The following is a 223160-nucleotide window of genomic DNA, read 5'->3' as shown; positions in this document are numbered from 1 at the left end:
GATCACCATGAAACCCAGCGGCCAGAGCCGGCCGAGTCGCGGCTGCAAGACGATCAGCGCCGCATATTGATCGAGCGCGGCATGCGGCAGCACGAGGAGCAGGAGCAGCGCCCCGGCCATGGCGAGCTGGAACAGGGCCGAGGCCGGCGCAAGAAACGGATAGAGGATGGCCGTGACGCCGATCACGGCGAGCGCAGCGACGGCATGGGCACGCCGCAGGGACGCGAACCACGCGCGATAGCCGTCAGGCGTCATGGCATCGTCATGCTGTTGCGCATGGGTCGTTGCCTGTAGCCTTCCATTCTCGACCCGCCTGCTGGAATCCATCGCCCTATACCCCGGCGTCCATCCACGCCACAATTTGCTCTGGTTCGCATGCCCGGACCGACTTGTCGACCCGCTCCGAGCGACGGCGCTTTCGCGGGAGCCCCATTCCCGTCATCGGCATGTGAAATCGTGAGGAGGGTTTGAAAGTCAAGAAATTTGGCCGGACAAACCGGTGCGATTTTTCGGATTTTTCAGAAGAATGTCACAATTTATTGCCGCATCTCGCCATAACCGCGCATTTGAGCGGCCCAAAATCAACAAACGCTTTACAAGGCAACGCAATTTCTGCAATGGTACCGAGCCGGTATGATGCCGGTTGTGGGTCAGCGGTCACAAGCGTTGATGAATGACATCGCCGTCGCTTTGGAGTTCGTCCAATAAGATCAGGTTGTCGGTTTTCAGACTGTCATGGGCATCCCGGAAACGGTTGTGTCCGTCAGGTGTGTCGGTGAACGCGACCCCGTTTTGAAGCAGCTCCAGAGCGAGAGAATACATGGGTCGAGGTCGAGATTTCCGCGAGACGAGCCGTAAGGGCTTCGATAATGATTTTGGTCAGGATCAGCCTGACTATTTCGAGCCGCGCGCGGAACGTGGTTCCTTCGGCAGTCAGCCGTCAATGTCCCGTCCGGTCGGCGGCGTCGAGATGGACGCGGTCGTGAAGTGGTTCAACCCGGAGAAGGGCTTCGGTTTCGTCGAGCTGGGCGACGGCTCGGGCGATGCCTTCCTGCATATCCGCGCCGTCCAGGCGGCGGGCTATGATGAATTTCTGCCCGGCACCAAGCTGGAAGTGCGGACCGCGCAGGGCCAGAAGGGCCCGCAGGTCACGGAGGTGCTCAGCGCCGATACCAGCACTGCGGAAGAACGCCCGCAGCGTCAGGGCTTCGGTGGCGCCGGCGGTCCCGGTGGCGGCTTCGGCGGCCAGCGCCGTCCCCCGCCGCGCCAGCAGGGCTTCGGCGGACCGCGCAGCACCGGCCCGGCGACGGAACTGTCCGGTACGGTGAAATGGTATAATCCGACCAAGGGCTTCGGCTTCATCATGGCCGAGGATGGGGGCAAGGACGTGTTCATCCACCGCTCCGTACTCATGCGCGCCAATCTGCCGGATCTGATCGAAGGCCAGCAGGTCCGTATGGGCGTGGTCGAAGGCCAGAAGGGCCGCGAAGCCGCAACGATCGAGATCTGAGATCACCTTGAAACCTGCGCGCCGTCGCGATGCGTGACGGCGCGCGCTTCTTGTCGGCGAAGTGCGAAACCCTGTATCAGCATCGTTTTGCAAAACCGCGATGAAACACGCGCTCGGCCTCCCCTCTCCATGGGGATTGAAATCATGCCCTTCATACAGGCCGTAAACCGTCCCGGCTCCCTCCGTGAATACGGGCAGCAGGCAAGCGGCGGCGACAAGCATCTCTTCGCCGTCGATGGCTGCGGCACGGCCCATGACGCCGGCGCCTGATCCCGATACACTCCCTCCCCGCTCATACCTCAAAGTGTTCACCATCTCTCCGGTCTGTGCCTGGAAACGGGAGAGGACCCGCGTGCAGCGCGCGCCAGGCCTGCGAACCGAGCGGGCAATCAGCCGGGAAGCCACTCATAGGCGACGGGGTTGTCCGGGCAGAGGCCGGTGCCGCATTCGAGCAGGGTCGAGGCGGCATTGCCGAGTGTCACCAGAGCGAAGACGGTGAGCGCGGCGAGGATCAGCGGGTTGCGCGCGCGCGCCCCGATAGTCGGCTCGAACTGCCGCTCGAAAAACAGCATCGCGGCTGCACCGAGAATGATCGCGCCGAAAATCAGCGCTGCCCAGCTGTAGAGATGCAGGCCAAGCACGGGATCGCCATAAGCGCCACTGCCGGGCACGATATGCAGCGCGACCTGGCGCAGCGATACGGCGCCGCCGGCGAGAGCGGCGAGGATCATCAGCCCGTAATGGCCGGGGCGCGGGCCGATCAGCAGGTTCAGCGCGAGGCCGAGCCCCACGGCGACGAAGCCGGCGCGTTGCAGGATGCAGAGCGGGCAAGGCAATTCGCGCGCGACGATCTGGGTGTAGAAGGCGGCAAGCAGGATCGCGGATATCGCGATCAGGGCGAGCGCGTTGAGCAGGCGGGAGGTCGCAGCATCGATCATCACAGCCACCGGTCAGAAGGACAGAGCGAGGCTGTCCGTCGCATGCAGGCGAAACAGCATCAGCGTGAGCGCGATCGCGGCGAGCCCGCTCCCCAGCGCCCAGCCACGCCGGCCATACCAGGCGAAGGCGAGACCGGCGAAGACGATGACGAACGGCAGAGCCATCATCGGATGATCCTTCTTGCGTCAGAGGGTGAATCAGCAAGCATGCGGTCTGCACCATCGCTTGCCGACCGCTCCCGGGGCAAGGCATTGGCGCCAAATCCGTGGAACGCAAATGCCTGATCCGGATTTGAATCGGTTAAGACAAACCGCGCCATGGAACGGAAGCGCTGATGACGATGCGATACGAAGAAAAACGTGACTTCTCGAAAACGACCGAGCCTGAAGCGGATCGGCAATCCGCCGATAATGCGCCGATCTTCGTCATTCAGAAGCACGACGCTTCCAGCCTGCACTATGATTTTCGCATCAATGTCGGCGGCGCGCTCAAGTCCTGGGCAATCCCGAAGGGCCCCTCCACCGATCCACGCGAGAAACGCCTGGCCCTGCGCACCGAGGACCATCCGCGCGACTATGCCGATTTCGAGGGTGTGATCCCGGAGGGTGAATACGGCGCCGGGACCGTTCTGGTCTGGGATCGCGGCACCTGGGAAAACATCACCCGCAAGGAAGACGGGATCGTTCCTGCCGAGAAGGCGCTCGAACAGGGACATCTGCTCATGCACCTGGAAGGCGAAAAGATCGCGGGCGGATACGCCCTGCAACGCACCGAGACCGGTGATGACGAGAAATGGCTGCTCGTGAAAATGGATGACGATGCCGCCGATGCCCGCCGCAATCCCGTCTCGACGCAACCGGAATCCGTCCTCAGCGGGCGCACGATCGCGCAGGTCAGGCGACAGGAAGGCGATGGCGACGCGGACGACGCGTCATGACGGAGTGGCGCGACAGGCTGTCGGCGCAGGAGCGGGAGCGCCTTGCGGACCAGCCGCATCCGGACTGGACCGCGCCGATGCTGGCCACGCTCACCGATGCGCGCTTTTGCGATCCCGACTGGCTCTTCGAGCGCAAGCTCGACGGCGAGCGCGCCCTGTGTTTTCGTGACGGTGACCGCATCCGGCTGCTCACCCGCAACCGCAAGGATATCGTTGAAACCTATCCCGAGATCATCGATGCGCTGGCCGGGCAGGCGTGCCGGGATTTCGTCATCGACGGCGAGATCGTCGCCTTCCGGAACGGGCGCACCAGCTTCTCGCGTCTGCAGCAGCGCATGGGGATCAGTGATCCGCAGGAGGCGCGCGACAGCGGTGTGGCGGTGTATTTCTATCTCTTCGACATCCTCCATCTCGATGGCTACAGCCTCGACGATCTGGCCTTGCGCACCCGCAAGAGCCTGCTCCGGCAGGTGCTGCGTTTCGAAGATCCGCTGCGCTACACCCCGCACCGCAATGGCGATGGCGAAGCCTTTTTCGACGAGGCCTGTTCGCGCGGCTGGGAAGGGCTGATCGCCAAGAATGCCGCTCGCGGCTATCGCCACAGCCGCTCCCGCGACTGGCTCAAGTTCAAATGCGACCGCCGTCAGGAACTCGTCATCGGGGGATTCACGGCGCCAAAGGGGACCCGCAAGGGATTCGGCGCATTGCTGGTCGGCTATTACGAAGGTGACAGCCTGCGCTATGCCGGCAAGGTCGGGACCGGCTTCAATGAGGCCTTCCTCACGGATTTCCGGCGGCAGCTCGACGGGCAGGTGCGCAAGACCGCGCCCTTTGATGACCCGGTCGACGAGGCTGACGCGACCTTCGTCACGCCCGATATCGTGGGTGAATTCGGTTTCACGGAATGGACGCAGGATGGCAAGCTGCGCCATCCACGCTTTCTCGGCCTGCGTCGTGACAAGGAGGTGGGAGATGTCGTGCGCGAAACTCCCGAGGGCTCATGAGTGACGAGGATATTCACATCGACGGGCGCGCGATCAGCCTCTCGAACCAAGACAAGACACTGTTCCCCAAAGACGGGATCAGCAAGGGTGATCTCGTCGACTATTATCGACGCATCGCCGAAATCGCGATTCCCCATTATCGCGGACGCCCGCTGACCATGCACCGCTTTCCCGACGGAATCGATGCGGATGGCTTCTTCCAGAAGGAAGCGCCCGACCATTTCCCCGACTGGATCGAACGGGCCACGCTCGACAAGGAAGGCGGCAGCCTCAGACAGGTGATCGCCAACGATGCCGCGTCGCTCGTCTATCTGGCCAATCAGGGCTGCATCACACCCCATCTCGGCCTCTCGACGATCGACGCGATCGACCGGCCCGACCGGCTGATCATCGATCTTGACCCGTCCGATGATGATTTCGGCAAGGTGCAGATGGCCGCACGCCAGCTGCGCCGGCTTCTTGACGATGCGCAGATCCCAGGCTTCGTCCAGACCACCGGTTCGAAAGGCCTGCATGTCGTGGTGCCGCTCGACCGATCAGCGCCATTCGACGCGGTCAGGGGTTGCGCCGACCGGCTCGCCGCGCATCTGGCAAAGGCCCATCAGGATGATCTCACCACCGAACAGCGCAAGGCGAAGCGCGGTGACCGGGTCTATCTCGATATCGGGCGCAACGCCTACGGCCAGACGGCGGTGGCGCCCTACGCCGTGCGCCCGCTTCCCGGCGCACCGATCGCCACGCCCCTCGGCTGGGACGAGGCGCTGGCCGGTGACATGCATCCGCAGCGCTACACGTTGAGCAACATCTTCCGCCGCCTCGGCGCGAAGGACGATCCCTGGGCGCGGATCAACGAGCATGCGACCCCCATCGATGCGCTGGAGAAGGCGCTCAATCAGTAGAAGCGCCGAGGAGGCAATCGTCCTCCGCTGCGAGGCCTGCGGGAACCATCATGCGCAGCTTCGTGCATCGGGCGATCGATTGCGCCGGAACGGCTTTCGCCTGCGGGCGTTGGTCTTCAGATTATGCAAATCGAGAGGCGCTTGCACCATGTCCGAGGCGAAAGCTGGTCAAAAATCGGAAACAACGCGCTCCCGGAAGGAGATCATCGAGGCGCTGATGCAGCGGCACGGGCAGACCTTCTGTGACAAACTCTCCATTCCCATCGAACAGGGCACACCTTCGCCGCTGTTTCGATGGCTGGTGGCATCGATCCTGTTCAGCGCGCGCATCAACGCCGATATCGCCTGCGCCGCCGCCCGCGCGCTCAGCGAAGCCGGGTGGCGCACGGCACAAGCCATGGCGGAGAGCACGTGGGAAGAGCGCACCGAGGTGCTGAACCGGGCCGGCTACGCCCGCTATGACGAGAGCACATCGCGCATGCTCGGCGAAAGCGCGCAGATGCTGCTGGAGCAATACAAGGGTGATCTGCGCATCCTGCGCGAGACAGCCGGCGCCGAGCCGCAGGCGGAGCGCAAGCGCCTCAAGGCGTTCAAGGGGCTCGGCGATGTCGGGGTCGACATCTTCTTCCGCGAGGTGCAAACGATCTGGGACGAGCTCTATCCGTTTCTCGACGAGCGTGCCCTCGACGCTGCCGACCAGCTCGGCCTGCCCCGTGATGCCCGGGCACTTGCCGGCCTGGTCCCGCGCGAAGACTTCCCCCGTTTCGCCACTGCGCTCGCACAGGCGGCGCGCCGGCATGATATCGACGCGATACGCGGCGAGGAACCTGCGTGATCAAGGCTGACAAGCAACATGTCGCAACGTGCTGATCTGCCCCCCGCTGGTTCACAGGCGAAGAACTGCCCCTTTGAAGCGCGAACCGTTCACCGCATGTCAGTCAGGGCGGCGCTTGATGACGCCGTACCAGCCAAGCCCCGCATAGGTCTCGTAACCGGGCGTGGCGTGAAAGGCGACCGTGGTGCCGTCCGCTTCGCGATAATGCCCTGAGCGCTGGTTGGCGGTGCGCAGGTTGACCCGCTCGCTCAGAATTCCCTCACCGTCCGATGCGGCGATGATGCGGTGGTCGGAATCGACCAGCAGGACGCGCGTGATCTCACGCTCGTCTGGGGCGATGCGCACCCCGTCGACGATGGCGCGCGCCTGCGGCTCCCAGTCGAAATGGATGGCGAGGACACCAAGCGGGCGGCCATGCGCCTCGCCGTTTTCGCGCACGCTGGCGCAATAGGTGAGCACCTGCCCGTTATCCAGCTCTTTCTGACGCCCGACACTGCCGACCGCGTAATCATCCCCGGAGGCGAGACCGGCAGCGCTGGCGAACCAGGGTTCATGCCCCACATTCCGCCCGATCACGCCGTAACGCTCGGGTCTTGCATTGGCGATGACATTACCTTCGAGATCACACAGCCATAGATCAAGATAGACCGTATAGGCGCCGAGGATCACGCCCAGCCGGCGACAGGCATAGGCGACAGCCTCCTCGTCGGGTTCGCGCGCACAATCGACCACCGCTGAATCCGTCGCCCACCAGCGCACGTCGCAGGTGCGCTCGAAGAGATTGCGATCGATCAGTTCGATGGCGTTGAGCGACAGATCCACCAGCCGCTCGCCCTGGGCCTGATCAGCGAGGGATTCGACCTGATTCTGCAGCTCAAGGATGCGCTGCGTCAGATGCGCTTCGAGTTCCTTGGCCACGCCCTCGATTTCGCTGCCGACCGTGCGGACCTCCTGTGCGACGACGGAAAAGCCACGCCCGTATTCGCCGGCCCGCGTCGCCTCGATCATGGCATTCAGCGCGAGAATGCGCATCTGCCCCGTCACCTGCTGAATCCGCCGCGTCTTCTCCGCTGCGAGCCCGCGCACCTCACCGGTGACACGCGCGATATCGTTCAGGCTGGTCGCCTGTTGTTCCTCGCCCTGCTTCGTCGCTACCGCTGCCATATCTCGCCCCGTGACATCGCCGTTTGAATTGTATCTTCACTACTCATCACTATTTATGATGGCGGTTAATATCGCGTTGAAACAAATGGCCAAGCTTGACGTTAATTTATGCATTCATGAATTTATTTTAAGCATTTCATCCACACCTGCCGGATCGGGCACACCGCGCGGGGCCTGTCGCGGCTTTGCCTGCGCGCATGATTCTGCTATCGCTGCGGCATGTCGGATGAACACAGCCACCCTGATGCCATTCTCCCCTGTCGGCTCGACGGGTATACGGATCTGCCACCCGGCAAACTTGCCACGCTGGTCACCTATCTCGCCATGACCGCGCCGCCGGACCGGATGCCCGCCGAGGCGCCGGCGGGTATCGCGATCCACCCCTATACGCCCGCGCCCGACGCCTATCGGGCGCTGTTTCGTGCAATCGGTGAGAACTGGCTGTGGGTCGGCCGCCTGCGCCTCGATGATGCGGCGCTCGATGCGTTGCTGGCCGATCCCGGATTCGAGCGCTTCGCGCTTTTTGCGGATGGTCGCCCGGCGGGCCTGCTGGAACTCGATTTTCGCGGTGATGATACCTGCGAGCTGGCCTATTTCGGACTTGTCCCCGATGCCGTCGGCAAGGGCAACGGGCGTTTCCTGATGGATTTCGCCATCCTGCGGGCCTTCGCGCGACCGATCTCACGCTTCTTCGTGCATACCTGCCATTTCGATCATCCGGGCGCACTCGCCTTTTACCGCCGCTGCGGCTTCACGCCCTACAAGCTCGCGATCGAAATCATGGATGACCCGCGCCATGACGGGTTGCTGCCGCAGGGGGCGGCGGCGCATGTGCCGTTCATCCCCCTGCCGGGCAGTGTTGGCGATCACGGCGATCAGTAGCCGCGCACGGCCCGGGACAGGCCGAGCTGATCCATCTGCGCCTGTTCGCGCGCACCCGCAGCGCTGCGCTCGGCGCCCTTCTCGCGGTCATCGAGGATCTCGACCTTCTTGAGCTCCTCGAAAGCCTCGGCGAGCTCGCCCTTGGCATCGTCGAGTTCGCCCTTGAGGTTGGCCGCCGATTGCAGAAGGTTCTCGCGCCGCTGCGCGGCCGCCTTCGCATAGGTGGGATAGGCGAAATGCGCGGTATCGGTAATCCCGGCCTTCTGCTCCTCCGATGCGATCTCGGCCTGCAGATCTGCCGCCATACGCTCGAAGTCTGCGATCATCATCTCGATCTGCGCCACGCGCCGGCGCTTTTCGTCAACCTGAAAACGCTTCAGGCGAATGAGCGTGTCACGCGATTTCATCGTCCTTCAACTCCAACCCAGACCACACATCACGTCTGCGGCGCGGACAGGATCTGCGCCAACCGCCGGTAACCATGACGGATGGAAGTTGACTCTTCCTTACCCTGACCGAGGAAGCTCTCCAATTCCGGGTTCAGGCGTATCGCCTCGTCCACTTCGGGCGAGGATCCGGGCCGGTAGGCGCCGAGCCGGATCAGCTCTTCCATGTCGGAATAAGTGGCGAGCACCTGTCGCGCGCGCTGCACAACGGGCCAGAATTCCGGATCGCAGGATTTGGGCATGGTGCGCGAGACCGATTTGAGCACGTTGATGGCGGGATAGCGCCCGCGTTCGGCAATGGTACGCTCCATCACGATATGGCCGTCGAGAATGCCGCGGACCGCATCGGCGACGGGCTCGTTGTGATCGTCGCCCTCGACCAGAACCGTGAAAAGGCCCGTGATCGTCCCATCCCCGGTTCCCGGCCCGGCGCGCTCCAGCAGACGCGGCAGTTCGGAGAAGACGGTCGGCGTATAACCCTTGGCCGTGGGCGGCTCACCGCCAGCGAGGCCGATATCGCGCTGGGCCATGGCGAAACGGGTGATGGAATCGATCATGCACAGCACGGACTTGCCCTGGTCGCGGAAATATTCCGCGAGCGTCAGGGTCAGGTAAGCCGCGTTACGGCGCATCAGGGCCGGTTCATCGGATGTGGCGACGACCACGACGGAACGCGCGAGTCCTTCGGCGCCGAGATCGTCCTGAAGGAATTCCTGCACCTCTCGGCCGCGCTCACCGACGAGTCCGATCACCGCGACATCGGCTGCAGTATAGCGCGCCAGCATCGACAGGAGGACGGATTTGCCCACACCCGATCCCGCGAAAATGCCCATGCGCTGCCCCGCGCAGCAGGTGGCGAAGGTATTGAGGGCGCGCACACCGAGATCGAGGGGACCCCCCACGCGCCGGCGCGCATGAGCCGGCGGCGGCTCAGCGCGAAACGGATAGGCGAGGCCGCCTTCCTGCAAGGGCGGGCCGCCATCCACCGGGCGCCCGAGCGCATCGACCACCCGGCCCAGCCAGGCCGGGTCGGGGCGAACCGAGCCGGCAGCGCGCCGCACATGCGCCGCGCAACCCCTTCTGACACCGTCGAGATTGCCAAACGGCATGGCGAGCGCGCGGTCCCCCTCGAAGCCGATCACCTCGCAGGGAACATTCGCGCCGCCATCAATGTCGATCTCGATACGCCCGCCCAGCCGCATCGCGCCGACAGGGCCGGCGATCTCGATCAGCAGGCCGCGCACTGCGACGACGCGACCGTAAACGTCGATATCGTCGATATCGTCGAGTGCGCGGCGGGCCGCCGCAAATTTGCCGTCGCTGCGCAATGATTCTTTCACGGATGCTAACCTTTCGTTTACTCGCTTCGTTAAGACTGCTGAAGCCGAGATTAACGGGCCGTGGTTCGTTAGCTCGGGGCGAAAGCGAGTCTGGTGAATCGCTTAGCTGGTTTTCTTCATGCGGAACGTTAAGCTTTCGGAGGACAAAAACTGTCGGTGAGTCAAGATATTATACCGATTCGCTCGCAATCGGCATTTATCTGCTTGCACACCGGAATCAGGTTTTGTTAACCATTGAGGCATAGCGTTGCGAATCGGACGGAAAGGGGCGCTCACCACGGAGTCACCGTGGTGAACGGGTGAGGACGCTTTGCCCGAACACGCTCGAGCCATGCTGGGGATCTGAAACATGCGCGTACTTCTCATCGAGGACGACGGCGCAACGGCGCAAAGCATCGAACTGATGTTGAAATCCGAGGATTTCAACGTCTACACCACCGATCTCGGCGAAGAGGGCGTCGATCTCGGCAAGCTCTACGATTACGACATCATCCTCCTCGACCTCAATCTTCCCGACATGTCGGGTTACGAGGTTCTGCGCACGTTGCGTGTTGCCAAGATCAAGACACCCATCCTGATCCTTTCCGGCATGGCCGGCATCGAGGACAAGGTGCGCGGTCTTGGTTTCGGCGCCGACGACTACCTGACAAAGCCCTTCCACAAGGACGAACTGGTCGCCCGCATCCATGCGATTGTCCGCCGTTCCAAGGGTCACGCCCAGTCGGTGATTACCACCGGCGATCTCGTCGTCAATCTCGACACCAAGACCGTCGAAGTCGGCGGCGCCCGGGTGCATCTCACGGGCAAGGAATATCAGATGCTGGAGCTGCTTTCCCTGCGCAAGGGGACGACGCTGACCAAGGAAATGTTCCTCAACCATCTCTATGGCGGCATGGACGAGCCCGAGCTGAAGATCATCGACGTCTTCATCTGCAAGCTGCGCAAGAAGCTGGCCAACGCCTCACAGGGCAAGAACTATATCGAGACGGTCTGGGGTCGCGGCTATGTCCTGCGCGAGCCCAACGAAAACGAGGAGCGCGTCGCCAGCTGACGCGTTTCATCCTGATCGACCACGAGCGATGAGCCTCCCCTGCGGGAGGCTTTTTCGTTGATGGCAGCAACGCGCGACCGACGGGCCCGGCGCTGATGCGGCCCGCCCCGCCCTCACCCGCCGCGCGCCGTACCGATCCAGGCCTGTGCGCCGGCGCGCAGGAGGTTCACGTCCGAGCCAAGCGCAACGATGTCGAAGCCGCGTTGCATCAAGGCAGCCGCGCGCTCCGGCGTCGCCGCATAGACGGCGGCAGCCTTGCCGGCCTCGCGCGCCCGCGCCACCGCATGATCGAGCGCGGTTTCGACTTCCCGCGACTGCGCATCCACCCCACGCCCATCCGACAGGGCGATGGAGAGATCGGCCGGGCCGATGAACACGCCGTCGATGCCGGACGTGGCGAGGATTTCGTCGATGATCGCAAGCGATTCCCGCGTCTCCACCATGGCGAGCGCAATCGAGAAAGCATTGGCCTGTGCGAAATAGGCATCGGGCGCGAGACCCGACAGAGCCAGCGCGGCATGCGGCCCCCAGCTGCGCTCACCCTTCGGCGGAAATTTCATCGCCCTGGCGAAGCGCTGCGCATCGTCGAGCGTGTTGATCATCGGTGCGATCACGCCGCAGGCGCCGGCATCGAGCAGGCGCGAGGCGGTGGCGAAATCACCGACCGGGATACGCGCAAGCATCGGCTTGCCGGTGGCGGCGATGAGCGGCAGCGCCCGCAGGGTCTGCGCGAAATCAACGGCCCCGTGTTGCATGTCGAGGGTGACGAGGTCGAAATCCTCCTTCGCCAGCAGGGCCGGTATCGCGGGCTCCGGAATGCCGCACCAGGCGCTCAGGAGCGGTTTGCCGGAATCGAGGCCTTCGCGCAATGCAGTGACCGGGGACATGGGTGTTTCCTTCCGCTGAAAGCTGTGTTGGGCGCTGGTCAGACGACGCGCAGGGCGATGCTGCCCAGCCCGTCGATCGAGGCCGTCATGGTTTCGCCGCGCGCCACGGCACCGACGCCGGCGGGCGTGCCGGAGAAGATGACGTCGCCGGGCATCACCTCGAAATAGCGCGACAGATAGGCGATCTGCTCGGCCACCGACCAGATCATCTCGGCGAGATCCGCATCCTGGCGCGTGGAACCGTCGACCGCCAGCGCGATGGAACCTCGCGCCGGGTGGCCGACCTGCGAGACCGGGTGCAGCGGGCCGACCGGCCCGGAATTGTCGCCGCCCTTGCCGAGTTCCCACGGCCTGCGCATCTGCTTGGCTTCGTCCTGAAGATCGCGGCGGGTCATGTCGATACCGACCGCATAGCCATAGACACAGTCGAGCGCCTGAGCGACGGGAATGTCTCGCCCGCCGGATTTCAGCGCCACCACCATCTCGATCTCGAAATGATAGTTTTGCGTGCCCGGCGGATAGGGATGTTCGGCGAGGTGCCCATCGGGGACGGGTTGGAGCGCATCCGCTGGCTTCATGAAGAAGAAAGGTGGCTCACGCGCGGGATCACCGCCCATTTCGATCCCGTGCGCAGCATAATTGCGACCGACACAATACACCCGGCGCACCGGGAACAACGCATCGGTACCGGCGATCGGCAAAGCCGGGCGTTCGGCGGGCGGAAAAACGAAACTCATGGGGCACTCCCTGCATGCGCGCACTGGCCGGCGCAATCTCCTGCAAGCTGTAGCTGGCAGATCTCGGTGCGAGAAGAGCGCCAGCGGCGAAAACCACGATGCGGATTCGCACAGTTCCGCCTGGCAAATCTCACTTGTGCGCAGTGCGTGGCGCGACAGCGGCGTCAGCATCCGCGCGAGCCAGCGCACCACGAGGCGGCATCACGGACCGGGGCGGGGCAAAGCTGCGCGCGATACGCATGCCGCGCAGATTGAACTCTGCGATGCGCCCGGCGAAAGCCCATATGGCCGGAACCGCAGCAAGCGAGATATAGCCATCGATCGCATAGTGCCAGCCCAGATGGACGGTCGCGACCATGGTCACGATCAGGAACAGCGTCGCCGCGATCCCCAGCCAGGGCGATACCCGCCAGGCAAGCAGCATGATCAGCGTCGAAATCGCCACATGTATGCTTGGCGTCGCCGAAATCCCGCCGCCGGGACGCAGATTACCCGCCTCGAACTGCTCCCAGAGCAGGTCCTGCATGTCGAGAGCGCGCACGCGATAGATTTCGTCGGCCTGCTGGAGGTATGCCATAAGCGGCGCATAGGGGTTATCGCGATACGGATACAATAATCCATAGAAACACGGACCGCCCGCAGGAAGGATCAGCGCCGCAAAGGTCCCGAGCACGGCCCAGATCAGGATGAATGCGATCAGGAACTGGTTGCGCAGAGCCGGACGTTCAGTCCACAGCGTCACCGCAAGCACAGTGAAAGCCATGATCGGGAACCACGCTTCGTAGAGCAGCGATACCGTTGCCGTAACGATCGGATAGCCGAAAACCGGATGCAGGATCCGCCAGGCAGAAACGCCTCCATGCAGGAAACGGTCGATCTCCATGAAGACGTGATCGAGCGCATAAGGATTGATCGTGCCGATCGAGGCCTTGAGCGAGGTGAAGGCGGAAACGAAAAACGGCAGCGCAAGAAACACCGGCGCTGCGATAGCGAGACGCCTCCACAACAGAAGGCGCCCGCGCCGATCCTCCCCTGGCGAAAGGAACGGAATACTCGTCAGCAATCCGTCCCGCCGCTTGTTGGCGAGGTAGGCGATCAGGAAGACAAAGACCGCGCCGCCGATCCACATGATGTTGTAGACGCCGAGCGAGAAGCGCGTCTCGTGAAAGAAGCTCACGACAAAGGCCTGCGCGACGTAGATCGCCACGAAGAACAGAAACATCGCATTGGCTTCGAGCGCGCGCAAAGCCAGCAGACGCAACTGCTTCAGTCGATTATCCCCTTTGACCGACCCCACACTCATCTCCGACCGCCGCAAACGCGAAAAACCGATGCCACCAATCGCTCACATCGTCTCATGACGCTGCAACCCCTGACAAGCGCGGCGGTTCCGATTTTCCGCTGTCAGGCGCTCCAGCCACCATCGACCATATGGACCGCGCCGGTGGTGAAGGCGGCTTCGTCGCTTGCGAGATAGAGCGCGAGCCAGGCCACCTCCTGCGCCGTGCCGAGCCGTCCCATGATCTGGCGGGCCACGAACTGCGCCCGCGCCTCATCCTCGGAGACGCCCTGCATGCGTGCGAGATCGACGATGCGCTGCTCCAGCGAGGGGGATTCAATCGTGCCCGGACAGATCGCGTTGCAGCGCACGCCCTCACGCACGAAATCGACGGCGACGGATTTGGTCAGGCCGATCAGGGCCGCCTTGGTCGCGCCATAGACGTAACGGTTTGGCGCGCCCTTCACCGAGGAGGCGGCGGAGGCGATGTTGATGATCGAACCGCCGCCGCGCGCCCGCATGCCGGGCAGGAAGGCCCGGATCGCGCGATGGGCGGATTTGACATTGATGTCGAAGGAGAAATCCCAGGCCGCGTCATCGCAATCGAGCGCGGTGCCGTGCGCGACATAGCCGGCGCAATTCACCAGAATGTCGACACCGCCGATCTTCTCGCCATAGGCGGCGATCGCCGCGCCGTCAGTCATGTCGAGGGCATGGGCGCTGGCGCAGGTCAGCCCTTCGAGCTTGCCCGCATCGAGATCGCTGGCATGCACCTGTGCACCCTGCGCGATGAAGCTCTCCGCGATCGCGCGCCCGATCCCCTGCCCCGCCGCCGTGACCACGGCGATCTTTCCTGCGAGCCGCCCCGTCATTCCGTTTCTCCCCTGATGCGCGGCACTGACGACGCGCCGCATCTTTGGCATGAACATGGAATGCCGGACCGGGCTTTGGCAATGCCCGCGATACGCGCATCGGATCGCGTAAAGCCGCATGCCCCGTCCGATCGGTCATCTCAGCCGAGCATCCCGCCGAGCCCGTCATGGATCAGTTTGCCGCCGACGCCGAGCAGCAGGATGTAGATCAGCGTGTAGAAGCGCGCGCTGTCGATACGCCGGATCAGCCAGATCCCGGCGATCGTTGCAGCGATGGCGAGGGGAAACAGCGCCAGCGAGGTGGCGAGGTTCTCGGGCGAGAACTGCCCCAGCATGAAGAAGGGCGCCACCTTCACCACGTTCAGGATCGCGAAGAAGATCGCGCCGGTCCCCACCACGATCTCGCGGTGCAGGCGCTGCGGCAGGACGTAGACCTGGAAAGGCGGCCCGCCCGCATGCGCGACCATGGAGGTAAAGCCGGAGAGCACACCGAACACCGCACCGCCAATCGGCCCCGCGACACTCGCCGCCGGCAGGGTTGCGCGGCGCTCCAGCACGAGGCGGCGCATGGCAAAGCTTACCGAGACGACACCGATGGTCAGCGCCACGGCATCTTCGGAAACGTAAGCGGCGAGGAAATAGCCGGCGGCGATCCCCAGAAGCGCACCCGGCAAGAGCCGCTGAATGTTGGTTTTGTCCCAGGAATGGCGATAGGACCAGACCGTGACGACATCCTGCACCATCAGGATGGGCAGCATGATCGCGAGCGCCTGCACGGGCGAAATCGTCAGCGCCATCAGCGGCAAGGCCAGCAGGCCGAGGCCTGCGAAGCCGCCCTTGGCAAAACCGACGAGGATGACCGCCGGAATCGCGGCGAGATAGAAGGCGGGGTCTGAAATCATGATGGATGCTCTGGTGAGCCATCCTAACGATCCCGCCGCAAAGATCGCCCCGCAGCTTCGCCCATCTTCTGTGCGCGAAGCTGCGGGGGAGAGTCGCGTCAATGGGCCGGTCTGCGAAGAAACTGCTCCATGACCCACGAGCCGAACATCGCAGCCGCCCCGGATATGACCGTTCCGAGCGTTTCCATCGCGCTGCCGAAAGCCTGCGCGGCGTTCTCGACGGTCGTGCCGAGCCTTGCCGCGAAGGTCGCGAACGGATCGGGATCATTATCGTCGATCAGCAGCGCGCGGCGCAGCCGCTCCGCATCGATGCGCACGTCGCGAATCTCCGAAATGGCTTCCGCGGGGAGGAAGTCACGGCAATTGTTGAACAATTCGTCGATCAGCTCCATCAGGTCGTTGAACTCCCTGAGCATCGCGAGGCGACGGTCCGGCGTCGCGATGAGCTGGCGCATGCTGTCAGTACCCGGAGGCGGCATGATGTTCTCGATCTGCTCGAGCTTCGCCATGATCTCGTTGAAGAGATCATCGCAATATCTGCTGCGCCGAGAGGCGCTGGGATCGAGCGGTTCCTCCATGCTGCCGATGGTCTTGGACTCGAACGAAGGGTTGCCGACGAGAGCCGACACCCCGGTATCGGGAGCGGCCGCGGCGGCTTTGCCGGGAAGGCTGAACGCGGTTTCGGCGGCGCCCGGGCCGTGGTCCTTTTTATCCAGAGACGGCGTATCGAGCGGCTTCATGGCAAGCATTATGTTCATACTCCTTTTTTAAATATCTGAATTTATTCAAATCAGCGCACGTCACCCCCGCCCTTTGAAAAGCAGGGCGCGATGCTGATCATGAACAGCGCGGATTGTGGAAACCGGCCCCACCCCGGCGTTGATCTTTCCCCTTAGGGGAGGGAGACCGGTCGCGCCCTCCATGACGGCGCCCCCCTCTCCCGCGGGGAGGGAGCGCGATGAAAGTCTGCAACGGCTTTATGGATTTTGCTGTCGCAAAACCCCTTCCGCAGCAGCCGGGATGAGGCGAAGCACGTCCGCTCCGATCGAGCGCAGGATGTGGCCAACCCCTTTCAGCCCTTCCCACAGCACCCCGGCGAGGGACTGGACCTGCTCCCACAGATTCATGCGCATGGCCTCACGCAGACGCTCCAGCACGTCGCGCATGCCGCGCACCTCCTCCATCGCGCTCGCCGGGAGAAAATCGCCGCACTGGTGCTCTAGGGCGTTGAGGAGATCGTCGAGACGATCGAGGCTTTCTTCGACCACGGCGCGGTTATCCGGATCCGCAAACCAGCGCCGCAGTGCCTCCGGCCCCTCGACGAGCAGGCGCAGGACCACGCCGTTCGCGATGGCGGCGGCTTCGTTATACATGTCGGTACAGGCCGCTTCCTGGGCGGCGCGCGGAATGCGGCGATCGGGGCCCTGCTGCTTGAGGACGGCGCTCTCGTCGCGCGCGCCGGCCAGAGCAGCCGAGAAACCGTTGTCGGAATCGTGTTTGCCTCCAGACATTTTACCATTCGGGATGGCCGGATTCGCAGCAATCATCGTCATGAGAAAACCAATCCTTCAAATTCAGTTTCGAAATACATGGATACGCGCCCTCCCCTTCGGGAAGGCGCGATGATGGTGATGAGGGAAAATGCAATGCGGGTATTCAGAACGCCGGTTGGTTCGCGGGTCCGCCACCGAGAAGCGGCGCAAGCCTTTGGAGCCCCTCCCAGAGTGCGTGAGCAAGCCGCTCCAAGAGGTTCCAGTTGACTTGCGGCGCAATGCCGGACTGCGATTGATCCGCATCGAAGCCGAGCGCCCCGCGCATGGCATCGATGAGTTCCCGCAATCCGCGCAAGTCACTCATCGCTGAATGAGGCAGGGCGTCACCGCAGAAATTGATCAACGCGTTGATCCGCAGGTCAAGGTCATCGAGCTTTGCTTCCAAAGACGGATCGTCGCGCGCAAGAAGATCGAAAAGTTCGTTCACATCTCGCATGAGACGATTAAAGGCGTCGGCGCAGCGTGCCTCCCTATCGCTTCGATCCCTCCGCTCGGGCAAGGATGCAATGCGCGCGTCTTCCGGTGCCGCTGCGGCTGCTTTGCCAAGATCGAGGCTGAAACTTTTATCCGCCGGAACGGGGGAGGACGCGCCTCCCGGCGAGAGAAGATTGCTGATCGCGCCGATATTCATGATTGAAACCTCACAAAAATCACGGATTGAAAAATGGCTTCGAATAAAATCGTTAACCATATTTATTAACTAATTCTCTTTTAATGTCAATCAGGGATTGCATATGAATTTTACTTATTCAATGCGCAAACTGATTGTGGAGCAGGTTCATGAGAAATGCCGCCGAGGCGCCAAGACCAGTGATCACAGCCCCGAGCACATCGCGCGCGCCCGCCGCCACATCACGCATCGCTTGCATCAGTCGTTGGTAGCTGCCTTCGCCCAGATCACCGCCTTCGGTCACAAGATCAGCGCCGACATAGCCGCGCATCCGTTCGAAAGCGCCCCGCAAACGTCCACATTCCGCCAGCTCTTCCGGCGAGAGGACATCCTGACAATCACGCTCGATCCGCTCCAGCAGCGCCGCCGCACGGGCCATGTGCCGCTGCAGAACCTCGCGGAACCCGGGATCGAGCAGAGCGGTGCGGCGCTGGATATCGGCCCATGGATCGGTCGAATCCATGATCAGCATGTCCTGAATCTGCGCCATTTCATGGATGAGCTCGCGCACGCTCTGGCTACAGGAGACGCGCCGGAACTCGCGGCTGACCGAGTCGGCCTCCGGGCCCTGCTTGATCGGGCTGGAGTAGATAGAATCCGGCAATAGGGGCAAACCACCTGCATCCGGCAAATTCATCCCGCATGACGAAGAATATTCAGATGATACTGCAGTATATCCTACCAATGGGCCCGCAATAATATTACCATTTTTTGATTCTTTTACATGCTGATATTTAATATCTTTTGATTTTATATTTTCATCTGCAATCGTGCTACATTCAGAAAACGGGAAAACCACAAAATTAGACTGGGAAATTTGATTTGTACGGACATTCGAACTGACTGAATACATTTATTGATCTCCAATTTCGGCAATGTGTCGGCATAACTGCAGCACAGATCGATGAAAAGCCCAAAATGACGCCATTTCGCCCTTAAATTCGACAATCGAGCCGAAACTGCCGATCCATCAGGGTCGTTTGTGGTGAATGGTGGCCGCGCCACCCTGACGGGGCAGAGCGCGTTTCAAACTTTTGGCCGGCTTGTCAGCGCCGCCCGTTCTCGTCACCATGGAGAAAATCAGACGCGTGTCCGCAATCGCGTCGAGACCGAAGGGATGGAACCGATGTCCGGAATCGCGCAAAGCGCCTATGCGAAGCTCTACGAAAGCTGGCAGGAGGATCCGGAGGCCTTCTGGGCCCGGGCCGCACAGGCGATCGACTGGTACCAGCCGCCGGACCATGTCTTCGATGCAAAGGCCGGCGCCTATGGCCGCTGGTTCGAGGGCGCGACCTGCAATACCTGCCACAACGCCGTCGATCGCCATGTCGCAATGCGCGGCGACCAGCCGGCTCTGATCTATGACAGCCCGATGACCGGTTCCAAGCGCGCCATCAGCTACCGCGAATTGCGCGACGAGGTGGCCGCGCTGGCCGCCGTTCTGCAGGATCTCGGTGTCGGCAAGGGCGACCGGGTGATCATCTACATGCCGATGATTCCCGAGGCCGTGATGGCGATGCTGGCCTGCGCGCGTATCGGCGCCATCCATTCCGTCGTCTTTGGAGGCTTTGCCGCAAAAGAGCTCGCCACCCGCATCAATGATGCCCATCCCAAGGCGATCCTCGCCGCCTCCTGCGGGCTCGAGCCGGGTCGCATCATCAGCTACAAGCCGTTGCTCGATGGCGCCATCGAACTCGCGACGAGCAAGCCGGAAGCCTGCCTCGTCTTCCAGCGCCCCGAGGGGGAAGCGAGCCTCGACAAGCCATGGGATCACGAATGGCAGGCGGCGGTCGCCGGTGCGAAGGCCGCAGGCCGCGCCGCCGATTGCGTACCCGTCGCCGCCACCGATCCGCTCTACGTGCTCTACACCTCCGGCACGACCGGCAAGCCCAAGGGCGTCGTGCGCGACAATGGCGGGCATATGGTCGCGCTGGCCTGGACCATGGAGAACCATTACGGCATCAAGCCCGGGGAGGTGTTCTGGGCGGCCTCCGATGTCGGCTGGGTGGTCGGCCATTCCTATATCGTCTATGCGCCACTGCTGCATGGCTGCACCAGCATCATCTATGAAGGCAAGCCCGTCGGCACGCCCGATGCCGGTGCCTTCTGGCGGGTGATCGCCGAGCACGGCGTCGTCTCGCTTTTCACCGCCCCCACCGCCTTCCGCGCCATCAAGAAGGAGGATCCGCAGGCGAAGCTGCTGGCGGATTACGATCTGTCGCATTTCCGCACGCTGTTCCTCGCCGGCGAGCGCGCCGATCCGGATACGGTGCAATGGGCCGAGCGCATCCTCGGCGTGCCGGTGATCGATCACTGGTGGCAGACGGAGACCGGCTGGCCCATCGTCGGCAACCCGGTCGGGATCGGCATGCTGCCGGTGAAGCACGGCTCACCCTCGGTGCCGATGCCGGGTTACGACGTGCGTGTCCTCGACGAGGACGGCAAGGAGGTCGGGCCCAACGAAATGGGCGCCGTCGTGATCCGCCTGCCCCTGCCGCCGGGCGCCTTGCCGACCCTGTGGCACGCACCGGAGCGCTTCCATGAGAGCTATCTTGCAGCCTATCCCGGCTATTATTCGAGCTCGGATGCGGGCTTCAAGGACGAGGACGGCTACATCTTCATCATGGGCCGCACGGACGACATCATCAACGTCGCCGGACACCGCCTCTCGACGGGCGGCATGGAGGAAGTGCTCGCCGGCCACCCTGCCGTTGCGGAATGCGCCGTGATCGGGGTCAAGGATGCGCTCAAGGGCGAAGTGCCCTGCGGCTTCGTGGTGCTCAAATCCGGCATCATCGAGCCCGTCGAGACGATCGAGAAGGAGCTCGTCGGGCTGGTGCGCGAGAAGATCGGCCCCGTCGCCGCCTTCAAGCTCGCCGTCACCGTGCCGCGCCTGCCCAAGACGCGCTCGGGCAAGATCCTGCGCGCAACCATGAAGAAGATCGCCGATCGCGACGAATGGACGCCACCCGCCACCATCGACGACCCGGCCATTCTCGACGAGATCGGCGAAGCCCTGAAGAACAAGGGCGTGATCTGACCGGCGCACAGGCGCCTGCGCTCAATAGAAGCTGCGCGGACGCCCGACTACTTGCGGCCATTCGACGGCGCCGGTCTCGCGCATGCGCTCGATCGTGGCGCGCAATCTCGGGCCGGTTTCTTCGCGCAGCATGCGCTCGGTGAGGATGAAAGCGGGGCCGGACACGTTGACGACGTAGAGCGAGCCCGTCTCGGGAGCGACCAGAGGTGCTGCAACGGCGTTGATTTCGCTGTTCCAGGCGCCGAGCGCAATGCAGAAACCGGTCTGCTCGATTTCGCGCCGCGCCCGTTCGAGCTCCGCCTCGAGGCGTGGCCAGTCATCGCCCACCTGCGCAGCCAGCCCCGCGATCACGCCGGGTCGCTCGTCGGCATCGAGTGCCGCGACCATGGCGAGCCCCATGGCGGATTTCGCCAGCGGCAGATGAAAGCCGATCTCGCGCGAGATGGTGATACTCTGCCCGCGCCCGCGCCAGAGCTGCATATAGACGCTGTTGAGCCCCTCGCGGATCCCCAGCGCCACATGCGCCTGCGTCGCGTTGGCGAGTTCCTGCAGGAACGGGCGCGCGATCTGGGCAAAGGAGTTCGAGCGGAAGAAGGCCATGCCGAGCGCCAGCACGGCGGGGCCAAGCTGATATTTCTCCCGGTCCTTGACCATGCGCAGGTAGTTCAGTTCGCGCAGTGTATGCGTCAGCCGCGAGACGGTGGGCTTGGGCAGTCCGGTGCGCCGGGCGATCTCCTGATTCCCCAGAACCTCGTTGGAACTGGTGAAGGCGCGCAGCACCGACAGGCCGCGTGCGAGCGCGGTGACGAACTGGCGATCCTTCGCCGGAACGTCGTCGCCTTCCGCAGGATCCACGGGGAGATCCGCCTCATGCGCATGTATCGTATCGGCCTTCATTCGAACCAGCCCTTCGACAACCCTATCAAGCGAACTTTTCTCGCACACTCCATAGCAGTTGCAAGTTTCTTCCCGACAAGTTTCTTCCCGACAAGTTTTCTTCCCGGGCAAAGCGCTCCCGTACGCGTTTCCTCCCGCCCCTATGGCCGCGCCGGCGCCGCGCCCCGGCGCATCACCCGCAGGAGAATCACCGGTACCGCGAAGGCGAGCCCGACCAGCGTCATCTGCATGTGGTCGAGGCCGAGTCCGATATGACCCGGAGCGGCGAGGAACAGGCCGCCGATTGCGAGCATCACACGACGCAGCAGCGCCAGCGCACCGCGTCCGATATCCCCCACGCCCGCGAGATAGCCCTGGATCGAAGACCCGATGAACCACACCCCGATCACCGCCGTGATCAGCACCGTGACCACTTCATAGGCACTGCCGCGACCGATCAGGGCCGGATTCAGGACGAAGAAGAACGGCACGATATAGATGATCGAACCCAGCCGCATGGCTTCCAGACCGGCCATGATCGGGCTTGTCCGCGCAATCGTCGCCGCAGCGAAGGCGCCCAGCGCCACCGGCGGCGTGATGAAGGAGACCATGCCCCAATACATGATGAACAGATGCACCGCGAGCGGATCTAGCCCCGCACGCGTCAGGGCCGGTGCGAGCACCACGGCAAGGAAGATGTAGCAGGCCGTCACCGTCATCCCCATGCCGAAGATGAAGGCCGTGATCGCCCCCATGATCAGGAGCACGAAGACGTTGTTACCGGCGAGAAAGACGAGATCGTTGGCGAGTGTTCCGGCGAGCCCTGTGGCCGAGAAGGCCCCGATGATCAGGCCGACACCGAGCAGGATCGCCACGAGCTCCGCGAGCGAGCGCCCCACCCCGGTCAGCAGGTTGATGAAGCCGTTGAGATTGAGCCGCGTGCCCCTGTGCAGCTGGTTGATCACGACAAGCGCCGCAGTCGCATAGAACGGCGCCAGCGTCTCCTGCCGGAAGACAATCATCATCACGATCAGGATGGCGAAGACGAAAATGTAATGCCAGCCCTCCTTGAAGGTCTCCTTCAGCGAGGGCAGCTCCGAGCGCGGCATGCCCTTGAGGCCGTTGCGCGCCGCATAGGCGTCGATCTGCACGAACAGGCCGAGATAATACAGGATCGACGGGATCGCGGCAGCGATGATGATCTGGCTGTAGGGCATGCCGAGGAACGAGGCCATGACGAAGGCCGTCGTGCCCATCACCGGCGGCATCAGAACGCCACCCGTCGAGGCGCAGGCCTCCGTTCCCGCCGCGTAGCGCGAGGAGAAGCCGGCGCGCTTCATGGCAGGGATCGAGACGACGCCGGTGGTGAGCACGTTGGAGACGACAGAGCCACTCATGGAGCCCATGAAGCCGGAGGCAAAGATCGCCACCTTCGCCGCCCCGCCACGATATCCACCGACGAGGGAAAGCGCCAGATTGTTGAAGAAGCGCCCGCCGCCGGTGAATTGGAGCGTCGCGCCGAACAGAATGAAGCCGATCACCAATTGTCCGAAGGCCTTCATCGGAATGCCGAAGGAGCTCTCGTTCGAGATCAGGTGATAGGCGATGGTGTCATCGAAGGGCTGCGCAAAGCCCGAGATCGGCCCGGGCACGACATCGGCGAAGACCGGGTAGAGCGAAAAGAAGAAGACGATCACCGCGATCACCAGCCCGCCGGTGCGGCGCGTGGCCTCGATGATCAGGGCCCAGAGCAGGAAGCTCATCGCCATGGCGAGCGGCGGGGCCGCATATTCCCAGCCCTCCATCAGGCTGCGATGGGCGGTGAAGGTGAAGTAGCCGCAGGCACCGAGCGAGAGCGCGGCGAGGATCAGGTCGTACCATGGCGTCGGCCCGCCCCGGGCGCGCGGGCTGATCGGGAAGGCGGCGAAGGCGAGCGCGAGGAAGATGCCCGCGAGCAGATAGAGATAACGGTTCTCGATGATCACCACGCCGACGAACAGGCGCAGATTGAACAACTGGTTCACGGCGAGGAAAATCGCCGCGAGCGTGAGCGCCACGAACACGCCCTTTACCCAGCCGGTGACTTCCCTGAAACGCGCTTCTTCCTCGATGGCGGGCTTGGCCCCGGTCGTGGCAAGCGGGACTACGGGCGCCTCGTTCAGGGGATTGGTGGCCTCGGGATCCCTGGTGTCGTTCATGGCTGACCTGCATGCGGGCTGAGCGGGGGAATGCGGCGGCGCGTGGCGCGCCTGACGCACACGCGAGCGGTCGCGAAGCATTGCCGCGCGCCACATGCGAAAGGAGCATGCGGCGCACGATCAGGGGAACGCGGCGGGAAATCCCGCCGCAAACGGCCTTCGATCAGTTCCAGATCGGATTCATGCCGGCGGCTTCGAGCGCATCGCGCCGCGCCTGCATCCAGCCCTCCTGGAAGGCCTCCTCATCGCTGACGCCCTCGGCGACGAACGCGTCCCAGGCAGCCTTCAGCACCTGCTGACGCGCGATCAGACCGTCGTTATGCGCCTGGTGATCCTCGGTCCAGACGCCGATCTCCTCGAAATAGCGGATCGCACCTTCATGATAGGGCACCACCCATTCGAATTGCTGGCGGTCGATATGCCAGCCGGAAATGCCGGGCGCCGCGCCGTCATAGACGGGGAAGAGCTCGACCATTGCCTTGGTCATGGCATAGACCTTGTCCGTTTCCGCATCCGCGTAGGAGAGCAGGATCGGATACGGGTAGTTCGGCCCCTCGTGCGGGTTGTCCTCGGAGAGGCCCGCACCGAGTGTCGCGCGGTTGGGCACGAAGAACGGCGCGGCGTCGTTCAGCCGGGCCCAGCCTTCCTCGTCGTCGAAGGGCAGGGTCGGCCAGACGAGACCACGGGGCGAGGCTTCGAGCTGGAAGGCCTGACCTGACGTCGTCACGGCGAAGGCCGCATCGGCCTGGTCGTTGATGATGCCTTCCCATGCGGCACCGAAGCCGGGGAATTCGACGCGCTCGACATCATCCCAGGTCAGGTCGGCGAAGCTGAGAATGGCGCCGATATTCTGGTTGAGCGAGGGCGAACCCACGACCCAGGCGACGCGCTTGCCTTCGAGATCCGCCACCGTCTCGATGTCGAGATCGCCGGCCGCGCCGATGGTGAGATTCGAATCGGCGTTCGAGGCGATCAGGACGCGCACTTCCTGCGGGCCCCAGGATGCCTCACCGAACTCGAACATGCCTTCCTGCGAGAAGAAGCTCGCGCCAAGCCCCGTCGCGGAGAAATCGACGCGCCCGTCGCGCAGCGGAATCTGGCGAGCGATGTCGTTGCGACCCGGCAGGATGCGCAGATTGACATCCAATTCGTTGCGCAATGCGCCGCCAATGGCCACGGACTGGTTGTAGCCGGCCGAACCGACATCATAGGCCGTCCAGGAAATTGTGTCGGGCAATCCGGACTGCGCCATGGCGGGCGCGCTCGTCATGGCGCCGGCAATGGCGATTGCGGCGGCGGAAGCAAGCAGGTTTCTGCGATCCAGCATCAGGGTTTCCTCCAGTTTCTTCATCGGAAAGCCGGGAGCGTTTCGCCCTCACGGCGCTACCGCGACATCGTCGCAACAAGACGACCCGGCGCGTGTTGTTTTTGACCTTGGGGAAATTCCTTCCCTTAGGTGAGTCCAGACTAAATGCGAAATCCTGTTTCGCAAGACAAAATACGCGTTCGCAGATCGGGCGTTCCTGCCCATAGAATATGGTCATCATGCCTATTATTTTCGCTGTGCGGAATATTGTTTCACATTTCTTGACGCTATTGCGGACAGGCACTAACGTCCAAACGCTTCAGCAGCAGCCTCAGGAGTCCGCTCGATGTCCGCCGCCACGCCGCAATCGCTCGCCCATGTCACCACGATCGATGCGATTCCGCAGGAAGGCGCGCGGGAAAGACCGGATGCGACGGCTTTCGTCCTCGGCGAGCGCCGTATCAGTTTCGCGCAATGGGAGCATTGCGTCGCGACCAGCGCCGTGCGGCTGCAGGAAGCGGGCCTGCGCCCCGGCGACCGGTTCGTGATTCTGGGCGAGAACGGCATCGTCCTGATCACATTGGCTCTCGCGGCGGCACGCGCAAAGGCCTGGCCGGTCATCCTCAATGCGCGCCTCTCCGAGCGCGAGATCGAAACGATTGCTCACCACGCACAGCCGCGCCTGATCGCCTTTGCCAACGACATCTCCCCGGATGCGGAGCGCCATGCCGGTGCTTTCGAGACCGAACACGTCACTTTCGAGGGCCTGCCGCCCTTTCGCCTCACCGTCGCGGCGGATTGCGAACCGGAACCCGTGCATGACGACCCCGCCCGCGATGTCGCTGCCATGATCTATACCTCGGGCACGACCGGCGCCCCCAAGGGCGTCATGCTCAGCCACGCGAATCTGATGCATGTCGCGCGCCATTCCGGTTATCTGCGCGGTCTGGCGCCGGGTGAGCGCGTCTATGGCTGCCTGCCGGTGAGCCATGTCTTCGGCCTCGCCTCGATGTTCCTCGGCTCGGCGCTCTATGGCGCAACGAATTACCTCGTGCCGCGTTTCGATCCCTCGGAAGCGCTGCGTCTGCTGCGCGACGAGGAACTCACCGTCTTCCAGGGCGTACCGGCCATGTTTGCGCGGCTGATCGAGCATGCGCGACAAACGGGCCGGCCGATCGAGGCGCCGGCCCTGCGCTACGCTTCCGCCGGCGGCTCGCCGCTCGACCTCGCGCTCAAGACGCGGGTTGAGGCGGCTTTGGGCGTGTCGCTGCATAACGGCTACGGCATGACGGAGCTTTCGCCGACCGTATCGCAGACGCGCATGGACGCCCCGCGCCGCGACGATGCCACGGGCCCGCTCCTGCCCGGGATCGAGGCGCGCACCGTCGATGGCGAAGGCGCCCCCCTTCCCGCCGGCGAGATTGGCACGCTACAGGTGCGCGGCCCGACCGTGATGCTCGGCTATTATCGCAACAAGGAACTCACCGACCGGGTGAAGAGCGCCGATGGCTGGTTCGATACCGGCGATCTCGCCCGTTTCGGCGAAGACGGCGCACTTTATATCGTGGGGCGCGCCAAGGACCTGATCATCCGCTCGGGCTTCAACGTCTATCCCGAGGAGATCGAAGGCGTGATCGCGAGCCATCCCGATGTGACGCTTGCCGCCGTGGTCGGCCGCAATGTCGAGGGCAACGAGGAAGTCTGGGCCTTCGTCCAGCTGCGGCCCGGCGCGGATTTCGACGAGCGGGAGATGCGCGCCTTCTGCGCCGAACGCATGGCGCCTTACAAGCGCCCCACCCGCATCATCGCGCTGCCGACACTACCCGCCTCCTCGACCGGCAAGGTCCAGAAGGCGAAGCTGCGCGAGGAAGCCGCCTCCATCGCCGTGGAGCAGGCTGAGGCGGTCTGACCCGCGATCGGGAAGCCTCGCGCCGCGCCCGATGAAGGCGCAGCGCGTGGCCCTTCACGCCGCCGCCATCTTCGCATGCGCACCCGGCACCGCCGCGAGCAGCGCGCGGGTATAGGGGTGCTTCGGATTCTCGAAGAGCCTGGCCGTCCGCTCGAGCTCGACGATCTCGCCCCGTTGCATCACCGCGATCCGGTCGCAGACCTGCGCCGCCACGCGCAGATCGTGGGTGACGAAGAGGATGGCCAGCCCCAGCCGCTTCTGCAGGTCCTGGATCAGATCGAGGATCTGCGCCTGCACCGAGACATCGAGCGCCGAGACGGGCTCATCCGCCACCAGCACGTCCGGATCGAGGGCAAGCGCACGGGCAATCCCGATGCGCTGGCGCTGGCCGCCGGAGAATTCGTGCGGATAGCGCTCGGCCGATGACGCGCCGAGCCCGACCAGTTCGAGCAATTCGCGCGCCCGCTTCTCGGCATCCACGCGCGGCACACCCTGCGCCTCCGGCCCCTCGGCAATGATCCGCCCGGCGGTGCGGCGGGGGTTGAGCGAGGCGTAAGGATCCTGGAAGACCATCTGGATGCGCTTGCGCAAGGGCCGCAACTGGCGCGGCGGCACGCCGTGGAATTCGGTATCGCCCACCTTGATGAAGCCGTCATCAGGCTCGGTCAGGCGCATGATGCAGCGCCCGACCGTGGACTTGCCGGAGCCGGATTCGCCCACGAGCCCGAGCGTCTCGCCGCGTTTGATGGTAAATTCAACATCCTTCGCCGCGACCACCTTGCGCGCGCTCCCACTGAAGAAGCCGCGCCCGCCATAGGTCTTGTGCAGATTGCGCACGATCAGCGCATCCGGCTCGCCCGAGAGATCCTTGGGCGGCGGTGGCGTCAGCGAGGGCACGGCGGCGAGAAGGCGTTTCGTATAGTCATGCGTGGGATTTTCCAGGACGTCCTGCGCCCGCCCGCTCTCGACGCACAGACCGTTCTGCAGCACGGCAACATCATCGGCGATCTCGGCCACCACGCCGAAATCGTGGGTGATGAACAAAACCGCTGTCCCGTGCTTGTGACGCAATTCATCCACCAGCTTGAGGATCTGCGCCTGCGTCGTCACGTCGAGCGCCGTGGTCGGCTCGTCGGCGATGAGGAGCCTGGGCTCCAGCGCGAGCGCCACGGCGATCATCACCCGCTGGCGCTGACCGCCGGAGAGTTCATGCGGAAACGCCCGCGCGATATGTTTCGGATCGGGCAGCCCGACTTCCTCGAGCAATTCGAAAGTGCGCCGCATGCGTTTCTGCGCATCGAACATGCGATGCGATTCGAAGGTCTCGAGGATCTGGTCGGAAATCCGCATGACCGGATTGAGCGAGGTCATCGGCTCCTGGAAGATCATGCCGACATCGCGTCCGCGCAGCTTGCGCATCTCGCCGTCAGAGAGCCCGATCAGCTCACGCCCGGCAAGCCTGATCGAGCCGCCCGCCGGCTTCACGGCACTGGGCAGGAGCCCGATCACGGCATGCGCCGTCATCGATTTCCCCGAGCCCGATTCGCCCACGACACACAAGGTCTCGCCGGCATCAATCGACAGGCTGAGCCCCTGCACCGCATGGGCGCGATCGGCGAGTTTCGGAAGAGCGAGGGAGAGATTGTCGATTGCCAGGACGCTCATCAGCCACCCTCCCGCGAGAGACGCGGATTGAGCGCGTCGTTGAGCCCCTCACCCACCAGATTGAGAGCGAGCACCGTGAGGAAGATCGCAACACCGGGGAAGAAGCTGATCCACCAGGCCTCGATCAGGCGCGTGCGGCCCGCACCGATCATGTAGCCCCAGGTCATCATGTTGGGATCGCCCAGCCCGAGGAAGGAGAGCGCCGATTCGAGCAGGATCGCCGAGGCGACCATGATCGAGGCCATCACCGTGATCGGCGCGATCGTATTGGGCAGAACCTGGGTCAGGATGATGCGCGAGGTCGTTTGGCCGATCACGATCGAGGCCTGCACATATTCGCGTGTCCGCAACGACAACACCTCCCCGCGCACGAGTCGCGCCACCGGGGGCCAGGAGACGATGGCGATGGCGAGCACGATCGAAAAAAGCGAGGGCTGCAGGATCGCCACGATGACGATGGCGAGCGCGAAGGCGGGTATGGTCTGGAAGAATTCGGTGAAGCGCATCAGCGCGTCATCGATCAGCCCGCCGAAATATCCCGCGAGCGCGCCGATCGGAATTCCGATGGCCAGCGCCGTCAGGGTCGAGACCAGCCCGATGATCAGCGAGACGCGGGCCCCATGCATGATCCCGGAGGCAACGTCGCGCCCCAGCGCATCGGTGCCGAGCCAGAATCCGCCCGGCGACATCGGCGGCAGGAACGGACGCGTCACCATCCGCCACGGCGAGGTCGGATAAAGCAGTGGGGCGAGGATCGCCGCTGCGAGGATGATCGCCAGGATGATCAGGCCGACCACCGCGCCCTTGTTGCGGGCAAAGCGCTTGAAGAATGCCTTCATCGTCCCACCTCGATGCGCGGATCAGCCACGCGATAGACGACGTCCGTGATCAGGTTGAACAAAACCACCATGGCCGAGGAGACGAAGAACACGCCGAGCAGCACCTGATAGTCACGCTGCGCCAGCGCCTCGAACATCAGCCGACCGATCCCCGGCCAGCCGAACACCGTCTCGGTCAGCACCGCACCGCCGACGATCTGACCGGCCTGGAGGCCGGCCAGCGTCACCACCGGCAGGATGGCGTTGCGGGCGATATGCCGACGCACGATGCGTCCTTCCGGAACGCCCTTGGCGCGCGCGGTCTTGACGAAATCGGAGCCCGCGATCTCCAGCATCGAGGCACGCATCATGCGCGTATAGAGCGCGGTGAAGAACAGCCCCAGCGTCGCTGCGGGCAGGATCAGATGCATCCCCACATCCAGCGCGTGGCGCAGGCCCGTATAGCCCGCGCCGATCGTGCGAAAACCCGTATTGGGCAGCCAGCCGAGCCAGAGCGCGAAGATGATCTGGCTCATCAGCGCGATCCAGAACAACGGCGTCGCATAGAAGAACAGCGCCCCGGTCGTGATCGCCGTATCGGACCATTTCCCGACCCGGCGCGCGGCGAGGATGCCGAAGATGATGCCAAGGGTCAGCGAGAAGATGAAGGCCGCACCGGTGAGCAGCAGCGTCGCCGGCAGGCGCTCCATGATCAGTTCGAGCACCGGGCGTCCCTGGCGATAGGAGAAACCGAGATCGAGCGTGACGATATCGGTCAGATAGATCCAGAGCTGCGTCATGATCGGCTGGTCGAGGCCGAACTGCTCGCGCAATTGGCGGATGAATTCTTCATCCGCAGCCCCCGCTTCACCGGCGAGCACCGAAGCCGGATCACCGGGCGCTGCGCGGATCAGGAAGAAGTTCATGGTCGCGATGGCGATCAGGACGATGACGCCCTTGACCAGCCGCCCCGCGATGAATCGCAAAAGTGGCATCTGTCACCCACGCTGATTGAAGCCGGTAGCGCCGCAATGACGGCGTTCAGGAAACGCTTCCGGGGCGATTGCGGCCCCGGAAGCTTTACGCAATCAGCCGCTTACTGCTGCAGCCAGGCATCGCGGAAGGTGTCGTTGACACCGATCGCCGTGGTGATGAAATCCTGCAGATCGCAGCGATAGACGGTGGGGAAGTCCATCTCGATCATCCACAGCACCGGCAACTCATCGACAAGGATCTCCTGCACCTCCTGATAGAGCGCAGGACGTTCCTCGGACGGCGCATTGGCCGCCTCGGCAAAGAGCCGGTCGACCTCCTCGTTGGCGTAACCCATCACGTTGGAGAACGGGTTGCCCTCGACGATGTTGCTCGACACGTAGGAACGCGCCACGCCCAGCGCCGGATCGCCGTACTGATAGAGGAAGTTGTGCGTCATCTCGAAGTTGAAGCTTCCCAAACGCTCAGTCCAGCCGGGAACATCGGTGGTGACCAGGTTCACGTTGATGCCCACGTCTTCCAGATCCTGGCGCGTGGCTTCCGCCCAGCGCGTCCAGGTCTCGCCATAGGGCAGGACCATGAAGTCGAGGGTTTCGCCGTCATAGCCCGATTCCGCGATCAGTTCGCGCGCGCGATCCCGATCGTAGTTGTATTCGGGCAGATCGTCGGAATGGAACAGGGTGCGCGATGAGATCGGGCTGTTGGCGACCGTGCCGTAGCCGGACCAGACCACCTCCTGCGCAAATTCCCGGTCGATCGCATACATCATCGCCTGCCGGAAGCTCTTCTCCGCAAGCGCGCCTTCACGCACATTGAGCGCGATCCAGGCATGCGGGGAGAACATTTCCCAGCCATCCGTCGTGACGCAGACATTGTCCTGTTCCGCGAGGCGCGGCACATCGAAGATCTCGACCGAACCGCCGGTCAGAACGTCGATATCCCCGGTCTCGAAGGCAACCGCGCGCGAGGCGGCGTCGGGAATGAAGCGGTAAAAGACCTCGTCAATATAGGGTTGGCCCTCGAGGTAGTAATCCTCGTTGCGCTCGAGATGCACGTAGGAACCGCTCTCCCATTCGACGAACTTCATCGGCCCGGTGCCGATCGGTGTCGCATTCATCTCGTTGGCCCGGTAATCCGTGCCCTCGTAGATGTGGGCCGGGATGATCGGCGTGGTGCCGACCTCGAAGCTCAGCATGATCGGCTCGAAGGGCTCGTTGAGCGTGATCGTGACCTCGTAATCGCCCGTCTTCTCGATGGAGGCGACCTGCGCATCGACTGTCGGGCGCCAGCGCGGATGCACCTCGCGCAGGAAGACGTCGAGCGAGAAGACGACGTCATCGGCGGTAAACGGCTCGCCGTCATGCCACAGCACGCCCTCGCGCAGCTTGAAAGTGTAGACGAGCTGGTCGTCCGAGATCTCCCAGCTCTCCGCGAGCGAGGGCTGCGGCGTCAGATCGGTATCGTAGCGCAGGAGCGATTCGTAGATATCGCCCGCGATCATCTGGGTGGGGCCGTTCTGGAACAGGCCGAGCATCAGGCTCGGGGGCTCCGGGGTGACGGCGAGCTGCACGGTTCCACCGCTTTGCGGCTGGGCCTTGGCGTCCTGCGGCTGCATCGCAACGACGCCGGCGCTCAAGAGGAGCGCCAACGCAGTCGTGGCGAGCGCACGCCCTGTCTTTTTCTGGATCATGATCGTCCCTCTGTTCTCTGGACTCGTTTTTGGCTTTCGCGGGCTTCTTGCGGCCCTGGATGTCGCGGATGGTTCAAGCCATCCGCCACCTGTCCTGATTAGAGAGATTTCGCTTCCGTGCGTCAAATGATGACGATAAGTCAGGCTCCCGTCGGCATTGATGGCAAAACCATGTCAATCCAATGGAATGGAAGGAACGTCAGGCCTGAACAGGCCCGATTTCACACTCGTCTTGCATGAAAACCAAAAGCGGGATGGGCATCCGTGCACGTTTTTGCATCATGCCGAAATATGAAGCAACACCTCACGGTCATGCGCCGCCGCGCGATGCTCGAACAGGTAGATACCCTGCCACGTACCGAGTGCGAGCTTGCCGTCCATGATCGGGATCGACAGCGATGTCTGCGTCAGCGCCGCCTTGATATGGGCCGGCATGTCATCGGGGCCCTCAATGCTGTGCACCACCCATTCCATCCCCTCGGGCACGAGGCGGGCGAAGAATTCCTGCAGATCGGCGCGGACATCCGGATCCGCATTCTCCTGGATCAGCAGCGAGCATGAGGTATGGCGCACGAACAGCGTCAACAGGCCGGTCTCGATACCGCTTTCGCGCACGAAGAGCGAGACGATCGGCGTGAACTCGGTGAGCCCCGGCCCGTCGCTGCGAATCGTCAGGCTCGTCTGTTTGCTCTTGCCGGGTGCACTCACATCGCCCTCCCCTTATGCGCCCTTATTCGCGCGCGGCGAGCACCCGGATCGGGCGCATCATGTCATCATCCTCATGCTCGAGGATATGGCAATGGATCACGTAGAGCCCTTCGAATCCATACCATTCCATCGCAATCCGGGTGACATGGTCGAACGGTGCGAGCGCCACATCCTTGGGGCCGTGCTCAACGGGCGGCGCGGGAATCGCACCATCCATGTCAAGATAGCTCTCCAGCGGCGCGAGCGTGCCGGCATCGCGGTCGGCGATGTAATCCTCGACCCCGTTTTCGCGGAAGGGGATGCGCTCGACGATGCGGTAGCTGATCAGATGCACGTGGATGGGATGGGCTTCATCGGTCAGATTGATCAGGTTCCAGATCTCGGTATCACCCAGATGCGGCTCGATCGAGACCGGGGCGTCGAAGCCCTTGTTTTCGAGGAGAAACTTGAAGCCCTCCGGATTGTCGAGGGTGATGTCACGCGTCACCGTGGCCGCAGCCAGAAGCCGCGCGGTCTCGCCCTCGTCTGCCACCGGATTGGCCGGGATACGGCTGGTATCGGGCTCTGACACGCTTTCACTGACGCGAAACTGCATCAGATGCGGCAGTTCCGTATCGCCGGAGCGGGTATCCTGCTCACGCTGCGGGCCGAAGCAGGAGGTCGTATTCCGGAGCGTGATCTCTTCCCCCGCCATGTCCGAGAAATCGATGATCACGTCCGCGCGCTCCGCCGGGGCGAGCAGGAGTTCATCCGTCTCCACCGTCTCGTCGAGGAAGCCGTCATCGACCCCGATCACCGACATCTTCGCCCCATTCGACAAGGCCAGCCGCATGATGCGGAAATTGGCGCCGTTGAGGATGCGGAAGCGATAGCGGCGCGGCTCGATCTCCTGGTAGGGAAACACCGTGCCGTTCACGATGCCGAAATTGCGGCAAACCCCATCATAGACGAGGCTGCCATCCTCGGCGAAATTGCGATCCTGCAGGACGAGCGGGATTTCGTAATCCCCCGAAGGCAGGCCGAGTGCGGCCTCTCTCTCCTGATTGCGCAACAGATAGAAACCCTGCAGCCCGGCATAGACATTGAGGCGCGTATTGCCCATGGCGTGGTCGTGATACCAGAACATCGCGCCGTCGCCCTGGTGGTCGAGATTGGGATACTCGTAGAGCGCCGCCTCGCCCGGATCCCACATCCACTCCGGATAGCCGTCATGCACGCTCGGCGTGATCCCGCCATGCAGATGCACCACCGTGCGCACCACCTTGTCCGGCACATGATGGCCGATCGTGACGGGCAGCCAGTCGGGATATTCCTCCGGCAGCGCATTCACCCAATTCACCGCGATAGGCTGGTCGACCGGGATGTCGAAGGTGGGCCCCGGCCAGATCCCGTCATAGGCGAAGACGGGCGTCGGCGGCAGATCGCGATGCACCTTCTGCGAGACCATCTTCATGGTGACCTCGTAGAGCGGCTTCCCCTCATGCTCCCCCACCGGTTGCGCCCGCGGCGGGATCGTCAGCGGATCAACGAAAGGCGCGAGCGCATCCTGCGGCAGAGCCGGGCGCTCGGTCACGGAGGTATCCGACGCGCCATGGCTGTGGCCGTGGCTGTGCTGCGCCTGGGCGGGCGCGATGGCGAGGGTGGCGAGGGCTGCGGTGGCGAGGAGGACAGGGGAAAACGATCGGGGCATCATCGACTCCGTAAAAATCGCTCATGGAAAACAGGGGCCGAATCGCCCGCGCAAACATTCTATGACGAATGACTACGCTATTGGAAATAGTGGCAGCCCCCTCACCCCACCCGCTCCCTGAAAAACCCGTCCACCCGCGTCAGCGCTTCTTCGGAGAGCGCGATCCCGAAGCGTTGGAACATGTGGCAGCCGCCGGGATAGATGGCGAGGTCGACGGGGACGTTCGCGGTGGCGAGGCGGGTGGCGAGGAAGAGGCTGTCGTCGAGGAGCGGGTCGCGGGTGCCGATGCTCACCAGTACCGGCGGCAGGCCCGCGAGATCAGCCAGAAGCGGCGAGAGATCCGGGTCGGCGCGGTCGTGATCGCCGCAGAGATTCTGCGCGAAGATGGTGATGTCGCGGGCGTTCAGGATCAGCTTCTCCGACCCCCAGTTGCGCACGCTCGGCGTCAGGGCGAGATCGTAGCAGCCGGCGAAGAGGTTGGCGCCGGCAAAGGGCGTGAGCCCGTGGCGGTCGCGCAGGCGCAGCATGGTGACGAGGGCGAGATGCGCGCCAGCGGATTCGCCGCCGATCATCAGCACCTGCGTGCCGAACAGGCCCTGCGCCTCGCGCACGAGCCAGAGCGCCGCCGCCTCGCAATCATCGGGAGCCGCGGGATAGGGGTTTTCGGGGGCCAGCCGGTAACGCACGGAAACCGTGGCGACGCCAAGTTCCGCAAGCCGCTCGAATTCCGGATCCTGCTCGTCAGGCGAACCCCAGCTCCAGCCGCCGCCATGAATATGCAGGTAGACGGCGCGGGTCTCGTCGGGTGCAAGAATGCGCAGATCGATCGGCCCGGCCGGGCCGTCGATCTCGATCCAGCGGGCGCGCGGGGAATGCGGCAGGGCGGGAAACGGCCCGCGCCCCTCGCGCCGCGCCTTGCGCACCACATCGATGGGAAACGACCACTGGTCGGGCAGGGCCGAGAGCTTTTCGACGATCTCCGCGTTGAGCGCGCGGGTTTCAGGCGCGATGGCCTCGTCCTTGAACAATGCCGGATCGATCATCAGACACCCTCCCCGCCTGCTGAGCGTTTGGCCTCAATGCTCTCCCACACATCCACCGCGAGATCCGGGCCGCCGAGATTGGCGATGGCGCGGATACCCGTGGGCGAAGTGACGTTGATCTCGGTGAGATTGCCGTCGATCACGTCGATGCCGACGAGAATCAGGCCCATATCGCGCAGATGCGGGCCGATCCTTGCGCAGATCTCGCGTTCACGGGGCGTGAACTGCGTCGTCGTCGCCGCGCCGCCGCGCACCATGTTGGAGCGGATATCGCCGACTGCCGGCACCCGGTTGATGGCGCCGCGCGCCTCGCCATCGACGAGGATGATGCGCTTGTCGCCCTCGGTAATCTGCGGAAGGAAGCGCTGGATCACCCAGGGCTCGCGGAAGGTGACGGCGAACATGTCGAACAGCGAGCCGAAATTCGGATCATCCGGCATCAGCCGCACGACCGCAGCGCCGCCATGGCCGTGCAGCGGCTTCATCACCACCGCGCCGTGTTCCTTGCGGAAATCCTGAATCTCGTCCTTGTCGCGGCTGATCAGGGTCGGCGGCATCAGTTCGGGGAAGAGTGTGACGAAGATTTTTTCCGGCGCATTGCGCACGTTGGCGGGATCGTTCACCACCAGCGTGCGCGGATGGATGCGCTCGAGCAGATGCGTCGCCGTGATATAGGAGAGATCAAAGGGCGGATCCTGGCGCATCAGCACCACATCCATCGCATCGAGCGGCGTGCGCACGCGCGGCCCGAGCTCCGCATGCTCGCCCTGCACATCCTTGACACTCAGAATCTGCAACCCGGCCACGACCTGCCCGTCGCGCATGGAAAGGTGATCAGGCGTGTAATAGTGCAGCTCATGCCCGCGCCTTTGCGCTTCGAGCAGGAGCGCGAATGTCGTATCGCCGGCGATCCTGATCGCGTCGATCGGATCCATCTGCACTGCAACCTTGAGACTCATCATCAATCTCCCGCATCAACCCGCCGGACCTTAAGCCTGCGACACGGAAACACAAGATGCGTGCCGTTTCGCAACTGCGCAGGGCGGGTGTGGGAATCAGACAGGGGATCGTGCATGCTGGACATTCTGCGCAGCCGGACCAGCGCGCCATCCGGCGTTTTCGTCCGCCGGCTGCCTCGTTTCTCCAAAGCGCGGAACGTATTGCATCCGGATCGATTTCATCTGCACGACATGATCTGCCTGACAGTACCCGCCCCGTGAGCGATCAAGATGCCGAATGGCAATGGCCGAAATCCCGATGACGATTCGATCCGTGAGCGTTCACGGCGCGTCCTGTTCATCTGCAACAAGACCAGCGGAAAGGCCGCCGAGGCGAAGGACGAAGCCGTCGCGCATCTGAGCCGTCATGAGCATATAATGCTGACGATCGCCGACTGCCCGGATCGCTCACGTCTTTCGGATTTCATCATCGACCAGAAGAAAAGCTGCGATCTCGTGGTTCTGGGCGGGGGTGACGGAACTATCAACGCAGCAGCGCGCGGCCTCATCGCCGCGCAGGTACCGCTCGGCATCATTCCCCTCGGCACGGCCAACGACCTCGCCCGCACGCTGGGCATTCCCGAGGACCTGCAACAGGCGACGGACATCATCGCAAACGGAATCGAACGACGCATTGATCTCGGCGAGATCAACGGCATCCCCTTCTTCAATGTCGCGAGTATCGGCCTCTCGACGGATCTTGCGATGCAATTGTCGTCGGGCATCAAGAAGCGCTTCGGCAAGATCGGCTATGTCTTCGCCGCCATTTCGTCGATGTTCCGGGCGCGCAGCTTTCACGCCACGATCGAATCGCAAGCGGGAACGGTCGATGTGCGCACGTTTCAGATCGCTGTCGGAAACGGACTTTTCTACGGGGGCGGCATGGCGATCGAGCAGAATGCGAAGATCGACGACGGCACCCTCGACCTCTACAGCCTCGAACTCGGCGGCGCCTGGAAGCTGGCGCTGGTCGCCCCTTCCCTGCGCACCGGCGATCATCAGGCCGTGCCGGAAATCCGCGCCGAATCCGGTACGTGTTTCAAGGTGCGGACCCGCCGGCGCCGCCCGATCAACGCAGATGGCGAAATCCTTGCGCGCACCCCGGCGGAATTTCGCATCCTGCCCAGGGCCATCGCAGTGATGACGGCGGTTGATGCGCCCGGCATCACGGGCGCTGACGGCGCGGCAGTGTAATGGTCGCGAAGGCAGCCGGCCCGGTACCGACAAACCGGCACATACGCAGGCCCGCCCTCACTCCGCCGCCTGCACCCCCGCAGCGCGATTGTCGATGATCCGCGTCTGCGCACTGCCCTCCCCCGCGATCTCGTGCAGCGCCTTGATCAGGAGGTTTTGAGCGACGCGCGCGCGATAAGCGGCGCTGGCGCGATGGTCGTCCATCGGGGTGTAATCGCGGGCAAGCGCCGCGCGGGCCGCCTGCCATGTGGCCGGATCGTCGAGATCGGCACCGATCAGGGCCGCCTCCGTCGCGCCCGCGCGTCTGGGCGTCGCGGCCATGCCGCCATAGGCGATGCGCGCCGCACTGACGCGCCGCCCGTCGCAGGCGATGCGGAAGGCGCCCATCACGGCGGAGATATCCTCGTCGAAGCGCTTCGACACCTTCAGGCAGCGAAAGGCGTGATCCCGCAGCAAGGGCGGCAGCGCGACCTTCCAGACGAATTCGCCGGGGCGGCGGTCCTGCTTGCCGTAATCGATGAAATAATCCTCAAGCGGCATGGCGCGGGTGCCCTGCGCGCTGCGCAGATGCAGCTTCGCCCCCCAGGCGATCATGGCCGGGGCGAGATCGCCGATCGGCGAGCCGTTGGCGATATTGCCGCCGACCGTACCGGAAGCGCGCACCTGGGCCGAGCCGAAACGGCGCATCAATTCGCCGAGATCGGGATCGAGCCGCGCCAGTGCCGGATGCGCGCGGGCATGGCTGACCATGGCGCCGATGGCGAGACCCGCCTCCCCTTCCTCCAGCGCAGCCAGTTCGCTGACGCGTCCCAGCCAGATGATCTTCTCGATCTCGCGCAGCGACTTGGTCAGCCACAGACCGACATCTGTCGAGCCGGCGAGCAGCGTCGCGTCGGGATGGGCGGCGCAGAGCGCTTCGAGCGAAGCGAGATTCGCGGGCGCGGCGAAGAACGTCGCATCATCGCCGATGAACACGTCCCCCCCGTCATCGAGCGCCGAGAGCGCCGCTGCGCGATCGGCGCGGCTGGCGGAGAAAGCCGTCGCGGAAGATTCCGCGCTGGCAGCCCGCGCCGCGTCGCGGATCGGGCGATAGCCGGTGCAGCGGCACAGATTGCCCGCGAGCGCATCATCGATCATCGCCTTGTCGAGCGGGCGCGGCCCCTCCTCATGCAGGACGAACAGGCTCATCACGATGCCCGGCGTACAGAAGCCGCATTGCGAGCCGTGATGGGCGACCATCGCGTCCTGGACCGGATGCAGCGCGCCGCCCTGTGCAAGATCTTCGACCGTGACGAGATCCGCCCCGTCGATCTGGCCGAGCAGCAGGATGCAGGCGTTGACCGGCTCGTAGACGAGCCGCCCGTCCCGCATCCGTCCGAGCGCGACAGTGCAGGCGCCGCAATCGCCCTCCCCGCAGCCCTCCTTGGTGCCGAGCGCGCGCATCTGCTCGCGCAGATAATCGAGCAGCGTGGTGCGCGGATGGAATTCGGCAACTTCGCAGGGCACGCCGTTGCGGGTGAAGCGGATCGCCTGGCGTGAACCATTCGCCTGCACTGCTGTTTCCTGACCCGCCATGATGCGCCACCATTCCCCGTTCCTGATCCTCTCCGGGTGATGATGGGGCAGGAAATCGCTGCTGCCAACGGGGCGGTGGTTCTTTCCGCTGGGGAACACGCGCAACCCAAGAAAAAGGCGCGGAGCCGCATGGTGCTCCGCGCTTGGCTTCGGGTCGAAAAAGGCTTGCTGCTCAGGCCGCAACGCGATCGAGGAAGACGTCGATTTCCTTCTGCAGGCTCGCGGTGAGCTTGTCGGCCGATTCGGAGGCCTCGCGAACGGTGTCGGCGGAACCGCTGGTTCGCTCGGCGGCGGCGGCGACCTTGCCCAGCCCCTGGGTGACGCCTTCGGTCCCCTTCGCCGCATGCTGAACATTGCGGGAAATTTCCGAAGTCGCCGCGCCCTGCTGGGTCATGGCCGAGGCGATGGTCACGGTGGCGCTGTTGATCTCGCGCATGCGCTCGGTGATCTGCTGGATCGCGTTGACGGCGCTGCCCGTCGAGGTCTGGATGCCGGCGATCTGCTTGGCGATCTCCTCGGTGGCATTCGCCGTCTGGGTGGCGAGCGTCTTCACTTCTGCGGCGACCACGGCAAAGCCCTTGCCCGCCTCCCCCGCGCGCGCCGCCTCGATGGTGGCGTTGAGGGCGAGCAGGTTGGTCTGATCGGCAATCGAGCGGATCAGATCGACCACATCGCCGATACGCTGGGCCGCCTCGGCCAGGCCCGAGATCTGCGTGTTGGTGGCTTCGGTATCGCTCAGCCCCTGCTCCACGACCTCGCGTGCCCGTTCCAGCTGGCCGGAGATCTCCGAGATGGAGGCGGAAAGCTCCTCCGCCGCGCTCGCGACGGTACCGACATTCGAGGCCGTTTCCTGCGATCCGCCGGTGGCGTTGTTGATCGCTTCGGCGGAATCGGAGGCAACCTCCGTGAGATCCGCGGCGCGCTCGCGCAGGCTCGCCATATTGCCGGTCAACTCACCCAGCTTCGCGGCGGCGTTGCGACGGAAATCCTCGATCGCCGCATCACGCCGGGCCCGCAGCTCCTGCGTGCGCGCCTCCGCCTCCTCGCGCTCCTTGCGGATCGCGGCGCCGGTGGCGCTGTTGTCGCGCAGGATTTCAAGGGCGCGGGCGACATCGCCGATCTCGTCGCCACGCTCACGATGCGGGATCGGCGTGTCGAGATCGTTCTCGGCCAGTGCGGTGACCCGATGCGAGATCTGGTTGAGCGGGCGGAACAGACGCTTTGCGGCATAGGCAGCAGCCCCGGTCACGACGAGGGCGAGCACAAAGGCGGCGATCAGCATGGTACGCGTCGCGCTCGCCTGGGCCGCGAGAAGCGACTCGACATGCAGGCCGATGAACAGGATGCCGTTCACCGCGCCGCTCTGTGCATCGACAGTCGGATGGTAGACGGTGACGTAATCACGCCCGAACAGGGTGGCGGGTCCGACATAGGTCTCGCCCGCGCGCACGACCTCCTGGGCCGGGTGGCCGGGATCGAGATAAGTGCCGAAGGCGCGCTCGCCATTCTCCTTCCGCAGGTTGGTGGAGCGGCGGATGAAATTGTTCTCGGACGGATCCATGGCGAAGACGGTGGCGACGCCGCCGGTCAGGACCGAGGTCATGTCGACGATCGAATGGTCATCGAAATCGATCAGCGAAGGGCTGACGGCCCGTTCGACGACACCATCGCGAATGTCGACCTGGGCTCCGGGGAAATGATCCTCGAAAACGACCCCGAGCGTGCGGATATGATCGCGCCCGGTTTCGTATTCACGCGTCTCCAGCTGCTGCGAGAGCTCGACGGATGTCGCAAAGAACATGCCGCCAGCGGTGACGAAGACCGCGACGACGACCAACGCGACGATCCGCGACGCGAGTTTCATTTTGCTCAACATGGACTTTCCTCGATCAGCCACACTAAAAAAACGGGAAAATTTTGTTTATTTTTATTTTTATTCATAAATTTTCCCACTTCAGCAACCAAATCTACAATCTCCCGCTTAAAAATACGTAAAACAGCAGTAGATATCACTCAAAATGCAACTTGCTTGCGATCATGCAATCGAAGCGTTGCCGATTCATCGATCGACAGGTGCGCTATCGCACATTATTTCACGAACCATGGGCTCTTGAGCCCGCGCAGTCCGATGAGGCCTGATGAGCCGTTTTGACTTGCTTGCGCCCGCATGATCGCGCCGTCATGCCGTGCGCCTGCGCGCCAGATCGACAATTCAGCGCTGCGTGTTCCAACCGGGATGATACTGCCGTGATCGACGATATTCCGTTTCTCGACGACGAAACCCGCCCCCGCGCGCCCGCCATACCCGATGCCACCGAAGCGGACCGGGCGCATGGCCGGCGGCTTTCCCTGTTTCACCGATTTCATCTGCAGCAAATGGCAACGATCGCCCGGGCAATCAGCGCGCTCGAACAAGGCACCGGCGATGCCGCAGCGCTCGCGCGCGAGATCGGCGACATGGCGATGCTGGACAACTTCCGCCGCGTCGGCACCCTTTGCGGGCAGGAATGCCAGATGCTCACCCTGCACCACACCATCGAGGATCAGGAGATCTTCCCCCGCCTGCGGGAGCAGAGCGCGGGGTTGAGAGCCGTGATCGACCGGCTCTCGCAGGAGCACGAAATCGTCCACACCCTGCTCGAACGCCTCGAACAGGCGGCCATTGCCATCATGCGCACGCCTTCGCCGCAGGCGCTGAAGGATGTCCGCGCCGTATTCGACGCGTTGCACGCGGTCGTCGCCTCGCATTTCGGCTATGAGGAAAATGAGCTTGCCGAGGCTTTGGGCTATTATCGCGTTCCGCTCTGAGAGGCCGCTCAGCCCCCGGAAGGCTGGCCCATCGAGGGCGCGCGGGCCATCAGGCAGAGGATTTCGAGCGCCATCTGTGCCGCGACATGCGCGGTGTTGCTGGTCGCATCATATTGCGGCGCCACCTCGACCACGTCGCCGCCAATGACGTCGAGCCCCGCAAAGCCGCGCATCATGGCCAGTACCTCGCGCGGCGTCAGCCCGCCAACTTCCGGCGTGCCGGTCCCCGGCGCGAAGGCGGGGTCGATCGAATCGATGTCGAAACTGACATAGACCGGCCCGTCCCCGACGACCTCACGCGCCTGGCGGATCACCTCCGGAATGCCGAGCGCGTCGACCTCCTCGGCATGGATGACGCGCATGCCGGATTCGTAGGAGAATTCCCACAGCCATTCGGCTGCGCCGCGAATGCCGATCTGGACGGTGCGCTCGGGATCGAGCACGCCATCAAGAACCGCCCGGCGGAACGGGCCGCCATGGTGGAACTTGGCGCCCTCGAATTCACCGGAGGTGTCGCAATGCGCGTCGATATGGATCATGCCGAGCGGGCGGTCGCGCCCCAGCGCCTTCAGGATCGGCAGGGTGATCGAATGATCGCCACCCACGGCGAGATGCCGCACGCCGGCATCGGCGATCGCCATGAAGCAGGCCTCGATATCGGCATGGCATTGCTCAAGGGAGAAGCGACTCTGCAGCGGCACATCGCCGATATCCGCGACACGCAATTCATGCACCGGCAGCGCCTTGAAGACATGCTCGTAGGGCCCGACCCGCTCGATATTGCGCACGGCACGCGGGCCGAAGCGCGAGCCGTTGCGGTTCGTCACGCCGAGATCCATCGGCACGCCGACGAGCGCCACATCGAGATCGGCATAGCCCGCGCGCGCGGCGTCCGGGCGATAGGGCGCATCCAGGAGCGTGCCCGGATTCATGAAAGGCCAGGCGCGATTTTCGCCGTCACGAAACTGGGTATCGGCGACGCGGCGAAAATCGGGATCGAAAATATCCCCGCCCTTCGCGTTGGCGTAGCGGGCGCGCAAGGCTTCGAGCTTATCGCGATTCATCGGCTGACTCCCCTGAATTCACGCCGTAACACCGCCTCGTGCGCCCGGCGCAGGCTGGTGCACCCTCACTGGGAGAACACCTGTCGAAGCCGCATCATCCCGCGAATCCGCCTGCCGGTGAATGCGCGGGACTGCCTGATCGGCCTTGTCGGAAATCGGCTTTGCCCGGATTGCCGTGCGGCGCATCCCGCTGCCGGGGAATCAGCTTCCCTTCTGCACGGATTCCACTGCCTGGGCGAGGAGCGCCACCATCTGGCTGCGGATTTCCTGATCGCTCACCGAGGCGTCGAGATCGCCGCGCACCTTGCGGAAGACGTCTTCGTCACCCGGCTCCTCGAAATCGGCGAGCACGACGCTCTTGGCGTATTCCTCGGCCTCAGCGCCGCTCTTGCCGAGCTTCTCGGCGGCCCAGAGACCCAGAAGCTTGTTGCGGCGGGCCATCGCCTTGAAGCGCAGTTCCTCGTCATGCGCGAACTTGTTCTCGAAGGCATCCTTGCGGTCGTCGAATGTGGTCATTGTCTGCTCGTTGGTTCGGGCTCGATGCGGCGGCTGCGAACGCCACCCGTGTGGAATCGGGTATAGCCCCCCCTGCCCGGCCACGCCACCCGTGTCGTTGCGGATGGGCGCTGATTCCCGACAATCCGCCGCGCAGTGCGAAAGCTTCGTTGTGCATTGCCGTGCGATCAGATAGGTTGCGCGCCAGCGGGCGGCCCCGAGCCGTTCGACCGCGCCGGAATTTCGCCCCGCGCAGCCGATCGTGACCAGGAGCCGCTTTTCCGTCCATGGACTTCAACAAAACACGGTATACGCTCATGAATCGCCGCCGTCGCATATACGAGGGCAAGGCCAAGGTCCTTTTCGAGGGGCCCGAACCCGGAACGCTCATCCAGCACTTCAAGGACGACGCCACCGCCTTCAATGCCAAGAAACACGAAATCGTCGACGGGAAAGGCGTCCTGAACAACCGTATCAGCGAGTTCGTCTTCCAGAATCTCAATGATATCGGCGTTCCCACGCATTTCATCCGCCGCCTGAACATGCGCGAGCAGCTGATCCGCGAAGTCGAGATCATCCCGCTCGAAGTGGTGGTGCGCAACGTCGCCGCCGGATCACTGTCGAAGCGTCTCGGCATCGAGGAAGGCACCCAACTGCCGCGCTCGATCATCGAGTTCTACTATAAAAGCGACAAGCTCGACGATCCGATGGTCTCGGAAGAGCACATCACCGCCTTCGGCTGGGCCACGCCGCAGGAAATCGACGACATCATGGCGCTGGCCATCCGCGTCAACGATTTTCTCTCCGGCCTCTTCCTCGGCGTCGGCATCCGCCTCGTCGATTTCAAGATGGAGACGGGGCGTCTGTGGGAGGGTGACATGATGCGCATCGTCCTCGCCGACGAGATCTCCCCCGATTCCTGCCGCCTGTGGGACATCAAGTCCAACGACAAGATGGACAAGGACCGTTTCCGCCGCGATCTCGGCGGGCTGATCGAGGCCTATTCCGAAGTGGCGCGCCGGCTCGGCATCCTCTCGGAGAACGAGAGCACCCCGATGGGTGGGCCCCGCCTCGTGCAGTAAGCGACGCGCGACAGGCATGATGCACGCGCCGGTGCGACGAGCCCCGGCGCGTTTTCTTTGGGCCCTCAGAGCGCTTTGGCCATCTCGCGCAGGCGGAATTTCTGGATCTTGCCGGTCGAGGTCTTGGGCACTTCCGTGAAGACCACGGTGCGCGGACATTTATAGGCCGCGAGATGCTCCCGGCACCAGGCGATCACATCCTTTTCGGCAAGGTCTCGCCCCGGCTTCAGCTCAATGAAGGCGCAAGGGGTCTCGCCCCATTTCTCGTCCGGTTTGGCGACCACGGCGCAGGCGGCGATGTCGGGATGCTTGTAGAGCGCTTCCTCCACCTCGATCGAGGAGATGTTCTCACCGCCGGAGATGATGATGTCCTTGGAGCGGTCCTTGAGCTGGATATAGCCATCAGGATATTTCACGCCCAGATCACCGGAATGGAACCAGCCCCCGGCAAAGGCCTTTTGCGTGGCGTCCGGGTTCTTCAGATAACCCTTCATCACCACATTGCCGCGCATCATCACCTCGCCCATCGTCGCGCCGTCGGCGGGAACCGGCTCCAGCGTCTGCGGATCGAGCACGTCGAGCCCCTCCAGCGTGACGTAGCGCACGCCCTGGCGCGCCTTCTTCGCCGCGTAGGAGGAGGCGTCCAGGCTATCCCAGTCGCGATTCCAGTCATTGACGACGGAGGGGCCGTAGGTCTCGGTCAGCCCGTAGATATGGGTGACGTTGAAGCCGCGCTCCTTCATGGCGGCGAGCACCGATTCGGGCGGGGGCGCGGCGGCGGTGAAGAAATCGACGCTCTGGACGAATTCTCGCTGCTCCGCCTCCGGCGCGTTCAGCAGCGTCGACATCACGATCGGCGCGCCGCACAGATGCGTGACGCCATGATCGGCCAGCGCATCATACATCGCCTTCGCACGCACCTGCCGCAGGCAGACATGCGTGCCCGCGACGATCGAGATCGACCAGGGAAAGCACCAGCCGTTGCAGTGGAACATCGGCAATGTCCAAAGATAGATCGGATGCTTGCCCATGCCGCAGGTGACGATATTGCCCATGGCGAGCAGATAGGCGCCGCGATGGTGGTAGACGACGCCCTTCGGATCACCGGTCGTGCCCGAGGTATAGTTCAGCGTGATCGCATCCCATTCGTCACCGGGCATGGTCCAGGCGAATTCCGGATCGCCGGAGGCGAGGAAATCCTCGTAATCGATGGAGCCGAGCCGCTCACCAGGGCCATCATAGACGGGATCGTCCACATCGATCACGATGGGCTTGCGCTTGGCGAGTTCCAGGGCCCTGGCAATGGTGGGCGCGAATTCACGATCGGTGATCAGCACCTTCGCCTCGCCGTGATCGAGGGAGAAGGCGATCACGGCGGGGTCGAGGCGGGTATTGAGCGTGTTGAGCACGCCACCGGTCATGGGAACGGCATAATGCGCTTCGAGCATGGCGGGAATGTTGGGGAGCATCGCCGCCACCGTATCGCCGCGCGCGATCCCGGCCTTGGCGAGCGCCGAGGCGAGGCGGCGGGTGCGGGCGTAGAAGTCGCGATAATTGCGCTGCAAGGGGCCGTGGATGATGGCGGTATGATCGGGGAAAACCGCCGCTGCGCGCTCCAGAAAGGTCAGCGGCGTCAACGGCTGATGGTTCGCCGGATTGCGGTCGAGATGTTCGTCATAGGCATGCGCCATGGTCGCGCTCCTCCCCTCGCGTCTGATCGCGCCGGCGCGCGCTTGCCACGCTGCTTCCGGCGGGGTCCAGAGTAATCGTGATTACGCGCCTGTCGAGCCCGGAATCACGGCGGGTGAAGCGGGTTCGGCGTTGACTTTCGGGGCGCCATCCGCCATAAGCCGCGCCATCGACGACAGTGCTCGCCTGCGAGTGCTGCCGCATCCATTGCAGCCAGATTGATGCGCAGGCACGGAATCGGAGCCACTCGGCCCGCTCGCGCCTGTGCCATGTGACCGGAGACAGGCCGTGAAAAGGACGTATCAACCCAGCAAGATCGTGCGCAAGCGCCGCCACGGCTTTCGCGCCCGTATGGCGACTGTCGGCGGCCGCAAGATCATCGCAGCGCGCCGCGCCCGTGGCCGCAAGCGTCTCTCCGCGTGAATACTGACGGGCGCCGGGACGATTCGCGCTCTGATGCGCGGCTTTATCCTTTCAGGCGCCTGATCAAGCGCAGGGATTTCCTGGCGGCGGCTTCAGGCCGCCGTTTTCATAGCGAGCGCATGACGGTCCAGGGCCGCCTGCGCGACGACGAGACCGGGGGCATGCGCGTCGGTTTCACGCTGACGAAGCGGGTCGGCAACGCCGTCGAGCGTAACCGGATCAAGCGCCGTCTGCGCGCGGCCGTCAGGCTGCTGGGCAGCGCGGCGACGGACGCGGCAGCATTCCGGCCAGAGGGCGCAGGGCAGGACATTGCCCCGAACGCGGCCTCGACGGCGGATCCGACGGTGTCGCTGCCGGCAGGTGCAAATACGGTCCCGCGAACCGACTGGCCGACGCTCGCGGCGGACATTGTGGTGATCGGTCGCAGACCCGCCATTGACGCACCATTCGAGGCACTCGTGGCGGATCTCGCGCGCGCACTGCCCAGGGTGACGAAGCCGGGGGATCCTGCTAAGCGAGGTCGCGGTCAGGGCGCGCGGTCACCATCGTCGCATCGCCGTCGTGGACGCGGTGGTATAGCGGCGAAAACGGGGCCTGCCCCGTCACAACATTCTTGAAGCCTAGGCGTGGACGGGAATCGATGAATCGCGAGGACAACAAAAACCTCATCCTGGCTATCCTGCTCTCGGTCCTCGTCTTCGTCGGCTGGACCTATTTCTATGGCGCACCGCAGATGGAGCGTCAGCGCCAGGACGCCGAGATGGCGCAGAGCCAGCAGGAAGAGGCGCAGGGCCAGCAGCAGAACATACCGGTTCCCGGCGAGGCGCAGATGCCGGCGCCGGACGGATCGGCAGAGCCTGCAGCTCCGACGGGAGCATTGCCCGGCGTCGCCGTCGAGCAGACGCGCGAGGCCGCACTCGCTGCCAATCCGCGCGTCATGATCGATACCGCCTCCAAGCGCGGTTCCCTGAACCTGCGCGGGGCGCGCATCGATGACATCGTGCTCAAGGACTATCAGGAGAATGTCGAGGACGACAGCGACAACATCGTGCTGCTGTCGCCGACCGGCTCCGCCGATCCTTACTATGCCGAGTTCGGCTGGGTCGGTGACGTGCCCGGCGGCCTGCCTGATTCGCAGAGCTTGTGGGAGGCCGATCGCGACCAGCTCACCCCCGATGCTCCGGTCACCCTGACCTGGGAGAACGAGGCCGGCATCGTCTTCAGCCGCGTCGTGGCGATCGACGACAATGCCATGTTCACGATTGAGGACCGGGTGGACAACCAGGCGGAGGATGCGGTCACCGTCTTCCCCTATGGTCTGGTTTCACGCCATGGCGAGCCGGAGACCATCGGATTCTTCATTCTGCATGAAGGCCTCATCGGCGTGCTCGGCGAGGAAGGCTTGCAGGAATATTCCTACGATAACGTGCTGGATGCCTCACGCATTACCGGCTCGGTGCGTGGCACGACCTGGGCCGACAATAACGGCGGCTGGCTCGGCATTACCGACAAGTACTGGGCCGCAACGATCATTCCCGATCAGACGACGCCCTTCCAGGGCCGCTTCACCGTCGATGAGGGCGGCAATCGGCCGATCTTCCAGACGGACGTGCTCGGTCAGGGACTGACCATCGCACCGGGCGAGACCGGGGGTGTGACGCAGCGTCTCTTCGCCGGCGCCAAGGAAGTCGACGTCATTGACGGTTACCAGGACAATTACGGCATTTTGCGTTTCGACCTGCTGATCGACTGGGGCTGGTTCTACTTCATCACCAAGCCGATGTTCTACGCGCTCGATTTCTTCAATGCGCTCGTGGGCAATTTCGGCGTGGCGATCCTCATCGTCACGGTCTTGCTGAAGATCCTCTTCCTGCCGCTCGCCAACAAGTCCTATGCCTCGATGGCCAAGATGAAGGCCGTGCAGCCGGAGATGATGTCCATACGCGATCGCTACAAGGACGATCGCATGAAGCAGCAGCAGGAGCTGATGGAGCTCTACAAGCGTGAGAAGATCAATCCCGTGGCGGGTTGCTGGCCCGTGCTGATCCAGATCCCGGTCTTCTTCGCGCTCTACAAGGTGCTGTTCGTCTCGATCGAGATGCGCCACGCGCCGTTCTTCGGCTGGATCCAGGATCTGGCGGCGCCCGATCCGACTTCGATCTTCAACCTGTTCGGCCTGTTGCCCTTCGCCGTCCCGGCGCTGCTCACGGTCGGTGTCTGGCCGATCCTGATGGGGATCACGATGTTCGTGCAGATGAAGATGAACCCCGAGCCGGCCGACCCGATCCAGAAGGCGGTCTTCACCTGGATGCCGGTGATCTTCACCTTCCTGCTCGCCTCCTTCCCGGCGGGTCTGGTGATCTACTGGGCCTGGAACAACTTCCTCTCGGTTCTCCAGCAGGGCTTCATCATGCGCCGGCACGGTGTGAAGATCGAGCTGTGGGACAATCTGCGCAAGCTGATTACCCGCGAGAAACCGGAGCCCGACGGCCCGAAGAGCTGAGTGCGGGCTTCTCAAGCAAAGCATTCGGGCGCGTCCGGCATTGCCGGGCGCGCCCGTTCATATCAGGGGCCCTGCCCCGGGAGAGCGACATGCGCGAGCACGACGGCGACGAGCAGCAGAGCGAAGACACCGAACCCGGCCCGGACTTCGTCGAGGCCGGGCGCAAGCTCTTTGCCCGCGAATCCCAGTTCAGCACGGCAGCGAGCGGCACCGACCACCTGCCCCCGATGCACAAGCTGGAGATCGCCTTTGCCGGACGCTCGAATGTCGGCAAGTCGAGCCTCGTCAATGCACTCACCGGTCGCAAGACGCTGGCGCGGACATCGCATACACCGGGGCGTACGCAACAGCTGAACTTCTTCGATCTCGGGGGGTTCTGCACCCTCGTCGACATGCCCGGCTACGGCTATGCCGCCGTCAGCAAGGAGAAGGTCAAATCCTGGACGCAACTGATCCACGACTATCTGCGCGGGCGGGCCAATCTCGCGCGCGTCTATGTGCTGATCGATTCACGCCACGGCCTGAAGAAACTGGATACCGAGGTGCTCGACATGCTGGACACGGCGGCGGTGTCCTACCAGATCATCCTTACCAAATCCGACGAACCCAAGAAGGGCGAGCTCGCTGACATCGTCGCGAAAACGCGGGAAGCCATCGCCAGACGGCCTGCCGCCTTTCCCGAGATCATCGTGACATCAAGCCGCGAGAAAACGGGTGTGGTGGAACTGCGCGCGGCCATCGCGCAATTGCTGCATGAGCGTAACGAGGAGATACCGCAATGACCACGACCCGCCTCTTCACCCTCTTTGCGGGCCTTGCCGGCCTGTGCGGCATCATGCTCGCCGCCGCGAGCACGCATGTCCTGGGCGGCGACAACGCCATGATCGCGGCCAATTTCCTGCTTTTCCATGCGATCGCGCTGATCGGCCTCGCCGCGCTGATCGCACACGGGGTGGCGATCCATGCAACGACAGCCAGAATTGCGGGCTATGTACTGATCATCGGTGCGGTGCTGTTTTGCGGGGATCTCGCCCTTCGTGCGATCTATGCGATCAGGATTGCGCCCTTCGTGGCCCCGGTCGGCGGCATCACCCTGATGGCCGGCTGGGTGCTGGTCGCGATCGCGGCGCTTCGACGCCCCTGACCCGGGTGTCGAAACAACCCGATCCCGCAAGGATGCGGCTTTCGCCCGGCGCCAAACTGCTCTAAAAGCGCGCGACATAACAACGCGACGCCGCACGCATGGGCGTATGAGTCGAGAGAAGATCATGAGCGAAGACAATCCCAGCGCCCATACCCGCGCCGAAATCCTCGTCCAGGCCCTGCCGCACATGCAGCGCTACGACGAGGAAGTCGTGGTCATCAAGTATGGCGGGCACGCCATGGGCGACAAGGATGCCGCGAAGGACTTCGCCGAGGATGTGGTGCTGCTGGAGCAGTCCGGGCTCAAACCGATCGTCGTGCACGGTGGCGGGCCGCAGATCGGGCGCATGCTGGAAAAGCTCGGGATCAAGTCGGAATTCCGGGCCGGTCTGCGGGTAACTGACGAGGCCACCGTCGAGATCGTGGAAATGGTGCTCGCCGGCTCCATCAACAAGCAGATCGTCGGCTGGATCTCCGGACAGGGCGGGCGCGCCATCGGGATGTGTGGCAAGGACGGGAACATGGTGCGGGCGAAGAAAATCTCCCGAACCGTAATTGATCCCGATTCGAAGATCGAGGAAATCGTCGATCTCGGCTTCGTCGGCGAGCCCGAGCAGGTCAATCGCAACATCCTCGATGCCGTGCTGAAATCGGAGCTGATCCCGGTTCTCGCACCCGTTGCGGTGGGTCATGACAGCCAGACCTACAACGTCAATGCCGATACTTTCGCCGGTGCCATTTCCGGCGCAATGCATGCCAAGCGCCTGCTGCTTCTGACCGACGTTCCGGGCGTGCTCGACAAGGACAAGAACCTCATCCCGGAACTCACGATCGATCAATGCCGCCACCTGATCGCCGACGGCACGATCACCGGTGGCATGATCCCCAAGATCGAGACCTGCATCTATGCGCTCGAGCAGGGTGTGGAGGGCGTCGTCATCCTCGACGGCAAGGTGCCGCACGCGACGCTGCTGGAGCTCTTTACCGATCACGGAGCCGGTACCCTGATCCGTCGCTGATACGCCCGTCGCGCGGAACCGATCATGCAGCGCAAGCGTTATCCCTCCAACGGGAGGCATTCAGCCATGCAAGACGGCAAATTCTGTATCGGCCAGCAGGTTCACATGATCGCGGATCGCTCGAATATCGTGCGCGTCCACCCCGATCAGTTGGAGAGAATTTTCGAGATCGTGCGAATTGTTCCCGGAGAACGGGACGGGGAGTTGCAATACCATCTGCGCAGCACGGCGGAGCCGCATATGCGTGCGGCGAGTGAAAGCCAGTTGCAGGCGGTCTGAGCACGTGCGGTGACGACGGCCCGAGGGCCGTCACGATCACAAAGTTGCGGGACGCGGTGGCGGCAGTATTGTGACCGGTATCGTACCCGGAGATGCGCTGTCCGTCATCGCCCCTTCTTCGCCCGGCGGAGGCGGAAGCTCGGGAACTGTCTGCGGTGCGTTAAGATCGAATCCGGTAAAAGCGAGCGGATCAAGCGGCGTGCCCTCGCTGACATCCACCGAGAGGCCGACGCGTCCAGGATCGCGCACATTGGCGAAGGCCCGATCATCCATGTTGGTCGGGCTTGCAGGCCGGGGTCGAGGTTCGAGATTGCCCTGTTGGTCCAGCACCTCTTCCGCTTCATCGACCCGATCGATCTGCTCCTCGCGCCGCTCGCTCTCGATTTCGCGCCAGCGCGTGACGGCGCGTCGGTGCTGATCATAGGTGCGTGAGAAAGTGTGTCCGCCAGTGCCATCGGCGACGAAGAACAGCTCATCCGTGCGCGAGGGATTGGCGACGGCCTCCATCGCCGCGCGCCCCGGATTGGCAATCGGGCCAGGGGGAAGCCCGCTGATCACATAGGTGTTGTAAGGCGTCTCCGCCTGAATTTCACTGCGCCGGATGCCGCGTCCGAGCGTGCCCTCGCCGCCGACCAGACCATACACGATGGTGGGATCGGATTGCAGACGCATACCCTGATTGAGCCGGTTGATGAAGACACCGGCGACACGCGGGCGCTCATCGGCGCGACCCGTTTCCTTTTCGACGATCGAGGCGAGGATGACGAGCTCTTCCGGGGTTTCGAGCGGAAGATCATCCGCGCGACGCTCCCAGATCCGCGTCAGTTCGCGCGTCTGCGCACGCTGCATCGCCTGGATGATCTGCATGCGGTTGGTACCACGCTCGAAGCGATAGGTGTCGGGCATCAGCGAGCCTTCTTCCGGCACCTCGGTGATCTCACCATCGAGAATCTCGTTCTCGTTGAGCAGATTGACGATCTGATAGCTGGTCCGCCCCTCCGGAATGGTGACCGAATGCAGCAGCGAGCGGCCCTGTGCGATGATCTCCATCGCCTCGTTCATGCTGGTATTGGCGCGAAAGGCGAACTCGCCCGCCTTGAGATTTCCGCGTTGACCGCTGATTACCGTCGCAATCTGAAACAAGAGGGGCTGTTCGATCACACCTTCGCGCGCCAGGATTTCGGCGATGCCGGCCGTGCCCGTATTGCGCGGAATCACGACCACCTGATCCTGATCGAGCGGCCCCGGCGCAGCCGCCTGACGCGCGACCAGCACCAGACCGATCACCGCGATCATGCAGATCAGGGCGAAGAAACTGAACAGCCCGCTCAGGGTCGACAGCAAGCCCCCACGCGGGCGCCGGATGCGTGGCGGGGGTGGCGGTGCAATGGCCGGCTTGATCGCCTCACCGGGGCTGCGCGGGGCGATACGCCGTCCCTCGCGCCCGGTCGGATCATGTTGCTGGTCGGACGCAGCATCGTCTTTCGAGGGGCGTCTTGAAAACATGGTTCAACAATGGCTCTTCGAATTTGTCAGCATCCGCTCGCGGTAACCTGCGCAGCCGCCGAATTGCGACATAGTCCAATGCAAATCTGTGGCGAAGTTACGTCAGCGCTGCCGTCATGACAAGCGGATCGCCGGTGCGACAGGCAAAGACGAGGCCCGACTGCACGATGCCGCCGCGCCGGCAGCTTTTCCCGCAGCCGATCCCGAACGCGCCGCGCTCAGGCAACGCGGTTGAATATCAGCGAGGCATTGGTTCCGCCAAAACCGAAGCTGTTCGACAGGGCAACGTCGATCTGCTTCGGCTTCGCCTGGTTCGGCGCGAGATCGATGGCCGTCTCGACGGACGGGTTGTCGAGATTGAGGGTCGGCGGGACGATGTTGTCGCGCATGGCGAGCAGCGAGAAGATCGCCTCGACCGCACCGGCGGCGCCGAGCAGATGCCCGACGGCGGATTTCGTCGAGGACATGGCGAGACCCTCGACATTGTTGCCGACGAGCCGTTCCACCGCCTTCAATTCCAGCTCGTCACCGAGCGGTGTGGAGGTGCCGTGGGCGTTGATATAATCAAGATCACTGGCCTGAAGCCCGGCGCGCTTGAGAGCGGCGCGCATGCAGCGATAGGCGCCATCCCCATCTTCCGCCGGCGAGGTGATATGGTAGGCGTCGCCCGACAGGCCGTAACCGACGAGTTCACCGTAGATCTTCGCACCGCGCGCCTTCGCGTGCTCGTATTCCTCAAGCACCACGATGCCGGCCCCCTCGCCCATGACGAAACCGTCACGGTCCTTGTCATAGGGCCGCGAGGCGCGCTCGGGCTCGTCGTTGAAACCGGTGGAGAGTGCACGGCAGGCGGCGAAGCCGGCCACCGAAAGGCGGTTGACCGGTGATTCCGTCCCGCCCGCCACCATCACCTCGGCATCGCCGAGGGCGATCAGACGCGCCGCGTCGCCGATGGCATGCGCCCCGGTCGAGCAGGCGGTGACGACGGAATGATTGGGGCCCTTGAGGCCGAATTCGATGGAGACGTAGCCGGAGGCAAGGTTGATCAGGCGCCCGGGAATGAAGAAGGGCGAGATCTTGCGCGGCCCGCGGTCGCGCAGGGTCAGCGAGGCCTCCGCAATACCCTCGATTCCGCCTATACCGGAGCCGATCAGGACGCCACTCTCGGCCTGGTCGTCATAGCTCTTCGGATGCCAGCCGGCATCGTCGAGCGCCTGGCGGGCCGCCGCCATGGCATAGACGATGAACGCGTCCACCCGACGCTGATCCTTGGGATCCATCCACTGATCGGGATTGAAGGTTCCATCGGAACCATCGCCGCGCGGGATCTGACAGGCGATCTTGCAGGGAAGATCCGATGTCTCGAAATTCCCGATCCGCGCAGCGCCGCTGCGACCCTGAAGCAGTCTCTGCCAGGTCTCTTCCACGCCACAGGCGAGGGGTGAGACCATGCCGAGACCGGTGACGACGACACGACGCATCATACCAACCCGTTCATGCAGGAAGTCGGCGGGATCGGGCGACCCCGCCGGTTACGGCACTCAGCCGGAATTCTTCTCGAGAAACTTGATGGCATCGCCGACCGTCACGATGGTCTCAGCGGCGTCATCCGGGATCTCGACGTTGAACTCTTCCTCGAACGCCATCACGAGCTCGACGGTGTCGAGGCTGTCGGCGCCGAGGTCATCGATGAAGTTGGCATTGTCCGTCACCTTGTCGGCTTCTACACCCAGGTGCTCGACAACGATCTTCTTCACGCGCTCAGCGATGTCACTCATCGTTGGTTCCTCGTATCACTCGTCGCTAACGCCCGCTCGGGATCGAGGGGCTTCCGGTTGAAAGGGCCTGGCCGAGGCTCGTCGTGAACGATCGGCTCGCGTGTGGTGCAAAAGCCTTATTTCGCTCCCGGGTCAAGCCCCCCAGCTACAGGTTGAGACAGGATTATCACGTCCCCGTCCCGGATGCGAGAGCCGCGTACGCCTCTTCGCAGGTTATCCAGAGGCTTGTAACCTCTTCAGATCATTGCCATTCCGCCGTTTACATGCAGCGTCTGCCCGGTCACGTAGGCGGCTTCGTCGCTGGCGAGATAAAGTACGGCGGATGCAACATCCTCGCCCGCGCCAAGACGCCCGGCGGGTACATTGGCAAGAATCGCCTCGCGCTGCTTGTCGTTGAGGGCATCGGTCATCGGCGAGGCGATGAAGCCCGGCGCCACCGTGTTCACGGTAATGCCCCGGCTCGCCACTTCCTGCGCGAGCGCCTTCGACATGCCGATCAGCCCGGCCTTGGAGGCGGCGTAGTTGCCCTGACCGGGATTGCCGGTCGTGCCCACCACCGAACCGATATTGACGATCCGCCCGGAGCGGCGGCGCATCATCCCCTTGACGGCGGCACGGGAAAGCCGGAAGGCGGCGGTCAGGTTGACCGCCAGCACCATGTCCCAATCCTCGTCCTTCATGCGCATGAACAGCCCGTCGCGGGTGATGCCGGCATTGTTGACGAGGATGTCGAGCCCGCCCATCGCCGCCTCGGCGGCGGGGACGAGCCCTTCGATGGCCTCCATGTCACCGAGATTGGCGATCAGCGGATGCACCCGCTCGCCCATCGCGCCGGCCAGCGCGTCGAGCGCTTCCTGGCGGGTGCCCGAGATCGCCACATCGGCACCGCGCGCGTGCAGCATGCGGGCAATGGCGCCGCCGAGCCCGCCGGTCGCGCCGGTGACGAGGGCCTTCTTGCCGGTCAGATCGAACATGGTTGAAACGTCCTTTCGCTCGCGGTCGACGGCTTACAGCGCCTGCCTGACCTTCTCGATATCGTCGGGCGTGCCGACCGCCTGCCCGGTCGCGCCGGCGGCGATGCGCTTTGCAAGCCCCGTCAGCACCTTGCCGGCACCGATCTCGAAAAACTGCGTCACACCCTGATCGGCCATGAAGGCGACGCTCTCGCGCCAGCGCACCGTACCGGTCACCTGCCGCACCAGCGCATCACGGATCGCCTCCGGATCGCCGACCGGCGAGGCTGCGACATTGGCGATGACGGGCACCACAGGCGCATTGATGGTAGCCGCCGCGAGCGCTTCACGCATCGCGTCGGCAGCGGGCGCCATCAGGGCGCAATGGAAGGGGGCGGAAACCGGGAGCATCACCGCGCGTTTCGCGCCGCGCTCCGTCGCCAGCGCCACGGCGCGCTCGACGGCGGCCTTCGAGCCGGAGACGACGACCTGCCCGCCGCCATTGTCGTTGGCGGGATCGCAGACCTCGCCCTGCGCGGCGTCACGGGCGATCTCGGCAGCCTGTTCGAATTCGAGCCCGAGCAGCGCCGCCATGGCACCCTCGCCCACCGGAACGGCCTTCTGCATCGCGTCGCCGCGAATGCGCAGCAGCCGCGCCGTATCCGCAATCGAGAGCGCGCGGGCAGCCGCGAGCGCGGAATACTCACCCAGCGAATGCCCGGCGACGAAGCGCGCATGCTGCTTCAGATCGAGCCCGGCCTCGGCCTCGAGCACGCGGATGGTGGCGAGCGAGACCGCCATCAACGCCGGCTGCGTGTTCGCCGTCAGAGTGAGTTCCTCGGCGGGGCCTTCGAAAATGATCTGCGAGAGCTTCTGCCCGAGCGCCGCATCGACCTCCTCGAACACCGCACGCGCCGGCGCGAAGGCATCGGCGAGCGCCTTGCCCATGCCGACGATCTGGCTGCCCTGTCCGGGGAATACGAATGCACGGCTCATCAGGGCTCCTCGCCAAACGTGGAAAAACGCACGGGAAGTGGCAAAGCCGGCGCGACCTGTCAAGCAGGCATGATCAGCTCGGTAGGGCTATCGCATTTGGCCGATGACGGATCGTGCGAAGTCGTCGGACCATCCGGAGCGTTTTCTTTTTCGTCGGATAGAGATTTTGGGTCTGGCGCGTTTGAGAACGTTGAGGGCGAGTTTTCGGAGGATGGCGAGGTTTTCTGGGCCGTTATCCTTTCTGTTGCGGGCGCGATCCTCGTCGAAAGTCATGTCGAGGACCCAATGGAGACCGTTTTCGATTGACCAGTGGGATCGCGCGGCAGCGAGGTAGGCTTCTGGGGTGAGTTGGCGGGAGGCGACGTGGTAGTGGCGGGTGGTCGTGGTCTTGCCGCCGCGCGTCACGGTGCTCTCTATCATTCCCAGGCAGGCAAGCCCCGGCAGGAGAACCGGCTCGGTGCACGCGGATCTGGAGCCGCGCAGCCAGGCGAGGTCGTGGGTAACGAAGGCGCGGCGCGTCTCGACCCGGCCATGATCGGCATCCGTCGTGGCGCATGTCGGGAGCGCGGCCCGGATCTGTCCATCGGCGAAGTATGTCGCGACCATCTCGTGCAGCGCCGGTCGGTTCGCCTTCAACCGCAGGAGATAGTCTCCACCGCGATCAAGGATCGTCTGCGCGGTCTCGCTCTGGCAATGGATGGCGTCCGCAGTCACGAGTTGGCCTGTCAAATCGAGGCAGCGCAACAATGCGCGCGCCGCGACGATCTCGCTGTCGCCGTCGGCGGCGCGAAAGCCCGTCTGGCCGATCACGGTTGAGGTCGCCGAGGCGAAGGCGGACACCACGGCCAGCGGCGAGCGCCCCGCCGCAGCGTCGAACGACCGGCGCAGCGTCTTGCCGTCAATCGCCACCACGCCCTCGCCCGCCGCGCCCAACTCGTCTACGAACCGCCCGAAGCACATCGCAAAGGCGCTCGGGTCGAGAAGCCGGAACACCCGCGAGAACGTGTCGTGGCTCGGAACACCGTTTCGCAGCTCCAGAAACTCCCGGAACAACGCTTCCCGATCAACCGCGAAATCCGCGAAGTCCGAGCAATGCTCCGCCCCGCAAACCGCCGCAGTCAGTGCAATCGTCAAGACCTCAAGAAGCTCATGGCGCTTGGCATTTCCGGTTCGCGGGTCCGGCAGAGCCGAAAAAGCCGCTTCAAACCACGATCCTGACATCGAAGGCTCCCAATGCATGAAAGCCCCTCAAGAATCCATTTTATCCCAACACGCCACACAAAATTCTCAAATGCGATTCCCCTAATCAGCTCGGAATGCGCCCGAGCGGCCCCGCCTGTGCTCCGGCTCACAGCCAGGGGCGTTCGGCGAGCCTGTTCTCGTAGGCGTCGATCGCCGCACCCTTCTCCAGCGTCAGACCGATATCGTCGAGTCCGTTGAGCAGGCAGTGCTTGCGGAACGGGTCGATTTCGAAACGGATGACGCCGCCGTCAGGGCCGCGAATCTCCTGCGATTCGAGGTCCACCGTGAGCGTGGCGTTGCTGCCGCGCTCAGCATCCTCGAAGAGCATTTCCAGCTCTTCAGGCTTCACCACGATGGGCAGGATGCCGTTCTTGAAGCAATTGTTGTAAAAGATGTCGGCGAAGCTCGTGGAAATCACGCAGCGGATGCCGAAATCGAGCAGCGCCCAGGGCGCGTGCTCACGCGAGGAGCCGCAGCCGAAATTGTCGCCCGCAACGAGGATCTGCGCATCGCGATAAGCCGGCTGGTTGAGCACGAAATCGGGAATTTCACTGCCATCCGGGTTGAAGCGGGCTTCCGCGAACAATCCCTTGCCAAGGCCCGTGCGCTTGATCGTCTTCAGATACTGCTTGGGAATGATCATGTCGGTGTCGATATTGATCACCCGAAGCGGCGCCGCGACGCCGGTGAGAACCGTGAAAGCTTGCATATCCGGAACCGTTCGATCACAAGAGCGACGACGAGCCGACGCGCGACGCGTCAGCGGCTTGCGCAGGCTCTTAGCAGAGCCCGGCGCCGAAAAAAAGCCGCATGCGCGCGCAATCGTCGGCGGCAAATCGCATGCACAGGTCGCGTGCGACCTCGTAACCGTTCCGGTTTGGATTGCAGCACGGCGCGCACGCGTCTATGGGTAGCGCATTCTGAGGGTAGCGCATCATGTGGACGAAACTCGCCAATCCCGGTTTCTTCATGCGCTGGTCGGGCCGGCTGCTGCCATGGTTCGCCGGCGCGACCGTGCTCGTCTTCGCCACCGGGATGTATATGAGCTTCTTCATGGCCCCGCCCGATTACCAGCAGGGCGAGACCATCCGCATCATGTATATCCACGTGCCCTCGGCCTGGATGGCGCTGTTCCTCTATACGATGATGAGTATCTCGGCGATCGGCACGCTCGTCTGGCGCCATCCCCTGGCCGATGTCTCGCAGAAGGCCGCCGCCCCGATCGGCGCCGCCTTCACATTGGTCTGCCTGATCACCGGAGCGCTGTGGGGCAAGCCGATGTGGGGCACCTACTGGGTCTGGGATGCCCGGCTGACTTCGGTGCTCGTGCTCTTCCTCGTCTATGCCGGAATCATGGCGCTCTGGCGCGCCATCGATGATCCGGGCCGCGCCGCGCGGGCGGTGGCGATCCTCACACTGGTCGGCGCGCTCAACCTGCCGATCATCCGCTTCTCGGTCGATTGGTGGAACACCCTGCACCAGCCGGCTTCCGTCTTCCGCCTCGACGGGCCGACGATCTATCCGGCCATGCTCTATCCGCTGCTCATGATGGGCGTCGCCTTCGCGCTCCTGGCCATCACCATGCACGCTTATGCCATGCGCACCGAGCTGATGCGCCGGCGCATCCGCACACTCAACATTCTCGAAGCCGAGCGGCTCGACAGCCGCGTCGCAGCCTGAGGCCCTGGCCAGATCACCATGTTCGATCAGTACGCCCCCTTCATCATCGCCTCCTACGCCGCCTTCGTCGCGATCATCGGCGGACTGGGGCTCTATCTCGTGATCGATCAGCGCCTGCAGAAACGCGCTCTGGCCGAGCTCGAGACGCGTCAGCCGAAACGGAGTTCCCGCCGATGAGCGACGAGCGCAACAAGAAGGCATCCGGTGACGGGGAAGCGGCGAAGGCACGCCCCGCGAAACCGCGCATCCGCTTCATCCATATCCTGCCCGTCGTGATCCTGCTGGGTGTGTCCGGCGTCTTCTTTGTGCGCCTGTTCGGCGAAGACCCTTCGCGCGTCCCCTCCGTCATGCTCAACCGTCCGGCGCCGGATTTCGCGCTCGCACCTCTGGAGAACCTGCGCCGCGCCGGCGAACCCGTGGCCGGCTTCGCGCGCGAGGATCTGCCGCTGCCCACCGATGCGGAGGCGCGGGTGAACATCGTCAATGTCTGGGCTTCCTGGTGCGCGCCCTGCCGCGACGAGCATCCCGTGCTGATGGATCTGGCCGATGATCCGGAAGTCCGGGTGCTCGGCATCAATTACAAGGATCGCCCGGAGAACGCGCGGCGCTTTCTCGGCGCGCTGGGCAATCCGTTCGACAGGGTCGGCGTGGACGAAAGCGGACGCTCGGCGATCGAATGGGGCGTCTACGGCGTGCCGGAGACCTTCATCGTCGATGCCAACGGCATCATCCGCTACAAGCATATCGGCCCGATCATGCCCAGCCAGGTTGAAGGATTTCGCGAGCAGGTCAATGCGGCGAAAACCCCGGTCGGAACCCTTGATGGTCCGGGCGAGGACGCAGCCGCAGCCGTGCGCTGACGATCAGGGCGCGCGCAGGGCCCGTCGCAGCAGGGATGCCAGCGCCTTCACGTTGCTGATCTGCGCCGTGACGGGCAGCACCGTGATATCATCCGCAAGACCCAGCCGCACCGCATCCTTCTCGGTGGTGATCAGCCTGAGGCCGGCACTCTGCGCCCGCGCACGCAACGCGGCGATCTCCTGCTCACGATAGGGATGGTGATCGGGAAAGGCGCGGCTCTCGGCCACCTCCAGCCCCGCCCGTGTGAGCGTTTCAAAGAATTTCGCAGGACGCCCGATCCCGGCAAAGGCGAGATAACGGCCGCCGCGCAGCTGCTCCAGCACCTGCGGATCGGGCAAAAGTGTCGCGTCGAAAACCGGCAATCCGCGTGCGTGCGCCTCCTCGGCGAGCGCCTCCCCCGGCGCGCCCTCCCCCATCACGACCAGCGCATCCGCATGCTCCCATTGCCGCGCGAGCGGCGCGCGCAGGGGGCCGGCGGGAAGGCATAGCCCGTTCATCAGGCCGACAGCCCCGTCGACGAGGAGCAGCGAGAGATCCTTGTCGAGAGCCGGGTTCTGGAAACCGTCATCCATGACGATGGCGGTGGCCCCGGTCTGACCGGCGAGATTGGCTCCGGCGGGGCGGTCTCCCGAGACGATGACGCGCGCCGTGCGTGCCAGCAAAAGCGGCTCGTCTCCCGCCTCGCGATGGTCATGAATCGCAGGATCGATCACGACCGGCCCGCGCAGCTTCCCGCCATGGCCGCGCGTGAGAAAGCACGGGCGTTCCCCCTCCCGCGCGAGCAGGGAGGCGATGGCGAGAGCAAGTGGCGTCTTGCCTGTCCCGCCCACGGTGAAATTGCCGATACAGATCACCGGAAGCGCCGCGCGCTCCAGAACGCGCCCCATGCGCCAGCCGGCAACGCATCCATAGAACGCGGCGAGCGGTTTCAGCGTCCGGGCGATCGGTGATGGCGGAACCCGTTGCCAGAAGGCCGGGGCGCGCATCAGCGCTGCTCCATCTTCACATCCAGAATGAAGGGCTCGACGGCACGCAGCGTACGATCGAGCGCACCGCCGAGGGATTGTACCGATTCGTAACCGGCGCGGGCCATCTCGCGCGTCAGCGCCGTATCCGCGATCAGATCCTCGAGCGCCGCAGCGAGCGCCCGCGCATCGGCAACCGGCAGCGCCCCACCGGACCCGTCGAGCGCGGTATAGACCTCGTCGAAATTATGCACATGCGGCCCATGCAGGATGGCGGTGCCGAGCTTGGCCGGTTCGATCGGATTCTGCCCGCCATGGGGGATCAGCGACCCGCCCACGAATACCAGCGGCGTCAGCCGGTAGAACAGACCGAGTTCGCCGACCGTATCGGCGATATAGAAATCGACCTCCCGCTCGGGCTGCTCACCCAGAGCACGGCGGGCGGGATTGAGCGCCGAATCGCGGGCTATTTCGGCGATGGTCTCGCCGCGATGCGGGTGACGCGGGGCGATGATGGTGATGAGTTTGGGATATTTGCGCGCCAGCGCCCGATGGATCGCGACCACCATTTCCTCTTCGCCCGGATGGGTGCTGGCCGCGACCCAGACAGGGCGCCCGGCGATCATCCCCTGCAAGGCTTCGACGATACGCGGATCCGCCGGCGGTGGCGGCGAATCGAATTTCAGATTGCCCGCGACACCCACACGCGGCGCACCCAGCCGCTGAAGCCGCTCGGCATCGGGCTTTGCCTGGGCGAGGCAGAGCGAGAATCGCGACAACAGCGCCTCGGCGAGGCGCGGCACCCGCGACCAGCGCTGAAACGAGCGCTCGGAGAGCCGTCCGTTGATCAGGATCAGCGGCACATTCCGCTGCTCGAGGGCGAGGATGGCATTCGGCCAGATCTCCGATTCGGCGAAGAGAGCGATATCGGGCCGCCAATGGGCGAGGAAGCGACGCATGTAGCGCGGCACGTCTATGGGAACGAATTGATGGATGGCGCCGGGCGGCAGGCGCTTGGCGATGATCTCCGCCGAGGTGCGCGTGCCGGAGGTGACGAGGACGGTCACGCCGCGCCGGGTGAGGCGTTCGATCACGGGCAGGATCGCCATGGTCTCGCCGATACTGGCCCCGTGCAGCCAGGCCAGATGCCCCTCGGGCCGCTCCCGCCCGGCAAGACCGCGCCGCTCACGCATGCGCTGCGGATCTTCCTTGCCCTTGCGCCGACGCGAGAGCAGCACACCGGCTGCGGCGGGTTCGAGCGCGGCCAGGCCGTAATGATAAAGCCGCAGCAACAAGGGGAAACGGGGCGTGGAATGGGGTGCCATCACGACGCCCCCGTCGCGCGCCGGGACGCCGCAGCATCGCCCGCAGCGCGCAGGCCAGCGCCCGGATCGCGCGCACCGACAAGCGCATAGGCACGCTCGTGAACGGCGTCGAGCCCCGTCTCGACCTGACTGCGCAAGGCCTCGACAGCCTCGGCATCGAGATCGCGCGGCACCATGATCGGATCGCCCAGCACCATTGCGCCGCGACCGAAGGGCAGGCCGATCGAGGCCTTGTCCCAGCTGTCGAAATCATGCCGTCTGCTGGTGACCACCGCCACCGGCACGATCGGACGGCCCGAGAGGCGCGCGAGGGTGACGATCCCCTCCCCGGCGCGGCGCGCGACTTTCGGCACATCCGCCGTCATCACCACCATCTCACCCGCTTCCAGCGCCTTGAGCATCGCCCGCAGCGCCTGCGCGCCACCTTTCTCGCGCAGCCTGCCGCGCCCGCGATCACCCGAGCCGCGTATGGCGCGCACGCCCAGATGCCGCAATGCAATGGCGTTGAATTCACCGTCGCCGGAGCGCGAGACGAGGCTCGCTGCGGGGTCCTGCCGGCGCTTGGCAAAGTGGATCATGAAATGCTGGCCGTGCCACATCGCGGCAATGACGGGCATGTGCGGGCCGATGCGATCATAGGCGTCAGCCGGCTCGACGACGAAACGGTTCGTGCGCCGCACCAGCCCCAGATAGGCCGCAAGCAGAAACCCCGCCGCCTCCTGTACCGGGCGTGAGCGTCCGATCCGTTTCAATAAAGACATCGTCGCCGCTGCTCCGCTCAGGGCTGCGGCGGATCGAGCAGGCGATGCAGATGCACGATGAAATAACGCATCTGCGCATTGTCGACGGTCGATTGCGCCTTCGCCTTCCACACGGCATAGGCACTGGCGTAATCGGGATAGATGCCGACGATGTCGAGCTCATCCAGATTGTGGAACTGCACCTCCTCGACGCCGGTCAGTTCACCGCCGAAGACGAGATGAAGCAGTTGTTTCTTGGTCGTCGTGACTTCGCTCATGGGTCGATCCACGCATTTCCGGGCCGGGCGGCCCGCGATTGTGTTCGCCGCGACCGGTCAGACCGCGCGGCTCTGTTCAGCGGCCCCCGTCATGGCCTCAATCAGCCGCGGATGCAAGATCGATGAGGCGGCAACCAACGCGCCATGGACGGGATTTTCCGCATTGTAGCGCGGATCGGTGCCGCTCATGTCGGAGACGCATCCGCCCGCCTCGCGCAGGATGAGATCGGCGGCGGCGAGATCCCAGTCGCGGGCATTGCGCGACACCAGTGCCACGTCAATATCACCCGCCGCGACACGTGCCAGCCGCAATGCGAGCGAGGGGACCTTGGCCAGCGGCGTCATGCCGCCGACCCGCCGGATCATCGCATCGATCATGGGCTGCGGCCCGGATATGCCGGCCCGGCGCAGATCGGCTGTTGATGAAACGGTGATCGCAGCGCCATTGGCACGCGCACCCGCGCCGGCCTGCGCCTCGTACAGCGTGTCGAGCGCGGGCGCGTGCACCACGCCGAGAACGGGCGCATCATCCAGCAGCAGCGCGATGGCGACGGACCAGTCCCGATGGCCGGAGAGGAAGGCGCGGGTTCCGTCGATCGGATCGACGATCCAGACGAGGCGCGCACCGATGCGCCGGTCGTTATCCGCCGTCTCCTCCGAGAGCCAGGCGGCTTCCGGCAGAAGCTGCGAGAGCCGGATCTTGAGGAAGGCATCGACGGAGACGTCAGCCTCGGTGACGGGCGAGCCGCCATCCTTCGACCAGATCCGCGCGCTCGTCTTCTCACCGGGCCGGAAATAGCCCTGCGCGATCGCACCGGCTTCCCGCGCAGCCTCGCGCAGGGGATCGGCAAGCGCAGCGATGCGGTATGCGGTATCGTCTGTCGAGAACACCATGCGAATCCGTAAGCCGAAGCCGTAAAGCGAAAACGCTAAGCTGATTCGGCTAAGAAAGGGTGATGAAAGCGCCTGAACCGCGCCGGACACCCGGGGTTACCCACATCTTCCTGTGCGCAGGATGGCCCGCGCGCCGATGCGGCTTGGTGAACGGCAAATAGAGTGCCCCGTGCCGCGTTGCAAGATGCGGCGCCGCGAGATGCCCCGTGATCGCACGATCCGGCACGCATGACGATGCGCCGGAAGGCCCATGCTCCAACACAGCGCCCGCGCTGCAGGGCGCAGGTTTGACGGGGGCTCACCGATCCGGCGCGTCCGGGTCATGATCCAATCGAGACATGCACCTTCCGGCCAGTCCGCATGATCATGTCCGCCAAGGCATCAATGGTAAAGTTCTGTGTCTTCTTGCGCATGACGTCCGACACACGAGGCCGCGAAATGCCCAGAATGACAGCCGCTTCCGCCTGGTTCAGTTTTTCGCGCTTTTTCCAGGCGTGAAGCTCTTCCATCAGCGAAATCTTGATGGCCAGCTTCTCCTCGATGATCGCCCGGGACCGGGCTTGCAGATCCCGTGCTTCCTGCTCATCAAAGCCGAGATCGGCAAACACGTTGCCGTCGGCGGGCGTGACATGCGTCACACCATCCTCGGAATTCATTTCGCCCTCCTCTCCTGCAAGTTCGACAGATTCGAGGCACCCGGATTTCCTATCGGCATTCGAACGAAACAGCAACCAAAAGTTCCTGTATCATTTCACCCCCACACCGCTGCCCAGCCCGACGGCAAACTCTTCATCGCGCTTGCAATCGCTCGGAAAAGGCTGTATCGCCCCTGCAACGTCGTCTCCGGCCGGGGGCTGAACGGATGGCGCGCGTCTGCGCGCAGGGCTCTCGCGGTCCGGCATCCTGTGTCTCCGCCTTCGATCAACCGCTCGGGCCTTGGCAGGCTCGAAGGGCTTGGCGCCGGGTCACGTTCGATGAAACGCAGTTGGAAAGGCCGAATATGCCTCTTTATGAGCACGTCTTCCTTGCGCGACAGGATATCTCGTCGCAGCAGGTGGAAGCTCTCGTGGACACGTTCAAGGGTGTCATCGAGACCAATGGCGGCAAGGTCGAGAAGGTCGAGGGCTGGGGCCTGAAGACGCTCGCCTACCGCATCAAGAAGAACCGCAAGGCGCATTTTACCCTGCTCAATCTCGACGCCCCCCCGGCGGCGGTGAAGGAGATGGAGCGGCAGATGGGCATCAACGAGGACATCCTGCGCTTCATGACCATCAAGGTCGAAGCGCTCGACCCCGAGCCCTCCGCCATGGTGCAGAAGCGTGACCGCGACGACCGCCGTGATCGCGGCGACCGCCCTGACCGCGGCGACCGCCCTGATCGTGGTGACCGCCCTGATCGCGGCGAGCGTCGTCGCCCCGAAGAAACCAGCCGGGAGGGTTGATCCATGGCACTCGGTAATGCTGGCGCCCGTCGCCCCTTCTTCCGCCGTCGCAAGACCTGCCCGTTCTCCGGCGCCAATGCTCCGGCGATCGACTACAAGGACGTGAAGCTGCTTTCGCGCTACATCTCCGAACGCGGCAAGATCGTGCCCTCGCGCATCACGGCGGTCTCCGCCAAGAAGCAGCGCGAGCTGTCCAAGGCGATCAAGCGCGCGCGCCTGCTGGGGCTTCTGCCCTTCGTGATCAAGTAAAGATCACGATCTGACGAACCCGGGCGGACCGTCCCAGGACGGCCCGCCGTTTTTCGGCCACCGGCTCCGTCGAGCCGCAGGGCAAGTTGGGGCGCGATTGGCGCCTCTAACCACGCAAGAGCGCGGGACAGCGGATGACGAGCTATATTGCACCAGGCGTTCTGGCCGGGTTGGCTTCGGCGATACTGATTTCCCTGATCGGTGTCGGCACCGGGCTGGCCGTGGCGCTGGTGCTGCTCGCCCCCATCCCGGTAATCATCGTCACCCTCGCCTTCGACCACCGCTCCGGCCTTGTCGCAGGCATGATCGGTGCGGTTGCGATCACCGCCGTGCATGGCACTCTGTTCGGTGGCTTCGGCTATTTCCTGACCACCGCGCTCCCGGCCTGGTGGCTCGGCTATCTCGCGCTGCTCGGGCGGACCGGCGCCGACGGCAAGACGGAATGGTATCCGCTCGGGCGGTTGCTGGCCTGGATCGCCGGCACCGGGGCGCTGACCTATTTCGGCTCGTCCGTCCTGAGCGGATTCGATTTCGAAGCCTATAGCCGCAACACCCGCGAGATGGCGGAAGCCGTCCTGCGCATCCAGACGGATACACCCGAAGACGTCGCCCTGCCCGATTTCGGGGAGCTTCCCGGAGAACAGGTCGCCGCGCGCCTGGCCGGCGCGTTGCCGATCTTTGCTGCGCAGGGCTTCACCGTCATCCTGACCCTGTATATCTGGCTGGGCGCGAAGATCGTCTCGGCTTCGGGGCGCCTGTTGCGCCCCTGGCCGGAAATCGCGCGCACGGTGATGCCGCGCGAAGCGCTCTACACGCTGTTTGCGGTGAGTCTCGCCGCGATCTTTCTGGACGGGTTCACCGGCGTGCTCGCCACGGCCCTGGCCGGCGCCTTCCTGATGGCCTTTGCCCTGCAAGGGCTCGCGGCCGTTCACGAGATGAGCCAGGGGCGCTCCGGGCGCGGTTTCATTCTCGTCCTGACCTATCTCATGGTCCTGCTCAGCCAGGGCCTCGTCTTTCTGCCGCTGATCATGTTCGGCCTTACCGATACGGCGCTCGGCATCCGCGAGCGGATGCGCGCCAATGCCTCGGGCCGCAACAAGGGTGGCAGTCCGCCTCTTTCTTAACGACATTCAACAGGAGTTCGAAACATGGATGTCATCCTCTTGGAACGCGTGCCCAAGCTCGGCCAGATGGGCGAAGTGGTGAAGGTTCGCAACGGTTACGCCCGCAATTTCCTTCTGCCCCAGGGCAAGGCCCTGCGCGCCAGCAAGGCCAATCGCGAGCATTTCGAGGCGCAGCGCGCCCAGCTCGAGGCCCGCAATCTCGAACGCCGCAAGGAGGCCGAAGGTGTTGCCGGCAAGCTCGACGGGCAGACTTTCGCCATCATCCGCCAGGCTGGCGAGACGGGCGTGCTCTATGGTTCGGTCGCGACCCGCGATATCGCGGAAGTCGTCACCGAGAACGGCTTCTCCGTCGGTCGCAACCAGATCGAGCTGAACCAGGCGATCAAGAATCTCGGCCTGCACGCGGTCAAGGTGCAGCTGCATCCGGAAGTCGAGATCACCATCACCATGAACGTCGCCCGTTCGCTCGATGAAGCCGAACGTCAGGCACGCGGTGAAGACGTCACGGCCCGCGAGGCCTTCGATCTCGACGAGCTCGGCCTCGAAGTCGGCGCGGCGCTCGAAGAAGACGTCGAGGAAGCCCGCCCCCGCGGCGAGGCTGCCGAGGCCGGTGAAGGCGAAGACAACAAGCAGAACTGAGCGCTGCGGTGTTTCCGTAATGCGCAAAAGGAGGCCGGCGCCAAAGCGTCGGCCTTTTTCGTTGGCGCAAGGGCCTCACCCGCGCGGATCGATTCGCGGCAGCAAGACGAGCCCGACGAGGAAGCCGCCGATATGAGCCTGCCAGGCGACACCGCCTTCGCTGATGCCGAGCGGCCCGGCGCCGACACCGAAGAGAAAGTTCAGAGCGAACCAGATTCCGAAGAAAACCATCGTGCGCTGGTTGCGCAGCATTTCCGGCAGGGTCTCGCGCGGTCGCAGATGCGCGTGCGCATCGATCAGGCCACCTCCGTGGGGCGTGCGCGTGAAGACGAACCACGCAGCTGCCCCCATCATGCCGGACACGACAGCGGAAGCGCCGACCATCGGCGTGAAATCATGCATGTTCGTGAGCCAGTGTGCGAGCGTTCCACCCAAAGCCGTCAGCAGGCAGAGCAGCAGAAACCGCCCCTCACCCAGCCGTCGCGCCACGGGCGTACCGAACGCTGCCAGCCAGAACACGTTGAGCAGGACATGCGACCAGGATCCGTGCAGCAGCGCATAGCTCAGCGGCCCGAAGACCGAGTTGGGCGCCTCGACGAGCACCATGCGCATGAGGCTCAATGCGCGCGGATCGAGCGCGCCGCCACCGGTCAGCCGCTCGAAGATCGCCTCTTCAGCCGCAGGGTTGAGCCAGAGAGTCCAGCTGCCCGGCACGAAACCGAAGCGGAAGATCATCTCGACCTCGAATTGCGAACCGGTCAGCGACAGCACGAGATGAATCCCGAGCAGGACGACACAGATCACGATGATGATGCGCGGCAGGTGAAACAGTGGTTCGCGCGGCGGCGGCGGCGGAGATAGCGGATGAGGCTGCATGCTTGCTCGGGAGGCGGGGGACGGACCATGACCGAGAGGCCGGCGGCCCGGCTCTCGGCCTGTGAAAAAAGATCGGGGAGGGTCGGCCCCTCCCCGCTTCCGAAGGATATCATGCCGGGCACGTGATTTTGCAATCCGTATGCCGCGACACAGGTCCCCTTTGGGGCAAAACGCCCCCACCTCCCGTCCCGGAAGGTCGACAGACACGCCGTGACAAGCGCTCATTACCTAACGTCAACCACCTTAATCCACAGGCGCGGATTGACAATGTCAACGTTCCGTTAACCTTAACGAATGGTTTCCAGAGCGCAACCCATGCGTTCAGGCATAATTTTCGCTAACCATATCGGCCACAGCGTCAAACCGGGCTTCCCGGCGCTGATCCGGTGGGGAGCTGGTTCAAAAACACACAATCTCGCCCCGATCGGCGGGACGGAGAGGCCGTTATGAAACATGCCGCGACCCGGATGCTCTTTTCCTACTGGGACTCGCTGCGCGGAGAGCGCGCTGCGCCGGAACGCGGTGAGGTCGAGCCCGGCGAGATCCGCCATATCCTGGCCGACACCTTCATTCTCGAAATCGAGGAGGAGGTCTGCCGCTTCCGGCTCGCCGGAACGCGCATCTGCGCGTTGTTCGGGCGTGAGCTCAAAAACTCCCCCTTCACCGCCCTTTGGGATCCCGCGACGCCGGATGACGGCAATCGCCAGATCGAGATCGTCACCCGGGAAACCGCCGGTATCGTCTCCGGCCTCGTCGGCCATACAGCCCGCGGCGACACGCTCGACATGGAGTTGATCCTCCTGCCGCTGCGCCATCGCGGACGCACCCAGGCTCGCGTGCTGGGGGCGCTTTCCCCGGCGCTGATCCCGCACTGGATCGGCTTCGACAATCTCAGCCATCTGAGCCTGAATTCAATGCGCGTGATCTGGCCGATCGGACGCACGGAAACCCGGGAATTCGCCCGCGACGACGATCCGGTCGAGCGCCGCCGTCGCTTCGTGGTGCACCAGGGCGGGCGCGGCTGAACTGCGACGCACATTATTTTCAACATTTTTCGGTTGTGATCGACCGTTCTAAGGCACCGTTAACCGGTGCGTCCTATCCTTACCCCGGCATGAAGATCCACTTTGCGGGGTAAGCGGGCATCATGGGTGCGGCAGAAGCGAGAGCAGACACGGAGAAGGCGGTTCCGGCATACCGCTCCGACCGGCGTCGTTTCGCGCGCGTGAAGGTTTCCCTGCTCGGACGCTACATGCTGGCGAACCGGCAGGAATACCCTTGTCAGAGCGCTGATTTCTCGCCCGGTGGCGTCGCGCTCGTCGCGCCGGTGATCGGCGCGATCGGTGAACGGGTGGTCTGCTATTTCGAGCATATCGGCCGTATCGAAGGCCAGATCGTGCGCCATACCGATACGGGCTTTGCCATCACCATCAATGCCACACCGCGCAAGCGCGACAAGCTCGCCTCGCAACTGACCTGGCTGGCCAACCGGCACGAGCTTGGCCTGCCCGAGGATCGCCGCCACGAGCGCATCGTTCCGATCCACAAGAACGTGACGCTGCGCCTCGACGAAGGCTTCGACGTCGAAGGCAAATTGATCGACGTATCGCTTTCCGGCGCCGGCATCGCGCTGGATGTGCGCCCGGCGATCGGGCTCGGTGTCGTGGTCGGCAACACCCCCGCCCGCGTGGTGCGCCATTTTCCCGACGGGATCGCCGTGCAGTTCAACCTGCCGCTCGCGGCCGACAGGTTCGACGAAAACATCATTCTGTAAAGACACCGACCCTGCGGATGCCACAAAAGCGCCGATTTCGGCGCCTGCCCCCGCTTTCTGCTGTTTTCTATCTGCCACAATCCTCATATAGGCAGAATGATCTCGATGGTCCGGGGTAGAATCGTTTGCTCAGAACTTCCGATATCCTCGTCCGGCTCTCCACCTCGACGACCGGTGAGCGCATCACCCTGTTCGAGATCGTCGCGCGGATCCGCGCGCGCGCCTTCGGTGTGCTGCTGATCCTCTTCGCTGCCCCCAATGCCCTGCCGATGCCGCCGGGTTTCTCGACATTCTCCGCGATCTTCATACTGCTCGTGGCAATCCAGCTCATGGTCGGGCGTACGGCGCTGTGGATACCCCGGCGACTCGGCTACAAATCGGTCTCGCGGCAGCATCTCGACCGCGTGATCGCCTGGATCGTCCCGAAGCTTCGGCGGATCGAGCGCTGGAGCAAGCCCCGCTATATCAGGCTCACCCGCCAGAATGCGCGCCGTCCCCTGGGTATTCTCATCATCATCCTGGCCCTGATCATGGCATTGCCAATTCCGATCATCGGTAACGTGCCGCCGGCGATCGCGATTATCCTGATGGGTTTCGGCATGTTGGAGCGCGACGGGATCTGGGTCGGGGCGGGTGTTGCGATCGCACTGATCGACATCGCCGTCATCGTCGCGCTGGGCTTCGGTTTCGCCACGATCGGGATGGCGATCTACGACGGTCTGCCCCTCCCTTTCTGACCGGCCTTCGCCGAACGCTTCTGGCCTCACGCCGCCGTGATGCGACGCCCGGGCAGCCGGCGCGGTGTGGTGCCGAGCAAGCGATCGACCTCATCGGCACAGATCGGGCGCGAGAACAGGAAACCCTGCATTTCATGGCATCCCAGCGCCATCAGGAAACGATGCTGCTCGGGCGTCTCCACCCCTTCCGCCGTCACTTTCAACCCCAGCGCCCGCCCGAGATGGACGATGGAATGCACCAGAATGGCCGACTCGCCCATTTCATCCAGGCTCTCGAGGAAGGACTGGTCGATCTTGATCTTGTCGAAGGCAAACCGGCGCAGATAGATCAGCGACGAATACCCCGTGCCGAAATCGTCCAGGGCGAGCGGGAAACCGTAATCACGCAGCCGCGCCATGACGATCTCGGCTGCATCCGCATCTTCCACGACGACACCCTCGGTGAGTTCCAGTTCGAGCCGCCCGGGATCGAAACCTGCCTCCTCGACCACGCTGATCACGCCTTCGACGAAATTGCGCTGCCGGAACTGGATCGGCGAGACGTTCACGGCGATCCGCACACCGGGCCAGCGTTTGCCATCCTCGCAGACGCGGCGCACGACCCACTCGCCCAACGGGATCACAAGGCCGCTCTGTTCCGCGAGAGGAACGAATTTCGCCGGTGAGATCATGCCCTTGGTCGGGTGGGGCCAGCGCACCAGCGCCTCCAGGGAAACCACGTTCCGCCCATCCGCCGAGAAGATGGGCTGGTAATGAATCGTGAGTTCGTTCTCCGCGATGGCGCGCCGCAGATCTTCGGCGACCAGCTTGCGCATCTGCAGCGCATCATCCATCTCGCGGTGGAAGAAGGCGCTGCGGTTGCGCCCCTCGCTCTTGGCTTCGTAGAGTGCCGTATCCGCCATGCGCATCAGCGTCTCTCGATCGCATGAATCGCGCGGCGCGAGTGCGATCCCGATCGATATGCCGATATTCACGCGGTTGCCCGCAATCGTGAAGGCCTCCGAAAGCGCGTGCAGAATCCGCGCGGCGAGCGCACGCGCATCCTCGTCGCAACCAACGCCCATCTGCAAGACCGCGAATTCGTCACCGCCGAAACGCGCGAGTGTGTCGCCGCGTTCCAACAATCTCTGCAAGCGCTGCGCCACCTGGAGGATCAATGCGTCGCCGGCCTGGTGGCCATAGGCGTCATTGACTTCCTTGAAACGGTCGAGGTCGAGGAACATCAGCGCGAAGCCCTCCCCCTGCGCGCCGGCGCGGATCTGATTGTCGAGCCCTTTCAAGGAGAGGTCGAGCGTCTGGCCGAAGAGCAGCCGGTTTGGTAGCCCGGAAAGAGGATCCTGACCCGCAAGCGATTCGGCGCGCGCATGCGATTCGGCCAGGTTCCGCGCGACACGCCGCGTATTGGCCACCACCAGCACGAAGAGCAATGCCGTGACCGCAAGCGGTGGTATTGCGGCATAGCCGATCCGCTTCGCGAGCATGTCGCCCGGACGCGCGGGCTCCCAGACGATCTGCAGGCTCTCGCCGGTGGCGATATCTTCCATGGAGATGGCAGCCATGTGCTCGGGCAGGCTTTCAGGTGACCCGTGCCCGACGCGCATTCCGGATAGAGGCGGCATGCCCGGTGCGGTCAATTCCCCCTCGATGCTGCGCATATCCAGCCCGATGAGGTAGCGGTCGTCCGTGAGCCTGGCGAAACCCAGATAAACCAGTCTCCCGTCAACCATGCGCAGATTGCTGCCCTCATCCGCCATCGCCACTTCGGCATCGAACATGGAACTGACTGCCAGGGCTGCATCCACGCCCGCATTGCGCCCTGCGCCGGCGAAGATTCGCCGGTCGACCCAGGAAATACCGCCGCCTTCGGTGGTAACGATCCCGCCGACACTCACATGCGGCGCAAGCTGCATGAACAGTTCTTCGCGCTCGTCTGGGCCCCCGGCTTGATCGACCTGCATCCGCATGATCGCGGAGACTTGCCGGGCATGTTGGTCGGCCCGGGCGGCGAGCTCCTCGTGAATCTGCCGCATCTCCTGAAGCCGGGCATCCTCGTTCGCGGCACGACTGATCGTGAGGACCACACCGGCGCCGAAGGCCACTGTCCCCAGGATCAGAATGGCGGCCCACCAGAACATGCGGGCCATCAAGGCTGAGGAATCGGTTGCTGGCTGGAAGGCTTTTTGTGACATGACGCCCGTCGTTTCGAACTCTGGGCGCAGGCTATGGGGAAATTCCTTAGAAACCTTTACTTGTGTTTATCGGAAGCAACCAACCTGAAGAGATCGGGTCCATCACGCGTCACGAAAGACGCAGCGCCCTTCATGCAAGACCGCCCGGCCCGAGGCGACCTCGGCGAGAGCCTGTGGATAAACCCGATGCTCCTCAACCAGAACGCGTGCCGCCAGCGCCGCCGGGTCGTCATCGGGATGCACCGGCACGCAGGCCTGGGCGATGATCGGGCCGGCATCGAGTTCGGATACGACGAAATGCACGGTGCAGCCATGCACGCGCATCCCGGCCTCGAGGGCCTGCTCATGCGTGCGCGTTCCGCGAAACAGCGGCAGCAGCGAGGGGTGAATGTTGATCATCCGCCCTTCCCAGCGGCGCACGAACCACGGCGTCAGTACGCGCATGAAACCGGCGAGGCAGACGAGCTCGATACCCGCCTCCACCAGCGCCGCATCCATGGCCTGCTCGAAAGCTTCCCGATCGGGAAAAGCCTTGTGATCGAGCGCGCAGGTGGCAATGCCCGTCTCGCGCGCCCGCGCCAGACCGGCAGCATCGGGGCGGTTCGAGAGGACGAGGGTGATCTGCGCCGGGTAGCCGGGCGCGCGCGCTGCCTCCAGCAGCGAGAGCATGTTGGAGCCGCGCCCGGAAATCAGGATTGCGGTGCGTTTGCCGGCGCTCATGCGCCGCCTCTCGCCGCATCACCGGCACCGAGACGCCCCTCGAAGACCACCCGCGCGGCGGAGCCCGCATCGCCGCCCTGCGGCACGATCGTACCGAGCGTCACCGGCGATTCGCCGGCTTCGCTCAGGGCTGCGAGCGCCGTCTGCGCGGCATCCGCGGCGACGACGACGATCATGCCGATCCCGCAATTGAAGGTTCTCAGCATCTCCGCTTCCGCAACGCCGCCGGTTCCGCCGAGCCAGTCGAAGATCGGCGGCACGGCGATGGCGTCGAGATCGATACGCGCGGCGCAGCCCGCCGGCAGGACACGGGGGATGTTCTCGGGAAAACCGCCGCCGGTGATATGCGCGAGCGCCTTGACCGGCAGGCCGGCTTTCAGGCAGGCAAGCAGAGGCTTTACATAGATGCGCGTCGGCGTCAGCAGGGCCTCGCCAAGCGTCATCTGCCGCGCGAAAGGTGCGGGCGCCTCGAAACCGAGCCCGGCTCTCTCGACGATGCGGCGCACCAGGGAGAAACCATTGGAATGCAAGCCCGAGGATGCCAGCCCGATGATCACGTCGCCGGGCGCGATATCGTCGCGCGGCAGCAGCGCGCCACGCTCCGCCGCACCGACGGCGAAGCCGGCCAGATCGTAATCATTGCCGCTATATAGCCCCGGCATCTCCGCCGTTTCGCCGCCGATCAGCGCGCAGCCGGCATCGCGGCAACCCTGCGCTATGCCCTTGACAATCGCAGCGCCCGTGGCCGGATGCAGCTTGCCGGTGGCGTAATAATCGAGGAAGAACAGGGGCTCGGCGCCCTGTACCACGAGATCGTTGACGCACATGGCGACAAGGTCGATCCCCACCGTATCGTGGATCCCCGTCTCGATGGCGATCTTCACCTTGGTGCCGACCCCGTCATTCGCCGCCACGAGGATCGGATCCACAAAGCCGGCCGCCTTGAGATCGAAAAGCCCACCGAAACCGCCGATCTCGCCATCCGCCCCAGGGCGCCGGGTGGCGCGGACCAACGGCTTGATCGCTTCGACCATGGCATTGCCCGCATCGATATCGACGCCGGCATCGGCATAGGTCATTCCTTGCGGCGGCGACTCGGGCGGTTTCTCGGCCATGATGGGACTCCTTGCAGCAATCCGGGCAGTTAAAGCCCTGCACGGATACAGGCAAGCACCGGAGGGTGGATTGCGCATGTTTTCCAGCAATACCCGCGTCGCACCGAACCGGATCAGGTGAACACCACCGCCTTGTGCAGGTATCCGCCCCCACGCAACAGGCCGACAATCGCGTCCGCCACCGCATTGCGGCTGACGAAGCCATTGCGCCAATCAGGCGGATCGGCGCGCAGGCGCGCAGCAGGACACGAGGCGACCAAGGTCAGAAATCCCGGGCGCAGGATGGTCCATTGCGTATCACTGGCGCGTATCGCGCTCTCCTGACGCTCCTTATCCGCCGCCACCCGGCCCATCACCGTCTCGAACAAGATGCGCTCGGGCAAAGGCAAGGCGCGCCGGCTGTCGCCGACACCATAACCGGTCACCGCAACGAGCCGTGCCACACCGGCTGCGCGCATGGCGGGAAGCAGCACGTCAGTGGCACGGGAAAACAATGTGACCGGGTTGATGAGCGTCGCCGGATCTGCCTTGATCCCCAGTGTCTGAACCACGGCATCACACCCCTGAAGTGCTGCGGCGACATCGGCTTCGTTCAACGCATCTGCGCGCACGGCCTCGAATTCCGGGTGATGCAGGCTGCGCCGGTCGATATTACGGGCAAGGCCACGCACCCGAAATCCGGCTGCAAGCGCGGCCTTGCATGTTGCCAGACCGATGCCCTGGGACGCGCCGATGACGAGAACGCGCCTCCCCGCCGCAAGCGCGGCCGATGATGAATGCGTATCGGCGGCATCATCTTGGCCGTAGCTTTCATCTTGTCTGTGCATGGCCCGATATCCTTCAAGAGGCGTAAAACCGACAGGCCCGAGGCTCAGCCGCGCATGCGTGCGATCAGCATTTCGACGATATCCTGCGCCTGCGGTTCGAGATACAGCATCCGACCGTCGAAGCGGACCAGTCCGGCGGCGCGCAATTCCTCCACACCCTGCTGATCGGCGCTGTGGCCGGCATTGTCATGATGCACGACTTCCGTCACGCGCTCGCCGCTGGCAAGCCGATGATAGGCAGCAAAGACCAGAATGGAGAGCGCCTTGTCCGAAAATTGCGCGGGATCACGGCTGCGATCGTTATCCTGCATCATGCGTCGAGCCTCCTCGCTGGTGAGTACCTCCCTACCATGGTGGCGCGCGCGACGATTTTGACAAGGCAAGGCAATCGAAACCCGCAACAAGCCGTTTGAGGCAATCGGGAAAGCCCCCATCGCGAGGAAGAAGCCATTTTGCTCAACCATAAGCCCCCCGTGGCAGGTTCACCCACAGCACGATAGCGGCGAACCGGGACGGCATCCGTTCCGTCAGGCTGCAAGACGCGAACGATAGGCGATCGCGCGTGCGATACCCTCCTCGACATGGCCAAGCGCCATGTCGAGCGCGGCATCGTCGATCAGATGCAGCGTCATTTCGCGGGCCTCCTCGCGGGCGGCTTCCGATTCGTAACGCCGCAGCAGCGCGAGCAGCTTGCCGGCCTCGTCGGCGGGCAGACGCGTGCAGGCCGAGAGGACCCGCTCGATCATCCGGCGAGAGAGCTGAGGCCCTGCGGCGGCGCCGTCACGCGCGGGTTCACGCAGCGCCGAGAGCGCCGCCTCGAAGGCCGGCTGCAGGGCCTGCGGCATGCCCGCCTTGCGATAGAGTGCCGGGAAGCCGGCGCCGCGACGGTCCTGGATGAGCCCGGCCACGCGCGCGAGCGGCAGATCGGCGAGTTCGGAGAACGCCGCCTCTGCGAAGGCGAGCCCATGCGAGAGCACCGCCCGCAGGATCAGCGCCGGAGTGAGCTGCCCGGTTTCGCGCAGATGCGCCACGAGCCCCCGCACATCGGCACTGTCGACACCGTCCGAAAGCGCGATCGTCGTCTTCTCCCGCGCTTCGCGAACGACCCGCTCCGTACGCGCGGGATTCATCCAGCCGCGTTCGAGCACGAAGAGTTTCAGCGTATCGGCCACGGCGACGGCGATGGATTGCCGGATTTCCAGCGGCAGATCGCGCCGCGCGAGCATGGCCTCACGCAGATCCGCCACATCGCGGTGACGCGCCAGCATGCGGGCCAGCGCCGAATGGGGGATCTCGGCACCCGGATTGCCGACGAGTTCGATCAGCGCATCAGCGGAAGCGATTTCCGCCAGCGCGGCGCAGACCGGCGGTGTGACCTGCACGCGCAGGGCGATCGCGATCTGGGCGAAGCTGTCGCCGAGCGCGGCGCAATCGACGAGATCCTCCGTCGACAGAAGCGGCGAGCGCGCCAGCACCAGAGCGGCGATGTCGGGCTGGTCATTGGCGAGCGCAACGATGATGTGGCGTGGCGCGTCCGGCGCATTGGCAAGCGCCTCCGCGAGTGCCCGGCGCACCAGCGGCGCGGGATCATCAAGCATGGCGGTGAGCGCCGTCTCCGCTTCCCAGTGGTCTTCCTGCGAGAGCTCCGAATAGAGGAAGGTTCGCGCCAGCGCGCTGACGGCATCGGCGCGCTGGCCAGGCGGTGCGGTACGGGCCCAGAGCAGGAAACGGCGTACGATCATCAGCTTCCCCTCCGGGACGTGAAGGCCTGCAGGTCGAGCGGTGTCTCGAGACCGGGCACGCGGGACGGATCAGGACGTTGCGGGGGCAGCGGAATGCCCGGAGCCGGCTCACCGCCCGCCGTCATTGCCCCTGAAGATGCGCGCGCGTCACCGCGCGAAACCCTGTCGCCGTAGGGAAAGAAGAGGGGCGTCACGGTTTCGCTGCGTGCGGCCGTGCCATCGCCTCGACTCCCAGCCAGTGTACCCGATCTGCCCTCCCCGGCCCAGAGGCCGCTCACGGCCTCGGATACCCCGGCGGGACGGGTCCCGGAGCCGAAGAGGCCATGAAAGGCCGGCCCGGTCATGTCCTGAAAGGGCAGGCGCGGCTGCGCATCGCCATCGCCTTCGGCGGGAGCGGCAGCATAGGCGGCGGCAGGCTCGGCCCGCGCACTGCGCGCGATATTCTCATGCTGCGCCGCGAGCGCGTGATAGACCGCGCCGGCCCCGCGCGGATCACCCGAGCCGTCGTAGAAGATGCGCGGATTGGCGCGCGCCGCATCGGGGAACAGGGCTGCCGCATCGCGTCCCGGGTCGCGCTGGGCCGTGTCGATCAGCGTGGCAGCGGAGTCGGCGCCGAGGAAATGCGCGATGTAGAGATCGGCGGGACGCGGCTCGCGCCCGAGACTGCGCGCCAGATGCGCGTGGTTGGAATCGGTCAGCGCACCGGCGAATTTCGACGCGATGGCAGGATCTTCGCGCAGGGACAATATGGCGTCGCGCTGACCCGGATCAGCCACGGCGTAACGCCCGTCGGCCCGGCGCGTGATCGCCTGGGCTTCGGCATCGAGCCCGAATCGCGCGCCCTCGTCATGCACCATGCCGAGCCAGGTCTGCTCGATGAACTGGAACAGACCCGTCGCCGAGGAGGTCGGTGCGCGCGCACGCGGATCCAGCGCTGATTCGCGCTCGGCCGTGCGCAGCAGATAGTCGAAATCCGCCCCCGATTCCGCCGCGCCACGCCGAATCGCCTCGACCACCCCGTCTCCGGGGCTGGTCGCGGGGGCGGCAGGGCTGGTAAACAGGAACATCGCCATGCTGACACTCGATGAAGCGGGTCCCGTCGCGACGCCCTCGTCGCGAACGCTGCTTCACCGGGCAGAGTGGGCGATTTATGGTAAAGGAAACCCTAAGATCGCCCGTGGAAAGCGGGGCGAAAGGGAAAAATAACAATCAGGAGTTACACCCATGACCGATCCCGCTGCCGCCAAACCGCCTCCGGGACCCAGCCCGCGCGGGGGCATGTATTTCGAGGATTTCACCGTCGGAGAAACAATCGCCCATCGCCTGACGCGCACCGTCACGCAGATGGACAACATGCTCTTCTCCAATATGACGCTGAATCCCCAACCCCTTCATATCGATGCACATTTCTGCGCCACCGAGACGGAATGGGGCCGGCCGCTGATGAATTCCCTGTTCACGCTTGGCCTGATGATCGGGATTTCGGTGAACGACACCACCAACGGCACCACCATCGCCAATCTCGGCATGAGCGATGTGAAATTCCCCGCCCCGCTCTTCGAGGGCGACACCGTCCATTGCACCACCGAGATCGCCGCCAAGCGCGAATCCCGCTCGCGGCCGAATGCCGGCATCGTCGATTTCATCCACCGCACCTACAAGCAGGACGGCACGCTCGTGGCCGAGTGCCGCCGCCAGGCCTTCATGCGCAAGCGGGAGGTGTGAGGCGATGCGCTCCTATCTGTTCGTACCGGGCGACAGCGCCCGCAAGTTGGAGAAGGGGCTCGGCAGCGGTGCCGACGCCCTGATCGTCGATCTGGAGGATTCCGTCGCGCCCTCGGCCAAGGAGGCCGCCCGGCAGGTGACGGAGGGTTTCCTGCGCGAAGCGGGCAAGACGCAGAGCCGCCCGCGCCTGTTCGTGCGCGTCAATGATCTCGCATCGGGCCATACCGCAGCCGATCTCGATGCGGTGATGGAATCAGGCCCTGACGGCATCGTCCAGCCCAAGGCCTGTGGCGGCGCCGATGTGGCACATCTTGCCGCGATGATCGCCGTGCGCGAGGCGGAATATGCGCTTGAAGACGGCAAGACGAAGATCATGGCGATCGCCACCGAGACCGCGCGCAGCATCTTCGCACTGGGCAGCTTTCGCGGCGCCAGCCATCGCCTGACCGGGATCGCCTGGGGCGGCGAGGATCTCTCGGCCGATCTGGGCTCGGAGAGCAACCGCGACGCGAACGGGCATTATACCGATCCCTACCGCCTCGCCCGTTCGCTCACCCTGATCGGGGCGAGCGCGGCGGAAATCGACGCGATCGACACGGTCTATACCAATTTCCGCGATATGGACGGGCTCGCCGCCGAGTGCCGTGATGCGCGCCGGGACGGGTTTGCGGCCAAGATGGCGATCCACCCGGCGCAGGTGCCGGTGATCAACGAGACCTTCGCACCCACGCCGGAGGAGATTGCACGGGCAAAAGCGATCATCGCCGCCTTCGAGAACGACCCGCAGGCGGGCGTCGTCGCCATCGACGGGGAGATGATCGACATGCCCCATCTCAAGCGCGCGCGCCGGCTCATGTCTCGCGTTTGAGATCACCACCACCGGCGGGGCGCGCGATGGAGAATTTCGCGCTCTCCTGCGCCACGAAATAATCCTTGTAGCCGGCCCGCGCGATCGGCTTCATCGCGGCGGTATCGACCATGCCGTCATGGATGAAGGCGTCGTCGATATGGATGCCGATCACCTGACCGATCGCCATGATATAGCTCGCCTCGCCTTCCAGCGGTTGCAGCGGCAGAACGCGGATGAGCTTGCATTCGAGTGCGACGGGGCTCTCGGCCACGCGCGGCGGCCTGACAAGTCGCGAGGGCGCCCTGGTCAGGCCGGCATGGTCGAATTCGCTCTCACCGCGCGGCAAAGGGGCCGAGGTGGCGTTCATCGCGTCGCGCAGATCGAATGTCGCCATGTTGCACACGAACTCCCCCGTCTCCTGCACGAAGGTGATCGCATCCTTGTAGCCGCCGGACGAAAAGCACACCATGTGCGGCTTGTCGGAGACCGCGTTGAAGAAGGAATAGGGCGAGAGATTGATGGCGCCCGAGGCACTCATCGTCGTCACCCAGCCGACAGGGCGCGGCGCAACCAGCGCCTTGAACGGATCATAGGGCAGCCCGTGGCCCTGCGCGACTTCATAGAACATCGGATTCGAACTCCCGCGGAGATGGTTTCAGCTGCAACCTATACCGGGGCAGCCCGCAGGGGAACTCCCTGGCCCGCCGGAAGCGTGCAGAGGCCGTTTGCAGCACGCGTCACGCCCAGGTGACGATATCGGCGAGATCGGGTCGCGCGCGGTGGCTGCGCTGCGCATCACTCGAACCGATATGTACGTATCCGGCGATCCGCTCGTCGGCGGCGAGGCCGAGCGCATCGAGGAAACGCCGGTCGAAGGCGATCCACTCGGTGATCCAGTTGGCGCGAAAGCCCATCGCGGTGGCCGCAAGGATCAGGTTCTGGCAGGCGGCACCGGCGGAGAGCACCTGCTCCCATTCCGGAATCCTGGGATGCGGGCGGGCACGCGAGATCACCGCGATGACGATCGGGGCGCGCTGCAGCAAGCCACGCGCCTTCTCGATCTGTGCTTCTTCGCCATCGGGATTGTCGGCCTTGACGATGGCGGCGGCTGCGTCGCCGAGCCGGGCCCGGGCCTCACCGGCGATCACCACGAAACGCCAGGGCGCGAGCTTGCCGTGATCGGGCACGCGTGCGGCGATGGTGAGCATTTCCGCGATCTGCGCGCGATCGGGACCCGGTTCATCAAGCAGGCGTGCGCCGGTCGAGCGGCGGGTCTTGAGGAGGGTCAGGGTTTCCGGACTGTCGCCGGTGAAGTGGGTCTCGGCTTGCGTTGCTGGCTGGTCGCTCATCATGTCCTCCGGCTTGGCCGTTCCGGCATATCCGAGGCGGGAGGCTGCGCGCAAGCCGCAGATGGCGCCCGATCAACGTCGGCGGCGCAGGAAATCCTCGAGATTGGCCAGCGCCGAACGGCGCTCGGTCTCGCTCGCCTCGGTCACCGCTTCATCGTAGAGATTGTGGATCCAGGCTTCACCGCCCGGATCGGCGGCGTCGCGGGCGAGCGTCAGCCACATCAAACCCTGCGAGCGCTGCTGCGGCACGCCGATGCCGTTGACCAGCATGTGACCGAGCACGGCCTGGGCGGGATAATGGCCTTTTCCGGCCGCGAGGTTGAACCAGCGCGCCGCCGTGCGCGAATCTTCCGGCACGCCCTTGCCATCGAGATGCAGGCGCGCGATGGCGTATTGGGCATTGGCATCGCCGAAGAAGGATGCGGCGTAATGAAACATCTCATAGGCGCGTGCGCTATTGGCCCGCACATAAGTCTCGGGGATGCCTTCGAGAAAATATCGCCCGAGAGCCACGAAGGCGGCGGAGACCACGGAGGCTTCACCCGACCCGGGGAAGGTATCGTGGTTGGAATCGACGATACGCGAGAAATATTCGAAGGCGCGCAGATCGTCATGCTCCACGCCGTCACCGGCCGCATACATCGAGCCGAGCTTCCACAGGGCCAGCGTATGCCCCTGGCCGGCGGCGAATTCGAGGGCGCGAACCGCCCCCGTCTTGTCGCCGGCATTGTATTCGCGCACGCCTTCGCGCAACGCCTCACGCACGGAAGCGAAGGGCGAATCCTCCGGCAGGGGCGCGGCGGAACCGCGCCCGTCCAGGGCCAGAGCAGGCCCGGCCCCGATCAGGAAGAGGCAGAGCGTGGCGAGCGTCGTCCTAGATATCCGCATAGCACTGCTTTTCCGCGGCGCCGCCCGGATGGGTCACCGCGCCTTTCTTTGCGGAACCGACCACCTGCGCGAATTTCCACAGCACACCCGAGGCGAATTTCGTCTCGCGCGGCTGCCATTCGGCGCGGCGGCGTTCGAGTTCCTCATCCGAGAGATGGACATCGAGACGGCCCGTCACCGCATCGATCTCGATGATGTCGCCGTCCTTCAGGAGCCCGATCGGCCCGCCCACGGCGGCTTCCGGACCGACATGGCCGATGCAGAAGCCGCGTGTGGCGCCCGAGAAGCGTCCATCCGTGATCAGGGCGACCTTGTCCCCCATACCCTGTCCGTAGAGCGCGGCTGTCGTCGACAGCATCTCGCGCATGCCGGGGCCGCCCTTGGGGCCCTCGTAGCGGATGACGAGAACCTCGCCTTCCTCATACTGCTTGTTCTTCACCGCTTCGAAACAGGCTTCCTCACCGTCGAAGCAGCGGGCCGGACCCTTGAAGCTCTGCTTGTCGGCCGGCATGCCGGCGACCTTCACGATGGCACCTTCGGTCGCGAGATTGCCCTTGAGGCCGACGACGCCGCCGGTCTTGGTGATCGGCTTGTCGGCGGGGCGGACCACGTCCTGATCCGGGTTCCATTTCACCGATTCCATGTTCTCGGCGATGGTGCGTCCGGTCACGGTGAGGCAGTCGCCGTGAAGATAGCCGTGATCGAGCAGCGTCTTCATCAGGAGCGGGATGCCCCCGGCCTCGAACATGTCCTTGGCGACATAGCGCCCGCCGGGCTTGAGATCGGCGACATAGGGCGTGCGGTAGAAGATTTCGGCCACGTCGAAGAGATCGAAATCGATGCCGCATTCATGCGCGATCGCCGGCAGGTGCAGGGCCGCATTGGTGGAGCCACCGGATGCGGCGACGACGGTCGCGGCATTCTCCAGCGCCTTGCGGGTGACGATGTCGCGCGGGCGGATATTGCGGGCGATGAGCTCCATCACCATCTCGCCGGCGGTCATGCAGAACCGGTCACGCAGCTCGTAAGGCGCGGGCGCGCCGGCGGAATACGGCAGCGCCAGGCCGATCGCCTCGGAGACGGTCGCCATCGTGTTCGCCGTGAACTGCGCACCGCAGGCGCCGGCGGAGGGGCAGGCGACCTTTTCGAGCTCGGCCAGATCCTCGTCCGACATGCTGCCCACGGAATGGCGACCCACCGCCTCGAACACGTCCTGCACCGTGACCGGCTGACCACGGAAACTTCCGGGCAGGATCGAGCCACCATAGATGAAGACCGAAGGGACGTTGAGACGTACCATGGCCATCATCATGCCCGGCAGCGACTTGTCGCAGCCGGCGAGGCCGACCAGTGCGTCGTAGCTGTGGCCGCGCATGGTCAGTTCGACCGAGTCGGCGATCCAGTCACGCGAGGGCAGCGAGGAATACATGCCCTGGTGGCCCATGGCGATGCCGTCGGTCACGGTGATGGTGCAGAATTCGCGAGCCGTGCCGCCGGCATGGGCAACGCCGTGCTTGACGGCCTGGGCCTGGCGCATCAGCGCGATGTTGCACGGGGCGGCCTCGTTCCAGCAGGTCGCCACGCCGACAAAGGGCTGGTTGATCTGCTCTTCGGTCAGACCCATGGCGTAATAGTAAGAGCGGTGCGGCGCGCGCGCCGGCCCCTGCGTCACGTGGCGGCTCGGCAGTTTGCTCTTGTCGTATGTGCGCTCGCTCATCGCCTTCCTCTGCTCCCTGGATGTGGCTTTTTATCCTTTGCCTTCATAAAGAAAGCGTTTGAGGGATACCACGCCCCAGCCACATCCGTGCCGGCACGCCCGCTCGGGGATCTGCGCCCGTGAAACGCTCTTCGAAACCGCAGCCGCGCCGCGAAGACAGCGCAAGCATTTGATTTCCCACGTCTTTATTTGACGATTAAGATGGATTTGCTTTATGGCGCAATCGGGGCGGAGCGATTGCATGACGATGGCTTGTTGAGGATGAATCCAAGGTGTGGCGCGCGCGCCACAGATTCAACGCGCCGGAAATGTGCCTTTGGCATCATCCTGCCCCGACCGCTCACACGCGCCGTTCCCACGACAACGTTGCGAACAATAGCGCACATTCTCCCAGTCACGCGCCCATTTGCGACGCCAGTTGAAGGGGCGCCCGCAGGCGGCGCAGATCTTCTGCGGCAGATCACCCTTGCGGCGCATCTTCATGATCTTGATCCGGTGCTGACAGGAGCCCCGTCCACAGTGCCGAAATCAAGTGTGAGCTGACCGGAACCAGCTTTGCCACCGCGTTTGCGGGCCGCCTCGCGCATGACCGGCAGGCCGCTCTTGCGGCTGCCGTGTTTCTCCTGGATCCGCGTCGCACCATCGCCGAATCCGCGCCCGCGGCGCACCGCCCAGACCTTGTCGCGGGCCTGGCGCGCGGCATCGACATGGTCGATGACCGGGGCGGGATAGGCACGCTCGAGCACCCGCCCCGCCTCCTCCCAGCGCCACGGCTCGTGAATGAAGCGATCCGGCACTGCGGTGAGTTCGGGCAGCCATTGCCGGATGAAGCGCCCCTGCGGGTCCTGGTCACGACCCTGCTTGACCGGATTGTAGATGCGGATCGTGTTGATCCCGGTCGTGCCCGATTGCATCTGCACCTGCGGCCAGTGGATACCCGGCTCGTAATCGGTGAAGAGCCGCGCCAGATGCAGGCCGGGGGCGCGCCAGTCGAGCCAAAGATGATAACTCGCCACCGCCATCAGCATGGCGCGCATGCGGAAATTCATCCAGCCGGTGGCGATCAGCGCGCGCATGCAGGCATCGACGAAGGGCAGGCCCGTCTCGCCACGCTCCCAGGCGCCGAGCCGCTCGTGATCGGGCATGGTCGGGCGCAAGCCGTCATAGGCACGATGCAGATGACGCGTCTCGATCGCGGGCTCGGTTTCGAGCTTCTGCATGAAATGACAGCGCCAGCTCAGTCGCGACGCGAAGGAGGCGATCGCTCCGTGCCAGCGTTTGTCCTCCTGATGCGCCGGGCGCTTCACCGCCGCAGCCTGTACCGCCTCGCGCATCGACAATGTGCCGAGCGCGAGATGCGGCGATATGCGCGAACACGCCGCGAAAGCCGTGACCGGGCTCGCCATCCCCGCGCGATAGGGCGCGCCGCGCTCTTCGAGAAAGCTCTGCAACCGTTCCAGCGCCGCTGCCCGCCCCCCGGGCTGACGCTGCGGGCACGGATCCGGGGCGAGGCCGAGATCGGCGGGCGCGGGGAGCGCTCCCGGATCGAGCCCGGCGATCGCCGGCAAGGCTGCGGGCGCGGCCACGAGCGGGCGCCGCATGAAGCCGTCACGGCGGCGCGCCCAGCCATTGCGGTTGCCGAGGCGGCGGATGACGCCGCTCTGAGGCTGTTCGTGAAAGGCGATAGCCCGGTCACGGCACCAGGCGGCGACTGCCTGGTCGCGGCAATAGGTCCAGGCATTGCCGGTTTCCTCGTGGGCGTGGATCGCAGCAATGCCATGACTATGCGCGATATCGGCGAGGATCGCGCAGGCATTGCCCACCCGCACCACGAGCGGCTGCCCGAGCCGGGCGAGATCGTCGCGCAGAGCGTCCAGCGTCTCGACCAGGAAGGCGTAATGGCGCGCCGCATGATCCGGCTCGCGCCACAGTTCCGGCTCGACGGTATAAAGCGGCAAAACCGCTCCCCCACACTCACATGCGGCGCGCGCCGCGCCAGCCAGCGACGCATGGTCGGTCACACGCAGATCCCGCTTGAACCAGACAACATGCAGTTTGCCACGCGCCAAATTCCGCTCTCCGAGTCACGGCCATCCAGAAAATGCGTCTACGCACCGCCACCCCGCGAGGATCATCATCGGTCACGAGCCTGTGAGGATCCCGGTAAGCGCATCTCGCGGCATTGCCAGAACGCCGCCTGCGCGCCACATCTGGTCATCGGCAAACATGACGCAAGGGAAATTCGGCGCTAAAGCACGAATTCCTTTGCGGAATGCAAGTCGTCGTCGTGATCGCCCTGGAGAGATTGAATGCTGATCAGAAACAAACGCAGCTGGGAAATCCCGGAGAGTCAGGCGACGCCGGAGGATGTTTTTCGCAACAGGCGCCGCTTCCTCAAGGGCGCTGCTGCCGGTATCGGCCTTGCCGCACTGCCCGGTCTGGCGGCCTGCAGCGACAATGCCGTCGCCCGCGAGGATGATCCCACCACCGATCTCTACCCCGTTTCCCGGGATCCGGCTTTCACCCTGGATCGTGCCATCACCGATGAAAGCGTCGCCTCGAATTACAACAATTTCTATGAATTCGGCTCCTCCAAGCGTGTCGCGGCGGCGGCGCAATCGCTGGAGATACGCCCCTGGAGCATCATGATCGACGGGCTCGTCGAGGAGCCGCGCAGCATTGACATCGACAGGCTGATCCGCAGCGTCGATCTGGAAGAGCGGCTCTATCGCTTCCGTTGCGTCGAGGCCTGGGCCATGGCCGTACCCTGGACGGGCTTTCCCATGCGCGATCTGGTCGCCATGGCACGCCCGCTCTCATCGGCGAAATATGTGGTGATGCAGACCTTCGAAGACGCGAGCATCGCATCCGGCCAGCGCCAGGCCTGGTATCCGTGGCCCTATACCGAGGGGTTGACCATGGAAGAGGCGACGCATGATCTGACGCTGATGGTCACCGGCATATACGGCCAGCCCATCGCCAACCAGTTCGGCGCGCCACTGCGTCTCATCGTTCCCTGGAAATACGGTTTCAAATCGATCAAGTCGATCGTGCGCATCAGCTTTACGGATGAACGCCCCGTCTCGTTCTGGGAGGAGCTTGCCAGCGACGAATACGGCTTCTGGGCCAATGTGAATCCGGAAGTCCCCCATCCGCGCTGGAGCCAGGCGAGCGAACGCATGCTCGGCACCGACGAACAGATTCCCACGCAGATCTACAACGGCTATGGCGAAGAGGTCGCACATCTCTACGCCGACCTGCAGGACGAGCGCCTCTTCACCTGAGGTGCCCTTCAGGCGGTTTGCGGGATCTCATCCTGCGATCCGCGCTGAACGCCCTGCGATTCGGCCTTGCCTGCGCGCTCGCGCCCGTGCGCCAGCATCAGCATGGCAGGTGTCAGCAGCAGCGTCAGCACGGTGGCGACGAGCAGCCCGCCGACAATGGCGCTGGAGAGTTCCACCCACCATTGCGTGGAGGGCGCGCCGAACACCATCACCCTGCGGAAGAAATCGATGTTCATGCCGAGCACCATCGGCAGCAGGCCGAGCGCCGTGGTCAGCGAGGTGAGCACGACCGGACGCAGGCGCTGGGCGCCGGTGCGCAGGATCGCGTCGCGCACGCCGGCCCCCTCGCCGCGCAGGACGTTATAGGTGTCGATCAGCACGATGTTGTTGTTCACCACGATCCCGGCCAGCGCGATGATGCCGATCCCGCCCATGACGATCCCGAAGGGCCGACCGGTAATGATCAGTCCGATCAGCACGCCCGCGATCGAGAAGATGATGGCGCTCATCACGATCACCGCCTGGCGGAAACTGTTGAACTGGGTGATGAGGATGAGGAACATCAGCGCGATCGCCGCTGCGAAGGCGCCAACGAGAAACTCCTGCGCCTCCGCCTGGTCCTGCGCCTCGCCGGCAAAGGACCACGCGACGGCCTCCGGCAGATCCGCCTCCTCCAGAGCCGCACGCAGGGCGCGGATGCGCTCATCCACGAGCAATCCCGGCGCCACATCCGATTCGACGGCGACCATGCGGCGCTGATCCAGCCGCTGGATCGCGCCCGTGCGCGGCGCCGGCTCGAAGCTGACGAAGTTGGTGATCGGAATCAGCCCCGTCTGCGTCGGCACCCGCAAACCCTGAAGCGCCTCCAGCGTGCGGTCGCCGGATGGGAAGCGCACGCGGATATCGACCGTGTCATCGGCGCTTTCCGGGCGGAAATCGGCGATGGTCACGCCCTGCGTGAGCAATTGCACCGCCTGGCCGAGCAGGCTGACATCGGCGCCGAAGCGCGCAGCTTCCGAGCGGTTGACATTGATGCGCCACTCGATCCCGGGCAGCGGCAACGTGTCCGTGATATCGGTGAAGCCGCCGAGCCGTTTCATCTGCGCCCGCACGGTCTCCACCGCCTCGGCGCGCAGCTGCGCATCGGCGGCGCGCATTTCGAGCCGGACCGGCTTGCCGGTTCCCGGCCCCATGGATTGCAGGCGAACCTGCAGGGCGATCCCGGGGAAATCGCTCGTCATCTCGCGGATTTCCTGGGCGATCTCGGCGGCAGGGCGACGGGCATCCCAGTCGATCAGTTCGAGCTGGATCGTGCCGATCAGTTCCGGATCCTCGCGCGAATCGGCAAACGAGCGCGCAATGACGCTGTCGATCTCCTCCATGACGATCAGGCGCTCCTCCACCCGTCGCACCAGCGCATCGCGTTCATGCACCGAGAGGTCGTCGCGGGCGCGCACCTGCACCTGGGCGAAATCCGGCTCGATTTCGGGAAAGAAGGAGATGCCGGCGCCGAGCTTGCCGTAAGCGGCGAAAGAACCCAGCAACAGGGCCATGGCCAGCAGCAGCGTGAAGCCGGGGCGGCGGATGGCGCGTTCGAGCAGGCGGATGTAATATCCCGCGAATCCCCGCATTGCGCGCGGGTCGCCGGTCTCCGCCGCGCGCAATTGCGCCTGCGCAGTGGCGCTCTGCACGCGCCGGCGCCCGATCAGGCCGCCGGCGACGGGAATGAAGATCAGCGCCATGGCGAGCGAGGCGGTGAGCGTCAAAAGCACCGTGATCGGCAGATATTTCATGAACTCGCCGACCACACCGCCCCAGAACAGCAGCGGCACGAAGACACTCAGCGTCGTCGCCGTGGAGGCGATGATCGGCCAGGCCATGCGCTTGGCCGCCGCACGATAGGCCTCGCGCGCCGGCTCCCCCTGTTGCAGCTTGCGATCGGCCAGTTCCGTGGTGACGATGGCCCCGTCCACGAGCATGCCGACGACGAGAATCAGCGCAAACAGCACCACCACATTCATGGTGTAGCCCATCATCCAAAGGGCCGCGACGCCGCCAAGAAAGGCGCCGGGAATGGCGAGGCCGACGAGCAGGGCATTGCGCAGCCCGAGTGCCGCCACGATCACGATCATCACCAGAATCACGGCGGCGATGACGTTGGATTCGAGGTCGCCGAGCATTTCATGCACGTATTTGGAAATGTCGAGCGTGTAATCCACGCTGATACTGCCGGGCCACCCGGCCTCCGTCGCATCGACCGCACCACGCACGCCATCCACCGTCTCGATGATGTTGGCCGCCACCCGTTTCTTGACTTCGAGCGCGAGCGCCGGCTGCCCGTCGATGCGTGCAAAGCCTTGCGGGTCCTCGAAACTGCGCCTGACATTGGCGACATCGGCGAAGGTCACCACGGTACGGTCGCGCACGATCACGGGCATGTCACGCACATCCGCCTCGTTCTCGATCAGACCCGGTACCTTGAGCACCACGCGCCCGGCCTGCGTCTCGATGGTGCCGGCGGCGATCAGGCGGTTGTTGCGCTCGATCTGGCTGATCAGTTCCTCGAACGTGATCTGGTAGGTCTCGAAGATGGTGGGATCGATCAGCACCTCGACAAGTTCGTCGCGCTGCCCGCCGATATCGACTTCGAGCACCCCCTCGACACCCTCGATCGTGTCGCGCAGATCACCCGCGACACGGTTGAGACTGCGTTCGGGGGCATTGCCTGAGACGATCACGGTGAGAACGGGAAAGAGCGCCGTATTGACCTCGTTCACCGAGGGCTCGCGCGCATCCGCAGGCAGGTCGGGACGGGCCTGGTCCACGGCCGTGCGCACGGAGTCGAGCGCGGCTTCGGCATCGAAACCGGGTTCGAATTCGAGCGTCACGGAGGCATGGCCTTCGCTTGCCTGCGAGCGCATCTCGCGCAGGCCGGCAATGGTGCCCAGTTCGGTTTCGAGCGGCATCAGGAGCAGACGCTCGCCATCCTCCGGCGAGATGCCGTCGAGCCCGGTGGTGACATAGATCACCGGGATCGGGACTTCCGGCGTCGCCTCCTTGGGGATCATCTGATAGGCGATTGCGCCGAGCCCCAGGATCATCGCCAGAAGAAACAGGACGACCCGGGTGCGGGCAAAGGCGGCATCGATCAGCATCATTGCGCTCCCGGTGACGGCATCTGCGCGTCATCGCCGAACAGTTCGGAAGCCGGATCAGCCGGATCGAGCGGACTGACCGCCTGCGCATCGCCTTGCGTACCGGTTTCCGGCGCTTGCGTATCCGGCGCCTGCGTGACGGCTTGCGGATCATCCCCCGGCTCTGGTGCATCACGTTCATCGGGTTGCGGCGCGACGGTATCGCCGTCATTGACGAAGCCCTGACCGATGGTGATCACCCGCGCCGTATCAGGCAGGCCGGCGACATGGATGCCGTCGCTCTGCGCGCGCACGATGGAGACCGTGTGAGCGACGACGACATCCTCATCATCCACCGTCTTCACGACGAGGCGCCCGTCGGTGGACAGCGCCAGGGTGGCGGGCGAGAGGAAATGCGCCATGGTCCCTTCAGTGGGGACGCGCACCTGTGCGCTGATGCCCGCCGGTATCGTGCTGTCGGGATTGTCCACCGCGATCTCGGCAGGAAAGGTCCGCGTGCGCGGATCGGCAGCAGAGCCGACGAAACGGATGACGCCCTGCGCTGTCTCACCCGTGATAAACCGTACCTCGGCCTGCATGCCGGTATGGATGCCGCTCAGCACCTGCTGCGGCACCTGGATCTCGACACGCAGCGGATCGAGATCGATCAGACGTCCCACCGTCTCGCCGGCGGAGACGAATTCACCCGTCTCGATATCGAGATCATCGAGCCGCCCGTCGAAACCCGCCCGGATCGTCGTATGACGCTCGGCGCGGCGGGCCGAAACCAGCGCCGCGTCGGCAGCGGCGCGCGCAGTGCGTGCATTGACGACGCGATCGAGAGTGCCGGTTCCGCGATCGAGCAGGGTTTCCGCCTGTTCGAGCTCGCGCTCGGCGCGCTCCAGCTCGGCCTCCGCCTGGGCTCGGGCCGCAGCGCGCTCCTCATCATTGAAACGGGCGATGACGGCGCCTTCGCTGACGCTGTCACCGCGCTCCGCTTCGAGCGCCACGATCTCGCCGGACATCTCGGCGCGCAAGACCGTATCGCGCACCGGCAGGGCCTGGCCTTCGGCGATGAAGACCTGCTCCACCGGCTGCGCTTGCGATTCGCGCACCGAGACGGCGACGGGCGCAACCGGCTCATCGCGCACGACCTGCTCTTCCTCCTCGGCGGGAAAGACGAAGCCCGATCCCATCCACAGAACCAGCGCGAGCACGATGCCGCCCGCAATCCAGGTCGAGCGATCAGGACGTGCCGCACGGGAGGCCTGCGCCTCATCTGCTTGCGAACCAGGTTTTTCCGGGGCGGGCTCTGCCAAGGCGATATCTCCGGATGCGCGGGCTGTCTGCGGGTTCCGTCATGGCAACGAGAGGTGCGCCATGCCTTGATCTCACGCAAGCCCCGGAAAATACGGGCGAGGCGCCTTAAAGTTCCCGGTCTTCGCTGAAACGGTTTGCGAGTCTATGTTGGCGCAGTGCCATCCTCATAACCCGCCTGCGGAGATTCAACCATGCTCGAAGCCGCGACCTGGCTCCTGATCTTTCAACTCGCCGGTGAGATCATCACCCGCCTGTTCGGCCTGCCGCTGCCCGGACCGGTGCTCGGCATGGTCCTGCTCGTCGCCGCCATGAGCGTGCGCCCGACCCTGGCCGAGAAGCTGGGCAGCCTCGTCGACGGGCTTCTGGCCAATCTCGGCCTGCTCTTCGTGCCCGCCGGGGTCGGCGTATCGTTGCATCTGGGTCTGTTGCGGGCGGAATGGCTGCCCATCCTGGTGGCGCTGATCGGCAGCACCATTGCGGGTATCGTCGTGACGGCGCTGGTCTATGACGCGCTTTCGCCGCAGGAGCGCGGGCAGGAGGACAAGCAGCCATGAACGGCGAGACACGCGCAGATCTGCCCCCGCCCGAGAATGGCCCGGCCCTGCAGGAACTCTGGGTCTATCTCGCCACCGAGCCGCTCCTGTGGCTCACCGCGACGCTCGTCGCCTATCAGCTCGGGCTTTTCGTGCAAAAGCGCGCCGCCGGCTCGCCCCTGCTCAATCCGGTACTGATCGCGGTCGTGCTGCTGGTGGCGCTGCTCGCCGTGTCGGGCATTCCCTACCAGACCTATTTCGCCGGCGCGCAATTCGTGCATTTCCTGCTCGGCACCGCCACGGTCGGCCTCGCCCTGCCGCTCTGGCGCGAGGGCGCCCGGCTGGCGCGACGCGCCGTTCCGCTGATGACGGCCCTGCTTTGCGGCTCGGCCACGGCGGTGGCGAGCGCGCTCGGCCTCGCCTGGGCGCTGGGTGCGAGCCGCGAGACGCTGCTCTCGCTCGCACCCAAATCCGTGACGGCGCCGATCGCCATGGGTGTTTCCGAGCAGATCGGCGGGCTCCCCTCGCTGACGGCGGTGCTGGTGATCCTCACCGGCGCGATCGGCGCGATCTTCGCCACGCTGGCGCTCGATCTGATCGGCGTGCGCAACTGGCGCGCGCGCGGCTTCGCCGTGGGGACGGCGGCGCACGGGATCGGCGTCGCCCGGGCCTTCCAGGTGCATCCGGTCGCCGGCGCCTATGCGGGGCTCGCGATGGGGCTGAACGGGCTGATCACGGCCCTCGCCCTGCCGCTGCTGGCATACTTTCTTTGAGCAATCGCGCTGCTCATCGCCGCGAGGCGTTGAGGGCGCCGAGAATGATCAGCCCCGCGCCGGCGAAAGTGAACAGCGTCGGCATCTCGTCGAAGAAGACATAGCCGAACAACACCGCCCAGATCAGCGAGGTATAATCGAGCGGCGCGATCCGCCCGGTCTCCGCGCGCTTGAAGGCGCTCGCGAGCAGCAGGTGGCCGGCCACGCCGAGGCTTCCCAGCAAGGCCGCCCAGCCCCATTGCAACGCCGTCGGCGCCGTCCAGACGATGAGAGCCGGGAAGACGAGAATGATCGCCGGCAACAGATTATGCAGCGTCACGATCACGACGAGCGAATCGCGCGTGGCGCGGGCCCGCAGAAGCACCATGGCGAGGGCATAGGTCACTGCCGAGGCGAGCGCCGCGATCGCGCCGAGCATGGCCTGCGGTCCGAGCGTCCCGGTCTCCGCCTTGCCGAAGACGATGATCAGCATCCCACTGAAACCGGCTGCCAGCGCGATCACCACCCGGCGGGTGATGATCTCGCGCAGCAGGACCGCCCCGAACAAGGCCATGAAGACGGGGGCGAGAAAGGCGAGCGCCAGCGTTTCCGCCAGCGGCAGCACGCTCAGCGCATAGAAGAAGCACAGGGCGGTGAAGACGATCAGCAACGCGCGAAAGCCGTTGACGCGCATGGTTTCGGCACTCGGCCAGCCCGGACGCGTGATCCCGGCCACGGCCAGCGCCGCGACGGCGCCGAAGGCGAAACGCAGGAAGGTGACAGCGATGACGGGGAGATGCCCGGCCAATCCCTTCACCAGCGCATCCATGGCCGAAAGAATGGCAACACCGATCAGCGCCTCGATCACGGCGCGCCGCAGGACGGCATCGGGGCCGGGTTCGGGGATCGGGGCTGACATGCGGGGACCTGAATGACGTTTATCTGATCATAACCCTTCGTCGCACAGGCATAGCAAGGATTCATGCGCAATCGGCTATGCAGGCTCAGGCACAAAAAAAGGGCCGCTCCGGAGAGCGGCCCAAGTCTAGGGAGGAAACGCCCAAGGAGGGCATGCAACAACGAGAACGTCGTCTGTTGCACTGCACAAAATATGGCGGGCATCACAGTTTCGCAAGGGCGTGACAGGCAGATCCGTCATGCGCCCCTTGCATGGCCTTCACGCGCTTTCGGATCAGGCGTGTCAAAAATGTCGCGCACTCAGCCCTGCCCCTGCGATGAACCGGGATCGAACAGACCGGGCTGGACTCCCGATTCCGGCCCGCGTTGCGGCTCGGGCAGGCCAAGATGGCGGAAGGCATGCGGCGTGAGGATACGTCCGCGCGGGGTGCGCTGGACGAAGCCCTTCTGGATCAGGAAGGGTTCGATGATCTCCTCGATCGCGTCGCGCGGTTCGGACAGGGCGGCTGCGATGGTTTCGATGCCCACCGGCCCGCCGGAAAAGCTCTCGGCGACCATGATGAGATACTTGCGGTCCATGATGTCGAGGCCTGCGGAATCGACATCGAGCAGCCGCAGCGCCTTGTCGGCCAGCGCGCGGGACACCGTGTCGAGCCCCTCGACGATGGCGAAATCGCGCACCCGGCGCAAAAGCCGCCCGGCGATGCGGGGCGTGCCGCGGGCGCGTTTGGCGATTTCGTTGGCGCCGTCATCGCTCATGCCGATCTTCAGGACCCGCGCGCCACGCTTGACGATGAGTTCGAGTTCGTCGGTCGTATAGAATTCGAGCCGTACCGGGATGCCGAACCGGTCGCGCAAAGGCGTCGTCAGCAGGCCGGCGCGGGTGGTGGCGCCGACGAGGGTGAATTTCGGCAATTCGATCTTCACCGAACGCGCCGCCGGCCCCTCGCCGATGACGAGATCGAGCTGAAAATCCTCCATGGCAGGATAAAGGATTTCCTCCACGGCGGGATTGAGGCGGTGGATCTCGTCGATGAAGAGCACGTCGCGCTCTTCCAGATTGGTCAGCTGCGCAGCGAGATCGCCGGCCTTCGCGATGACGGGGCCGGAGGTCGAGCGGAAATTCGCACCGAGTTCGCGCGCCACGATCTGCGCCAGCGTGGTCTTGCCCAGCCCAGGGGGCCCGACGAAGAGCACATGATCAAGCGCCTCGCCGCGCGCCTTCGCCGCGCCGATGAACACCTGGAGATTGGCGCGCGCGGCCTTCTGGCCGGTGAAATCGGACAGGGCGAGCGGGCGCAGCGAGGCATCGATATCATCCTCGCGGCTCTCGGGCGCCAGAATTCCCTTGCTCCCCTCCGGAATCGTCACCGCGCTGATGCTCCTCGCCCCGCTATCGCCCTGTGGCAGCTTTCTGCCCGAATCGCCGATTCGCGAACGGGAATGTCCGGCCTGTATAGGATGAAGGCGCACGCGACGCATCCGGAAATCCATGAGCCGCCGTTTTGGCGGGGTCGCGGCGCGGGCAAAAGCCTTGCAAAGCCGGCATTGCACGGGGTTCTGCGCCATGCTCCCTCGCGCGCGGGCGCGACGCGATCATCCGTAGTTGAGGAAACGCGTCGATGTGTGGACAAGCATCGGCGCGTCTGCTATGTGCTTCGCCAACCGACAGGTGTCCGAGTGATCGGACGCCGTGTCTTTCCGTATTCCGATTCCATCCTGCGCTGACAGGCGCAGTCGATCACAGCAAGGAAGGTTTTCGCGTGCAGGTTCTCGTTCGTGACAACAATGTCGACCAGGCTCTCCGCGCTCTTAAGAAGAAGATGCAGCGCGAAGGCATCTTTCGCGAGATGAAGCTGCGCGGTCATTACGAAAAGCCCTCCGAGAAGCGCGCCCGCGAGAAGGCGGAAGCCGTCCGCCGCGCCCGCAAGCTGATCCGCAAGCGCATGCAGCGCGAGGGCCTTTTGCCGAGCAAGGGCAAGGCGCGCTGAATATCGGCAACCGATCCGGCATTCGCTGAGCATGGACTGCGCCTGACAGCGCGACCTTAGACGGGGCGTGTCGCTTGAGCGCTGTGATTGAAGCAGGCCCCGGATACCCGGGAGCGTCTGCGCAATACCGAGAACAACCTCCTCCCGAGAACGGGCAGGAGGTTTTTTCGTTTTCCGTGATTCGTGTTCCGTGACATGGCTGCGAGTCATCGGCCCGCAGGGGGGAGCGCGCGCCGCATGATGCCGCGCGTGCATGCATGATCCCCGCAAGACATTCTGGCGCTCGCAAGAGATCTTGGCGCTCGCAAGAGATCTTGGCGCCCGGCAGAGATCCGTCGGTCAGGCAATCATTGCCGCATGTCCGCGCCCCGGCGCCGCGCTTGTCTGAGCGATGAGATCATCCAGAGCCGAGATGACGGCGCCGGAGGCCTCTTCCAGTTCGCGAAACGCCAATTCGGCGGCGGCGAGATCACCGGCATTGAAGGCCCGTGCTGCGCGCTTGCCCGCATCGTGCACGCGGGCATGCGGTGCCTCGAGCGCGACGAAAGCCGGATAACGGCTGTAATCGGCGCGCGCAGCCTCGTACCATTTGCCGAGACGGCAGGCCTTGTGATCGGACAATTCCGATTCCTCGAGCTGCGCGACCCCCACCAGCATGCCGGCGAGGCGTTTTTTCCAGATCAGATGATCGGATTTGGCGCAATGCAGCACGTAATCGGGGATAGCCCGCTTGCCGAGTTCCTGGAGACTGGACCCGATCACCGCCTCGGAACCGGCGGCGGCGGCGACGACCGCCTCCGTCCGCTCGCGTGCCTGGCGGGCATCGGAGGCGATTCGCATCACGCCCTGCGCGAGTTCCGCCGTGGCCGATGACTGCTCGGCGATGGCGCGGGCGATCTCCCCGACCAGCCCGTGGCTCTGCGACACCTCCCCGGCCGTCGCCTCCACGGAATGCTCTGCCTGATCGGCGGCGCCAACGCCGGCGGAGACGGATTCGGTGGCGTGCTCCACCGCACCGCGTATGGCGGTGACCTCGCTTTGCAGATTGTCGATCCGCGCCCGGATATCCTCCGTGGCGCGTGCCGTCTGGCCGGAGAGATTCTTGACCTCACCCGCGACGACGGCGAAACCGCGCCCCGCTTCACCCGCGCGCGCCGCCTCGATCGTGGCGTTGAGAGCGAGCAGATTGGTCTGCCCGGCAATGGCTGCGATGGTATCGACGATCTGCGTGATCTGCTGCGCGGCGTTCTCCAGCGCGCGCACGCGCTCGTCGATGGTGGCGAAGGCCTCGCCGATGCTGCGGGTCTCCCGCCGCGCCGTGCGCACCGCCTCCAATCCGCCCGACGCCTCGCTCACGCAATTGTCGAGCGCTTCGATGGAGCGCGCGGCGAAGCCGTTGATCTCGCGAATCGAGGCATCGAGCTGCTCGACGGCGGCGGACATGGCCTGTGCATCGCGATCGACCGCGCGCACCTCGCCGGTGGCGCGGGCGATCGCCGTCATGGATTCACTCGCCTGCATGGAGAAAGCGACTGTGTTCTCCAGTTCCCGTGCGTCGCGTACGCGGATTTCCGAAGCCAGCGCGTTGAGATGCGTGACCACCTGCGCCGGCAGTGCGGACGTATCGGGCGCCTCGCCGCGCGCAAGCGCCTGCAGGGCTTCACAGATGGCGGATTCGACATTGCCCTGCGCTTCCTGACCGGAAGCAGGGGCCATCGACACGATTTTTCTGGCGAACATGCGGCGTTTTCTCCCTTTTATGGACTCGGTTTACCCAAATCGTGGTGAAGGAATGGTTGATAAATGTAAGCAAGCTGGAGCATGCCGGCTGCGCCTTATTCCGCGCTCGGGCACCTGCAAGGGCAATTCACACTGGCCCCGGCCTGACCCCGGCGCTACTCTCGCGCCACGGATTCGCGGGCGTTGCCGCGCGCGCAGCCCTGCCGCTGACGCAGGCCGATCAGATCAGGAGTCAATACGGGTTTCATGTCCTCTCCCCATCCATCCCCCGGTCGCAACACGCCCCCCGCCATCGACATCGCCGATCTGCGCGCGCGCCTGATCGCCGGCGAGCGCGCGGCTTTGGCGCGCGCCATCACGCTGGTCGAATCGCGCCGGCAGGATCGGCGCGATGCGGCGCGCCAGCTTCTGGAGGAGGTTCTGCCCGAGACGGGAAATGCCCTGCGGGTCGGCATTACCGGGGTTCCGGGCGTGGGCAAATCCACGACGATCGACACGCTCGGCTCCATGCTCACGGCGCAGGGCAAGCGCGTGGCCGTGCTCGCGGTCGATCCGAGTTCGACACGCACCGGCGGCTCGATCCTCGGTGACAAGACCCGCATGGCGCGGCTCGCCGTTGACGAGAACGCCTATATCCGCCCCTCCCCCGCCTCCGGCACATTGGGCGGCGTGGCGGCGAAGACGCGCGAAACCATGCTGCTCTGCGAAGCAGCCGGGTTCGACGTGATTCTCGTCGAGACCGTCGGCGTCGGCCAGTCCGAGACGGCGGTGGCCGATCTCACCGATTTCTTCCTCGTGCTGATGCTGCCTGGCGCCGGTGACGAATTGCAGGGGATCAAGAAAGGCATCATCGAGCTGGCCGACATGATCGCCGTCAACAAGGCCGATGGCGAGGGCGCAACGCGCGCCCGCGCCGCAGCAGTGGATTACCGCGCGGCCCTGCATATCCTCGCCCCGGCCTCGCCGCTTTGGAGCCCGCCGGTGATCACCATATCGGGGCTGACGGGCGACGGGCTCGATACGCTCTGGGCGCATGTCTGCGATCACCATGCGCGGCTCGAAGCCAGGGGCGAGATCAGCGCGCGCCGGCGCGGGCAGGACATCAAATGGATGTGGGCCATGATCGAGGAACGCATTCATCGCCGGCTGCACGGTGATGCCGATCTGCGCGCGCGCATTCGTGCGCTGGAAGACGAGGTGCGTCGCGGCGCGCTCCCCGCGACCAGCGCCGCCGACGAGATCGCTGGCATTCTCGGTTTGTGAGCGTCCCCATGCCCCGCCTGCTGATCACCGGTTTCGGCCCCTTTCCCCGGGTTCCGCGCAATCCATCCGAGCGCGTGGCGCGCGCAGCCGCCGCGAATCCACGCTGGCGCCGCCTCGGCTGGCAGGTCGATCTGCGCATTCTCGATACCCGCTACAGCGCCCTCGAGACGCAACTGCTGCCGGCTCTGCGCGAGAGTGATCCGGATGCGGTGCTGCTCCTCGGTGTTGCACCGAAACGCGACGCGATCACACCGGAGCGTCAGGCCCGAAACCGGGTGTCGCGCCTGTTTCCCGATGCGGGCGGAGGTGTGGGGGATGCAAGCCTTCGGCTCGACCGGAAGGATCCCCGTCTGATCCGTCGTACACAAGCGCCGATTGCGGCAATGGTGCGCGCCATGCGCCGGCGCGGCCTGCGCGCCGCGATCTCGCGTGACGCCGGGCGCTATCTGTGCAATGCCGCCTATTACTCGACCCTGAGCGCCTGCGGCGCGGCACGTGCGGCGCATGTCGTGTTCATCCATATTCCCTTTCCGCGTGACATGACGCAGCGCCGCAGGGCCTGCGACAAATCGAGACGATGCAAGAGACGTCCTTCGGAGCGGGAATTGGAGGGCGCAATAAATGATTGTATTTATTTATTGATGCGTATCGCGTATTCACGTAATATATGAGTTACTAATTACTCTTTCAAAGAGGTTTGAGCGTCGAGATTAACCCCGTGTGAAGCAATTTATGGCAGTTATGTTCGAGCAAACGAAATTGAGGCCATCATGCTCGAACGGTTGTCGGAAATGTCTGCGGATACCTCCTCCGAGGGCCGCCGTACATTGTTGAACGCAGTAACGGATCTCTTCCTGGTTGACGAGGACGCCAGCGCGGCGGCGACCGAGCATTACAGCGATATCGCCCGGCGCTCCCTCGACGCCATGGGTTCCGACGATCGCGCGGCCTATGCCGAGCGCGTCGCGGCAGAGCCGCAATTGCCCAACCCGATCGCGAAGCGTCTGGCAACCGACGACGAGGCATCGGTCGCGCAATTGGTTCTGCGCCTCTCGCCCGTCCTCAGCGACGACGATCTGGCCGCCATCGCGGTGAGCCATTCGCAGGCCCATCTCGCCGCGATCGCCGAGCGCGCCAGCCTGTCGGAAACCGTTACCGATGTCCTCGTCGAGCGCGGCGATCGCAAGGTTTTGCGTACCGTATCGGGCAATGAGGGCGCCACATTTTCGGATCGCGGCCTCGATACGCTGATCAGCCGCAGCGACGGCGACACGCAGGTCGCGCGCAACCTCGCCGAGCGCTCTGATGGTCTGCCCGCGACACAGGCGCGGCGCGTTCTGCAGATCGCCGCCCAGATGAGCCTGACGCACACACCCGAGGTCGAGACCGAAGTCATTGACGCCAGCAAGAACAAGCAATTCGCCCGCAAGGCCCGTGAGCGGCGCCTCGAAGTGCGGCTGCTGATCGCCGATCTCAAGGAAGGCAAGCGCGAGATCGACGATGTGGTCTCCCTCTTATGCAAGGATGATCGCGCCTTCGACCTCGCCCAGGTCGTCAGCACGTTCAGTGATATTCCAAACACCCAGGCATTGCGGGCCCTGCTCCAGAAGGAAGCCAGCGGCATCGCCGTCGCCTGCAAGGCGATGGGGCTGAGCAAGGATGGCTTCAAGGATGTTCTCGCCATACGCGCCTCGCGGCTTGGCATTCCGGCAAAGCAGATCGAACAGGATCTCGCAAACTACGACGGCCTCACCGCCGAGCTTTCAGAGCGCGCCATGCGCTTCCTGAAGGTGCGCGGCAAGGTCTCCTGAGGCGCGCGCCGGCATCGTCATCGAATACGCGCAGCCTCATGAGATACGCGCAAGCGCGTCATTCAGCGCATCCGCCGGGCGCAGCGCCCCGACGGTGATCGTGTTCCAGTTCGTCAGGGGCGCGTGCGCCAGATCATCGAGGAAGGCGCGCTCATCGTCGTCCCGGGCCAGCAGCGCCGAAAGGATGCGCGCCATGATCGCCTCCGAAGCGCGCGTCGTGCCGTCGGCGCATTTGACGGCGATGCCGAGACCGCGCTCCGGTATCGTCGCGCAATAGACCCCCTCGGCGCCGGTTTTCATGAAGACGCGATCACAGAATCTTTCCATCACGCGCGTATCGAAACGCCCGGTCCCTGCCACCATGAACGGCGCCTGCGCCACCGCATTGCGGATCACACGCGCTGCCTGCGCGTAATCGGCGGGCATCCGCTCCCCGCTGCCGAAGCGTGCGAAAGCGCGGGCGAGGGATTCGAGCGGGACGGCATAGGTCGGGATCGAGCAGCCGTCGATACCGCGATTGACCGGCTCATGCGGCGTGTCGGTCATGCGCACGAGCGCGGCGCGCACCTGCTGCTGGACCGGATGATCGGGGTCGATATAGCCGGCGGGATCGTGCCCTGCAGCACAGGCGAGGCAGACGAAGCCCGCATGCTTGCCCGAGCAGTTGTTATGGCCTGCATGCGGGGTTTCACCGCGCCGCGCCATCGCGCGCATCGCGTCCTGGTTCATCGGCCAATGCGCGCCGCATTCGAGGCAATTCTCGTCGCGCCCCACCCGCGCGAGCATGCCCTGCGCCGTCGTTACATGCGCCGGTTCGCCGGAATGCGAGGCACAGGCGAGTGCGATTTCCGGCGCCCCGAGGCCGAGCTTCTCGGCCAGGCCGGACGCGACCAGCGGCAGCGCCTGCAGCGCCTTGACGGCGGAACGCGGAAAGACCGGTCGCGCGAAGTCGCCGATACCGGCGACGAGACCGCCATTGGCGTCACTGATCGCCACCATGCCGCAATGGCGTGATTCCACTTGGCCGTTACGGGTTACTTCGATCAGAACCGGATCCGTCATCATGCCGCCATTCATCTGCCAATCATCTCGGAGCGCCGAGTTTGCGCCCGGTCCAGACATCTTTGTCAAAGCGACCATGCGCACTTTCCCGATTGGTGCAATACGCGCGAAGTTGCGCGGCCCGCCTGTCTCATGCACTTTCATGCAAACGGATCGCCGGGGAACCGGCGGGGAGGAAGCAGCATGAGCGTGATCGATTATGAAGCCGAATACAACAACCGCGCCCGTGTTCCCGATCATCCTGCGCATATCGCAGGCTGGATCGCCGATGCGGCGGATTATCGCGAGCATACGCCGCCGACGCCCATCCCCTTCGGCCCCGGCGAGCGCGCGGTGCTCGACCTGTTCACGCCCGCCGATCCGCGCGGCGCGGCGACGCTCGTCTTCATCCATGGCGGCTACTGGCAGGCGATGGAACGCAGCTATTTCAGCCATATGGCGAAAGGCGCGAACGCGCATGGCATCTCGGTGGCGGTGCCCGGCTATGATCTGTGCCCCGACAACAGCATTACCGGAATCATCGACCAGATGCGCGAGGCCTGCCGGGTGCTCCTGAAGCTCGGTCGCCCCCTCGTCATTGCCGGCCATTCTGCCGGGGGGCACCTCGCCGCCTGCATGCTCGCGACGGATTGGCGCGCGCAGGACCCGGATCTGGCGCAGGACAGCGTGCGCGCCGCTTACGCGATATCGGGTCTGTTCGATCTGGAGCCCCTCATCTCCACCTCGATCAACAAGGCGCTCGGCCTCGATGCCGAATCCGCGCGTGCGGTGAGCCCGTTGCACAATCCGCCGCCGCACCCCGGCGCCATCCTCGATGCCGTCGTCGGCGGCGCGGAGAGTGCGGAATATCATCGCCAGAGCGAGCGCATCGCCGCGAGCTGGGGCGAAGCCGGCGTCGCGACACGCTACGCACGCATCGACGCATGCCATCATTTCGATGTGATCGCCGGGCTGGCCGATCCTGATTCGGCGATGACGCGCCGGGTGGTCGCGCTGGCCGGCGGATGATGATCATTGCCGCCCCGCACAAGTGGCTTTGCCCCAGCGTCAGGACGGGTTAGATCACAGCGATCATGAACGGGCGCCCTCGCGCCCAACCAACAGGAGCGCATTCCGTGCAGACCTTCTTCGTCGAGATCAAATGCAAGCTGGGCAAGACCTACGACGTGGCGATGGAACTCGCCGATCGTGAAATCGCCTCGGAAATCTACTCCACCGCCGGTGATTACGACATCCTGGCCAAGTTCCACATCGACCGCGACGTGGATATCGGCCATTTCGTCGCCGAGAAGGTTCAGACGATCCCCGAGATCGACGACACCAAGACCATCATCACCTTCAAGGCGTTCTGAGGCCGCTTAAGCGCGTGTGGCGTGCTCGACCAGCGCCTGAATGAAGGCATCGCATTTCATCAAATCGTCGATCGCCACCCATTCATCGGCCTGATGCGCCTGGGCGATGGCGCCGGGACCGACGATGACCGTGGGCACCTCTGCGATGGCCTGGAACAAACCGGCTTCGGTGCCGTAGGCGACCTTGGCGTGGTCGTTGCGCCCGGCAAGCCGCTTGGCGAGCGTCGCGACATCGGCCTCGGGCTCGGTATCGAGACCGGGAAAACCGGCGAAGACGTCGATATCGATGCCGCTCGCCGGATCGACCGCCTGCATGCGCGGCTCCAGCACCCGGCTGGCATAATCCTTGACCTGCTGCACGAGCGTGTCGGGATCATCCTGGCCGACAGCCCGGAACTCGAAGCGGATTTCGCAGCGATCAGGCACGATATTGAGCGCCGTGCCGCCCTGCATGATGCCCACATGCGCCGTTGTATGCGCAACATCGTAGAGTGCATCGCGCGCCCCCGATTCCTGCAGCTCCTCCGCGATCCGGCGGATCTCGGCCACCAGCAGCGCACCGAACTCCACCGCGTTCACCCCCTGCGGCGCAAGCGAGGAATGGCGCGTGAGGCCACGTATCGTGGCGACCAGGCTGCGCTTGGCCTTGTGGCCCAGCACCACCTGCATGCCGGACGGCTCCCCCACGAAACAGGCCTGTGGCCGGACCGGCTGGTCACGCAGCCATGAGACGAGGCCGCGCGCACCGACGCAGCCCACCTCCTCGTCATAGCTGAAGGCAAAGTGGATCGGGCGGGCGAGCGGCGCCTGCGCCATGCGCTCGGCATTGGCCAGACAGACCGCGAGAAAGCCCTTCATGTCGCAGGTCCCACGCCCGTAGAGCCGCCCGTCCCGCTCGGTCACGGTGAACGGGTCGCTCGACCAGTTCTGCCCGTCTACGGGAACGACATCGGTATGGCCGGAGAGGACGAAGCCGGGCTCGTCCTGCGGGCCGATACTGGCCCACAGATTGGCTTTGAGCCCGGTTTCATCGTAGATCCGCTCGAAGCTGAAACCGTGCGGGGCAAGGAAGCGCTCGATCCAGTCGATGATCGCGAGATTGGAATTGCGACTCGTCGTGTCGAACGCCACCAGCGTCGACAGAATCGATGCGATCCTGTCATAGGACATATAACAGCTCCCTGTATATTCTGATGGTCGGCTAAGCGGCCGGCACCAGGTTCATTTGCTCGGCGCGCACGAAATCGACGAACCGCCGTGCCACCGGAAGGTTTCCGCCGACCGCCGGGAACACGAAGGACGTCTCGTATTCGATCATCGGCTCGAACGGCCGGAAGACCAGCCCCGAACCCGCAACATAGGCGATCGGGAACGGATTGATAACGGCAATCCCGACACCTGCACGCACCATCTCCAGCAGGAATTGTACCGTTCCCGATTCAAGCACCGTACGTGGCTCGATACCCTCTTCCGCAAAGGCGCGCTCCAGCCGCGCGCGGGCCGAGAAGCGCCGCGTGACGGCGATCATCGGCGAATCACCGATATCGGTAGGCCGAATCGTCTCCTTTTCCGCGAGCGGATGATCGGAGGGCATCAGCACGTGCGCGACGGATTGCCGGAACGGCTCGGCCCGCACACCGAGATGCGCCGCCTTCACGTCGAGCACGCCGAGATCCGTGGTGCCGTCGGCGACGGATCCAACGGCGTCATCGGAGCGTCCGATCTCCATCTGGATCCGCGTATCGGGCTCGACCTGGAGAAAACGCGTCACCATCGGCGCGAGAAACGTATGGGCAATGGTCGGCGTGCTGAAGATGCGCAGCAGGGTTCCGACGCTGGGCGTGTTCGGCCAGTTCGACAGCCGCGCCAGAGCCGCGAAGATTGGCGCGGCTTCGGCGTCGAGGGCGAAGGCGTCGGCAGTCGGGACGAGGCGCCCGCCATCGCGGACGAACAGATCGCGCCCCAGACGCGCCTCCAGCGCCCCGATCGCCCGTGACACGGCCGGCTGCGAAACACCCAATCGTTGTGCAGCAGCGGTCGTCTTTCGCGTGGTGATCACCGCATGCAGCACTTCCAGTTCGCGCACGCTCGGACGGGAGGAGCGCCCGCCATCCTCTTCGTTTTCCATTTTCTGCATACCTCTATTACAAAATCTGATCATTTTTAATGGTGACAATACACCATCTAGATATTACCAATTTGTTGCGCTTGCGCAATAACGCTATGCAAAAAACTGATGGCTTGGCGCAGAAAAATCATAGGGGCACCGAAACGTCCCGATCCAGAGGAGAATCGTCATGAAGCACGGCATTGCAAGATTGGCCCTGCCGCTGGCCCTGTTGGCCGCGGCGCCCGCGACAGCCGCCGATCTGCGGATCGGTCTGAGTTCGGAGCCGTCCTCGATGGACCCGCATTTCCACAATCTGGGGCCGAACAACGCGCTGCGTCAGCACATTTTCCAGTCGCTGACCTATTCCGACGAGAACATGCTGATCCAGCCTTCGCTGGCCACGGCATGGGAAGCGACGACCGACACGACCTGGGAATTCACCCTGCGTGACGACGTGAGCTTCTCCAATGGCGATGCATTCTCGGCCGAGGATGTGATCTATTCGATCTGCCGCGTGCCGATGGTCGAGGGCTCGCCCTCCTCCTTCACCAGCTTCGTGCGCGACATCGTCGGCGTGGAGGTCGACGGTTCGACCATCACCTTCACCACGGACGGCCCGTCGCCGCTTTTGCCGACCAACATGTCCTCGGTGGCGATGCTCAACGCCTCGGTCTATGGCGGCGAGGGCGTGGAATTCTCCGCCGATGGCTGCGCCAATATGGGCGATCTGCCGGCTTCGACGGATTTCTCGAGCCCCGAGACGGCGATCGGTACCGGCCCCTACACGCTGGAGAACTTCGTGCCGGGCGACCGTATCGAACTCACCCGCAACGCCGATTACTGGGACGGCACGCCGAGCTGGGACAACGTCACCCTGCGCCCGATCGCCAATCCGGGTGCCCGCGTCGCGGCGCTGCTCGCCGGTGACGTGGACGTCATCGAGACGCCGCCGATCCAGGATTTCGACACCATCCGCGAGGCCGGTTTCCAGATCGACCAGGGCCTGTCGAACCGTGTCATCTATCTGCACATGGATAGCGGCGAAGACGTGCCCCCGGGCGTGTCGGGTACCGATGGCGTCAATCCGTTTGCCGATGTGCGCGTGCGCGAGGCCATCTCCAAGGCGATCAACCGCGACGCCATCGTCGAGCGCGTGATGGGCGGCGTGGCCGTGCCGGCGGGCGAGCTTCTGCCTTATCCGCTGTTTGGTACCCGCGAAGACGCCGAGCCGGACGTGTATGATCCCGAGCGTTCGGCCGAGCTCCTGGAAGAGGCCGGCTTCGGTGACGGTTTCGAGATCACGCTCTCGTCTCCCAACGACCGCTACATCAACGACGAGCGCGTGGCCCAGGCCGTGGCGCAGTTCCTGTCGCGGATCGGCATTCGCACGGGTGTCGATGCAATGACGGCCTCGACCTTCTTCTCCAGCCGCAACAACCAGGAATTCGGCATGTGGCTGGCCGGCTGGGGGGCGGCTTCGGGTGAGATGGCCAACTCGCTCACGGCGCTGGTCGCGACCCGCGATCCCGATACCGGCATGGGTTCGACCAACCGGCAGCGTTATTCCAACCCCGCCATCGACGCGCTCGTCATGGAAGCCCGCCGCACCGTCGACGACGATGCCCGCGAGGAAATCCTGCAACGCGCCTCGATCATGGCAATGGAAGACTACGCCACCGTGCCGCTGCACTTCGAGGTCACCCCCTGGGCCTTCGCAGAAGGTCTGGAACTCACGCCCCGCGTCGACCAGTACACCATCGCCATGATGGTCCGCCCCGCCGAGTGAGGACGGGAATCGGTATGCGGGCGGTGCTTCGGCATCGCCCGCATCGCATCTGCCGAAAGCTCACGCGCCGCCACCCTTCTGCACGCCGGGATTTTCGTAACGGCTCGAGACACAATCCAGGGAAAGTCGTTGCATGCGCACAATTCAAGGCATGCCGGATTTTTTTGCGGATTCCCTTGCGGATTCCCTTGCAAAACCCTGCGAAAGGCGGTTTCTCCACGGCTCATTGATTTGAGCGCGCCGCAGTGCTCTTCTTGCCAAGTACATCCTTACGCAGGGTCGTACACGGCAACTTTCCCTCTAACGTGAGACAGCCGCCATGCTGGTTTATCTCATTCGTCGTATCGGCCAGTCCGCACTGGTTGTGGCCGTCATGGCCACACTGGTTTTCCTGGCCGTCTACGCCGTCGGCGATCCGGTGGCGATCCTGGCCAATCCGGATGCGGATGAGCAGGAGATCCAGGCGATCACCGCGCGGCTGGGCCTTGATCGCCCGCTCTGGGAGCAGTTCGGCGTGTTCATCTGGAACGCGCTCCAGGGCGATCTCGGAAGCTCGTTCGTCTATGCGCAGCCCGCCGTCGACGTGATCCTCCAGCGCTTCCCCGCGACGATGGAACTGGCGCTGGTGGCGCTGATCCTCTCGATCCTGCTCGGTGTGCCGCTGGGCGTCATTGCCGGCCTCAAGCCCGAATCGCTGCTCGGTCGTTCGATCATGACGACTTCGATCTTCGGCTTCTCACTGCCGAATTTCTGGCTCGGCCTGATGCTGATCCTGCTCTTTGCCGTGCAGCTGCGCTGGCTGCCGGCGAGCGGACGCGGGGAGACCGTCGAGATTTTCGGCTTGCAGCTTTCGATGTTCACATGGGACGGGCTGCGCCATCTCTTCCTTCCAGCGTTGACGCTCTCGCTCTACAAGGCCTCGCTGGTGATCCGCATCGCCCAGGCCGGCACGCGGGAGGTGATGCTGCAGGATTACGTGCGCTTCGCCCGCGCCAAGGGCCTGTCGCGCAACCGCATCGTCTTCGTGCACGTGCTCAAGAACATGATGATCCCGGTGGTCACGGTGCTCGGCCTCGAGCTCGGCTCGATGATCGCCTTCGCCGTGGTGACGGAGACGGTCTTCGCCTATCCCGGCATGGGCAAGCTGCTGATCGATTCGATCAACCGCCTCGATCGCCCGGTGATCGTGGCCTATCTGATGCTGACCGTCGTCGTCTTCGTCATCATCAATCTCGTCGTCGATCTGCTCTATGCAGCGATCGATCCCCGCGTGCGCCTGACCGAATCGAAGGGCTGACCGTCATGACCGATACGATCGAAAAGGCCGTCACGCAGCCATCTGCCACGAACCCGCCACGTCCCGTCGAGCAGGGCGAGAGCCTGCTGCGCCGGCATGTCGCTGCTTTCTTCGAGAGCATGACGGCGACGATCGGGCTGGTGGTTCTGGTGATCCTCGTCGTCGCCGCCTTCACCGCACCGCTCTGGGCCCCGCAGAATCCCTATGATCTGGCGACCCTGTCGATCATGGACAACATGCTGCCCCCCGGCGAGCGGCTCGATACCGGCATGCTCGCCATTCTCGGAACGGATGACCAGGGCCGCGACATGTTCTCCGCCGTCCTCTACGGCATGCAGATCTCGCTGACGGTCGGCGCTTCCTCGGTGCTGATCGCCGCCATCATCGGCGCATCGGTGGGCGTCTTCGCCGCCTATATGGGCGGGCGCACCGAGAGCTTCCTGATGCGCGTCGTCGATCTCCAGCTCTCCTTTCCCGCGATCCTGGTGGCACTCGTGCTGCTCGCCGTGTTCGGGCGGGGCGTCGACAAGGTGATCATCGCACTGATCATCGTGCAATGGGCCTATTATGCGCGCACCGTGCGCGGCTCGGCCCTGGTGGAGAAGCGCCGCGAATACATCGAAGCCGCGCGCTGCCTGTCGCTGCCCGCGCGCCGGCTCGTCTTCAAGCACCTTCTGCCAAACTGCCTGCCGCCGCTGATCGTCGTGGCGACGGTGCAGGTCGCCAATGCCATCGCGCTGGAAGCGACACTGTCCTTCCTCGGGGTCGGCGTGCCGGTCACCGAGCCCTCACTCGGCATGCTGATCGCCAATGGTTACGGCTATCTGCTTTCGGGAACCTACTGGATCTCCACCTTCCCCGGTGTGGCGCTGGTGATCCTGATCGTGGCGATCAACCTCGTCGGTGACCGCTTGCGCGATGTGCTCAATCCCAGGCTCTCGCGCTAGCACAGGGCCGGCGCACAGTCTGCGCCGGTCGCGCTCGCAGATATGACCGCTCCCCGCTGGAGCATTGCAGATGAAAAGGGACGTATGGCGATGAGCAAGGCCGTCCTCGATGTCAAAGACCTGTCGGTCACGTTCCGCACCCGCGAGGGGCTGGTCACGGCCGTCAATGATATCAGCTTTACCGTGAGCGCCGGCGAGGTTCTGGGGCTCGTCGGCGAATCCGGCTCGGGCAAATCCGTCACCGGCCTCGCCGTGCTCGGCCTGATCGATCCGCCCGGCCAGATCAGTCCGCGCTCCTCCATCACGGTGAACGGGCGCGAGCTCGTCGGCCTGCCGGAAGAGCAGTTGCGGCGTGTGCGCGGCAAGGATGTCGCGATGATCTTTCAGGATCCGATGACAACGCTCAACCCCGTGCTGCGCATCGATACGCAGATGATCGAAGCCATCCGTGCCCATGAGAAGATCTCCGAGAAGGCCGCGCGGGAACGGGCGCGTCGGGCGCTGGAGAAAGTCGGCATCCCCTCCGCCGACGAGCGTCTCAAGGCCTATCCGGGTCAGTTTTCCGGCGGCATGCGCCAGCGTGTGGCCATCGCGACCGCGCTGCTCAACCGCCCGACCGTGCTGGTCGCCGACGAGCCGACCACGGCGCTCGATGTCACCATCCAGGCGCAGATCCTTTCCGAGGTGCAGGATCTGTGCGCCGAGACCGGAACGGCGCTCGTCTGGATCACGCATGACCTTTCCGTCGTGGCCGGCCTCGCCGACCGCGTTGCGGTGATGTATGCTGGGCGGATCGTCGAGGAGGGGCCGGTCGGCTCCGTGCTCGAAGCGCCGATTCATCCCTATGCCGCCGGGCTGATCGGCTCCGTTCCCAGTCGCAACAAGCGCGGCGAACCGCTCGCACAGATCCGCGGCATGACGCCCTCACTGGGCAATCTGCCGCAGGGCTGCCCCTTCGCGCCGCGCTGCGATCATGCCACCGAGATCTGTCAAACGACCATGCCGGAAGCCACGCCCTATGAGGGCGGACGCGCCGCGCGCTGCCATCATCCGCTGTCGTCGCCGACGCCTGCGGCCGCTTGAGACACACGGCGAGGACATTCGTCATGACTACACAAGCCGACAACAATCCGGTCAAGGCCGGGACCGCCGCCAGCCCCGGGATCGCCCCGGGCGCGTCTGCGCCGATTCTCGAACTCGGCCAGGTCCACAAACGCTTCGTGCGCAGCCTCGACATGGCGGAGAAGATCGCCAATCTGTTCGGGGCCGGCCTCGAGGATCAGGTGGTCCGCGCCGTCGATGACGTGAATCTGAGCGTCGCCAAAGGCGAGGTCGTCGGGCTCGTGGGCGAATCGGGCTGCGGCAAATCCACCCTCGGCCGGGTCATCGCCGGCATTCTCGAGGCGAGTGCAGGCACCGTGAAATATCACGGCAAGGAAGTCAGCAAGATGGTCGGGACCGAGCGCCGTGCCACGGATCTCGCCATCCAGATGATCTTTCAGGATCCGATGGCATCGCTCAATCCGCGCATGCGCGTGGTGGACATCATCGGCGAGGCGCCGGTCGTGCACGGCATCATCCGCCGCAACGAGATCGACGGCTATGTCTCGGAGGTGATGCGCAAGGTCGGGCTCGATCCGGCGACCCGCATGCGCTATCCGCACCAGTTTTCCGGCGGCCAGAGGGCGCGTATCGGTATTGCGCGGGCACTCGCGGTCAACCCGAAAGTGCTGGTCTGCGACGAATCCACCGCCGCCCTCGACGTCTCGATCCAGGCGCAGGTGCTGAACCTGTTCATGGATCTGCGGCGCGAGCTCGACCTGACCTATGTCTTCGTCAGCCATGATCTCGGCGTGGTCGAGCACATTTCCGACCGCGTGGCGGTGATGTATCTCGGGCGCATCGTCGAGCTCGCGGGGACCGATGCGATCTTCGAACGCCCCAACCATCCCTATACGCGCGCCTTGCTCGACGAGGTTCCCCGCCTCGATGCGAAGAAGAAACACTTCACCGCGCTCAAGGGAGAAATTCCCTCGCCACTGACGCCACCGCCCGGCTGTCATTTCCATCCCCGCTGCCCCTTCGCCTTCGACCGCTGCCGTCAGGAGCGCCCCGCCCTCAAGGATGTGGGCAAGGGCCGGCTCTCGGCCTGCCACCTCAACGACACGCCCGAAGGCAATCCGCTGATGCGGGAGAATGCCCCCGCCGTCGGCTGAATCGCGTAACCCCCTCGTCAAGGCCCGACACCGCGCCTATCCTGCTCCCGGGCGGCAACAGGCAACCGGAGACATCATGAGCGCGAACGCGCATCCGCAAACCATCGGCGTCCTGCTCGCAGGCGGCCTCGCGCGGCGCATGGGTGGCGGGGACAAGCCTTTGCGCGAGATCGGCGGGCGCAGCATCCTCGCCCGCGTGATCGAGCGGATGAGGCCGCAATGCGGCGCGCTGATCCTCAACGCCAATGGCGATCCACAGCGCTTCGGCTTCACCGGGCTCCCGGTCGTGGCCGACGATATCCCCGATTTCGCCGGCCCGCTGGCCGGCATCCTCGCCGCGCTCGATCATGTGGCAGCGCAGCACCCCGAAATCGCGTACGTGGCTTCGGTCGCCGCCGATACGCCATTCCTGCCGCGCGATTACGTTTCACGGCTGCATGCGGCGCGCGAAGCAGCCGGGGTGCCGCTTGCCTGTGCCGAGAGCGATGGGCGTACGCATCCCGTGAATGGCTTGTGGAGCGTGGCTCTGCGCGCCGATCTGCGCCATGCGCTCGTCGTGGAGGATATGCGCAAGATCGACCGCTGGACGGCGCGCCACGGCGTCGCCCATGCGGCCTGGCCGGTCACGCCGGTGGATCCGTTCTTCAACGCCAACAGCCCCGAGGATATCGACGAGGCCGAGGCGCTGATCGCCCGTCACGGCGAGATCTGAGCCCCGCCCACGGGCAGCGGCTGACCGGTATCGACGCGGCGCCGCGCCGGTGCGGCATCGCGGGCGATGCGGGCATGCACGACCGCCATGGCCAGAAGCAGCATCGCAAACACCTGATGCGCCAGCCCTGCCCAGAGCGGCACCGCGAGCAGCAGCGTGACGATCCCGAGCACCACCTGCGCCAGAACCAGCCCGGCCATGATCCGGGCATGGCGCAGATGCACCGTCCCCGGTGCCAGCCGCCCCACGCGCCAGGCGTGCCAGAGCGCGTAGCCGACGAGCAGATAGGCCACCATGCGGTGGTTGAACTGGATCGTCGCGACAGTATCGAAAATGTTGGCGTACCAGGGCGAGAGCGGGAAAAGCACCGCCATCGACGGAATGAAGACGCCGTCCATCAGCGGCCAGGTATTGTAGGTCCAGCCAGCCCGCGATCCGGCGACCAGAGCGCCGAGTGCCGTCTGGAATAGAATCACGCCCACAAGCCCGTAAGCGCCGAGCGCGACCGCGCGCGGCGTCGGCTCGACCCTGCCGGAGCGCAGGCCGGTCGCGATCCAGGTCAGCGCGACGAGGATGATGCTGGCCAGCATCAGATGCGTCATCAGCTTGATCGGCGCCACTGCGATCATCCCCTCTTCCAGCCCGGAAGCGACCATGATCCAGCCGACGAAGGCCTGCATGCCGCCGAGCGCGCCGATCGCGATCAGCGTCAGCGCGAAGCCGGTGGTGATGCGGCTCCTGAGCCAGAACCAGATCAGCGGCAGGAAGAAGACGAAGCCAAGTGCGCGCCCGAGCTGGCGATGCCCCCATTCCCACCAATAGATCACCTGGAACTCCGCCAGCGACATGCCCTGATTGAGCAGGCGATACTGGTCGATCTGGCGATAACGCTCGAATTCGGCCAGCCATGCGGCTTCCGACAAGGGCGGGATCGCGCCGGTCACGGGCGCCCATTCGGTGATGGACAGGCCCGATCCGGTGAGCCGGGTGGCGCCACCGACGGTCACCATGGCGAGAACGAAACCCACCAGCGTCCAGATCCAGGCGCGCACGGCCCTGTCCGGCAAGAATGCCGGCCCCTGGACGAATGCCGGTCCCGGGAAGAACCCCCGGTCACGCATGTTTTCGCCTGCTGAATCTCCTGCCGCCATCTGCCCTCTCCAAACCCGGTTCGCCGGCGCCGGCGCCCTTGATAAGCTGATCACCCGGTACACATAGAGTTTTCATCGCGAAGCTGCTAGGCACAGCTTCGCCGCACCCGCTCGCGGTTCGATCCGAACAGGCCGGACAGATCATTCATGACGCAACGTACCCGCAAATTCATCGGCACGATCGCCATCATCACCTTCGTCATGCTCTATGGCCCCGTGGCCATGGCGATCGCGGAAAGCCGCATCATGGCTGCGCCGCAGGTCATCCAGGTGATCTCCTACGCCGCGTTGGGCCTGGCCTGGATCATCCCGATCATGCCGGTAATCCGCTGGATGCAGCGTCCCGATCCGGACAATATCTGACCGAAACCGGCCTCAGCCGTCTCCCATGCCGGTATCGAGGCCTGCGTCAAGGCCTTTGGGCGTGACGAAACGGTCGAGCCGCGCCTCACGCTGCGATACGTCGCGCCAGCTCTCGATGTCGAAATCGAGCACGGTGAGGCCGGCGGTGGGATATTTCTGGGTCAGGCGCGAAAAGGCATAACGGTCGCCGAAGCCGGTGAGCAGCCGGGCGAGTTCCTGCGTACCGGGATTGTGGCCGACCATCAGAAGCGTGCGCACCGCATCGTCGGTCTCGCGTACGGCCTGCAACAGCAGTTCGGGCGGCGCCTCATAGATCCGCCGGTCCACCCGTATCGGCGGCTCTTCACCGGCTTGTTCGCGAAGCGCCTGCACCACGAGATCGAAAGTCTCGCGGGTGCGGCTGGCCGGCGAGACGATGGCGAGGTCCGGCAGCAGCCCCTCATCGGCCAGATAACGTCCCATACGCGGCGCTGCCTCGCGCCCGCGCGGATTGAGCGGGCGATCGAGATCGTCGAGACCGGCGGGCCAGTCGGATTTGGCGTGGCGGAGCAGGATCAGGCGTTTCATGGGGAAAGCTTAGCTGACGCGGATGGCGAACGAAAGCACCTGACGGCGGGAAGCGTCGCACAGGGCATCGGCCATGTTCCGGCTACGCGCCCGTGCGAACAGAGCGCGCAGCGTCCAATCAGCCCGCACGGGACGGATCCGCCGGGGGCGACTGCGCGGACGCCTTATTCCGCTGCGGTCTTGTCGGAGGCGCCATCGCCGGAACCGCCGTCATTTGCACCCGCATCAGCCGAAGCAGCCTTGCGCGGCGATTTCCGTGCTGCGGCTGCGGGCTTTTTCACCGGTGCCTCCTCGCCGGACTCGCCGCCCTCCGTCGCAGCCTTGCGGGTGGTGCGCCGGGTCGTCGTCGCGGCGCGACGTCGCTTGGGCTTTTCGTCGCCGGCATCGTTGTCATGGACGGCATCCGCTTCCGGTTCCGGAGGGCGACTCACGGGTTTCATCAGAAAATCGGGCAGAGCGGGCTGCTCGACTTCGTCGGAACGCCGCGGGGCGGGACGACGGCGACCGCGGACGGGCCGTTCGCCCGCATCCTCGCCGGCAACCGGAGCATCCTGCACGGCGCGGGCCTGCCCGGCCTCATCACGCGAATCCGCCTCTCTGTCGTCGCTACCACGGTTGTCCTGCTGGTTGCGACCGAAGCGCTCGCGGCGATCCCCGCGCCCGCGCGGCTGGAAACCGCGATCAGGCTGGCGTTCAGCGCGCGGATCGAAGCTCGGCGGCTGCGGCTGCTGACCGGGATCGACCTCTTCCGGCTGAACCCGCTGAGGCTGACTGCTGCGGTCGGGCTGGGCGTAACCATGCGTGTAGCCGTTCGAATCGTCATCATCGTCATCATCGTCGTCGGAGCGACCGTTGCCGTATTGCTGACGCAGGTTCTCCTGTGCCCCGGCGATGATGCGCAGATAGTGCTCGGCATGCTGGAAATAATTTTCCGCCGCGACCGGGTCCCCGCTGGCCTGCGCATCACGCGCGAGCTGGCCGTATTTGTCGGCGATGTGCTGGGCGGTGCCGCGCACCTTCACATCCGGTCCGTTCGACTCGTAGCTGCGTGTCAGCGGATTGGGGCCCTTGCTACGGCTGCGTCCGCGCATGCGTCTGTTCTGTCCTGGTCTCATCGATTCACTTCGACCTTCATCTCTTGCGATGCCACACTCTCGCGACGCCGGCATGCCGGATCCGGTATGCCGTGCACGCCCGTATTCGCGTGAAAGTTCACTGTTTCGTGCAAATCCATCGAACCGTGCCAGTGCAACATCACGTGCGAGAGAAAAACGCCGGACGGGATTCCCACCATCGTCCGAGCGAACATCCGTCATCCGGCGGCTTCGACCGGGATAGGCTCCGGACGACCATCTGGTATGTCGGGTTCCTTGTGCCGCCGGGTGAGCCACCTTGCTGCGGCGAGAAAACGCGAGCCCTGCCCCACGGGGCCCGATGCATCGGCCATCCAGTGCCGGGCTCATCACGTTTCGCCTTGCAAACTAACCGCTCGACCCGCATACGCCAAGCATTATTTGCATGATTTTCCCACTATTTCGTAAACTTTTGATTGTGTCGACCAATTTATGGTTCAGACGGGACGGGTGAAAGCCTGGGCACGGAGCACACCGCCGAGATCCCTTTCGCTCCCCGCAAAGACCAGTCCGACTGATTCGGCGATCCCGCGCACAGCCCTCTCCTGATCATGACCATGTTCGAGAACGAGGGCAGCGCCCGGGCGCAGGATCTGCATCGCGGCGCGACATATCGACGGGTAAGGCCCGAGCCCGTCATCCCCGCCATCCAGAGCCTTGTGCGGATCGAAGCCCGACACCTCCCTGGCGAGCCCGGCAATCTCGGCGGAGGGAATGTAGGGCGGGTTGGACACGATCAGGTCAAAACCCCCTCCCCCGTCCGGCGTCGCCAGCGCGAAGGGCGCCGCCCAATCGGCCTGGATGAAGGCGGCGCGATCAGCCAGACCGAGGGCGCGGGCATTGGCGCGGGCCGTCACGAGCGCCGCATGCGCGCAGTCACTGCCGACACCGAAGGCGTCCGGGCTTTCGGACAGGAGCGCGAGCAGGATGCAGCCGCTACCGGTGCCGAGATCGAGAAAACGCTTCTTTCGCGCGTCCGGGGTCGCCTGGCGCAGGGCAAGTTCGACGAGCGCTTCCGTATCGGGACGCGGCTCCAGCGTGTCGGGGGTGAGGGCGAAGCGCAGCCCCCGGAATTCGCGATATCCCAGAATGCGCCAGACCGGCTCCCCCGCCGCCCGCCGCGCGATCCAGGCCCCGAGTCGCGCCGCCGCAACGGCATCGATCGGCGCCTGCGGATCGCGGGCGAGGGCCGTGGCATCGCAGCCGGTGGCTTCCATGAGCAGGATGCGCGCATCGAGCGCCGGATCCTCGATACCGGGGACCGAAAGCGCCGCCCGGGCCGCGCGCAGCGCCTGCGCCATCCCGGTCCCCGGTGCGATGGCCATCATAGCCCGGCCTCGGCCAGAAGCGCAGCCTGATGCTCGGCGATCAGCGCGTCGAGGATTTCGCCGAGCGCCTCACCGGAGAGGATTTCGGGCAGCTTGTAGAGCGTGAGGCCGATGCGGTGATCGGTGACGCGCCCCTGCGGGAAATTGTAGGTGCGGATGCGCTCCGAACGATCGCCGGAGCCGACCTGGGAGCGCCGATCCGCCGCCCGCTCGGATTCGCGCGCGCTGCGCTCACGGTCGAACAGGCGCGCGCGCAGGATCTCCATGGCGCGGGCCTTGTTCTTGTGCTGGGAACGCTCGGCCTGGACAACGACGCTGATTCCGGTCGGCTCATGCGTGATCCGCACCGCCGATTCCGTTCGGTTGACATGCTGCCCGCCCGCGCCGCCGGCGCGCATCGTATCGATCCGCAACTCACGCTCATCCAGCGCGAAATCAACCTCCTCCGCCTCCGGAAGGACCGCCACGGTGGCAGCCGAAGTGTGGATGCGCCCGCCCGCTTCCGTATCGGGAACGCGCTGCACCCGATGCACGCCGCTTTCGAATTTCAGCCGCGCGAAGACGCCGCGCCCGGAAATCTGGGCGATGATTTCCTTGTAGCCGCCGACCGTGCCCTCGCTCGCCGCGATCACGGAGATCCGCCACCCCCGCAATTCCGCATAGCGCGCATACATGCGGTAGAGATCGCCGGCGAACAGCGAAGCTTCATCGCCGCCGGTACCGGCGCGGATTTCGAGAATGGCGCTTTTCTCGTCGGCGGCATCGCGCGGCAGCAGCAGCAGCCGCAGATTCTGCACGGCCTCGGCGAGCCGCGCGCGTGCCGCGCCGCGCTCCTCCTCGGCCAGGGCCCGCATCTCGCGATCGGTCTGCGGGTCATCGAGCAGCGCCTCGACGCCGTCGAGCTCCTCGCGGATGGCGCGGTAGGCCCTGACCGCCTCCACCACCGGTTCGAGCTCGGCGAGTTCTCGTGAAAGCCTGACGAAGGTCTCGGCATCCGGGCCGGAGGCCAGAGTCGCGGTGAGCACGGCATGCCTGTCGACGACGGCGTCGAGGCGTTCGCGTGGCAGATGGTCGTCGGGAATTGCGCTCGTCATGGTTCTCGTACCGCTCGCGCCCGTCATGACCCAAGCCGGGACACGAAGCAAGCCGCGTCGTGGCATGATACCCGCACCACCGGGACGATTTGCCCGGGTTTTCGTCAGCTTTATGCGTGAAATCCGCGGCAAGCTGCGCTAGGAAGACGCGCGCCCATCACGGCGTATCGCGCCTTGAAGCCGAAAGATGAAGACGATGACCGCACGTCCGTTACCACGCCAGGGATTGATGTCGATCGAGGCCTATGCGCCCGGCAAGAGCAAGGCGCCTCCCGGCGTGACCGTGCACAAGCTCTCCTCGAACGAGACCCCGCTCGGCCCTTCGCCGAAGGCGCTCGCGGCGGCGGAGGCGGTGATGGGCAAGCTTGCGCTTTATCCCGATGGCGGCGCCAATGCCCTGCGCGACGCCATCGCCCACAAATTCGGCCTCGATCCCGCCCGCATCGTCTGCGGCAACGGCTCGGACGAATTGCTGGCCATGGTCACCAATGCCTACATGAATCCGGGCGACGAGGGCATCTATTGCACCCACGGCTTCCTCGTCTACCGTATCGCCATCCTGGCGGCGGGCGGCGTGCCGGTGATCGCGCCGGAACAGGATTTCACCGCCGATGTCGATGCCATTCTGGCGGCGGTGACACCGCGCACCAAGATCGTCTACCTGGCCAATCCCAACAATCCGACGGGTACCTATCTGCCCTTCGACGAGATCAAGCGCCTGCATGCGGGCCTGCCGCCGCAGGTCCTGCTCGTGCTCGACGCGGCTTATGCGGAATATGTGCGTCGCAACGATTACGCTGCCGGGCTCGAACTGGTCATGACCAGCGAGAACGTGGTGATGACGCGCACCTTCTCCAAGATCCACGGGCTCGCCGCCCTGCGTCTGGGCTGGATGGTGGCGCCGGAGCATGTCGTCGATATCGTCAACCGCATCCGCCCGCCCTTCAACGTCAACGCCGCCGCTCTCGCCGCCGGCGCTGCGGCCATTGCCGATGACGGGCATGTCGCGCAGGCCGTGTCGCATAACGACACCTGGCTGGAGATCCTCACCCGCGACCTCGCCCGGCTCGGCCTCACCGTGACGCCGAGCGTGGCGAATTTCCTGCTGGTGCATTTCCCCGACATGCCGGGGCGCACCGCGCGCGAGGCCGATGAATATCTCACCGCGCGCGGGCTGATCCTGCGCCGCATGGAAGGTTACGGCCTGCCGCATGCGCTGCGGCTGTCGATCGGCACGGAGGAAGCCAATCGGCTGGTGATCAACGCGCTGACGGAATTCATGCACGCGGAGGCGCCTGTCCATGCCTGAACGTCTCGGCGACCCGCTCGAAACACCGCTCTTCGAGCGCGTGGCGATCATCGGGATCGGCCTGATCGGCTCCTCGATCGCCCATGCCGTGCGCCAGAAGAACCTCGCCGGCAGCATCGTGGCGATCGACCGTGACACGGAAGTGGCCGCGCGGGTCGATGCGCTCGGCCTCGCCGATGCGATCTTCAGCGATGTGGCCGAGGGCGTGAAGGGCTGCGATCTCGTCATCCTCTGCGTGCCCGTCGGCGCCTGCGGGCCGGTTGCGAAACAGATGGCGGCCAGCCTGCGCGAGGGCGTGATCGTCACCGATGTCGGCTCGGTCAAGGGCGCGGTGGTGGCAAGCATGGAGCCGCATCTGCCGGCGCATGCGCATTTCATCCCCGGCCACCCGGTCGCCGGCACCGAGCAATCCGGCCCGGATGCCGGCTTTGCGACGCTCTTCCATGAGCGCTGGTGCATCCTGACGCCGGCCTATGGCGTCGATCCGGCCGCGGTCGCGCGGTTGCAGGAATTCTGGGAAGGCATGGGCGCGCGCATCGAGTTCATGAGCGCGCCGCATCACGATCTGGTGCTCGCCATCACCAGCCACGTGCCGCATCTGATCGCCTACAACATCGTCGGCACGGCGGCGGATCTCGAGCAGGTGACGCAGTCGGAGGTGATCAAGTTCTCCGCCGGCGGTTTCCGTGACTTCACCCGCATCGCGGCCTCCGATCCGACCATGTGGCGCGACGTCTTCCTCAACAACAAGGAAGCCGTGCTGGAGATGATCTCGCGCTTCAACGAAGACCTCGCCGCGCTTGCCCGCGCCATCCGCTGGGATGACGGCGACGCGCTCTACGACCTGTTCTCCCGCACCCGCTCCATCCGCCGCTCGATCATCGATCTCGGCCAGGAGACGGACGCCCCGGATTTCGGGAGGCGGCCAGGGAAGGATTAGAGAGGCGTATTTTCTAGAAAATTCAATTATAAATAGCTATACTCAAGCCGATGCGATTCGGACATGGATGGCGAGTGGTGGCTGGATTATCAGATGCCTTCGGAGAGGTAATCAACCGGTTGGTCGACAGGGCATTGCCAAAGGAAGATCGCGATACAATTCCGAAAACATTCCAAGAGCGGATGGGCTTCGCCTTCGCCGGCGGGTTGTTCATTACCTTGATCATCGTATTCGGATACGGTCACGGTTTTGCACCGGTCGGATCGCCTGCAGCAGCGACGGGTGTCGTTCCACTGTTCGTTGGAGCAGAATCATATTTCGGCCTGTTCCGCTCGGAGAGCGGCTCGATAATTCTCTGTGCGTTCATCGTCATCATTTTGACGGCTTTGGTTGTTTATAGCTACGTCATCGCTCGAAGCCTGACGAGACGCGGCCCACTGACACTCTTGATTGCAGGAAGCGCGTTGCCCATATTGATGCTGAGCTTGGGGAAGATCGCTTTGAGTTGACTTGGAGGCCGTTGGAAAATGGGTATCGCGACATTGATGCCGGTCACCCAAAATTGCACAACACCGCTATCGCGCGCGGGGTTGGTATTCGCTCTTGCCATTGCTTGCAACGCGCCTGCACATGCCTCGGACAACTTCCAGTCCTCAAATGATGGAATTCTTTGGTATATGCCGCGCGAGCATGTCCAGTTGAGCAAACCGTCCGAGAATTTGGCCCTGGAGGCGGCGCTCTACACTGCCGGTCTGGGCACCAAGCCGGATGCTCCACTTCATTTTTATCGGTTGCCGTTGGTTGATCTCGAACAAGCCGACGAAGCGACCGTCAAAGAGATAACCCGTTTCATCGACGGTGTTTCTCGCTCGCATCGAGTCGCGCGCATCGAACTTCTGGATCTGATCGCCCCTGTTTCACTGGAGTCGGCGGCGGCGACCGATGACGCAGAACCGCTGGGGGGTGCCCCGGGAAGTCTCTTCTTTACCCAAGCGCATGACTTTGGGCGACGTTCCTGGGATCTTGCGTGGAAAGGGATGACGGAAGCGCGCATTCGCAATGCAGAGATCGACGTGAATGAAATTTATGGCGCACTCGTTCGGCAGCTCGTTGACGAGGGGGTAATCGAAGCACCGCCTGCGGCCGCAAACGAGGAAGATCAGCGCTACATGCTGATCGGCCTTAATCTCCCGCTTCGTGGTTTCGAGAATGCACTCGTCGGAGAAGCGGTTCTGCGCGAAACACCCGGCATTGTCCCAACATCGAGCGTCGGACCCAAACCGGCCCACCCCCTCAATTCGCCTGCACTGACAGAGTAGCCCCGAAAATCTCTTCGCATTGCGCGCGCATGACCGCGTCGACCTCCGGCATCGTCACCGGGTAGCCGAGATCGACGAGGCTGGTGACGCCGTGTTCGGTGATGCCGCAGGGGACGATGCCGGTGAAATGATCGAGATCGGGTTCGACGTTCAGGCTCACGCCGTGGAAACTGACCCAGCGGCGCACGCGGATGCCGATCGCGGCGATCTTGTCCTCGACGCTCGGGCCCTTGTCGGGGCGGCGCACCCAGACACCGACGCGATCCTCGCGGCGCTCGCCGCGAATGTTGAACCGGGCCAGCGTCCCGATCAGCCAGGCTTCCAGCGCCGAGACGTATCGGCGCAGATCCGGCGTGCGGCGGTTCAGATCGAGCATGACATAGGCCACGCGCTGGCCGGGCCCGTGATAGGTATATTGCCCGCCCCGCCCCGAGGCGTAGACCGGAAAGCGCTCGCGCGCGACGAGATCGCTCTCGCGGGCGGAGGTGCCCGCTGTGTAGAGTGGCGGATGCTCCAGCAGCCAGATGCATTCGCGCGCCTCACCGGCAGCGATTCGCGCCGCACGCGCCTCCATCGCCGTAACCGCCTGCTGGTAATCGACGAGCCCCTCGCTCACCACCCAGTCGATCGGGGGCGAGCCTGCTTGCGGCAGGAAGGAAGCGGCGGCATCGGCGCGCGTGTTAACCAATGGTTCACCCTGTTCTGATCAGGTTGGACTTGCCTGAGCGCTTCTAGTTAAGGCACGCGGCAGGGAACGTCCACAAGGGACGTCCATCGCCGGAAGCAGGAAACGGGTGGGGTAGACGTGCCGAGTATCGATGGTCTCAATGTTGATCTCAAGGTCGTGCTGGGTCGCCGGCAGATGCCGGTACACATGCTGTTGCGCATGGGGCGCGGTGCCGTGATCGAGCTGGACCAGAGCGATGACGACAAGGTCGAGATCCTCGCCAATGATCACCCGATCGCGCGCGGCCACATCATCGTGACCGGCACACGCATCCAGGTCGAGATCACCGAGATCATCCCCAAGCCGACTCTGGTGCGCGACAAGGGCGTGACCATCGGCGATGGCGCCGTCGCGGCCCAGGCGGCGATGGAAACGCCGCCTGAGCAGAGCTGAAGCGGCGCCGTAATGCCTCACGGCATCACTGAACCACAAGATCCGCCTGAAGCGCACCTGCCGTCTTGATCGCCTGCAGGATGGCGATGATGCCCATCGGCTTGAGCCCGATCTGGTTGAGCCCGCGCACCAGCGTCTGCAGATCGGCACCGCCGATGATGGCGAGCTGACCGCCCTCCTCCTGCGCCTCGATTTCGGTATCGGGCAGCACGACCGTCTCACCGAGACTCAGCGGGTTGGGCTGATCGGCGAAGGGGCGCTCGGTAATGCGCACCGAGATATTGCCATGGGTGACGGCAACGGTGGAAATCTGCACGTTCTGGCCGATCACGACCGTACCGGTCCCCTCGTCGATCACCACCCGCGCCGGGGTATCCGGCGTGATCGCGAGTTCACCGATCTCGGCGAGAAAGCGCATCGGGCTGATCCGCTCGGGCTGGCGCACGAAAACCGTGCGGAAATCACGCTCCACCGCAGTACGCTCACCCCAGCGGGCCAGCGAATAGTCATTGATCGCGTCGGCGATGGAAACGGCGGTGCGAAAATCCGGGTTGCGCAATTCGAGGAGCAGGCTGCGCATGTCGCGGAACTGGTCGGGCAGTTCGCGCTCGATCAGCGCGCCGTTGGCGATGCGCCCGGCGGTCGGCACACCCTGCGCAACCAGCGCGGCATCCCCCGCCGCCTCGAATCCGGAGACGGAGACGGCGCCTTGTGCCACGGCATAGACCTGCCCGTCGCCGCCCATCAGCGGCGTGACCACCAGCGTACCACCGTTGAGTGCACGAGCATCGCCCAGCGATCCGACGGAGACGTCGATGCGCGCACCGCGACCGGCAAAGGGCGGCAGATTGGCCGTGACGACGACCGCCGCGACATTGCGCGCGCGCAGTGTGTTATCGACATTGATGCCCATCCGGTCGAGCATCGAGCGCAGGGATTGCTCGGTAAAGGGCGAGTTGCGCATTGTGTCGCCGGTGCCGGGCAGGCCGATCACGAGGCCGTAGCCGACAAGCTGGTTGTCGCGCATGCCCTTGAGCGTGGTCACGTCCTTGATCCGTGTCCCGTCCCGCTGCACCTGGTCGGCGGCGACGGCGAGCGGATCGCCGAGCGCGAGCACCAGACCGGCGACGAGCAGCATCGCGCACCGCCGCAAGCGTTCACGGGCGGGCGCTGCGCAGGCTGCGCGAAGTACGGCAAATCGTTCATGCATTCTCATTCTCCGACCCGCAACGTGCCGTCGGGCTGGACCGTGCCGACGATGGTGACGCCGCTGTCGAGATTGCGCGCACGCACCCGCTCGCCGGCGGAACCCGCCTCCAGTGCCGAAGCGATGCCGATGATCGTCATCCCCGCCTCGGCGAAGACGACCTGGACCGAACGCCCGCGTTCGACGAGACGCGGCTCTTCGATCGCATTGCGCGGCACGAGTTGACCGGGAAGCAGCGTCCGGCGCGCGACCTTGCCGATCAGCGCGGGAGGATCGGCAACGGCAGGGGCGCGATCGAGCACATGGGCGGAGAATTCGCGCATTTCGATGACACCCTCCTTGATGGTCTCGCCGGGATAGACGGTGATGGTGGTCACCGGCATGGCCCGGCTGCCGCCGTTCTGGGCCAGCGCGGCGGAACTGCCCGCCAGGGCGAGCAGGAGGGTCGTGAGCACGGCACCGGCACCTGTCCTGCGCAGCCCGGTTGCGGCCTGACGACACGCACGGATCATCGCTCAGCTCCTCGATTCATGGTCCCGATCGCGCGCATCAGCGGATACCCTTGGAGACCGTGCCGGCCATGTCGTCGGCAGCCTGGATAACCTTGGAATTCATCTCGTAGGCGCGCTGGGCCGAGATCAGTTCGGTGATTTCCTTCACCGGATCGACGTTGGAGCTCTCCAGATAGCCCTGATGAAGACTGCCATAGCCGGGATCGCCCGGCGCGCCGATCACGGGCTGGCCGGAGGCGACGGTCTCGCGATAGAGGTTGCTGCCCAGCGGCTCGAGGCCGGTCTCGTTGGCGAAATTGGCGAGTGTCAACTGGCCGAGCTCTTCGAGCTGCATCTGACCGCCGATCTGGGCGAAGACCTGGCCCGACTCGTTGACGACAACGTCCACCGTATTCTCCGGCACCACGATGGCCGGTTCCACGAGATAGCCCTCGATGGTGACGAGCTGGCCTTCGGCATTGGTGTTGAAGGCGCCGGCGCGGGCGTAGAGAATCTCGCCTTCCGGCCCCTGAACCTGGAACCAGCCCTGGCCGTTGATGGCGAGGTCGAGCTTGTTGGCGGTGTTGGTCAATGCGCCCTGCATATGCAGGTTGCGGATGGCCGCCGCCTTCACACCGAGCCCGATCTGGGCGCCTTCCGGGACGGCCGCCTGGCCGCCGCGCATCGGCACACCCTGGAGCTTCTCCGCCTGGTAGAGCAGATCGGTGAACTCGGCGCGGGCGCGCTTGAAGCCGGTGGTGTTGATATTGGCGATGTTGTTGGCGATGACTTCGACGTTCATCTGCTGGGCGTTCATGCCCGTGGCGGCGATGGCGAGGGCGCGCATGGTCCGATCCTCCTCAGATCTGCATCCGGCTGATTTCCTGGTAGGCCTGCACGACCTTGTCGCGCACCGCGATCGCGGTGTTGAGCGTCTGCTCCGCACTCATCACCGCCTCGACGACCTGCTGCACCGAGGCCTGACCCTGCAGCCCCTGGAGCGACGTCGCTTCGGCGGCCTGAATCCGGCTCACGCCGTCGCGCGCGACCTGAGACAGGACCTGCGAGAAATCGGTACGCTGGGGCTGCTGGGTGAAACCCGTAAGCGCGGTGGCGGCCTTGCGTTCGACCCCGGAGGTCGGTGCGGCGAGCCCGGCGGCGCCGGGAAGGCTGGCGAGGGCGTCGATCATGATCAGTTCCTCAACAGGTCGATGGTGGCGTTGACCATCGAGCGGGCTTTCTTGACGATCTGGAGATTGGCTTCATAGGAGCGGTTGGCTTCGCGCAGATCGGCCATTTCCATCAGCATGTTGACGTTCGGCTTCTTCACGTTGCCGTTTTCGTCGGCTGCGGGGTGGCCGGGATCGTGCTCGATGCGAAACGGCGAGCGGTCCGTGCCGACATTGCGGATACCGACCAGTTCCGCGCCGACGAGGCGATCCATCTCGCTCTTGAAGCTGATGGTCTTGCGCCGGAACGGGTCAGCGCCGGGGGTGGAGCCGGTCGATTCGGCATTGGCGAGGTTCTCGGAAATGATTTGCAGGCGTTTGGACTGCGTCTGCAATCCGGAGCCGGCAATGCGCGAAATCGCGGCGAGCGGATCCATCATCGCCTTATCCTTTCACGGTTGTCATGAGCATGCGGTGGAACGACTTGACGATGCTGGTGGAAAGCGAATGTTCCCGCGCCGCGCTGCTGGATTTCATCAGTTCCTGCTCGATGCTGACGCTGTTGCCGGAATGGGTGATGGTCCAGGAATCCGCCTTGTCGGTGCGCGTCTGGCGGGCGCGGCCATCGCGTTCGAGATGCGACGGGCTGGTCGCCGCCATCTGCAGGCGGGTATGATCCATCACCTCGCGAAAGGGCTGCACATCCTTGGCGCGATAGTCCGGCGTGTCGACATTCGCGACGTTCTCGGCGATCGTGGCCTGGCGCACCGACAGCCATTCGCTACGCCGCGACGCCAGAGAAAACAGGTGTATCGCTTCCACGGAAAGGCCTCCCGGTTTCGATCTGACCGGAGACTAGGTGCGCTGGCTTGCGTCAGGCTTGAGCGCAAAGCCCGTCGCGGCAGAAGGCGCGCCCGGGATTGGCCTGCGGGCGCCGGCGCGCTAAGGAGAGATCATGAGCCCGCTTGCCACACCGCTCGCCAATCCTGCCGGCCCGGCCACACGGCGCGTTTCGCCGGAGACGCGTCTGCTGCAGGTCGCGGCAGAGCATCTGGGCCGATTCGGCGCCCGCCGGCTCACCGTGGTCGGCGTCGCGGAAGAAGCGGGGATGACGCATGCCAACGTCTACCGCTACTTTCCGTCCAAGGCCGAATTGATCGATGCCGTCGCCGGTCAATGGCTCAAGGAGGTCGAGGCCTCGCTCAGCGACATTGCCGACAGTCCCGATCCCGCCGACGACAAGCTGGAGCGCTTCGTCCTCGCCATTGCCCGGCAATACCGCGAATGCGCCGAGCGCAACGCCCATGTCTTCGACGTCTATGTGGCGGCGGTGGAGCATTCGCGCGACATTGCCCGCAAGCACCGCACCCGGCAGCTGCGATTGCTCGAGCGGGTGATCGACGAGGGCGTCACCACGGAAGTGTTCAACCCGCGTGACCGCGACCGGGCGATCGCCTTCGTGATTGATGCCGTGCAGCGATTCGTCAATCCGGCCATGGTGCGCATCGATGTGCGCGTGCCGCGCGCGGTGCTCGACGAGCGCCTCAACGTCATGCTGCGGGTGGTTCTGCGCAGCCTCGCGGTGGGTCAGGTGTGAACCGGACTATAAGAATGACAAAAATCGTCATTTGTCTCATTTTTCCGTAAAACCTCGGACGCGCCCTGCAAGCCCCCTGTAACCGCACCGCGCATGTGCGGTAAGTCGCTTTGAAAAAGGCGTTTTTGCGCATGGTCGATTGGCAATTACCCCAGACTCCGGCGGCGGATGCCGCGCCGATACCGGAACTGTTAGGGGTTTCAACGCCTTGAACCCCGGCAATGAATGAGTCAAAGAGGCCCGCACCGGAGCAGGCGGCGATGATGTGCGTCCGGCTCCCCGAACAGGTCAACACAACGAGGTTCATGTCCTCATGGCACGCAAGAAAATCGCGCTCATCGGTTCCGGCCAGATCGGCGGCACCCTGGCTCATCTGGTCGGCTTGAAGGAACTGGGCGACGTCGTCCTGTTCGACATCGCCGAAGGTATCCCGCAGGGCAAGGGCCTCGACATCGCGGAATCCGCGCCGGTCGACGGTTTCGACGCCAGATACAAGGGCGCGCAGGAATATGCCGACATCGCGGGCGCAGACGTGGTCATCGTCACCGCCGGCGTGCCACGCAAGCCGGGCATGAGCCGTGACGATCTCATCGAGATCAATCTCAAGGTCATGCAGGCCGTCGGCGAGGGCATCAGGACCTACGCCCCCGACGCCTTCGTGATCTGCATCACCAACCCGCTCGACGCCATGGTCTGGGCGCTGCAGAAGTTCTCCGGGCTTCCCGCCAACAAGATCGTCGGCATGGCCGGCGTGCTCGATTCGGCGCGCTTCCGCCACTTCCTCGCCGATGAATTCGGCGTCTCGGTGCAGGATGTCACGGCCTTCGTGCTCGGCGGCCATGGCGACGACATGGTGCCGCTGGTGCGCTATTCGACGGTGGCGGGCATCCCGCTCCCCGATCTGGTCAAGATGGGCTGGACCACGCAGGAGAAGCTCGACGCCATGGTCGAGCGCACCCGCAAGGGCGGCGGCGAGATCGTCAACCTGCTCAAGACCGGCTCGGCCTTCTACGCGCCGGCTGCTTCCGCCATCGCCATGGCGGAGAGCTATCTCAAGGATAAAAAGCGCGTCCTGCCCTGCGCGGCGCATCTCACCGGTCAATACGGTGTCGACGGCCTGTTCGTCGGCGTGCCGATCGTGATCGGCGAGAATGGTGTGGAGCGCATCGTCGAGGTGGAATTCGCCGCCGACGAGAAAGCCATGTTCGAGAAGTCGGTGGCCTCCGTCACCGGCCTCGTCGATGCCTGCAAGAAGATCAATCCCGAACTTGCGAAGTGATCTTTGCGGAATGCAGCGCGGCGCCCCGGTGGCGCCGCTCTCGTTTCAGCTGATGAAAGAGGATTTCCATGAATATCCATGAATACCAGGGCAAGGCACTCCTGAAGGAGTTTGGCGCGCCCGTCTCGCGCGGCGTCGCGATCTTCTCCGCCGAGGAGGCCGAGGCTGCGGCGAAGGAGCTCGGCGGCCCGCTCTGGGTGGTCAAGAGCCAGATCCATGCCGGCGGTCGCGGCAAGGGCAAGTTCAAGGAAGCGGATGCGGGCGAGAAGGGCGGCGTGCGCCTGGCCAAGTCCATCGACGAGGTGAAGGAATTCGCCTCCCAGATGCTCGGCAAGACCCTCGTCACCGTGCAGACCGGCGAGGACGGCAAGCAGGTCAACCGCCTCTATATCGAGGACGGCTCCGATATCGAGAAGGAATTCTACCTCTCCGCGCTGGTCGATCGCGCCACGGGCCGCGTCGCCTTTGTCGTCTCGACGGAAGGCGGCATGGATATCGAGCAGGTCGCCCATGACACGCCGGAGAAGATCCACACCATCACCGTCGACCCCGCCACCGGCGCCATGCCCCATCACGGGCGTGCGGTCGCCAAGGCGCTCGGCCTGAGCGGTGATCTGGCCAAGCAGGCCAATGATCTTACCATCAAGCTCTACAATGCCTTCGTCTCGAAGGACATGGAGATGCTCGAGATCAACCCGCTGATCGTCACCACCGACGGCAAGCTGCGCTGCCTCGATGCGAAGGTCTCCTTCGATTCCAACGCCCTCTACCGCCATCCGGACGTGCAGGAACTGCGCGATCTGACGGAAGAGGACGCCAAGGAGATCGAGGCCTCCAAATACGACCTCGCCTATATCGCGCTCGACGGCACGATCGGCTGCATGGTCAACGGCGCCGGCCTCGCCATGGCGACGCTCGACATCATCAAGCTCTACGGCGAAGAGCCGGCGAACTTCCTCGATGTCGGCGGCGGCGCCTCGGAGGAGAAGGTGACGGCAGCGTTCAAGATCATCACCGCCGATCCGAATGTGAAGGGCATCCTCGTCAACATCTTCGGCGGCATCATGAAGTGCGACGTGATCGCACGCGGCGTCATCGCTGCGGTGAAGGCGGTCGGCCTGCAGGTGCCGCTCGTCGTGCGCCTCGAGGGCACCAATGTCGAGGAAGGCAAGCAGATCATCCGCGAATCGGGTCTCAACGTGATCCCCGCAGACGATCTCGACGATGCCGCCCAGAAGATCGTGAGCGCCGTTCGCGGCGGTTGAGGAGGACGATGCATGCACACATAATATGTGTAACTATGTGTGCATGCGGAGACCGGCGATGAAGAACATCACCCTGGCCATAGACGAGAAGCTTCTGGAGGAGGTCCGCATCTATGCGGCCCGCCAGCAAACCAGTGTCAACGCATTGGTGCGCGCGCATCTGGAAACGCTCGTTCGCGGTCAGGAGCGCGCGCAATCCGCGATCGCCGACCTCAAGCGTCTCAGCGAAAGCAGCGAGGCACGGCTCGGACCCGATTTCCGCTTCGACAGGGAGGACAGCCATGCGCGTTGAAACCTTCCTCGATACGAATGTCCTGATCTATGCGGCTGCCGGTCGCAAGGATGCTCCTGAAAAGGCGGCGCGGGCTTGGGATCTTCTGGAGAAAGCGGATTTCGGGCTCTCGGCTCAGGTCCTCGCCGAGTTTTACGTGAACGTGATCAAGAAACCGGCTGTCCCGCTGGCGCGCGAGGAAGCCGAGACCTGGATCGAAAGGCTGAGCGTCTTTCCCGTCGTTCCGGTCGATACGGAGCTGGTGCGGTCAGCCCTCCGTCTCAGCCGTCGCTATCTCGTATCCTACTGGGATGCAGCCATCATCGCCGCCGCGCAGCGTCTGGGCTGCGCGACCCTCTATTCCGAAGACCTCAATCACGCGCAGAGCTATGGCGACGTGAAGGTGGTCAACCCCTTCGCATCGCATTGAACGAAAGAAGAGATCGACGATCCCATGTCCATTCTGATCAATTCCAACACCAAGGTCATCTGCCAGGGCTTTACCGGCAAGAACGGGACCTTCCACTCCGAACAGGCCATCGCCTACGGCACCAAGATGGTCGGCGGCGTTTCGCCCGGCAAAGGCGGCTCGAAGCATATCGGCCTGCCGGTCTTCGACACGGTGGCCGAGGCCCGCGAGACGACGGGCGCCGAGGCCTCCGTCGTCTACGTCCCGCCGCCCGGCGCGGCTGACGCGATCTGCGAGGCGATCGACGCGGAAATCCCGCTGATCGTCTGCATCACCGAGGGGATCCCGGTGCAGGACATGGTGCGCGTCAAGCGCGCCCTGGCCGGCTCCAGGTCGCGCCTGATCGGCCCGAACTGCCCCGGTGTCGTCACCGCCGGCGAATCGAAGATCGGCATCATGCCGGGCAACATCTTCTCGCCGGGCTCGGTCGGCATCGTCTCGCGCTCGGGCACGCTCACCTATGAAGCCGTGTTCCAGACCACCAATGAAGGCCTCGGCCAGACCACGGCGGTCGGCATCGGCGGTGATCCGGTCAAGGGCACCGAGTTCATCGACATGCTCGAAATGCTGCTCGCCGACGACGCCACCAGGTCGATCGTGATGATCGGCGAGATCGGCGGCTCGGCGGAAGAGGAAGCCGCGCAGTTCATTGCGGACGAAGCCCGGCGCGGTCGCAAGAAGCCGATGGTCGGCTTCATCGCCGGTCGCACGGCGCCTCCGGGCCGTCGCATGGGTCATGCGGGCGCGATCATTTCCGGCGGCAAGGGCGGCGCGGAAGACAAGATCGCGGCGATGGAAGCAGCCGGCATCAAGGTCTCGCCCTCCCCGGCGCGGCTCGGCACCACGCTCTCTGAGCTTCTGAAGGGCTGATGCGCCCAAATCTCCGGTCGCGCCTGATCCGAACAGGATTCGGGCGCGACCGGACCGAATATCGCCTGAATCGGCCCGCAAGACGACGGCTCGATCAAACCCTCGAAGGGGCCGCGACCCGGCCCCGCCACGGCCTCCGGCAACGAACACCCCGGCGGCCCCTCGGACGGACAAGCCATGGCACGCCAAGACGTCAACGAAGCGCTCCTCCAGACCTCCTTCCTCGACGGCGCCAATGCCGCCTATATCGAGGATCTCTACGCCCGCTACGCCAAGGATCCGAAATCGGTCGATGCCGAATGGCAGGCCTTCTTCGGTGCGCTGAAGGATGACAGCGCCATCGTCGCCAAGAACGCGCAGGGCGCCTCCTGGAAGCGCGAGAACTGGCCGATCGCGGCCAATGGCGAACTCGTCTCGGCCCTCGACGGCAATTGGGGACAGATCGAGAAGACCGTTGCCGAAAAGCTCAAGGGCAAGGCCGAGGCCAAGGGCGTCGCGCTGACCGAGGAGCATGTGCAGCAGGCCACGCGCGATTCGCTGCATGCGCTGATGATGATCCGCGCCTACCGCATGCGCGGCCACCTGCATGCCAATCTGGATCCGCTGGGTTTCGAGAAGCGCGTCAATGACGAGGAGCTCTCCCCGGCGCATTACGGTTTCACCGAAGCCGATTACGACCGCAAGATCTTCCTCGACAACGTGCTGGGGCTCGAATTCGCGACGATCGGCGAAATCCTCGCCATCCTTCAGCGCACCTATTGCCAGACGCTCGGCGTCGAGTTCATGCATATCTCCGACCCGGTCGAGAAGGCGTGGTTGCAGGAACGCATCGAGGGGCCCGACAAGGAGATCGAATTCACCGCGCGCGGCAAGAAGGCGATCCTCAACAAGCTGATCGAGGGCGAGGGTTTCGAGAAATTTCTCGATCTCAAATATACCGGCACCAAGCGCTTCGGTCTCGACGGCGCGGAATCGCTGATCCCGGCACTCGAGCAGATCATCAAGCGCGGCGGCAATCTCGGTGTGAAGGAGATCGTGCTGGGCATGGCCCATCGCGGTCGCCTCAACGTGCTTACCCAGGTGATGGGCAAGACGCATCGCGCCCTGTTTCACGAATTCAAGGGCGGCTCCTTCGCCCCCGACGATGTCGAGGGCTCGGGCGATGTGAAATACCATCTCGGCGCTTCGTCGGACCGCAGCTTCGACGGCAACAACGTCCACCTCTCGCTCACCGCCAATCCCTCGCATCTCGAGATCGTTGATCCGGTGGTGCTCGGCAAGGTCCGGGCCAAGCAGGACCAGCATGGCGAGACCGGCGAGAACCGCAATTCGGTGCTGCCGCTGCTGCTGCACGGCGATGCGGCCTTCGCCGGCCAGGGCGTGGTGGCGGAATGCTTCGGCTTGTCGGGACTGAAGGGTCACCGTACCGGCGGCTCGATCCATTTCATCATCAACAACCAGATCGGATTCACCACCAATCCGCGCTATTCGCGCTCCTCGCCCTACCCGTCAGACGTGGCCAAGATGGTCGAGGCGCCGATCTTCCACTGCAACGGCGACGACCCGGAAGCGGTGGTCTATGCGGCGAAGGTGGCGACGGAATACCGCCAGCGCTTCCACAAGCCGGTCGTGATCGACATGCTGTGCTACCGCCGCTTCGGTCACAACGAAGGCGACGAGCCGTCCTTCACCCAACCGCGCATGTACAAGATCATACGCGAGCATCCGACCACGCTGGCGATCTACAGCAAGAAACTGATCGGGGAAGGCGTCATCACCGAGGAGGAGATCGACGCGGCGAAGGCCGAATGGCGTGCCAGGCTCGATGAGGAATTCGACAGCGTCCAGGGCTTCAAGCCCAACAAGGCCGACTGGCTGGACGGGCGCTGGTCCGGGCTGAAGGCGGTGAAGGAGGACAGCGACGATCCGCGTCGTGGCGCCACCGGCATCGAGATGGAGACGCTGGAGGATATCGGTCGCAAGATCACCACGGTGCCCGAGGGCTTCAACATCCACCGCACCATCCGCCGTTTCGTCGACAATCGCCGCAAGATGATCGATACCGGCGAGGGTGTCGACTGGGCCACGGCCGAGGCGCTCGCCTTCGGATCGCTGGTCAGGGAAGGCCACCGGGTGCGCCTGTCGGGCCAGGATGTCGAGCGCGGCACCTTCTCGCAGCGTCATTCCGTCCTGCTCGACCAGGAAACGGAACAGCGCCACACCCCGCTCAACCATGTCAGCGAGGGCCAGGCGCATTACGAGGTCATCAATTCGATGCTCTCGGAAGAGGCCGTGCTCGGCTTCGAATACGGCTACTCGCTCTCCGAGCCCAATGCGCTGGTGCTCTGGGAAGCGCAGTTCGGCGATTTCGCCAACGGCGCGCAGGTCGTGTTCGACCAGTTCATCTCCTCGGGCGAGCGCAAGTGGCTGCGCATGTCGGGTCTCGTCTGCCTGCTTCCGCACGGCTATGAGGGCCAGGGTCCGGAGCATTCCTCCGCCCGCCTGGAGCGTTTCCTGCAGATGTGCGCGGAAGACAACATGCAGGTCGCCTATTGCTCCACGCCGGCGAATTATTTCCACATCCTGCGCCGTCAGCTGAAGCGTGACTTCCGCAAGCCGCTGATCCTGATGACGCCCAAGAGCCTGCTGCGCCACAAGCGCTGCGTCTCGAAGATGTCGGAAATGGGCCCCGATTCCTGCTTCCATCGCATCCTGTGGGACGACGCGGCGGCTGGTATCGGCGATGTGCAACTCGCCAGGGACGACAAGATCCGTCGCGTCGTGCTGTGCACGGGCAAGGTCTATTACGACCTGTTCGAGGAGCGAGAGAAGCGCGGCATCAACGATGTCTACCTGATGCGCGTCGAGCAGCTCTATCCGTTCCCGCTGAAGTCGCTGCAGGCGGAATTGTCGCGCTTCAAGAACGCCGATGTCGTCTGGTGCCAGGAAGAGCCGAAGAACATGGGCTCGTGGAGCTTTGTCGAGCCCTATCTCGAATGGGTGCTCAAGCAGGCCGGCTCCAAGGTGCCGCGCGCCCGCTATGCCGGTCGTGCCGCCTCCGCGGCCACCGCGACGGGCCTGATGTCGAAGCACCAGCAGCAGCTCAAGGCCTTCATGGACGAGGTCTACGGCGCCTGAGCGCCAAGCGTTTCGCGTTCCCGGCCCAGGCGCCGGGAACACCTGATATGACCGGGTTTATGCCCAAACAAAGACGAAGATCACCATGGCCACAGAAATCCGCGTACCCACCCTCGGCGAATCCGTCAGCGAAGCGACCATCGCCCGCTGGTTCAAGCAGCCCGGCGAGGCCGTGAAGGCTGACGAGCCGCTGGTCGAGCTCGAGACCGACAAGGTCACCCTCGAAGTGAACGCCCCGGCTTCCGGCGTGCTCGGCGACATCGTCGCCCAGGAGGGCGATACGGTGGAGCCCGATGCGCTGCTCGGCTCGATTGATGAGGGCGGCAGCGCGGCTGCGGCGCCGGCCAAGAAGGAAGAGAAGAAGGAAGAGAAGAAGGACGCCCCCAAGGCCGAGAGCAAGCCGGAAGCGGCCAAGCCGGCCCCAGCCGCGAAGGCGTCCGATCACGGCCCCGCCGTTTCGCGGCTTTCCGCGGAAAGCGGCGTCGATCCCGCGAATGTCCCGGGTTCCGGCAAGGATGGCCGCGTGACCAAGGGCGACATGCTCGCGGCGATCGCCACGGGCGGCGCCTCTGCGCCCTCCTCCGCGCCCCCGCAGCAGGCCCGTCCCGCTTCCGCACCTGTCGATGCCGATCGCGAAGAGCGTGTGCGCATGACCAAGCTGCGCCAGACCATCGCGCGTCGCCTCAAGGACGCGCAGAACACCGCCGCCATGCTGACGACGTTCAACGATGTCGACATGGGCGCGGTAATGGATCTGCGCAAGCAATACAAGGACATCTTCGAGAAGAAGCACGGCGTGAAGCTCGGCTTCATGGGCTTCTTCACCAAGGCCGTGGTCCAGGCCCTGAAGGAAGTCCCCGCCGTCAATGCCGAGATTGACGGCACCGATCTCGTCTACAAGAACTATTACCATGTCGGCATCGCCGTCGGCACGGAGAAGGGCCTCGTCGTGCCGGTGGTGCGCGATGCCGACCAGCTCTCCATTGCCGGGGTCGAGAAGCAGATCAACGATTTCGGCAAGCGCGCCCGTGACGGCAAGCTGACCATCGACGAGATGCAGGGCGGCACCTTCACCATCACCAATGGCGGCATCTACGGCTCGCTGATGTCGACGCCGATCCTGAACGCCCCGCAATCGGGCATTCTGGGCATGCACCGCATCGAGCAGCGTCCGGTGGTCAAGGACGGGCAGATCGTGGCGCGCCCGATGATGTATCTGGCGCTCTCCTACGATCACCGTATCGTCGACGGCAAGGAAGCCGTGACCTTCCTCGTGCGCATCAAGGAAGCGCTGGAAGATCCCGCGCGTCTCGTTCTGGATCTGTGATGATCAAGGCCTCCTCTTCCCTCCCCTGTGGGGAGGGAAGAGGGTGGGGTCTTCGCGCGAAGCGCGAATTTGAAACAACACGGCCGGCTGGTCAGAAAAGGGGCGGCGCGAGCCGAGGGGTGCAAAGCAGTAGGACGGCTCCACCCCACCCCGGCCCTCCCCTGAGGGGAGGGAGAAGTGACCGCATCATGAAAAGGCAAATTGCATGACCTACGATCTCGTCATCATCGGTACCGGCCCCGGCGGCTATGTCTGCGCCATCCGCGCGGCACAGCTGGGCATGAAGACCGCCGTCATCGAAAAGCGGGCGGCCCATGGCGGCACCTGCCTGAATGTCGGCTGCATCCCCTCCAAGGCGCTCCTGCACGCCTCGCACCTGTTCGAGGAGGCGGGGACGCATTTCAAGACACTCGGTATCGATGTCGGCAAGCCGAAGCTCGATCTCAAGGCGATGCTCGCCCACAAGGACGATGCGATCGAGGGCAACACCAAGGGCATCGAGTTCCTGCTCAAGAAGAACAAGATCGACGCCTTCCACGGCACCGGCAAGATCCTCGCCGCCGGCAAGGTCTCGGTGACGGGCGAGGATGGCAAGGTCCAGGAGATCGAGACGAAGAACATCGTCATCGCCACCGGTTCCGACGTCGTCAGCCTGCCCGGGATCGAGATCGACGAGAAGCGTATCGTCTCCTCCACCGGAGCGCTCGATCTGGCGGAAGTGCCCAAAAAGATGGTGGTGATCGGCGGCGGTGTGATCGGTCTCGAAATGGGTTCGGTCTGGCGCCGGCTGGGCGCCGAGGTCACGGTGGTGGAATTCCTCGACCGCATCCTCGCCGGCATGGACGGCGATGTCGCCAAGCAGTTCCAGCGCATGCTGCAGAAGCAGGGCATGGCCTTCAAGCTCGGCTCCAAGGTCACCAGCGCCGAGGCCTCCGACAAGGGCGTCAAGCTCACCGTCGAGCCCGCCAAGGGTGGCGATGCGGAGACGATCGAGGCGGATATCGTCCTCGTTGCCGTGGGCCGCAAGCCCTATACGGAAGGACTCGGCCTCGAAGAGGCGGGCGTGACGCTGGATGAGCGCGGGCGTGTCGCCATCGACGCGCATTACGCCACCAACGTCGCCGGCATCTACGCCATCGGCGACGTCGTCACCGGTCCGATGCTGGCGCACAAGGCGGAGGATGAGGGCGTGGCCCTGGCCGAGCTCATCGCCGGCAAGGCGGGACATGTGAATTACGGCATCATCCCGAACGTGGTCTACACCTATCCGGAGGTCGCTTCGATCGGCAAGACCGAGGAAGAGCTCAAGGAAGCGGGCACGGCCTATAACGTCGGCAAGTTCCCCTTCACGGCCAATGGCCGCGCCAAGGCCAATCTGCAGACGGACGGGTTCGTCAAGATCCTCGCTGACAAGGAGACCGACCGCGTGCTCGGCGCCCATATCGTGGGGCCGGAAGCAGGCGATCTGATCCATGAAATCGCCGTCGGCATGGAGTTCGGCGCCTCCTCCGAGGATATCGCGCGCACCTGCCATGCCCACCCGACTCTATCCGAAGCGGTTAGGGAGGCGGCTCTCGCAGCTGACAAACGCGCATTGCATATGTGATGCGCGCGCATAGGCAAGGTTTTGATGATAGTATTCAGTCATCGAAACCTTGCCAAACACAATTAACAACTGCAAATATTAAACTTAACAAAGTTTTACACTCGCGCTGGTTTCATTGTTTCGCTAAGGTCTCCACAACCTGAGGTCAAGGAGGCCAGTTATGCAGTTCCAGTCCAGTTTCGGTCCAATCCCGTCCCAGTTCGATCCCAAGCGCAACACGCAGCAGCCGGCTGATGCTGCCGACTTCCAGATCACGCAACACGCACCGGGCAATCAGGCTGCCACGCAGCAGCCCACAACGCTCAATCATCATGCGACGCAGATGCAGCAGACGCAGATGCAGGCGCCGCTGGTGAACTCCATGCAGTCGCCGCTTTCCGGCAGCGCTTCGGAAGTCTTCAACCGGGCCCGCGTCATCAGCTTCACCGAGCCCACCCGCGCTGAGCTGAATTTCCGGACTGAAAACACCGATTTCAAGAATTCGCTGGTGATGTACAAGCTCGCAGGTGACGGCACCGTCAAGGAGACGAACGTCGTCTTCCCGAATGCCTCGATGATCGGCGATGGCGGCCAGCTCCAGCCCGGCAATTCAAAGGTCGAGCTCGATTTCAACGCGGGTGACCAGGTCGGTTTTGCCATGGTCCCCAATGCCTTCCGCAATCCGCAATCGCGTGAGCTGCTCGCCCGCCAGGACGGCCAGTTCGCGCTTGTGAATGAAAGCGGGAAGCCCTCCAATCTCTTCAACGAACATCCCGGCGGCATGAATCTCGTTCATATCGACCCGTTCGGCAACATGAACCCGATCAATGGCGAATACGGCAACAAGCTGTTCCACACCACCGGAAACATGGATCAGGGCATCCAGACCAATGTGGACGGGCACGATCATGCCGATCAGGTCGTCGACCCTGACGGCGGCAGAATGTTCATCGGCATGGACGACCGCTATGCACCGGAGAACCCCGGTCGGGAAAGCCTGATCTTCCAACTGGATATCGGCCAGAACAATGCCCGCGCGCTGAGCGAACCGCTGATCTCGGACCGCCCGGGCAGCTTCCGTGACATGGCGGGCGCCGACTGGCAACTCACCGCCGACGAAGCCATGGCGGCCGCCCACAGCTTTGATCGTGACGGTGACGGGCGCCTGAATCAACAGGAATGGGCCGAATTCGCACCCATGCTCAACCTGACCCCCGAGGACCACAAGCATCTTTTCGGCCCGAAGGGACGGGGCGACATCGTGGGCCTCGTCGACATGCTGCGCGCGGGTGACAGGAACGGGAGCGGCACGATCGACGCACCCGAAGTACTGGATCTGAGCCGCCATCTCAACGGTAACGATCCGAACCGGATCCAGAGCTTCCGCGAGGCGGCAGGCTTCGACTGGCAGCTCGATTTCGAGGAATTCATCTCCACCGCCGAGTCGCATGACGCGCAGAAGGACGGCTTCAGCCAGGAGGAATGGAACCGCTTCGCACCTGTTCTCGGCTTCAGCCCGGAAGACCGCAACCTGTTCCTGGACCAGATGGGCAAGTTCAATGTCCAGCAGTTCAAGGCGGTATTCCAACTGGCCGACGGCGATGCTGACGGCAGGCTGAACCCGCATGAAGCGGTGGAGATGCGCCGGATCGTGCATGAGGAATTCGGCCCCGTCGATTTCCCCAAATCCTGAATTCAGGTGCCGCGCCAGCTGATCCGGTGGCGCGGCGAAACACAGCCGTGACAGGGCCTGAACCATCATGCGGTTTCCGCGCAAGCGGGGGCCGCATGATGCCGTGTGCAATCTGATCAGCGCCTGCGGGCGCGCCGCTCCTCCTCCAGGCGCAGGCTGCGCGCATGCACCCGCCCGGTCGCATTCAGGAGATAGGGCCGGCGCAGGTTGAAAACCTCATGCAGCATGTCTTCGATATGATGTGCGTAGAAAGGCTTCTGCAGAAATGTCGTGAAACCGAAATGCCGCGAGGCCGTTTCGATCTTCTCCGAACCCGGCGCGGAAATCAGGACCAGAGCGGTCCGGGGCGCGACATCCTTGACCTGACAGGCCGTCTCCAGCCCGTCCATCCCACCCAGGTTCAGATCAATCAGGGCGACGTCGTAGGCCGTTGCGCGCATCAGCTTGACGGCATGCACGCCGGAATCGGTTTCCTCGATATCCAGATCGAAACGCGACTGACGCATCAGCTTGCGCATCAGGGCCCGCGTCGTCTCGGAACCCTCGACGAGCAATGCCCGGGTCGGCTTGCGCATACGCATCACGGCCTGCATCAAGCCCGCAATATGGGTTTCATCGTAGGGTTTCTTCAGAAATTCATAGGCGCCCAGTTCGTTGGAAAGTGCGACCCAGCGGCTGAGCACCCTGTCCGACATCAGCACTGTCAGCGGCTGGACACTCTCCTGCCGCGCGATGACGACGGCCTCGGCGCCGCTGATACCAGGCATCTTGACGTTGATGAAGAGTATATCCGGGCGCGCGCCCGTCATCGCCTTGACGGCCGCTTCCCCGTCACCGACCTCGGAAATCCGCACCGGACCGACGGCAGCGCGCACCGCATCGGCAACATCAGCGCGCTGCTGCGCGTCGGGCTCGGCGACCATGACATGCAGCGGCGCGCCTGCGCCTGCGCCTGCACCTGCGTCACTGGCTGATTCACTGCCGGTCGTCACGATGCCCGTCTCCTTTCCGTTGCGGGTCAAATTATCAATGAAAACTTGTCACTCTGCTACCAGAAATAACGCAACGTCATGCCTGCCGCCAGGCGATCCGCATGTTGCGCACGGTTACTCTGAAACGCGGTAGGAGAAAAGAAATTTGCGGCAAAGATTGACTTTTCGCATCGGAACCGGCAATCACACCGCAATGCGCGGGTCGGCGACGGCACGCGTATTTCTTGACGCACCCGTGGATCGGTTCCGGCTCCTGCCGTGATCCGGCCTGTCGTTCACCGTACGAGGTCTCCTCGCGCGATGAAAGAGGAGGGCGCGTTCCTCGCAAACGAAAAACGCAGATCTGAGGATACGCGACTATGTCGAAGCGCATTCAGGCGAAGTATAAAATCGATCGCCGCATGGGCGAGAATATCTGGGGCCGCCCCAAGAGCCCCGTCAACCGCCGCGAATACGGCCCCGGCCAGCACGGCCAGCGCCGCAAGGGCAAGCTCTCCGACTTCGGCACGCAGCTGCGCGCCAAGCAGAAGCTCAAGGGCTATTACGGCAACATCACCGAGAAGCAGTTCCGCCGCTATTACGCCGAAGCGATCCGCATGCGGGGCGATTCCGGTGAGAACCTGATTGGTCTGCTCGAGCGCCGTCTTGATGCGGTGGTTTACCGCGCGAAATTCGCGCCGACCCCCTTCGCCGCGCGCCAGTTCGTCAATCACGGCCACATCACCGTGAACGGACGGCGCACCAACATCCCGAGCTTCCTGGTGAAACCCGGTGACGTCGTCGAGGTGAAGGACAGCTCCAAGCAGCTCGTGATCGTGCTGGAATCGGTGCAGCTCGCCGAGCGCGACGTACCTGATTACATCGATGCGGATCATTCCAAGATGAAGGCGTCCTATACCCGCATCCCGACCCTGTCGGAGGTGCCCTACGCCGTTCAGATGGAACCCAATCTCGTGATCGAGTTCTATTCGCGCTGATTGCCGCGAACCCTTCCGGAAACGATCGGGCCGCCCTCTCGGGGCGGCCCTTTTCGTTCAGGCGGTGACTTTGGTCGCTTCAAAAGCGGGCACATCGGCGGCGAAGCGATTCATGAAGCCGTCGAGCGCGGGATGACTCTTGCGATAGGCACCCTCGAAACGCAGATCCATGTGGCCAAGCGCACAGGCCACCGAGATGGTGCCGGCATCGACCTTGCCGGTAAATTCGGAGGCCTGCTCTGCCAGCGCATCGAGTGCGCGCGCAACCTTGCCCTGCTGGTATTCCAGCCATTTGGCCTCGTGGTGAGCAGGATCGCGCCAGCGCCCCTCATAAAGGATGAGGATATTGGCATCCACGAGCCCGTCAGCCAGCGCCTGCAGGCGCAGCACCGGCAAACGCGCAGCGCCCTGCGGGAGCAGCTTCCCGCCACCGGCGAGATGGTCGAGATATTCGACGATGACACGCGAATCGTACCAGGTGGTGCCGTCATCCTCGATCAGGACCGGGATCTTGCCGAGCGGGTTCTGCTTGCGCAGGCTGTCGCCCGGATCGGCGGTGTCGGCGCCTTCCACTTTGAGCCGGTCCGACAGACCGAGGACCGATGCGGCGATCTTAACCTTGCGACCGAAAGGTGACGGCGGCGACGTGCGCAAAATCATGATTTTCCTCCCTTGAATGACATGCATGCCCATGGTTACGCAGGCGGCGGCACGAGGCCAAGCCGGCACGCGGCGATTCACCGGCCCGCCCATGCATCACCATATGAGCGTATGGCGCATGTCCCGCGTGGAAAAACCGGATCGCACGCCTTGCCCGCGAGCGCGTCGCGGATATTGTGAAATCATGACGCTTTCATCCGACGAAATCGCCCGCTATGCCCGCCATCTCGTGCTCTCCGATATCGGGGGACCTGGTCAGGCGAAGATCAAGGCCGCACGGGTACTCGTGATCGGCGCCGGCGGGCTCGGCGCGCCGCTCCTGCAATATCTCGCAGCGGCGGGGGTGGGGCATCTCGGCATCGCCGATGACGATACGGTCGATCTCTCCAATCTCCAGCGCCAGATCATCCACGGCACCCCGGATATTGGTCGCGCGAAGGTGGATTCCGCCGCAGATGCCATCGCCCGGCTGAATCCCCATGTGATGGTCCAAGCGCTCCGCTTGCGCATCACGCCGGAGAATGCGCGCGATCTGATCGCGGATTACGATATCGTGGCGGAGGGCTCGGATAATTTCGAGACGCGTTACGCTGTCTCGGATGCCTGCTTTCACACCCGCAAACCGCTGGTCACGGCGGCGCTCGGCCAGTTCGATGGCTCGCTGACAGTGCTGCGCCCCTATGAGCGAGATGCCGAAGGGCAGCTGAATCCGACCTATCGCTGCCTCTTCCCCGACCCGCCTCCGCCCGGCGCGGTTCCCACCTGCGCGCAGGCGGGGATACTGGGCGCGCTCGCCGGCGTGATGGGATCGCTGATGGCGATGCAGGTTCTGCGCGAGATCACCGGCTTCGGCGAGGATATGGTCGGGCGGCTGCTGATGCTGGATGCGCGTTCCATGCGTTTCGACATGATGCGCTACCGCCGGGATCCGGCCAACCCGCTTAATGGCGATCACGCCGCGACACGGTGAAGACACCGCGCGATCAGGCGCCGAACCGTGCGAAACTGACCCGTGTCTCGCCGTAATCGCGGGCTTCGAGCAGGGTGAAACCCTCCGGCAGCAGATCGGTGGCCTCGCTGCTCTCCTCCACCACGACGAGCGCGCCCGGTCGCATCCAGCCGCCCTGGGCGCAGGCTTTGAGCGCGCGCGGCGCGAGATCGCGGCCATAGGGGGGATCGCAGAAGACGAGATCGGCGGGGGTGAACTTGTCGGCGGCACCGAGCCGCGTCGCATCGCGCCGGAACAGGCGGGTGACGCCACCGAGCCCGAGCGCCTCGACATTCTCGCGAATCAGCCCGCGTGCCTGGGCGCCGTCATCGACGAAGAGTGCGAACGCCGCGCCGCGCGAAAGCGCTTCGAGACCAAGCGCTCCGGTCCCGGCGAAGAGATCGATCACACGTGCACCCGCGCAGGCATCGTCATGGCCATGCGCGAGGATGTTGAAGATCGCCTCGCGCAGGCGATCGGATGTCGGGCGGATCGGACCGGGCTTTCCCGCCCCCTTGCCCGGCCCGCCCTTCGGCCCGACGATCGCACGCCCGCTGAGACGCCCGCCCACGATACGCATGACGGATCAACTCCGCGGCGCCTTGTTCGGCCCCTTGTTAGGCCCCTTGGCGGGACCGCGCCCGGACGGGCCGGACGGCCGCCCCTGCGGTTTGCCACCGGGTTTGCCGAAAGGTTTGCCACCGCCTCTGCCAAAGGGCTTGTCACCGGGTTTGCCGAACGGCTTGCCCCCGGACGCGCCGGCGCGACGGCCGCCGGAAGGCCCACCCTCGGATGAGCGGCCCTGATAGGGTTTCTTTTCGAACGGACGGCCACCACGAGATTCACCACGCGTATCGTTCGCGCGATCACCGGGCCGGTCCCCGAACTTGCCGGCAGGGCGCCCCGAACCACGGGCGGGCGGTTTTCCGCCGGTGCGATCATCACGATACGCCGCACGTTCCGTGCCCTCGCCTGCGCGCTTGTCGAAACCGCGCCCGCCGGCGGGGCGGCTCGCGGCTTGCTTGCCGAAAGCCGGACGTGCGCCGCCCGGTGCGGACGAAGCGCCACCGCGCCCTCTGCCCGTCTGTCCCTCGCTTCTCTGCCCCCTGCCCGTCTCCGGAACCGTGCGTGGCGCATCGGCGGGATCGGCCTTCACCCGCTCGACCAGCACGCGGTTGCCGCTCTTTTGCGAGATGGCGCCGACGCGCTCGTGCTTGCGCGTCGCCGAAGCCTCGCGGGCGGCCTTCGGATCGGCATCGCGGCGCTTTCGGAAGATCGGCCCCTCTGGTGCCTCGTCCGCCCGCCAGACGCTGGCCTTGACCGTGCGATCCCAGGCCGGACGGCGCGGCGGACCTGCCGGAGCCTCGCCGGGCTTGCCAAATGCCTTCTCACCGAACTTCTTCTCACCGAACTTACCGCCCGGCTTGTCCCCGAATTTCTTGTCACCAAATTTCTTCTCGCCGAACTTCCTGTCGCCGCCGGCCGTGCCGCCGAAGCGCTTGTCGCCGCCTCCGGGCTCGGGAGCACGGCTCGGCGCCGGCTTCCTGTCACCCTTATGCGCCCATGCCGGCGCTTCCGGCTCGGGAGGCAGCGGTTCGCGCACGGGGCTGGCGAAATCAACGCCCGCCTCGCTCGCGAGCTTGTCGCCGAGTTGATCCTTCAGCACCCGGGTGCGCACCTCCTCGACCTGCCCGATGGGCAGATCACCGAGCTGGAACGGCCCGAAGGACAGGCGCAGGAGGCGGTTCACGCGCAGGCCCAGATGTTCGAGGATGCGCTTCACCTCACGGTTCTTGCCCTCACGCAGGCCCAGCGTCATCCAGGCATTGTCACCCTGCACCCGGTCGAGCTTGGCCTCGATCGGCCCGTATTCCATCCCGTCCACGACGAGACCATCGGCGATCGTATCGAGCCGGGCCTGATCGATCACCCCATGAGCGCGCACGCGGTAGCGGCGCAGCCAGCCGGTATCGGGATGCGCGATCACCTTGGCGAGGCCGCCATCATTGGTGAGCAGCAGCAATCCCTCGGTATTGATGTCGAGACGCCCCACCGCGACGACGCGCGGCAATTCCTCGGGCAATTCGTCGAACACCGTGGCGCGCCCTTCCGGGTCGCGGGCGGTGGTCACGAGGCCGCGCGGCTTGTGATAGAGCCACAGCCGCGTGCGCTCCTTGACTGGCAGCGGCTCGCCGTCGATCAGGATCACATCCACAGGCGTGACGTTGCGCGCCGGTGAATCCAGCACCTCGCCGTTGAGGCTGACGCAGCCCGCCACGATCAGCGCCTCGGCATCGCGGCGCGAAGCGACGCCGGCACGGGCGATGACCTTGGCGATGCGATCGGGTGCTGCGGGGTCGCGCGGGGCGGCGGGCGCGGTGGCGCCGGCGCTTTTCTTGCTGCCGTGGGGTTTGCCGCCGGGCTTGCCGCCGTGGGGTTTGCGCCCCTTGTCGCCCGGTGCGGCGCCTCGCGCGCGGCTCCCGGGACGGTCGTCTCTGGTTTTCATCATGCGCGCCTGATAGCAGAGTGTGAGGTACGATGCGAGCGGCAAAACACGCTGCGAGCCGAGGGATATCGAAGCCGTGAACGCCAGAGGCCAGCCCGATCCGATGCAGATCGCCTTCGACGAGGCACGCGCAGCCGGCGCACGCGGGGAAGTGCCTGTCGGCGCCGTGGTGGTTTGCGGCGAAAAGCTGCTCGCAAGGGCGGGAAACCGTACCCGCGAGGACAGCGATCCCACCGCCCATGCCGAAATCCTCGCCATTCGCGAGGCGGCCCGCATCCTCGGCTCCGAGCGGCTGATCGGCTGCGATCTCCATGTGACGCTCGAGCCATGCGCCATGTGCGCAGCCGCCATCTCCTTCGCGCGGATCAGGCGACTCTATTTCGGCGCGCATGATCCCAAGAGCGGCGGTGTCGAGCATGGCGGGCGCTTCTTCGACCAGCCGACCTGCCACCACGCACCGGAGGTCTATGGCGGCTTCCGCGAGCGCGAGGCGGCGGAACTGCTGCGCGATTTCTTCCGCGAGCGGCGCGATGAAACCGGCTGAGCGCGTGGCTCAATTCAAGGGGCGCGCCGCGCCATCGGCAATCGCGAGATGCTGGCTCCCATCCGGCAGATCGGCAAACAAGGCCGGATCCGCCCCGGTCATCCAGACCTGGCCACCAATGGCGGCGAGCAGCCGATAGAGCGCGGCGCGGCGCATCGTGTCGAGATGGGCGGCGACCTCGTCGAGAAGCACGATCGGCGCATGGCCCGTCATGCTGCGCACCAGCGCGGCATGGGCGAGGACAAGGCCGATGAGCAGCGCCTTCTGCTCACCCGTCGAGGCGAGCGCGGCCGGAATGTCCTTTGGGGCATGGCGCACCAGCAGATCGCTCGCCTGCGGCCCGAACAGGGTGCGCCCCGCCGCCCGGTCGCGCCCGCGTTCGCTGCGCAGCCGTTCGCGGTAGGCGTCCTCGGCCTCCAGCGCGGAATGCGCGGCGACGAGATCGTCGGTCTCGCCGGACAAAGCGAGGGCGGCATCGGGGAAGGGCGAGGCGGGATCGTGTTCGCGGGCGATCAGAGCGGCGAGCCGCGTCACCGTCTCGGCGCGGGCGACGGCGACGGCAATGCCGAGTTCAGCCATCTCGCGCTCGACCGCATCGAGCCAGCGCGGATCGCGTGCCCCCTCATCCAGCAGCCGGTTGCGCGAGCGCGTCGCGCGCTCCAGCGCCGCGACCCGGCTGCCATGGCCGGAATCGACGGCGAGCACCAGCCGGTCGAGAAAGCGCCGCCGATCGCCGGCGGGCCCGCGAAACAGGGCATCGAGATCGGGTGTCAGCCAGACGAGGCGCAGATATTCGGCAAAGGCCGCCGGCGATGACACGCTGTCGCCGTCGATCCGGCAGATCCGCGCCGGGCGCCCGCCCTCGGGATCGGGCTGGAGACCGACGCCGCAATTGAGCACCGGCTCATCGGGCCCGCGATCGAGCGCAGCGAAGACCGTGAAGCCGCGCGTACCATGGCGCAGCATCTGCCCGAGATCGGCCCGGCGCAGGCCGCGCCCCGGCGTGAACAGCGAAATCGCTTCGAGGATATTGGTCTTGCCGGCGCCGTTTTCCCCCGACAGCGCCACGAGGGGCGCATCTGTCGCAAGCGACAGCGCGGCATAGGAGCGAAAATCAGTGAGTACAAGACGGGTGATGCGCGTGCGCGCAGAGCCTCCTGCTGCAGCGGCATTTCCGACCGGACCATGTTCAACCATCGCGTCGCGCGCCAATCATCCATCTCCCGGCGCGGGCTGCGCAAACGTCGCCTGCCGGAGGCGCGCCCGCGACGGCGCCGTCACACCCGCATCGGCATCAGCACGTAGAGCGCGACCGCACCCTCGCGGTCCTGAATCAGCGTCGGTGAACCCGGATCGGCCAGTTTCAGGATCGCCGTATCGCCACCGAGCTGGCCCATGATGTCGAGGAGGTAGCGCGCATTGAACCCGATATCCAGCGCCGCCGCCTCGTATTCGACCTCGATCTCCTCTGTCGCCGAACCGGAATCCGGGTTGTTGACAGTGAGCGTCAGCCGGCCATCGGCCAGAGAGAGCTTCACGGCACGCCCACGCTCGGAAGAAATCGTGGAGACGCGGTCGACGGAGCGGGCGAACTCGTCGCGATCGACGATCAGCGTCTTGTCGTTGCCCGCAGGAATGACCCGCTGATAATCGGGGAAGGTCCCATCGATCAGCTTCGAGGTGAGGACCACGCCGCCGAAATTCAAGCGGATCTTGGCCGCGGAGAGCTCCACCTGGATGGCGTCACCGGAATCCTCGAGCAGCTTGAGGATTTCCGCCACGGCCTTGCGCGGCACGATCACGCCGGGCATGCCGGTTGTGCCTTCCGGCGCCGGCACCTCGACACGGGCGAGGCGATGCCCGTCCGTCGCGACCGCACGCAGAACGGGGCCCTCGTCGCCATCGATGGCATGGAGATAGATGCCGTTGAGATAGTAGCGCGTCTCCTCCGTCGAGATGGCGAATTGCGTCTTCTCGATCAGGCGCTTGAAATCACCCGGCGGCACCGCGAAGGCATGGCCCATCTCGCCGGCGGCGATATCGGGGAAATCCGTTTCCGGGAGCGCCTGCAGCGTGAAGCGCGAGCGCGACGAGCGCAGCACCATCTGGGTGGAATCACCGCTCACTTCCAGGGAGATCTGCGCCCCGTCGGGCAGCTTGCGCACGATGTCGTAGATGACATGCGCGGGCACCGTTGTGGCGCCGGGCTGCGTGATCTCGGCGACGATCGTCTCCGTCACCTCCATGTCGAGATCGGTCGCCTTCAGGCGAAGACCGCCGTCATCGGCGCGCAGCAGCACGTTCGACAGGATCGGAATGGTGTTGCGCCGCTCGACGACGCGGTGCACATGGCCCAGCGCCTTCAACAATGCGGCGCGCTCGACTGTCACTTTCATGGCCGACCCGTAAGGCTGGAAATCAAGGAACGCTCATCAACGCAACGTGCCGCATCGCAACGCGTTACGCCATGCGGCGGGGCGGCAGATTGGCCAAGCTGGCAGGGAAACGCAAGGAGTTTCGCGTTTCCTCACTGCCGATTTCGCGATTGCGAACAGGTTTTTCAATCCTGCAGCATGCGCTTGAGCAATTCGACTTCTTCGCTCATCGCCGCATCCTCACCCAGCGCCTTCTCGATCTTGCGCACGGCGTGCAGCACGGTGGTGTGATCGCGCCCGCCGAAGCGGCGCCCGATTTCCGGCAGCGAGCGCAGGGTCAGCGACTTGGAGAGATACATCGCGATCTGGCGCGGGCGCACCACGGCGGCGGTACGTCGCTCGGAGAGGATGTCGGAGCGCGAGACATTGTAGCGCGAGGCGACCAGTTTCTGGATATCCTCGATCTTGACGCGCTTGGGCTCACGGTTGCGCACCAGATCGCGAATGGCGTTTTCCGCCGTGTCGAGGGTCACGGCGGCACCGGTCAGCGTGGCATGGGCGAGCAGCCGGTTCACCGCACCCTCCAGATCGCGCCCATTGGTGGTCACGTGCCGTGCCACATAGGCGATCACGTCATCGCTGACATCGAAGCCGGCATGCTCGGCCCGCACGGCGGCGATGCGCGTCGTGAGGATCTTGATGCGCAATTCCTCGTCGAGGGAACCCACCTCGACCACGAGCCCGCCGGCAAGCCGCGAGCGCGCCCGCTCGTCGAGGCTCTCGAGATCGGAGGGTGGCCGGTCGGCGGCGATCACCACCTGACGCCCGGCATCGATCAGCGCGTTGAGCGTATGGCCGAATTCCTGCTGGATGGTGCGGCCCTGGATGAACTGCACATCATCGAGGATCAGGAGATCGATGCCGCGCAGCTTTTCCTTGAAGGCGTGCGACGTCTGCGCCTTCAGGGAGGCGACGAAGCCGTACATGAAGCGATCGGCAGTGAGATAGATCACCCGCTTGCCGAGACCCCGCGCCTCGTGCCCTACCGCATGCAGCAGATGCGTCTTGCCAAGACCAACGCCCGCATGGACGAAGAGCGGATTATAGAGCGCCGAGCCCTCGTGCCGGGCCACGCGGTCGCCGGCAGCATGGGCGAGCGCATTGGAACGCCCGATGGCGAAATTCTCGAAGGTCAGACGCTGGTCGAGCGGTGCGCCGGCAATGTCGACCGCAGCATCCGTCTCGCTGCCACGCGCCGGAGAGGCACCGCGTTCCGCGCTCGCGGCGTGCCTGCCCGAACGGGCGTCATCACCGTCGAGGAAGCCGACCCGGCCCGCTGCCGCGGGCGTCCGCGCATCCCGGCCCTCGGTGAGCGGCATGCGCACCGTATCGGCATGACCGGAGGCGGGCTGCGTCGCGGCGGGAGATTGTGCATCAGCATGCGCGCGGCGCTGGCTGGCCGGCTCGCGCATCATCGCCCCGCGCACGCTCAGAGCGAGACGCTCGATGCGCGAATCCTCGGCACGGTAGATCGCGAGTACGCGATCATGATAATGCGCCTCGATCCAGCTCTTCAGGAAGCGCGTCGGCACGCTGAGACGGGCGCATCCGGCCTCGCAGGCAGTGAGTTCAAGGCGCGCAAACCAGCTGGTATAGACATCCTCGCCGAGTTCGGCGCGCAGGCGGCGCTTGACGCGCGCCCAGACTTCACCGGCATCACCGCCCGACGTCCCGGTATCCTGACCCTGCATGTCGTTGTGAACACCCTGATGTGTTTCGAGCGGCGCCTTCGTGCCACAAAGGCCATTGTCGGGATCGCCGCCGGGACGCGCCACCGGCTGCGCTCCGCTCCCCTGTCTCGTCGTTTTCAAAGCGGAGGCCGCGCCCCGATTTCGATCCTCTCCGCTCATGAGCATGTCTTTCGTGCCTCCTCACACCGACGAAAAAACGAGCGCCGCCCCGCCGCAAACGGTGCGCAAGCGTCGGAAGATTTCTTTTTCTGCCACGGGCCGTTTGCAACAGGCCACGCAGCCCGATCCTCGTGACCACATGGTCACAGGGTTGACGCGATACTCAACCTGTCAGGGGATACGCGGGAGAGCGTGTTGCAATCAGCCTCTATTCATGCGCATCGCTGTCGAAGACTGTGCCTTTACAAGGTTTTTGCCATCGCACAACAATGCAGCCCCCATGAATAAAAGTTGATAGTGCTTATTTTTTCCCGATTACTCACCGCGCCACCGGCGAAGTCCCTGAACTCTACACAGCCCCTCGGGGGGGTGCAACAAAATGATTCGAAAATTTCGCGCATTCGATTCGCCGCGCGCAACGCTGGCTGCACATGCCGCAATAAGCCTCTGTCACCCTTACCGTTTTGTGTACAAATCATGTCGCGAGCGTCAGATACCCGCCGCTCAGCCGGCTCAGCGATTCGCGCCACAAACGCCGCACTCCGCTGCCGATCACGAGGCTTACCATCTAAGTAATTAAAATATATAGATAATTTTTGCGCACCCGCCAGCATCGGCTTGAATGAGCGCGACCTTGTGTTTGCCCGGGAGTCAAGTGGAACGAAACCGGAAATATGACCGGACAAGTCGGCATTGCGACATTTCGCTGCCGCAAGATCCGCAGCGCCCGGCCCCGACCATACCGATTTCCAGCGCCTCATCCGGCGCGAAAGCTGTTCGCAAACGCAAAACGCCCGGCCAGGGGCCGGGCAATTTCAGATCGTAGTCATCAAGAAAAGCGAAGTATTCACAACAGACGCATGATGCGCCCGCGCATGACCGCGCCTCAGCTCGCCGGAGCGGCCACCGCCTTGACGCGATGGGCCAGGCGCGAAACCTTGCGTGAGGCGGCGTTCTTGTGAACGATGCCCTTCTGCGCCGCGCGCACGATGACCGGCTCGGCCGCCTTCAGCGCAGCCTGGGCGGCACTGGCATCACCGGAGGCAATCGCCTCTTCGACCTTGCGAATGAAGGTACGCATGCGCGAACGGCGCGCCTTGTTGACTGCCGTGCGCTTGACGATCTTGCGCGTCATCTTCTTGGCCGAAGTGGTATTGGCCATGTCTGTCGACCCCGTTTGTTCAAAGCCCTACCCCGGCAGGTGCCCGTCTGGGCCTGCGGAGGGTCGGCGAATTTCTGGCTAACCCGTCGGCGTGTGCACCCTGCGCAACACGTCCCGTGAGCCCGGGCTTATATCGTTTGCACCATCGCGCGTCAACGCGTTTCCCGCAAAAACAGCGCCCGCACAACGCATCCCTCAATCGGCCCCGATCAGCGCCGCGAAACGGGTGAGATCGACATTGCCGCCGGAGAGAATCACACCGACGCGCTTGCCGGTGATTTCGTCACCCGCAGCGAAGGCCGCCGCCGCCGCAAGGCAGCCCGTCGGCTCCACGATCAGCTTCATCCGCTGGGCGAAGAACCGCATCGCCGCGACCAGCGCCGCGTCGCTGACGGTGACGATGTCATGCACCCGCTCGCGAATGATGGGGAAGGTGCGCGCCCCGAGATAAGGCGTCATCGCGCCATCGGCGATGGTATGCGGCACCGGGATCGTCACGACCTCGCCCTTGCGCAGGCTCTGCTGGCCGTCATTGCCGGCTTCCGGCTCGACGCCGATCACCGCGCAATCCGGCGCGAGCCGGCCCGCCGCCAGCAGGCCGCCCGCGAGCAGGCCGCCACCGCCCAGACAGACATAAAGACGATCGAGCGGGCCGACCTCCTCCAGGAGTTCCAGCGTGGCGGTACCCTGCCCGGCCAGAACGTCGTCATGATCATAGGGCGGGATCAGGGTGAGACCGCGCTCGCGTGCGAGCGTCTCGCCGATCGCCTCGCGCGATTCGCTGAAGCGGTCGTAGCTCACCACCTCGCCGCCATAGCCGCGCGTCGCCGCAACCTTGATGGCAGGGGCGTCATGCGGCATCACCACCGTCACCGGTACGCCGAGCAGCCCGCCGGCGCAGGCGATGGCCTGGGCGTGGTTGCCCGAGGAATAGGTCACCACGCCGCCCTTGCGCTGCGCCGCGTCGAGCGCCGCAATGGCGTTATAGGCGCCGCGAAACTTGAAGGCGCCGGTACGCTGCAGATTCTCGGCCTTGAAATAGAACGAGGCCCCCGCCAGCGCATTCGCCGTGCGCGAAGTCAGAACCGGCGTGCGATGCGCCACGCCTTTCAGACGGGCGGCGGCACGCTCGACATCGGCGATGGTGGCGTAACCGGCCGGGCCGGCGGAGACGGGTTTATCGCTCATGCTTCATGCGTCCTTGAAATCGGGCTTGCGCTTGTCGACGAAGGCGGACATGCCCTCCTTCTGATCAGCCGTGGCGAAGACGGCGTGGAAGACACGGCGCTCGAAACGCACGCCCTCGGCAAGCGTCGTCTCGTAGGCGCGGTTGACGCTCTCCTTGACCATCATCGCCACCGGTATCGACATGCCGGCAATGCCGCGCGCGGTCTTCAGCGCATCCTCGAGAAGATCCGCCGCCGGCACGATGCGCGACACGAGCCCGGAGCGCTCGGCCTCCTCGGCATCCATCATGCGCCCGGTGAGGCACATTTCCATCGCCTTGGCCTTGCCGACGAAGCGCGTCAGACGCTGCGTGCCGCCGGCACCGGGCAGAACGCCGAGCTTGATCTCGGGCTGACCGAATTTCGCGGTCTCCGAGGCGATGATGAAATCACACATCATGGCGAGTTCGCAGCCACCGCCCAGCGCGAAGCCCGACACCGCCGCGATGATCGGCTTGCGCCGGCCTGCGACCCGGTCCCAGGCGGTGATGAAATCGTCGAGATAGGTCTGCGGGAAGGTCAGATCCTGCATTTCCTTGATATCGGCCCCGGCAGCGAAGGCCTTCTCGGATCCGGTGATCACGATGCAGCCGATCGCGGCATCCTTCTCGAATCCGTCGAGCGCCGTGTTGATCTCGGCAACGACCGTGGAATTGAGCGCGTTGAGCGCCTGCGGGCGATTGATGGTGATCAGGCCGACGCCGCCGTCGCGGGTATCAGCGAGAATGGTCTCGTAGGTCATCGCAGCCTCCTCGTCTCCGTGCCCCGCAGCGGGGGCCTTTTCGCTTTCCTCTATGGCTAGAGAAGCGTTGGCTCACGCGCAACGGGAAAGCGCGCCTGCCCCCATGCGCCATTTGATCGACAGATACCGGCAACCATGCGAGGAGACGCGTAGAGAATGCGCGGAGTCTCATCATCATGCCGTCGGAGATCGACTTTGCCGGGATCGGCGCCTTTGCAGCCGCCCTGTTCATCGCCGCCGCCTCGCCAGGGCCGGGCGTCGCCGCCCTGCTCGCGCGCGTGCTCGGACGCGGGCCGCGCGGTGCCTTCGCCTTCACTTTCGGTCTGGCCTTCGGTGACGTCATCTGGCTCGCCTTCGCCATGGCCGGGCTGATCGCGCTGGCGCAGAGCTTCGCCGGCCTCTTCCTCGTGGTGAAATATGCGGGCGCAGCCTATCTCGCCTATCTCGCCTGGCGGCTTTGGACCGCACCGGTCAGCGGGCGGGACATCCATGCCGATACGCGCCGCGAATCGCCGGTGAAGCTGTTCCTCGCCGGCCTGGCCGTGACCATGGGCAATCCCAAGGTAATGGTCTTCTACGTCGCGCTCGTCCCGCTGATCTTCGATCCGACCCGGCTCGGCCTCACCGGATTCGTGCTCGCCTCCCTGGTGGCGCTCGCCGTGCTGGCCGTGGTCTTCGGCATCTATATCGGCCTCGCAGCACGCGCGCGCCGCCTGTTCACCTCGCCACGCGCCCTGCGGCTGGTCAATCGCGGATCGGGCACGGTGATGGCCGGCGCCGCCATCACCATCGCGACGCGGTAACGGCGATCGGGTACGCCGGCAGACAGGCCGCGCGGGATCAGACGTCCCCGCCGACCTTGCGTTCCGCAGGCGCCCGGTCGCTCCCATCGTGATCACCCGGCTCCTGTTCTCCCGCCGCCTCTCGCGCAGATTCCTCCTGTGCGGCCTCCTCTTGCACAGCCTCCTCTTGCGCAGCCTCTTCCTGTGCAGCCTGCTCGGCCTCTGCCTCGGCCTGCTCGACCGCCCAGACGCCGGCCGCTTCGACCGCGACGGGCGAGGAGGTGGGCAGCACGGAGAGGTAGCTCTGCGTCTCGTCCGTCGGAGTAACGGCCCGTTGTGTCATGCGGTACAGCGCGTAGAGCGCGATGGCGGCGAAAGTGCCCCCCAGAACCAGCCAGAAGGCGAACGGGCCGACCTCCTGCATCGCCCAGCCCGTCACCAGCGGGCCGCCGATCGCCCCGAGCCCGAAGGTGAAAACGAGCCCGCCGGATGCAGCCGGCATGTCGTCGGCATCGAGATAATCGTTGGTATGGGCCAGAAGCAGCGCATAGAGCGGCGTCGTCACCCCGCCGGCGAAGAAGGCGGCCGCCATCAGCGGCCACAAACCGCCGCCGGTGAACCAGCCGATCGTACACGAAACCATTCCCAGAGCGGCCGCGCCGAAGATCAGCTTGCGCCGGTCCATCTGGTCCGAGAGCCAGCCGATCGGGTATTGCAGAAGCAACGCACCGGCGAACAGCATCGCCACGAACAGCGCGATCTGCGAAGCCGTCATCCCGATCTGGCTGCCGAAAACCGCGCCCATGCCCGATTGCGTCGCATAGATGCTGCCCAGCAGGAATATCCCCGCAGTCCCCAGCGGCGAGCCACCGAACAGCGCACGCAGGGACATCGGGCGCGCCACCTCGACCATCGGAGCCGGGGTCACGGAAAGCAGAATCGGCGCGAATGAAATGGAGACGAGAATGGATGCACCGATGAAAAGCACAGAAGTGCCGGCATCACCGGTCGTCAGCAAGCCCTGCGCGCCGATGATGCCGAGTGTCTGCGCGATCATGTAGGCCGACAGCACCGAGCCGCGGGTTTCGTTGGTGGAGGCGTTGTTGAGCCAGCTCTCGGCAACGACGTAAATGCCCGACATGCAGAAACCGATCAGCACCCGCAGCAGCGTCCAGGCAATGGGATCCGCCAGCAGCGGAAAGGCGATCAGCCCCGCCGACATGAAACTGCCCAGAGCCGCGAAGACCCGCACATGCCCGACCCGCCGGATCAGGATCGGGGAGAAACGCGCGCCGGAGAGAAAACCGATGAAGTAACCCGATGTGACGATGGCGAGCTCGGCGGACGAGAAATTCTCGATTCCGCCGCGCAGGCCGATCAGCGTGAAATGCATGCCGTTGCCCAGCATGATCAGCACGATACCGAGCAGGAGCGCCCAGACTCCCGAAAACACATGCAGCATGAAACGCCCCGTCCGATTCCGGCTTCAGCCCGGATTTGAAATGTTGCACAATCATGTCGATGGCGCTGTTGCTGCAACGCCGCATTCCTGTCGATTCGCGACGCGTGACCCGCGCCACCGGCTTCCAGGCAACTCAGCGCAACTGCGCACGATAGGCCATGGCAGCGTTTACCGCACGGCTGCGAAGCTGGCTTTCGCGCAGAACAAGCGCCGTCGCGGCGGGAAGTGTGGCGGCAGCGAGGAACATCGTTGCGGGACCGTAAGCGTCTGCCGCCATACCTGCGACAGATGGCCCCAGAACACTCCCCGCCGCACTCGCCACGAGCGCAGCCGTGAAGCCGAGCGACGGAAGCGCCGGAAACAGGCGTTCCGACCAGAAGGCGAGCACGGCGCTCGTCATCATCACATGCAGGCCCTGCAACCCGGCAGAGGGCACGAGCCCCACCCAGCTGCCAGGCAGGAGCGCCGCGAACGCGAGGGACAACGCGCCCGCCAGCATGAGGCCACGCAGCAGCCAGGGCAGCCCGATCACCGCCTCGATGCGCCCGGTGAGGAGACCGGTGAGGCCGAAGAGGCCGTAGATCAGAAAAACCATGGCGGGTGTCGCGGCAACCGGCAACCCGGCCACGCCCCCGCTCTCCAGCATGTGATCCCCGGCAAAGGCGATATAGATCGCGGAAATCGTGCCGTAGACGAAGGCGATGACAAAGAGCGGCAGCGCCTCGATCCGCAAGAGATGGCGCCATCCACGTTCGGGCAGCCCCTCGGGATCCCTTTCGATCTCGCGCAGAACCAGCCAGTTGACGATCAGCGCGACAGCGCTCGCGAGCGCGAAGAAAGCCCAGCACACACGCCATGAAACGCCTGTCAACGCCATCAAGAGCGCCGCGATGCCGGCACCGGCAATGCCGATACTGGTGCCGGTGCTGATCCGTGACAGCGCCGTCGGCCTGTCGACATCGAACACCTTGCGGTGAACCGCATCATTGAAAGGTGTCCATGCGAAGCCGGCGCTCGAGGCGACGAGGAACACGCCGATGGCAAGGACGAGAAGGTTTGGCGCGAGCGCGACGAGCACCATACCCGACGTGGCCGCGACCAGCCCGGACAGGACCGGCGCTTCCGGCCCCCGCTTGATCAGCAGAACCTGCGCAATGATCAGACCCAGGAAGAAGCCGAAGAAACCCAGACCCGAAACGAATCCCACAACCGCGCTCGACAGGGCGAATTCAGACCTGAATTCCGGGACGAACAGGCCAAACCCCATCCGTCCGGGTCCGTAACTGATCGCTGTCGCCGCAAACCCGGCAGCCGAGAGGCTCTGGTAATAAGTCATGCACGCCTCCCGCATCCTCGCGGGAAACGCATGCGCGGGCCGGGAGGTTCCGGCCCGCCTTCCCCCTCACCGCTCCAGCAGGAAATCCATGACGGCCCTGGTGAATTCCTCGGGTCGTTCGACATTGGACAGATGCGCCGCATCAAGCGTCACGGCCTGCGCGCCGGTAATCGCATCACGGATGAGTTCGCCGTGTTCGGGTGTGGTCGAGGGGTCACGCGCGCCGATCACGACGAGGACGGGCGCCTCGACGGCGCGGATGCTCTCGCGCTGGTCCATGTCGCGGATCGCCTCGCAGCAGGCGGCATAGCCCTGGGCCGGGGTCGCGTGGATCATTTCCCGCACGCGCCCGACCGCCTGCGGGTCGGATTCACGGAATTCCGGCGTGAACCAGCGCTCCAGGGTCGGGCCGGCAATAACGGACATGCCCTGCGCGCGCGCGGTCTCGGCCCGGCTGTTCCAGACATCGGCCGTCCCCATCTGCGCCGCCGTGTTGGCAAGCACGGCCCGTCCGATGCGCTCGCGATGATGGGTCAGCATCCGCATGCCCGTCATGCCACCCATGGAGAGCCCGCACCAATGCGCCTTTTCGATACCCAGCGCATCGAGAATGCCCACCGCATCCTCTGCCAGTCCGGCGAAGCTGTAGGGCCCCTGCGGTGCGTCGCTTGCGCCATGGCCGCGATGATCGTAGCGGATGACGCGGAAATGCGCGGCAAGAGCCGGCATCTGCGCATCCCACATGGCCAGATTGGTTGCCAGCGAGTTCGACAGCATCAGCGGCGGCGCATCATCCGGCCCGTCGATGGCGACCCGGAAATTGCGGCCTGCCACATTGATCTTGTCCATCATGCTCTCCTCCCGACACGCATTGGTTCATCGCGATGCGATGATAACGGCGCGGGAAGCGCTGACGAGAGGCAGCTTTGCCGGATGGGTCGCGCGTTTGCGCGCGGCCTCAGCCGATCTCGGCAACGCCCTCCACGAGGCGTGGCGCGGCATGCAGATAACGCGTGGCCTTGCGTTTGGCGGTGATGTCGTCCCACACACGCCCGACCTGCTCCGCCGTAATTCCTACAGCTTGCGCGACATCGTCGGCGGGTACGCCGTGATTGAGCCCGTAGAGACACAGATCCATCTTGTCGGTGGGCAGGGCGAAGTAGAACTCCTCCTGCGTCTGTGCCAGCGACCAGGTATCGGTGGTGGGCGGGCGGGCGCTGATCTCCGCCGGCACGCCGAGATGATCGGCGAGCTGGTAGACCTGCGACTTGTAGAGATGCGCGATCGGCTTGACGTCGGCGGCGCCGTCGCCGTTCTTGACGAAGAAGCCCTGATCGTATTCCAGCCGGTTCGGCGTGCCGATCACGGCGAAGTTCAGCCGGTCGGCATGGTAGTATTCGATCTGCTTGCGGGTGCGCTGTTTCATGTTGGTGGCGGCCACGATGCCGAGATAGACCTGCGGCGTCAGGCGGTGACGCGTCGTCTCACCCTCGGGCGATTGCACGACCAGCGAGGAGATGTTGTAGCCGGCACGTTCGAGCGAGTTGGCGATCACCACCTTGCAGGCCCAGCCCGGCCCGTATTCCGGAACGATCTCGCGGATGAAGGCGTCGCGACGGCGGTAGCAGCCCATCGCGTCGAGGGTGGGGCCGATATCCTCGATCTCGGCTTCGAGCCCGTAGGTCCGGGCCACGAGCCGGCCGAGGGCGAGGCTCTCGGGATCGGAATCGTTTTCGGGCATGAACAGGCAGAAGACGTTCTTTCCCCCCACCGCCTGCGCGGCGAGCGCGGCGCAGACGCTGGAATCGATTCCGCCGGAAAGCCCGAGCACGAGGCCGCGCTTGCGCAAATCTGCGCGCAATTGCCGGCGAAGCGCCTCGGTGATGCGCGCGACCTCCGCCGGCGCATCGATGTCGAGCACATGCGGGCCGAACGCATCCGGCTTTACGGCAAGGGCTGTCGCGGCATTCATTCTGCGGCCTCCGGAGTTTTTGCGTCGAGGGTTTGTGAGGCCAGACGGCGACTGATCTTGCCGGTATCCGTACGTGGCAGGGTGTCACGGAAGACGATTCGTCTGGGCACCATGAAATCTTCCAGGTTGGCCGCGCAGTGGCGGATCACGTCGCGCTCCTTCACCGTCGCATCACTGCGCACGACGAGGGCGGTCACGGCCTGGCCGAGCACCGGATCGGGAGTGCCGACGACGACCGCCTCGGCCACGCCCGGGCAGGCATGCAGCACCGTCTCGACTTCCTTGGGCGCGACCTTCTCGCTGCGGCTCTTGATGATGTCGTCCTTGCGCCCGACGAAATAGAGATACCCGTCTGCATCCGCGCGGAAGAGATCGCCGGTCATCAGGATGCGCTCACCGGGTGATGTGGCCGGGCGCAGACAGGCGGCGCTCGCCTGCGGATTCTCCCAGTAACCCAGCATCACATGCGGGCCGGCAATGGCGAGCTCGCCGATGGCGCCGGCGGGCAGTTCATGACCGTCATCATCGACGACGAAGGCGCGGGTGCCCGGAATGGCGATGCCGACGGAGCCCGGCTTCGCGTCGAGATCCTCGGGCGGCAGCCAGGTGCAGCGCTTGCACTCGGTCAGGCCATACATTGAATAGAGCGCCACACCCGGCAACAATGCGCGCAGCCGCGCGATATGCGCCGGCGGCAGCGCGGCGGCGGTGTTGGTCACGTAGCGCAGATCGGGCAGGAAGCCCGGTTCGAGATTTTTCATCTGCAGGATCATCGCCGCCATGGTCGGCACCAGCGGCAGGCCGGTGACGCGCTCGCGGCGCATCAGATCAAAGATCGCCTGCGGGAAGGCGAAGGACTTCTCCAGCACCAGCGTCGCGCCCATGCGTACCGCCATGATCAGCTGATACAGCCCGTAATCGAAGGCGATCGGCAGGACATTGAGGATGATGTCGTCGGGCGTGTTGCGCAGATATGTGGTGATCGAGGCGGATGCCGCATCAATATTTTCATGCGCCATCATCACGCCCTTGGGCTGTCCGGTGGAGCCGGAGGTGTAGATCAGCATGGCCAGATCGGAATCGGCGCGATCGGCGCGGGGAAGAGCATCAGTGCAGGAAAGATCGCCTTCCGCCCCCGCGTTGAGCGCCTGCGCGAAGCTCATCGCCGCCACGTCCTCGGGCATCGTCTCGCCAATCGCCGCATCGGCGCGCGGGCCGGCAATGATGGCGATATCGGGACCGGGCGCCTGCGCCAGAGCCGTGCCGGCCACCTTCGCCAGACGGTCGAGGGTGATCAGCGCGCGTGCGCGGCAATTGGCGATGATGTAGGCGAGCTTGTCGGCCTTGGTGGAGGGGTTGATCGGCGAGAACACGCCGCCGGCGCGCGACACCGCATAGATCGCGACCGCCGCTTCCCAGCAATTGTCCATGAAGACCAGCACCCGCTCGCCGGGCTTCAGGCCGGCGGCGACGAGGCTCGCCGCGAGCCTGTCACAGGCTGCGTCGAAGGCGGCGTAGCTCAGACGCGTCTCGCCGTTGACGAGCGCGGTCTTGTCGGGATGGCGCGCAGCAGAAGCGCGCAGGAACGCGTCGAGACGCATGCTGAAAACCTCTCCGTCAGATCACCGCAGAAGGATCGCGGCTCACGCGACGCGCGAGACCTGCTCTTCCTGCCGGCGCGTCACATAGGCGGTGATGCGGTCGATGGAATCGAGATTTTCCGGCATGATGTCCTCGTCGGCGACGCTGATGCCGAAATGGTCCTCGAGGAAGGCGACCAGCTCGAGAATGCCGGTCGAGTCCATCAGGTCGTTCTGGATCAGCGAATCCGAACCCGCGATGGCGCGGCTGTCGTCGCCGAACAGGAAATTCTCGGTGATGAAGCTGCGCAGAGCGGTTTCAATGATGTCGGCCATGCCGGTTCTCCTCGGTGAATGTCGTTCAGGCGGCTGCCCGGTTACGCATGCCCGCCCCGCCGATGAAGCGGGCATGCCAGGTCTGGGTGGAGAGAATGCCGATGAAGGCGGCATTGTCGCGAAAACCGCTCACGCCGCCACGCGCCACTTTCGCGGCGAGTTTGGCGACGGGAGCGGGATTGAACAGGCCGGTCGCGGCAAGCGCTTCCGGCGAGAGTGCCTCGTCACGCAGGCCTTGCGCATGCGCGCCGGCGAAGGCGGCGCTGTCGGGGGCGCGATAGGGCTGCTTGGTGCGCTGTGCGATGTCGTGCGGCAGGAGATCGCCGAACGCCTCGCGCAGAATGTGCTTCTCGCGCAGGCCCTTGAGCTTGAGGCCCGGCGGGATGGCCGCCGCCTGCTCGACCACGCGATGGTCGAGAAAGGGGAAGCGCCCCTCGACCCCATGCGCCATGGCCATGCGATCACCCTGGCTGGAGAGAATGTAGCCAGGCAGGAGAAAGCGCGTTTCCAGGTACTGCGCCTGGTGCAGGGGATGCCAGCGCGCGAAATCCGACGGCAGGGAGGCTGCCATCTCTTCGCGGGCGTCGTAATCGCCGATCTGCGCGCGCAGATCGGGCGAGAAGAACAGCTTCGCCGCCGCCGTCCCGCGCAGGCGCGGACCGTGCGAGAACAGCGGATCCGCCGGATCGTCGGCACCTGCGCCGAAGAAGGCCGCGAGATATTCCGCAGATTGCTTCTGCAGCCCCGGCAGATAGGGATAGAGCCGCCGGAACAGCTGCGGACGCAGCTTCGAGCCCGGCTGGCGGGCGCAGAAGCGGCGCAGCCCCGCCTCCTTGAAAATGTCGTAACCGGCAAAGACCTCGTCAGCCCCCTCCCCGGTCAGCACCACCTTGAAACCCTCGTCGCGCACGAGCTTCGACAGCAGGAAGAGTGGCGCGGGGGCGGTGCGGATCACCGGGCGCTCGGCATGCGCAAGCATCTCCGCGAAAGCCTGGGCGATCTCGCGATCACCGCAATTCACGCAAGCATGACGCGTGCCCAGCGCTGCGACCATGGCCTGCTGCTCGGCGCTCTCGTCATGCTCGGGCGAATCGAAGGTCACCGAGAACGTATGCAGATCCGGCACTTCGCGTGCGGCCAGCGCGCTGGTCAGCGCCGAATCGAAACCGCCCGAGAGATAGGCGCCCACGGGCACATCGGCACGCAGGCGGATGCGCGTGGCATCGGTGAGCATCGCGGCGACGTCTTGCGCCACGCGGGCCGGATCGGCATCGCGCGCGGCATCCGCGTGATCGGGGAAGCTCAATTGCCAATAGGCGTGCTCGCGCATGCCATGGGCATCGACGACGAGGCAATGGCCGGGCTGCAGCTCGCTCACCCCTGCAAACGGTGTGCGCGGGGCGATCGGGGCCCAGAGCGTGAAGATCTGATCGAGCGCGATCGGATCGGGCTGCGGCGCGAAACCGGGCAGCGCGAACAGCGCCTTGACCTCGGAAGCGAAGGCGAAGATGCCTTCATGAAGCGTGTGATAGAGCGGGCGCACGCCCATCCTGTCGCGCGCCAGAACGAGGCGCTGCGCGCGCGCATCCCAGAGGGCGAAGGCGAAATCGCCGTTGAGCTTTTCGAGACAGTCGAGCCCCATCTCGTCATAGAGTTGCAGCAGGACTTCCGTATCCGAGCCGGTGCGGAAGCGACGCCCGCGCGCTTCCATTTCGGCGCGCAGTTCGACGAAATTGAAGATCTCGCCATTGAAGCTGATGGTGAGCGCGCCATCCTCGCCGAAGCCCATCGGCTGGGTGCCGTCGGCGAGACCGACAATGGAAAGACGGGTATGGGCGAGACCGATCTGCGCGATGTCACGACCGGGAATCAGGCTGGCGCCCGACGCATCGGGACCGCGATGATGCAGCGCCCGGGCCATGCCGGCGAGGATATCCGCCGCTTTCGCAAGCGGTGCGTATCTTGCGACATAGCCGGCAATCCCGCACATAGACCCCTCCGTTCAACCCTTCGGAAACGGCGTCCACATCTGACACGCCTGCTCCTGTACACGCATGAGATGATAACAAAGCGCACGGATTTGTCCGCATTTATTTAAATTTATAAAGAATTACTTGGCATTAAAGTTAACAGACTGACAGGACCGGCTTACCGGAAATCGTGCCCGATCAGCGGCATCCAGTTCTCGCCCGCGAGCCCGTTGACCACGATGCGCCCGCTGCGGATTCGCGCCATCATGGCGGGATCGCGGCTCGTCAGCACGGTCGCCGCGCGATGGGTGAACTGGCAGCGGCGCGTCAGCAGAACTTCGAGCAGATCCGGTCGCGTGCGCCCGCGCAGGCCGGCCAGGCCGCATGCATGGGCATGGGCGAAGAGATGATCGACAACGGCGGGCAGTTGACCCGGCGCGGCGGCGAGTTCGAGCACATGCGCCATCCCGCCGGGCCGGGCGTGATAGATGAACAGCCCGATCGCCGTTTCACCCCGCCAGACGACCCTTGCCTGCATCGCACCATAGCGGGCCTTGTGTCGCGCATCGGCAAGACGCGCGCCGAGATCGAGGGCGGCCCAGTCCGGACGCAGAACGGCGCCGGCGCTGAAGCGCTCAAGGAGCGCCCCGATCATGGCGTCGTCCGCCGCGGAATCGGTGCAGGGCCCGGCTTGCGGCGGAGCGAAGGGACCGATACGCCGCGCAAGCGCATCGAAGGGACGCGTCAGCGGCTGGAGCCGGTTCAGGGCGGGCTTCGCGTGGCCGGCCAGCGCCAGACCGAAAGCGACGGGGCGCAGCACCCGCATCCATTCAAGGCTGTAATCGGGCAGAACCGCTCCGCGCAGACGGGTCCACAGGGCCTGCGAGACGGCATTGGCGGTCTCGCTCGCCGAGATATCCTGCGGGCCGGCGAGAAAGCGGCGCAGCAGTTTCGCGCCGACAAAGGGATCAGTATCTGGCGCGGATGCCATCAGCGATCCGCAGAACGCTACCCTCACCGGCCTGCCCGCGAGTTCGAAGGGCGACACCCGCACGCCGAGAAAGCCGTCGACGGCGCCGCTCGCATCGACATGGACCAGGGAAGGGATATCCGCATCAGCCGCATCACGCTCGAGAAACAGCCGCGCGATCGTCTGTTGCAGGGACGGCGTTGCAACCGCGCCGCGCCCGCGAAAGGTGCGCGCGAACATGGCCGCGACGGCGGGCAGATGCGCCGCCGTGCACGGCACGACGCCGGCGGCAGCTTCTGCCGTTGCGGCAGGCATTGCTGTCGAGAGTGCCGGCTCAGCCATCGCCGCGCCTGCGGGCCATGGCGACGCGCGGCGCGCCGGTTTCATCATGAGCGAAGGTGACCGGTTCGAAGCGCCTGGTGCGGTCGATCAGTAGTTTCGCCTGCAATTCCTGGCCATGCCCGAATTCGAAGGCGATCCAGCCGCCGGGCTTGATGAAGCGGATCGATTCACGCGCCATGCGTTGCAGGATGGAGATGCCGTAGGGGCCGCCGTCAAAGGCCTCGCGCGGCTCTTCGCGCAGAAGATGCGAGCGGTCGCGCTCCAGCCTTCCGCTGGAGATATAGGGCGGGTTGCACACCACGAGATCGACCCGATGCTCCAGCCCCACACCGTACAGGGCCGCGAACATGTCGCCACGCCGCACGAGCACCCGCCCGTTCAGCCCGTGATCAACGGCATTCGCCTGCGCGACATCAACGCATTCCTGGGTCAGGTCGCAGGCATAGACGAGCGCCTGGGGATGGCCATGCGCGAGCGCCACGGCGAGATTGCCGCTGCCGCAGCACATGTCGACGACGATCTGGGCGCCGGGCCGTCGTGCCAGAATGGCCTGCGCCTGCCGCCCAAGCAATTCCGTCTCCGCACGCGGGCGCAAAACGGCGCCGTCAGCGCGCAGGGACAGCCCCATGAAGGTGACGCGGTCAGGCGCAGCGCCGGAATGCGCGTCAGGGCCGGGCGTGAGCGGAAGGGACGTCAACGTCATGAGGCCACCATTAATGATTGTGTGTGGACTGGTTTACTGGATGAGTATTAGCAGATAATGAGTGCGCATTCTTCATTTGTTTATTTTTCGGTTAACATCTGTAAGCACAACGCAGGAATGCGGAACTTTTTCACAGGATTGTGCATTCAGCCCGTCTGCGTCAGCCGCGCCCGACCCGTTGCAGGAATTCCTCTTCCGTCAGTGTCTCGATGCCGAGTTCCGCCGCCTTGGCGAGCTTCGACCCGGCGCCCGGCCCCGCCACCACGAGATCCGTCTTCTTCGACACCGACCCCGCAACCTTCGCCCCGAGCCGCTCGCCCAGCGCCTTGGCCTCGTCCCGCGTGAGCTGTTCCAGCGACCCGGTGAAGACGATGGTCTTGCCGGCGATGGGCTCGACAGGACCCAGCCCCTTGCCGATTCGGTTTGAGACCTGATCCGGGGCTTTAATCTTTCGTTTTTTGGAATCTGCCCGGATTCGCCCTTCCTGACGCGCGATTTCGCCGGCAGAGACAATTTCACAAAACCGTTGTACTTCATGCGCATTGTCGGAAATGAGATACGTAATATCCCCCTCCAAAAGTGCCTTTACATGCCAACATAAAATTTGACTCGATCCGGCGCGACAAGTGCATTTTGACAAAAAATATTCGTTTCGGCCTTGCACCGAAATACGGTAGTGATTGCCCCTCCTGCCCAACACCAAGAACGAAGGAAAATTAGAAATTTTACTCGGCACAATTTCTTCTGAGAATAATTTTTTGCTCTTTATGTTCATTTTCGAATAAGTTTTATCTAAAATCAAATGATCTAATTTCAAACCCAAAACACTATTGAAATCATCAACATCTTCCAAACACAGATCTTTAATCGCTTTCAATACAAGATGAGCACAGGCAAAAGCATCTTCACTAGCATGATGATGCTTGAACTCAATTCCAAATGTTCGAGCCAATTTTCCAAGCGAAAAATCGCGCTGATGCGGCCATACCGAGCGAGCCATCTTCAAACTACAAAGATATGAAACTCGGGGAATCGGGAGCTCATACAGGGCACAAGTCTCGCACAAAACACTGATATCAAAAGCTGCATTGTGTGCCAGCAAAGGACGACTTTCCAGGTCGCCCTTAAACTCGTCCAAAAAATCCGGAAAAGAGTATGAATCTGCAACGTCTTCGGATGTTATCCCATGAACCCTTTGATTATGCCATGAAAATCGCATCTCTGCTGGTCGAATAAGCCGATACTCGCGCCGCACAATCCTGCCGGCCTCGACCCATGCCAGCCCGACGGCGCAAGGGCTGCTCCGCATCTCGTTCGCCGTCTCGAAATCGATAGCTAACGCGCGCATTCTTTATCTACAACAGCCAAAACGTGTGAGAGAAGAGATAACGCAACGCAGGTGGAAGATCAACTATCCGATAGCATTGCCAACCATTCATTTTCGTCAATTATTTTTACATTGTGCCTTTGTGCATCCTTCAGCTTTGAGCCCGCACCGGGACCAGCCACCACGATATCCGTGTTTTTCGAAACAGAACTGGACACTCGCGCACCCAAACGCTCGGCAGTAGCCTTTGCTTCGTCACGAGTCATCTCCTCGAATTTACCCGTAAAAACGATAGTCAAATTCGACATAACACCCGACCCATCAGGCGCAGCTGGAGCGGTAAATTCAATTTGCTCGATCAGGGAATCGACCTCTTTCCTGTTATGAGAGTCCGATATAAAATCAAGAATTGAACGCGCAGCCACTTCACCAATGTTTTTTGTTTGTGCAAGCATGTTATAATTTTCGCCCGGCTTTCCTGAAGAAGCCTTCCGAATAAAATTCAAAACGCCTTCCCACGAGCTACAACTTTTCAAAAGCGAATCAACTGCATTTTTATTAACTATATTTTGAACCGCACTCTTTATGAAAAGTGAGTTCATATTCTCCGGGCTCATATTGACAAGATTCTTCCGACCAACCTCGCCAATTCCATACATCATTAACAATTCATCATATTCCAAACTTGGCCTCTCACGCTGCGCTTTATCCAGCAATGATAGAAGATCGATTATTGACGGGCGAAGCTTAGCCAAGGATTTTGCAGTAACTTCGCCTACATGTCGTATTCCAAGTGCAAAAATGAATCGTTCCAACGGCACAGTTCTACGCTCATCTATAGAGTCGAAAATTTTTTGCACAGATTTTGATTCATCTTCATTTAAGTTGTTAATTTCTTGAAATAAATACTTACTAGTTTTTGTCTCATTACGCTCTAAGCGCTTTAGCGCGATAATTCGCCTACGGTTTTCAATTGCATCTTTCACATCATTAAATTTCATTTTAAATAGATCAGAGGGCCCTTTTATAACCCTTGATTCAAACAACGTCTCAATATTAGTTTCGCCAAGGCCTTCGATGTCCATAGATTTCTTGGAGACAAAGTGCTTTAAACGCTCCATGCGTTGAGCAGGACAAGTAAGACCACCTGTACAACGCCGTGCAGCGGCTCTTTTTCCCGTCCGAGCACTGATTTCGCGAATTGCCGGACTGCCGCAGGCCGGGCAACTCGTGGGGAATTCATAAGGCTTCGCATCGTCGGGCCGCTTGTCGATCACCACGTCACGAACCTTGGGGATGACATCACCGGCGCGCAGGACGATCACCGTGTCGCCGATGCGGATATCGCGGCCCTCGCGGATTTTCTCGCCATTGCCGCCGGTGCCTTCAATGTAGCCCTCGTTATGCAAAGTCGCGTTCGACACCACCACGCCGCCCACGGTCACCGGGCGCAGGCGGGCGATGGGGTTGAGGGTGCCGGTGCGGCCGACATTGATCTCGATATCCTCCAGCACGGTGAAGGCCTGCTGGGCGGGGAACTTGTGGGCCAGGGCCCAGCGCGGGGCGCGCGAGACGTAGCCGAGGCGCTCCTGCAGGGCGAGATCGTCGACCTTGTAGACGACGCCGTCGATATCGTAGCCGAGCGAGGCGCGCTCTTCTTCGATGAAATGATAATGCGCCAGCATCTCCTGCGCGCTCTCGCAGCGTTTCATGTGCGGGTTGGTGGCAAAGCCCCATGATTCGAAAGCCTTGACCACCTCGAACTGGGTTTTCGCCGGCAGCGCGTCCATCGCGCCCCAGGCATAGGCGAAGAATTTGAGCGGGCGCTGCGCCGTGATGCGCGAATCGAGCTGTCGCAGCGAGCCCGCCGCCGCGTTGCGCGGATTGGCAAAGACCGACTTGCCGGCCTCTTCCTGGCGCGCGTTGATCGCCGCGAAATCGGCATGCGAGAGATAGATCTCGCCCCGGATCTCGACCACACCCTTCTGCGGGATCTCCTGCGGGATATCTTCCACCGTGCGCGCATTGGCGGTGACATCCTCGCCCTCGCTGCCATCGCCGCGCGTCGCGGCGGTGACGAGCTTGCCGTCCTCGTAGCGAAGCGCGAGCGAGAGCCCGTCGATCTTCGGCTCGGCGGTGAAGCTCAGCGGGCTGTCGCCGAGATTGAGGAAGCGGCGCACCTTTGCAACGAAATCCTGCACCTCCGCGTCGTCGAAGGCGTTGTCGAGGGAGAGCATCGGGACCGCGTGGCGCACCTTGGCGAATTTCTCGGACGGTTTGGCGCCCACGCCTGGCGAATCGCCACCGATCAGCGCGGGATGCGCATTCTCCAGATCGACCAGCCGCTTGCGCAGCGCATCGTATTCCGCATCCGTGATCTGCGGCGCATCCTCGCCGTGATAGAGCTCGTCGTGGCGCGCAATCTCCTGCGAGAGACGCTTGTATTCGTTGCGCGCCTGGCGCTCGGTGAGTTCCGTGACGGCGATATCGGCGGTGTTGGAGCGGCTTGCCATGGATCGATTGTCCCCGTTGCGACCTGCCGCGCGGCGGCTGCGCTTGTTTAGCGCGGCGCGGCGCGGTGGGGAAGGATGGATGCGGGGGTATCGATCGGGTGGAGGTGGCGGAAGAATGCGCAAGACGAACAAAATTTCAAATTGCTTCAGATGACTTTTACGTGCACCACGCCAATTCAGCTGCTAATCATCGACAAGATCGAGGGAGGCCTTGTTGGAACGTGGATCCCAACGAGAAACGGCTTGGCGTGACTTTCTGGCCTGGACAGAAAGGTTTACCAGCGGTCGCTGGGTTTTCCGCGGCCTCGGGGATGATGCTTACGACCTGTTGCCGACTGTAGGGCGCAGCAAGTCGTATAGCTCAACCAGTGAACTGGCGGTTCTCGACATTTTCCGCCGACGCCTAACTGAATTCCTGAGTTCAACCGAGCCACTCAATGACTGGGATGCGCTCGGGCTGGCCCAGCATCACGGAGCGCCGACGCGGCTCATGGACTGGACAAGCAATCCATTGGTTGCGGCCTTTTTTGCCGTTAATGCGAAGGGACGCGGTGGAAACCCGGTCCTGATCGCAAAATCCCTCGGATCTGATGAAATCATTCAAACGGATGTCGATATAGATCCATTTTCCTGCGCAACCGGATTTGTTCTGCCCCGCTTCTTCACATACCGGATATCCAGCCAAAGCGGGCTGTTCAGTGTCCACTCCGATCCAACTGAACCGATTCTCGATCACCGTGAGCCGGCACGAGCTGATATGCGCTTCATCATCCCGGTCAGTCAGCGCAACTATTTTCAGGAACGCTTGTTCTATTTCGGGTTTGATGCCCAGCGCATCATGGGTGATCTCGACGGCATTGGCACGCGTTTGCATTGGCAGTATGATCGCGCTGTCGGTTTGGACGTGGTGAGGTGAGTGGCATGCTATCGCAATTCTTGATGACCGGTCTGCCTCGCGATCGGCGCAGCACGACCGGCCCGATCGCCGGAGGGTCTGCGCTGCGGCGCGTTCGTTCCGCCGCAGAGTACAAGGCCGTAACCTCGGCTGTCCGTGATTTCACTCCTCCGAATGATCTGCCCGAATTCTGGAACAAACTGGACCTGCACGATCCGGAGGCGCGCTATGATGGCTTCGATGTCGTGCCGGAAGGAATTTATCTGCGCGACGACAAAAGTGGGAAACCCGTGCTCTTCGAGGCTTCCGGGGTGATCTATCTCGCATTCAAAGGGACTGGAAATCCGGCCGGAACCGTTGCCGCAGAGGTCAAGGGCAGGCTCTGGCGCGAGGGAGACGTGCTCAAGGCCGAGGTTACGGATCTGATCCCGCTCCTTCCGGAGTGACCTTCCCGGTCGGCCCGTCCCCCGTCCCACCTGAAAAGTCCTGCAATCACATGGTAAACGCGATTGCATCCGGGCCGGTTGCGCCCTATATTCCGCACGATTCCCTGACATGTCGTCATGGTGCGCTCCGGCCCGGGCCGGGACGGAGCACAGGAGATTTTTGGCCCGCGCGCATGGCCGTATCGGCCCCGCGCCGGCGGGATTTTAAGGAGAAGACCCGTGTCAACCGGTTTGCTCATGCCCAAGGCGACCGCCGTCTGGCTGGTCGAGAACACGTCGCTGACCTTCGATCAGATCGCCGATTTCTGTAACCTGCACCCGCTCGAGGTGAAAGGCATCGCCGATGGCGAGGTCGCTGCCGGCATCAAGGGCGCGGACCCCGTGAATATGGGGCAGCTCACCCGCGAGGAGATTGAGCGCGCCCAGAAGGATCCCGCCCACAAGCTGCGCCTCGCGCCGCCGAAGGTGAAGATCCCTGAGATGAAACGCTCCAAACGCGGCCCGCGCTACACGCCGGTCTCGCGCCGCCAGGACCGCCCGAACGCGATCCTCTGGCTTTTGCGCAATCATCCGGAACTGAAGGATGCGCAGATCATGCGCCTGGTGGGCACCACCAAGACCACGATCCAGCAGATCCGCGACCGCACCCACTGGAACTCGGCACAGCTGCAGCCGCTTGATCCGGTGACGCTGGGCCTGTGCTCGCAGATCGACCTCGATCTCGAAGTCAAGCGCTCGGCCAAGGATCGCCCCGCCGTCGCGCCGGCACCCGCCGACGACACGCTGCTGCCGACCGATCTCAGCCTCGCCGATCAGCCGGAAGTCGACGAGAAGCGCCTCGCCGAGAGCGCCTTCGGCGAAAGCAACGCCGAGCGGGCGCGCGACGAAGAGGAGAGCTTCGACGCCGATTCGGTCTTCGCCAAGCTCAAGGGCTTGAAGCGCGAAGGAGAAGAGGGCGAAGATGGCGAGAATGATCGCTGACGCTGCGGCGGGCGATCGCGTCGGGCGAATACCGCATTGACCGCGTGCGATGCAGGGTGTTCCCTGCGCAGAGGATCCTCATTGCGAGTACCGTCTGATCGATATGCGCCAGTCCAATCTCTACGCCCTGCCCAACCTTCTGACTTACGGGCGCTGCCTCGCAGTGCCCGTGGTTGTCGCATTCCTCTTCTGGCCACAGGAACACTGGGCACGCTGGTGGGCACTCGGCCTCTTCGTCGCTGCCGCCATTACGGATTACTTCGACGGCTATCTCGCCCGCGCCTGGAACCAGCAATCGGCACTGGGCAAGATGCTCGATCCGATCGCCGACAAGCTGCTCGTTGCGGCGGTCCTGATGATGCTCGTCACCGATGGAACGATTGCCGGGCTGTCGCTCTGGGCGGCGATCGTGATTCTGCTGCGCGAGATCCTGGTCTCGGGGCTGCGCGAATATCTCGCTGATCTGAAGGTCAGCGTCCCGGTCAGCGCCGTCGCCAAATGGAAGACGACGATGCAACTCGTCGCGGTCGGCTTCCTGGTCGCCGGGCCTGCGGGCGAGGCGATCTTGCCCGGCACCATCCTGATCGGCACCGTGCTGTTGTGGATTTCCGCGATTCTCACCATCTATACCGGGTGGGACTACCTGCGCGCGAGCCTTGACCATATCGTCGAGGACATCCCGGCTGTGCAGGAAGCCGTCGAGCCCGGCAGCAAGGGCAGGGAGGACAGCGCGTGAGCGTCAAGATCGTGTATTTCGCCTGGGTCCGCGAGCGCATCGGCAAGACCGAGGAAACCGTCGATCCGCCGGCGGATGTCATCACCGTGGCCGATCTTGCCGGCTGGCTCGCGGGGCGCGGTGAGGAATACGCCTATGCTTTCGAGAACCCGCAGATCGTGCGGGCCGCGATCGATCACGAGCATGTCAAGCCGGATACCGTGATTGCCGGGGCGCGCGAGATCGCCTTCTTTCCGCCCATGACCGGCGGCTGAGGGGTCGCGATGACGACGAGCGATCTCTCCTCTGCCCCCCCCTCCCCCGTCATCCGCATCCAGCGCGAGGATTTCGACATGGCCGCCGAGATTGCGGCTCTGAGCGAGGGCCGCGCCGATATCGGTGCGCTCGCGAGCTTTACCGGCCTGTGCCGCGACGAAGGCGGACGGCTTTCGGCGCTCGAACTCGAACATTACCCCGGCATGGCCGAGGCCGAGCTGGGGCGCGTGGCGCGCGAAGCCGCGCAACGCTGGCCGCTCACGGGCCTCGTCGCGATCCATCGCTACGGGCTGATCCGACCCGGCGAGAACATCGTGCTCGTCATCGCGGCCTCGTCGCACCGCCATGCCGCATTTTCCGGCGCGGAATTCATGATGGATTTCCTCAAGACGCGTGCGCCCTTCTGGAAGCGCGAGCATCTCGTCACCGGCGAGACCGGCGGCTGGGTCGAGGCGCGCGATGCCGATGATGCGGCCATGGCACGCTGGACAACCTGAGCGGAAGCGCTTCGCGCTTGAACCGCATCACAAGCTGACCCATAGCTTGGGGCACGCAGCAATCAAGAAAAGCCGGGGAGGCCGGGGACCGTGTCAGTCATCCAGAGCCAGATCGACATCAATTCCGAGAGCGCCCGCGAGAATGCGGCGCAATGGGCGCGCCTTGCCGAAGAGTTGCGCCATCGCCGCGAGGCAGTCGCCACCGGCGGCTCGCAGCGTGCCCGCGAGCGCCATCTCGCCCGGGGCAAGCTGCTGCCGCGCGAGCGCGTCATGCGCCTGCTCGATCCCGGCGCGCCCTTCCTCGAGATCGGGGCGCTGGCCGCATTCGGGATGTATGACGATGCCATTCACGGGGCCGGGCTGATCACCGGGATCGGGCGCGTGGCGGGCCGCGAGGTGATGATCGTGTGCAACGATTCCACCATCAAGGGCGGCACCTATTATCCCATGACGGTGAAGAAGCATCTGCGCGCCCAGGAAGTCGCCCGCGAAAACCGCCTGCCCTGCATCTATCTCGTCGATTCCGGCGGCGCCAACCTGCCGCATCAGACCGAGGTCTTTCCCGATCGCGAGCATTTCGGGCGGATTTTCTACAATCAGGCACAGCTCTCATCAATGGGCATTCCCCAGATCGCCTGCGTGATGGGTTCCTGCACCGCCGGCGGCGCCTATGTGCCGGCCATGTCGGACGAGACCGTGATCGTGCGCCGCCAGGGCACCATCTTCCTCGGCGGCCCGCCTCTGGTGAAGGCCGCAACGGGCGAGGTGGTCACGGCGGAGGATCTCGGCGGGGCCGACGTGCATGCGCGGCAATCGGGCGTCGCTGATCACTACGCCACCGACGACGTGCATGCGCTCTCCATCGTGCGCCGCATCGTGGGCACGCTCAACACCCGCAAACAGACCGATCTTGCCATCGCCGAGCCGGTGGAGCCCTATTACGACACCGCCGAGCTCGACGCGATCATCCCCACCGATCTCAAGAAGCAATACGATATTCGCGAGCTGATCGCGCGGCTGGTCGACGGTTCCGAATTCGACGAGTTCAAGCGTCTTTTCGGCACCACGCTGGTGACCGGCTTCGCGCGACTGATGGGGATGCCGGTGGGCATCATCGCCAATAACGGCATTCTTTTCTCGGAGAGCGCCCAGAAGGGTGCGCATTTCATCGAATTGTGCTGCCAGCGCCGGATTCCGCTGCTCTTCCTGCAGAACATCACCGGCTTCATGGTCGGGCGCGAATACGAGGCCGGCGGCATCGCCAAGGACGGCGCCAAGCTCGTCACGGCGGTGGCCTGCGCGCAGGTGCCCAAGCTGACCCTGCTCGTCGGCGGTTCCTTCGGAGCGGGGAATTACGGCATGTGCGGGCGCGCCTATTCGCCCCGCTTCCTCTTCACCTGGCCGAATTCGCGCATCTCGGTGATGGGCGGCGAACAGGCGGCAAGCGTGCTCGCCACGGTCCGGCGCGACAATCTCGAAGCCGAGGGCAAGTCCTGGCCGGCGGAGGAGGAAGAGGCCTTCAAGGACCCGATCCGCGCCAAATACGAGGAAGAGGGCTCGCCCTATCATGCCACGGCCCGGCTGTGGGATGACGGCATCATCCTGCCCTCGGAAACGCGCCGCGTCCTCGGGCTCGCGCTCGCGGCGACGCTGAACGCCCCCGTTCCCGAAACGCGCTTCGGCGTGTTCCGGATGTAGGTGCGACAGCCGCCCCGCGCGCGGGTTTGCCGATCCGGTTTGCAGATCCGGTTTCCCGCCGGCAGCAGATCAGGCAATCCTGATCAGGATGATGCCCACCAGGACCGCCCCTGCCCCCGAGAGCTTCGTCCGGTCGAGCCGCTCGGCCAGCCGCAGGCGCGCGAGCGCCAATGCGAAGAGGATGCTCGTCTCGCGAAGCGCGGCGACGAGCGCGATCGGCGCATGAGCGAGTGCCCACAGCGCGATCCAGTAGCAGGTGAAGGCGATCGATCCGGCAAGGAGTCCGACCCGCCAATGCGGTGCCATGGCGGCAAAACCCGTTCGTCCCCGGGTGATGGCGGCATGGAGGATCATGCCGAGGCCGTCCAGGACGAACATCCAGGCCGCGAAGGATGCGACTTCTGCGGCCAGCCGGACCCCGATACCGTCGATGACGGTATAAGCCGCAGCGCTCGCTGCAGCGCCGAGCGTCAGGACGAGGGTGGTCACACGCGCACCCGCGAGCGCCCCGGCGCCGGGACCGGACAGCGCCATCACCCCCACCCCGATGACACCGATGCCAACGAGCCCGAGCGGCGGGACGCTTTCTCCCAGAAGGCCGACCGAAGCGCCGGTCACGAGAGCGAGCGTCAGCCCGCGCATGATCGGATAGACGCGCGCAAGTTCACCCGTATCGTAGGCGCGCGCAAGGAAAACCTTGTAGGTCGTGTGCGGAATCGCGGTCAGAAGCAGCCAGGGCCAGACTGCCGCGCCAGGCAGCGGAACGAAAGGGAGGATCACGCATGCGATCGCCGTCTGGACGACAGCGATCATCAGCATCGTCGTGAAGCGATCGACATTCGCCTTGACGAGTGCGTTCCAGGCTGCATGCAGAAAGGCCGCGAACAGGATGGCGGTGAGAACGAGAGGATCCATTTCAGGTGGCGTCTCGGCTGCGCGTCAGCACGCGATGAGCGCAAAGAGCGCGACAAGGGTGCCGGTCGCGCAGATATCGCCTTCCCGATATCGCAGGCTTTGACAATTGAAACACAATCGAAACGAAACAAGCTACAAGGCAGGATGCCTGATTTCAATTGAAAGTTAAATCATCAATAAATAGCAATTTAAAGCACAAATTCCTGATCACCCACAGGAAATCGCGAGCCAGTGAAAGACGACCACCCGATGCGAGGAACCGGCCTCGCCCCCTCACGGCATGGCACGTCACGCCACGGCCGGGGATAACGCGATCCTCCTGCCCCCAAGACCTGCTTCGGCGTGTTCCGGATGCAGACGCCGGGATACGGGCCGCGCTGCCTCAGAAGGCCTCGCTGCGCTCTCCCGCGATCACCGCCCAGGCTTCGCCGAGCAGCGCGAGCAGGTCGCAGCCTTCATGCAGGAAGGCGTCGACGCCGGCTTCGCGCATCGGCGCTTCGAGATCGTCGGGATGGCCGGCGAGGAAGAGGATGGCGCAGCCCGCCTCCTTGAGCGCACGGGCCGCCTCGACGCCATGCTCGGCATAGAGCGCTTCCGTCGAACACAGGCAGGCCGCGCTGGCGCCGCTCTCGGTGAAGGCTTTGGCCAGCGCCTGCGGATCGGCAAAACCGTCCTCGCCGATCGCCGCGACCCCACCCGCCGCGAAAGCGTTGCGGGCAAAGCCGGCGCGCGTATTGAACTGGGCGAGCTTCCCGAGATTGGCCAGAAACACCTTCGGACGCTCACCGTTATCGGCGAGATACTGGTCCGAGCGATCGCGCAGATGCTCGTAGGGCTCGGCTTCACGCCGGTGCGGCAGGGCCGAGAGCAGGGTCGGCTCGATACCCGGCGGGGGATTCGCCGGCGCCCGTGTGCTCCCCCCCTCCGTGATCGCGGCGGCGAGATCGGCAAAGCCGGCGGGCATGGTGGCGGGTATGGTCGCCGTATCCGGCTCCGGCATCTCCGGGGGCGGTTCGCGCAGGGCGAGATCGACGGGCTTCTCGTCGAGATCGGGAAAGGCGCTCACTCCGGTAATCGGCGCGCGGCGATCCGCGATGACGGCGGCGCGGGCCGCGCGCACCTCACCGATGCGTACCTGCAAGGCGCTGGAAGCGAGGCTGCCGACGATTCCGCCTTCCATTTCGATCTGCTGGAAGGCCTCCCAGGCCGTTTCGCAAAGCGCTTCGGTGAGCGCCTCGTAGCCACCGGCGCCGGCAGCGGGATCGACCACACGCCACAGATTGCTCTCCTGCAGGAGGATATGCTGCGTGTTGCGCGCCACGCGGCGCGCAAAAGCATCCGGCAGACCGAGGGCAGCAGTGAAGGGCAGGACTGTCACCGTGTCGGCGCCGCCAATACCGGCGGCGAATGTTGCCATCGTGGTACGCAGAAGGTTGACCCAGGGGTCGCGCTGCGTCGTCATCCGCCAGGCGGTTTCGGCATGCAGGCGGATCGGGGCCGGCTCGAACCCCGCCGCCGCCTCGACGCGCGCCCAGAGGCGGCGCAGGGCCCGGAACTTGGCGATGGTGGCGAATTGATCGGCATCTGCCGCCAGCAGGAAGGCGATATTGCGCCGACCCTGCTCCGGATCGAGACCCGCCGCTTCCTGCGCCCGCCAATAGGCGAGCGCCGTGGCGAGAACGGCGGCGAGCTCCTGGGCTTCGCTGCCGCCGGCTTCGTGACAGGGCCGCCCATCCGCGAGGAAGATCGTGCCGGCAAATCCTTTATCCGCCAGAGCCACAGCGGTTTCGCCGCAGCGATCGGCGATCATCTCCCAGCTGGCCGAGAAACCGCCGTCACAGGCGGCGGCGCCGATCGGGTCGAGGGCGAGATCGGCATCAAGCCGGTCGAGCGACAGCCCGCGCCGGGTGGCCAGGGCGATCAGCGCCGCTGCAGCGTGGCGCCCGGAGCGGCCCGCATCGAGGCGGATCTGCACGAGATCAAGCAGCACCCCGTCGAGGGCGGCATCGAGATCATCGAGCGTGGCGATGCGCAGGCCGAAACCGCGTGCGGCCCTTGCGCCGTCGAAGACGAGGCTGAGCGCGTCGGCGCCACCTTCCAGATCCGTCAGCGCCTGACGTGCGGCTTCACCGGTATCGGGATGATCGACACGCTGGGCCACATGCCAGGGCGCGTGTTCGGCACGTACCGGCTGCGCCTGCGCCAGAGCGGCGGCATAGAGCGGATCGACGCGAATGCCGTCAGCAGTCTGCGAGACGAGGGTTTCCTCGAAATCGCGACCCTTGAGGACCCCCTCGACAAGACGCATCCAGTCTTCACGGGTGGTGGCGGGAAAGGCTTCGCCCGGAGGCGTTTGCTGATCGGTCATCGGCTTCCACTAAAAGTGACGCATCGGCAGGCTCTTTTTGCCCGGTTTCGCCGCACTTGGCTACCGCCTCCGCACCCATCCGGATGCGTAAAACACGGCTAGCCTTCACCGCCCTGCCCTTCGCCGCGCCGCAGCAGGAACACGCCCTGGCGCCCGATCATGTTCCAGACCCACCAGGGCAAGGGCAGCCGCACCGGGCGGTCGCCGGCATCGAGCGCCACCGCGCGCTCCATCACGGCGCCGACTTCATGACACAAGGCGACGAAATCGCGCATGGTGCAATGGTGGATATTGGGCGTGTCGTACCAGCTGAAAGGCAGCTGCTCGGTGATCGGCATCCGCCCGCGCAGGAGCAATTCGAAACGCACGCGCCAATAGCCGAAATTATGGAACGAGACGATGCCGCATTTGCCGATACGCAGCATCTGCTCGAGCACTGCGCGCGGGCGCAAGGTCGCCTGGATCGTCTGCGACAGGATCACGTAGTCGAACCCGTCATCGGGATAATCGAACAGATCCGTATCGGCATCGCCCTGGACCACGGCGAGCCCCTTGGCCAGGCATTTGTTCACATTCTCGCGGTCGAGTTCGACCCCGCGCGCATCGCAATCGCGCAGATCGCGCAAGAGCGCCATCAGCGAACCGTCCCCGCAGCCGACATCGAGCACCCGCGCGCCCGGCTCCACCATTTCTGCGAGCATAAGATGATCGGGACGCGCACCGGCGGCAGCGAGGGAGGCCTTGCGCGTATCGAAATCGTCCGGTGGCAGCGCGTTCATGCTACCCCCCGATCGCGCGCGGCGGCGTCGATGAATCCCTTGGCGGCGGAAAACATGTCGGGCTCGTCGAGCAGGAAGGCGTCATGCCCCTTGTCGCTCTCGATCTCGACGAAGGAGACCGAGGCGGCGGCGGCGTTCAGCGCCCGCACGATGGCGCGCGAATCCTTCGTCGGAAACAGCCAGTCCGAGGTGAAGCTCATCACGCAGAACCGTGTCGGCGTACCCCGGAAGGCGCGCGCGAGTTTGCCGTCATACTCGGCTGCGAGGTCGAAATAATCCATTGCACGGGTGACGTAGAGATACGAATTCGCATCAAAACGCTCGACGAAGGTCGAGCCCTGATAGCGCAGATAGCTCTCGATCTGGAAATCGGCATCGAAGGAGAAGGTCGGCGCGGCCCGGCTTTGCAGCTTGCGACCGAATTTCTGATGCAATGCCCCTTCGGAGAGATAGGTCACATGCGCCGCCATACGCGCCACGGCGAGCCCCTTGCGCGGTCGGGTGCCGCGTTCGAGATAGCGCCCCGAGGCCCAGCCGGGATCGGCCATCACGGCCTGACGCCCGACTTCGTGGAAGGCGATGTTCTGGGCCGAATGGCGCGTCGCCGCGGCGATCGGCATGGCGGAGAACACCCGCTCGGGATAGAGAGCGGCCCATTCCAGCACCTGCATGCCACCCATCGAGCCGCCGACCACGCAGAGCAGATCGTCGATGCCGAGCTTGTCGAGCAGCATGGCCTGAGAGCGCACCATGTCGCGGATGGTCACCAGCGGAAAATCGACGCCGTAAGGCTTGCCGGTCGCCGGATTGACGGAGGCGGGGCCGGTCGTGCCCATGCAGCCACCGAGCACATTGGCGCAGATCACGAAATAACGGTCGGTATCGATCGCCTTGCCCGGACCGACGAAGAGCCGCCACCAGCCGGGCTTTTCCGTCACCGGGTGGACATTGCAGGCATGCTGGTCACCGGTCAGGGCATGGCAGATCAGGATGGCGTTCTTGCGATCGGGCGCGAGCGTGCCATAGGTCTGGTAGGCGATCTGCCACGGCGAGAGGCTTGCGCCGCAATCCATCTCGATGGGTTCGTCTTCACCGAAATGCATCACGTGGCTCGACGGTGTATCAACCTGCACGCGTGCCAGCGCAGCAAGGGTCTCGAAATCACCGTCAGGCCCGCCGGATGTGCTTTCGGGCGTCGGTTGGCTTACCGTGTCTGTCATGGCGCTTCTTTTGACCGGATTTCGCGCGTGATGCAACGAATTCGTTCGGATTAACGAACATATCGCTGGGGAATGCATTGCCGTTAAGGCTCTTCCGGGCCGTTCCCGCGAACGAGAAATCGCTTTGCAACGAACAGTGCGCGCGCATAATTGCCGCATGCCGGCTCACCCGATTCGCCGCCTCCTGTTTGACCCTCCGCTCCGGCGCGCCAGCGGGCTGTATCGGCTCGCCTTCGCCGGCGCGCTGATCCTCGCATTGCTGCTCGGTGGATGCACGCCAGGCGGGACGCGGGTCGCCGCCTTCGATTCGCTCGATCTGCGGCGCCTCGCCGAGCCCGATGGCGGTGAGGCCTGGCTCGCCCTTCCGATGCGCAAATGGCTGGGCACGCGCAAGCATGTCGGCTACCCGGAAGCCGTGATCGCCTGCATTGCACCCGGCTGCCCCAACCGTCTGGCCGTCGGAATCTTTCGCCTTGAAGGCGATACGGCCAAACGTGCCGAGCGCGATCTGCGCAATCCGCAGGTGCTCGCGCGCGGTCTCGCTGCGCAGGACGACGGCGATCCGGCGGCGCCGGCGATCGAAATCGATATTGCCGCGCACAGCCTGGACGATCTGTCCGGCTTCACGATCAGCATGCGCGCTCCGCAGGCGGATGGCCGGGCCCTCCACGGCGCCGCGATCGGTCGTCGCGAGGGGGCCGATCTGCGGCTGATTCTGGCTGTGGGCGACGATCCGCAGGTCGTGCGTGCGGCGCTCGCCCAGATCCACGCAGAGGCGTTCTGAGCGGGGAATGAAAAAGGCCGGCGGGATGATCCGCCGGCCTATCAGTCCATCAGCGATCGCTGCTGCTTACTGTTCGGACGCTTCAGCGATGAAGGTGTTGATCTGCTGCATCATCTCCGGATCGGCCTGCGCAGCTTCGGCGATGGCATTGTAGCTGTCGACGTCGATGCCGGGCACCGCTTCCACGGCAGCGACCATCTCGTCATTCGCGGCCTGAGCGATTTCCTGCTGCTGCTCCTGCGACTCGGCCGCTTCCATCTGCGGCTGGTAGGTCTGGCTGATCTCCTGGATTTCCAGTGTCGCCACGGCGAAGGAGCGCAGGGTTTCTTCATCCACGTTCGGCGCCTGACCCGGTTCGGGAGCGGTCTGGGCGGTCTGGGCGGCGGCGGGCGTGGAGACGCTGGTCCCGGTCAGGGAGGCGGCACCGAAAGCCATACCCAGGGCGGCAAAGGCGGCAAGCGTGGTACGAGCGAAGTTCATGTCGTAATACCCTTTTTCAGTTTCCGATCGATCGGCGCGCCATGCCCGCACAAACTGTTACGCTTGCCTGCGCAGGATGACGCGTTACTCTTTCAGACAGTCTCGTGGGGGGAATCGTTCCAGGCAGCGCAAAAAAAATTCGCAAGCGTCACTTTTTCGTCGCTTCTGCACATTCCTCTGAGACGGATGAAGCAAGGGCGCCACAGGAGGCGATAGCCGTATTCATGCAGGACACACGCAGCCGAGACATCGCAGACGGGCAAGAGCAGAACCTTGCACGCAATGCGAAGAGCGATGCCCCAGCCACCATGGACGCGGAGCAGAAGCGCCGCCTGGCGCACCGCATCGCCGCCGAAATGCCCGGATTGCGGCGTTATGCCCGCCGGCTGGAACGCAATCCCGAGGAAGCCGAGGATCTTTTGCAGGATGCGCTCGAACGTGCCTTGCGCAAATCCCATGGCTGGCGCGGCGGCAGCCTCGCGGCCTGGCTCCGGCGGATCACCTTCACGGTCTTCGTCAATCGTCGCGCGCGCCCGCAGCGCGAGGAGGCCGATATCGAGATCGACGGCGTGCTGGAAACCGCATCACCCCCGCGCCAGGAAGAGCGTCTCGCCTGCCGCGACATCGCCGATGCAATCGATGCTCTGCCCCGGGAGCAGCGGCTTGCCCTCAGTCTGGCGATGCGGCCCGAGAGCAGCTATGAGGACAATGCGCAGGCTGCAGGCATGCCGGTCGGCACCTTCCGCTCCCGTCTCTCTCGCGCGCGGGAGAAACTGCGCGAGACGCTGACGGCGCCTCACAGCCCTGCCGCAGACTGGCATATCACCTGATCCGGGCGCACTCGCGACGCATGGCGCTCAGCCGGCATCGCCCTGTTCCGCCGCGACCCGGTCCTCACCGCGATAGCCCATCGCGATGACGAAAAGTTCGGCGGAATCGGAGCGGCTGGACGGCGGCTTGAAATGGCGCACATTGGCGAAATCGCGTTTGAGATCGGCGAGAAGCGCTCCCTCCGTGCCGCCGCGCAGCACCTTCGCGATATAGGTGCCGCCCTGCGCCAGGACCGAGCGGGCAAATTCCGCGCCGGTTTCGGCAAGTCCCATGATGCGCAGATGGTCGGTCTTCTTGTGACCGGTGGCGTTGGCTGCCATGTCGGACATCACCACATCCGCCGGGCCGCCCAGCAACGCGACGAGGCGCGCGGGAGCATCATCATCGAGGAAATCCATCTCGATGAATTCGGCGCCGGGCATTGGTTCGATCGGCAGGAGATCGATGCCGACGATCTTGCCGCGCGCCTTTTCACGCTCCGCGCCGCTCTCATCCACGATCCCGATCTTGCGCGCCGCCACCTGCGACCAGCCACCGGGCGCCGCACCCAGATCGACGATGCGCTGGCCGGGTTCGAGGAACCTGAACTTGTCGTCGAGCTCCAGCAGCTTGAAGGCCGCGCGCGAGCGCCAGCCTTCGCGCCTGGCGCGCAGGACATAGGGATCGTTGAGCTGGCGCTGCAGCCAGCGCTGCTGCGAAGGCGTGCGACCGCGCGCCTTCTTCAGCTTCACCTTGAGCGCACGCGGGGGATGACTGCTGTTTTGCGACACGGTTGTTCTTGCCTCAGGCGCGCGCGGGATCCGGCATGGCCGGAACCGGCGCCGGTGAACCGTTGCGCGAACGGCCCCTGCGGCGCCCGCGGCGGCGCTTCCAGACCCCGTCCTCACGCATCAGATTCATCAATATCCCCTCACGCAGACCGCGATCGGCGATGCGCAGACGCGGTGCGGGAAAGGCGCGGCGGATACCTTCCAGAATGGCGCAGCCCGCGAGCACCAGATCGGCCCGCTCGCGCCCGACACAGGGGCTCGCCGCCCGCGCCTCGTAATCGAGCCCGACGAGTTCGTCGAGCACTGTATCGACCTCCGTCGCCGCCATCCAGAGCCCGTCGACCTGGCGGCGATCATAGCGCGGCAGGCGCAGATAGATGCCGCCGACCGTGGTGACGGTGCCGGAAGTGCCGAGCAGATGAAAGTCCGGCGCCGCCGTAGCCGCCCCCGCAGCCAGTGCGAAGGGGGTCAGCATCTGCGAGACTTCCTCGACCATGCGCTCGAATTTCTCCGGCCCGACCTCCACACCGCCATGGCGTTCGGCCAGGGTGATGACGCCGACCGGGAGTGAATCCCAGGCGCGAATGCGCTTGCAGGGATCGGCGAGCGGCGAGCGGGCCTGGCCGTCGAGCCAGGCGATTTCGGTGGAGCCGCCGCCGATATCGAAGACGATCACCGAATGCGCCTCGGGATCGGCCAGCGAGGCGCATCCCGTCACGGCGAGGAAGGCCTCGGTGCGCCGATCGACGATCTCGAGCTCCATGCCGGTCTCGTCATGCACCCGCTCGATGAAGTGGTCGGCATTGCGCGCCATGCGACAGGCTTCCGTCGCGATCAGCCGGGCGCGGTGGACGCCGCGCGCATGCATCTTGTCGCGGCAGATCAGCAGCGCTTCGATGGTCCGGTCGATGGCGTTGTCATTGAGCGTGATGGCGCTGGCGAGCCCCTCGCCGAGGCGCACGATGCGCGAGAAGGCGTCGATGACACGAAAGCCGGCGCGGGCGGGTTCGGCAATGAGCAGGCGGCAATTGTTCGTGCCGAGATCAAGCGCCGCATAGGCCGCGCCCGATCGCCTGTTCCGGCGATGCGCCCGATGCTCCTGCGTGTTCTGCCCCGTCGACTGCACAGCCGCACTGTCGAAGTTCAGAGTCCCTTCCGCCTTTGCACCTGCGCCGAATGCACCAGTGTCCACCGCCAAGGTTTCATCCTCGCGAACTCCACATCCGTCACGGGGGAGTTCTTCAACTTGGCCCACATGGTAACAGTGCAGCCGGCGAAATGCCAAGAACAATAAATCGCGAACGGCCCTCCCGGTTCCGCACGCGACCGCGATCAGGCCGCCACCTTCTGGGGCAGGGCATCGGTCGCGCGTGCCACCGGGCGCAGCAGTCCCTTGACCTGGATATAGGGGCGCGGGCGGTTGATCACCTCGTCGAGGCGCGACCACAGGACCTTGGGCGAGAACGGTTTGGCGATGATCTCGTTGACGCCCAGCGACACGGCGCGATCGACGACATAGCGCCGCGGCTTGCCCATCATCACGATGATCGGGATGCTCGGTGCCGGCGAGGTGGTGGGCGTGCGCGTCAGGCGGATGAATTCCTCGCCCGAGAGAATGGCGAGATCCCAGTCGAGGATGACGAGATCGGGCTTGCTTTCCGAGAGCACGCCGAGCGCCTCGGCCCCGTCCGGCGCCTCGAGCACGCGCTTGATCCCGACACGCGTCAGCATGTCGCGCAGGATGCGGCGGATATAGAGGCTCTCATCGACGACGAGCGCGGCGAGATCGGGGAAAGTCGGTGTGGCGATCATGCCGGGTCACACACCCTTGTCTACGCAAAACACATTGCACGATACGGCTTCGACTTTGCCAGATGGTAAAGAAGAACGCATAAACTTCGCCCGTCACCCGGCATGAACCCGGTTCGCGGTTTGCAGGCCGTTAGGTCGCCGCTAGTACTACAGTTGCGTATTCCTTTGCATTCTGATTCTGTGTCCGAATCAAGGAGGTTCGGGCATGGGTATTTCGGACTGGTCTGGAACATCGGTGAACTGGGCGGCGGCGTTGGTGGCTTTCAAGCAAGCGCTGGCGCCGATTTTTCCGCGTGTGGAAACATGGCGATCGGCAGGGGCCTTCATTGATGGTGTGCTGTCCGGTGTCGAACGCAAGACGGGCTGGATGCTGGCGGAGCAGGCGGGTCTTCAGCGTCCCTACCGGATCCAGTCCCTTCTCGGTCGAAGCAGTTGGGACAGTGATCAGCTTTGCACCCTCATCCGCGATCAGGCAGTCGATGCGTTGGGGGACAACGGCGTTCTGGTCATCGATGAGACCGGTTTCGTGAAGAAGGGCGATCGCTCGGTCGGGGTGGCGCGTCAGTATTCCGGAACTGCCGGCCGGATCGAGAACTGCCAGATCGGCGTTTTCTGCGCCTATGCCAGCCGCTACGGCCAGACATTGATCGACCGGCGGCTGTATCTGCCGAAGGCTTGGGCGGAGGATATCGAGCGTCGTCGGCGTGTCGGGATTCCCGACGACATTGCCTTCTCCACGAAGCCGGCCATCGCCCGCGAGATGATCGCAAGCGCTCTCGATAGCGGCCTGCAATGTGCGTTCGTACTCGCCGATTCAGTCTATGGAAGCGATTACACGCTTCGCCGAATGCTGGAGGATCGCGGGCAGCCGTATGTTCTCGCGGTCCGATCCAACCAACACCTGCGCTTCCTGCAGGCCGACTGGGGCCTGATCCAGACAGATCCGGCAACGATTGCGGCGGAACTTCCCAAGAAAGCCTGGACGGCGCTCAGTGCGGGCGAAGGTGCCAAGGGCCCCCGTTTGTATCATTGGGCACGGGTCTCATTGGGCTGGGCCACGCCGGAGGGGTTCGAGAGGTGGCTTCTCATGCGCCGTAATCTGCGCAATCGCGATGAAATCGCCTACTACTTCGCTTTCGTCCGAGAGGGAACGAGCCTTGCCGACATGGCAGGCGCTGCCGGGTTGCGATGGACCATCGAGGAATGCTTCCTGCGTGCCAAGGACGATCTTGGCCTCGATCATTGCGAGGCCCGCTCCTGGCATGGTTGGCACCGACACATGGCCCTCGTCATGGCCGCAGCCCTGGTCCTCGCACAGATCGCCGCAGAACAACGAAAGACCGCCTACGCCACCGATGCTGAGAGCAAACGGGACAAAACGAGTCCGGACCGAACAGCCGCATGACCGGCGCCATTGCCGGGCTGATGTCCACCTCGGAAATCCGCCGCCTGATCGCACGCCTCATCCTGACCGAACCTATCGCCACCGCATTCATATGGGCATGGTCCCTCTGGCGAAGGCAGCATCAAAAACAGGCGGCCATCAGCCACAGGAAACGACGCAGGAAGAATAAAAAGCAACTGTAGTACTAGGCTGGCGGATGATTCGCCGGTCGGGTGCCGGCTCACGTCGCGATCGCAAAAGGAGTGCTCCATGCAGGTTCATGACGAAGGCCGGAAAGCCCGGATGATGCAGGCGCTCTACGGCACGCTCGCCGCGTCCGCCCTGCTCGTCACCGCCAGCATGCCGGCCATGGCCGATGCCCTGCAGGGCGAAGTCATCGCCGAACGCTGGTGCGCCTCCTGTCATCTGGTCGGGCCGGGGCAGGATGTCGCGAGCGACCAGATGGCGAGCTTCATGCAGATCGCGCAGCGCGACGATCTCACAGCGGAAAATCTGGGCGCTTTCCTGCGTTCACCGCACCCGCCAATGCCGGATCTTCAACTCACCCATAACGAGATCCGTGCGCTGATCGCCTATATCGAAACGCTTGAATGAGCCGGAAACAGTTCAGCCGGGAAAGCGGCAGAAGCGATCCTGATGAGCGCGCGCCCCGGCACTGAAGGCGCCTTGATCAGGCTTCAAGGCGCAACCCTGTGCGGAACCTTGCCGCCCCTCCTGCGCGAGCCGACGCGCCGCAGCGCGCATGTCATGCGCTGCGCGCGGGACATGGCGGGCCGGACCGAGTGCGGCGCGCAACACGGCCTGATCCGTTTCGGTGATTTCGGGCGTTTGAACCAATATCGGCATGTCGTCCTCGATCAACCTGCGTTAACCATCCCCCGACTCAATAACGGCTTTCTGTTTCGGCGGTTCCAGGGCACCTGCAACAAACCGTAACATAGTGTGAGGCCATGCCTCGCGACATCGTGGTGAAACCGGATGCGGTCCAGTCTTCCTGCCCTCGCCCTGTTCCTGCTGCTGGTTGCCGCGCTCATCCTGCCGGGACTTCGACCGTGGCTGCTGGCATTCGACCAGTTCCTGCCGGTATTGCTGCGCGACGCGCAGGGTTTGCCGCGCGGCCCCGACTGGTTCAACGAGATGGCGAGGGACGTCTCGGCTCTGGGCAGCATGACGGTGCTGATCGGCACCGGCCTGCTCGTCATCACGGCCCATTGGCTGCGGGGTGCCGGGACGCAGGCCTTGCGCGTCGGCATCGCCCTTTTTGGTGCCATAGCGCTGAACACGGCGTTGAAGGCCCTGATCGCGCGCCCGCGACCGGATCTGTTCGAACCCGCGACGCAGGTTTTCACCAACAGCTTCCCGAGCGCCCATGCGATGATCTCCGCAACGCTGGTCACGATCATCGCGCGGGATCTGATGGCGGCGCAGGACAAGGTCGCGCCGGCGCGTTTCATCGCGGGAAGCGCCGCGCTTCTCGTCGTGCTGATCGGCCTGAGCCGGATCCATCTCGGCGTGCATTGGCCCAGCGACGTCCTGGCCGGCTGGGCGCTCGGCTTCGCCTGGGCACGCCTCGCGGGTGAGGCCTGTCGGCGCGCGCTGCCCGGGTCAGGCTGAAGCAGCCCCTGTTGGCGCAGATTGCGGGGCAATGTTGTCGAGCGCCTTGTCACGATCCTCGAAGAAGCGGCGGATATTGCGGGCGGCCTGGCGGATGCGCTGCTCGTTCTCGACCAGCGCGATGCGCACATATTCGTCGCCATGTTCGCCGAAGCCGATCCCCGGCGCCACCGCGACGCCGGCCTTCTCGACCAGCAGCTTGGCGAATTCCAGGCTTCCCAGATGCCGGAACCGCTCCGGGATCGGCGTCCAGCAGAACATCGACGCGCTCGGGCGCGTCACCGGCCAGCCCGCCTTGGCGAAGGATTCGACGAGCGCGTCGCGGCGCTTGCGGTAGATGGCGCGCATGTCCTCGATATAGTCGTCGGGTCCGTTCAAGGCCGCCGCCGCCGCCACCTGCACGGGGGTGAAGGCGCCGTAATCGAGATAGGATTTCACCCGCGCCAGGGCCGCGAGCAGGCGCTCGTTGCCCACAGCGAAGCCCATCCGCCAGCCGGCCATGGAATAGGTCTTCGACAGCGAGGTGAATTCCGCGGCGATATCCATGGCGCCGGGCACCTGCAGCACCGATGGCGGGGGGTTGTCGTCGAAATAGACCTCGGCATAGGCGAGATCGGAGAGCAGGATCAGTTCATGCTTCTTGGCGAAGGCGACGAGATCACGGTAGAAATCGAGCGAAGCGGTACAGGCCGTGGGATTGGCCGGGTAGCATACCACGAGCGCAATCGGCTTGGGCACGCTCAGCCGCATGGCGCGCTCGACTGCGTGGAAGAATTCGGGCGACGGCTCCGCCGGCACGTTGCGCACGACGCCACCGGCCATCAGGAAGCCGAAATTGTGCAAGGGATAGCTCGGATTGGGCACCAGCACCACGTCACCGGGCGCGGTGATGGCCTGCGCCATGTTGGCAAAGCCCTCCTTGGAGCCGAGCGTGGTGACGACCTGCGTCTCCGGATCGAGCTTCACGCCGAAGCGCCGGGCGTAATAGGCGGCCTGGGCCTTGCGCAGACCGGGAATGCCCTTGGAGGCGGAATAGCGATCGGTACGCGGCTTGCCGGCAGTCTCGGCCAGCTTGGCCACGACATGCGCCGGTGCGGCGAGATCCGGATTGCCCATGCCCAGATCGATGATGTCGACACCCTCGGCCCGCGCCTTGGCCTTGATCTTGTTGACCGGCTCGAAGACGTAGGGCGGCAGGCGTTGCGTGCGGTAGAAATCGTTCATGATCGCGTATCCGTTCGGGGCGCATCCGGGCGAAATCCGATTCGCGCATGGGCAGATCGGCACCGTCTGCATAGCATCTCGCCGACCCGCTTGCATCGGCGATTTCCGCCTGCCCGCCGATTACGGCGAGAGCACGGCTTTCTGGCGGGTTATCAGGGACGTGCGGGTTCGATCGCCGGATCGAAATCGGGCAGCGGCTCGACGATGACGGGCTCGGGATCAGGCAGCAGGGTCATGCGGCGGGTCTGTGCGGCGCGCGCGGCCTGGCTCTCCTGCAGGCGGCGAAGATCGTCTTCCATCTCGACGAGCTCTTCCTCGGTCCGCGGCTCATTCGTCACCCGGTCGATCGACCGGATCGGGGCATAGGCGAATTCACCCGGACGGGTTCCGGCGATGAATTCGGGCGCCTCGCGCTCCGCCTCGCCGACCCCGGTTGCCACGAAGACATCACGCACGGGATTCAGATCCCCCGCACAGCCGCCGAGAACCAGGGCGCATGCGAGCGCTGCAGCGGCATGGCATATCCGCCCGGATTGCCTGGGCCTGTCAGGCCGGGTGTGACGGCTCGGGCCGGATGTCATCGTCGCGTAATCCTCAACATGATGCATGATGCCCGGTCGGGACGGGATCAGGCAGCGCCCTCCCGGCATAGCACTACCCTCCGTCGAGCCGGGAACCGAAAGCGGAATGACACGTAATCCTGAACTACGCCTTTACCGGGTCTAGCCGACAGCATAGCGCACAGGTTACGATGTCGAAAGAATGGCGGATCCTTTTTGAGGATAAAGCTGCCTGGGGAAGGGGAGTGAGCACCGTGGCCGACAACCGGACGACCAGAAGCGACAGCCCGGCACCTGCCCGTGACGTCGGAAAATCCCGATCGAGCCGGAGCAAGCCCATATCGGGCGCGGCGGGTCACGAACCCGCCAATGGCGCCGCACCGCCTGCAAAAGCGGCAAAATCCGCTCCGCCTGCTTCCACCGCAAAAACCGGGACGGGATCGGCAAAAACGGCAAGCAAGACGGCAGCGCAGAACAAGGCGGCCAAGCCCACAACGAAGCCCAGAACGAAGCCCGCAGCGAAATCGGCAAAGACGGCATCTGCAGAAACGTCATCCGCACGGCCATCGACACGGACACCGGCCAGAACGGCGCCCGCTGCCCCTGCTACGCGCAAACCGGGCGCAGAAGCGCAATCTCCCGGCAAGGCCGCCGACAAATCTCTCAGCGACACGGCAAACGGCGACACGGCACAAGTCGCCGCAAAGGCACCACGTCCCGTGAACGATCCGACGCCGCCCCCGGCGCCGACCTCCAGGCGTACCGATCAGGCCGCATCAGCGGCGAAATCCGATTCCGGGCGCAAGACGACGTCCGCAGATGGCTCGCAAGCCGCACACGAGCAAGCAGTTGCCTCCCCCGACCTCGAAGCGCTGACACGCAACATGGCCCGGTTCTACGAGGAAGCCGGCAAGGCAACGGCGGCCTATCTCAAGCCGCTGGAGGAACGGCGCGGCCATGTCGGCGCCGCAGACGAGATGAGCGACATGGTCAAGACGCTCGTCCAGGTCACAGAGAAATGGCTCGTCGACCCGCAGAAGGCGGTCGAGGCACAAAGCCGCCTCGGGCTCTCCTTCATGGATATCTGGGCGAATTCGCTGCGCCGCATGCAGGGCGAGGAGGTCGCGCCTGCAATCACCGCCGATCCGAAGGACGGGCGCTTCAAGGATGAGGACTGGTCGACCAACGCCTATTTCGACATGCTCAAACAAGCCTATCTCGCCACCTCGCGCTGGGCCGAGGACATGGTCGACGAGGCGGACGATATCGACGACGAGACCCGCCAGAAAGCACGTTTCTACGTGAAACAACTCGCCGGAGCGCTCTCGCCCTCGAATTTCCTCACCACCAACCCGGAAGTCATCCGCGAGACCTTCAACGAAAGCGGCGCCAATCTGGCGCGTGGCATGAAGATGCTCGCGGAAGATATCGAGGCCGGCCACGGCGAGTTGAAGATTCGCCAGACCGATGCCAGCAAGTTCAAGGTCGGTGAGAACATGGCCAACACCCCTGGAAAGGTGGTGTTTCGCAACGATCTGATCGAGCTGATCCAGTACACGCCGACCACGGAGAAGGTGCTCGCGCGCCCGCTCCTGATCGTGCCGCCCTGGATCAACAAGTACTACATCCTCGATCTCAACCCGGACAAGAGCTTTATCCGCTGGGCGGTCGCGCAGGGGCTGACGGTGTTCTGCATCTCCTGGGTCAATCCGGACGAGCGCCACCGCGACAAGGGCTTTGCCGATTACATGCGCGAGGGCATCTTCGCCGCGCTCGAACAGGTGGAGACGATTACCGGCGAGCGACAGGTCTCGGCCATCGGCTATTGCGTCGGCGGCACGCTGCTCTCGGTGGCGCTGGCCTATATGGCCGCCAAGGGTGACGACCGGATCGCCTCGGCGACCCTGTTCACCACGCAGGTGGATTTCACCCATGCGGGTGATCTCAAGATCTTTGCCAACGAGGAGCAGATCCGGGCTGTCGAGGAGAATATGGAAGCGCGCGGCTATCTCGATGGCGGACGCATGGCGGCTGCGTTCAACATGCTGCGTCCCAACGATCTGATCTGGCCCTACATCGTCAATAACTATCTCAAGGGCAAGGATCCCTTTGCCTTCGACCTGCTTTACTGGAATTCCGATTCCACCCGGATGCCGGCGGCAAACCACTCGTATTATCTGCGCAACTGCTATCTCGAGAACAATCTCTCGCAGGGACGCGCGGAGCTCGAAGGCGTGCGGCTCGATCTCTCGAAAGTGACCATCCCGATCTACAATCTGGCCACGCGCGAGGATCATATCGCCCCGGCCAGATCGGTCTTCGTCGGCTCGGCCTGTTTCGGCGGCCCGGTCGAATACGTGCTCGCGGGTTCCGGCCATATTGCGGGCGTGGTCAACCCGCCGGCGAAACCGAAATACCAGCACTGGACCAACGGTCCGCCGGTGGGAACGCTCGAAGACTGGATCGCCGGCGCCACCGAGCATCCGGGCACCTGGTGGCCACACTGGTTCGAATGGGTGCGCGAAAAGGACCCGCGCGAGGTTCCCGCGCGCGAACCGGGCGGCGGCAAGGTCGAACCGATCTGCGATGCACCGGGCACCTATGTGCTGATGCGCGCCTGAAATCCCCGCGTGATGGGATTTCCTCACGGCGGAGCAATCTGTTGCGCACCTTGTCTTCGCGGCCTCGCGCACGCATGATCGCCGCGAGGAAACCAAGAGGGTCCAGATGAAACTCGTACGTTACGGCGAACCCGGCGCAGAAAAACCGGGACTGATCGATGCCGAGGGCGCGATGCGCGATCTTTCGGCGCATATCGACGATATCGGGCGCAAGACGCTCGATCCGGCGACGCTCACCAGACTCGCCGCGCTCGACCCGGCCTCGTTGCCGATGGTGCCGGCGGGGGCGCGAATCGGCCCCTGCGTGGCGGATGCGCGCAATTTCGTGGCGGTCGGGCTGAACTTCGCCGATCACGCTGCGGAAACGGGTGCACCGATTCCGGCCGAGCCGATCCTGTTCAACAAGGCGCCCTCCTGCATCGTTGGCCCCAATGACGACGTGGTCATTCCCAAGGGCTCACAGAAGACGGATTGGGAGATCGAGCTTGCCATGGTCATCGGCAAGCGCGCCTCCTATGTGGCGGCGAATGACGCGCTGGCTTATGTCGCGGGTTTCTGCATCTGCCACGACGTGTCGGAGCGTGAATTCCAGATGGAGCGCGGCGGTACCTGGTCGAAGGGCAAGGGCTGCCCGACCTTCGGCCCGCTCGGCCCCTGGCTGGTGACGCCGGACGAGATCGCCGACGTGCAGGATCTCGGCATGTGGCTCGACGTCAATGGCGAGCGCATGCAGACGGGTTCGACGAAGACCATGATCTTCGACTGCGCCCAGCTCGTCTCCTATATCTCGCATTTCATGATCCTGGAGCCCGGCGACGTGATCACCACGGGCACGCCCCCCGGCGTCGGCACCGCCATGAAGCCACCGCGCTATCTCAAGGCCGGCGATGTCGTCACCATGGGGATCGACGGTCTCGGCGAACAGCGCCAGGACGTGAAGGCCCATCAGGGCTGACGGGTCCGTCTCCGGCCCTGTCTTCGCAATAACCTGAAAGACGAAGCCCCCGCCTCTTCACGAAGCGGGGGCTTTTCCTGCTGACGGAGGACTGGAGCGTGTTCCGATCTGACAGAGTCAGGCCGGGCGCGCCAAGTGATTGGTCGACGCGTCATGCGGCTGCGACGCGTTCGAGGAATGTGTCGATGGCGCGGCGCAGCTTCTGCGTTTCGTCAGTGGCGGCATCGGCGGAATGCAGAACATAATCGGCAGAGCGGTTGGTCTCGCCGGTCGACGCCTTGACGCTCTCGATATGCCCGGCGACCTGGCGGCTCGACTGGGCCGAGCGCTGGACGTTGCGGGTGATCTCGTCGGTGGAGGCGCCCTGCTCCTCAACAGCCGCGGCGATCGAGGTGGTGTGTTCCGAGACCTCCTTCATGATCCCGGCAATCTGCTCGATATTGGACACGGCATCCTTGGTCGAACCCTGGATCGCGCCGATCTGCCCGGAGATTTCCTGCGTCGCTTTCGCCGTCTGATCGGCCAGGTTCTTCACCTCCGCCGCAACGACGGCGAAGCCCTTGCCGGCCTCACCGGCGCGCGCCGCCTCGATGGTGGCGTTGAGCGCGAGCAGGTTGGTCTGCTCCGCGATCTCCTGGATCAGCCCGATCACGTCACCGATGCGCTGCGCGGCGTCGGACAGGCTCGCCACCTTCGTATTGGTGTGATCAGCGGCCTGCGTGGCGCGACCGACCACCTCGGTGGTCATGCCGACGGCGCGGGCAATCTCGTTGATGGCGCCGTTAAGGCTCTCGGCGGCTTCGGCTGCGGTGGCGGCGTTGCTGCTCGAATCCTCTGATGCGGATGCCGTCTGCTCGGTCAGATCCGCCGTCTGCGAGGCGATCATGGTGAGGTTATGGGCGGTGTCACGCATCTGCTGCATGTTGCCGGTGACGCCTTCCAGCATGGCGCCGACGGAGTCGCGGAACTCCGCGATCAGCGTCTCCACCGCGCGCTGGCGCTCCGCCCGCTCCAATTGCTCCTTCTCGCTCTCCGAGGTGAGGCGCTCGCGCTCGATGGCGTTCTGGCGGAAAATCTCGACAGCGCCCGCCATGGCGCCGATCTCGTCGGAACGCTGGCGACCGGGTACGGTGATCGTCGTATTGCCATCGGCCAGTTCGCGCATGGCAGTCGTCATGGCCACGACCGGATGGGAAACCGAACGCCCGATCACGAAAGCAATGGCGATACCGAGCACGGCGAGCAGCGCCGTGGCGGCGATGGTCATCGTCACCACCTGCATTGCAGCCGCCGCTGTGCCCTCACCGATTGCATGCGCATCCTGCGAGGCACTCGTCACGATATCCGAGGTCAGCCCGGCAATGATCTTCTCGCTTTCACCCAGCACATCCGCGCGCATGACGGCGAGTTCGTCGGACACCTCCATGCCGCGCAACATCGATGCCTGATAGATTTCGAGATTCTCGGCAATGGTGGCGAGCCAGTTCTTGCGCGATGCATGTGTCGTGTTTTCGTGCAGTTCCGTCGCCAGGTCGAGCGCGCGACCGGCCGTCATCTCGGCCTGGTTGCGGGCCTGATCATCGCCCGTCAGATAACGCGCGAAGGCGGCCTGGGAGACGAGGCCGAACTGAAGCGCCCGCGAGCCTTCGTTCGAGGTGTCGAGATCGCCCTCGAGTGAAGCGGAATAGACGAGCTGCCAGACCGCCTCGGTCACGGCGGCCATGGCCGGCTCCACCTCATCGGCCACGATGCTGCGCAATTGTGAATCCATGGCGAAGAGCGAATCGATCCCGCGCTCGAACTCGTCATAGGTCATGACGATCTGCGTGAGCATGGCGCGGCGCTCGTCAGATGATGTGGCTTCCACGGCGTCCATGATCTGACTTCGGACGCGATGGCTCACGTCGGCGATCATCTCACGGCGCTCCTCGTCCGGCGCCGAAAGTTCGTCGCGCGCGAGGACGAGCATGCGGGTGAAATCCGCCGAGAGGGTTTCCGCGCGCTGCGTCTCATTCGCGATCGTCCGGTAATCGGCGAAGTCCTGGTCGAGCCGCAATGCATTGAAGATCGCGAACCCGGCCATGCCCACGGCCAGTATCAGAATGGCTGCGAATCCGATAGCGATACGCCCGCGCAACCCGAGGCGCGTGACGTTTGGCAGGCGGGGCAAAAAGGAAGTGAATCGCACAGTCTCGGTTCCCATGGCGTTTGTCGGTTGCACACAGGAGAGCAAATAAACCTTAAAAAAAGTTATTCGTTACGTACGGAAAGATATAGACACAATCAAAAATAGAAAGAGACTTCCCTAGAGTCACTTATTGCGGTGCAAAATCATTTCCGTCATGGCGCAGCGACCCGGATCGGGCCTGCGCCTTTCGAAATACCGGCTCCATCCGCTCCAGCGCGTCCAGCGGAATATGGCAGGCGATGCGGTGGCCGTTGGCGCGCGCGTGGACCGGCGGACGCTCGTCGTCACAGATCCTGCCCAGCTTGTGCTGACAGCGCGTGGCGAAGGGACAGCCCTTCGGCGGATCCAGCGGGCTCGGCAAGGCGCCTTCGAGCACGATCCTCGTCTTCTCGATCTGCGGATCGGCCACCGGCACGGCGGAGAGCAGCGCCTCGGTATAGGGGTGATAGGGCGGTGAAAACACGTCCTCGACGCGGCCCTGCTCCATGATCTGCCCGAGATACATCACCACCACCCGGTCGGCGAGATAGCGCACCAGCGACAGATCGTGGCTGATGAAGATCAGCGTGGTGTCGTGATCGCGCTGGATATCTGTGAGCAGCCGCGTCACCGCCGCCTGGACCGAAACGTCGAGGGCGGAGACAGGCTCGTCGGCGATCACCATGGACGGATTGCCGGCGAAGGCGCGGGCAATGCCGATGCGCTGCTTCTGCCCGCCGGAAAGCTGGCGCGGCATCCGGCGGGCGAAATCACGGGGCAGCTTCACCAGATCGAGCAGATCGTAAACGCGCTGCCGGATCTTCGCACGGTCGGTCTCGACCCCGAATTTGCGGATCACCCGGGCGATCTGCGCACCGACGCTCTGGCTCGGATTGAGCGTGTCATTGGGATTTTGAAAGATCATCTGCAAGGCGGCGATCTGCCTTTGCGAGCGCGCCGTCACGGCGCTCTCGGCAATATCGTCGCCCTCGAAGATGATGGCCCCGTCGGTCGCCGTCTCGAGCCCCATCAGCACTTTGGCGAAGGTGGATTTGCCACAGCCGCTCTCGCCCACGATCGCGACCGTCTGCCCGCGGCGTGCCTCGAAATCAAGCGCCTCATTGGCCTTCACCCAGCGTACCGAGCGTCCCGCAATCAGCGCGGCCATGGAACGGTCGTAGACGGGATAGTATTTCTGCATCCCCTCGACGGCGAGCACAACATCGCCCTCAGGCACAGCTGCGGCCTCCGCGCCCGGCGCCGCGTCGGGGATGAGCGGGGGTGCTTCATCGACGGCATCGAGGCGCAGGCAGCGGGCGCGATGGGCCGCTTCCCCGGCGATCCCCGTATCGATCATCGGCACATTGCCGACATCGCAGGTCCCCGGCTCGAACCAGGGGCAGCGCGGACCGAAATTGCAGCCCTGCGGGCGCTCATGGGGCTGCGGCAACTGCCCGGATATGGCCGTCAGGGGCCGCTCGTCGCGTCCTGCCACGGGGAGCGGGATGCAGCCGAACAGGCCCCGCGTATAGGGATGGCGCATGTGGGTGAAGACATCCCCGACAGTGCCCTCCTCCACCACATCGCCGGAATACATCACGCTGACACGGTCACAGACCTCGTGCACCAGGCCGAGATTGTGGCTGATGAAGAGGATCGCGGTGCCGAACTTGCGCTTGATCTCGCCGATCAGTTCGACGATCCCCGCCTCGACCGTGACGTCGAGCGCAGTCGTCGGCTCATCGAGGAGCAGCAGCGAGGGGTTGGCGAGCAGCGCCATGGCGATGACGACACGCTGCTGCTGGCCGCCCGAAAGCTGGTGAGGATAGGATGCCATCAGCCGCCCGGTATCGGCCAGACGCACGTCCTTGAGCATGCGCGCGGCGCGCTCATGCGCCTCCCGCTCACCCACGCCCTCGTGGATCATCGGCACTTCCATGAGTTGGCGGCCGATGGTCATGGACGGGTTGAGTGCGGCGAAGGGCTCCTGATAGACCATCGCGATCTCGGCCCCGCGCAGGCTGCGCAGTTCCGCTTCATCCATGCCGAGCAGGTCGCGCCCCTTGAAGCGCATCGTACCCCCGGTGATCGCCCCGTTGCGCCCCATATAGCGCATGATCGCATTCGCCACGGTCGATTTGCCGCAACCGCTCTCCCCCACCAGCGCAACACTCTCGCCGGCGGCGATGGTGAGATCGAAATCCGCCACGGCGGGAATCTCTCCCGCGCGGGTACGATACGAGATCGACAGGCCCTCGATGGCGAGAACGGGCTCGATCTTGTCGGTTCCGGCATCAGTCATTGAGCGAGATCTCCCGGATACCGTCGGCGAGCAGGTTGAAGCCGAGCACCAGCGAGGAAATGGCGATGACGGGGAAGATCGTCATATGCGGCGCGAATGTCGCCATCGAGCGCGTCTGGTTGACCATGCCGCCCCAGTCGGGATCGGGCGGTGGCAGGCCAAGCCCGAGGAATCCGAGCACGCCGATGGTGATGATGGTGTAGCCGAGCCGCAGGCAGGCATCGACGATCAGCGGCCCGCGCGCATTGGGCAGGATCTCCACGAACATGATCCGCAGGGTCGATTCCCCGCGCGTCTGGGCGGCGGCGACGTAATCGCGGTTGCGCAGGTCGAGCACGAGGCCGCGCACGATGCGCATGATCCCCGGCGCGCTGGCAAAGATCACCGCCACGACGATGTTGAATCCCGAGGCGCCGAATGTGGTGATGATCACCACATAGAGCACGAGAATGGGAAAGGAGAGAATGATATCCGAGATACGGCTGAGAACGTCATCGATCCAGCCGCGTTTGTAACCCGCAACCAGCCCCATCACGATCCCGACCGCGAAGGCGCAGGCGGTGGCGAGGGGGCGTAGAACAGGACCGTGCGCGATCCCCAGATCACGCGGCTGAGGATATCGCGACCCAGATGATCCGCGCCGAGCCAGAAGGTCCCGCCCTCCGGGTGTTCGGTGAACGGCGTGGCAAAGGGCAGCACCTGGGCATTGGGATCGTAGGGGGCGAGCCAGGGCGCGAAGATCGCCACCAGCACCCAGAAACCGACGAGGCCGGCTCCGATCATCGCGACGGTGCTCTCGCGCAGCAGCTTCAGCGCCCCCCACAATCCCGGGACGATGCTGCGCGCAGCAGCCAAGAGTGGCGGCGCCGGCTTTAGTGGTTCGGCGGAATCGATATCCGGAGGACGATGTTCGTTCATGCCATCCTCCTCACGCGAACCGGATGCGCGGGTTGAGCCAGGTATAGCCGATATCGGCGACGGTCTGCGTCGTCACGGCGACGAAGACGGCAACCATGGCGCAGGCCTGGATCAGGAAGATGTCCTGATTGAGCGAGGCCTCCAGCAGCAGCGCGCCGAAACCTTTGTAGGCGAAGAAGAATTCCACCACGATCACGCCCGAGAGCAGCCAGTTGATCTGCAGCATGATCACCGTGAACGGGGCGATCAGCGCGTTGCGCAGGGCGTGGCGCATGATCACCTGCCGATAGGGCATGCCCTTGAGGATGGCGGTGCGGATATACGGCGTCTGCATCACCTCGGCCATGGAGGCGCGGGTCATGCGCGCGATATAGCCGAACCCGTAGAGCACCAGCACCGTCACCGGCAAGACCAGTTCGATCGGTCGGAAACCGTCCGTCATGCCGCTCGTGCCCGGCAGCCAGGACAACCAGAAGACGAAGAGGAATGTCAGCAGAACCGCGCTGGCGAATTCCGGGATCGAGGTGGTGATGATCGCCGTGACGGAGAGCGAGCGATCGAGCTTCGAACCCTCCCTCATGCCGGCCAGAATGCCCATGATCAGCGCCAGCGGAATCATCACGGCGAAGGTGACGCCGCCCAGGATCGCAGTGTTGATCAGCCGCGGCACCAACACCTCGGCGACAGGCACGCGAAAGCGGATCGACTCGCCGAAATCGCCGGTGAGCATGTTGCCCAGCCATTCGAGGTAACGCACGAAGACGGGTCGGAAATAGCCGTTTGCCTCGAGCCAGAGATTGCGCTGCTCGTCGGTCGTGTACGGCCCCAGCACCTTCACCGCGACCGCCTCGCCGTTTACCTCGAGGAGCAGAAACAGCAGGATGGAAACGGCGAGCATGGTCAGGATCATGTATCCCGCACGCCTTGCGAGAAAGATCAGCATGAGCGGGATTTCCTGATGGATATTGCTGCCCGAGCGCCGCCTTCATGAAGCACGCACCAGACCTCCCTCCCCGGCGGGGAGGGATTGAGGGTGGGGAGAAACGCGCGCGTCGCACTCCCCCGTCGAAGATTTTGCACCGGGGCCACCCCACCCTTGATCCCTCCCCTGAGGGGAGGGAAATCGCGCGCTTCTTGCAAGATGCGCATCAGGCTTCGAGCCACACCGTTTCGAAATGGTGTTCCTCCGCCGGATGGTGGGAATAGCCCTTCACGCGGGGGCTGCCGGCTGTGTGGATCGAGCGCCAGTAGGGCTGCACGAAGACCGCATCCTCCTGCAACATGGTTTGCAGCTGCGCCATGATCTCGCGGCGGGCATCCACATCGAGAGTGGCCTCGGCCTCGTCGAGCAGCGCATCAAAATCCGGATTCGCGTAACCGGATTCGTTCCACGGCACGCCGGAGCGATAGCCGAGGCTGAGCACCTGCGTGCCGAGGGGGCGGTGCGTCCAGCTGGTGAAGCCGAAAGGCGTGGTCGTCCAGCGGTCCCAATAGGTGCCGCCCGGCATGATGTTGACGCCGAGATTGATGCCGGCAGGACGCAACATCTCGACCAGCGCCTCACAGGTATTGGGCTCCCAGGTCGGCTGGGCGACGCAGTCGATGGTGATCTCGAGCCCGTCCTCGTAGCCGGCCTCGGCGAGCAATTCGCGGGCGCGATCATAATCCTGCTGCGGTGCGCCGATATCGGCGTATTCGGGATGGATTTGCGCGACGTGATGATCCTCACCAGGAACGCCGAGCCCCTGATAGGCGATCTGCAAGAGCCGGTCGTGATCCACACAGGCCTGGATCGCGCGGCGCACACGCGGATCGTCGAAGGGCGCCTCATCGACCTTCATGCGTGCTACACCGGTTTGCGCGGTCTGCGCTTCGTAGATCACCATGGACGGCATGTTCTCGGCTGCCGGCATCTGCTCCACATTCAAACGGTAGAGCAGATCGACCTGATCCGAAGCCAGAGCCGCGAAGGGCGCTGCCGGGTCGTCGCCGTGGTCGATATAGTCGATCCCGTCGAGATAGACCTCGCCACCCCACCAGTCATCCTCGCGGCGCGCGAATGTGGCGCGTTCACCGACGGCGAAGCGGGTGAGTTCGAACGGACCGGTACCGATCGGCTCATCAGCCCAGTTGCCGCCCTGGAAAGAGCGGTGGGCGATCAGGGCGGGATAATCACCCATGCTCTCGGGGAAGGCAAGGAAGGGCACGCGCAGATTGAACTCGACCGTATGGTCATCGATCTTGCGGATGGCGCCTTCCGCCATGCGCGAACCGTCGTCGTTGCTCTCGCGCAGGGCCGAGAAGCGTCCGTAATTGGACGAGCCCACGCCCGGATCCATCCAGCGCTCGAAATTGGCGATGACGTCATCAGCGGTGAAATCGTCACCATTGGACCATTTCACGCCGCGGCGCAGATTGAAGGTCCAGCTGCGCAGATCCTCCGACGCGCTCCAGCTCTCTGCCAGATGCGGCACAGCAAGATTGTCACTGGAAATGCGCACCAGCGGCTCGAGCACGTGACGCAGGGTATTGCCCTTCTCCGACCAGTCGATCGTGGCGGGATCGGAGATTTCCTTGATGTTCATCGAGACGCGCAGCACGCCGCCGCGTTGCGGCGTGCCGTCCTGGGCCTGCGCACGCGGCACGAAACCGTCACCGGTGATCTTGCCAGCCATGCCGTAGGCGATTCCGGCAGAGAGGCCGAGCAGCGTCGCCGTACGCAGGAATTCACGGCGGCTGGCCTTGCCCTGACCGAGCGCATCCGCGAGTTTCGGCAGTTGAGGATGGTGTTCGGCGAGTTGTGCGCGCTCATTCGCATCGAGACGCTCGGTATCGGGGGTCTTCCTGGTCATCGTCGTCCTCTTTACCGTCAGCTTCTGCCCGTCAGATCGTCATCGATCCATGCCGGGCGGTCTGATCCTGTGTCTCGTGAGCCGGACAGAGCGAACGCCGGATGGCGCGCAAACGTCGCAACAGCCGAATCCGGAAATCCCGGCTGGATAAGCGTCTTGGTGACGCGGCAAATCATCACCGCGACGGACACGGTCGCTCGACTACGTGAGACGTCGAAGGTGGTGATGCGCCAAAATCAGGTCCGACGCGTCACCACCCATGACAAGAGGATAGCGCCCCGGGAGACTGTGTCAAATTCGGGGCAGATTTGCGGAAACCCGGCAGCCAGACGGGATGCAGCAGCTGCTCAGACGGCTTTTGCCGTGGTTCCCGGCCTGGATTCGCCTTCCCGGGCATCGCCCTGCGCCTCGCCCTTGCCGACGATCGCGCGAAGAAAATCATCGACCGCCCCCTTGAGGGAATCGGATTCGCGCGCCAGCCGCTCGGCAGAGTTCTGCACGCGATTCGCCGCATCGCTCGAGTGCTCGGCGGAAGCGCGCACCCCGTCGATGCTCTGCGAGACCTCGTGCGTACCAGCCGATGCCTGCTGCACGTTACGTGCGATCTCCTGCGTGGCCGAACCCTGCTCTTCCACCGCCGCCGCGATCGCCCCGGCAATGCCGGCGAGGCTGGAGATGGTCTCGGCGACGCCGGTGATCGATTCGGCGGAGCCCGAGGTGGCAGCCTGGATATCGGCGATCTGGCCGCTGATCTCCGTCGTCGCTTTCGCGGTCTGATCGGCGAGGTTCTTCACCTCCGCCGCCACGACCGCGAAGCCCTTGCCGGCCTCGCCGGCCCGTGCCGCCTCGATGGTGGCGTTGAGCGCGAGCAGGTTGGTCTGGTCGGCGATCTGCTCGATCAGGGCGACGATGTCGCCGATGCGCTGGGCGGTATCGGCCATGGTGCGCACCTGCGTCACGGTGCCGCTCGCACGATCCTGCGCCACGCGGGAAATCTCCGTGGACTGGCTGACCTGGCGGCCAATTTCGTCCACCGAGGAGGCCAGTTCCTCGGCAGCGGCCGCGACCATGCCGACATTGGCCGAGGCCTGCTCAGACGCTGCCGCGACACTGGTGGCGCGCTCGCGCGATGTCTGCGAGGCGCCGGTAAGGGCCTGCGCGGCCTGTTCGAGCTCGGCGGCGGCTTCCGCGACACCATTGACGATGGAGCCCACCGCTTCCTCGAACCGCGCAGCAAGATCCTCCGTCGCCTTGCGGCGCTCGACGGCCAGCACAGCCTCGCGCTCCTGCTCCATCCGGCGATCAGCCTCGGCCTTCGCGGCGAGGGATGCGCGGAAATCACCGATGCCACGGGCAATCGCACCGACTTCGTCGCGGCGCTTCATGCCGGAAATCGCGATGTCGAATTCGCCGGAAGCGAGCCGGCGGATATCCGCGACGCTGCGATGCAGGGGACGGGCAATGCCGAAATGGGCGATGGCGAGCCCGGCCAACGCACCGCCGAGGATGCCCGCAAGTGCAATCGCCACGAGCATGGACACCGTGTTCGTCGCAACAGCACCGGCACGGTCGGCCACTGCGGCGCTCTCGCGATCGGTGTGATCCGTGAATGCGGCCAGACCTTCGCGCAGCTCTGCCATGAAATTGCGATTGCGATCGATCGTCCCCAGCACGTAGAGCTGGCTCTCGACGATATCCGATGTCGCGAAGGTCTCGGCCATGTCGATGGTTTCGCGCACACCCTCATGGTATTGACCGTAAAGCCGCGCGACCTCTTCCAGCAGCGCGGCCTGGGCGGCATCGGCGCTCGCCGTCAGTGCATCGAGTTCGGCGCGGAAGGCGGCGTCGGCCTCCTCGATCGCAGGGATGATCATCGCCACGCGCGAGGGGTTGGAGGCGATTTCCATCTCCGCGCGCGAAAGTTCGATCGCGTTCTCGCTCAGCGCCCCGGCGCGGCGCACCTCACCGGTCTTGCCATGGATTTCCTGCGCACCCTGCGCGAGCGTGTCGAGACCCTGATAGGCTGTGAAGGCGATGGCGAGCGTCGCGATCGCCATCAGGAAGACGATTGCGACCGCTTTCAGCGAAACGGATAGTCTGGCAAGCATGGTAACCCCCGGCAGGAGAATTGGCCGACCACCGAGTTATCAATCAATGCTTTACCGGAGCTTACGGCCACGCTGCCCGAATTGCGATTCATCGCAAATTCCTCTAGGGAAGCCACCAATCAATGTGAAGTATCGACCTGTTCATCGGCGAGGCCGTCGCGGATTCCCATCGGCATCGACACCGCCGTAAGCCTTGTCGTCTTCCTCCCGCTCCGGCAGGAGCATCACCGCAGTGCCGATCGCCGCACCGGCAAATGTCGCCGAGACGCTGAGCGTCAGAATCGCCACGGCCAGAAGCGCGACATCGGAATTGGAGACCAGCGTCCACAATCCGCGCAGATCGAAAGCAAGGGCCAGCACCACGAATGCCACGCCGAGCAATGCACCGAAGGCGCCGTTGAGAATGAAAAGCCTGATCAGTGGCTTGCGGTACAGTTCGCGCATGGCGATACCTTTCTCCGAACGATTTCAGCATAAGGCAACGCACATGCAGGGGAAGATGACGCATCGCCGCTGGCATTTGCGCGCATCATGACCCTCCCCGGTTACCCCTTGCGATAAGCCGCCGCAGGCATGCTAGGATCATTCCTGTGACGCCGGGGAAGACGGCGGGCCGACCTGCAACGACCGGACGAGTAACGCCATGCGCATCGAAAACGAACCGAAACTCGACTTCAAGGACGTGCTGATCCGCCCCAAGCGCTCGACGCTCGGCTCACGCGCCGAGGTCGAGATCGAGCGCGCCTTCCGTTTCGCCCATACGGGTCGGGAATGGCGTGGCTTCCCGATGATCGCGGCGAATATGGATGTCGTGGGCACGATACCGATGGCCCGCGCGCTCGCACGTCACGGCGCGCTCGTGGCTTTGCACAAGCATTATCCGGAAGACCTGCTCGTCGATTTTTTTGCAAGCGGCGAGCCGCAGCACGCCTTTTATTCCCTCGGCACGGCGGAGGCCGACTGGGAGAAGTTTCGCGCCGTCAAGCGCCGCGCGCCGATCGGCATGATCTGCCTGGACGTCGCCAACGGCTATACCGAGAAATTCGTCGAGATGGTCGCGCAGGCGCGGGATGAGAATCCGGATGCGGTGATCATGGCGGGCAATGTGGTGACCGGCGACATGACCGAGGCGCTGGTCCTCGCCGGCGCCGATATTGTCAAGGTGGGAATCGGCCCCGGTTCGGTCTGTACCACACGCAAGATGACCGGGGTGGGCTATCCGCAACTCTCCGCCGTGATCGAATGCGCCGATGCGGCTCACGGACTCAAGGGGCTGGTCTGCGCCGATGGCGGCTGCACCGTACCGGGCGACATCGCCAAGGCCTATGGCGGCGGCGCGGATTTCGTCATGCTCGGCGGCATGCTCGCGGGCCACGACGAATGCGAGGGCGAAATCGTCTACGATGAGATCGACGGTGAGCGCGGCGCGAAATCCATGGTCTTCTACGGCATGTCCTCCGATACCGCGATGAAGAAATATTCCGGCGGCGTCGCGCATTACCGTGCCTCGGAAGGCAAGACGGTCGAGGTGGCCTATCGCGGCCCGGTCGATGATACGATGCAGGAAATCACGGGCGGCGTGCGTTCGATGATGACCTATATTGGCGCCACCCGGCTCAAGGAGGTGCCCAAGCGCACCACCTTCGTCATGGTCGGCGCCCAGCTCAACACCGTGTTCGGACAGTGAGACGGGCGCGGGTTGCGGGAAGCCGGGATCATGGCGCTCAGAACAGCGCCAGCTGGCCAGGTGCCGAGCGGGCCGGCTTGCAGAACAGATCGGTGCGCAGTCTCACGCGTTCCGCATTGAAACCAAGCCGGTTGGCCGCGATCTCGAAGCGCCGCCCGATCGCCCAGGCGATCGGCCCGGTACCGCTCTGGCGCACGCCCCAGCGGGAATCGTAATCCTTGCCGCCCTGCATGTCCTGCACCAGCGACATCACGTGCTGTGCGCGCTGGGGGAAATGCTCGGCGAGCCAGTCGCGCGCCAGCGCCTTCACCTCATGCGGCAGGCGCAGCATGACGTAACCCGCCTCGCGGGCGCCGGCTTCATAGGCGGCGTCGAGCAGGCGCTCGATCTCGTGATCGTTGATGGCCGGCACGACCGGCGCCACCAGGACGCTGACCGGAATCCCCTCAGCACGCAGCCGCCGGATGGTCTCGAGCCGCACGCCCGGCGCCGCCGCCCTTGGCTCCATCTTGCGCGAGAGGCGCGGATCGAGCGTCGTCAGCGAGATCGCCACCTTGACGAGGCCCTGCTCGGCCATCGGCCCGAGAATGTCGAGATCGCGGGTCACGAGCCCGGATTTGGTGACGATCCCGACCGGATGCCGCGTGCGCGCGAGCACTTCCAGAATGCCGCGCGTGATCTTCATGCGCTTCTCGATCGGCTGGTACGGGTCGGTATTGGTGCCGATGGCGATGGTGCGCGGGCTGTAGCCGCGCGCCGCCAGTTCCCGCTCCAGCAAGGCGGGTGCATCAGGCTTGGCGAAGAGTCGCGTCTCGAAATCGAGCCCGGCCGACAGTCCCTGATAAGCATGGCTGGGCCGCGCAAAGCAGTAGAAACAACCATGCTCGCAACCCCGATACGGATTGACCGATCGGTCGAAACCGAGATCGGGGGAGGCATTGCGCGTGATGATCGTCCTGGGGCGCTCATGCGTCACTTCCGTGCGCAGCGGCGCGACCTCCTCGGGAATGTCCCAGGAATCGTCGAAAGTCTCACGCGTGACACGCTCGAAACGCCCGGTCTCGTTCGTCAGCGCGCCGCGCCCGCGCCGCATCCCCGCATCCAGGGGAGCCGGGCGCGGAGCAATGCGCTGATCGAGACGTTCGCGCCAGTCACGGTGTTGCAGATGATTCGGCTTCATCGCGAATCTCCTTCATTGATGAGAACAAAATAGAACATTAATCAAACATTGGCAAGTCTGACCGGAACATACACCCCGCAGGCCTTGTGATGGCGGGCATGCCGGGTGCGCAAATCCTTGCCAGAGCGGCACCCGGGCGCCTAAAGCAGGGGTTGCGATCACCGGCGACGCGCATCGGAACAGGCAGCATGGCCCGCAAGGACGAGATTTCAGCAGACGAACCCCATTATCTGCACGCGCCGCGACCGGCGAGCATGCCGGTTTCTTTCCGGCTGCGCGGGAACCGACTGATCGTCGAGCGGCTGGGCAGCGAGCAGGCGATACCGCTTGCGCAGATCACCGAGGCGCGTCTGACCTACGAGCCGCGCTCCTTCGCGCAGAGGCTCTATCGCATCCGCCTGCGGCTCGCGAGCGGGGGAAACCTGTCGCTGCATTCGGTAAATTTCCGCTCGATGGTCTTCGCCGATCGCCAGGAAGAAGCCTATGCCGCCTTCGTGAAGGCACTGTTGCCCGCCATCGCCGAAGCCAATCCGCAGGCGCGCTTCACAGCCGGGCGCACGCCCTTCGTCTGGGGGGCGCTGATCGTGACGACGATCGCGATCTTCCTGGCCATCGCCTATTTCGTGATCTTCGCGCTGCGGGAAGGCGAAGTGGCGGCGATCGCCATCGGCCTGTTCATCGGCGCTGCCGGCCTGTGGCAGATGCTGCCGATCGTGCGCCTCAACCGCCCCCGCGATTTCCGCCCACAGGATCCGCCGGCGCTGTTGATGGGCGGGTAGAGGAGGCGTCAAGCCCGCTCACCCTCCAGCATCGCCAGCGTGCGGGAATCGCGCGCGCCGCCATGAAACACATCGAGCGCCTCGGCGAAAAGCGCACGATCACGCGGGTCATCGGCGATGGCCTCGAACAGGGTCAGGCGGGAGCGTGACTTTTGATCATCGGGGGAGCCGAGTATGGCGCGGATCGGCTTGTCGCGATGCCGCAGCAGAAGCCTCACGCAGTGGCGCAGGCGCGCCCCGAGCACCGGGTCGGCGAGATAGGCACGCGCCTCGTCCGGATTTGCTATACCGTAGAAATGCGCCGTTTGGCTGCGCCCGAGACCCCGCAATTGCGGAAACACGAACCACATCCAGTGCGTGCGCTTGCATCCGGCTTCCAGCTCGGCACAGGCGGTTTCGAAGACATTCTTCTGCGCCTCGAGAAAGCGTGCGAGAGAGGTGGCTTGCTCCATCGGATGATCTCCCTGGCGATACCTTACCCGCCCAAAGACACGCGCGAACCCCGAATCGCACATCGCGAAACGCGCATTGACAGCGCCTGCGCCTGCGGCGAACTGTGCCGCTGCATATCTGCATCGTGCGATTTCAAAAGGCCGACAGCTTCATGGGTTCCGTTCTCGCTTCGCTTGTCCCGGTATTCCTGGTGATCATTGCCGGCTGGGCCGCGCGCGTGAGCGGTTTCGTGGAGGAGCGCCACTGGCCGGGGATCGAACGGATCACCTATGTCATCTTCTTTCCCGCCATCATCATCAACACACTCGCGCGGGCGGACCTGTCGGAAGTGCCGGTGCTCGGCATGGGCGGAGCGATGATCGCCGCGATCCTGCTGATCGCCTCGCTGCTGCTCGCCCTGCGCAGCGCCCTGCTCGCGCGTCTGCGCATCGACGGGCCGGCCTTCACCTCGCTGTTTCAAGGCTGCACGCGCTGGAACACCTTCGTGGGGCTTGCCGTGGCTGGGGCGATGTATGGCGAGATCGGGCTCGCGCTGATGGCGGTCGCGGTAGCGGCGATGATTCCGTTGCTCAACCTGCTCGCCATCGGCGTGCTCGTACGCTACGCCTCCGGCACGCCACAGAGCCCGGCCATGATCGCACGCACGATCGTGACCAACCCGTTCATCTGGTCGTCGGTCACGGGGATCGTGCTCAATGTGACCGGCCTGCCGATTCCCGACTTCATTGGAAGCACCATCGGCATACTCGGTGATGCAGCGCTCGCAGCCGGCCTGCTGGTGGTCGGGGCCGGGCTCGACATGCGTCGCCTGGCCCGCCCGCGGGCGCCGCACTGGCTCTCGATCGGGCTGAAGCTGTTCCTCCTGCCCGTGATCGCGATCACCATCGCGCGGCTGGCCGGCGTAAGCGGCGACGATCTCGCCATCGTCGCCATCGCCACCACCGTGCCCACGGCCAGCGGCGGCTATATTCTCGCAAAGCAGATGGGGGGCGACGCGCCCTTGATGGCGGAGATCATCACGCTGCAAACACTTCTGGCGATCTTGACGATGCCGATTATGATAACACTTCTGATCGCCTGACAGCCGTACACGCACAATTCAGAATTTTGCACAACCGCGCGAAAAACCGTCGACACGATGCAACTTTTTGATGTAAATTGATTTGCATCTAATATAGGTTGCAAAACGACCGGTCACGCGCATGCCGCGCTGCCGGTGGTTCGAGCCTCGGGGTCATGCATGCCTTTGCCAAAGCGCAAGAATCAGGATTCGGACAAGACGGCGCGGCAAGCGCCGTCCGAGGGGCCGGATCAACTCGAAACCGCACGCTATATCGCGGCGCTCACTGCGGAACTGAGCATGATGGCGCGCCGGGCCGATCTGCCCTTGCTCAGCTATTTTCTGGAAATGGCCCGCACCGAAGCCGCGAATGCGGCGCAGCCCCTGCGCCGTGCCGGGAAAGCCACGCGCGAGCGCCAGCCACCCTCCGATCAGGGCTGATCGGATCCGGCTTCCCGAAACCCGCCCGACCGCTCACCCGGCCAGCAGGGAAACCGCATTGCCGCCATGGCGCTCCAGCCGGCCGCCGATTTCGAGCTCCATCAGCACGCTGTGCACGATCCGCACGGGCAGCCCCGATTGCCGCGACAGATCATCGACGGAAACCGGGCTCGGACCGAGCAGATTGAGCATCACCTGCTGCGGATCGGCCTCCGGCGCGCGCGCAAGCGCTTCCTCGTCATCCGGCGCATCGGCGAAGGCCGGCGCGCGATCGGGTTCCTGTGCTGGAACCGGCGCGCGTACCGGGGTGATCAGCGGCTCGGCGAAATCGAGGAAGTCGAGCTCGTCCCACAGGTCCTCGACATCCTCACCGGCGAATTCCTCGCGCGCCTCTATTCGGCTTTCCCAATCGGTATCGATCAGCGGCATCAGGGTTTCGACGACGTGCTCGGCGCTCGCGCAGAGATTGGCACCCTGCCGGATCAGATCATTGGTGCCCTCCGCGCGGGGATCGAGCGGTGAGCCCGGAACCGCGAAGACCTCGCGGCCCTGCTCCATGGCGAAACGCGCGGTGATCAGTGAGCCCGAGCGCCGCGCCGCCTCGATCACCACCACCCCAAGCGACAGGGCCGAGACGATGCGGTTGCGGCGCGGGAAATCGCGGGCACGCGGCTCCCAGCCGAGCGGCATCTCCGAGATCGCCGCCCCGCCTTCTGCGATGATGCGCTCCAGGAGCGCCTTGTTCTGGGCGGGATAGATGCGATCATGCCCGCCGGCGAGGATCGCGATCGTATGCGCCGGCACCGCCTTGTGCGCAGCGGTATCGATGCCGCGTGCGAGCCCCGAGACGACACTGAAGCCCGCCTCCCCCAATTCGCCCGCGAGCCTTCCCGTGAAGGTGAGCCCGGCAGCGGAGGCGTTGCGTGAGCCGACAATGCCCACAGCGGGGCGATGCAGGATGGCGGCATCCCCGCGCACGCAGATGACCGGCGGCGCGGTATCCGCCGCATGCAGCGGTTTGGGATAATCCGGCTCGCCCATGGCGATGAAACGCCCACCCAGCCGTTCGGCGGCTTCCATCTCGCGCAGAACCTGGGAATGCGAGGCGATGCGGATGGCGTTACGCCCGCCCTTGCGCGCCAGATCGGGCAAGGCCTCGAGCGCATTCGCCGCGCCGCCATAGCGGTTGATCAGCGCACGGAAGGTGCGCGGCCCCACATTCTCGCTGCGAATCAGACGCAGCCAGTCGACCCTCTGTTCGTCACTCAGATTTGCCGTGCTCATCCCGCTTCTTGCCGATCCTGCTTTCGGTTCCTGATACCAATCTGGAAATGTTTTCCCGATGTTTCCACCAAAGCAGGATTGTAAGCAAGATGGCAAGTTCCGCCATCTGTCCTTCTCCCAGCCACCACAGGGCGGCGGGAGCCGAGAGCGAGGCGATCAGCGCGGAGAGGGAGGAGTAGCGCGTGGTCGCGGCGACGATGAGCCAGAGCCCGCAGAAGATCAGCGCCGTCCAGAGGTTGAGCCCGATCAGCACGCCGATATAGGTCGCGACACCCTTGCCGCCACGAAAGCCGAGCCAGACCGGATAACAATGCCCGAGAAACGCCCCGAAACCGGCCAGGATTGCCGTATTCGGCCCCCATTGCCAGGCGATCCATACGGCAACCGTGCCCTTGAACGCATCCAGAAGGAGCGTCGCGGCGGCGAGATCCTTGCGGCCCGTGCGCAGCACATTGGTGGTGCCGATATTGCCCGAGCCGATCTTGCGGACATCACCGAGACCCGCGAGGCGGGTCAGGACGAGACCGAAGGGGATCGATCCGAGCAGATAGCCGAACAGGCCCGCCGCCAGGAAAAAGGGCCAGGCCAGCGCCCAGCTCATGGTTTCAGGCATGTCTCCTCCCCCGGAAACGGGTGCGCCGTCTCATCTGGCATGATCAGTCTTCGAGCCGATGCACGCAAGCCCCGCCGACATGGGTGCGCAGCACCCGCCCCTCGAGCCGGGCCTCGTCGAAAGGCGTATTCTTGGAGCGCGAGCGCAGATCATCCTTGTCGAGCACATAGGGCATGTCGGGATCGAACAACACCAGATCCGCCGGCGCGCCGGTCTCCAGCCGCCCACCCGCAATGCCGAGGATCTCCGCCGGGCGCGTCGACATGGCATGGAGCAGGCGCACGAGCGGCACTGCATCGGCATGATGCAGGCGCAAAGCCGCCGAGAGCATCGTCTCGACGCCGACCGCCCCGTTCGCCGCCTCGGCGAAGGGCAGCCGCTTGGTCTCGACATCCTGGGGGTCGTGATCGGAGACGATGACGTCGATCGTGCCGGCAGCGAGCGCGGCGATCACGGCCAGCCGTTCGTCCTCGTGGCGCAGGGGCGGGGAGAGTTTGCAGAAAGTGCGATAATCGCCGATATCGTTTTCATTGAGCGTGAGATGGTTGATCGAGACGCCGCAGGTCACGGCGAGGCCGGCCTGTTTCGCCCGGCTCATGATCTCCACCGAATCCGCGCAGGAGATCAGCGCCGCGTGATAGCGCCCGCCGGTCAGGCGCACGAGCCGCATGTCGCGCTCGAGCGGGATCGTCTCCGCCTCGCACGGAATGCCGAGCAGGCCGAGCCGCGTGGCGAATTCGCCCTCGTTCATCACCCCGTCACCGACGAGATCGGCATCCTCGCAATGGTTGATCAGGAGCGCCCCCGCATCACGGGCATAAAGCAGCGCCCGGCGCAGGACACGGGGGTTGGAGACGCTCTTTGCCCCATCCGTGAAGGCGATGGCGCCGGCCTCGCCGAGGAGGCCGAACTCCGTCATCTCATGGCCCGCGAGCCCCTTGGTCAGCGCGGCTGCGGGGTGGATGCGCACCTGCGCCGTGTCGCGCGCCCGGCGCAGGACGTAATCGACCAGGGCGGGATCATCGACCACCGGACTGGTATCGGGCATGGTCAGGATGGTGGTGACACCACCCGCCGCTGCCGCCGCGCTGAGCGAAGCGAAAGTCTCGCGGTGTTCGGCTCCCGGCTCGCCGACGAAGGCGCGCATGTCGATCAGCCCCGGCGCCAGAACCGCCCCGCCGCAATCGACCACCTCGGCACCGTCCGGAGCTTGCGGGAAGCTGCCCCAGGCGATATCGGCGATCACCGCGTTCTCGATCCGCAGCGCGCCGAAACCGTCGCGGCCCGTGGCCGGGTCGATCAGGCGGGCATTGGTGAGGATGACGGGGGCGTTGGACATGGTCGCCTCGCTGGGCTGTTCATTCGTGAGGGAGGATCAAGCCTTGCCGGGCAGATGCATGGCGAGCGCCTCGAGCACCGCCATGCGCACGGCCACGCCCATCTCGACCTGCTCTCGGATCAGCGATTGCGGCCCGTCGGCGACATCGGATGCGATCTCGACGCCGCGATTCATCGGGCCGGGATGCATCACCAGCGCGTCCGGCGCGGCGAGGGCGAGCTTTTCGCGGTCGAGCCCGTAATAGCGGAAATACTCCTTCACCGAGGGCACGAAGGAGCCGTTCATGCGCTCGCGCTGGAGGCGCAGCATCATCACGATATCGGCCCCGGCGAGCCCCCGCGCCATGTCGGAGAAGGTCTCGAATCCGAGTTGCGCGATCCCCGCCGGCAGCAACGTCGAGGGTGCGACGAGGCGCACCCGCGCGCCCATGGCCGCAAGCAGGATCATGTTGGAGCGCGCCACCCGCGAATGCAGGATATCGCCGCAGATCGCCACGGTGAGCCCGGCAATGGTGCCCTTGTTGCGGCGGATGGTGAGCGCGTCGAGCAACGCCTGGGTGGGATGTTCGTGGGAGCCGTCGCCGGCATTGATCACCGAGCAATCGACCTTGCGCGCCAGCAGGTTGACGGCGCCCGCCGCATCATGGCGCACGACGATCAGATCGGGCCGCATGGCGTTGAGCGTGGCGGCGGTGTCGATCAGGGTCTCGCCCTTCTTCACCGAGGAGGAGGCGACTGACATGTTCATCACATCGGCGCCGAGCCTTTTGCCGGCGAGCTCGAAAGAGGCCTGGGTGCGGGTGGAGGGCTCGAAGAACAGGTTGATCTGCGTGCGCCCGCGCAGGGTCGCCTTCTTCTTCTCGACCTGCCGCGAGACATCGACCGCCGCATCGGCGAGATCGAGCAGCGCCTTGATATCCAGCGGCGAGAGGCCCTCGATACCGAGGAGGTGGCGGTGCGGGAAACGGGGCTGTGCGTCTGTCATCGTGAAACAACGCCTTAGCCGCGAATCCCGCGCCCCGCAAGCGCTCGCGCACCGGCTGCGGCGATGATCCACGAAAACCCGCCCTGCCCCCTTTCGCGGGACGGGGAGAGCGCCTATATTCGGATTGTCGTCGCAAGGCGACTATGGCGATAAATGATTGTCAGAATAAACCCTTCGGACCCGGGGGCGGTACCCGGCGCCTCCACCGAAGCCCAGCGCGCGCGAAGCTGGGTTTCGGTGGGGGCGAAACAGGATCGACGGGGGCGTAAAAGGCAATTTTTCGCTCGGCATGGTTCCGCCGTTATCGGGCCAAAACAGTAGTTGCGAATGACAACTCTGCTATGGAAGTCCGTGCGGCCGCGTAATGCGGCTTAAGGATTCCGATCCAAGTCCTGGCGGTTAGCGTCGTCAGGCGGGGCCCGGAGGCGCCTGGCAACAGAAGCCTCCACTTCATTCCCACTTTCCTATGGCGCTTTCGTGCCACATATTGCATCAATGGGCGCGATCACGATACCAGCCCAGTTAAGAACAGCCGAGCGCCGGACACAACCATGACGCAAGACCTGATCCGCTACGATCTCCTCGTACAGGACGCCCTCAAGGGCGTGGTGCGCAAGGTTCTGGGGGATGCCGCCCGCGAGGGGCTGCCCGGCGAGCATCATTTCTACGTCTCCTTCCGCACCGATTTCCCCGGCGTGCGCCTGTCGACGCGCATGCGCGAGAAATACCCGCAGGACATGACGATCGTGCTGCAGCACCAGTTCTGGGATCTTTCGGTAACCGAGCATGCGCTGGAGGTCGGGCTTTCCTTCTCCGGCGTGCCCGAGCGGCTTTTGATCCCGTTCGACGCGCTGACCGGCTTCTTCGACCCCTCCGTGCAGTTCGGCCTCAAATTCGAGTTGCAGGATCCCCCTGCCCTGTCCGGCGATGCGGGCGACAAGTCCGACAACGGCGTCGCCACGCTTCGCCCCGCATCCGGCCCCGCATCCGGCCCGCCCCCCGCCCGCACCCTGCGCGGTGCCGGCTCCGAGCCCGACACCGCCGAACCGGCAGCGGCCGGCGAATCCGGCGAGACGGCGGAATCCGGGAGCGCGGGCGAGACGCCGGACGCGCCGAAAAAGGCGACGAAATCCACCTCGAAATCCAGGCCCGCCAAAAAGACCGCCGGCAAATCCGCCGACAAGGCGGATGCCGAGAAGGCCGATGCCGGGAAGGCCGATGCCGGGAAGGCCGATCCGGATGAGTCGGCGGAGGAAGCCCCCGAGGACAAGACCCCCGGCGCCGAGGTCGTCAGCCTCGACGCGTTCCGCAAGAAGAACTGAACCCCGCGCCGAGAGCCCCTCCATGCAGGCTGCAACCGGACTCCCCTCTCCCCGGTGGAGAGGGGTTGGGGGTGAGGGGCGCATCAGACGAAATCCCGCCCGCAATGAAGGCCGCAGCCGCCATCGACGCTGGAGAATAATCCCCCACGCCCCTCACCCCCGGCCCCTCTCCGCGAGGGAGAGGGGAGATACTCTCCATGCAGGCCGCAACCGGACTCCCCTCTCCCCGGTGGAGAGGGGTTGGGGGTGAGGGGCGCATCAGGATAGAGCGCGCCCGCGATGAAGGCCGCAGCCGCCATCGACGCTGGAGAATAATCCCCCACGCCCCTCACCCCCGGCCCCTCTCCGCGAGGGAGAGGGGAGGGAGCGCGGCGTCAGGCGGCGAGGGGGGCTGGCTGGCGGATGCGCTCGACGGCGTCTCGGATCCCGTGCAGGCGGGTGAGGATGGTGTCGGCCAGGGTGCTCAGGGCATGGTTGAGTTCGCGATCGTGGAGATCGGCGAAGGCCATGTCGAGGGCGGTGATGAGCGCGCGCAGATGGTCGAGGTCGTCGGTGACGTCGAGAAGCGCGATCTGCAATTCGTCCGGGAGCGCGGGCCGGGATGCGGGCGCGGATGCGGCGAGCGAGGTGGCGAGCGATGCGGCGCAATACGCTTCGAGCAACGCCTTCATCTGCGCGATCTCGGCGGGGGAGCGGCGAACGCCGTCTTTGGTGAAGACGCGCGCGAGCCAGGCGGCGTCTGCCGGGGTCAGGCCGTGGTTTTCTTCAGGGTTCGAAGAAGGGTTGTTGCCGGAAAAGGGGTTCATGCCAGCCCCCTTTCGCCTGCCGGGACCGTGACGCTTGCATGAATCACACCCGGACATACCGAGATCACTTCCGCCACGCGGGCGGTTTTGGTATCGCTGATTGCAGCCATTGGAAAAGGTCCTTTTTCTGATGGTCAGAGCCGGGTGGGAGGGGGCATCCTCCTGCTCGGCTCGATTGTGATTCTAGCGGGAATGCGTGAGGGGTCAAGGGAGGATGTTGGGGGGTGAGGTGAACGCGATGCACAGGCTCTACATCATCAGCATGGGCGAAGCCACCGGCATGATTCTCCCCGATGACGTCATGGCCCGCTTCGGAGCCAGCAAAGGCGACACCCTCTGCGTCATCGAAGCGTCAGGCTGCGGCTACCGCCTGACAATGAAGAGCCGAAGTCTCGAAGTGTAGGACGTTCTCACAAAATGTCACTCTGAGATCTCCGAAATAAACTCTATTATTTCCCTCCAAAATTCGTGATTTTTCTCATTAAATAGATCAATCATTCCGGCCCGAATATAAATAGACGACACGAAATCAAGTTTCTCACTCAGAGACGAAAAAATTATGTGCGGGTCGCAAGCAGAATTTCTAACACTTTCGATTTCTCTTTTTATCCTATATTCATCAAATCTCGACAAAAAACATCTTTGTCGGATTAATGATATTAGATCATCCATATTGCTGTATATATAATCAAAAACAGTTCGCTCGGGAACATCATATCCGATAAATCTTGCACTGTCAGGCAGAGAGATATCTTCATCCTTACTGACATCTCCGTCAACTAACGCGATAGAAGGCACTCGTATTGTTGGATTTTCATTATGGAACTGACTAACTTTTACAACATTAGGGTATCCGCCAGCAGAAAAAACCTTTGTGGATTCAGCCAATCCGTTGCCATAGCGCCCAATGGCATTCTCAACCCATTCTTTTACAAAATCATCCTCTACATAAATCGTGCGCGTATTCGGAATGTTTCCAGTAATCGCCCGTAAGCTCTCTATGCTCAGTTTTCCATTCCATGCACGTTTATTAATCGACGCCCAAACAGCTTCTGAAGGTAGTTGGTCTACAGCCTCTTGAGAATGGGTTGTAAAAATGATTTGTAGTTTTTTCCTTTTTGCGGCATTTTGTAAATATTGAACAAAAAGGCGAACAGCTACAGGATGAAGGCCATTTTCAACCTCTTCAATTAATATCAATGAGTTATCTGGTGCGCTTTCAATCCTATCAATTGTTTCAATCACTGACGCCTCGCCCGCGCCAAAATGAAATTGTGAATACCCAATCTCACCCGACGTAGCTCCGACATACATCTTTATCAATTTATTCTCTCTTGAAACAACGACACGATAATGTTCTATACTTTTATCAAGAACCGCACTTGCATATTTTATTGTATCAATTCCTAAATTACGAATCTCAAATTTCTCTGGATCACCAGAAAGAAATTTTCTAAATCTAGTCAACTCCCCAGCAGGAACGGTTCGTTGGATTTCTATATATTCAACTGGGCGATCTTGAAATCCGTCACGCCGCCATTTTGATTGCGAAAAACGTGCCGTTCTAGTTATAATTCTATCTTTCGCAATATTTTTGTCAACAAGTTCGATTTCCACACTCCAGTCAGACATACTTTCATCGCCGATAAATGCTTTAGGAAAAAACTGTCCAGGTCGAATATTTTTGTACGACAATGCCGCGGCACCTAAAATAGTTGATTTCCCACCACCATTTGTTCCAACTAAAGCAGTAACAGGATTTTTGAATTCGATGCTCTCATCGGCAAAACCACGAACATTTTTCAAGCGAACTTTTTTAATAAACTGTCGATATTGATTTGCATGAACCCGCTCAAGTTCGCTAGCTACCTCATTTGGGGAAAGCTTCATTTGAACCTCACCTAGATAGGCCTGTATTAGGCACCATATTCTTCCCTCAGCACATTTTGACAAGTTAACAACAGCAGGCTGGAGTTGTAAATAATGTTACTTGTAAAGTTGTGGACAAAAGTCTTTTTTCGAATCGGCAAGTAGGCGCGCCATATATTGATACCGGTTGGAGCGATCAAACGAATGACGCCGAAAATGCGCCAAGCACTCTCCCCTTCCCCCCACGGCCGAATCCCCCTAACCCCTTACGGGTCAATCCTCTCCGGGGCGATCGGATGAAGCGTGGTGGGGTTCGGGCAATCCTCTCAGGTGCGGCAGGATTTTTGCGGCTTGGGCGGATCCGCTGGCCGAGCCATTCATCCGCTTCGATAACGTGCCCAAGCGATTCGCGGATCAGGTCGCGCTGGCCGATCTCTCACCCGATATCCATCAGCGCGCGCTCTCCTGCCTGCCCGCACCACCGTTCATCGTGCGCGACGGTCATGCGGCTATGCAGCGAGCGCCGCCTACGTTTCCCACGTATGGGCGCGCAACCAGGCTTCGAGCCGGTCGAACGTGAAGGTCCCGGCGTCGAGATTGTCGCTGATGAATGCGAAGGCGGTGTCGGCGTCCGCCGTGATGCGCCGCCCGTTGATCGCGAGAAACGTATAGGTCGCGGCGAAACCAATGCGCTTGTTGCCATCGACGAAGGCATGGTTCCTGGTCAGGCTTTCCCAAAGCGCGGCCGCTTGCCCGATCAGGTCGGCGTAATAGCCGGTCTGCGGTCGAAACAAGGCCGCTTCCAGCAATCCGGCATCCCGCAGCCCTTGCGTCCCGCCATAGCGCTCGATCTGGTCGACATGGATTGCAAGAACCTCGATGCCGGTCAGGTCGTCCGTCATTCGGCGAGCTTCTTGTAGAGGGGGGCGAATGTCTCATGGCTTGCCTGATAGGCCGCCATCACATGCGCGCGCGGCTTCCCCTGCCTGCGCTTCTCGATCAGGTCCGCCAAGGCCTCATCGACAAGCGCCTGAAGCTGCCGCCCCTCGCTCTGCGCGAGCTTGCGCAGCTCCGACAGGATTTCGGAACTGACCTGGGTGGCAAATTTCTCTCGGGGCGATGCCATGACCGATCTCCTCGCTGCAAGGATGCCTATCATGATCCATCATGAAACGCCAAGAAAGCCGGCTTCTGCCGGGCGGGCGGGGGACAAGCGCTGGATCGGGGCCGCCAGCCCTGATGCCGAAGCCGTTGCGAGCGAGCGAGGCGTGGCGTTCTGGCGGTTTTCGTTATCGCCTCGCGATGGCGCAGAGCCCGCGCCCCCAATCCTCCCCTTCCCCCACCCTCCAAAATCCCCTAAACCCCTGACGGGGCAATCCTCTCCGGGGTGGTCGGATGAAGCGTGGCGGGGTTCGGGCTATCGGGGCGGTGCGGCAGGATTTTGCGCCTTGGGCGGATCCTGACGCGGTGCCGTTCATTCGCTTCGATGACGTGACCAAACGATTCGGGGATCAGGCCGCAGTCGCGGATCTGTCGCTCGATATCTATCAGGGCGAGTTCTTCTGCCTGCTCGGGCCCTCGGGCTGCGGCAAGTCCACCCTGATGCGCATGCTCGCCGGGTTCGAGGCGCCGACACGGGGGCGGGTTCTGCTCGACGGGGCGGATCTCGCGGGCGTGGCGCCCAACCGCCGCCCGGTCAACATGATGTTTCAAAGCTATGCGCTGTTTCCGCATATGAGCGTCGAGAAGAACATCGCCTACGGCCTGCGGCAGGAGGGGATGGCGCGGGATGCGATTGCGGCGCGGGTCGCGGACATGCTCAAGCTGGTGCAGATGGAGCGCTTCGCCGGGCGCGCGCCCGATCAGCTCTCCGGCGGCCAGAAGCAGCGCGTCGCGCTCGCCCGGGCGCTGGCCAAACGCCCGCGCGTGCTCCTCCTCGACGAGCCGCTCGGCGCGCTCGACCGCAAGCTGCGCGAGGAGACGCAGTTCGAATTGATGGATATCCAGATCGCGCTCGGCACCACCTTCATCGTCGTCACCCACGACCAGGAAGAGGCCATGACCATGGCCGACCGGATCGCCGTGATGGATGCCGGGCGCGTCGTGCAGGTGGCGACGCCGGGCGAGATCTACGAGCAGCCGGCTTCGCGCTTCGTTGCGGATTTCGTGGGCGAGATCAACCTGTTCGAGGCGCGCGTCAGCGGTGGCGGTGACGATTCCAGCTGGGAGCTCGCCGCGCTTTCCGGCGAGACGCGGTTTCGCGTCGCGGATCCCGACGCGCGGCTCGGCGCCGGCGATCACGTCGCGGTGGCCGTGCGCCCGGAGAAGATGCGCGTCACCCGCGAGGCGCCGGGCGAAGCGTTCAACAGCCTTGCCGGCGAGATCTGGGATATCGGCTATCTCGGCGACTGGACGGTGTATCGCATCAAGCTCGATACCGGCCAGATCATCCGCGTCACCCGCGCCAATGCCACGCGCTACACCGAAAATCCGCTCGCCATGGAAGAGCGGGTGCATGTCGCCTTCGCGCCCGATACGGCCGTGATCCTGAGCGATTGAGGCGAGTGGCCATGCGCAACCTCGCTCGTCGGCTCGTCATCATCATCCCCTATCTGTGGCTCGCGGCGTTCTTCCTCTGGCCGATGGCGATCGTGCTCAAGATCGCGCTCTCCGAGCCGCGCCTGGCGCAGCCGCCATACTGGCCGCTGCTCGATCTCGCGGCGGGATGGGAGGGGCTGGTCGCGTTCCTGCGCGATCTCAGCTTCGAGAATTTCGTCTTCCTCGCGCAGGATGATCTCTACATCGCCTCGCTGATCTCCTCGCTGCGGATCTCGCTGATCTCGACGGCGATGCTGCTCGCCATCGGCTTCCCCATCGCCCATGCCATGGCGCGCGCGCCGCGCTCCTGGCGGCCGATCCTCGTCGCGGCGATGATCCTGCCGTTCTGGACGAGCTTCCTGATCCGCGTCTATGCCTGGATCGGGATCCTGCGCCCGGAGGGTTTCCTCAACCATTATCTGCAGGGCGCCGGGCTGATCTCGCAGCCGCTGACCATCCTGAATACCGAATATGCGGTGTTCATCGCGCTGGTCTATACCTACCTGCCCTTCATGGTGCTGCCGCTCTATGCCACGCTGGAGCGGATGGATCAGACGCTGATCGAGGCCGCGCGTGATCTCGGCGCGTCGCGCGTCAAGGCGTTCTGGAGCGTGACGGTGCCGCTCGCCAAACCCGGCATCATCGCGGGATCGCTGCTCTGCTTCATTCCGATCACCGGTGAATTCGTCGTGCCGGATCTGCTCGGCGGCTCGCAGACGCTGATGATCGGGCGCACGCTCTGGGTCGAATTCTTCTCCAACCGCGACTGGCCCGTCGCCGCCGCCGTGGCGATGGTGCTGCTCGTGGTGCTGGTGGTGCCGATCGTGATCTTCCGCGAGGCGGAGGCGCGGCGCATGGAGGCGCAAGCCGCAGGCGAGAGGGAGGGGCGCCGATGAGGGGCTTTTCCTTCTTCAACATGGCGGCGCTGACGCTGGGGCTCGCCTTTCTCTACATCCCGATCCTGCTGCTCGTGATCTATTCGTTCAACGAATCGCGGCTCGTCACCGTCTGGGGCGGGTTCTCGACGCAGTGGTACGGGGAATTGTTTCGCAACGAACCGCTGATGCGCGCCGCCTGGCCCAACTTAAACACCTGATTTCCGATAATTATGAATTTTCAATGGGATAGGGGGCGCCTTCGCGCTTTTAGCACCACGGTCGGAGGGTCGTGCGGTCAAGCAGCTTCGGTTTCGGCGATGTTCGGCGGCAGCGCCACGCCGACGGCGCGGAATACCGGCCCGACCTGACCGCTTACCGGGGTACGGATGGCAATGCTGCGTCCGTCCTTTTCGATTTTGCCGCTCTGCAGGCGGTCGAGATCACGCAGGAGCGGGCGCCACTCGGGTTTGATCCCGGCTTCGGTGCAGCGGTCGAACAGCTCCTTGTGCAGCATCAGGGCTAGGAAGGAGCAGAAGACGTGGCCGCGGATGGCGGCATCGGATGAATGGAAGATCGGACGTGTCGAGAGCGTCGCCTTGGCGACACGAAACAGCGTCTCGACGGTGAGCAGGTCCCGGTAGCGCAGCATCGCCTGAAGCGGAGAAATCCTCGCGTTGGTGCGCAGGACGAAGATCCCGTCATAGCGGGCTTCCTCGGCGATCTTGCCGGCATCGATCTCGAAGGCATCACGCGTCGTGGTGTTGAGATAACGCCTGTAGGCGGAGTTGCCGACGAGCGCCTTGTCGCCCTTCTTCAACTGCGTATCGAGGGCAGCGATGATGGCCTGGCGGTCCTTGCGGTCCTTCTCGGCCTGCGCCTCGTTGCGGCAGACGATGTAGCGGACCCCGTCGACGACGACCTCCTTGGCGAAGAGCTGCGTCTCGCCCTGGCTGCGCTCGACGAGGAGCGGCGTGAGGGGTTGCGGATCGTCGAGAACCCGGCGCATGCGTGCGTCGGTGCGCTCGCGCACACCCAACACATATTCCAGACCCTGTTCCTCTAGCGCCGTGATCGTGGCCTGCGAGATCATGCCCCGATCCGCCACGATGCAGGCTCGGGTGATACCGAAACGGCTGCGCAGCCGCTGCACGATCGGCAGCAGGATGGCGACATCGGCGGTGTTACCTGGCATCATCTCGGTGCAGACCGGGCGGCCATCGGCATCGACGATGACGGCGAGGATCATCTGGTTGAGATCAGGGCGATGGTCCTTGGAATAGCCCCGTGCCCCCAGCGTCTCGCCGCCTTCGCCGTGGAAGGACAGGGAGGTCGTGTCCATGAAGACGATGGAGAGATCGGTAAACAGGTCGCGCCGGCGCGCAAACAGCGCCTCCTCGATCACGTCCTTGACGGTACGCGGCGAAAAGGGCGTCGCATCCTTCTGCTCGTCCTTTGGCAGATCTTCTCCGAGCCAGGCCATGGCCCGATAGAAATGGTGCAGCGACAGATCGTCGGCACCGGGAATGTCGTAATCCTGCATCCAGGACGCGCAGTCGCGATCCGAGCCGGAGACGAACAGACGGTGCAGCGTCGCGGTGAACACGGCCCGCTCCACCGGGAATTCGAAGCCGCGTTCCCCAAGCTGATCAGCGATCACCTGATCGATGCCGAGTTGCTGCCACAGGCGCCCGAAGAGCAGCGGCCCGCCGATGCGACGAGCTTCGTATCGCGCCACATCACCGTTGTTGATGGCATCCAGGACCATGGCCCGTTCCGTGAACCGTCCGACCGAGGCGGCCAGGCGATCGAGATCCTTGCTGGCGAGAACCGTTTCCTTGCGTCCGAGATTGCGGATGATGCGCTGCTTCGTGCGGCCACCCTCGCGGACATTCTCCACAAGGTAGATGTAGGTGTAGCCATTGATGGTCTTCTCGCGCACGAACATGCCGAATTAGCATCTCAGAAACCTCCATTCGTCAAGCAATGAAACGCCTATTCTTACATTATTTAGCACCACACAAACTGACGCCCACCGACCCCACCTCAATAACATCAATGGCTTACGGAAAAATGTTCCCGCTTCGTCCAATT

At 64.3% G+C, this 223160-nt stretch carries 219 protein-coding genes, 1 other RNA gene and 3 pseudogenes (1 of these 223 only partly in view); 94 read left to right on the top strand and 129 right to left on the bottom strand.

The features are described from left to right. Window positions 1-327 carry the beginning of a Brp/Blh family beta-carotene 15,15'-dioxygenase gene (locus GA0071312_RS09535; protein ID WP_074444777.1) on the bottom strand. It extends 753 nt beyond the left edge of the window, so 327 of the gene's 1080 nt are visible here — the first part of the coding sequence; the start codon lies at window positions 325-327; its stop codon lies beyond the left edge, outside the window. 493 nt (window positions 328-820) lie between these two features. Between GA0071312_RS09535 and GA0071312_RS09530 the strand changes: the two genes are divergently transcribed. Together GA0071312_RS09530 and GA0071312_RS20480 are read left to right on the top strand one after the other, a co-directional pair. Further along, window positions 821-1510, top strand: a complete 690-nt coding sequence (locus GA0071312_RS09530; protein WP_074444776.1) for a cold-shock protein — start codon at window positions 821-823, stop codon at window positions 1508-1510. 144 nt (window positions 1511-1654) lie between these two features. Next, complete coding sequence (locus tag GA0071312_RS20480; protein ID WP_275262028.1) at window positions 1655-1780, top strand: hypothetical protein; 126 nt, start codon at window positions 1655-1657, stop codon at window positions 1778-1780. Between the two features lie 119 nt (window positions 1781-1899). Here GA0071312_RS20480 and GA0071312_RS09525 read toward each other — a convergent pair whose 3' ends face one another. Further along, on the bottom strand, window positions 1900-2448 hold the full coding sequence (locus GA0071312_RS09525) for a disulfide bond formation protein B (protein ID WP_074444775.1): 549 nt from the start codon (window positions 2446-2448) through the stop codon (window positions 1900-1902). Window positions 2449-2460: 12 nt separating this feature from the next. After that, window positions 2461-2616: a DUF5993 family protein gene (locus tag GA0071312_RS19950; RefSeq protein WP_165603999.1), complete on the bottom strand. Its 156-nt coding sequence runs from the start codon at window positions 2614-2616 to the stop codon at window positions 2461-2463. Between the two features lie 167 nt (window positions 2617-2783). Between GA0071312_RS19950 and GA0071312_RS09520 the strand changes: the two genes are divergently transcribed. The 4 genes from GA0071312_RS09520 to GA0071312_RS09505 all read left to right on the top strand — a co-directional run bounded on the left by GA0071312_RS09520 (window position 2784) and on the right by GA0071312_RS09505 (window position 6124). Further along, window positions 2784-3386 carry a DNA polymerase ligase N-terminal domain-containing protein gene (locus tag GA0071312_RS09520; RefSeq protein ID WP_074444774.1) on the top strand — a complete coding sequence of 201 codons (603 nt, stop codon included), beginning with the start codon at window positions 2784-2786 and terminating at the stop codon, window positions 3384-3386. Next, on the top strand, window positions 3383-4390 hold the full coding sequence (gene ligD / locus GA0071312_RS09515; protein WP_074444773.1) for a non-homologous end-joining DNA ligase: 1008 nt from the start codon (window positions 3383-3385) through the stop codon (window positions 4388-4390). The genes GA0071312_RS09520 and ligD (GA0071312_RS09515) overlap by 4 nt, the downstream gene beginning before the upstream one ends. Then, window positions 4387-5289 (top strand): non-homologous end-joining DNA ligase, encoded by a 903-nt coding sequence (ligD, locus tag GA0071312_RS09510; protein ID WP_074444772.1) that lies wholly within the window; start codon window positions 4387-4389, stop codon window positions 5287-5289. The genes ligD (GA0071312_RS09515) and ligD (GA0071312_RS09510) overlap by 4 nt, the downstream gene beginning before the upstream one ends. Window positions 5290-5437: 148 nt before the next feature. Then, entirely contained in the window at window positions 5438-6124 is a 687-nt protein-coding gene (locus GA0071312_RS09505; RefSeq protein WP_083204471.1) for a hypothetical protein, read from the top strand. A gap of 99 nt (window positions 6125-6223) precedes the next feature. On the opposite strand, the gene GA0071312_RS09500 is transcribed toward GA0071312_RS09505, so the two are convergent. After that, entirely contained in the window at window positions 6224-7288 is a 1065-nt protein-coding gene (locus GA0071312_RS09500) for a methyl-accepting chemotaxis protein (protein ID WP_074444771.1), read from the bottom strand. Window positions 7289-7507: 219 nt separating this feature from the next. Here GA0071312_RS09500 and GA0071312_RS09495 point away from each other — a divergent pair, with 219 nt between their 5' ends. Beyond that, entirely contained in the window at window positions 7508-8170 is a 663-nt protein-coding gene (locus GA0071312_RS09495; RefSeq protein ID WP_074444770.1) for a GNAT family N-acetyltransferase, read from the top strand. On the opposite strand, the gene fliJ is transcribed toward GA0071312_RS09495, so the two are convergent. Both fliJ and fliI read right to left on the bottom strand, forming a co-directional pair. Then, on the bottom strand, window positions 8164-8577 hold the full coding sequence (gene fliJ / locus GA0071312_RS09490) for a flagellar export protein FliJ (RefSeq protein WP_074444769.1): 414 nt from the start codon (window positions 8575-8577) through the stop codon (window positions 8164-8166). The genes GA0071312_RS09495 and fliJ overlap by 7 nt on opposite strands. A 29-nt stretch (window positions 8578-8606) precedes the next feature. Beyond that, on the bottom strand, window positions 8607-9956 hold the full coding sequence (fliI, locus tag GA0071312_RS09485; protein ID WP_074444768.1) for a flagellar protein export ATPase FliI: 1350 nt from the start codon (window positions 9954-9956) through the stop codon (window positions 8607-8609). Between the two features lie 349 nt (window positions 9957-10305). On the opposite strand from fliI, the gene ctrA reads away from it, so the two are divergent. After that, window positions 10306-11007: a response regulator transcription factor CtrA gene (gene ctrA / locus GA0071312_RS09480; protein WP_074444767.1), complete on the top strand. Its 702-nt coding sequence runs from the start codon at window positions 10306-10308 to the stop codon at window positions 11005-11007. 113 nt (window positions 11008-11120) lie between these two features. Here ctrA and GA0071312_RS09475 read toward each other — a convergent pair whose 3' ends face one another. The 9 genes from GA0071312_RS09475 to GA0071312_RS09435 all read right to left on the bottom strand — a co-directional run bounded on the left by GA0071312_RS09475 (window position 11121) and on the right by GA0071312_RS09435 (window position 18760). Then, window positions 11121-11894: an HpcH/HpaI aldolase family protein gene (locus GA0071312_RS09475; RefSeq protein WP_074444766.1), complete on the bottom strand. Its 774-nt coding sequence runs from the start codon at window positions 11892-11894 to the stop codon at window positions 11121-11123. A 38-nt stretch (window positions 11895-11932) separates the two neighbouring features. After that, the gene (locus GA0071312_RS09470; RefSeq protein ID WP_074444765.1) at window positions 11933-12631 is read right to left on the bottom strand and encodes a fumarylacetoacetate hydrolase family protein; all 699 of its coding nucleotides are present in this window, start codon (window positions 12629-12631) and stop codon (window positions 11933-11935) included. Window positions 12632-12761: 130 nt separating this feature from the next. Then, window positions 12762-13928 (bottom strand): phosphatase PAP2 family protein, encoded by a 1167-nt coding sequence (locus GA0071312_RS09465; protein WP_165603998.1) that lies wholly within the window; start codon window positions 13926-13928, stop codon window positions 12762-12764. Window positions 13929-14035: 107 nt separating this feature from the next. After that, window positions 14036-14782 (bottom strand): SDR family oxidoreductase, encoded by a 747-nt coding sequence (locus tag GA0071312_RS09460; protein WP_074446051.1) that lies wholly within the window; start codon window positions 14780-14782, stop codon window positions 14036-14038. A gap of 140 nt (window positions 14783-14922) precedes the next feature. Continuing rightward, window positions 14923-15684 (bottom strand): sulfite exporter TauE/SafE family protein, encoded by a 762-nt coding sequence (locus tag GA0071312_RS09455; RefSeq protein ID WP_074444763.1) that lies wholly within the window; start codon window positions 15682-15684, stop codon window positions 14923-14925. Window positions 15685-15782: 98 nt separating this feature from the next. Continuing rightward, a complete protein-coding gene (locus GA0071312_RS09450) occupies window positions 15783-16433 on the bottom strand; it encodes a hypothetical protein (RefSeq protein WP_074444762.1) in 651 nt (216 codons plus the stop codon). Between the two features lie 228 nt (window positions 16434-16661). Beyond that, on the bottom strand, window positions 16662-17195 hold the full coding sequence (locus GA0071312_RS09445) for a hypothetical protein (protein WP_131817762.1): 534 nt from the start codon (window positions 17193-17195) through the stop codon (window positions 16662-16664). 145 nt (window positions 17196-17340) lie between these two features. Continuing rightward, window positions 17341-17868, bottom strand: coding sequence for a hypothetical protein (locus GA0071312_RS09440; RefSeq protein ID WP_074444760.1), 528 nt, complete (start codon window positions 17866-17868; stop codon window positions 17341-17343). 118 nt (window positions 17869-17986) lie between these two features. After that, window positions 17987-18760 carry a hypothetical protein gene (locus GA0071312_RS09435; protein WP_131817761.1) on the bottom strand — a complete coding sequence of 258 codons (774 nt, stop codon included), beginning with the start codon at window positions 18758-18760 and terminating at the stop codon, window positions 17987-17989. Between the two features lie 273 nt (window positions 18761-19033). On the opposite strand from GA0071312_RS09435, the gene GA0071312_RS09430 reads away from it, so the two are divergent. Beyond that, complete coding sequence (locus GA0071312_RS09430; RefSeq protein WP_238947165.1) at window positions 19034-20947, top strand: propionyl-CoA synthetase; 1914 nt, start codon at window positions 19034-19036, stop codon at window positions 20945-20947. Between the two features lie 21 nt (window positions 20948-20968). On the opposite strand, the gene GA0071312_RS09425 is transcribed toward GA0071312_RS09430, so the two are convergent. The 3 genes from GA0071312_RS09425 to GA0071312_RS09415 form a co-directional block, all read right to left on the bottom strand. Then, window positions 20969-21844 carry an IclR family transcriptional regulator gene (locus GA0071312_RS09425; RefSeq protein ID WP_074444757.1) on the bottom strand — a complete coding sequence of 292 codons (876 nt, stop codon included), beginning with the start codon at window positions 21842-21844 and terminating at the stop codon, window positions 20969-20971. Window positions 21845-21984: 140 nt separating this feature from the next. Further along, window positions 21985-24021, bottom strand: a complete 2037-nt coding sequence (locus tag GA0071312_RS09420; RefSeq protein ID WP_083204469.1) for a TRAP transporter permease — start codon at window positions 24019-24021, stop codon at window positions 21985-21987. A 163-nt stretch (window positions 24022-24184) separates the two neighbouring features. Then, window positions 24185-25348 (bottom strand): TAXI family TRAP transporter solute-binding subunit, encoded by a 1164-nt coding sequence (locus GA0071312_RS09415; RefSeq protein ID WP_074446049.1) that lies wholly within the window; start codon window positions 25346-25348, stop codon window positions 24185-24187. Between the two features lie 325 nt (window positions 25349-25673). On the opposite strand from GA0071312_RS09415, the gene GA0071312_RS09410 reads away from it, so the two are divergent. Further along, complete coding sequence (locus GA0071312_RS09410) at window positions 25674-27236, top strand: class I adenylate-forming enzyme family protein (protein WP_074444756.1); 1563 nt, start codon at window positions 25674-25676, stop codon at window positions 27234-27236. Window positions 27237-27290: 54 nt separating this feature from the next. Here GA0071312_RS09410 and GA0071312_RS09405 read toward each other — a convergent pair whose 3' ends face one another. The 8 genes from GA0071312_RS09405 to gshB all read right to left on the bottom strand — a co-directional run bounded on the left by GA0071312_RS09405 (window position 27291) and on the right by gshB (window position 36802). Next, a complete protein-coding gene (locus GA0071312_RS09405) occupies window positions 27291-28901 on the bottom strand; it encodes an ABC transporter ATP-binding protein (RefSeq protein WP_074444755.1) in 1611 nt (536 codons plus the stop codon). After that, the gene (locus GA0071312_RS09400) at window positions 28901-29740 is read right to left on the bottom strand and encodes an ABC transporter permease (protein WP_074444754.1); all 840 of its coding nucleotides are present in this window, start codon (window positions 29738-29740) and stop codon (window positions 28901-28903) included. The genes GA0071312_RS09405 and GA0071312_RS09400 overlap by 1 nt, the downstream gene beginning before the upstream one ends. After that, complete coding sequence (locus GA0071312_RS09395) at window positions 29737-30714, bottom strand: ABC transporter permease (protein ID WP_074444753.1); 978 nt, start codon at window positions 30712-30714, stop codon at window positions 29737-29739. Before GA0071312_RS09395 ends, GA0071312_RS09400 begins: the two co-directional genes overlap by 4 nt. Window positions 30715-30815: 101 nt before the next feature. After that, the gene (locus GA0071312_RS09390) at window positions 30816-32402 is read right to left on the bottom strand and encodes an ABC transporter substrate-binding protein (protein ID WP_074444752.1); all 1587 of its coding nucleotides are present in this window, start codon (window positions 32400-32402) and stop codon (window positions 30816-30818) included. Window positions 32403-32681: 279 nt separating this feature from the next. Beyond that, a complete protein-coding gene (locus tag GA0071312_RS09385; RefSeq protein WP_074444751.1) occupies window positions 32682-33110 on the bottom strand; it encodes a secondary thiamine-phosphate synthase enzyme YjbQ in 429 nt (142 codons plus the stop codon). 22 nt (window positions 33111-33132) lie between these two features. Further along, window positions 33133-34800 carry a multicopper oxidase family protein gene (locus GA0071312_RS09380; RefSeq protein WP_165603997.1) on the bottom strand — a complete coding sequence of 556 codons (1668 nt, stop codon included), beginning with the start codon at window positions 34798-34800 and terminating at the stop codon, window positions 33133-33135. Between the two features lie 101 nt (window positions 34801-34901). Further along, complete coding sequence (locus GA0071312_RS09375) at window positions 34902-35843, bottom strand: alpha/beta hydrolase (RefSeq protein ID WP_074444750.1); 942 nt, start codon at window positions 35841-35843, stop codon at window positions 34902-34904. Beyond that, window positions 35843-36802: a glutathione synthase gene (gene gshB, locus GA0071312_RS09370; RefSeq protein WP_074446047.1), complete on the bottom strand. Its 960-nt coding sequence runs from the start codon at window positions 36800-36802 to the stop codon at window positions 35843-35845. The genes GA0071312_RS09375 and gshB overlap by 1 nt, the downstream gene beginning before the upstream one ends. Window positions 36803-36916: 114 nt before the next feature. Here gshB and GA0071312_RS19945 point away from each other — a divergent pair, with 114 nt between their 5' ends. Both GA0071312_RS19945 and GA0071312_RS09365 read left to right on the top strand, forming a co-directional pair. Then, a complete protein-coding gene (locus tag GA0071312_RS19945; RefSeq protein WP_165603996.1) occupies window positions 36917-37063 on the top strand; it encodes a hypothetical protein in 147 nt (48 codons plus the stop codon). A 9-nt stretch (window positions 37064-37072) separates the two neighbouring features. Continuing rightward, the gene (locus GA0071312_RS09365; RefSeq protein ID WP_074444749.1) at window positions 37073-38035 is read left to right on the top strand and encodes a lipid kinase; all 963 of its coding nucleotides are present in this window, start codon (window positions 37073-37075) and stop codon (window positions 38033-38035) included. Window positions 38036-38092: 57 nt separating this feature from the next. Here the strand turns inward: GA0071312_RS09365 and xdhA are convergent, their stop codons facing one another. Together xdhA and GA0071312_RS09355 are read right to left on the bottom strand one after the other, a co-directional pair. Beyond that, complete coding sequence (gene xdhA / locus GA0071312_RS09360) at window positions 38093-39610, bottom strand: xanthine dehydrogenase small subunit (protein ID WP_074444748.1); 1518 nt, start codon at window positions 39608-39610, stop codon at window positions 38093-38095. Window positions 39611-39782: 172 nt separating this feature from the next. Further along, entirely contained in the window at window positions 39783-41486 is a 1704-nt protein-coding gene (locus GA0071312_RS09355; protein ID WP_074444747.1) for a methyl-accepting chemotaxis protein, read from the bottom strand. A gap of 371 nt (window positions 41487-41857) precedes the next feature. On the opposite strand from GA0071312_RS09355, the gene GA0071312_RS09350 reads away from it, so the two are divergent. Beyond that, complete coding sequence (locus GA0071312_RS09350) at window positions 41858-42418, top strand: hemerythrin domain-containing protein (protein ID WP_074444746.1); 561 nt, start codon at window positions 41858-41860, stop codon at window positions 42416-42418. Between the two features lie 8 nt (window positions 42419-42426). Here the strand turns inward: GA0071312_RS09350 and speB are convergent, their stop codons facing one another. Both speB and GA0071312_RS09340 read right to left on the bottom strand, forming a co-directional pair. Continuing rightward, a complete protein-coding gene (gene speB / locus GA0071312_RS09345) occupies window positions 42427-43482 on the bottom strand; it encodes an agmatinase (RefSeq protein WP_074444745.1) in 1056 nt (351 codons plus the stop codon). Between the two features lie 201 nt (window positions 43483-43683). Continuing rightward, complete coding sequence (locus GA0071312_RS09340; protein WP_074444744.1) at window positions 43684-43998, bottom strand: DUF1476 domain-containing protein; 315 nt, start codon at window positions 43996-43998, stop codon at window positions 43684-43686. 266 nt (window positions 43999-44264) lie between these two features. Between GA0071312_RS09340 and purC the strand changes: the two genes are divergently transcribed. Next, window positions 44265-45059: a phosphoribosylaminoimidazolesuccinocarboxamide synthase gene (gene purC, locus GA0071312_RS09335; RefSeq protein ID WP_074444743.1), complete on the top strand. Its 795-nt coding sequence runs from the start codon at window positions 44265-44267 to the stop codon at window positions 45057-45059. Window positions 45060-45124: 65 nt separating this feature from the next. Here purC and GA0071312_RS09330 read toward each other — a convergent pair whose 3' ends face one another. Further along, window positions 45125-46750 carry an acyl-CoA synthetase gene (locus GA0071312_RS09330; RefSeq protein WP_074444742.1) on the bottom strand — a complete coding sequence of 542 codons (1626 nt, stop codon included), beginning with the start codon at window positions 46748-46750 and terminating at the stop codon, window positions 45125-45127. A gap of 286 nt (window positions 46751-47036) precedes the next feature. On the opposite strand from GA0071312_RS09330, the gene rpmH reads away from it, so the two are divergent. The 7 genes from rpmH to GA0071312_RS09290 all read left to right on the top strand — a co-directional run bounded on the left by rpmH (window position 47037) and on the right by GA0071312_RS09290 (window position 52115). Beyond that, window positions 47037-47171 (top strand): 50S ribosomal protein L34, encoded by a 135-nt coding sequence (gene rpmH, locus GA0071312_RS09325; protein WP_074444741.1) that lies wholly within the window; start codon window positions 47037-47039, stop codon window positions 47169-47171. Continuing rightward, the gene (gene rnpA, locus GA0071312_RS19395) at window positions 47168-47788 is read left to right on the top strand and encodes a ribonuclease P protein component (protein WP_108721852.1); all 621 of its coding nucleotides are present in this window, start codon (window positions 47168-47170) and stop codon (window positions 47786-47788) included. Before rpmH ends, rnpA begins: the two co-directional genes overlap by 4 nt. A 23-nt stretch (window positions 47789-47811) precedes the next feature. Next, entirely contained in the window at window positions 47812-49674 is a 1863-nt protein-coding gene (gene yidC / locus GA0071312_RS09310; RefSeq protein WP_074444740.1) for a membrane protein insertase YidC, read from the top strand. Window positions 49675-49763: 89 nt separating this feature from the next. Then, a complete protein-coding gene (gene yihA, locus GA0071312_RS09305) occupies window positions 49764-50456 on the top strand; it encodes a ribosome biogenesis GTP-binding protein YihA/YsxC (RefSeq protein ID WP_074444739.1) in 693 nt (230 codons plus the stop codon). After that, window positions 50453-50818 carry a DUF423 domain-containing protein gene (locus GA0071312_RS09300; protein ID WP_074444738.1) on the top strand — a complete coding sequence of 122 codons (366 nt, stop codon included), beginning with the start codon at window positions 50453-50455 and terminating at the stop codon, window positions 50816-50818. Before yihA ends, GA0071312_RS09300 begins: the two co-directional genes overlap by 4 nt. Before the next feature lie 124 nt (window positions 50819-50942). Continuing rightward, window positions 50943-51836 (top strand): acetylglutamate kinase, encoded by an 894-nt coding sequence (gene argB, locus GA0071312_RS09295; RefSeq protein WP_074444737.1) that lies wholly within the window; start codon window positions 50943-50945, stop codon window positions 51834-51836. Window positions 51837-51860: 24 nt separating this feature from the next. After that, a complete protein-coding gene (locus GA0071312_RS09290) occupies window positions 51861-52115 on the top strand; it encodes a hypothetical protein (protein WP_074444736.1) in 255 nt (84 codons plus the stop codon). Between the two features lie 36 nt (window positions 52116-52151). Here the strand turns inward: GA0071312_RS09290 and mltG are convergent, their stop codons facing one another. The 7 genes from mltG to leuD form a co-directional block, all read right to left on the bottom strand. Beyond that, on the bottom strand, window positions 52152-53621 hold the full coding sequence (gene mltG, locus GA0071312_RS09285) for an endolytic transglycosylase MltG (RefSeq protein WP_074444735.1): 1470 nt from the start codon (window positions 53619-53621) through the stop codon (window positions 52152-52154). A gap of 218 nt (window positions 53622-53839) precedes the next feature. Continuing rightward, entirely contained in the window at window positions 53840-55102 is a 1263-nt protein-coding gene (fabF, locus tag GA0071312_RS09280) for a beta-ketoacyl-ACP synthase II (RefSeq protein WP_074446046.1), read from the bottom strand. A 60-nt stretch (window positions 55103-55162) separates the two neighbouring features. Then, entirely contained in the window at window positions 55163-55399 is a 237-nt protein-coding gene (locus GA0071312_RS09275) for an acyl carrier protein (RefSeq protein WP_074444734.1), read from the bottom strand. A gap of 236 nt (window positions 55400-55635) precedes the next feature. Then, the gene (gene fabG / locus GA0071312_RS09270; RefSeq protein WP_074444733.1) at window positions 55636-56373 is read right to left on the bottom strand and encodes a 3-oxoacyl-[acyl-carrier-protein] reductase; all 738 of its coding nucleotides are present in this window, start codon (window positions 56371-56373) and stop codon (window positions 55636-55638) included. Window positions 56374-56406: 33 nt separating this feature from the next. Continuing rightward, window positions 56407-57348: an ACP S-malonyltransferase gene (gene fabD / locus GA0071312_RS09265; protein WP_074444732.1), complete on the bottom strand. Its 942-nt coding sequence runs from the start codon at window positions 57346-57348 to the stop codon at window positions 56407-56409. Between the two features lie 87 nt (window positions 57349-57435). Next, the gene (locus GA0071312_RS09260) at window positions 57436-58569 is read right to left on the bottom strand and encodes an ISAs1 family transposase (RefSeq protein WP_074443596.1); all 1134 of its coding nucleotides are present in this window, start codon (window positions 58567-58569) and stop codon (window positions 57436-57438) included. Between the two features lie 127 nt (window positions 58570-58696). Beyond that, window positions 58697-59299: a 3-isopropylmalate dehydratase small subunit gene (leuD, locus tag GA0071312_RS09255; protein WP_074444731.1), complete on the bottom strand. Its 603-nt coding sequence runs from the start codon at window positions 59297-59299 to the stop codon at window positions 58697-58699. A 227-nt stretch (window positions 59300-59526) separates the two neighbouring features. Between leuD and GA0071312_RS09250 the strand changes: the two genes are divergently transcribed. From GA0071312_RS09250 to GA0071312_RS09240, 3 genes are read left to right on the top strand one after another with little or no spacing between them, the layout of a single operon-like run. Continuing rightward, complete coding sequence (locus GA0071312_RS09250; protein WP_074444730.1) at window positions 59527-60270, top strand: heme ABC transporter permease; 744 nt, start codon at window positions 59527-59529, stop codon at window positions 60268-60270. 18 nt (window positions 60271-60288) lie between these two features. Next, window positions 60289-60447, top strand: a complete 159-nt coding sequence (gene ccmD, locus GA0071312_RS09245; RefSeq protein ID WP_074444729.1) for a heme exporter protein CcmD — start codon at window positions 60289-60291, stop codon at window positions 60445-60447. Beyond that, the gene (locus tag GA0071312_RS09240) at window positions 60444-61130 is read left to right on the top strand and encodes a DsbE family thiol:disulfide interchange protein (RefSeq protein WP_074444728.1); all 687 of its coding nucleotides are present in this window, start codon (window positions 60444-60446) and stop codon (window positions 61128-61130) included. The genes ccmD and GA0071312_RS09240 overlap by 4 nt, the downstream gene beginning before the upstream one ends. 3 nt (window positions 61131-61133) lie before the next feature. Here GA0071312_RS09240 and lpxK read toward each other — a convergent pair whose 3' ends face one another. The 6 genes from lpxK to GA0071312_RS09210 form a co-directional block, all read right to left on the bottom strand. Beyond that, the gene (gene lpxK, locus GA0071312_RS09235; RefSeq protein ID WP_074444727.1) at window positions 61134-62117 is read right to left on the bottom strand and encodes a tetraacyldisaccharide 4'-kinase; all 984 of its coding nucleotides are present in this window, start codon (window positions 62115-62117) and stop codon (window positions 61134-61136) included. Next, entirely contained in the window at window positions 62117-63421 is a 1305-nt protein-coding gene (locus GA0071312_RS09230) for a 3-deoxy-D-manno-octulosonic acid transferase (RefSeq protein WP_074444726.1), read from the bottom strand. The genes lpxK and GA0071312_RS09230 overlap by 1 nt, the downstream gene beginning before the upstream one ends. Beyond that, entirely contained in the window at window positions 63421-64182 is a 762-nt protein-coding gene (locus tag GA0071312_RS09225) for a lysophospholipid acyltransferase family protein (RefSeq protein WP_074444725.1), read from the bottom strand. The genes GA0071312_RS09230 and GA0071312_RS09225 overlap by 1 nt, the downstream gene beginning before the upstream one ends. Before the next feature lie 17 nt (window positions 64183-64199). Beyond that, complete coding sequence (locus GA0071312_RS09220; RefSeq protein ID WP_074444724.1) at window positions 64200-64439, bottom strand: DUF4170 domain-containing protein; 240 nt, start codon at window positions 64437-64439, stop codon at window positions 64200-64202. A 57-nt stretch (window positions 64440-64496) separates the two neighbouring features. After that, window positions 64497-65333 (bottom strand): 3'(2'),5'-bisphosphate nucleotidase CysQ, encoded by an 837-nt coding sequence (locus GA0071312_RS09215; protein ID WP_074444723.1) that lies wholly within the window; start codon window positions 65331-65333, stop codon window positions 64497-64499. A 320-nt stretch (window positions 65334-65653) separates the two neighbouring features. Then, window positions 65654-65989, bottom strand: a complete 336-nt coding sequence (locus GA0071312_RS09210) for a helix-turn-helix domain-containing protein (protein ID WP_074444722.1) — start codon at window positions 65987-65989, stop codon at window positions 65654-65656. A 344-nt stretch (window positions 65990-66333) separates the two neighbouring features. Here GA0071312_RS09210 and rpsF point away from each other — a divergent pair, with 344 nt between their 5' ends. The 4 genes from rpsF to rplI all read left to right on the top strand — a co-directional run bounded on the left by rpsF (window position 66334) and on the right by rplI (window position 68786). Next, window positions 66334-66774 carry a 30S ribosomal protein S6 gene (gene rpsF, locus GA0071312_RS09205; RefSeq protein ID WP_074444721.1) on the top strand — a complete coding sequence of 147 codons (441 nt, stop codon included), beginning with the start codon at window positions 66334-66336 and terminating at the stop codon, window positions 66772-66774. Between the two features lie 3 nt (window positions 66775-66777). Next, window positions 66778-67023 (top strand): 30S ribosomal protein S18, encoded by a 246-nt coding sequence (rpsR, locus tag GA0071312_RS09200; RefSeq protein WP_074444720.1) that lies wholly within the window; start codon window positions 66778-66780, stop codon window positions 67021-67023. Between the two features lie 134 nt (window positions 67024-67157). Beyond that, complete coding sequence (locus GA0071312_RS09195; protein ID WP_074444719.1) at window positions 67158-68147, top strand: DUF2232 domain-containing protein; 990 nt, start codon at window positions 67158-67160, stop codon at window positions 68145-68147. 24 nt (window positions 68148-68171) lie between these two features. Then, the gene (rplI, locus tag GA0071312_RS09190) at window positions 68172-68786 is read left to right on the top strand and encodes a 50S ribosomal protein L9 (protein ID WP_074444718.1); all 615 of its coding nucleotides are present in this window, start codon (window positions 68172-68174) and stop codon (window positions 68784-68786) included. Between the two features lie 75 nt (window positions 68787-68861). Here rplI and GA0071312_RS09185 read toward each other — a convergent pair whose 3' ends face one another. Further along, the gene (locus GA0071312_RS09185; protein ID WP_074444717.1) at window positions 68862-69662 is read right to left on the bottom strand and encodes a rhomboid family intramembrane serine protease; all 801 of its coding nucleotides are present in this window, start codon (window positions 69660-69662) and stop codon (window positions 68862-68864) included. Between the two features lie 446 nt (window positions 69663-70108). Here GA0071312_RS09185 and GA0071312_RS09180 point away from each other — a divergent pair, with 446 nt between their 5' ends. From GA0071312_RS09180 to GA0071312_RS09170, 3 genes are all read left to right on the top strand, one after another. Further along, a complete protein-coding gene (locus GA0071312_RS09180; RefSeq protein ID WP_074444716.1) occupies window positions 70109-70687 on the top strand; it encodes a PAS domain-containing protein in 579 nt (192 codons plus the stop codon). 122 nt (window positions 70688-70809) lie between these two features. Further along, complete coding sequence (locus GA0071312_RS09175; protein WP_074444715.1) at window positions 70810-71436, top strand: PilZ domain-containing protein; 627 nt, start codon at window positions 70810-70812, stop codon at window positions 71434-71436. A gap of 125 nt (window positions 71437-71561) precedes the next feature. Continuing rightward, window positions 71562-72173 carry an exopolysaccharide biosynthesis protein gene (locus GA0071312_RS09170; RefSeq protein WP_083204465.1) on the top strand — a complete coding sequence of 204 codons (612 nt, stop codon included), beginning with the start codon at window positions 71562-71564 and terminating at the stop codon, window positions 72171-72173. A 26-nt stretch (window positions 72174-72199) separates the two neighbouring features. Here the strand turns inward: GA0071312_RS09170 and GA0071312_RS09165 are convergent, their stop codons facing one another. The 7 genes from GA0071312_RS09165 to GA0071312_RS09135 form a co-directional block, all read right to left on the bottom strand. Continuing rightward, the gene (locus GA0071312_RS09165) at window positions 72200-74362 is read right to left on the bottom strand and encodes a putative bifunctional diguanylate cyclase/phosphodiesterase (protein ID WP_083204464.1); all 2163 of its coding nucleotides are present in this window, start codon (window positions 74360-74362) and stop codon (window positions 72200-72202) included. 102 nt (window positions 74363-74464) lie between these two features. Beyond that, entirely contained in the window at window positions 74465-75082 is a 618-nt protein-coding gene (gene purN / locus GA0071312_RS09160) for a phosphoribosylglycinamide formyltransferase (protein WP_074444713.1), read from the bottom strand. Beyond that, entirely contained in the window at window positions 75079-76197 is a 1119-nt protein-coding gene (gene purM, locus GA0071312_RS09155) for a phosphoribosylformylglycinamidine cyclo-ligase (RefSeq protein ID WP_074444712.1), read from the bottom strand. The genes purN and purM overlap by 4 nt, the downstream gene beginning before the upstream one ends. A gap of 113 nt (window positions 76198-76310) precedes the next feature. Then, entirely contained in the window at window positions 76311-77024 is a 714-nt protein-coding gene (locus GA0071312_RS09150) for an NAD(P)-dependent oxidoreductase (RefSeq protein ID WP_083204463.1), read from the bottom strand. 44 nt (window positions 77025-77068) lie between these two features. Beyond that, a complete protein-coding gene (locus GA0071312_RS09145) occupies window positions 77069-77338 on the bottom strand; it encodes a hypothetical protein (RefSeq protein ID WP_108721851.1) in 270 nt (89 codons plus the stop codon). A gap of 213 nt (window positions 77339-77551) precedes the next feature. Next, entirely contained in the window at window positions 77552-78766 is a 1215-nt protein-coding gene (locus GA0071312_RS09140; RefSeq protein ID WP_074444711.1) for a DUF2336 domain-containing protein, read from the bottom strand. Continuing rightward, the gene (locus tag GA0071312_RS09135; RefSeq protein WP_074444710.1) at window positions 78766-79839 is read right to left on the bottom strand and encodes a lysozyme family protein; all 1074 of its coding nucleotides are present in this window, start codon (window positions 79837-79839) and stop codon (window positions 78766-78768) included. Before GA0071312_RS09135 ends, GA0071312_RS09140 begins: the two co-directional genes overlap by 1 nt. A 151-nt stretch (window positions 79840-79990) precedes the next feature. Between GA0071312_RS09135 and GA0071312_RS09130 the strand changes: the two genes are divergently transcribed. Together GA0071312_RS09130 and GA0071312_RS09125 are read left to right on the top strand one after the other, a co-directional pair. Then, the gene (locus GA0071312_RS09130) at window positions 79991-80491 is read left to right on the top strand and encodes a MaoC family dehydratase (RefSeq protein ID WP_074444709.1); all 501 of its coding nucleotides are present in this window, start codon (window positions 79991-79993) and stop codon (window positions 80489-80491) included. A gap of 4 nt (window positions 80492-80495) precedes the next feature. Then, complete coding sequence (locus tag GA0071312_RS09125) at window positions 80496-81359, top strand: HpcH/HpaI aldolase/citrate lyase family protein (RefSeq protein ID WP_074444708.1); 864 nt, start codon at window positions 80496-80498, stop codon at window positions 81357-81359. Here GA0071312_RS09125 and GA0071312_RS09120 read toward each other — a convergent pair. From GA0071312_RS09120 to GA0071312_RS09095, 6 genes are all read right to left on the bottom strand, one after another. After that, complete coding sequence (locus tag GA0071312_RS09120; protein WP_074444707.1) at window positions 81343-81969, bottom strand: flavin reductase family protein; 627 nt, start codon at window positions 81967-81969, stop codon at window positions 81343-81345. The genes GA0071312_RS09125 and GA0071312_RS09120 overlap by 17 nt on opposite strands. A 109-nt stretch (window positions 81970-82078) precedes the next feature. Continuing rightward, window positions 82079-82690 (bottom strand): nitroreductase family protein, encoded by a 612-nt coding sequence (locus GA0071312_RS09115; RefSeq protein WP_074446042.1) that lies wholly within the window; start codon window positions 82688-82690, stop codon window positions 82079-82081. Between the two features lie 72 nt (window positions 82691-82762). Then, on the bottom strand, window positions 82763-83578 hold the full coding sequence (locus GA0071312_RS09110; RefSeq protein WP_074444706.1) for a tetratricopeptide repeat protein: 816 nt from the start codon (window positions 83576-83578) through the stop codon (window positions 82763-82765). Next, window positions 83565-85295 carry a dihydroxy-acid dehydratase gene (ilvD, locus tag GA0071312_RS09105; RefSeq protein WP_074444705.1) on the bottom strand — a complete coding sequence of 577 codons (1731 nt, stop codon included), beginning with the start codon at window positions 85293-85295 and terminating at the stop codon, window positions 83565-83567. Before ilvD ends, GA0071312_RS09110 begins: the two co-directional genes overlap by 14 nt. A 294-nt stretch (window positions 85296-85589) precedes the next feature. Next, on the bottom strand, window positions 85590-85772 hold the full coding sequence (locus GA0071312_RS09100; protein ID WP_083204669.1) for a DUF2256 domain-containing protein: 183 nt from the start codon (window positions 85770-85772) through the stop codon (window positions 85590-85592). A 2-nt stretch (window positions 85773-85774) separates the two neighbouring features. Further along, window positions 85775-87364 (bottom strand): FAD-binding domain-containing protein, encoded by a 1590-nt coding sequence (locus GA0071312_RS09095; RefSeq protein WP_074444703.1) that lies wholly within the window; start codon window positions 87362-87364, stop codon window positions 85775-85777. A gap of 240 nt (window positions 87365-87604) precedes the next feature. Between GA0071312_RS09095 and msrP the strand changes: the two genes are divergently transcribed. Beyond that, a complete protein-coding gene (gene msrP / locus GA0071312_RS09090; RefSeq protein WP_074444702.1) occupies window positions 87605-88579 on the top strand; it encodes a protein-methionine-sulfoxide reductase catalytic subunit MsrP in 975 nt (324 codons plus the stop codon). Window positions 88580-88587: 8 nt separating this feature from the next. On the opposite strand, the gene GA0071312_RS09085 is transcribed toward msrP, so the two are convergent. Continuing rightward, window positions 88588-91734, bottom strand: coding sequence for an efflux RND transporter permease subunit (locus tag GA0071312_RS09085; RefSeq protein WP_238947162.1), 3147 nt, complete (start codon window positions 91732-91734; stop codon window positions 88588-88590). Next, window positions 91734-93032, bottom strand: a complete 1299-nt coding sequence (locus GA0071312_RS09080) for an efflux RND transporter periplasmic adaptor subunit (protein WP_074444700.1) — start codon at window positions 93030-93032, stop codon at window positions 91734-91736. Before GA0071312_RS09080 ends, GA0071312_RS09085 begins: the two co-directional genes overlap by 1 nt. A 192-nt stretch (window positions 93033-93224) precedes the next feature. Between GA0071312_RS09080 and GA0071312_RS09075 the strand changes: the two genes are divergently transcribed. Together GA0071312_RS09075 and GA0071312_RS09070 are read left to right on the top strand one after the other, a co-directional pair. Continuing rightward, on the top strand, window positions 93225-93587 hold the full coding sequence (locus tag GA0071312_RS09075; protein ID WP_074444699.1) for a CidA/LrgA family protein: 363 nt from the start codon (window positions 93225-93227) through the stop codon (window positions 93585-93587). After that, a complete protein-coding gene (locus GA0071312_RS09070) occupies window positions 93584-94339 on the top strand; it encodes an LrgB family protein (protein ID WP_074444698.1) in 756 nt (251 codons plus the stop codon). The genes GA0071312_RS09075 and GA0071312_RS09070 overlap by 4 nt, the downstream gene beginning before the upstream one ends. A gap of 13 nt (window positions 94340-94352) precedes the next feature. On the opposite strand, the gene GA0071312_RS09065 is transcribed toward GA0071312_RS09070, so the two are convergent. Together GA0071312_RS09065 and ruvB are read right to left on the bottom strand one after the other, a co-directional pair. Next, the gene (locus tag GA0071312_RS09065; RefSeq protein ID WP_074444697.1) at window positions 94353-95237 is read right to left on the bottom strand and encodes a DMT family transporter; all 885 of its coding nucleotides are present in this window, start codon (window positions 95235-95237) and stop codon (window positions 94353-94355) included. 299 nt (window positions 95238-95536) lie between these two features. Next, complete coding sequence (ruvB, locus tag GA0071312_RS09060; protein WP_074446041.1) at window positions 95537-96607, bottom strand: Holliday junction branch migration DNA helicase RuvB; 1071 nt, start codon at window positions 96605-96607, stop codon at window positions 95537-95539. Window positions 96608-96999: 392 nt separating this feature from the next. Between ruvB and rpsU the strand changes: the two genes are divergently transcribed. After that, complete coding sequence (gene rpsU / locus GA0071312_RS09055) at window positions 97000-97227, top strand: 30S ribosomal protein S21 (protein WP_074444696.1); 228 nt, start codon at window positions 97000-97002, stop codon at window positions 97225-97227. A gap of 339 nt (window positions 97228-97566) precedes the next feature. Here rpsU and GA0071312_RS20475 read toward each other — a convergent pair whose 3' ends face one another. Beyond that, window positions 97567-98967 (bottom strand): methyl-accepting chemotaxis protein, encoded by a 1401-nt coding sequence (locus GA0071312_RS20475; protein ID WP_083204462.1) that lies wholly within the window; start codon window positions 98965-98967, stop codon window positions 97567-97569. A gap of 246 nt (window positions 98968-99213) precedes the next feature. Here GA0071312_RS20475 and meaB point away from each other — a divergent pair, with 246 nt between their 5' ends. The 3 genes from meaB (at window position 99214) to GA0071312_RS09035 (ending at window position 102041) form a co-directional block, all read left to right on the top strand. Further along, window positions 99214-100230, top strand: a complete 1017-nt coding sequence (meaB, locus tag GA0071312_RS09045; RefSeq protein ID WP_074444694.1) for a methylmalonyl Co-A mutase-associated GTPase MeaB — start codon at window positions 99214-99216, stop codon at window positions 100228-100230. 8 nt (window positions 100231-100238) lie between these two features. After that, the gene (locus GA0071312_RS09040) at window positions 100239-100901 is read left to right on the top strand and encodes a pyroglutamyl-peptidase I (RefSeq protein ID WP_074444693.1); all 663 of its coding nucleotides are present in this window, start codon (window positions 100239-100241) and stop codon (window positions 100899-100901) included. 99 nt (window positions 100902-101000) lie between these two features. After that, complete coding sequence (locus tag GA0071312_RS09035; protein WP_074444692.1) at window positions 101001-102041, top strand: DUF2336 domain-containing protein; 1041 nt, start codon at window positions 101001-101003, stop codon at window positions 102039-102041. A gap of 36 nt (window positions 102042-102077) precedes the next feature. Here GA0071312_RS09035 and GA0071312_RS09030 read toward each other — a convergent pair whose 3' ends face one another. Beyond that, the gene (locus GA0071312_RS09030) at window positions 102078-103106 is read right to left on the bottom strand and encodes an asparaginase (RefSeq protein WP_338056826.1); all 1029 of its coding nucleotides are present in this window, start codon (window positions 103104-103106) and stop codon (window positions 102078-102080) included. Between the two features lie 180 nt (window positions 103107-103286). Here GA0071312_RS09030 and GA0071312_RS09025 point away from each other — a divergent pair, with 180 nt between their 5' ends. Both GA0071312_RS09025 and GA0071312_RS09020 read left to right on the top strand, forming a co-directional pair. Beyond that, window positions 103287-104111 (top strand): alpha/beta hydrolase, encoded by an 825-nt coding sequence (locus GA0071312_RS09025; RefSeq protein WP_074444691.1) that lies wholly within the window; start codon window positions 103287-103289, stop codon window positions 104109-104111. 107 nt (window positions 104112-104218) lie between these two features. Then, complete coding sequence (locus GA0071312_RS09020; protein ID WP_074444690.1) at window positions 104219-104455, top strand: Lrp/AsnC ligand binding domain-containing protein; 237 nt, start codon at window positions 104219-104221, stop codon at window positions 104453-104455. A gap of 6 nt (window positions 104456-104461) precedes the next feature. Here GA0071312_RS09020 and argE read toward each other — a convergent pair whose 3' ends face one another. Then, window positions 104462-105625 carry an acetylornithine deacetylase gene (gene argE / locus GA0071312_RS09015; protein ID WP_074444689.1) on the bottom strand — a complete coding sequence of 388 codons (1164 nt, stop codon included), beginning with the start codon at window positions 105623-105625 and terminating at the stop codon, window positions 104462-104464. Window positions 105626-105656: 31 nt separating this feature from the next. Beyond that, window positions 105657-106583, bottom strand: coding sequence for a LysR family transcriptional regulator (locus GA0071312_RS09010; protein WP_074446039.1), 927 nt, complete (start codon window positions 106581-106583; stop codon window positions 105657-105659). Window positions 106584-106752: 169 nt separating this feature from the next. Between GA0071312_RS09010 and GA0071312_RS09005 the strand changes: the two genes are divergently transcribed. The 6 genes from GA0071312_RS09005 (at window position 106753) to mobA (ending at window position 113523) form a co-directional block, all read left to right on the top strand. Beyond that, window positions 106753-108351, top strand: a complete 1599-nt coding sequence (locus GA0071312_RS09005) for an ABC transporter substrate-binding protein (protein WP_074444688.1) — start codon at window positions 106753-106755, stop codon at window positions 108349-108351. A gap of 319 nt (window positions 108352-108670) precedes the next feature. Continuing rightward, complete coding sequence (locus GA0071312_RS09000) at window positions 108671-109648, top strand: ABC transporter permease (RefSeq protein ID WP_074444687.1); 978 nt, start codon at window positions 108671-108673, stop codon at window positions 109646-109648. A gap of 5 nt (window positions 109649-109653) precedes the next feature. Continuing rightward, on the top strand, window positions 109654-110595 hold the full coding sequence (locus GA0071312_RS08995; protein ID WP_083204460.1) for an ABC transporter permease: 942 nt from the start codon (window positions 109654-109656) through the stop codon (window positions 110593-110595). Window positions 110596-110685: 90 nt separating this feature from the next. Then, window positions 110686-111678 carry an ABC transporter ATP-binding protein gene (locus GA0071312_RS08990; protein ID WP_074446037.1) on the top strand — a complete coding sequence of 331 codons (993 nt, stop codon included), beginning with the start codon at window positions 110686-110688 and terminating at the stop codon, window positions 111676-111678. A 152-nt stretch (window positions 111679-111830) separates the two neighbouring features. Next, window positions 111831-112811 carry an ABC transporter ATP-binding protein gene (locus GA0071312_RS08985; protein ID WP_238947288.1) on the top strand — a complete coding sequence of 327 codons (981 nt, stop codon included), beginning with the start codon at window positions 111831-111833 and terminating at the stop codon, window positions 112809-112811. A 76-nt stretch (window positions 112812-112887) separates the two neighbouring features. Then, window positions 112888-113523 (top strand): molybdenum cofactor guanylyltransferase MobA, encoded by a 636-nt coding sequence (gene mobA, locus GA0071312_RS08980; protein ID WP_074444686.1) that lies wholly within the window; start codon window positions 112888-112890, stop codon window positions 113521-113523. On the opposite strand, the gene GA0071312_RS08975 is transcribed toward mobA, so the two are convergent. Beyond that, on the bottom strand, window positions 113508-114644 hold the full coding sequence (locus GA0071312_RS08975; RefSeq protein ID WP_083204458.1) for a COX15/CtaA family protein: 1137 nt from the start codon (window positions 114642-114644) through the stop codon (window positions 113508-113510). The genes mobA and GA0071312_RS08975 overlap by 16 nt on opposite strands. 177 nt (window positions 114645-114821) lie before the next feature. Between GA0071312_RS08975 and GA0071312_RS08970 the strand changes: the two genes are divergently transcribed. Next, a complete protein-coding gene (locus GA0071312_RS08970) occupies window positions 114822-115037 on the top strand; it encodes a DUF2842 domain-containing protein (protein WP_074444685.1) in 216 nt (71 codons plus the stop codon). Between the two features lie 12 nt (window positions 115038-115049). Here the strand turns inward: GA0071312_RS08970 and GA0071312_RS08965 are convergent, their stop codons facing one another. From GA0071312_RS08965 to prfA, 4 genes are all read right to left on the bottom strand, one after another. After that, a complete protein-coding gene (locus GA0071312_RS08965) occupies window positions 115050-115604 on the bottom strand; it encodes a SixA phosphatase family protein (protein WP_074444684.1) in 555 nt (184 codons plus the stop codon). Between the two features lie 164 nt (window positions 115605-115768). After that, a complete protein-coding gene (locus tag GA0071312_RS08960) occupies window positions 115769-116695 on the bottom strand; it encodes a DUF4167 domain-containing protein (protein ID WP_074444683.1) in 927 nt (308 codons plus the stop codon). Between the two features lie 479 nt (window positions 116696-117174). Next, on the bottom strand, window positions 117175-118065 hold the full coding sequence (gene prmC / locus GA0071312_RS08955) for a peptide chain release factor N(5)-glutamine methyltransferase (RefSeq protein ID WP_074444682.1): 891 nt from the start codon (window positions 118063-118065) through the stop codon (window positions 117175-117177). Beyond that, window positions 118062-119159: a peptide chain release factor 1 gene (prfA, locus tag GA0071312_RS08950; RefSeq protein WP_074444681.1), complete on the bottom strand. Its 1098-nt coding sequence runs from the start codon at window positions 119157-119159 to the stop codon at window positions 118062-118064. The genes prmC and prfA overlap by 4 nt, the downstream gene beginning before the upstream one ends. 196 nt (window positions 119160-119355) lie before the next feature. Here prfA and hisC point away from each other — a divergent pair, with 196 nt between their 5' ends. The 4 genes from hisC to GA0071312_RS08930 all read left to right on the top strand — a co-directional run bounded on the left by hisC (window position 119356) and on the right by GA0071312_RS08930 (window position 122727). Next, complete coding sequence (hisC, locus tag GA0071312_RS08945; protein ID WP_074446034.1) at window positions 119356-120468, top strand: histidinol-phosphate transaminase; 1113 nt, start codon at window positions 119356-119358, stop codon at window positions 120466-120468. Continuing rightward, window positions 120461-121408, top strand: coding sequence for a prephenate/arogenate dehydrogenase family protein (locus GA0071312_RS08940; protein WP_074444680.1), 948 nt, complete (start codon window positions 120461-120463; stop codon window positions 121406-121408). Before hisC ends, GA0071312_RS08940 begins: the two co-directional genes overlap by 8 nt. 77 nt (window positions 121409-121485) lie before the next feature. Beyond that, window positions 121486-121917 carry a hypothetical protein gene (locus GA0071312_RS08935; RefSeq protein ID WP_131817759.1) on the top strand — a complete coding sequence of 144 codons (432 nt, stop codon included), beginning with the start codon at window positions 121486-121488 and terminating at the stop codon, window positions 121915-121917. Between the two features lie 18 nt (window positions 121918-121935). After that, window positions 121936-122727, top strand: a complete 792-nt coding sequence (locus GA0071312_RS08930) for a hypothetical protein (RefSeq protein WP_131817758.1) — start codon at window positions 121936-121938, stop codon at window positions 122725-122727. Here GA0071312_RS08930 and lipB read toward each other — a convergent pair. After that, window positions 122702-123415 (bottom strand): lipoyl(octanoyl) transferase LipB, encoded by a 714-nt coding sequence (gene lipB / locus GA0071312_RS08925; protein WP_074444677.1) that lies wholly within the window; start codon window positions 123413-123415, stop codon window positions 122702-122704. The genes GA0071312_RS08930 and lipB overlap by 26 nt on opposite strands. A gap of 117 nt (window positions 123416-123532) precedes the next feature. Here lipB and GA0071312_RS08920 point away from each other — a divergent pair, with 117 nt between their 5' ends. Continuing rightward, entirely contained in the window at window positions 123533-123847 is a 315-nt protein-coding gene (locus GA0071312_RS08920) for a FliM/FliN family flagellar motor switch protein (protein ID WP_074444676.1), read from the top strand. A gap of 25 nt (window positions 123848-123872) precedes the next feature. Here the strand turns inward: GA0071312_RS08920 and flgI are convergent, their stop codons facing one another. The 6 genes from flgI to flgB all read right to left on the bottom strand — a co-directional run bounded on the left by flgI (window position 123873) and on the right by flgB (window position 127536). Next, window positions 123873-124985: a flagellar basal body P-ring protein FlgI gene (flgI, locus tag GA0071312_RS08915; RefSeq protein WP_074444675.1), complete on the bottom strand. Its 1113-nt coding sequence runs from the start codon at window positions 124983-124985 to the stop codon at window positions 123873-123875. A 74-nt stretch (window positions 124986-125059) separates the two neighbouring features. Then, complete coding sequence (gene flgA, locus GA0071312_RS08910; protein ID WP_083204456.1) at window positions 125060-125566, bottom strand: flagellar basal body P-ring formation chaperone FlgA; 507 nt, start codon at window positions 125564-125566, stop codon at window positions 125060-125062. Window positions 125567-125603: 37 nt separating this feature from the next. Next, window positions 125604-126392 carry a flagellar basal-body rod protein FlgG gene (gene flgG, locus GA0071312_RS08905; protein ID WP_074444674.1) on the bottom strand — a complete coding sequence of 263 codons (789 nt, stop codon included), beginning with the start codon at window positions 126390-126392 and terminating at the stop codon, window positions 125604-125606. Between the two features lie 13 nt (window positions 126393-126405). After that, window positions 126406-126735: a flagellar hook-basal body complex protein FliE gene (gene fliE, locus GA0071312_RS08900; RefSeq protein WP_074444673.1), complete on the bottom strand. Its 330-nt coding sequence runs from the start codon at window positions 126733-126735 to the stop codon at window positions 126406-126408. 2 nt (window positions 126736-126737) lie between these two features. Further along, the gene (gene flgC, locus GA0071312_RS08895) at window positions 126738-127154 is read right to left on the bottom strand and encodes a flagellar basal body rod protein FlgC (RefSeq protein ID WP_074444672.1); all 417 of its coding nucleotides are present in this window, start codon (window positions 127152-127154) and stop codon (window positions 126738-126740) included. A gap of 4 nt (window positions 127155-127158) precedes the next feature. Continuing rightward, window positions 127159-127536 (bottom strand): flagellar basal body rod protein FlgB, encoded by a 378-nt coding sequence (gene flgB, locus GA0071312_RS08890; protein ID WP_074444671.1) that lies wholly within the window; start codon window positions 127534-127536, stop codon window positions 127159-127161. Between the two features lie 133 nt (window positions 127537-127669). Between flgB and GA0071312_RS08885 the strand changes: the two genes are divergently transcribed. The 10 genes from GA0071312_RS08885 (at window position 127670) to GA0071312_RS08840 (ending at window position 140208) form a co-directional block, all read left to right on the top strand. Beyond that, window positions 127670-128311, top strand: coding sequence for a TetR/AcrR family transcriptional regulator (locus tag GA0071312_RS08885; protein ID WP_083204455.1), 642 nt, complete (start codon window positions 127670-127672; stop codon window positions 128309-128311). Window positions 128312-128624: 313 nt separating this feature from the next. Then, window positions 128625-129590: a malate dehydrogenase gene (mdh, locus tag GA0071312_RS08880; RefSeq protein ID WP_074444670.1), complete on the top strand. Its 966-nt coding sequence runs from the start codon at window positions 128625-128627 to the stop codon at window positions 129588-129590. A gap of 68 nt (window positions 129591-129658) precedes the next feature. Beyond that, on the top strand, window positions 129659-130855 hold the full coding sequence (gene sucC / locus GA0071312_RS08875; RefSeq protein ID WP_074444669.1) for an ADP-forming succinate--CoA ligase subunit beta: 1197 nt from the start codon (window positions 129659-129661) through the stop codon (window positions 130853-130855). A 58-nt stretch (window positions 130856-130913) separates the two neighbouring features. Next, entirely contained in the window at window positions 130914-131147 is a 234-nt protein-coding gene (locus GA0071312_RS08870; RefSeq protein ID WP_074444668.1) for a DUF6364 family protein, read from the top strand. After that, on the top strand, window positions 131137-131556 hold the full coding sequence (locus GA0071312_RS08865) for a PIN domain-containing protein (protein WP_074444667.1): 420 nt from the start codon (window positions 131137-131139) through the stop codon (window positions 131554-131556). The genes GA0071312_RS08870 and GA0071312_RS08865 overlap by 11 nt, the downstream gene beginning before the upstream one ends. 24 nt (window positions 131557-131580) lie before the next feature. Beyond that, complete coding sequence (gene sucD / locus GA0071312_RS08860) at window positions 131581-132465, top strand: succinate--CoA ligase subunit alpha (RefSeq protein ID WP_074444666.1); 885 nt, start codon at window positions 131581-131583, stop codon at window positions 132463-132465. A gap of 177 nt (window positions 132466-132642) precedes the next feature. Then, window positions 132643-135603 carry a 2-oxoglutarate dehydrogenase E1 component gene (locus GA0071312_RS08855; protein WP_074444665.1) on the top strand — a complete coding sequence of 987 codons (2961 nt, stop codon included), beginning with the start codon at window positions 132643-132645 and terminating at the stop codon, window positions 135601-135603. Window positions 135604-135688: 85 nt separating this feature from the next. Next, window positions 135689-136930 carry a 2-oxoglutarate dehydrogenase complex dihydrolipoyllysine-residue succinyltransferase gene (gene odhB / locus GA0071312_RS08850; protein WP_074444664.1) on the top strand — a complete coding sequence of 414 codons (1242 nt, stop codon included), beginning with the start codon at window positions 135689-135691 and terminating at the stop codon, window positions 136928-136930. Window positions 136931-137135: 205 nt separating this feature from the next. Then, on the top strand, window positions 137136-138536 hold the full coding sequence (gene lpdA, locus GA0071312_RS08845) for a dihydrolipoyl dehydrogenase (protein ID WP_074444663.1): 1401 nt from the start codon (window positions 137136-137138) through the stop codon (window positions 138534-138536). A gap of 160 nt (window positions 138537-138696) precedes the next feature. Continuing rightward, the gene (locus GA0071312_RS08840; RefSeq protein ID WP_074444662.1) at window positions 138697-140208 is read left to right on the top strand and encodes an EF-hand domain-containing protein; all 1512 of its coding nucleotides are present in this window, start codon (window positions 138697-138699) and stop codon (window positions 140206-140208) included. A gap of 116 nt (window positions 140209-140324) precedes the next feature. Here GA0071312_RS08840 and GA0071312_RS08835 read toward each other — a convergent pair whose 3' ends face one another. Beyond that, window positions 140325-141200, bottom strand: coding sequence for a response regulator (locus tag GA0071312_RS08835; RefSeq protein WP_131817757.1), 876 nt, complete (start codon window positions 141198-141200; stop codon window positions 140325-140327). Between the two features lie 359 nt (window positions 141201-141559). Here GA0071312_RS08835 and rpsD point away from each other — a divergent pair, with 359 nt between their 5' ends. Further along, complete coding sequence (gene rpsD, locus GA0071312_RS08830; protein ID WP_074444661.1) at window positions 141560-142177, top strand: 30S ribosomal protein S4; 618 nt, start codon at window positions 141560-141562, stop codon at window positions 142175-142177. A 57-nt stretch (window positions 142178-142234) separates the two neighbouring features. On the opposite strand, the gene GA0071312_RS08825 is transcribed toward rpsD, so the two are convergent. After that, on the bottom strand, window positions 142235-142840 hold the full coding sequence (locus GA0071312_RS08825; RefSeq protein ID WP_074446030.1) for a glutathione S-transferase family protein: 606 nt from the start codon (window positions 142838-142840) through the stop codon (window positions 142235-142237). Between the two features lie 181 nt (window positions 142841-143021). Here GA0071312_RS08825 and GA0071312_RS08820 point away from each other — a divergent pair, with 181 nt between their 5' ends. Continuing rightward, window positions 143022-143807, top strand: coding sequence for a HesA/MoeB/ThiF family protein (locus GA0071312_RS08820; RefSeq protein ID WP_238947161.1), 786 nt, complete (start codon window positions 143022-143024; stop codon window positions 143805-143807). Window positions 143808-143820: 13 nt separating this feature from the next. Here GA0071312_RS08820 and rsmD read toward each other — a convergent pair whose 3' ends face one another. Together rsmD and GA0071312_RS08810 are read right to left on the bottom strand one after the other, a co-directional pair. Continuing rightward, window positions 143821-144405 (bottom strand): 16S rRNA (guanine(966)-N(2))-methyltransferase RsmD, encoded by a 585-nt coding sequence (gene rsmD / locus GA0071312_RS08815; protein WP_074444660.1) that lies wholly within the window; start codon window positions 144403-144405, stop codon window positions 143821-143823. Between the two features lie 6 nt (window positions 144406-144411). Then, entirely contained in the window at window positions 144412-146334 is a 1923-nt protein-coding gene (locus GA0071312_RS08810) for a pseudouridine synthase (protein ID WP_083204453.1), read from the bottom strand. Window positions 146335-146434: 100 nt separating this feature from the next. Here GA0071312_RS08810 and GA0071312_RS08805 point away from each other — a divergent pair, with 100 nt between their 5' ends. After that, window positions 146435-146875: a nucleoside deaminase gene (locus GA0071312_RS08805; protein WP_074444659.1), complete on the top strand. Its 441-nt coding sequence runs from the start codon at window positions 146435-146437 to the stop codon at window positions 146873-146875. A 9-nt stretch (window positions 146876-146884) separates the two neighbouring features. On the opposite strand, the gene recF is transcribed toward GA0071312_RS08805, so the two are convergent. The 6 genes from recF to GA0071312_RS08775 all read right to left on the bottom strand — a co-directional run bounded on the left by recF (window position 146885) and on the right by GA0071312_RS08775 (window position 154290). Next, entirely contained in the window at window positions 146885-148072 is a 1188-nt protein-coding gene (gene recF, locus GA0071312_RS08800) for a DNA replication/repair protein RecF (protein ID WP_074444658.1), read from the bottom strand. A gap of 80 nt (window positions 148073-148152) precedes the next feature. Continuing rightward, a complete protein-coding gene (dnaN, locus tag GA0071312_RS08795) occupies window positions 148153-149271 on the bottom strand; it encodes a DNA polymerase III subunit beta (RefSeq protein ID WP_074444657.1) in 1119 nt (372 codons plus the stop codon). Window positions 149272-149435: 164 nt separating this feature from the next. Continuing rightward, the gene (gene dnaA / locus GA0071312_RS08790) at window positions 149436-151001 is read right to left on the bottom strand and encodes a chromosomal replication initiator protein DnaA (RefSeq protein ID WP_074446027.1); all 1566 of its coding nucleotides are present in this window, start codon (window positions 150999-151001) and stop codon (window positions 149436-149438) included. Between the two features lie 1045 nt (window positions 151002-152046). Next, the gene (rpsT, locus tag GA0071312_RS08785; protein WP_074444656.1) at window positions 152047-152322 is read right to left on the bottom strand and encodes a 30S ribosomal protein S20; all 276 of its coding nucleotides are present in this window, start codon (window positions 152320-152322) and stop codon (window positions 152047-152049) included. Between the two features lie 195 nt (window positions 152323-152517). After that, window positions 152518-153510 carry a threo-3-hydroxy-L-aspartate ammonia-lyase gene (locus GA0071312_RS08780; protein WP_074444655.1) on the bottom strand — a complete coding sequence of 331 codons (993 nt, stop codon included), beginning with the start codon at window positions 153508-153510 and terminating at the stop codon, window positions 152518-152520. 3 nt (window positions 153511-153513) lie between these two features. Continuing rightward, complete coding sequence (locus GA0071312_RS08775; protein ID WP_074444654.1) at window positions 153514-154290, bottom strand: enoyl-CoA hydratase; 777 nt, start codon at window positions 154288-154290, stop codon at window positions 153514-153516. Between the two features lie 188 nt (window positions 154291-154478). On the opposite strand from GA0071312_RS08775, the gene GA0071312_RS08770 reads away from it, so the two are divergent. Next, window positions 154479-155093, top strand: coding sequence for a LysE family translocator (locus GA0071312_RS08770; protein ID WP_074446026.1), 615 nt, complete (start codon window positions 154479-154481; stop codon window positions 155091-155093). Window positions 155094-155130: 37 nt separating this feature from the next. Here GA0071312_RS08770 and GA0071312_RS08765 read toward each other — a convergent pair whose 3' ends face one another. The 12 genes and pseudogenes from GA0071312_RS08765 to ligA all read right to left on the bottom strand — a co-directional run bounded on the left by GA0071312_RS08765 (window position 155131) and on the right by ligA (window position 169583). Continuing rightward, window positions 155131-156534 (bottom strand): MFS transporter, encoded by a 1404-nt coding sequence (locus GA0071312_RS08765; RefSeq protein ID WP_074444653.1) that lies wholly within the window; start codon window positions 156532-156534, stop codon window positions 155131-155133. Between the two features lie 133 nt (window positions 156535-156667). Continuing rightward, window positions 156668-157870, bottom strand: a complete 1203-nt coding sequence (locus tag GA0071312_RS08760; RefSeq protein WP_074444652.1) for an MFS transporter — start codon at window positions 157868-157870, stop codon at window positions 156668-156670. Between the two features lie 66 nt (window positions 157871-157936). Continuing rightward, on the bottom strand, window positions 157937-158722 hold the full coding sequence (gene pcaD / locus GA0071312_RS08755) for a 3-oxoadipate enol-lactonase (RefSeq protein ID WP_074444651.1): 786 nt from the start codon (window positions 158720-158722) through the stop codon (window positions 157937-157939). A gap of 106 nt (window positions 158723-158828) precedes the next feature. Then, a complete protein-coding gene (gene nadE, locus GA0071312_RS08750) occupies window positions 158829-159842 on the bottom strand; it encodes an NAD(+) synthase (RefSeq protein ID WP_074444650.1) in 1014 nt (337 codons plus the stop codon). Then, a complete protein-coding gene (locus GA0071312_RS08745) occupies window positions 159839-161443 on the bottom strand; it encodes a class I adenylate-forming enzyme family protein (protein WP_074444649.1) in 1605 nt (534 codons plus the stop codon). The genes nadE and GA0071312_RS08745 overlap by 4 nt, the downstream gene beginning before the upstream one ends. A gap of 42 nt (window positions 161444-161485) precedes the next feature. Beyond that, window positions 161486-161758, bottom strand: coding sequence for an acyl carrier protein (locus GA0071312_RS08740; RefSeq protein WP_074444648.1), 273 nt, complete (start codon window positions 161756-161758; stop codon window positions 161486-161488). A 25-nt stretch (window positions 161759-161783) separates the two neighbouring features. Beyond that, window positions 161784-163748 (bottom strand): asparagine synthase (glutamine-hydrolyzing), encoded by a 1965-nt coding sequence (asnB, locus tag GA0071312_RS08735; protein WP_074444647.1) that lies wholly within the window; start codon window positions 163746-163748, stop codon window positions 161784-161786. A gap of 158 nt (window positions 163749-163906) precedes the next feature. Then, on the bottom strand, window positions 163907-165040 hold the full coding sequence (locus GA0071312_RS08730; protein ID WP_131817756.1) for a hypothetical protein: 1134 nt from the start codon (window positions 165038-165040) through the stop codon (window positions 163907-163909). Continuing rightward, window positions 165033-165743: a N5-glutamine methyltransferase family protein gene (locus tag GA0071312_RS08725; RefSeq protein WP_074444646.1), complete on the bottom strand. Its 711-nt coding sequence runs from the start codon at window positions 165741-165743 to the stop codon at window positions 165033-165035. The genes GA0071312_RS08730 and GA0071312_RS08725 overlap by 8 nt, the downstream gene beginning before the upstream one ends. Before the next feature lie 160 nt (window positions 165744-165903). Beyond that, window positions 165904-166134: pseudogene (locus GA0071312_RS20305) on the bottom strand (BRCT domain-containing protein); the annotation flags it as partial. Window positions 166135-166635: 501 nt separating this feature from the next. After that, window positions 166636-167091 (bottom strand): annotated as a pseudogene (locus tag GA0071312_RS20300) (3'-5' exonuclease); the annotation flags it as partial. A 59-nt stretch (window positions 167092-167150) separates the two neighbouring features. Continuing rightward, window positions 167151-169583 (bottom strand): NAD-dependent DNA ligase LigA, encoded by a 2433-nt coding sequence (gene ligA / locus GA0071312_RS08715; RefSeq protein ID WP_074444644.1) that lies wholly within the window; start codon window positions 169581-169583, stop codon window positions 167151-167153. Between the two features lie 214 nt (window positions 169584-169797). Here ligA and GA0071312_RS08710 point away from each other — a divergent pair, with 214 nt between their 5' ends. The 7 genes from GA0071312_RS08710 to GA0071312_RS08680 all read left to right on the top strand — a co-directional run bounded on the left by GA0071312_RS08710 (window position 169798) and on the right by GA0071312_RS08680 (window position 175091). Continuing rightward, window positions 169798-170499, top strand: a complete 702-nt coding sequence (locus tag GA0071312_RS08710) for an FRG domain-containing protein (RefSeq protein ID WP_238947160.1) — start codon at window positions 169798-169800, stop codon at window positions 170497-170499. Window positions 170500-170519: 20 nt separating this feature from the next. Further along, window positions 170520-170924 (top strand): hypothetical protein, encoded by a 405-nt coding sequence (locus GA0071312_RS08705; protein WP_131817755.1) that lies wholly within the window; start codon window positions 170520-170522, stop codon window positions 170922-170924. A 219-nt stretch (window positions 170925-171143) separates the two neighbouring features. Next, window positions 171144-171905 carry a DUF1013 domain-containing protein gene (locus tag GA0071312_RS08700; RefSeq protein ID WP_074444641.1) on the top strand — a complete coding sequence of 254 codons (762 nt, stop codon included), beginning with the start codon at window positions 171144-171146 and terminating at the stop codon, window positions 171903-171905. Between the two features lie 103 nt (window positions 171906-172008). Further along, on the top strand, window positions 172009-172641 hold the full coding sequence (pgsA, locus tag GA0071312_RS08695; RefSeq protein WP_420819969.1) for a CDP-diacylglycerol--glycerol-3-phosphate 3-phosphatidyltransferase: 633 nt from the start codon (window positions 172009-172011) through the stop codon (window positions 172639-172641). Continuing rightward, window positions 172638-172895: a molybdopterin converting factor subunit 1 gene (gene moaD / locus GA0071312_RS08690; RefSeq protein ID WP_074444639.1), complete on the top strand. Its 258-nt coding sequence runs from the start codon at window positions 172638-172640 to the stop codon at window positions 172893-172895. The genes pgsA and moaD overlap by 4 nt, the downstream gene beginning before the upstream one ends. Window positions 172896-172904: 9 nt before the next feature. Next, complete coding sequence (locus GA0071312_RS08685; RefSeq protein ID WP_074444638.1) at window positions 172905-173393, top strand: molybdenum cofactor biosynthesis protein MoaE; 489 nt, start codon at window positions 172905-172907, stop codon at window positions 173391-173393. Window positions 173394-173483: 90 nt separating this feature from the next. Then, window positions 173484-175091 (top strand): carboxyl transferase domain-containing protein, encoded by a 1608-nt coding sequence (locus GA0071312_RS08680; protein WP_074444637.1) that lies wholly within the window; start codon window positions 173484-173486, stop codon window positions 175089-175091. A gap of 69 nt (window positions 175092-175160) precedes the next feature. Here GA0071312_RS08680 and GA0071312_RS08675 read toward each other — a convergent pair whose 3' ends face one another. The 4 genes from GA0071312_RS08675 to metX all read right to left on the bottom strand — a co-directional run bounded on the left by GA0071312_RS08675 (window position 175161) and on the right by metX (window position 180256). Further along, window positions 175161-176006, bottom strand: coding sequence for an EamA family transporter (locus tag GA0071312_RS08675; RefSeq protein ID WP_074444636.1), 846 nt, complete (start codon window positions 176004-176006; stop codon window positions 175161-175163). A gap of 382 nt (window positions 176007-176388) precedes the next feature. Continuing rightward, a complete protein-coding gene (locus tag GA0071312_RS08670) occupies window positions 176389-178374 on the bottom strand; it encodes a methylmalonyl-CoA mutase family protein (protein ID WP_074444635.1) in 1986 nt (661 codons plus the stop codon). 98 nt (window positions 178375-178472) lie between these two features. Next, entirely contained in the window at window positions 178473-179153 is a 681-nt protein-coding gene (metW, locus tag GA0071312_RS08665) for a methionine biosynthesis protein MetW (RefSeq protein WP_083204451.1), read from the bottom strand. Then, the gene (metX, locus tag GA0071312_RS08660) at window positions 179150-180256 is read right to left on the bottom strand and encodes a homoserine O-acetyltransferase MetX (RefSeq protein ID WP_238947287.1); all 1107 of its coding nucleotides are present in this window, start codon (window positions 180254-180256) and stop codon (window positions 179150-179152) included. Before metX ends, metW begins: the two co-directional genes overlap by 4 nt. A gap of 274 nt (window positions 180257-180530) precedes the next feature. Between metX and GA0071312_RS08655 the strand changes: the two genes are divergently transcribed. Then, window positions 180531-181157, top strand: a complete 627-nt coding sequence (locus GA0071312_RS08655; RefSeq protein WP_074444634.1) for a hypothetical protein — start codon at window positions 180531-180533, stop codon at window positions 181155-181157. Between the two features lie 66 nt (window positions 181158-181223). Here GA0071312_RS08655 and GA0071312_RS08650 read toward each other — a convergent pair whose 3' ends face one another. Further along, the gene (locus GA0071312_RS08650) at window positions 181224-181637 is read right to left on the bottom strand and encodes a DUF4168 domain-containing protein (protein WP_083204449.1); all 414 of its coding nucleotides are present in this window, start codon (window positions 181635-181637) and stop codon (window positions 181224-181226) included. Window positions 181638-181861: 224 nt separating this feature from the next. Between GA0071312_RS08650 and GA0071312_RS08645 the strand changes: the two genes are divergently transcribed. Then, window positions 181862-182467, top strand: coding sequence for an RNA polymerase sigma factor (locus tag GA0071312_RS08645; protein ID WP_083204448.1), 606 nt, complete (start codon window positions 181862-181864; stop codon window positions 182465-182467). 27 nt (window positions 182468-182494) lie between these two features. On the opposite strand, the gene GA0071312_RS08640 is transcribed toward GA0071312_RS08645, so the two are convergent. The 3 genes from GA0071312_RS08640 to GA0071312_RS08630 all read right to left on the bottom strand — a co-directional run bounded on the left by GA0071312_RS08640 (window position 182495) and on the right by GA0071312_RS08630 (window position 185050). Then, window positions 182495-183238, bottom strand: coding sequence for an RlmE family RNA methyltransferase (locus tag GA0071312_RS08640; RefSeq protein WP_074444633.1), 744 nt, complete (start codon window positions 183236-183238; stop codon window positions 182495-182497). Between the two features lie 13 nt (window positions 183239-183251). Then, window positions 183252-184364 (bottom strand): Ppx/GppA phosphatase family protein, encoded by a 1113-nt coding sequence (locus GA0071312_RS08635; RefSeq protein ID WP_238947286.1) that lies wholly within the window; start codon window positions 184362-184364, stop codon window positions 183252-183254. Between the two features lie 206 nt (window positions 184365-184570). Further along, window positions 184571-185050 (bottom strand): response regulator, encoded by a 480-nt coding sequence (locus GA0071312_RS08630; protein ID WP_074444632.1) that lies wholly within the window; start codon window positions 185048-185050, stop codon window positions 184571-184573. Window positions 185051-185255: 205 nt separating this feature from the next. Between GA0071312_RS08630 and GA0071312_RS08625 the strand changes: the two genes are divergently transcribed. The 5 genes from GA0071312_RS08625 (at window position 185256) to GA0071312_RS08605 (ending at window position 188069) form a co-directional block, all read left to right on the top strand. Beyond that, on the top strand, window positions 185256-186455 hold the full coding sequence (locus GA0071312_RS08625; protein ID WP_074443751.1) for an IS701 family transposase: 1200 nt from the start codon (window positions 185256-185258) through the stop codon (window positions 186453-186455). Further along, window positions 186452-186637: a hypothetical protein gene (locus tag GA0071312_RS08620; protein WP_074443750.1), complete on the top strand. Its 186-nt coding sequence runs from the start codon at window positions 186452-186454 to the stop codon at window positions 186635-186637. The genes GA0071312_RS08625 and GA0071312_RS08620 overlap by 4 nt, the downstream gene beginning before the upstream one ends. Window positions 186638-186704: 67 nt before the next feature. Continuing rightward, window positions 186705-187049: a c-type cytochrome gene (locus GA0071312_RS08615; protein WP_083204447.1), complete on the top strand. Its 345-nt coding sequence runs from the start codon at window positions 186705-186707 to the stop codon at window positions 187047-187049. 42 nt (window positions 187050-187091) lie between these two features. Continuing rightward, on the top strand, window positions 187092-187391 hold the full coding sequence (locus GA0071312_RS19650; protein ID WP_131817754.1) for a hypothetical protein: 300 nt from the start codon (window positions 187092-187094) through the stop codon (window positions 187389-187391). Between the two features lie 42 nt (window positions 187392-187433). Beyond that, window positions 187434-188069, top strand: a complete 636-nt coding sequence (locus tag GA0071312_RS08605) for a phosphatase PAP2 family protein (protein ID WP_074444630.1) — start codon at window positions 187434-187436, stop codon at window positions 188067-188069. Here GA0071312_RS08605 and GA0071312_RS08600 read toward each other — a convergent pair. Both GA0071312_RS08600 and GA0071312_RS08595 read right to left on the bottom strand, forming a co-directional pair. Beyond that, window positions 188061-189293 carry an LL-diaminopimelate aminotransferase gene (locus GA0071312_RS08600; RefSeq protein ID WP_074444629.1) on the bottom strand — a complete coding sequence of 411 codons (1233 nt, stop codon included), beginning with the start codon at window positions 189291-189293 and terminating at the stop codon, window positions 188061-188063. The genes GA0071312_RS08605 and GA0071312_RS08600 overlap by 9 nt on opposite strands. Window positions 189294-189445: 152 nt before the next feature. Continuing rightward, on the bottom strand, window positions 189446-189748 hold the full coding sequence (locus GA0071312_RS08595) for a hypothetical protein (RefSeq protein ID WP_131817753.1): 303 nt from the start codon (window positions 189746-189748) through the stop codon (window positions 189446-189448). A gap of 989 nt (window positions 189749-190737) precedes the next feature. Here GA0071312_RS08595 and GA0071312_RS08585 point away from each other — a divergent pair. Both GA0071312_RS08585 and GA0071312_RS08580 read left to right on the top strand, forming a co-directional pair. Continuing rightward, window positions 190738-192474, top strand: coding sequence for a PHA/PHB synthase family protein (locus tag GA0071312_RS08585; protein WP_074446019.1), 1737 nt, complete (start codon window positions 190738-190740; stop codon window positions 192472-192474). A 106-nt stretch (window positions 192475-192580) separates the two neighbouring features. Continuing rightward, a complete protein-coding gene (locus tag GA0071312_RS08580; protein ID WP_074444626.1) occupies window positions 192581-193429 on the top strand; it encodes a fumarylacetoacetate hydrolase family protein in 849 nt (282 codons plus the stop codon). Between the two features lie 151 nt (window positions 193430-193580). Here GA0071312_RS08580 and GA0071312_RS08575 read toward each other — a convergent pair whose 3' ends face one another. The 8 genes from GA0071312_RS08575 to GA0071312_RS08545 form a co-directional block, all read right to left on the bottom strand. After that, on the bottom strand, window positions 193581-195512 hold the full coding sequence (locus tag GA0071312_RS08575) for a methyl-accepting chemotaxis protein (protein ID WP_131817752.1): 1932 nt from the start codon (window positions 195510-195512) through the stop codon (window positions 193581-193583). Between the two features lie 232 nt (window positions 195513-195744). Further along, window positions 195745-197898 (bottom strand): dipeptide ABC transporter ATP-binding protein, encoded by a 2154-nt coding sequence (locus GA0071312_RS08570; protein ID WP_074444624.1) that lies wholly within the window; start codon window positions 197896-197898, stop codon window positions 195745-195747. Further along, complete coding sequence (locus GA0071312_RS20295) at window positions 197891-198430, bottom strand: ABC transporter permease (protein WP_238947159.1); 540 nt, start codon at window positions 198428-198430, stop codon at window positions 197891-197893. Before GA0071312_RS20295 ends, GA0071312_RS08570 begins: the two co-directional genes overlap by 8 nt. Further along, window positions 198430-198816, bottom strand: a complete 387-nt coding sequence (locus GA0071312_RS20290) for a hypothetical protein (RefSeq protein WP_238947158.1) — start codon at window positions 198814-198816, stop codon at window positions 198430-198432. Before GA0071312_RS20290 ends, GA0071312_RS20295 begins: the two co-directional genes overlap by 1 nt. Before the next feature lie 10 nt (window positions 198817-198826). Further along, window positions 198827-199759 carry an ABC transporter permease gene (locus GA0071312_RS08560; protein ID WP_074444623.1) on the bottom strand — a complete coding sequence of 311 codons (933 nt, stop codon included), beginning with the start codon at window positions 199757-199759 and terminating at the stop codon, window positions 198827-198829. A 205-nt stretch (window positions 199760-199964) separates the two neighbouring features. Beyond that, a complete protein-coding gene (locus GA0071312_RS08555) occupies window positions 199965-201668 on the bottom strand; it encodes an ABC transporter substrate-binding protein (RefSeq protein ID WP_083204445.1) in 1704 nt (567 codons plus the stop codon). 347 nt (window positions 201669-202015) lie between these two features. Next, the gene (locus tag GA0071312_RS08550) at window positions 202016-203776 is read right to left on the bottom strand and encodes a methyl-accepting chemotaxis protein (RefSeq protein ID WP_074444622.1); all 1761 of its coding nucleotides are present in this window, start codon (window positions 203774-203776) and stop codon (window positions 202016-202018) included. Window positions 203777-203917: 141 nt separating this feature from the next. Next, window positions 203918-204220, bottom strand: coding sequence for a hypothetical protein (locus GA0071312_RS08545; protein ID WP_074444621.1), 303 nt, complete (start codon window positions 204218-204220; stop codon window positions 203918-203920). Between the two features lie 199 nt (window positions 204221-204419). Here GA0071312_RS08545 and GA0071312_RS08540 point away from each other — a divergent pair, with 199 nt between their 5' ends. Continuing rightward, window positions 204420-205463, top strand: coding sequence for a GMP reductase (locus GA0071312_RS08540; protein ID WP_074444620.1), 1044 nt, complete (start codon window positions 204420-204422; stop codon window positions 205461-205463). A gap of 37 nt (window positions 205464-205500) precedes the next feature. Here the strand turns inward: GA0071312_RS08540 and GA0071312_RS08535 are convergent, their stop codons facing one another. Further along, window positions 205501-206556 carry a PA0069 family radical SAM protein gene (locus GA0071312_RS08535; protein WP_074446017.1) on the bottom strand — a complete coding sequence of 352 codons (1056 nt, stop codon included), beginning with the start codon at window positions 206554-206556 and terminating at the stop codon, window positions 205501-205503. Between the two features lie 341 nt (window positions 206557-206897). Between GA0071312_RS08535 and GA0071312_RS08530 the strand changes: the two genes are divergently transcribed. After that, on the top strand, window positions 206898-207422 hold the full coding sequence (locus GA0071312_RS08530; protein WP_165603994.1) for a hypothetical protein: 525 nt from the start codon (window positions 206898-206900) through the stop codon (window positions 207420-207422). A gap of 8 nt (window positions 207423-207430) precedes the next feature. Here the strand turns inward: GA0071312_RS08530 and GA0071312_RS08525 are convergent, their stop codons facing one another. Continuing rightward, window positions 207431-207874 (bottom strand): DUF1810 domain-containing protein, encoded by a 444-nt coding sequence (locus tag GA0071312_RS08525; protein ID WP_074444618.1) that lies wholly within the window; start codon window positions 207872-207874, stop codon window positions 207431-207433. 125 nt (window positions 207875-207999) lie between these two features. On the opposite strand from GA0071312_RS08525, the gene GA0071312_RS08520 reads away from it, so the two are divergent. Next, window positions 208000-208956, top strand: coding sequence for an AEC family transporter (locus tag GA0071312_RS08520; RefSeq protein ID WP_338056822.1), 957 nt, complete (start codon window positions 208000-208002; stop codon window positions 208954-208956). A gap of 159 nt (window positions 208957-209115) precedes the next feature. After that, window positions 209116-209376 carry a hypothetical protein gene (locus GA0071312_RS08515; RefSeq protein ID WP_074444617.1) on the top strand — a complete coding sequence of 87 codons (261 nt, stop codon included), beginning with the start codon at window positions 209116-209118 and terminating at the stop codon, window positions 209374-209376. A gap of 33 nt (window positions 209377-209409) precedes the next feature. On the opposite strand, the gene dprA is transcribed toward GA0071312_RS08515, so the two are convergent. The 4 genes from dprA to GA0071312_RS08495 are packed head-to-tail and all read right to left on the bottom strand — an operon-like array spanning window position 209410 to window position 213596. Then, a complete protein-coding gene (dprA, locus tag GA0071312_RS08510) occupies window positions 209410-210660 on the bottom strand; it encodes a DNA-processing protein DprA (protein ID WP_074444616.1) in 1251 nt (416 codons plus the stop codon). Next, window positions 210638-211273 carry a glycerol-3-phosphate 1-O-acyltransferase PlsY gene (gene plsY, locus GA0071312_RS08505; RefSeq protein ID WP_074444615.1) on the bottom strand — a complete coding sequence of 212 codons (636 nt, stop codon included), beginning with the start codon at window positions 211271-211273 and terminating at the stop codon, window positions 210638-210640. The genes dprA and plsY overlap by 23 nt, the downstream gene beginning before the upstream one ends. Window positions 211274-211316: 43 nt before the next feature. Then, a complete protein-coding gene (locus GA0071312_RS08500) occupies window positions 211317-212612 on the bottom strand; it encodes a dihydroorotase (protein ID WP_074444614.1) in 1296 nt (431 codons plus the stop codon). 36 nt (window positions 212613-212648) lie between these two features. Beyond that, window positions 212649-213596 carry an aspartate carbamoyltransferase catalytic subunit gene (locus GA0071312_RS08495; RefSeq protein WP_074444613.1) on the bottom strand — a complete coding sequence of 316 codons (948 nt, stop codon included), beginning with the start codon at window positions 213594-213596 and terminating at the stop codon, window positions 212649-212651. Between the two features lie 87 nt (window positions 213597-213683). Here GA0071312_RS08495 and ssrA point away from each other — a divergent pair. Then, window positions 213684-214046: a transfer-messenger RNA gene (ssrA, locus tag GA0071312_RS08490) on the top strand. Window positions 214047-214147: 101 nt separating this feature from the next. Next, window positions 214148-214918 (top strand): ClpXP protease specificity-enhancing factor SspB, encoded by a 771-nt coding sequence (locus GA0071312_RS08485; protein ID WP_074444612.1) that lies wholly within the window; start codon window positions 214148-214150, stop codon window positions 214916-214918. Between the two features lie 374 nt (window positions 214919-215292). Here GA0071312_RS08485 and GA0071312_RS08480 read toward each other — a convergent pair whose 3' ends face one another. Next, complete coding sequence (locus GA0071312_RS08480) at window positions 215293-215724, bottom strand: hypothetical protein (protein WP_074444611.1); 432 nt, start codon at window positions 215722-215724, stop codon at window positions 215293-215295. A 238-nt stretch (window positions 215725-215962) separates the two neighbouring features. On the opposite strand from GA0071312_RS08480, the gene GA0071312_RS08475 reads away from it, so the two are divergent. Next, entirely contained in the window at window positions 215963-216127 is a 165-nt protein-coding gene (locus tag GA0071312_RS08475; RefSeq protein WP_131817751.1) for an AbrB/MazE/SpoVT family DNA-binding domain-containing protein, read from the top strand. Window positions 216128-216144: 17 nt separating this feature from the next. Here GA0071312_RS08475 and GA0071312_RS08470 read toward each other — a convergent pair whose 3' ends face one another. The 3 genes from GA0071312_RS08470 to GA0071312_RS08460 all read right to left on the bottom strand — a co-directional run bounded on the left by GA0071312_RS08470 (window position 216145) and on the right by GA0071312_RS08460 (window position 218719). Next, window positions 216145-217614: an ATP-dependent nuclease gene (locus GA0071312_RS08470; protein WP_074444609.1), complete on the bottom strand. Its 1470-nt coding sequence runs from the start codon at window positions 217612-217614 to the stop codon at window positions 216145-216147. Between the two features lie 506 nt (window positions 217615-218120). Next, window positions 218121-218495 carry a type II toxin-antitoxin system death-on-curing family toxin gene (locus GA0071312_RS08465; RefSeq protein ID WP_074444608.1) on the bottom strand — a complete coding sequence of 125 codons (375 nt, stop codon included), beginning with the start codon at window positions 218493-218495 and terminating at the stop codon, window positions 218121-218123. Beyond that, window positions 218492-218719, bottom strand: a complete 228-nt coding sequence (locus GA0071312_RS08460) for a hypothetical protein (RefSeq protein WP_238947157.1) — start codon at window positions 218717-218719, stop codon at window positions 218492-218494. The genes GA0071312_RS08465 and GA0071312_RS08460 overlap by 4 nt, the downstream gene beginning before the upstream one ends. Window positions 218720-218988: 269 nt before the next feature. Here GA0071312_RS08460 and GA0071312_RS08455 point away from each other — a divergent pair, with 269 nt between their 5' ends. The 3 genes and pseudogenes from GA0071312_RS08455 to GA0071312_RS08445 all read left to right on the top strand — a co-directional run. Then, the gene (locus GA0071312_RS08455) at window positions 218989-220152 is read left to right on the top strand and encodes an ABC transporter ATP-binding protein (RefSeq protein ID WP_074444606.1); all 1164 of its coding nucleotides are present in this window, start codon (window positions 218989-218991) and stop codon (window positions 220150-220152) included. 11 nt (window positions 220153-220163) lie between these two features. Further along, window positions 220164-221087, top strand: coding sequence for an ABC transporter permease (locus GA0071312_RS08450; RefSeq protein WP_074444605.1), 924 nt, complete (start codon window positions 220164-220166; stop codon window positions 221085-221087). Further along, window positions 221084-221269: pseudogene (locus tag GA0071312_RS08445) on the top strand (putrescine ABC transporter permease PotI); the annotation flags it as partial. The gene GA0071312_RS08450 and the pseudogene GA0071312_RS08445, both read left to right, overlap by 4 nt. A gap of 95 nt (window positions 221270-221364) precedes the next feature. On the opposite strand, the gene GA0071312_RS08440 reads toward GA0071312_RS08445, so the two are convergent. Further along, window positions 221365-223014: an IS1634 family transposase gene (locus GA0071312_RS08440; RefSeq protein WP_074444604.1), complete on the bottom strand. Its 1650-nt coding sequence runs from the start codon at window positions 223012-223014 to the stop codon at window positions 221365-221367. Window positions 223015-223160 lie beyond the last annotated feature (146 nt).

Source organism: Saliniramus fredricksonii, from assembly GCF_900094735.1.
In the GTDB taxonomy this organism is placed as follows: Bacteria; Pseudomonadota; Alphaproteobacteria; order Rhizobiales; family Beijerinckiaceae; genus Saliniramus; species Saliniramus fredricksonii.
This window is presented reverse-complemented; position numbering and strand designations above follow the sequence as displayed.

What these genes read in the sequence shown, in the direction of transcription:
- GA0071312_RS09120 (WP_074444707.1), bottom strand. Translation starts at nt 81,969, where the DNA reads ATGTTCTATGAAGTCGCGCAGGGCCACGGGCTGCCCTATGATCCGTTC.
- GA0071312_RS09390 (WP_074444752.1), bottom strand. Translation starts at nt 32,402, where the DNA reads ATGATCCAGAAAAAGACAGGGCGTGCGCTCGCCACGACTGCGTTGGCG.
- leuD (WP_074444731.1), bottom strand. Translation starts at nt 59,299, where the DNA reads ATGCAAGCTTTCACGGTTCTCACCGGCGTCGCGGCGCCGCTTCGGGTG.
- prfA (WP_074444681.1), bottom strand. Translation starts at nt 119,159, where the DNA reads ATGACGAGCGCAATTCCCGACGACCATCTGCCACGCGAACGCCTCGAC.
- rpsD (WP_074444661.1), top strand. Translation starts at nt 141,560, where the DNA reads ATGTCGAAGCGCATTCAGGCGAAGTATAAAATCGATCGCCGCATGGGC.
- GA0071312_RS09140 (WP_074444711.1), bottom strand. Translation starts at nt 78,766, where the DNA reads ATGATCGTACGCCGTTTCCTGCTCTGGGCCCGTACCGCACCGCCTGGC.
- GA0071312_RS08545 (WP_074444621.1), bottom strand. Translation starts at nt 204,220, where the DNA reads ATGCGCGAACTGTACCGCAAGCCACTGATCAGGCTTTTCATTCTCAAC.
- rplI (WP_074444718.1), top strand. Translation starts at nt 68,172, where the DNA reads ATGGATGTCATCCTCTTGGAACGCGTGCCCAAGCTCGGCCAGATGGGC.
- xdhA (WP_074444748.1), bottom strand. Translation starts at nt 39,610, where the DNA reads ATGGCGGGTCAGGAAACAGCAGTGCAGGCGAATGGTTCACGCCAGGCG.
- GA0071312_RS08740 (WP_074444648.1), bottom strand. Translation starts at nt 161,758, where the DNA reads ATGGCCGACATCATTGAAACCGCTCTGCGCAGCTTCATCACCGAGAAT.
- flgA (WP_083204456.1), bottom strand. Translation starts at nt 125,566, where the DNA reads ATGATCCGTGCGTGTCGTCAGGCCGCAACCGGGCTGCGCAGGACAGGT.
- GA0071312_RS08570 (WP_074444624.1), bottom strand. Translation starts at nt 197,898, where the DNA reads ATGACTGATGCCGGAACCGACAAGATCGAGCCCGTTCTCGCCATCGAG.
- lpxK (WP_074444727.1), bottom strand. Translation starts at nt 62,117, where the DNA reads ATGCGCGCCCCGGCCTTCTGGCAACGGGTTCCGCCATCACCGATCGCC.
- odhB (WP_074444664.1), top strand. Translation starts at nt 135,689, where the DNA reads ATGGCCACAGAAATCCGCGTACCCACCCTCGGCGAATCCGTCAGCGAA.
- GA0071312_RS09115 (WP_074446042.1), bottom strand. Translation starts at nt 82,690, where the DNA reads ATGAGCGACCAGCCAGCAACGCAAGCCGAGACCCACTTCACCGGCGAC.
- GA0071312_RS08515 (WP_074444617.1), top strand. Translation starts at nt 209,116, where the DNA reads ATGCCTTTGCCAAAGCGCAAGAATCAGGATTCGGACAAGACGGCGCGG.
- plsY (WP_074444615.1), bottom strand. Translation starts at nt 211,273, where the DNA reads ATGCCTGAAACCATGAGCTGGGCGCTGGCCTGGCCCTTTTTCCTGGCG.
- GA0071312_RS08580 (WP_074444626.1), top strand. Translation starts at nt 192,581, where the DNA reads ATGAAACTCGTACGTTACGGCGAACCCGGCGCAGAAAAACCGGGACTG.
- GA0071312_RS09085 (WP_238947162.1), bottom strand. Translation starts at nt 91,734, where the DNA reads ATGCTGATCGATGCCGCCTTTGCCCGCACCCGGGTCGTCCTGTTTCTT.
- ligD (WP_074444772.1), top strand. Translation starts at nt 4,387, where the DNA reads ATGAGTGACGAGGATATTCACATCGACGGGCGCGCGATCAGCCTCTCG.
- GA0071312_RS08865 (WP_074444667.1), top strand. Translation starts at nt 131,137, where the DNA reads ATGCGCGTTGAAACCTTCCTCGATACGAATGTCCTGATCTATGCGGCT.
- ccmD (WP_074444729.1), top strand. Translation starts at nt 60,289, where the DNA reads ATGTTCGATCAGTACGCCCCCTTCATCATCGCCTCCTACGCCGCCTTC.
- GA0071312_RS09440 (WP_074444760.1), bottom strand. Translation starts at nt 17,868, where the DNA reads ATGAATATCGGCGCGATCAGCAATCTTCTCTCGCCGGGAGGCGCGTCC.
- GA0071312_RS08650 (WP_083204449.1), bottom strand. Translation starts at nt 181,637, where the DNA reads ATGAACTTCGCTCGTACCACGCTTGCCGCCTTTGCCGCCCTGGGTATG.
- mltG (WP_074444735.1), bottom strand. Translation starts at nt 53,621, where the DNA reads ATGTTTTCAAGACGCCCCTCGAAAGACGATGCTGCGTCCGACCAGCAA.
- GA0071312_RS08855 (WP_074444665.1), top strand. Translation starts at nt 132,643, where the DNA reads ATGGCACGCCAAGACGTCAACGAAGCGCTCCTCCAGACCTCCTTCCTC.
- ligA (WP_074444644.1), bottom strand. Translation starts at nt 169,583, where the DNA reads ATGGCAAGCCGCTCCAACACCGCCGATATCGCCGTCACGGAACTCACC.
- GA0071312_RS08870 (WP_074444668.1), top strand. Translation starts at nt 130,914, where the DNA reads ATGAAGAACATCACCCTGGCCATAGACGAGAAGCTTCTGGAGGAGGTC.
- GA0071312_RS09400 (WP_074444754.1), bottom strand. Translation starts at nt 29,740, where the DNA reads ATGAAGGCATTCTTCAAGCGCTTTGCCCGCAACAAGGGCGCGGTGGTC.
- GA0071312_RS09355 (WP_074444747.1), bottom strand. Translation starts at nt 41,486, where the DNA reads ATGTTGAGCAAAATGAAACTCGCGTCGCGGATCGTCGCGTTGGTCGTC.
- GA0071312_RS09240 (WP_074444728.1), top strand. Translation starts at nt 60,444, where the DNA reads ATGAGCGACGAGCGCAACAAGAAGGCATCCGGTGACGGGGAAGCGGCG.
- GA0071312_RS19650 (WP_131817754.1), top strand. Translation starts at nt 187,092, where the DNA reads ATGAGCGCGCGCCCCGGCACTGAAGGCGCCTTGATCAGGCTTCAAGGC.
- GA0071312_RS08525 (WP_074444618.1), bottom strand. Translation starts at nt 207,874, where the DNA reads ATGGAGCAAGCCACCTCTCTCGCACGCTTTCTCGAGGCGCAGAAGAAT.
- GA0071312_RS19950 (WP_165603999.1), bottom strand. Translation starts at nt 2,616, where the DNA reads ATGATGGCTCTGCCGTTCGTCATCGTCTTCGCCGGTCTCGCCTTCGCC.
- GA0071312_RS09520 (WP_074444774.1), top strand. Translation starts at nt 2,784, where the DNA reads ATGACGATGCGATACGAAGAAAAACGTGACTTCTCGAAAACGACCGAG.
- recF (WP_074444658.1), bottom strand. Translation starts at nt 148,072, where the DNA reads ATGGTTGAACATGGTCCGGTCGGAAATGCCGCTGCAGCAGGAGGCTCT.
- flgC (WP_074444672.1), bottom strand. Translation starts at nt 127,154, where the DNA reads ATGATGGATCCGCTCGCCGCGATTTCGCGCATTGCCGGCTCCGGATTG.
- GA0071312_RS08600 (WP_074444629.1), bottom strand. Translation starts at nt 189,293, where the DNA reads ATGAACGATTTCTACCGCACGCAACGCCTGCCGCCCTACGTCTTCGAG.
- GA0071312_RS08550 (WP_074444622.1), bottom strand. Translation starts at nt 203,776, where the DNA reads ATGCTTGCCAGACTATCCGTTTCGCTGAAAGCGGTCGCAATCGTCTTC.
- purC (WP_074444743.1), top strand. Translation starts at nt 44,265, where the DNA reads ATGGACTTCAACAAAACACGGTATACGCTCATGAATCGCCGCCGTCGC.
- metX (WP_238947287.1), bottom strand. Translation starts at nt 180,256, where the DNA reads ATGCATTTCGGTGAAGACGAACCCATCGAGATGGATTGCGGCGCAAGC.
- GA0071312_RS08940 (WP_074444680.1), top strand. Translation starts at nt 120,461, where the DNA reads ATGCCTGAACGTCTCGGCGACCCGCTCGAAACACCGCTCTTCGAGCGC.
- GA0071312_RS09100 (WP_083204669.1), bottom strand. Translation starts at nt 85,772, where the DNA reads ATGCGCCGCAAGGGTGATCTGCCGCAGAAGATCTGCGCCGCCTGCGGG.
- GA0071312_RS20475 (WP_083204462.1), bottom strand. Translation starts at nt 98,967, where the DNA reads ATGTTCGCCAGAAAAATCGTGTCGATGGCCCCTGCTTCCGGTCAGGAA.
- GA0071312_RS09430 (WP_238947165.1), top strand. Translation starts at nt 19,034, where the DNA reads ATGTCCGGAATCGCGCAAAGCGCCTATGCGAAGCTCTACGAAAGCTGG.
- GA0071312_RS09005 (WP_074444688.1), top strand. Translation starts at nt 106,753, where the DNA reads ATGAAGCACGGCATTGCAAGATTGGCCCTGCCGCTGGCCCTGTTGGCC.
- GA0071312_RS08810 (WP_083204453.1), bottom strand. Translation starts at nt 146,334, where the DNA reads ATGATGAAAACCAGAGACGACCGTCCCGGGAGCCGCGCGCGAGGCGCC.
- GA0071312_RS09075 (WP_074444699.1), top strand. Translation starts at nt 93,225, where the DNA reads ATGCTCGAAGCCGCGACCTGGCTCCTGATCTTTCAACTCGCCGGTGAG.
- GA0071312_RS09450 (WP_074444762.1), bottom strand. Translation starts at nt 16,433, where the DNA reads ATGCTTGCCATGAAGCCGCTCGATACGCCGTCTCTGGATAAAAAGGAC.
- GA0071312_RS09130 (WP_074444709.1), top strand. Translation starts at nt 79,991, where the DNA reads ATGACCGATCCCGCTGCCGCCAAACCGCCTCCGGGACCCAGCCCGCGC.
- GA0071312_RS08985 (WP_238947288.1), top strand. Translation starts at nt 111,831, where the DNA reads ATGGCGGAGAAGATCGCCAATCTGTTCGGGGCCGGCCTCGAGGATCAG.
- rsmD (WP_074444660.1), bottom strand. Translation starts at nt 144,405, where the DNA reads ATGCGTATCGTGGGCGGGCGTCTCAGCGGGCGTGCGATCGTCGGGCCG.
- GA0071312_RS09445 (WP_131817762.1), bottom strand. Translation starts at nt 17,195, where the DNA reads ATGTCTGGAGGCAAACACGATTCCGACAACGGTTTCTCGGCTGCTCTG.
- metW (WP_083204451.1), bottom strand. Translation starts at nt 179,153, where the DNA reads ATGAACGCGCTGCCACCGGACGATTTCGATACGCGCAAGGCCTCCCTC.
- ctrA (WP_074444767.1), top strand. Translation starts at nt 10,306, where the DNA reads ATGCGCGTACTTCTCATCGAGGACGACGGCGCAACGGCGCAAAGCATC.
- argE (WP_074444689.1), bottom strand. Translation starts at nt 105,625, where the DNA reads ATGTCCTATGACAGGATCGCATCGATTCTGTCGACGCTGGTGGCGTTC.
- GA0071312_RS09220 (WP_074444724.1), bottom strand. Translation starts at nt 64,439, where the DNA reads ATGAGCGAAGTCACGACGACCAAGAAACAACTGCTTCATCTCGTCTTC.
- pcaD (WP_074444651.1), bottom strand. Translation starts at nt 158,722, where the DNA reads ATGATGGACAAGATCAATGTGGCAGGCCGCAATTTCCGGGTCGCCATC.
- GA0071312_RS09275 (WP_074444734.1), bottom strand. Translation starts at nt 55,399, where the DNA reads ATGAGTGACATCGCTGAGCGCGTGAAGAAGATCGTTGTCGAGCACCTG.
- GA0071312_RS09165 (WP_083204464.1), bottom strand. Translation starts at nt 74,362, where the DNA reads ATGTCACAAAAAGCCTTCCAGCCAGCAACCGATTCCTCAGCCTTGATG.
- GA0071312_RS08575 (WP_131817752.1), bottom strand. Translation starts at nt 195,512, where the DNA reads ATGGCCGGGTTCGCGATCTTCAATGCATTGCGGCTCGACCAGGACTTC.
- GA0071312_RS08625 (WP_074443751.1), top strand. Translation starts at nt 185,256, where the DNA reads ATGGGTATTTCGGACTGGTCTGGAACATCGGTGAACTGGGCGGCGGCG.
- GA0071312_RS09070 (WP_074444698.1), top strand. Translation starts at nt 93,584, where the DNA reads ATGAACGGCGAGACACGCGCAGATCTGCCCCCGCCCGAGAATGGCCCG.
- GA0071312_RS09025 (WP_074444691.1), top strand. Translation starts at nt 103,287, where the DNA reads ATGAGCGTGATCGATTATGAAGCCGAATACAACAACCGCGCCCGTGTT.
- GA0071312_RS08775 (WP_074444654.1), bottom strand. Translation starts at nt 154,290, where the DNA reads ATGACCTACGAGACCATTCTCGCTGATACCCGCGACGGCGGCGTCGGC.
- GA0071312_RS08535 (WP_074446017.1), bottom strand. Translation starts at nt 206,556, where the DNA reads ATGCGGCGCGGGCGCGGCGCGCTGACGAACGAGACCGGGCGTTTCGAG.
- GA0071312_RS08485 (WP_074444612.1), top strand. Translation starts at nt 214,148, where the DNA reads ATGACGCAAGACCTGATCCGCTACGATCTCCTCGTACAGGACGCCCTC.
- GA0071312_RS08805 (WP_074444659.1), top strand. Translation starts at nt 146,435, where the DNA reads ATGCAGATCGCCTTCGACGAGGCACGCGCAGCCGGCGCACGCGGGGAA.
- fabF (WP_074446046.1), bottom strand. Translation starts at nt 55,102, where the DNA reads ATGCGTCGTGTCGTCGTCACCGGTCTCGGCATGGTCTCACCCCTCGCC.
- GA0071312_RS09425 (WP_074444757.1), bottom strand. Translation starts at nt 21,844, where the DNA reads ATGAAGGCCGATACGATACATGCGCATGAGGCGGATCTCCCCGTGGAT.
- GA0071312_RS08990 (WP_074446037.1), top strand. Translation starts at nt 110,686, where the DNA reads ATGAGCAAGGCCGTCCTCGATGTCAAAGACCTGTCGGTCACGTTCCGC.
- fliE (WP_074444673.1), bottom strand. Translation starts at nt 126,735, where the DNA reads ATGATCGACGCCCTCGCCAGCCTTCCCGGCGCCGCCGGGCTCGCCGCA.
- GA0071312_RS08480 (WP_074444611.1), bottom strand. Translation starts at nt 215,724, where the DNA reads ATGAACCCCTTTTCCGGCAACAACCCTTCTTCGAACCCTGAAGAAAAC.
- GA0071312_RS08780 (WP_074444655.1), bottom strand. Translation starts at nt 153,510, where the DNA reads ATGAGCGATAAACCCGTCTCCGCCGGCCCGGCCGGTTACGCCACCATC.
- GA0071312_RS09185 (WP_074444717.1), bottom strand. Translation starts at nt 69,662, where the DNA reads ATGCAGCCTCATCCGCTATCTCCGCCGCCGCCGCCGCGCGAACCACTG.
- GA0071312_RS09330 (WP_074444742.1), bottom strand. Translation starts at nt 46,750, where the DNA reads ATGGCGCATGCCTATGACGAACATCTCGACCGCAATCCGGCGAACCAT.
- GA0071312_RS09405 (WP_074444755.1), bottom strand. Translation starts at nt 28,901, where the DNA reads ATGAGCGTCCTGGCAATCGACAATCTCTCCCTCGCTCTTCCGAAACTC.
- GA0071312_RS08930 (WP_131817758.1), top strand. Translation starts at nt 121,936, where the DNA reads ATGGGTATCGCGACATTGATGCCGGTCACCCAAAATTGCACAACACCG.
- GA0071312_RS09340 (WP_074444744.1), bottom strand. Translation starts at nt 43,998, where the DNA reads ATGACCACATTCGACGACCGCAAGGATGCCTTCGAGAACAAGTTCGCG.
- GA0071312_RS08465 (WP_074444608.1), bottom strand. Translation starts at nt 218,495, where the DNA reads ATGACGGACGACCTGACCGGCATCGAGGTTCTTGCAATCCATGTCGAC.
- GA0071312_RS09195 (WP_074444719.1), top strand. Translation starts at nt 67,158, where the DNA reads ATGACGAGCTATATTGCACCAGGCGTTCTGGCCGGGTTGGCTTCGGCG.
- GA0071312_RS08460 (WP_238947157.1), bottom strand. Translation starts at nt 218,719, where the DNA reads ATGGCATCGCCCCGAGAGAAATTTGCCACCCAGGTCAGTTCCGAAATC.
- GA0071312_RS09415 (WP_074446049.1), bottom strand. Translation starts at nt 25,348, where the DNA reads ATGCTGGATCGCAGAAACCTGCTTGCTTCCGCCGCCGCAATCGCCATT.
- GA0071312_RS08645 (WP_083204448.1), top strand. Translation starts at nt 181,862, where the DNA reads ATGCAGGACACACGCAGCCGAGACATCGCAGACGGGCAAGAGCAGAAC.
- GA0071312_RS09180 (WP_074444716.1), top strand. Translation starts at nt 70,109, where the DNA reads ATGAAACATGCCGCGACCCGGATGCTCTTTTCCTACTGGGACTCGCTG.
- GA0071312_RS08475 (WP_131817751.1), top strand. Translation starts at nt 215,963, where the DNA reads ATGCACAGGCTCTACATCATCAGCATGGGCGAAGCCACCGGCATGATT.
- GA0071312_RS09250 (WP_074444730.1), top strand. Translation starts at nt 59,527, where the DNA reads ATGTGGACGAAACTCGCCAATCCCGGTTTCTTCATGCGCTGGTCGGGC.
- GA0071312_RS08765 (WP_074444653.1), bottom strand. Translation starts at nt 156,534, where the DNA reads ATGCTGCATGTGTTTTCGGGAGTCTGGGCGCTCCTGCTCGGTATCGTG.
- purN (WP_074444713.1), bottom strand. Translation starts at nt 75,082, where the DNA reads ATGAGCGCCGGCAAACGCACCGCAATCCTGATTTCCGGGCGCGGCTCC.
- GA0071312_RS08540 (WP_074444620.1), top strand. Translation starts at nt 204,420, where the DNA reads ATGCGCATCGAAAACGAACCGAAACTCGACTTCAAGGACGTGCTGATC.
- sucD (WP_074444666.1), top strand. Translation starts at nt 131,581, where the DNA reads ATGTCCATTCTGATCAATTCCAACACCAAGGTCATCTGCCAGGGCTTT.
- GA0071312_RS09175 (WP_074444715.1), top strand. Translation starts at nt 70,810, where the DNA reads ATGGGTGCGGCAGAAGCGAGAGCAGACACGGAGAAGGCGGTTCCGGCA.
- gshB (WP_074446047.1), bottom strand. Translation starts at nt 36,802, where the DNA reads ATGAGTCTCAAGGTTGCAGTGCAGATGGATCCGATCGACGCGATCAGG.
- GA0071312_RS09125 (WP_074444708.1), top strand. Translation starts at nt 80,496, where the DNA reads ATGCGCTCCTATCTGTTCGTACCGGGCGACAGCGCCCGCAAGTTGGAG.
- GA0071312_RS08500 (WP_074444614.1), bottom strand. Translation starts at nt 212,612, where the DNA reads ATGTCCAACGCCCCCGTCATCCTCACCAATGCCCGCCTGATCGACCCG.
- mdh (WP_074444670.1), top strand. Translation starts at nt 128,625, where the DNA reads ATGGCACGCAAGAAAATCGCGCTCATCGGTTCCGGCCAGATCGGCGGC.
- GA0071312_RS09380 (WP_165603997.1), bottom strand. Translation starts at nt 34,800, where the DNA reads ATGCCCCGATCGTTTTCCCCTGTCCTCCTCGCCACCGCAGCCCTCGCC.
- GA0071312_RS09505 (WP_083204471.1), top strand. Translation starts at nt 5,438, where the DNA reads ATGTCCGAGGCGAAAGCTGGTCAAAAATCGGAAACAACGCGCTCCCGG.
- GA0071312_RS09030 (WP_338056826.1), bottom strand. Translation starts at nt 103,106, where the DNA reads ATGATGACGGATCCGGTTCTGATCGAAGTAACCCGTAACGGCCAAGTG.
- meaB (WP_074444694.1), top strand. Translation starts at nt 99,214, where the DNA reads ATGTCCTCTCCCCATCCATCCCCCGGTCGCAACACGCCCCCCGCCATC.
- GA0071312_RS08560 (WP_074444623.1), bottom strand. Translation starts at nt 199,759, where the DNA reads ATGCTGATCTTTCTCGCAAGGCGTGCGGGATACATGATCCTGACCATG.
- fabG (WP_074444733.1), bottom strand. Translation starts at nt 56,373, where the DNA reads ATGTTCGATCTGACCGGCAAGAAGGCCCTCGTCACCGGCGCGACCGGC.
- GA0071312_RS20480 (WP_275262028.1), top strand. Translation starts at nt 1,655, where the DNA reads ATGCCCTTCATACAGGCCGTAAACCGTCCCGGCTCCCTCCGTGAATAC.
- speB (WP_074444745.1), bottom strand. Translation starts at nt 43,482, where the DNA reads ATGAATCGCGATAAGCTCGAAGCCTTGCGCGCCCGCTACGCCAACGCG.
- GA0071312_RS08605 (WP_074444630.1), top strand. Translation starts at nt 187,434, where the DNA reads ATGCGGTCCAGTCTTCCTGCCCTCGCCCTGTTCCTGCTGCTGGTTGCC.
- GA0071312_RS08670 (WP_074444635.1), bottom strand. Translation starts at nt 178,374, where the DNA reads ATGACCGATCAGCAAACGCCTCCGGGCGAAGCCTTTCCCGCCACCACC.
- GA0071312_RS09215 (WP_074444723.1), bottom strand. Translation starts at nt 65,333, where the DNA reads ATGGTGTTCTCGACAGACGATACCGCATACCGCATCGCTGCGCTTGCC.
- fliJ (WP_074444769.1), bottom strand. Translation starts at nt 8,577, where the DNA reads ATGAAATCGCGTGACACGCTCATTCGCCTGAAGCGTTTTCAGGTTGAC.
- GA0071312_RS08760 (WP_074444652.1), bottom strand. Translation starts at nt 157,870, where the DNA reads ATGACTTATTACCAGAGCCTCTCGGCTGCCGGGTTTGCGGCGACAGCG.
- fabD (WP_074444732.1), bottom strand. Translation starts at nt 57,348, where the DNA reads ATGAGCCGTGCATTCGTATTCCCCGGACAGGGCAGCCAGATCGTCGGC.
- GA0071312_RS08470 (WP_074444609.1), bottom strand. Translation starts at nt 217,614, where the DNA reads ATGAAGCTTTCCCCAAATGAGGTAGCTAGCGAACTTGAGCGGGTTCAT.
- yidC (WP_074444740.1), top strand. Translation starts at nt 47,812, where the DNA reads ATGAATCGCGAGGACAACAAAAACCTCATCCTGGCTATCCTGCTCTCG.
- GA0071312_RS09300 (WP_074444738.1), top strand. Translation starts at nt 50,453, where the DNA reads ATGACCACGACCCGCCTCTTCACCCTCTTTGCGGGCCTTGCCGGCCTG.
- rpsT (WP_074444656.1), bottom strand. Translation starts at nt 152,322, where the DNA reads ATGGCCAATACCACTTCGGCCAAGAAGATGACGCGCAAGATCGTCAAG.
- ligD (WP_074444773.1), top strand. Translation starts at nt 3,383, where the DNA reads ATGACGGAGTGGCGCGACAGGCTGTCGGCGCAGGAGCGGGAGCGCCTT.
- GA0071312_RS20290 (WP_238947158.1), bottom strand. Translation starts at nt 198,816, where the DNA reads ATGAACGAACATCGTCCTCCGGATATCGATTCCGCCGAACCACTAAAG.
- dnaA (WP_074446027.1), bottom strand. Translation starts at nt 151,001, where the DNA reads ATGCAGGGTCAGGATACCGGGACGTCGGGCGGTGATGCCGGTGAAGTC.
- GA0071312_RS09065 (WP_074444697.1), bottom strand. Translation starts at nt 95,237, where the DNA reads ATGTCAGCCCCGATCCCCGAACCCGGCCCCGATGCCGTCCTGCGGCGC.
- yihA (WP_074444739.1), top strand. Translation starts at nt 49,764, where the DNA reads ATGCGCGAGCACGACGGCGACGAGCAGCAGAGCGAAGACACCGAACCC.
- GA0071312_RS08450 (WP_074444605.1), top strand. Translation starts at nt 220,164, where the DNA reads ATGCGCAACCTCGCTCGTCGGCTCGTCATCATCATCCCCTATCTGTGG.
- GA0071312_RS09135 (WP_074444710.1), bottom strand. Translation starts at nt 79,839, where the DNA reads ATGGCGATGTTCCTGTTTACCAGCCCTGCCGCCCCCGCGACCAGCCCC.
- GA0071312_RS09420 (WP_083204469.1), bottom strand. Translation starts at nt 24,021, where the DNA reads ATGAACGACACCAGGGATCCCGAGGCCACCAATCCCCTGAACGAGGCG.
- GA0071312_RS09150 (WP_083204463.1), bottom strand. Translation starts at nt 77,024, where the DNA reads ATGCACAGACAAGATGAAAGCTACGGCCAAGATGATGCCGCCGATACG.
- GA0071312_RS09260 (WP_074443596.1), bottom strand. Translation starts at nt 58,569, where the DNA reads ATGTCAGGATCGTGGTTTGAAGCGGCTTTTTCGGCTCTGCCGGACCCG.
- GA0071312_RS20295 (WP_238947159.1), bottom strand. Translation starts at nt 198,430, where the DNA reads ATGGGGCTGGTTGCGGGTTACAAACGCGGCTGGATCGATGACGTTCTC.
- GA0071312_RS08585 (WP_074446019.1), top strand. Translation starts at nt 190,738, where the DNA reads ATGGCCCGGTTCTACGAGGAAGCCGGCAAGGCAACGGCGGCCTATCTC.
- GA0071312_RS09525 (WP_074444775.1), bottom strand. Translation starts at nt 2,448, where the DNA reads ATGATCGATGCTGCGACCTCCCGCCTGCTCAACGCGCTCGCCCTGATC.
- rpsR (WP_074444720.1), top strand. Translation starts at nt 66,778, where the DNA reads ATGGCACTCGGTAATGCTGGCGCCCGTCGCCCCTTCTTCCGCCGTCGC.
- GA0071312_RS08675 (WP_074444636.1), bottom strand. Translation starts at nt 176,006, where the DNA reads ATGGATCCTCTCGTTCTCACCGCCATCCTGTTCGCGGCCTTTCTGCAT.
- GA0071312_RS09290 (WP_074444736.1), top strand. Translation starts at nt 51,861, where the DNA reads ATGCAGCGCAAGCGTTATCCCTCCAACGGGAGGCATTCAGCCATGCAA.
- GA0071312_RS08965 (WP_074444684.1), bottom strand. Translation starts at nt 115,604, where the DNA reads ATGAAACGCCTGATCCTGCTCCGCCACGCCAAATCCGACTGGCCCGCC.
- GA0071312_RS08995 (WP_083204460.1), top strand. Translation starts at nt 109,654, where the DNA reads ATGACCGATACGATCGAAAAGGCCGTCACGCAGCCATCTGCCACGAAC.
- GA0071312_RS09035 (WP_074444692.1), top strand. Translation starts at nt 101,001, where the DNA reads ATGCTCGAACGGTTGTCGGAAATGTCTGCGGATACCTCCTCCGAGGGC.
- GA0071312_RS09435 (WP_131817761.1), bottom strand. Translation starts at nt 18,760, where the DNA reads ATGTATTCAGTCAGTTCGAATGTCCGTACAAATCAAATTTCCCAGTCT.
- GA0071312_RS09225 (WP_074444725.1), bottom strand. Translation starts at nt 64,182, where the DNA reads ATGTCTTTATTGAAACGGATCGGACGCTCACGCCCGGTACAGGAGGCG.
- argB (WP_074444737.1), top strand. Translation starts at nt 50,943, where the DNA reads ATGAGCGAAGACAATCCCAGCGCCCATACCCGCGCCGAAATCCTCGTC.
- GA0071312_RS09010 (WP_074446039.1), bottom strand. Translation starts at nt 106,583, where the DNA reads ATGGAAAACGAAGAGGATGGCGGGCGCTCCTCCCGTCCGAGCGTGCGC.
- dprA (WP_074444616.1), bottom strand. Translation starts at nt 210,660, where the DNA reads ATGAGCACGGCAAATCTGAGTGACGAACAGAGGGTCGACTGGCTGCGT.
- prmC (WP_074444682.1), bottom strand. Translation starts at nt 118,065, where the DNA reads ATGATGGCCATCGCACCGGGGACCGGGATGGCGCAGGCGCTGCGCGCG.
- GA0071312_RS08840 (WP_074444662.1), top strand. Translation starts at nt 138,697, where the DNA reads ATGCAGTTCCAGTCCAGTTTCGGTCCAATCCCGTCCCAGTTCGATCCC.
- GA0071312_RS09475 (WP_074444766.1), bottom strand. Translation starts at nt 11,894, where the DNA reads ATGTCCCCGGTCACTGCATTGCGCGAAGGCCTCGATTCCGGCAAACCG.
- GA0071312_RS08685 (WP_074444638.1), top strand. Translation starts at nt 172,905, where the DNA reads ATGACGACGAGCGATCTCTCCTCTGCCCCCCCCTCCCCCGTCATCCGC.
- pgsA (WP_420819969.1), top strand. Translation starts at nt 172,009, where the DNA reads ATGCGCCAGTCCAATCTCTACGCCCTGCCCAACCTTCTGACTTACGGG.
- GA0071312_RS09395 (WP_074444753.1), bottom strand. Translation starts at nt 30,714, where the DNA reads ATGCCACTTTTGCGATTCATCGCGGGGCGGCTGGTCAAGGGCGTCATC.
- GA0071312_RS08730 (WP_131817756.1), bottom strand. Translation starts at nt 165,040, where the DNA reads ATGGCTGAGCCGGCACTCTCGACAGCAATGCCTGCCGCAACGGCAGAA.
- rpsF (WP_074444721.1), top strand. Translation starts at nt 66,334, where the DNA reads ATGCCTCTTTATGAGCACGTCTTCCTTGCGCGACAGGATATCTCGTCG.
- GA0071312_RS08975 (WP_083204458.1), bottom strand. Translation starts at nt 114,644, where the DNA reads ATGCGTGACCGGGGGTTCTTCCCGGGACCGGCATTCGTCCAGGGGCCG.
- GA0071312_RS09110 (WP_074444706.1), bottom strand. Translation starts at nt 83,578, where the DNA reads ATGCGGATATCTAGGACGACGCTCGCCACGCTCTGCCTCTTCCTGATC.
- GA0071312_RS08745 (WP_074444649.1), bottom strand. Translation starts at nt 161,443, where the DNA reads ATGCGTCTCGACGCGTTCCTGCGCGCTTCTGCTGCGCGCCATCCCGAC.
- GA0071312_RS08555 (WP_083204445.1), bottom strand. Translation starts at nt 201,668, where the DNA reads ATGACCAGGAAGACCCCCGATACCGAGCGTCTCGATGCGAATGAGCGC.
- lpdA (WP_074444663.1), top strand. Translation starts at nt 137,136, where the DNA reads ATGACCTACGATCTCGTCATCATCGGTACCGGCCCCGGCGGCTATGTC.
- GA0071312_RS08885 (WP_083204455.1), top strand. Translation starts at nt 127,670, where the DNA reads ATGAGCCCGCTTGCCACACCGCTCGCCAATCCTGCCGGCCCGGCCACA.
- GA0071312_RS09410 (WP_074444756.1), top strand. Translation starts at nt 25,674, where the DNA reads ATGTCCGCCGCCACGCCGCAATCGCTCGCCCATGTCACCACGATCGAT.
- GA0071312_RS09375 (WP_074444750.1), bottom strand. Translation starts at nt 35,843, where the DNA reads ATGATCGATCCGGCATTGTTCAAGGACGAGGCCATCGCGCCTGAAACC.
- flgI (WP_074444675.1), bottom strand. Translation starts at nt 124,985, where the DNA reads ATGCTGCTCGTCGCCGGTCTGGTGCTCGCGCTCGGCGATCCGCTCGCC.
- hisC (WP_074446034.1), top strand. Translation starts at nt 119,356, where the DNA reads ATGACCGCACGTCCGTTACCACGCCAGGGATTGATGTCGATCGAGGCC.
- GA0071312_RS08820 (WP_238947161.1), top strand. Translation starts at nt 143,022, where the DNA reads ATGACGCTTTCATCCGACGAAATCGCCCGCTATGCCCGCCATCTCGTG.
- GA0071312_RS08615 (WP_083204447.1), top strand. Translation starts at nt 186,705, where the DNA reads ATGCAGGTTCATGACGAAGGCCGGAAAGCCCGGATGATGCAGGCGCTC.
- asnB (WP_074444647.1), bottom strand. Translation starts at nt 163,748, where the DNA reads ATGTGCGGGATTGCCGGCTATGTCGCAAGATACGCACCGCTTGCGAAA.
- GA0071312_RS09455 (WP_074444763.1), bottom strand. Translation starts at nt 15,684, where the DNA reads ATGATTTCAGACCCCGCCTTCTATCTCGCCGCGATTCCGGCGGTCATC.
- GA0071312_RS08620 (WP_074443750.1), top strand. Translation starts at nt 186,452, where the DNA reads ATGACCGGCGCCATTGCCGGGCTGATGTCCACCTCGGAAATCCGCCGC.
- GA0071312_RS09210 (WP_074444722.1), bottom strand. Translation starts at nt 65,989, where the DNA reads ATGAATTCCGAGGATGGTGTGACGCATGTCACGCCCGCCGACGGCAAC.
- GA0071312_RS08455 (WP_074444606.1), top strand. Translation starts at nt 218,989, where the DNA reads ATGAAGCGTGGCGGGGTTCGGGCTATCGGGGCGGTGCGGCAGGATTTT.
- GA0071312_RS08530 (WP_165603994.1), top strand. Translation starts at nt 206,898, where the DNA reads ATGCCGGTTTCTTTCCGGCTGCGCGGGAACCGACTGATCGTCGAGCGG.
- sucC (WP_074444669.1), top strand. Translation starts at nt 129,659, where the DNA reads ATGAATATCCATGAATACCAGGGCAAGGCACTCCTGAAGGAGTTTGGC.
- GA0071312_RS09230 (WP_074444726.1), bottom strand. Translation starts at nt 63,421, where the DNA reads ATGGCACCCCATTCCACGCCCCGTTTCCCCTTGTTGCTGCGGCTTTAT.
- GA0071312_RS08970 (WP_074444685.1), top strand. Translation starts at nt 114,822, where the DNA reads ATGACGCAACGTACCCGCAAATTCATCGGCACGATCGCCATCATCACC.
- GA0071312_RS09530 (WP_074444776.1), top strand. Translation starts at nt 821, where the DNA reads ATGGGTCGAGGTCGAGATTTCCGCGAGACGAGCCGTAAGGGCTTCGAT.
- GA0071312_RS19945 (WP_165603996.1), top strand. Translation starts at nt 36,917, where the DNA reads ATGCTGGACATTCTGCGCAGCCGGACCAGCGCGCCATCCGGCGTTTTC.
- ilvD (WP_074444705.1), bottom strand. Translation starts at nt 85,295, where the DNA reads ATGAGCGAGCGCACATACGACAAGAGCAAACTGCCGAGCCGCCACGTG.
- GA0071312_RS09460 (WP_074446051.1), bottom strand. Translation starts at nt 14,782, where the DNA reads ATGACGGGGCGGCTCGCAGGAAAGATCGCCGTGGTCACGGCGGCGGGG.
- GA0071312_RS09365 (WP_074444749.1), top strand. Translation starts at nt 37,073, where the DNA reads ATGCCGAATGGCAATGGCCGAAATCCCGATGACGATTCGATCCGTGAG.
- purM (WP_074444712.1), bottom strand. Translation starts at nt 76,197, where the DNA reads ATGGCCGAGAAACCGCCCGAGTCGCCGCCGCAAGGAATGACCTATGCC.
- GA0071312_RS09040 (WP_074444693.1), top strand. Translation starts at nt 100,239, where the DNA reads ATGCCCCGCCTGCTGATCACCGGTTTCGGCCCCTTTCCCCGGGTTCCG.
- GA0071312_RS08960 (WP_074444683.1), bottom strand. Translation starts at nt 116,695, where the DNA reads ATGCGCGGACGCAGCCGTAGCAAGGGCCCCAATCCGCTGACACGCAGC.
- GA0071312_RS09500 (WP_074444771.1), bottom strand. Translation starts at nt 7,288, where the DNA reads ATGGCAGCGGTAGCGACGAAGCAGGGCGAGGAACAACAGGCGACCAGC.
- dnaN (WP_074444657.1), bottom strand. Translation starts at nt 149,271, where the DNA reads ATGAAAGTGACAGTCGAGCGCGCCGCATTGTTGAAGGCGCTGGGCCAT.
- GA0071312_RS08440 (WP_074444604.1), bottom strand. Translation starts at nt 223,014, where the DNA reads ATGTTCGTGCGCGAGAAGACCATCAATGGCTACACCTACATCTACCTT.
- GA0071312_RS08495 (WP_074444613.1), bottom strand. Translation starts at nt 213,596, where the DNA reads ATGACAGACGCACAGCCCCGTTTCCCGCACCGCCACCTCCTCGGTATC.
- nadE (WP_074444650.1), bottom strand. Translation starts at nt 159,842, where the DNA reads ATGAATGCCGCGACAGCCCTTGCCGTAAAGCCGGATGCGTTCGGCCCG.
- GA0071312_RS08655 (WP_074444634.1), top strand. Translation starts at nt 180,531, where the DNA reads ATGCCGGCTCACCCGATTCGCCGCCTCCTGTTTGACCCTCCGCTCCGG.
- GA0071312_RS09470 (WP_074444765.1), bottom strand. Translation starts at nt 12,631, where the DNA reads ATGAGTTTCGTTTTTCCGCCCGCCGAACGCCCGGCTTTGCCGATCGCC.
- mobA (WP_074444686.1), top strand. Translation starts at nt 112,888, where the DNA reads ATGAGCGCGAACGCGCATCCGCAAACCATCGGCGTCCTGCTCGCAGGC.
- GA0071312_RS09145 (WP_108721851.1), bottom strand. Translation starts at nt 77,338, where the DNA reads ATGATGCAGGATAACGATCGCAGCCGTGATCCCGCGCAATTTTCGGAC.
- flgG (WP_074444674.1), bottom strand. Translation starts at nt 126,392, where the DNA reads ATGCGCGCCCTCGCCATCGCCGCCACGGGCATGAACGCCCAGCAGATG.
- GA0071312_RS08725 (WP_074444646.1), bottom strand. Translation starts at nt 165,743, where the DNA reads ATGACGTTGACGTCCCTTCCGCTCACGCCCGGCCCTGACGCGCATTCC.
- msrP (WP_074444702.1), top strand. Translation starts at nt 87,605, where the DNA reads ATGCTGATCAGAAACAAACGCAGCTGGGAAATCCCGGAGAGTCAGGCG.
- GA0071312_RS09495 (WP_074444770.1), top strand. Translation starts at nt 7,508, where the DNA reads ATGTCGGATGAACACAGCCACCCTGATGCCATTCTCCCCTGTCGGCTC.
- GA0071312_RS09000 (WP_074444687.1), top strand. Translation starts at nt 108,671, where the DNA reads ATGCTGGTTTATCTCATTCGTCGTATCGGCCAGTCCGCACTGGTTGTG.
- GA0071312_RS08630 (WP_074444632.1), bottom strand. Translation starts at nt 185,050, where the DNA reads ATGATCGCCACACCGACTTTCCCCGATCTCGCCGCGCTCGTCGTCGAT.